191 protein-coding genes and 1 tRNA gene (1 of these 192 cut by a window edge) are annotated in these 230,686 nt (G+C 40.9%); 78 read left to right on the top strand and 114 right to left on the bottom strand.

From position 1 onward, the window contains the following. On the bottom strand, positions 1-76 hold the 5' end (the start) of the coding sequence (locus OC25_RS05020; RefSeq protein WP_039472440.1) for a 3'-5' exonuclease. It extends 878 nt beyond the left edge of the window; only the first 76 of its 954 coding nucleotides appear in the window; the start codon lies at positions 74-76; its stop codon lies beyond the left edge, outside the window. 184 nt (positions 77-260) lie between these two features. Here OC25_RS05020 and OC25_RS05015 point away from each other — a divergent pair, with 184 nt between their 5' ends. Both OC25_RS05015 and OC25_RS05010 read left to right on the top strand, forming a co-directional pair. Next, positions 261-2,228, top strand: coding sequence for a transglutaminase family protein (locus OC25_RS05015; RefSeq protein ID WP_039472437.1), 1,968 nt, complete (start codon positions 261-263; stop codon positions 2,226-2,228). Between the two features lie 4 nt (positions 2,229-2,232). Further along, positions 2,233-4,140, top strand: a complete 1,908-nt coding sequence (locus tag OC25_RS05010) for a DUF3857 domain-containing transglutaminase family protein (protein ID WP_039472434.1) — start codon at positions 2,233-2,235, stop codon at positions 4,138-4,140. Here OC25_RS05010 and OC25_RS28425 read toward each other — a convergent pair. Then, positions 4,124-4,246, bottom strand: a complete 123-nt coding sequence (locus tag OC25_RS28425) for a hypothetical protein (RefSeq protein WP_255420107.1) — start codon at positions 4,244-4,246, stop codon at positions 4,124-4,126. The genes OC25_RS05010 and OC25_RS28425 overlap by 17 nt on opposite strands. Before the next feature lie 372 nt (positions 4,247-4,618). Here OC25_RS28425 and OC25_RS05005 point away from each other — a divergent pair, with 372 nt between their 5' ends. Beyond that, entirely contained in the window at positions 4,619-5,404 is a 786-nt protein-coding gene (locus tag OC25_RS05005; RefSeq protein ID WP_039472431.1) for a murein L,D-transpeptidase catalytic domain family protein, read from the top strand. Here the strand turns inward: OC25_RS05005 and OC25_RS26740 are convergent. Then, positions 5,401-5,844 (bottom strand): hypothetical protein, encoded by a 444-nt coding sequence (locus OC25_RS26740; protein ID WP_052265962.1) that lies wholly within the window; start codon positions 5,842-5,844, stop codon positions 5,401-5,403. The genes OC25_RS05005 and OC25_RS26740 overlap by 4 nt on opposite strands. Positions 5,845-6,388: 544 nt before the next feature. Between OC25_RS26740 and topB the strand changes: the two genes are divergently transcribed. Continuing rightward, a complete protein-coding gene (gene topB, locus OC25_RS04990) occupies positions 6,389-8,242 on the top strand; it encodes a DNA topoisomerase III (protein ID WP_039472425.1) in 1,854 nt (617 codons plus the stop codon). Here the strand turns inward: topB and OC25_RS04985 are convergent. From OC25_RS04985 to OC25_RS04945, 9 genes are all read right to left on the bottom strand, one after another. Further along, positions 8,239-8,616 (bottom strand): response regulator, encoded by a 378-nt coding sequence (locus tag OC25_RS04985; RefSeq protein ID WP_039472422.1) that lies wholly within the window; start codon positions 8,614-8,616, stop codon positions 8,239-8,241. The genes topB and OC25_RS04985 overlap by 4 nt on opposite strands. A gap of 54 nt (positions 8,617-8,670) precedes the next feature. Then, complete coding sequence (locus tag OC25_RS04980) at positions 8,671-10,572, bottom strand: AAA domain-containing protein (RefSeq protein ID WP_039472420.1); 1,902 nt, start codon at positions 10,570-10,572, stop codon at positions 8,671-8,673. Positions 10,573-10,777: 205 nt separating this feature from the next. After that, the gene (locus tag OC25_RS04975) at positions 10,778-11,161 is read right to left on the bottom strand and encodes a DUF3037 domain-containing protein (RefSeq protein ID WP_039472417.1); all 384 of its coding nucleotides are present in this window, start codon (positions 11,159-11,161) and stop codon (positions 10,778-10,780) included. Continuing rightward, positions 11,139-11,930 carry a HipA family kinase gene (locus OC25_RS04970; RefSeq protein ID WP_039472415.1) on the bottom strand — a complete coding sequence of 264 codons (792 nt, stop codon included), beginning with the start codon at positions 11,928-11,930 and terminating at the stop codon, positions 11,139-11,141. Before OC25_RS04970 ends, OC25_RS04975 begins: the two co-directional genes overlap by 23 nt. 165 nt (positions 11,931-12,095) lie before the next feature. Then, positions 12,096-12,284 carry a hypothetical protein gene (locus OC25_RS04965; protein WP_039472413.1) on the bottom strand — a complete coding sequence of 63 codons (189 nt, stop codon included), beginning with the start codon at positions 12,282-12,284 and terminating at the stop codon, positions 12,096-12,098. 372 nt (positions 12,285-12,656) lie between these two features. Then, entirely contained in the window at positions 12,657-13,199 is a 543-nt protein-coding gene (gene idi / locus OC25_RS04960) for an isopentenyl-diphosphate Delta-isomerase (protein ID WP_039472411.1), read from the bottom strand. Continuing rightward, positions 13,200-14,036 carry a phytoene/squalene synthase family protein gene (locus OC25_RS04955; RefSeq protein ID WP_039472409.1) on the bottom strand — a complete coding sequence of 279 codons (837 nt, stop codon included), beginning with the start codon at positions 14,034-14,036 and terminating at the stop codon, positions 13,200-13,202. It abuts the gene before it with no gap. Further along, entirely contained in the window at positions 14,020-14,925 is a 906-nt protein-coding gene (locus tag OC25_RS04950; RefSeq protein WP_039472408.1) for a MerR family transcriptional regulator, read from the bottom strand. The genes OC25_RS04955 and OC25_RS04950 overlap by 17 nt, the downstream gene beginning before the upstream one ends. Before the next feature lie 156 nt (positions 14,926-15,081). Continuing rightward, complete coding sequence (locus tag OC25_RS04945; RefSeq protein ID WP_039472406.1) at positions 15,082-15,360, bottom strand: hypothetical protein; 279 nt, start codon at positions 15,358-15,360, stop codon at positions 15,082-15,084. Between the two features lie 293 nt (positions 15,361-15,653). Here OC25_RS04945 and OC25_RS04940 point away from each other — a divergent pair, with 293 nt between their 5' ends. From OC25_RS04940 to OC25_RS04900, 9 genes are all read left to right on the top strand, one after another. After that, positions 15,654-16,394, top strand: a complete 741-nt coding sequence (locus tag OC25_RS04940; protein WP_039472404.1) for a LytR/AlgR family response regulator transcription factor — start codon at positions 15,654-15,656, stop codon at positions 16,392-16,394. Positions 16,395-16,495: 101 nt separating this feature from the next. Continuing rightward, complete coding sequence (locus tag OC25_RS04935) at positions 16,496-17,593, top strand: sensor histidine kinase (protein WP_039472402.1); 1,098 nt, start codon at positions 16,496-16,498, stop codon at positions 17,591-17,593. A gap of 148 nt (positions 17,594-17,741) precedes the next feature. Next, positions 17,742-18,497 (top strand): LytR/AlgR family response regulator transcription factor, encoded by a 756-nt coding sequence (locus OC25_RS04930; RefSeq protein ID WP_039472400.1) that lies wholly within the window; start codon positions 17,742-17,744, stop codon positions 18,495-18,497. Between the two features lie 109 nt (positions 18,498-18,606). Then, positions 18,607-18,969, top strand: a complete 363-nt coding sequence (locus OC25_RS04925; RefSeq protein ID WP_039472397.1) for a response regulator — start codon at positions 18,607-18,609, stop codon at positions 18,967-18,969. Positions 18,970-18,979: 10 nt separating this feature from the next. After that, positions 18,980-19,606 (top strand): hypothetical protein, encoded by a 627-nt coding sequence (locus tag OC25_RS04920; protein ID WP_039472393.1) that lies wholly within the window; start codon positions 18,980-18,982, stop codon positions 19,604-19,606. A gap of 129 nt (positions 19,607-19,735) precedes the next feature. After that, on the top strand, positions 19,736-21,109 hold the full coding sequence (locus tag OC25_RS04915) for an exonuclease domain-containing protein (protein WP_039472391.1): 1,374 nt from the start codon (positions 19,736-19,738) through the stop codon (positions 21,107-21,109). A 17-nt stretch (positions 21,110-21,126) separates the two neighbouring features. Beyond that, the gene (locus OC25_RS04910; protein ID WP_039472389.1) at positions 21,127-21,465 is read left to right on the top strand and encodes an MmcQ/YjbR family DNA-binding protein; all 339 of its coding nucleotides are present in this window, start codon (positions 21,127-21,129) and stop codon (positions 21,463-21,465) included. 117 nt (positions 21,466-21,582) lie between these two features. Next, a complete protein-coding gene (locus OC25_RS04905) occupies positions 21,583-21,906 on the top strand; it encodes an ArsR/SmtB family transcription factor (protein WP_039472388.1) in 324 nt (107 codons plus the stop codon). A gap of 24 nt (positions 21,907-21,930) precedes the next feature. Continuing rightward, positions 21,931-22,365: an SRPBCC family protein gene (locus OC25_RS04900; protein ID WP_039472385.1), complete on the top strand. Its 435-nt coding sequence runs from the start codon at positions 21,931-21,933 to the stop codon at positions 22,363-22,365. A gap of 45 nt (positions 22,366-22,410) precedes the next feature. On the opposite strand, the gene bioA is transcribed toward OC25_RS04900, so the two are convergent. Genes bioA through OC25_RS04885 form a run of 3 tightly spaced genes read right to left on the bottom strand, consistent with a single transcriptional unit; the run spans position 22,411 to position 25,144 of the window. Beyond that, on the bottom strand, positions 22,411-23,712 hold the full coding sequence (gene bioA, locus OC25_RS04895; protein WP_052265961.1) for an adenosylmethionine--8-amino-7-oxononanoate transaminase: 1,302 nt from the start codon (positions 23,710-23,712) through the stop codon (positions 22,411-22,413). A gap of 6 nt (positions 23,713-23,718) precedes the next feature. Then, positions 23,719-24,171 carry an NUDIX domain-containing protein gene (locus tag OC25_RS04890; protein ID WP_039472383.1) on the bottom strand — a complete coding sequence of 151 codons (453 nt, stop codon included), beginning with the start codon at positions 24,169-24,171 and terminating at the stop codon, positions 23,719-23,721. Then, positions 24,158-25,144, bottom strand: coding sequence for a cation diffusion facilitator family transporter (locus tag OC25_RS04885; RefSeq protein ID WP_039472620.1), 987 nt, complete (start codon positions 25,142-25,144; stop codon positions 24,158-24,160). Before OC25_RS04885 ends, OC25_RS04890 begins: the two co-directional genes overlap by 14 nt. A 112-nt stretch (positions 25,145-25,256) precedes the next feature. Here OC25_RS04885 and OC25_RS04880 point away from each other — a divergent pair, with 112 nt between their 5' ends. Then, a complete protein-coding gene (locus OC25_RS04880) occupies positions 25,257-26,453 on the top strand; it encodes a pyridoxal phosphate-dependent aminotransferase (protein WP_209435566.1) in 1,197 nt (398 codons plus the stop codon). Between the two features lie 395 nt (positions 26,454-26,848). On the opposite strand, the gene OC25_RS04875 is transcribed toward OC25_RS04880, so the two are convergent. Beyond that, positions 26,849-28,093 (bottom strand): ABC transporter permease, encoded by a 1,245-nt coding sequence (locus tag OC25_RS04875; protein WP_039472381.1) that lies wholly within the window; start codon positions 28,091-28,093, stop codon positions 26,849-26,851. Between the two features lie 200 nt (positions 28,094-28,293). Here OC25_RS04875 and queA point away from each other — a divergent pair, with 200 nt between their 5' ends. Both queA and OC25_RS04865 read left to right on the top strand, forming a co-directional pair. After that, the gene (gene queA, locus OC25_RS04870) at positions 28,294-29,343 is read left to right on the top strand and encodes a tRNA preQ1(34) S-adenosylmethionine ribosyltransferase-isomerase QueA (RefSeq protein ID WP_039472378.1); all 1,050 of its coding nucleotides are present in this window, start codon (positions 28,294-28,296) and stop codon (positions 29,341-29,343) included. A gap of 58 nt (positions 29,344-29,401) precedes the next feature. Next, a complete protein-coding gene (locus OC25_RS04865; RefSeq protein WP_039472376.1) occupies positions 29,402-30,067 on the top strand; it encodes a 2-C-methyl-D-erythritol 4-phosphate cytidylyltransferase in 666 nt (221 codons plus the stop codon). A gap of 96 nt (positions 30,068-30,163) precedes the next feature. Here the strand turns inward: OC25_RS04865 and OC25_RS27835 are convergent, their stop codons facing one another. From OC25_RS27835 to OC25_RS04840, 6 genes are all read right to left on the bottom strand, one after another. Further along, positions 30,164-30,322 (bottom strand): lmo0937 family membrane protein, encoded by a 159-nt coding sequence (locus tag OC25_RS27835; protein ID WP_143009563.1) that lies wholly within the window; start codon positions 30,320-30,322, stop codon positions 30,164-30,166. Positions 30,323-30,998: 676 nt separating this feature from the next. Further along, positions 30,999-31,220: a DUF2795 domain-containing protein gene (locus OC25_RS04860; RefSeq protein ID WP_010603503.1), complete on the bottom strand. Its 222-nt coding sequence runs from the start codon at positions 31,218-31,220 to the stop codon at positions 30,999-31,001. Between the two features lie 86 nt (positions 31,221-31,306). Continuing rightward, positions 31,307-31,855 carry a cob(I)yrinic acid a,c-diamide adenosyltransferase gene (locus OC25_RS04855; protein WP_039472372.1) on the bottom strand — a complete coding sequence of 183 codons (549 nt, stop codon included), beginning with the start codon at positions 31,853-31,855 and terminating at the stop codon, positions 31,307-31,309. A gap of 138 nt (positions 31,856-31,993) precedes the next feature. Continuing rightward, positions 31,994-32,752 carry an ABC transporter ATP-binding protein gene (locus tag OC25_RS04850; RefSeq protein WP_039472370.1) on the bottom strand — a complete coding sequence of 253 codons (759 nt, stop codon included), beginning with the start codon at positions 32,750-32,752 and terminating at the stop codon, positions 31,994-31,996. 147 nt (positions 32,753-32,899) lie between these two features. Continuing rightward, positions 32,900-33,190: an Asp-tRNA(Asn)/Glu-tRNA(Gln) amidotransferase subunit GatC gene (gene gatC / locus OC25_RS04845; RefSeq protein ID WP_039472367.1), complete on the bottom strand. Its 291-nt coding sequence runs from the start codon at positions 33,188-33,190 to the stop codon at positions 32,900-32,902. 1 nt (position 33,191) lies between these two features. After that, on the bottom strand, positions 33,192-33,917 hold the full coding sequence (locus tag OC25_RS04840) for a lysophospholipid acyltransferase family protein (protein WP_039472365.1): 726 nt from the start codon (positions 33,915-33,917) through the stop codon (positions 33,192-33,194). 282 nt (positions 33,918-34,199) lie between these two features. Here OC25_RS04840 and trpS point away from each other — a divergent pair, with 282 nt between their 5' ends. The 4 genes from trpS to kdsB all read left to right on the top strand — a co-directional run bounded on the left by trpS (position 34,200) and on the right by kdsB (position 36,887). Further along, complete coding sequence (trpS, locus tag OC25_RS04835) at positions 34,200-35,198, top strand: tryptophan--tRNA ligase (protein ID WP_039472363.1); 999 nt, start codon at positions 34,200-34,202, stop codon at positions 35,196-35,198. Between the two features lie 77 nt (positions 35,199-35,275). Beyond that, on the top strand, positions 35,276-35,890 hold the full coding sequence (locus tag OC25_RS04830; RefSeq protein ID WP_025144984.1) for a deoxynucleoside kinase: 615 nt from the start codon (positions 35,276-35,278) through the stop codon (positions 35,888-35,890). A gap of 39 nt (positions 35,891-35,929) precedes the next feature. Continuing rightward, complete coding sequence (locus OC25_RS04825; RefSeq protein ID WP_039472361.1) at positions 35,930-36,130, top strand: DUF5808 domain-containing protein; 201 nt, start codon at positions 35,930-35,932, stop codon at positions 36,128-36,130. 1 nt (position 36,131) lies between these two features. Next, positions 36,132-36,887 carry a 3-deoxy-manno-octulosonate cytidylyltransferase gene (kdsB, locus tag OC25_RS04820; RefSeq protein WP_039472359.1) on the top strand — a complete coding sequence of 252 codons (756 nt, stop codon included), beginning with the start codon at positions 36,132-36,134 and terminating at the stop codon, positions 36,885-36,887. A gap of 162 nt (positions 36,888-37,049) precedes the next feature. Here the strand turns inward: kdsB and OC25_RS04815 are convergent, their stop codons facing one another. Then, the gene (locus OC25_RS04815) at positions 37,050-38,003 is read right to left on the bottom strand and encodes a bifunctional helix-turn-helix transcriptional regulator/GNAT family N-acetyltransferase (protein ID WP_039472356.1); all 954 of its coding nucleotides are present in this window, start codon (positions 38,001-38,003) and stop codon (positions 37,050-37,052) included. 96 nt (positions 38,004-38,099) lie between these two features. On the opposite strand from OC25_RS04815, the gene OC25_RS04810 reads away from it, so the two are divergent. From OC25_RS04810 to OC25_RS04770, 9 genes are all read left to right on the top strand, one after another. Continuing rightward, positions 38,100-38,660, top strand: coding sequence for a DUF3575 domain-containing protein (locus OC25_RS04810; protein WP_039472354.1), 561 nt, complete (start codon positions 38,100-38,102; stop codon positions 38,658-38,660). A 42-nt stretch (positions 38,661-38,702) separates the two neighbouring features. Beyond that, the gene (locus OC25_RS04805; protein WP_039472352.1) at positions 38,703-39,245 is read left to right on the top strand and encodes a hypothetical protein; all 543 of its coding nucleotides are present in this window, start codon (positions 38,703-38,705) and stop codon (positions 39,243-39,245) included. 12 nt (positions 39,246-39,257) lie between these two features. After that, positions 39,258-39,734, top strand: coding sequence for a DinB family protein (locus tag OC25_RS04800; protein ID WP_039472350.1), 477 nt, complete (start codon positions 39,258-39,260; stop codon positions 39,732-39,734). 197 nt (positions 39,735-39,931) lie between these two features. Next, positions 39,932-42,706: an outer membrane beta-barrel protein gene (locus tag OC25_RS04795; RefSeq protein WP_039472347.1), complete on the top strand. Its 2,775-nt coding sequence runs from the start codon at positions 39,932-39,934 to the stop codon at positions 42,704-42,706. Positions 42,707-42,712: 6 nt separating this feature from the next. Continuing rightward, the gene (locus tag OC25_RS04790) at positions 42,713-43,474 is read left to right on the top strand and encodes a GLPGLI family protein (RefSeq protein ID WP_039472345.1); all 762 of its coding nucleotides are present in this window, start codon (positions 42,713-42,715) and stop codon (positions 43,472-43,474) included. Between the two features lie 161 nt (positions 43,475-43,635). Beyond that, positions 43,636-45,252 (top strand): CTP synthase, encoded by a 1,617-nt coding sequence (locus tag OC25_RS04785; protein WP_039472343.1) that lies wholly within the window; start codon positions 43,636-43,638, stop codon positions 45,250-45,252. Between the two features lie 20 nt (positions 45,253-45,272). After that, positions 45,273-47,072 carry a membrane protein insertase YidC gene (yidC, locus tag OC25_RS04780; RefSeq protein ID WP_039472341.1) on the top strand — a complete coding sequence of 600 codons (1,800 nt, stop codon included), beginning with the start codon at positions 45,273-45,275 and terminating at the stop codon, positions 47,070-47,072. A 245-nt stretch (positions 47,073-47,317) separates the two neighbouring features. Next, positions 47,318-50,170: a S9 family peptidase gene (locus tag OC25_RS04775; protein WP_039472339.1), complete on the top strand. Its 2,853-nt coding sequence runs from the start codon at positions 47,318-47,320 to the stop codon at positions 50,168-50,170. Positions 50,171-50,388: 218 nt separating this feature from the next. After that, complete coding sequence (locus tag OC25_RS04770; protein ID WP_039472337.1) at positions 50,389-51,669, top strand: nucleoside recognition domain-containing protein; 1,281 nt, start codon at positions 50,389-50,391, stop codon at positions 51,667-51,669. 70 nt (positions 51,670-51,739) lie between these two features. Here OC25_RS04770 and OC25_RS04765 read toward each other — a convergent pair whose 3' ends face one another. From OC25_RS04765 to OC25_RS04755, 3 genes are all read right to left on the bottom strand, one after another. Beyond that, positions 51,740-51,982, bottom strand: coding sequence for a hypothetical protein (locus tag OC25_RS04765; protein ID WP_039472335.1), 243 nt, complete (start codon positions 51,980-51,982; stop codon positions 51,740-51,742). A gap of 100 nt (positions 51,983-52,082) precedes the next feature. Next, on the bottom strand, positions 52,083-52,523 hold the full coding sequence (locus OC25_RS04760; protein ID WP_039472333.1) for a PaaI family thioesterase: 441 nt from the start codon (positions 52,521-52,523) through the stop codon (positions 52,083-52,085). A gap of 277 nt (positions 52,524-52,800) precedes the next feature. Further along, positions 52,801-55,257, bottom strand: coding sequence for a TonB-dependent receptor (locus OC25_RS04755; RefSeq protein WP_039472330.1), 2,457 nt, complete (start codon positions 55,255-55,257; stop codon positions 52,801-52,803). 186 nt (positions 55,258-55,443) lie between these two features. On the opposite strand from OC25_RS04755, the gene OC25_RS27280 reads away from it, so the two are divergent. Both OC25_RS27280 and OC25_RS04750 read left to right on the top strand, forming a co-directional pair. Then, the gene (locus tag OC25_RS27280; protein ID WP_082018511.1) at positions 55,444-55,647 is read left to right on the top strand and encodes a KOW motif-containing protein; all 204 of its coding nucleotides are present in this window, start codon (positions 55,444-55,446) and stop codon (positions 55,645-55,647) included. A 140-nt stretch (positions 55,648-55,787) separates the two neighbouring features. Next, the gene (locus OC25_RS04750; protein WP_039472328.1) at positions 55,788-56,636 is read left to right on the top strand and encodes a hypothetical protein; all 849 of its coding nucleotides are present in this window, start codon (positions 55,788-55,790) and stop codon (positions 56,634-56,636) included. A gap of 160 nt (positions 56,637-56,796) precedes the next feature. Here OC25_RS04750 and OC25_RS04745 read toward each other — a convergent pair whose 3' ends face one another. From OC25_RS04745 to OC25_RS04705, 9 genes are all read right to left on the bottom strand, one after another. Beyond that, a complete protein-coding gene (locus tag OC25_RS04745; RefSeq protein ID WP_039472325.1) occupies positions 56,797-57,378 on the bottom strand; it encodes a TetR/AcrR family transcriptional regulator in 582 nt (193 codons plus the stop codon). A 96-nt stretch (positions 57,379-57,474) separates the two neighbouring features. Further along, entirely contained in the window at positions 57,475-58,176 is a 702-nt protein-coding gene (locus tag OC25_RS04740; RefSeq protein WP_039472324.1) for a DUF2461 domain-containing protein, read from the bottom strand. A 382-nt stretch (positions 58,177-58,558) separates the two neighbouring features. Further along, positions 58,559-59,824: a sensor histidine kinase gene (locus tag OC25_RS04735; RefSeq protein ID WP_039472322.1), complete on the bottom strand. Its 1,266-nt coding sequence runs from the start codon at positions 59,822-59,824 to the stop codon at positions 58,559-58,561. Further along, positions 59,808-61,181 carry a sigma-54-dependent transcriptional regulator gene (locus OC25_RS04730; protein ID WP_039472320.1) on the bottom strand — a complete coding sequence of 458 codons (1,374 nt, stop codon included), beginning with the start codon at positions 61,179-61,181 and terminating at the stop codon, positions 59,808-59,810. Before OC25_RS04730 ends, OC25_RS04735 begins: the two co-directional genes overlap by 17 nt. A gap of 20 nt (positions 61,182-61,201) precedes the next feature. Next, the gene (locus tag OC25_RS04725) at positions 61,202-62,386 is read right to left on the bottom strand and encodes an ABC transporter permease (protein ID WP_244154639.1); all 1,185 of its coding nucleotides are present in this window, start codon (positions 62,384-62,386) and stop codon (positions 61,202-61,204) included. 18 nt (positions 62,387-62,404) lie between these two features. Next, entirely contained in the window at positions 62,405-63,640 is a 1,236-nt protein-coding gene (locus OC25_RS04720) for an ABC transporter permease (protein WP_039472316.1), read from the bottom strand. Positions 63,641-63,649: 9 nt separating this feature from the next. After that, positions 63,650-64,315, bottom strand: a complete 666-nt coding sequence (locus OC25_RS04715; RefSeq protein ID WP_039472314.1) for an ABC transporter ATP-binding protein — start codon at positions 64,313-64,315, stop codon at positions 63,650-63,652. 28 nt (positions 64,316-64,343) lie between these two features. After that, positions 64,344-65,804, bottom strand: coding sequence for a TolC family protein (locus tag OC25_RS04710; RefSeq protein WP_039472312.1), 1,461 nt, complete (start codon positions 65,802-65,804; stop codon positions 64,344-64,346). 3 nt (positions 65,805-65,807) lie between these two features. Continuing rightward, the gene (locus OC25_RS04705) at positions 65,808-67,055 is read right to left on the bottom strand and encodes an efflux RND transporter periplasmic adaptor subunit (RefSeq protein ID WP_039472310.1); all 1,248 of its coding nucleotides are present in this window, start codon (positions 67,053-67,055) and stop codon (positions 65,808-65,810) included. A gap of 253 nt (positions 67,056-67,308) precedes the next feature. On the opposite strand from OC25_RS04705, the gene OC25_RS04700 reads away from it, so the two are divergent. Beyond that, entirely contained in the window at positions 67,309-67,572 is a 264-nt protein-coding gene (locus OC25_RS04700) for a CBU_0592 family membrane protein (RefSeq protein ID WP_052265960.1), read from the top strand. Here the strand turns inward: OC25_RS04700 and OC25_RS04695 are convergent. Next, the gene (locus tag OC25_RS04695) at positions 67,569-68,165 is read right to left on the bottom strand and encodes a TetR family transcriptional regulator (protein ID WP_039472308.1); all 597 of its coding nucleotides are present in this window, start codon (positions 68,163-68,165) and stop codon (positions 67,569-67,571) included. The two genes, OC25_RS04700 and OC25_RS04695, sit on opposite strands and share 4 nt — an antisense overlap. A 190-nt stretch (positions 68,166-68,355) precedes the next feature. Here OC25_RS04695 and OC25_RS04690 point away from each other — a divergent pair, with 190 nt between their 5' ends. The 4 genes from OC25_RS04690 to OC25_RS04675 are packed head-to-tail and all read left to right on the top strand — an operon-like array spanning position 68,356 to position 75,566. Next, entirely contained in the window at positions 68,356-71,565 is a 3,210-nt protein-coding gene (locus OC25_RS04690) for a SusC/RagA family TonB-linked outer membrane protein (RefSeq protein ID WP_039472306.1), read from the top strand. 35 nt (positions 71,566-71,600) lie between these two features. After that, complete coding sequence (locus OC25_RS04685; protein ID WP_039472305.1) at positions 71,601-73,391, top strand: RagB/SusD family nutrient uptake outer membrane protein; 1,791 nt, start codon at positions 71,601-71,603, stop codon at positions 73,389-73,391. A 3-nt stretch (positions 73,392-73,394) separates the two neighbouring features. Beyond that, entirely contained in the window at positions 73,395-74,315 is a 921-nt protein-coding gene (locus OC25_RS04680; protein WP_082018510.1) for a metallophosphoesterase family protein, read from the top strand. Between the two features lie 12 nt (positions 74,316-74,327). Then, positions 74,328-75,566, top strand: a complete 1,239-nt coding sequence (locus tag OC25_RS04675) for an alkaline phosphatase family protein (protein WP_039472303.1) — start codon at positions 74,328-74,330, stop codon at positions 75,564-75,566. Positions 75,567-75,656: 90 nt separating this feature from the next. On the opposite strand, the gene OC25_RS04670 is transcribed toward OC25_RS04675, so the two are convergent. From OC25_RS04670 to OC25_RS04640, 7 genes are read right to left on the bottom strand one after another with little or no spacing between them, the layout of a single operon-like run. Continuing rightward, positions 75,657-77,006, bottom strand: coding sequence for an alkaline phosphatase family protein (locus OC25_RS04670; protein ID WP_039472301.1), 1,350 nt, complete (start codon positions 77,004-77,006; stop codon positions 75,657-75,659). Positions 77,007-77,009: 3 nt separating this feature from the next. Then, the gene (gene eboE / locus OC25_RS04665; protein ID WP_039472299.1) at positions 77,010-78,221 is read right to left on the bottom strand and encodes a metabolite traffic protein EboE; all 1,212 of its coding nucleotides are present in this window, start codon (positions 78,219-78,221) and stop codon (positions 77,010-77,012) included. Further along, positions 78,218-79,393, bottom strand: a complete 1,176-nt coding sequence (locus OC25_RS04660; RefSeq protein WP_039472297.1) for a 3-dehydroquinate synthase — start codon at positions 79,391-79,393, stop codon at positions 78,218-78,220. The genes eboE and OC25_RS04660 overlap by 4 nt, the downstream gene beginning before the upstream one ends. A gap of 27 nt (positions 79,394-79,420) precedes the next feature. Beyond that, complete coding sequence (eboC, locus tag OC25_RS04655; RefSeq protein WP_245221892.1) at positions 79,421-80,305, bottom strand: UbiA-like protein EboC; 885 nt, start codon at positions 80,303-80,305, stop codon at positions 79,421-79,423. A 5-nt stretch (positions 80,306-80,310) separates the two neighbouring features. After that, positions 80,311-81,297, bottom strand: coding sequence for a TatD family hydrolase (locus tag OC25_RS04650; protein WP_039472293.1), 987 nt, complete (start codon positions 81,295-81,297; stop codon positions 80,311-80,313). A 26-nt stretch (positions 81,298-81,323) separates the two neighbouring features. Beyond that, positions 81,324-82,184, bottom strand: a complete 861-nt coding sequence (locus OC25_RS04645; protein ID WP_209435565.1) for an EboA domain-containing protein — start codon at positions 82,182-82,184, stop codon at positions 81,324-81,326. 18 nt (positions 82,185-82,202) lie between these two features. Beyond that, a complete protein-coding gene (locus tag OC25_RS04640; protein ID WP_039472288.1) occupies positions 82,203-82,580 on the bottom strand; it encodes a transmembrane 220 family protein in 378 nt (125 codons plus the stop codon). A 235-nt stretch (positions 82,581-82,815) separates the two neighbouring features. Here OC25_RS04640 and OC25_RS04635 point away from each other — a divergent pair, with 235 nt between their 5' ends. After that, on the top strand, positions 82,816-84,696 hold the full coding sequence (locus OC25_RS04635) for a gamma-glutamyltransferase family protein (RefSeq protein ID WP_039472284.1): 1,881 nt from the start codon (positions 82,816-82,818) through the stop codon (positions 84,694-84,696). Positions 84,697-84,709: 13 nt separating this feature from the next. Here OC25_RS04635 and OC25_RS04630 read toward each other — a convergent pair whose 3' ends face one another. From OC25_RS04630 to OC25_RS04615, 4 genes are all read right to left on the bottom strand, one after another. Beyond that, positions 84,710-85,192, bottom strand: coding sequence for a hypothetical protein (locus OC25_RS04630; RefSeq protein WP_039472282.1), 483 nt, complete (start codon positions 85,190-85,192; stop codon positions 84,710-84,712). A gap of 303 nt (positions 85,193-85,495) precedes the next feature. After that, positions 85,496-86,584, bottom strand: a complete 1,089-nt coding sequence (locus OC25_RS04625; RefSeq protein WP_039472280.1) for an acyltransferase family protein — start codon at positions 86,582-86,584, stop codon at positions 85,496-85,498. Between the two features lie 122 nt (positions 86,585-86,706). Beyond that, entirely contained in the window at positions 86,707-87,318 is a 612-nt protein-coding gene (locus OC25_RS04620) for a hypothetical protein (RefSeq protein ID WP_039472278.1), read from the bottom strand. Between the two features lie 126 nt (positions 87,319-87,444). Continuing rightward, entirely contained in the window at positions 87,445-88,194 is a 750-nt protein-coding gene (locus tag OC25_RS04615) for an AAA family ATPase (RefSeq protein WP_245221890.1), read from the bottom strand. 188 nt (positions 88,195-88,382) lie between these two features. Between OC25_RS04615 and OC25_RS04610 the strand changes: the two genes are divergently transcribed. Both OC25_RS04610 and OC25_RS04605 read left to right on the top strand, forming a co-directional pair. After that, the gene (locus OC25_RS04610) at positions 88,383-89,279 is read left to right on the top strand and encodes a LysR family transcriptional regulator (RefSeq protein WP_039472275.1); all 897 of its coding nucleotides are present in this window, start codon (positions 88,383-88,385) and stop codon (positions 89,277-89,279) included. A 70-nt stretch (positions 89,280-89,349) separates the two neighbouring features. Next, entirely contained in the window at positions 89,350-90,300 is a 951-nt protein-coding gene (locus tag OC25_RS04605; protein ID WP_039472273.1) for a YeiH family protein, read from the top strand. A 774-nt stretch (positions 90,301-91,074) separates the two neighbouring features. Here the strand turns inward: OC25_RS04605 and katG are convergent. Then, positions 91,075-93,342 carry a catalase/peroxidase HPI gene (katG, locus tag OC25_RS04600; RefSeq protein WP_039472271.1) on the bottom strand — a complete coding sequence of 756 codons (2,268 nt, stop codon included), beginning with the start codon at positions 93,340-93,342 and terminating at the stop codon, positions 91,075-91,077. Positions 93,343-93,615: 273 nt separating this feature from the next. Between katG and OC25_RS04595 the strand changes: the two genes are divergently transcribed. Both OC25_RS04595 and OC25_RS04590 read left to right on the top strand, forming a co-directional pair. Then, a complete protein-coding gene (locus tag OC25_RS04595) occupies positions 93,616-94,305 on the top strand; it encodes a DUF4397 domain-containing protein (RefSeq protein WP_039472269.1) in 690 nt (229 codons plus the stop codon). 831 nt (positions 94,306-95,136) lie between these two features. Then, complete coding sequence (locus OC25_RS04590; RefSeq protein WP_167335361.1) at positions 95,137-97,761, top strand: TonB-dependent receptor; 2,625 nt, start codon at positions 95,137-95,139, stop codon at positions 97,759-97,761. 107 nt (positions 97,762-97,868) lie between these two features. Here OC25_RS04590 and ku read toward each other — a convergent pair whose 3' ends face one another. Further along, entirely contained in the window at positions 97,869-98,639 is a 771-nt protein-coding gene (gene ku / locus OC25_RS04585; RefSeq protein ID WP_039472265.1) for a non-homologous end joining protein Ku, read from the bottom strand. A gap of 258 nt (positions 98,640-98,897) precedes the next feature. Then, a complete protein-coding gene (gene ligD, locus OC25_RS04580) occupies positions 98,898-101,600 on the bottom strand; it encodes a DNA ligase D (protein WP_039472263.1) in 2,703 nt (900 codons plus the stop codon). Positions 101,601-102,184: 584 nt separating this feature from the next. Here ligD and OC25_RS04575 point away from each other — a divergent pair. The 7 genes from OC25_RS04575 (at position 102,185) to OC25_RS04545 (ending at position 113,132) form a co-directional block, all read left to right on the top strand. After that, positions 102,185-104,629 (top strand): glycoside hydrolase family 2 TIM barrel-domain containing protein, encoded by a 2,445-nt coding sequence (locus tag OC25_RS04575; RefSeq protein ID WP_039472261.1) that lies wholly within the window; start codon positions 102,185-102,187, stop codon positions 104,627-104,629. A gap of 134 nt (positions 104,630-104,763) precedes the next feature. After that, complete coding sequence (locus tag OC25_RS04570) at positions 104,764-105,132, top strand: ANTAR domain-containing protein (RefSeq protein ID WP_039472259.1); 369 nt, start codon at positions 104,764-104,766, stop codon at positions 105,130-105,132. A gap of 216 nt (positions 105,133-105,348) precedes the next feature. Next, positions 105,349-106,443 carry a sensor histidine kinase gene (locus tag OC25_RS04565; protein WP_039472257.1) on the top strand — a complete coding sequence of 365 codons (1,095 nt, stop codon included), beginning with the start codon at positions 105,349-105,351 and terminating at the stop codon, positions 106,441-106,443. Beyond that, positions 106,440-107,195 (top strand): LytR/AlgR family response regulator transcription factor, encoded by a 756-nt coding sequence (locus OC25_RS04560; protein WP_039472256.1) that lies wholly within the window; start codon positions 106,440-106,442, stop codon positions 107,193-107,195. The genes OC25_RS04565 and OC25_RS04560 overlap by 4 nt, the downstream gene beginning before the upstream one ends. A gap of 200 nt (positions 107,196-107,395) precedes the next feature. After that, positions 107,396-108,532: an efflux RND transporter periplasmic adaptor subunit gene (locus OC25_RS04555; protein ID WP_039472253.1), complete on the top strand. Its 1,137-nt coding sequence runs from the start codon at positions 107,396-107,398 to the stop codon at positions 108,530-108,532. A gap of 38 nt (positions 108,533-108,570) precedes the next feature. After that, entirely contained in the window at positions 108,571-111,723 is a 3,153-nt protein-coding gene (locus OC25_RS04550) for an efflux RND transporter permease subunit (protein WP_039472251.1), read from the top strand. Further along, on the top strand, positions 111,720-113,132 hold the full coding sequence (locus OC25_RS04545) for an efflux transporter outer membrane subunit (RefSeq protein ID WP_209435564.1): 1,413 nt from the start codon (positions 111,720-111,722) through the stop codon (positions 113,130-113,132). The genes OC25_RS04550 and OC25_RS04545 overlap by 4 nt, the downstream gene beginning before the upstream one ends. Positions 113,133-113,238: 106 nt before the next feature. On the opposite strand, the gene OC25_RS04540 is transcribed toward OC25_RS04545, so the two are convergent. Both OC25_RS04540 and OC25_RS04535 read right to left on the bottom strand, forming a co-directional pair. Next, on the bottom strand, positions 113,239-113,508 hold the full coding sequence (locus OC25_RS04540) for an SLAC1 family transporter (RefSeq protein ID WP_039472246.1): 270 nt from the start codon (positions 113,506-113,508) through the stop codon (positions 113,239-113,241). Between the two features lie 11 nt (positions 113,509-113,519). Beyond that, positions 113,520-115,187: a molybdopterin-dependent oxidoreductase gene (locus OC25_RS04535; RefSeq protein ID WP_039472243.1), complete on the bottom strand. Its 1,668-nt coding sequence runs from the start codon at positions 115,185-115,187 to the stop codon at positions 113,520-113,522. Between the two features lie 242 nt (positions 115,188-115,429). On the opposite strand from OC25_RS04535, the gene OC25_RS04530 reads away from it, so the two are divergent. After that, on the top strand, positions 115,430-115,687 hold the full coding sequence (locus OC25_RS04530; protein WP_039472241.1) for a hypothetical protein: 258 nt from the start codon (positions 115,430-115,432) through the stop codon (positions 115,685-115,687). A 70-nt stretch (positions 115,688-115,757) separates the two neighbouring features. Here OC25_RS04530 and OC25_RS04525 read toward each other — a convergent pair whose 3' ends face one another. From OC25_RS04525 to OC25_RS04515, 3 genes are read right to left on the bottom strand one after another with little or no spacing between them, the layout of a single operon-like run. Further along, positions 115,758-116,108, bottom strand: coding sequence for a hypothetical protein (locus OC25_RS04525; protein WP_039472239.1), 351 nt, complete (start codon positions 116,106-116,108; stop codon positions 115,758-115,760). A 31-nt stretch (positions 116,109-116,139) separates the two neighbouring features. Then, entirely contained in the window at positions 116,140-116,373 is a 234-nt protein-coding gene (locus OC25_RS04520) for a hypothetical protein (RefSeq protein ID WP_039472236.1), read from the bottom strand. Positions 116,374-116,399: 26 nt separating this feature from the next. Further along, complete coding sequence (locus tag OC25_RS04515) at positions 116,400-118,271, bottom strand: chloride channel protein (protein WP_039472235.1); 1,872 nt, start codon at positions 118,269-118,271, stop codon at positions 116,400-116,402. A 190-nt stretch (positions 118,272-118,461) separates the two neighbouring features. Here OC25_RS04515 and OC25_RS04510 point away from each other — a divergent pair, with 190 nt between their 5' ends. The 3 genes from OC25_RS04510 (at position 118,462) to OC25_RS26735 (ending at position 122,555) form a co-directional block, all read left to right on the top strand. Next, positions 118,462-119,163, top strand: coding sequence for a Crp/Fnr family transcriptional regulator (locus tag OC25_RS04510; RefSeq protein ID WP_039472232.1), 702 nt, complete (start codon positions 118,462-118,464; stop codon positions 119,161-119,163). 175 nt (positions 119,164-119,338) lie between these two features. Continuing rightward, positions 119,339-120,865 carry a PAS domain S-box protein gene (locus tag OC25_RS04505; protein WP_039472230.1) on the top strand — a complete coding sequence of 509 codons (1,527 nt, stop codon included), beginning with the start codon at positions 119,339-119,341 and terminating at the stop codon, positions 120,863-120,865. 613 nt (positions 120,866-121,478) lie between these two features. Next, positions 121,479-122,555 (top strand): RICIN domain-containing protein, encoded by a 1,077-nt coding sequence (locus OC25_RS26735; protein WP_052265958.1) that lies wholly within the window; start codon positions 121,479-121,481, stop codon positions 122,553-122,555. A 119-nt stretch (positions 122,556-122,674) separates the two neighbouring features. Here the strand turns inward: OC25_RS26735 and OC25_RS04495 are convergent, their stop codons facing one another. Beyond that, positions 122,675-124,327 (bottom strand): FAD-dependent oxidoreductase, encoded by a 1,653-nt coding sequence (locus OC25_RS04495; RefSeq protein ID WP_039472228.1) that lies wholly within the window; start codon positions 124,325-124,327, stop codon positions 122,675-122,677. Positions 124,328-124,497: 170 nt separating this feature from the next. Between OC25_RS04495 and OC25_RS04490 the strand changes: the two genes are divergently transcribed. Together OC25_RS04490 and OC25_RS04485 are read left to right on the top strand one after the other, a co-directional pair. Further along, a complete protein-coding gene (locus tag OC25_RS04490; RefSeq protein ID WP_167335360.1) occupies positions 124,498-125,145 on the top strand; it encodes a class I SAM-dependent DNA methyltransferase in 648 nt (215 codons plus the stop codon). Between the two features lie 91 nt (positions 125,146-125,236). Then, entirely contained in the window at positions 125,237-126,166 is a 930-nt protein-coding gene (locus OC25_RS04485; protein WP_039472226.1) for a pepsin/retropepsin-like aspartic protease family protein, read from the top strand. A gap of 227 nt (positions 126,167-126,393) precedes the next feature. Here OC25_RS04485 and OC25_RS04480 read toward each other — a convergent pair whose 3' ends face one another. Continuing rightward, positions 126,394-126,822 carry a hypothetical protein gene (locus tag OC25_RS04480; RefSeq protein WP_039472223.1) on the bottom strand — a complete coding sequence of 143 codons (429 nt, stop codon included), beginning with the start codon at positions 126,820-126,822 and terminating at the stop codon, positions 126,394-126,396. A 175-nt stretch (positions 126,823-126,997) separates the two neighbouring features. Between OC25_RS04480 and OC25_RS04475 the strand changes: the two genes are divergently transcribed. The 4 genes from OC25_RS04475 (at position 126,998) to OC25_RS04460 (ending at position 129,844) form a co-directional block, all read left to right on the top strand. Continuing rightward, a complete protein-coding gene (locus OC25_RS04475; RefSeq protein ID WP_039472221.1) occupies positions 126,998-128,020 on the top strand; it encodes a sensor histidine kinase in 1,023 nt (340 codons plus the stop codon). Further along, entirely contained in the window at positions 128,020-128,736 is a 717-nt protein-coding gene (locus OC25_RS04470) for a LytR/AlgR family response regulator transcription factor (protein WP_039472219.1), read from the top strand. The genes OC25_RS04475 and OC25_RS04470 overlap by 1 nt, the downstream gene beginning before the upstream one ends. Positions 128,737-128,898: 162 nt before the next feature. After that, entirely contained in the window at positions 128,899-129,087 is a 189-nt protein-coding gene (locus tag OC25_RS04465; RefSeq protein WP_039472218.1) for a hypothetical protein, read from the top strand. A 169-nt stretch (positions 129,088-129,256) separates the two neighbouring features. Then, positions 129,257-129,844, top strand: coding sequence for a dihydrofolate reductase family protein (locus tag OC25_RS04460; RefSeq protein ID WP_039472216.1), 588 nt, complete (start codon positions 129,257-129,259; stop codon positions 129,842-129,844). 76 nt (positions 129,845-129,920) lie between these two features. Here the strand turns inward: OC25_RS04460 and OC25_RS04455 are convergent, their stop codons facing one another. From OC25_RS04455 to OC25_RS04445, 3 genes are all read right to left on the bottom strand, one after another. Further along, positions 129,921-130,328: a (R)-mandelonitrile lyase gene (locus OC25_RS04455; RefSeq protein ID WP_039472214.1), complete on the bottom strand. Its 408-nt coding sequence runs from the start codon at positions 130,326-130,328 to the stop codon at positions 129,921-129,923. Between the two features lie 126 nt (positions 130,329-130,454). Then, positions 130,455-131,345 (bottom strand): EamA family transporter, encoded by an 891-nt coding sequence (locus OC25_RS04450; protein ID WP_052265979.1) that lies wholly within the window; start codon positions 131,343-131,345, stop codon positions 130,455-130,457. A 235-nt stretch (positions 131,346-131,580) separates the two neighbouring features. Then, complete coding sequence (locus OC25_RS04445; RefSeq protein WP_039472608.1) at positions 131,581-132,537, bottom strand: NAD-dependent epimerase/dehydratase family protein; 957 nt, start codon at positions 132,535-132,537, stop codon at positions 131,581-131,583. Between the two features lie 324 nt (positions 132,538-132,861). On the opposite strand from OC25_RS04445, the gene OC25_RS04440 reads away from it, so the two are divergent. After that, on the top strand, positions 132,862-133,338 hold the full coding sequence (locus OC25_RS04440) for an Lrp/AsnC family transcriptional regulator (RefSeq protein WP_039472210.1): 477 nt from the start codon (positions 132,862-132,864) through the stop codon (positions 133,336-133,338). A gap of 25 nt (positions 133,339-133,363) precedes the next feature. Here the strand turns inward: OC25_RS04440 and OC25_RS04435 are convergent, their stop codons facing one another. The 19 genes from OC25_RS04435 to OC25_RS04350 form a co-directional block, all read right to left on the bottom strand. Continuing rightward, complete coding sequence (locus tag OC25_RS04435) at positions 133,364-133,657, bottom strand: hypothetical protein (protein ID WP_039472209.1); 294 nt, start codon at positions 133,655-133,657, stop codon at positions 133,364-133,366. Between the two features lie 197 nt (positions 133,658-133,854). After that, positions 133,855-134,268: a helix-turn-helix transcriptional regulator gene (locus OC25_RS04430; RefSeq protein WP_052265956.1), complete on the bottom strand. Its 414-nt coding sequence runs from the start codon at positions 134,266-134,268 to the stop codon at positions 133,855-133,857. A gap of 395 nt (positions 134,269-134,663) precedes the next feature. Beyond that, a tRNA-Arg gene (locus tag OC25_RS04425) sits at positions 134,664-134,737 on the bottom strand. 198 nt (positions 134,738-134,935) lie between these two features. Continuing rightward, the gene (locus OC25_RS04420) at positions 134,936-135,163 is read right to left on the bottom strand and encodes a hypothetical protein (RefSeq protein ID WP_039472207.1); all 228 of its coding nucleotides are present in this window, start codon (positions 135,161-135,163) and stop codon (positions 134,936-134,938) included. Positions 135,164-135,440: 277 nt separating this feature from the next. Further along, the gene (uxuA, locus tag OC25_RS04415) at positions 135,441-136,604 is read right to left on the bottom strand and encodes a mannonate dehydratase (protein WP_039472205.1); all 1,164 of its coding nucleotides are present in this window, start codon (positions 136,602-136,604) and stop codon (positions 135,441-135,443) included. Between the two features lie 46 nt (positions 136,605-136,650). Continuing rightward, positions 136,651-137,475 (bottom strand): SDR family oxidoreductase, encoded by an 825-nt coding sequence (locus OC25_RS04410; RefSeq protein WP_082018508.1) that lies wholly within the window; start codon positions 137,473-137,475, stop codon positions 136,651-136,653. Between the two features lie 17 nt (positions 137,476-137,492). Then, positions 137,493-138,959, bottom strand: a complete 1,467-nt coding sequence (locus tag OC25_RS04405) for a glycoside hydrolase family 30 protein (RefSeq protein WP_039472201.1) — start codon at positions 138,957-138,959, stop codon at positions 137,493-137,495. A 54-nt stretch (positions 138,960-139,013) separates the two neighbouring features. Further along, entirely contained in the window at positions 139,014-140,135 is a 1,122-nt protein-coding gene (locus tag OC25_RS04400) for a glycoside hydrolase family 18 protein (protein WP_039472199.1), read from the bottom strand. Between the two features lie 4 nt (positions 140,136-140,139). Further along, entirely contained in the window at positions 140,140-141,312 is a 1,173-nt protein-coding gene (locus OC25_RS04395; RefSeq protein WP_039472196.1) for a glycoside hydrolase family 88 protein, read from the bottom strand. 1 nt (position 141,313) lies between these two features. Next, the gene (locus OC25_RS04390) at positions 141,314-142,504 is read right to left on the bottom strand and encodes an alginate lyase family protein (protein ID WP_039472194.1); all 1,191 of its coding nucleotides are present in this window, start codon (positions 142,502-142,504) and stop codon (positions 141,314-141,316) included. A 6-nt stretch (positions 142,505-142,510) separates the two neighbouring features. Then, positions 142,511-144,973 carry a glycoside hydrolase family 2 protein gene (locus OC25_RS04385; protein ID WP_039472192.1) on the bottom strand — a complete coding sequence of 821 codons (2,463 nt, stop codon included), beginning with the start codon at positions 144,971-144,973 and terminating at the stop codon, positions 142,511-142,513. 12 nt (positions 144,974-144,985) lie between these two features. After that, entirely contained in the window at positions 144,986-146,161 is a 1,176-nt protein-coding gene (locus OC25_RS04380; protein ID WP_039472190.1) for a DUF5009 domain-containing protein, read from the bottom strand. Between the two features lie 471 nt (positions 146,162-146,632). Then, positions 146,633-146,758 (bottom strand): hypothetical protein, encoded by a 126-nt coding sequence (locus OC25_RS28420; RefSeq protein WP_280740757.1) that lies wholly within the window; start codon positions 146,756-146,758, stop codon positions 146,633-146,635. A 12-nt stretch (positions 146,759-146,770) separates the two neighbouring features. After that, a complete protein-coding gene (locus tag OC25_RS04375) occupies positions 146,771-147,844 on the bottom strand; it encodes an endo-1,4-beta-xylanase (protein ID WP_052265955.1) in 1,074 nt (357 codons plus the stop codon). A 3-nt stretch (positions 147,845-147,847) separates the two neighbouring features. Continuing rightward, entirely contained in the window at positions 147,848-149,677 is a 1,830-nt protein-coding gene (locus tag OC25_RS04370; protein WP_039472188.1) for a glycoside hydrolase family 2 protein, read from the bottom strand. A 102-nt stretch (positions 149,678-149,779) separates the two neighbouring features. After that, positions 149,780-151,498: a RagB/SusD family nutrient uptake outer membrane protein gene (locus tag OC25_RS04365; protein WP_039472187.1), complete on the bottom strand. Its 1,719-nt coding sequence runs from the start codon at positions 151,496-151,498 to the stop codon at positions 149,780-149,782. Positions 151,499-151,565: 67 nt separating this feature from the next. Then, on the bottom strand, positions 151,566-154,646 hold the full coding sequence (locus tag OC25_RS04360; protein ID WP_039472185.1) for a SusC/RagA family TonB-linked outer membrane protein: 3,081 nt from the start codon (positions 154,644-154,646) through the stop codon (positions 151,566-151,568). Positions 154,647-154,683: 37 nt separating this feature from the next. Beyond that, the gene (locus tag OC25_RS04355) at positions 154,684-156,387 is read right to left on the bottom strand and encodes a RagB/SusD family nutrient uptake outer membrane protein (protein ID WP_039472183.1); all 1,704 of its coding nucleotides are present in this window, start codon (positions 156,385-156,387) and stop codon (positions 154,684-154,686) included. Between the two features lie 4 nt (positions 156,388-156,391). Continuing rightward, positions 156,392-159,532: a SusC/RagA family TonB-linked outer membrane protein gene (locus OC25_RS04350; protein WP_039472181.1), complete on the bottom strand. Its 3,141-nt coding sequence runs from the start codon at positions 159,530-159,532 to the stop codon at positions 156,392-156,394. 470 nt (positions 159,533-160,002) lie between these two features. On the opposite strand from OC25_RS04350, the gene OC25_RS04345 reads away from it, so the two are divergent. Beyond that, positions 160,003-161,025: a LacI family DNA-binding transcriptional regulator gene (locus OC25_RS04345; RefSeq protein WP_039472179.1), complete on the top strand. Its 1,023-nt coding sequence runs from the start codon at positions 160,003-160,005 to the stop codon at positions 161,023-161,025. Between the two features lie 355 nt (positions 161,026-161,380). Here the strand turns inward: OC25_RS04345 and OC25_RS04340 are convergent, their stop codons facing one another. Continuing rightward, positions 161,381-162,613 carry an MFS transporter gene (locus OC25_RS04340; protein WP_039472177.1) on the bottom strand — a complete coding sequence of 411 codons (1,233 nt, stop codon included), beginning with the start codon at positions 162,611-162,613 and terminating at the stop codon, positions 161,381-161,383. 170 nt (positions 162,614-162,783) lie between these two features. Between OC25_RS04340 and OC25_RS04335 the strand changes: the two genes are divergently transcribed. The 3 genes from OC25_RS04335 to aqpZ all read left to right on the top strand — a co-directional run bounded on the left by OC25_RS04335 (position 162,784) and on the right by aqpZ (position 165,164). Beyond that, positions 162,784-163,227 carry a MarR family winged helix-turn-helix transcriptional regulator gene (locus OC25_RS04335; RefSeq protein WP_039472175.1) on the top strand — a complete coding sequence of 148 codons (444 nt, stop codon included), beginning with the start codon at positions 162,784-162,786 and terminating at the stop codon, positions 163,225-163,227. A gap of 46 nt (positions 163,228-163,273) precedes the next feature. After that, positions 163,274-164,110: an MBL fold metallo-hydrolase gene (locus OC25_RS04330; RefSeq protein ID WP_039472173.1), complete on the top strand. Its 837-nt coding sequence runs from the start codon at positions 163,274-163,276 to the stop codon at positions 164,108-164,110. Positions 164,111-164,456: 346 nt separating this feature from the next. Continuing rightward, entirely contained in the window at positions 164,457-165,164 is a 708-nt protein-coding gene (aqpZ, locus tag OC25_RS04325; RefSeq protein ID WP_039472171.1) for an aquaporin Z, read from the top strand. Positions 165,165-165,297: 133 nt separating this feature from the next. Here aqpZ and OC25_RS04320 read toward each other — a convergent pair whose 3' ends face one another. Next, on the bottom strand, positions 165,298-165,813 hold the full coding sequence (locus OC25_RS04320) for a glutathione peroxidase (protein WP_039472170.1): 516 nt from the start codon (positions 165,811-165,813) through the stop codon (positions 165,298-165,300). Between the two features lie 484 nt (positions 165,814-166,297). On the opposite strand from OC25_RS04320, the gene topA reads away from it, so the two are divergent. Further along, positions 166,298-168,859 (top strand): type I DNA topoisomerase, encoded by a 2,562-nt coding sequence (gene topA, locus OC25_RS04315; RefSeq protein WP_039472168.1) that lies wholly within the window; start codon positions 166,298-166,300, stop codon positions 168,857-168,859. Positions 168,860-169,018: 159 nt separating this feature from the next. Next, positions 169,019-169,423, top strand: coding sequence for a hypothetical protein (locus OC25_RS04310; protein ID WP_039472165.1), 405 nt, complete (start codon positions 169,019-169,021; stop codon positions 169,421-169,423). A 34-nt stretch (positions 169,424-169,457) separates the two neighbouring features. On the opposite strand, the gene OC25_RS04305 is transcribed toward OC25_RS04310, so the two are convergent. Together OC25_RS04305 and OC25_RS04300 are read right to left on the bottom strand one after the other, a co-directional pair. Next, entirely contained in the window at positions 169,458-170,615 is a 1,158-nt protein-coding gene (locus tag OC25_RS04305) for an ATP-binding protein (protein ID WP_039472163.1), read from the bottom strand. Positions 170,616-170,909: 294 nt separating this feature from the next. After that, positions 170,910-171,335 (bottom strand): nuclear transport factor 2 family protein, encoded by a 426-nt coding sequence (locus tag OC25_RS04300; RefSeq protein ID WP_039472160.1) that lies wholly within the window; start codon positions 171,333-171,335, stop codon positions 170,910-170,912. A gap of 135 nt (positions 171,336-171,470) precedes the next feature. Between OC25_RS04300 and OC25_RS04295 the strand changes: the two genes are divergently transcribed. The 4 genes from OC25_RS04295 to OC25_RS04280 all read left to right on the top strand — a co-directional run bounded on the left by OC25_RS04295 (position 171,471) and on the right by OC25_RS04280 (position 181,305). Next, a complete protein-coding gene (locus OC25_RS04295) occupies positions 171,471-177,065 on the top strand; it encodes an alpha-2-macroglobulin family protein (RefSeq protein WP_039472158.1) in 5,595 nt (1,864 codons plus the stop codon). Positions 177,066-177,123: 58 nt separating this feature from the next. After that, complete coding sequence (locus OC25_RS04290) at positions 177,124-177,672, top strand: transposase (protein WP_209435563.1); 549 nt, start codon at positions 177,124-177,126, stop codon at positions 177,670-177,672. A gap of 104 nt (positions 177,673-177,776) precedes the next feature. After that, on the top strand, positions 177,777-180,158 hold the full coding sequence (pbpC, locus tag OC25_RS04285) for a penicillin-binding protein 1C (RefSeq protein WP_039472157.1): 2,382 nt from the start codon (positions 177,777-177,779) through the stop codon (positions 180,156-180,158). Between the two features lie 166 nt (positions 180,159-180,324). Then, positions 180,325-181,305 (top strand): SH3 domain-containing protein, encoded by a 981-nt coding sequence (locus tag OC25_RS04280; protein WP_039472154.1) that lies wholly within the window; start codon positions 180,325-180,327, stop codon positions 181,303-181,305. Positions 181,306-181,360: 55 nt separating this feature from the next. Here the strand turns inward: OC25_RS04280 and OC25_RS04275 are convergent, their stop codons facing one another. From OC25_RS04275 to OC25_RS04190, 19 genes are all read right to left on the bottom strand, one after another. After that, positions 181,361-185,404, bottom strand: a complete 4,044-nt coding sequence (locus OC25_RS04275; protein WP_039472152.1) for an eCIS core domain-containing protein — start codon at positions 185,402-185,404, stop codon at positions 181,361-181,363. A gap of 2 nt (positions 185,405-185,406) precedes the next feature. Next, positions 185,407-186,786, bottom strand: coding sequence for an ATP-binding protein (locus tag OC25_RS04270; RefSeq protein WP_209435562.1), 1,380 nt, complete (start codon positions 186,784-186,786; stop codon positions 185,407-185,409). Further along, positions 186,753-188,246, bottom strand: a complete 1,494-nt coding sequence (locus OC25_RS04265; RefSeq protein WP_039472150.1) for a contractile injection system tape measure protein — start codon at positions 188,244-188,246, stop codon at positions 186,753-186,755. The genes OC25_RS04270 and OC25_RS04265 overlap by 34 nt, the downstream gene beginning before the upstream one ends. A 6-nt stretch (positions 188,247-188,252) precedes the next feature. Beyond that, entirely contained in the window at positions 188,253-191,891 is a 3,639-nt protein-coding gene (locus OC25_RS04260; protein ID WP_039472149.1) for a hypothetical protein, read from the bottom strand. 11 nt (positions 191,892-191,902) lie between these two features. Further along, entirely contained in the window at positions 191,903-195,847 is a 3,945-nt protein-coding gene (locus OC25_RS04255; RefSeq protein ID WP_039472147.1) for a hypothetical protein, read from the bottom strand. Continuing rightward, positions 195,848-198,973, bottom strand: coding sequence for a baseplate J/gp47 family protein (locus OC25_RS04250; RefSeq protein ID WP_039472144.1), 3,126 nt, complete (start codon positions 198,971-198,973; stop codon positions 195,848-195,850). Between the two features lie 4 nt (positions 198,974-198,977). Then, positions 198,978-199,397 carry a GPW/gp25 family protein gene (locus tag OC25_RS04245; RefSeq protein ID WP_039472141.1) on the bottom strand — a complete coding sequence of 140 codons (420 nt, stop codon included), beginning with the start codon at positions 199,395-199,397 and terminating at the stop codon, positions 198,978-198,980. 2 nt (positions 199,398-199,399) lie between these two features. Continuing rightward, positions 199,400-199,678 carry a PAAR domain-containing protein gene (locus OC25_RS04240; RefSeq protein WP_039472140.1) on the bottom strand — a complete coding sequence of 93 codons (279 nt, stop codon included), beginning with the start codon at positions 199,676-199,678 and terminating at the stop codon, positions 199,400-199,402. A 2-nt stretch (positions 199,679-199,680) separates the two neighbouring features. After that, on the bottom strand, positions 199,681-201,408 hold the full coding sequence (gene vgrG, locus OC25_RS04235) for a type VI secretion system tip protein VgrG (protein WP_039472139.1): 1,728 nt from the start codon (positions 201,406-201,408) through the stop codon (positions 199,681-199,683). Between the two features lie 6 nt (positions 201,409-201,414). Further along, on the bottom strand, positions 201,415-202,134 hold the full coding sequence (locus OC25_RS04230) for a CIS tube protein (RefSeq protein WP_039472136.1): 720 nt from the start codon (positions 202,132-202,134) through the stop codon (positions 201,415-201,417). A gap of 2 nt (positions 202,135-202,136) precedes the next feature. Then, a complete protein-coding gene (locus OC25_RS27830) occupies positions 202,137-202,298 on the bottom strand; it encodes a DUF5908 family protein (RefSeq protein WP_156131399.1) in 162 nt (53 codons plus the stop codon). A gap of 12 nt (positions 202,299-202,310) precedes the next feature. After that, positions 202,311-202,769 carry a phage tail protein gene (locus tag OC25_RS04225; protein WP_039472133.1) on the bottom strand — a complete coding sequence of 153 codons (459 nt, stop codon included), beginning with the start codon at positions 202,767-202,769 and terminating at the stop codon, positions 202,311-202,313. A gap of 5 nt (positions 202,770-202,774) precedes the next feature. Next, positions 202,775-203,209, bottom strand: a complete 435-nt coding sequence (locus OC25_RS04220) for a phage tail protein (protein ID WP_039472131.1) — start codon at positions 203,207-203,209, stop codon at positions 202,775-202,777. A gap of 21 nt (positions 203,210-203,230) precedes the next feature. Next, entirely contained in the window at positions 203,231-204,676 is a 1,446-nt protein-coding gene (locus tag OC25_RS04215) for a phage tail sheath family protein (RefSeq protein ID WP_039472129.1), read from the bottom strand. A gap of 3 nt (positions 204,677-204,679) precedes the next feature. Then, positions 204,680-206,470, bottom strand: a complete 1,791-nt coding sequence (locus OC25_RS27275; protein WP_039472127.1) for a phage tail sheath family protein — start codon at positions 206,468-206,470, stop codon at positions 204,680-204,682. A gap of 18 nt (positions 206,471-206,488) precedes the next feature. Beyond that, positions 206,489-207,598, bottom strand: coding sequence for a hypothetical protein (locus OC25_RS04205; protein WP_039472125.1), 1,110 nt, complete (start codon positions 207,596-207,598; stop codon positions 206,489-206,491). After that, complete coding sequence (locus OC25_RS04200; protein WP_052265954.1) at positions 207,595-208,203, bottom strand: Pvc16 family protein; 609 nt, start codon at positions 208,201-208,203, stop codon at positions 207,595-207,597. Before OC25_RS04200 ends, OC25_RS04205 begins: the two co-directional genes overlap by 4 nt. Positions 208,204-208,675: 472 nt before the next feature. Then, the gene (locus tag OC25_RS04195) at positions 208,676-209,368 is read right to left on the bottom strand and encodes a lysoplasmalogenase (protein WP_039472123.1); all 693 of its coding nucleotides are present in this window, start codon (positions 209,366-209,368) and stop codon (positions 208,676-208,678) included. After that, a complete protein-coding gene (locus OC25_RS04190; protein WP_039472121.1) occupies positions 209,358-210,575 on the bottom strand; it encodes a sterol desaturase family protein in 1,218 nt (405 codons plus the stop codon). Before OC25_RS04190 ends, OC25_RS04195 begins: the two co-directional genes overlap by 11 nt. Positions 210,576-210,769: 194 nt before the next feature. Here OC25_RS04190 and OC25_RS04185 point away from each other — a divergent pair, with 194 nt between their 5' ends. Next, positions 210,770-211,120, top strand: coding sequence for a single stranded DNA-binding domain-containing protein (locus OC25_RS04185; protein ID WP_039472119.1), 351 nt, complete (start codon positions 210,770-210,772; stop codon positions 211,118-211,120). A gap of 567 nt (positions 211,121-211,687) precedes the next feature. Then, positions 211,688-212,326 (top strand): phosphatase PAP2 family protein, encoded by a 639-nt coding sequence (locus tag OC25_RS26725; protein ID WP_052265953.1) that lies wholly within the window; start codon positions 211,688-211,690, stop codon positions 212,324-212,326. Here the strand turns inward: OC25_RS26725 and OC25_RS04175 are convergent. Next, complete coding sequence (locus tag OC25_RS04175) at positions 212,323-212,940, bottom strand: Crp/Fnr family transcriptional regulator (RefSeq protein ID WP_039472117.1); 618 nt, start codon at positions 212,938-212,940, stop codon at positions 212,323-212,325. The two genes, OC25_RS26725 and OC25_RS04175, sit on opposite strands and share 4 nt — an antisense overlap. Positions 212,941-213,154: 214 nt before the next feature. Here OC25_RS04175 and OC25_RS04170 point away from each other — a divergent pair, with 214 nt between their 5' ends. Continuing rightward, entirely contained in the window at positions 213,155-213,820 is a 666-nt protein-coding gene (locus tag OC25_RS04170) for an HAD family hydrolase (RefSeq protein ID WP_039472116.1), read from the top strand. Positions 213,821-213,922: 102 nt separating this feature from the next. Here the strand turns inward: OC25_RS04170 and OC25_RS04165 are convergent, their stop codons facing one another. Further along, positions 213,923-215,095: an aldose epimerase family protein gene (locus tag OC25_RS04165; protein ID WP_039472114.1), complete on the bottom strand. Its 1,173-nt coding sequence runs from the start codon at positions 215,093-215,095 to the stop codon at positions 213,923-213,925. 257 nt (positions 215,096-215,352) lie between these two features. Here OC25_RS04165 and OC25_RS04160 point away from each other — a divergent pair, with 257 nt between their 5' ends. Both OC25_RS04160 and mgrA read left to right on the top strand, forming a co-directional pair. Further along, positions 215,353-217,359, top strand: a complete 2,007-nt coding sequence (locus OC25_RS04160; RefSeq protein WP_245221887.1) for a beta-L-arabinofuranosidase domain-containing protein — start codon at positions 215,353-215,355, stop codon at positions 217,357-217,359. 65 nt (positions 217,360-217,424) lie between these two features. Next, complete coding sequence (gene mgrA / locus OC25_RS04155; protein WP_039472111.1) at positions 217,425-218,414, top strand: L-glyceraldehyde 3-phosphate reductase; 990 nt, start codon at positions 217,425-217,427, stop codon at positions 218,412-218,414. 47 nt (positions 218,415-218,461) lie between these two features. Here the strand turns inward: mgrA and OC25_RS26720 are convergent, their stop codons facing one another. Both OC25_RS26720 and OC25_RS04145 read right to left on the bottom strand, forming a co-directional pair. Then, positions 218,462-219,607: a sensor histidine kinase gene (locus OC25_RS26720; protein WP_052265952.1), complete on the bottom strand. Its 1,146-nt coding sequence runs from the start codon at positions 219,605-219,607 to the stop codon at positions 218,462-218,464. Positions 219,608-219,686: 79 nt separating this feature from the next. Beyond that, entirely contained in the window at positions 219,687-220,862 is a 1,176-nt protein-coding gene (locus OC25_RS04145; protein ID WP_039472109.1) for a DUF3095 family protein, read from the bottom strand. Between the two features lie 158 nt (positions 220,863-221,020). On the opposite strand from OC25_RS04145, the gene OC25_RS04140 reads away from it, so the two are divergent. Continuing rightward, positions 221,021-223,423: a TonB-dependent receptor gene (locus OC25_RS04140; protein WP_039472106.1), complete on the top strand. Its 2,403-nt coding sequence runs from the start codon at positions 221,021-221,023 to the stop codon at positions 223,421-223,423. A 61-nt stretch (positions 223,424-223,484) separates the two neighbouring features. On the opposite strand, the gene OC25_RS04135 is transcribed toward OC25_RS04140, so the two are convergent. The 5 genes from OC25_RS04135 to OC25_RS04115 form a co-directional block, all read right to left on the bottom strand. Beyond that, a complete protein-coding gene (locus OC25_RS04135) occupies positions 223,485-223,988 on the bottom strand; it encodes an RICIN domain-containing protein (RefSeq protein ID WP_039472588.1) in 504 nt (167 codons plus the stop codon). Between the two features lie 28 nt (positions 223,989-224,016). Next, positions 224,017-224,214 (bottom strand): hypothetical protein, encoded by a 198-nt coding sequence (locus tag OC25_RS04130; RefSeq protein ID WP_039472104.1) that lies wholly within the window; start codon positions 224,212-224,214, stop codon positions 224,017-224,019. 103 nt (positions 224,215-224,317) lie between these two features. Beyond that, the gene (locus OC25_RS04125) at positions 224,318-224,638 is read right to left on the bottom strand and encodes a hypothetical protein (protein ID WP_039472103.1); all 321 of its coding nucleotides are present in this window, start codon (positions 224,636-224,638) and stop codon (positions 224,318-224,320) included. A gap of 128 nt (positions 224,639-224,766) precedes the next feature. Further along, entirely contained in the window at positions 224,767-225,063 is a 297-nt protein-coding gene (locus tag OC25_RS04120) for a Dabb family protein (RefSeq protein WP_039472101.1), read from the bottom strand. A 77-nt stretch (positions 225,064-225,140) separates the two neighbouring features. Further along, positions 225,141-226,349: a glycosyltransferase family 87 protein gene (locus OC25_RS04115; RefSeq protein ID WP_052265951.1), complete on the bottom strand. Its 1,209-nt coding sequence runs from the start codon at positions 226,347-226,349 to the stop codon at positions 225,141-225,143. Between the two features lie 219 nt (positions 226,350-226,568). On the opposite strand from OC25_RS04115, the gene OC25_RS04110 reads away from it, so the two are divergent. Together OC25_RS04110 and OC25_RS04105 are read left to right on the top strand one after the other, a co-directional pair. Beyond that, entirely contained in the window at positions 226,569-226,781 is a 213-nt protein-coding gene (locus OC25_RS04110) for a DUF3606 domain-containing protein (protein ID WP_039472099.1), read from the top strand. Next, entirely contained in the window at positions 226,781-226,966 is a 186-nt protein-coding gene (locus tag OC25_RS04105; RefSeq protein WP_039472097.1) for a hypothetical protein, read from the top strand. Before OC25_RS04110 ends, OC25_RS04105 begins: the two co-directional genes overlap by 1 nt. 55 nt (positions 226,967-227,021) lie before the next feature. Here the strand turns inward: OC25_RS04105 and OC25_RS04100 are convergent, their stop codons facing one another. Beyond that, positions 227,022-227,963 carry an NADP-dependent oxidoreductase gene (locus tag OC25_RS04100; protein WP_039472095.1) on the bottom strand — a complete coding sequence of 314 codons (942 nt, stop codon included), beginning with the start codon at positions 227,961-227,963 and terminating at the stop codon, positions 227,022-227,024. Positions 227,964-228,051: 88 nt separating this feature from the next. Here OC25_RS04100 and OC25_RS04095 point away from each other — a divergent pair, with 88 nt between their 5' ends. Beyond that, on the top strand, positions 228,052-228,900 hold the full coding sequence (locus OC25_RS04095) for an AraC family transcriptional regulator (RefSeq protein WP_039472093.1): 849 nt from the start codon (positions 228,052-228,054) through the stop codon (positions 228,898-228,900). A gap of 25 nt (positions 228,901-228,925) precedes the next feature. Here the strand turns inward: OC25_RS04095 and OC25_RS04090 are convergent, their stop codons facing one another. Both OC25_RS04090 and OC25_RS04085 read right to left on the bottom strand, forming a co-directional pair. Continuing rightward, positions 228,926-230,065: a serine hydrolase domain-containing protein gene (locus tag OC25_RS04090; RefSeq protein WP_039472091.1), complete on the bottom strand. Its 1,140-nt coding sequence runs from the start codon at positions 230,063-230,065 to the stop codon at positions 228,926-228,928. A 21-nt stretch (positions 230,066-230,086) separates the two neighbouring features. Further along, positions 230,087-230,548: a VOC family protein gene (locus tag OC25_RS04085; RefSeq protein WP_039472089.1), complete on the bottom strand. Its 462-nt coding sequence runs from the start codon at positions 230,546-230,548 to the stop codon at positions 230,087-230,089. Positions 230,549-230,686: the final 138 nt, after the last annotated feature.

Genomic DNA, 230,686 nt, shown 5'->3' with positions numbered 1-230,686 from the left:
TTCTGTCGGCTCCGACATTTATTCCGGTAGCTTCTAAATCAAAAAATGCTAAAGGGCGCTTTAAATTTAATTTCATTTCTTTTGATGTGAGATTGGCGACATTAGATTTAGGATCGGCATGTCAAATTCTTTTTTTCAAAAATGCTAAAAAGGTTTCATTAGTTCTATAAAACCACTTTATTAATTTATAAATTTAATTTTCAAATTATTTTAGAATCTTAATTGCTACACCTAAATTGCGCCAATTTATATACGCTCTAATGAAGAATATATCCATCTTGTTTTTCCTGTTTTTTTTATCGTTAAGTGCTTATGCTCAAAATTTTACCTACGGAGCTATTACCCATGATGATTACCAGTTTGACAGAAAAACACTCGATAGTAATGCCAACGCTATCGTTTTAAAGGAATTTGGCAACGCATCTATCCAGCTTGATGACAATACACACAGCCTCGTGCTGGTTTTCGAACATCATGTAAAAATGAAGATTTACAATAAAGAGGGCTTTAAAGAGGCCAATATTGTAATTCCGATGTATAAAGATGATAGTCGCGAAGAAACCATTAGTGATTTAAAAGCCTCTACATTTAACTTTATCGATAACAATTTTGTGGAAACCGTAATGGACAGAAAAGCGGTTTTTACCGAAAACAGATCAAAATATACCCGCTTAACCAAATTTACGCTCCCCAATCTGAAAGAAGGCTCAGTAATTGAATACAGTTATACCTTAAAATCGCCAAACCTGTTTAATTTTAAAACCTGGGAGTTTCAGGGCGATATTCCTAAAGTGCACAGCGAGTACCTGGTTTATATTCCTGGTATTTACAACTATAATGTTTCACTCCGGGGCTTTCAGAAACTTACCGATCAAAAGGTAGAACTGAGCAAAGAATGTTTGCGTTTATCTGGCGCCGCTATCGATTGTTCGAAAATTACCTACCTCATGAAAAACGTTCCGGCTTTTATTGAAGAAGACAATATGACGGCGCCCAGCAATTTCAAATCGGCCATTTACTTTGAACTTTCTGATGTGCAGAATTTAAACGGAGGTAAAACTTCTTATACCAAAACCTGGAAAGATATCGATAACGACTTATCGTCTGAAAAAAACCTGGGTTCGCAGATGAAGCGAAAAGATCTTTTTAAAGACCTTATTCCCGGAATAACGAAAGGAGCAACAAATGAGCTCGAAAAAGCTCAGGCCGTTTTCAATTACATTAAAAAACAAATTAAATGGGATAACTACTACGGCAAATATTCGACCGATAACATTAAAAAAGCGCTCGAAACACGTTCTGGTAATGTAGCAGACATCAACCTGAGTTTAATTGCCGCGCTTTCGGCGGCAGATTTAGATGCAGAGGCAGTTATTCTTTCTACCCGCGATAACGGAACGGTTAACAAGCTTTACCCCGTAATGAGCGATTTCAATTATCTGGTGGCCAAAGTAAATATTGGCGATAAAAGTTATTTGCTGGATGCAACAGAGCCACTTCTACCCTTCGGACTTTTGCCTTTAAGGTGTATTAACGACCAGGGCCGGGTAATTAACCTAAAAAAACCTTCATACTGGATAGATCTTAAAGCCAGTCAGAAATCGGTTACCAACTACATCCTTTCTGGAAAAATGACAACCGATGGTAAAATTGTAGGCACACTTACTACGCATTCGATGGGATACTCGGCTTTCAATAAAAGACGCGATATTTTGCGTTACACCTCTCCAGATGAATATGTAGAAAAACTGGATGAGCGTTTAACACGGATTAAAATAACAGATCACCAGATTTCGAACCTCGATAGCGTAGAAAACATGCTAACCGAAAAATACGAAGTTGAGTTTACCATAAATGATGGCACTAACCAGAATCAGTTTTACTTTAGCCCGTTTTTCATCAACCCCATTTCTAAAAATCCTTTCAACTTAAACGAACGTACCTACCCCGTTGATTTAGGTTCGGGATCGGACGAGCGCATTACCATGAATATTACTTTACCAGCGAAATATCAATTATTGGAAAAACCGAAAGATATGGCCATTGGCTTACCAAATAATGGTGGCAGGTATCTGCTATCGAGCAAATTAGAAGAAGATACCATAAGTGTAAACCAGATTTTGCAGTTTAACAATGCTATTTACCAACCGGAAGAATATCTTTTCTTAAAAGAATTTTATAGCCGTATTATCCAGAACCAAAAGACTGAATTTTTATTAAAGAAGTAAATTAATGAGAACCTTATTTGCCTTTTTTCTTTTATTAGCAACTTCTTTAAACGTTTTTAGTCAGGATAATTACGATGCAGACCTGGTACCCGCCACATTGCGCAACAGGGCCAATGCCTGCATCCGTAATGAGGAAACCACCATCGATATGCGTTCGCCGGATAATGTAATGATGAGTGTTAAAAAGGCCATAACCGTATTTAACGAAAATGGTGAGGATGAAGCGCGATTGGTAGTTTTTTACGACAAGAACATCTCTATAAAAAGTATAAAAGGCGAAGTTTATAATGCTGTTGGTAAATTAACCGGCAAGTTTACCCAAAACGATTTTACTGATGCCAGCGCTGCCGATGGCTTTTCACTCTTTGTAGATAGCCGGGTGAAACATTATTTACCTTCGGTAAGTCAGTACCCCTACACGGTAGTTTATAATTACGAAATCAGGAACAAACAAAATCTGCTTATCCCCGATTGGACACCCAAACCAGCAAACGACGTTTCGGTAGAAAAAAGCAGTTATACTTTTATCAGCAAACCAACCGATCAGGTTCGGATAAAAACACAAAACTATACTGGCGAGCCCGAAGTACTTACAGATGAAAAGCAAAAAAAGACAATCTGGAAAGTAAGCAATGTTTTAGCCGTGAGAACAGAACCTTACAGCCCTGACCCCGAAACTTACCGCACCAGCATTCAAATTGCACCTCAGGAGTTTTATTATTACGGCCATAAGGGAAATTATACCAACTGGCAGGATTTGGGCAAATGGATATACGATGATTTGTTAACCAGTCGCACAGCATTGCCACCGGCAACTGTACAAATGGTTAAAGAATTGGTAAAAGACGAAAAAACTGACAAAGATAAAGCCCGTAAAATTTACCAGTACCTGCAGGAAAAAACAAGATATATTAGCGTACAGATTGGCATTGGGGGGTTCCAGCCCATTGCAGCCAGCGAAGTAGACCGTTTGGGTTATGGCGATTGTAAAGCTTTGGTTAATTATATGCAAGGTTTATTAAAAGCGGCCGACATTGATTCATACTATTGTGTAGTGGAAGCTGGTTCGGAGAAGAAAAGCCTGAATCCCACTTATGCCAGCATGGCACAAGGCAACCACATCATTTTGTGTATGCCCTTGAAAAGCGATACCACCTGGTTAGAATGCACCAGTCAGAAAATACCTTTTGGCTTTTTAAGCGATTTTACCGATGACAGATTGGTACTGGCCTGTACCGCAGAAGGAGGTAAAATACTCCATACCCCCAAGCTTACCACAGCCGAAAACCGTCAAATCAGAACAGCTAATCTTACTGTAGAAAGCAACGGAAACATATCGGGTAAAATGAATACCGTTTATTCCGGTGCACAATATGATAACCAGGAATCGCTTATTGGTAAATCGGTAACCGAGCAGCATAAGTTGCTAAAAGAAGCCTACAATATTGACAATATCGATTTTGATGCTGTTGTTTTGGCGCAAAAGAAAGATATCGACCCCAAATTGACCGAAGAAGTAAACCTGAGTATCAGAAATTATGCACCGCTAAATGGCGATAAGATGTTTTTGCAGCTCAATGCTTTTAACATCAAAAAATCGGTACCCGAAATTAAAAACAGAACTTTGCCGGTTTACATTAACCGCGGTTATACAGACGAAGACACTATTGTTTATACACTTCCGGATGGAGTAGATACCAGTTTAATCACGGCACATGATAAAGCGTTTAAAAGTGCGTTTGGTCAGTACACCTGCAAAACGAGTATTAACGGAAATAAGCTTACCTATTACCGCAAATTTGTGCTAAACGATGGAACTTTTCCGGCTGCGCAATACGAAGAGTTTTCGAAATTTATTAATGATGTAAACGGAGCCGATTATCTTAAACTGGCACTTAGCTTAAAAAAATAATGCCGAGGGCAATACCGATAATCATGATCAGGTACATTAAGATCTCGGTAGAAGCAAATCTTTTGTATTTAGTCCAGAACGAATAATCATTTTCTTGGTTTGGCATGGCGCAAAAATAAACAATTAGATTTAAAGATCAGTAAGGGTTTTTCCCGCTGATTTAAGATAATTGGTGCTTACATAACATCAGTTTAATCTGCGCCATTTTTCTGTTGAATCTGCGGGGAACCAAAGGACTTCCAAAAATTATCCCCCGCTGATTTAAGGTGATCAACGCAGAATAAAACCTGCACCCTTCGCGAAATCTGCGGGATATCAGGCGCGTGCCACGACAAAACATCTACTCCTCAGCGCTATATCTCAGTGCTTTAAGTCACAAAAGTGTAAAACCCTTTGTATTTGCGGCACTACAAAACCTGTAGTACACAACAAATACGAAAAACCACCGTATAAATAACTCATTATCAAATCAAACTGAATGAAGAAACAAATCCTGGGCATTGCTGCGATTTTTTTAGTGGGGATGAGCATTGTCGGAACAAGTTGGAAAGCCGTGGAGCTTCCACAAACACAACAACAGGCAGTTAAAAACATTGCTGCCGACAGCCTCTACAATCAATATATTACGAACCTGTACCACAGCGTACATCTCGATTCGGCCGGGTTAAACGAACAGGTTTTCGAGAAAGCTTTAACCGGATTCTACAACATGAAATATTCCGGTTTGTTAAGCGCTAAATCCATATTAACCATTGCCGACTTTGATCAGGAAAGCACAAAAAAGCGCCTGTACATTATTGATTTGGACCATAAAAAACTACTGATGAATACCTGGGTAGCGCACGGACAAAACAGCGGTGGCGATAAGCCGGCACATTTTTCGAACAACATGAGCTCTAACCAGAGCAGTTTGGGATTTTATGTAACCGGCGAAATCTATTATGGCAAACACGGCCGTTCGCTTAGATTGGATGGTATGGACCAGGGCTTTAACAATAAGGCACGCGAAAGATCAATAGTGGTACACGGTGCCGATTATGTTTCGCAACAAACCATAAATGAGCTTGGCCGACTGGGCAGAAGCCAGGGTTGCCCGGCGGTACCGGCTAAGCTGGCCGATCAGGTTATTAATAGCATTTCAGATCATACGGTATTGTTTATCAATAATTCAGATCAGCCCTATCATTCGTCTTTTTTAAACGAAACCCTGGCTGCCAGTGTAGCTTTAAATCAGGAACAAGTTTTAGCTGCACAGGTAGATTAATGCTGCTTAATATTTTTGGCATTCATATTTTTAGGCAGGAGTTTGATGAAAAGCGGTGCACAGGGAGCCAGTAAATCCCATACCCATCTGTTTCCATCAACTCCTTTTTCACCACAATCAACCACTTCGGCGCGTTTTAACAACTTTTTAACCAGGTTCTGAATCCAGGTTACCTTTACCAGTCTGTTAAAAGATAAGCCCAGGTAATCGCAATATACATGCACCAAAATCTCCACAATTAAGGAACGGTTATCAATAGCAAGCGCTTGCCCAAACTCCGTTTCGTAATCTGCTTTAATCGTATTTACAAGCTGGTTAAACCTTATTTGTGGCGTAACGCTTAAATATTGCCACAATGCAGCATTGCTATATACCCTGATAATTTGCGGTTCGAGGTCTGCTTTAATTTGTTCTCCTGCCAGTTCGTAAGTTTTATCCATTGAGCCTTAATTCATTTTTGATTGGTTAGATTAAAGTAAAGGCCTTTTGTTAAACCCATTCACACAAAATCTACAACATCGACAAATTACGGCCTCGTTTGTTTGCCTGCAAGCGATAAATCATCGGTATAATTGTAAAGCCGCCATTTTACTTTGAAACCTTCCTGCAGTATGCAGCAACAAATCAAACCTACTTTGAAACCTTCCTGCAGCGTGCAGCAACAAATCAAACCTACTTTGAAACCTTCCTGCAGTGTGCAGCGACAAATCAAACCTACTTTGAAACCTTCCTGCAGTGTGCAGCGACAAATCAAAGTAAAATAAGGTCTATCTCAATTCAGGCCGTGATATTCAGTATCCATAAGTCTAATTTCGCTACAGATTACCTAACCACATCCTAATCTGTTAATCAGTGGCTTTTTAATCCTAACTCATCCCTGCCATTACATTTAAAATCAACTACATGGCTATTTGTGAATAATTTTATTGGTCCTCTTGCCATTATTTTAAGCATATTTGAGGTTTGAAAAGATAAAACCAATTCATGAAGATTGTAATTGCAGAAAAGCCATCTGTTGGCCGTGAGCTTGCAAAAGTTTTCGGGGCTACCACCAGAAAAGACGGATATATTGAAGGTAAAGGCTATTCTTTTACCTGGGCATTCGGGCATTTACTGCAATTGGCACCTCCACAGGATTATGGTTTTATTGGTTGGCGAAAGCAACATTTGCCCATGCTGCCGCAGAAATTTAAGCTGGCTATCCGTAAGATAAAAACCAAAGACGGCTTTGTTGATGATCCTGCTGTAAAAAAACAGCTCGACACCATTAAGATGCTTTTTGATGAGGCTACCGAAATTATTGTAGCAACCGATGCCGGGCGTGAAGGTGAACTCATCTTCAGGTACATTTACTACTTCTTAAAGTGTAAAAAACCTTTTAAGCGCCTTTGGATTTCCTCTCAAACTGATGAAGCCATAAAAGATGGTTTCAGGAATTTAAAACCGGGAACCGATTACGATACCTTATTTAATTCGGCACATTGCCGCTCCGAATCGGATTGGCTGGTGGGCATGAATGCTACGCAGGCCTTAAGTATTTCGGCAGGTAACCGTACCGTACTTTCGCTTGGCCGGGTACAAACCCCTACCCTTGCCATGATTTGTGCGCGCTACCTGGAGATTAAAAATTTTGTGCCACAAACCTATTATCAGATCGCCATCCTGCTTAGTAAAGACGAACAGGTTTTTAAAGCCATATCTACCTCCAACTACAAGGACAAAGAAGAAGTAGAAAAGCTATTTGCCCTCGTTGAAGATGTGGCATCGGGTTTCCCAACCGGTGGTAACATTACTGCCGTAGAGGCCAAACCCCGTAAAGAACCACCTCCACTTTTGCACGATTTAAGTAGCCTGCAACAGGAAGCGAACAAGAAAAAGGGCTATACCGCCGACCAAACGCTGAATATCCTGCAAAATTTATACGAGAGCAAGCTGGTTTCCTATCCACGTACAGGCTCGCGTTATATAGGCGATGATGTATATGCCGGCGTACCTGATCTGATTGCCAAATTTACCGATCACCCTGATTTTGGAAAACAGGCACAGTTTTTACAAACAGTAGCGCTGAATAAACGGAGTGTTAATGCTAAAAAAGTAACCGATCACCATGCTGTTTTGCCTACCGGTGAACAAGCCTACGGACTTAGCCCCGATAAACAGGCTGTGTATGATATGGTGGTAGGTCGAATGCTCGAAGCTTTCCACCAGGAATGTCTGAAAGACCTGACCAAAATAACCATTCAATCGGGTGTTACCTTTGTAGCCAATGGTACGGTAATCCGCTCGGCTGGCTGGCGCGCAGTATTTAACGATCCTGAAGATGATAAAAAAGACGAAGACAATGCAGCCTTACCTAAAGTTGCTGTTGGCGAACTTTTACCCATCAACGAAAAAAACCTTTTAGAAAAGCAAACCAAGCCGAAATCGATGTATAACGAAGCGTCGTTGTTAAAAGCCCTCGAAACCTGCGGTAAGGAAATTGAGGATGAGGAGTTGCGTTATGCCATGAAAGATAGTGGTTTAGGTACACCAGCAACCCGTGCATCGATTATAGAAACTTTAATTACACGTGAATACATTACCCGCGAAAAACGTAACCTCGTGCCAACCAATAAGGGTTTAGCAGTGTACGAAGTAGTGAAAGATAAGCAAATTGCACAGGCAGAATTAACCGGCCAGTGGGAAAAGCGCCTGGAAGAAATCCGCTCAGGTTCATCGGTTAAAGATTTCAAATCAGAAATTACCGAATATACCAAAATGATAACAAACGAATTGTTAATTGCAGGCGCAAGCATTTCGGGCAAGCTTAACGAGGAAAAGAAATTGGAAAAAGCTTAACTAAAGGCTTCTTTAATTACCTGTTCCATCGCTGCACTCATGTTTTCGTCTTTTTCTATAAAGCCGATTGCTCCTGCCTCGAGATAACTTTGTTCGAGTGCAGCCTTGTTATTGCCGCTAAACATGCAGATTTTGATATCTGGCTGAATGTTTAAGATTTCCCTCACTGTATCAGGAGAGCTGTCGCCTGTTGGCATGTTAATATCCAGTAAGAGGAAACTGAACTTTTCCTGGCGGAGTAATTCAATAGTACTGGGCAGATTATCCATTTCTACAATAACCGGAGACCCCAGCCATCTTGTAAAAAAACGCTTCATCAATAGTCTCATCAGATCACTGTCGTCGGCAATCAGAATTTTAATATTTTCTACCATTTCACGGAAAATGAATTTAAATGTAACTCATCCCATTCAAAATTCAATCATTTTTTACAAATCCGTGTACTCCCATGCGCTATGATAGGCGGCTAGTTTTTCGGTATATTCGATAAAATCGGCATAAAACTTTGATTTTGATAAGGTTGCACTATCACCTATAACAACCAGTTTCTTCTTTGCCCTGGTCATGGCCACATTCATTCTGCGGGTATCGGCTAAAAAGCCAATGGTACCCTCGGCATTACTTCTGGTAAGGCTAATGTACACCACGTCGCGTTCTTGTCCCTGAAAACTATCGATGGTATTTACTGCAATCTGTTTACGGTAAGGAGCCAAAGCCTCATTATCGTCAATCAGGGTTGTTAAAAGCTGAACCTGTTGCTTATACGGCGAAACAATGGCGATTGAAGGAAATGAATCTGTCTGCAAATTATCGACCAAATGGCTTAGATGTTTAACCAAAAAGGCCGCTTCATCAGGGTTTGTGGTACTCGTACCATCTAATTTTTCTTCAAAGCTGCAACCCGCTGTATCGATAAAATTAATCGGGGCATCATCGGCAAAAAGCAAACGATCGGCTACCGAATGATGTGCCTTTAAAGCATCCTGATAAAATACTTTTGACGAATAGCCCATAATGTCCTTATGCATGCGGTACTGTTCGTTTAAGCGTACAACCGATTCGGGATGAAGGCCTGCAGTTTTTTCGAGTAAGGTATTGCTCAAGCCATTTTTTGATGCTTCGTTAGATTTAATGGTAGGCGAAAGCTGGAAATGATCTCCTGCCAATATCACCTTCCGGGCTTTCAAAATCGGAATCCAGCAGGCTGGCTCCAGGGCCTGTCCGGCCTCGTCTATAACTATGGTTTCATAGCTTAGGTTACGTACGGTATAGTGGTTAGCACCAACCAGGGTTGCAGTAATAATCTGTGCTTTGCTAAACAGATTATCCATAATGTACTGCTCGGTTTTTTCTACTTCACGACCAATTTTGTGGGCCTCATCAAAAAGGGCTTTCCGCTGGTCGCGTTCTGCCTTACCAAAGCTACGCTTATACTTATGGGCCATATTTTTAAATTCGGCAGCCTGTTTTTTAAGCACTTTAATGGTTTTCATATCCGGGTGATCTGCCATTTGGTGATCGAGCGTAGCGGCCAGTAACCTTTCAGATACCCTTGCCGGATTGCCTACACGGATTACTTTCAATCCTTCGGCAGCTAATTTTTCGGTCAGCAGATCAACTGCGGTATTGCTTGGCGCTACCACCAGAATCTTTTGATCGCTGTGTTTCGCCAGCGATTTAATGGCGTGAACGAGCGTGGTTGTTTTTCCTGTTCCTGGCGGACCATGCACAATAGCTAAATGATCGGCCGAAATAATTTTGTTAACCGCCAGCTGTTGCGATGCGTTTAAAGTATTGGGGATAATAAATTTCTCCTCGCCCCGGAAAGAAGGTTTATCGCCCCGGGTTAAAATGCGGATTAGTTTATTTTCTGCTTCATTTTCAGCTAAATGGGTAGCCTGTTTCAGCGCGGCCTGCATTTCATCGTAGCTGTTGTTATCAAACAACAAATCGACGCCCAGTTTTCCATCCCTGCTCCAATCTGGCAGCTCATCAACCCTGAAGCTAATTTTCATCCGGCTGCCGCTCTGGTGCGTTATTATCCCTTCTATACGGTCGGTTTTGGCATCGTGGTTGGAAAACAACACCACTGATGAGCCAAACCTGAATTGATGCGAAAATTCCTGGTGCGTGGTACGTTCGAGCTCAACCGTAAGGTAATCGCCACGACCAATCTCCGTATTTCTGATGGCTATAGGATACCAGGTTAAACCCAGGGCCCTTCTATCTGCTGCAGAAGTATTTTCGGTAAGTTTTAAGTATGACTGTAAATCTTCTTCACGCTCTATATCAAGCAAATGCTGAAGCTGTTTAAAATATTCTTTAGGCAATGGTGAAGGGGTTAACTGTTTAAATTGGTTAATTGTTGTATGGCTGGTTTATTAAATTACCTGTTGATTAAGCGGTTAACTGAATCCCGAATGTCAATCTCAATCTATCATCGGGATTGAACATTGTGATTTGATCATTACTTACAGGGTAATGGTTTAAGCCGGTTCAAAACGCCGAACGCTATACGCTCAGCGCATGGCCTTATCATAAAACCAGCTCTTCATGCAGCCTCAATAAGGTTTCTTCGGCATCTGTACAAAGCCCCGGGTGCACTTTAGAGCATTGTACTACCGTACTCCGGGTTGCAGTAAGCCACCTGAAACGTGAAGCTTGATCGTACTGACCAATTGGTCCGGATCCTTTTGCCGCTACACTAATCCGCTCGAAAGCGCAAAGGTTGGCTTTCAGTTCATCTAAATCAATTTTAGGCGAAAAAGCGAGCATACGGGTTTCATCTAAAACAAAAATACTCTTTAAAAACTTCTGCCTGGCACAAAACAAAATAATGCCGACATTCATAAATTCTTCGCGTTCTACCCTAGGCATCACGCGGATCACAGCATACTCAAATAAGAACTTCTCTTGCATGTTGTGCTTCTTTTATCATATTATCAGCGTGTAATAACCTCGTGGTTAAAAAATGTGCGTAAGCTTTACGGTGCTCGGCTGTACTGTCGAAAATAGTTTCACCTTCCAGCCAGTTATCCGGAAGTAAAGCAATTACGGCTTCAATTTTTTCAGGGGTTACGATTTTTTTGAAGGCTTCGTTTACCTGCTCCAGTTCGGTAGCCCAGGGCAATAAAACATGGTCTTTAACCAGATAAAAAGGCTTAGCGGCCTGTTCTTCCCAGTTTTGCCACGAATGGTGGAAATATAAAGATGCACCATGATCAATTAACCAAAGCTCTTTGTGCCACACCAGCATATTGGTATTTCTGCAGGTGCGGTCCATGTTGGTTAAAAAGCAATCGAGCCACACAATTTGCGAGGCCAGTGTAGCATCTACTGTCGTTACAGTTGGATCGAAAGTTATCGCCCCCGATAAGTAATGCAGGGCGAGGTTTAACCCAACACTGGCTTTCAATAAATCCTGTATCTCTTCATCGGGTTCGGTACGACCAAAGGCTTCGTCTAAATTGGCAAACACCAGTTCGGGTACGCGGAGGCCTAAAATCCTGGCGATTTCGCCGCCAATTAATTCGGCAATGAGCGCCCTCGGACCTTGCCCGGCACCTCTGAATTTTAGCACATATAAAAAGCTATCGTCGGCCTCGGCTATGGCAGGCATAGAACCTCCTTCACGCAGTGGCGTAACGTAGCGGGTTACATTTACTGTTCTTAATTGTAAATCGTTCATAAACACAGATAGAACGACTTTTATTTAGGAAATGTAGCGTTCTAAACCAGCGGCAAATTTAACAGAATTAAAGCAATTATTCGGTCAAAGTTTAGTCAACCAGAAATGCCAAAGGTTTTCCGGCGGGTATTTTGAAGAAACAAATGGTATTTAAAGTGTGACAGGCTAATCGTGCCCGAGGTATTGATTACCCAGGGGTGTCATTGCCGCAGACCACTGAACCGATTCGCGGTTAATTTTAATTAGCCCCATACTTTCTAATTCTTCGTAATCCTCTTCCATCCCGCCCAGAATAGAAGAACTCATCTGTTGATTGATTATTTCTAATAGAGAAATGATTTCTGATCTTTCCATAACAGTTAGCAATTAAATACAATTTGAATAACATAAATATACTCAAAATGTTTCCTGTTTAACTCAACCGTGAGCCATAAAAAAAGCCATTAATTACAAAAACTGGAATCACCTGCTTTGAAAAGATAGCTTACAAGCATTTCACTAAAGCTCTAAAAACTAAGTAAATAGGTAAAATTATATCTAAAAAAAGTTTGATTTAATTGTAAACCTTTAAGCTGCTCATCGTTAAGCGCTTACCAGATCAAAAAATATTCAGATTAGCTATTCGAGTATAATCTTAAAGTAAAAGAAATGTTAAAACGCTTGCAATTTTCTAAACTACTCCTATATTTGTCCTCGAGAGCGTTAATTTAGATACGGGTATATGGCTTAGGCTGTATGCCCGTTTTTTGTTCTGGCGGTTGAAGCGTGTCTCACTACCTTATCTAAACAAATCCTTAACCATGGGCTGTATGCCTCAGGATTAAGATTAATATCTTCCTGTAACGACACTAAGTCCATATATTTAAAATCTTCTACTTCTGCTTTGTTAATCACCGGCAGTTCATCAGTCATTCCAAAAAAAACATGGTCTACTTCATGTTCAGTTAAGCCATTATCAAATTCGGCTTTGTAAGTAAATTTAAACAGGTAACTGATATCACACTCCATTCCCATTTCTTCTTTAAGCCTTCTTTTTGCGGCATGCACATTGCTTTCGCCAATTTTAGGATGACTGCAACACGTGTTGGTCCATAAACCTCCGGAATGGTATTTGCTTTTGGCCCTTTGCTGCAGGAGCAATTCGCGCTTAAAATTGAAAATAAAAACAGAAAAGGCACGGTGCAATGCCCCTTCTTCGTGCGCCTTCATCTTTTCCATCTGCCCCCTGGGCACATCATCACCATCTACCAATATAACGTGTTCTTCCATTTATATTACATTTAACTTATTCCTGATGATTGAATCAAACATCAAACCAACTTTACGCGTATTTGAAATTCTGATCCTTTCCGTCATGATTTTTTCGGCGCTTAGCCGTTTTATTTTACCAAAAAGCTTCTTATAATAGATGTAGGTTAAATAAACTCCATTGCGCGAACTTGCTGGTAAAAGTTTAATCCCTGAAAGCGCTGCAGCAAACTCCTGTTCTATTTCTGTTTCTATCTGCTGCTTTTGTGTGTCGCAAAATGCAGCCAGATTAACATTTGGAAAATAATTACGCTTTAACCCCTGGTGGTCGGCTTTTACATCCCGCAGAAAATTCACTTTCTGAAATGCTGAACCTAATTTCATGGCATAGGGCTTTAATCTTTCATAATCAGCATTGCTGCCATTGGTGAATACTTTCAGGCACATTAAACCTACCACTTCGGCCGATCCTAAAATGTATTCATTGTAAAGCTCGGCCGTATATTTGGTTTCCGAAAGATCCATTTCCATACTCTTCAGGAAAAGCACAATCAGGTCGTGATCTATTTTATATTGATTAACAACCTTCTGAAAAGAATTTAAAATCGGATTTAAACTAATGCCCAGGTTAATTGCTTCAAAAGTATCGTGTTTAAATTTATCGAGCAGAAATTTTTTATCGTAATGATGAAAGGTATCTACTATTTCATCGGCCAGACGCACAAAACCATATATGGCATGAACCGGCAGCCGTAAATCCTTTCCAAGCATGTAAATACCGAAAGAAAAGCTGGTGCTGTATCTTTTAGTGGTAAGCCGACTGCAATCGGCAGATAGTTGATCAAAAATTTCTTTCATACAGGGATTGGAACTGGATTGATTGTTCAAATTCTTCAAGTGTTTTAAACCGGTTAATGTGACTCATGTTTTTCAGCTTATCAATCATTTGGTTGTTTCCGGCAAGGTGGATCTGGGCTGATGCACAAATAGCCGATAACTGATTGATGTATAACTGGTTTTTTATAGCTGATTGTGTTTTCACCATAAAAAGCAATACATGATCAACATTTAAAGCAGGATACACTTTAGCAATAGCATCTAAGGGTACTTTACTCCCTAAAAAAATAACTTCCTGGTGGTAAATCCGCAACAGGTAACTGGCAAAAAGCAAGCCGATATCGTGGTCTTCGCATTCAGGTAAAAAAAGGAGCCATTTGGGGCCTTTTCTTTGCTGAACAGGAAGGTTATCGATATGCGCAAATATCTTCTGGCGGATAATGTTCGATAAAAAATGCTCGTGTGCCGGACAAATGTCGTCTTTACGCCACATTAAACCCAACCGTACCAGCAAAGGATAAATAACCTTACGGTAACAGGCCGAAAGCCCTAAAGTATCAATGCATTCGGCCAACAGCCGGTTAAAAGCAAATTCATCAAAGGCTATGCCGTGTCGTACCAGTTGCGAAACAGTGTATTCACTGTATTCATCCTCAGTTACATGGGTTAATTCCTGATCCAGCAACTGGTTCATTTCACTATCAGAGAATGAGCAGATTTTAGAGATTTTGAGCCCGCTTTTAATTAAACTTACAATATTCAGCAGTCTTCTTAACTGGTTATCATCGTATAAGCGGGTATTCCCCTGCGAGCGTGCCGGACTTAATGCGCCATAACGCCGCTCCCAAATCCTGATGGTATGCGCATAGATGCCCGAAAGCTGTTCCAGATCTGAAATTGAATAAGTCATTATTTTGTTCAAATATATTGGTTAAAATTTAAACAAAAAGTAATTCCGTATTTATTTTTATCGTATGCAAAAGCCAACGGGTAAACCCATGCAGTTAAAACAAGTAAAAAGAGCGGAAAATATTGGAAACCTGATGTCGGAGGATATCAGGCGGGCTTATTTGAAGGCTTCTTCGGTAAGCAACACCCCTTTTTCGCCGTTTCCGGTTTCGATGGTGTGTACGTGTTTATACGAATGACTAAACAAATCGTAACCGTGTTCCATTTGTTTAATAGACACAGCACTTAAAGGATATTTAAAATTGGTTTGCATGCAAAGCAGGTTATTATTAGCCAATAACAAGAAATCGCAATCGTAACCTCTTTCCTGCAATTCGATAACCTTTTTGGTAATTGATACATTTAACCGGTTGGTTGTACGGATTTTATTTTTCATGGGATATGGTGTTTAGGTAAATTCCGGGATGATAATTTCGCTTAATAAATATATCTATAAATTATTACGATTCAAAATACAATATATTGTTTTACAAGCAATTAAATCACACTTCTGTGTATTCTACAGCCCCTGGATATTAGCTTTAAGCCACTCCAGGCCGACATTTTTAATTTAAAAAAACAGGTATCATATTTATTACATAAAGTGTTAAAAAAAGTTACCCCGCAAAAATTAATTTCTGAAATTAAAATGCATGCTATAAATTAGCTTTACTAACACACACGCACTTAATGAAACTAACATGTATCGTAATTGATGACGATATTCATGCCGTTAATGGCATTGTATCTTACATCAATTCGCTGGCCAACGTCCAGCTTATCAAATCGTATACCGATCCCTTACGGGCTTTAAATGAAATTACGGCCGGAGATGCGGTCGACATTATCTTTATGGATGTTGACATGCCCCTTATTTCTGGTCTTGAACTTGCCAAAGTGATCAGGCATAAAACCGACAAGCTGATCTTCACCACGTCGCATTCTAAATACGCCTACGAAGCTTTCGAAATGTACGCCAGTGCCTACCTCTTAAAGCCTTATACCTTTGCGCGTTTTGCAGAAACCATCAATATGTTGTACCCGAAAAGGCCTGCAACTCCGCAAATAAACCTTAAACAAGAAGACGATTACTTCTTTGTAAGGAATAAAAACGACAACAACAACCTCATCAAAGTGAGGTATCCAGATATCGTTGCGGTTGAAAGTCTTCAGAATTATGTCAGAATTTTTACATTAACCGAAACCATTGTTGCCTATATCGCCTTGTCTGAGATTAAAGTTATCCTGTTAAACTACCCCAATTTTGCACAGGCACACCGCTCTTTTATTATTGCGAAAAACTACATTGAAAAGGTTGAAGGCCATACTTTAAAGATGATCAATAACCTGACCATCAACATCGGCAGCAGTTATCGCGACAGCATTCAGGATTACATCCGGGAAAAAACCATTAAAACAAACCGGTCTTAACGTTAATTTTTTGTTATTTTCGTATCACCAATTCATCAGCTACTTTGCTTGCTGAATGGTAACTTATTTGCCGTTTCCGAATTTACGAGCCGTCTAACCTTATGAGCATAACAAACCAAAGCACAAAAAAATGGCCTGTTTTAAACTGGATAGCCAGTAAAAAACTACACCTGATTATCTGGGTCATCTTTATTTTTTACGAAGCCATTATTGTCGGCCTGATTAATGGAAAATTTGGTCGTTTAACTCCCTATGTTTTATACTATGCGCTCAATATCACTACTTTTTATGTGCATGCACATATTATTTTAACCATAGGACTTCGCAAACCGAGGCAAACCGCATGGAAGTTACCGCTGTTACTGCTAACCGAAATTGCAGCTTATTTTTGTATTTCCATTTGCCTCGATTATATCATTATTAACTACACTGATTATACCGGATCAAGAAAAATCACGCTCGATCTGATCTATTTTTCTGCTCCTTTATACCGCTGTGTTTATTTCATGTGCTTTTCTACCGGTTATTATTTCCTGATCAGGTATATTAAAGAGCGAAAGAAAACAGAAGAATTAGAAAAACAACGCCTAAACAACCTTATTCAACTGGCAAAATCAGAAAATGCCTTCTTAAAAGCCCAAATACAGCCACACCTGTTGTTTAATACTTTGGATTTTATTTATCAGCACGCCCGCGAATCGTCGCCCATTGCTGCAGAAACCATTCTTTCCCTCTCAGAGATGATGCGCTATTCGGTAGACAATAACAAGGACAAAGATTTTGTGTTGCTGGCCGAAGAAATTAACCAGGTAGAAAACCTGATCAATTTGCACCAGTTACGCAAGAATCATGGCATAAGTTTACGTTTTTGGTATGATGATGAAATCCGCAGGATTAAAATTATCCCCATGGTACTGATTACCCTGGCCGAAAACATGTTTAAACATGGCGAGCTATTAAAACCGGCCTACCCTGCCGAAATAAGTATTAAAGCAGAACAGGGTAAACTCATTATTGAAACAGCAAATCTGATTAAGAAAATTAAAGATCATTCGGGCTTGCAAGCCGGATTAGAGAACATTAAAAAGCGCCTGGCTTACACTTACGGAAGCGACGCAACTTTCGATTATACTGCAGATGCTAACCATTATTTCAGGGTAACATTATCGATTACAATTAAAAAAAACAATCAGCTTTAGTATTTTTACCTGAAATTTCTGCAAATCACTAAAATTTCAGCAGAGAAGATCATTTTCCTTGCCGATTAGATAAAAATCATTCAGGAAGGTTAATTTTTTCCATTTTAATAACTGAAGTTGTAATTTGCAGCATCTAAACCTATCTAAAATGTCAATCAGTTGTATCGCTATCGATGATGATCCCCATTCATTAGAGAATCTGATAGCCTATATGAATAAGCTACCTGACCTAAAGCTTATTCAAACTTTCACAGAACCCACGCAGGCCCTTGCAGAAATTTCTGCTTCCAATCCTGTTGATATTATCTTTCTGGATGTAGAAATGCCTTCCCTGTCGGGCATAGAACTGGCTGGTTTGCTCAGGCAAAAAACCAAACATCTTGTTTTTACCACTGCTCACGCCCGCTATGCTATAGATGCCTTTAAAGTAGATGCAGATGCTTACCTGCTCAAGCCCTATTCTATTTTGCATTTTACCAAAACCATAAACAACCTATATCCTACCGGTAAAAAAGAGGTTAACCCTTTCTCTATTTTTGAAGAAAATTTCTTCTACATTCCGTTACAAGGTGATGATGGTAACCTGATTAGAATCGACCTGAACGACCTTATTGCGGTTGAGGATATTGAACATGACGTACAGTTCAAAACAACTGTGAGCACTTTTTTAAGCTCAAGGTCTAATTTCACCAAAATGCTTAACATGCTTAAAAAGCATTCGGCATTTATTCAGATAAGCCCGACCGTTATTATTGCCAAACAGCACATTAAAAGTATACTGGGCGATAGCGTACTTTTATCTAACGAAGCCATGTATACTGTTTTTGAAGCTTATAAAGATCAGTTTGCAAGATTTGTTAAAAGCAATCAATCTGGCGAAAATTCTGAGCCACGTACCTTATAGTATTCTGAATTCCCGAGCACATATCTTCCAAATTTCATTTTCATCAAAACATTATTGTACAAGATTTGTATTAGCATAGTCTATTTAATAAAATAATTGATTATCTGTTTTGAAAAAAGTATTGGTTGTGGATGATGATCCAGATGTATTAGAGGTAGTGCAAGAGATATTAGAAACCGAAAATTATCAAGTTTATCCGCTCTTATCGCCACGTTTTATTTTTAAAGCCGTTAGAGACTTTAACCCGGATCTGATTATTCTGGATATCATGTTAAACGGAATGGATGGGCGTGCTGTGTTTAAACAGTTAAGGTTAAGTAGCGAAAGCAATAATATACCGGTTATGCTTACATCAGCCAGGTTTGATGAAAGTTATGTCGTATCGCAAAGCTATCATCCTGACGATTACTTACAGAAGCCATTTACAATAAACAGTTTGTTACAGAAAGTAGGCACTTTGACGGAAAACTAAAGCACCAGATATGAATTTAAGATTGTTAACCGCAGGCATTTTGCTATGCACGGCAGTATCAACCCAGGTAAAAGCACAAAGCAGGCCAGATAAGCTGTACTCCATGAGTGGTATAGGCCTGGCTTTCCCGGTAGGCGAAACTGCCGATTATTTTAAACCTAAATTTTCTACTTCGCTGGGGCTAAATTTAGGCCTGGGCAATGGCGGATTATTTCTTTACCCGAAAGTGAGTTTACATGCCTTTGCCTATAACCAGATTACCCCTGACGCAGGTTATACCTATACTTTACAAAAAGGAAGGTCGACCACTTACCTGTTAAATGTAGCGCTGGGTTACCGTAAAATTGTAAATAAATGGGCTTTTTATGGCTTTGCAGGTGCCGGAGGTGGAATTATACTTACTCCGCAAGCAGGCGTTAACGCAGCTACGCTACAGGTAACCCAATCCAACAAATCGAATGGTTTGGGCATTGCAGAAGCCGGTGGCGGTATTGAATACAACATTGGGGGTGCCAATTTATTTGTAGAAACCAGTTATATGTATGGTTTTGGTAAAATACAAAACCGCACTTTCAACACTGTACCAATTACGCTGGGCATTAAACCCAATTTAAGCAAATTGCTGAGCAAACTGTAGTGGCGCATACATACAAAATACGGCAGCGGTTACGTTAAATAAGTAACCGCTTTTTTTATGCTAAAGAAATAATCAAAATTATTTTTATACTAATTATTTTAGCATAAATTTGTAGTCAAAATTTATTTCATGTTATACGCAGTTGTAGATATCGAAACCACTGGCGGTCATGCCTCAGCAAATGGCATTACCGAAGTTGCCATTAATATTCACGATGGTAATGAAATAGTAGAATCGTATACTACCCTCATTAACCCAGGAATAGCTATTCCGGCACATATTACAGCGCTTACCGGTATAGATGATGCCATGCTGAAGGATGCACCTGTTTTTAACGATGTAGCCTTACAAATTTACCAGCTGCTAAACGATAAGGTTTTTGTAGCGCACAATGTTAATTTCGATTATTCCTTTCTAAAACACCATCTGGCAGCTGCAGGTTACGATTTGCAATGTACCAAGCTGTGTACCGTTAGGCTCAGCAGAAAATTAATTCCCGGCAAAGCTTCCTATAGTTTAGGTAAACTTTGTACAGCGCTCGAAATTCCCATCTACAATCGTCACAGGGCTGCGGGTGATGCAGATGCTACCAGTATTCTTTTTAACCTGCTGTTAAGCGCTGATGATAAAGGAATCATCGCAGAAATGCTTAAAAAAACCTCAAAAGAACAGGCTTTACCACCTAACCTGGATAAGGCTTCTATTTTAAGATTGCCCAACCAGCCCGGCGTTTATTACTTTAAAGATAGCAAAGGCAAAATTGTATACGTTGGAAAGGCAAAAAACCTTAAAAAAAGGGTGACCAGTCATTTTGCGGGTAATAATGCCAACCGGCAGCGTCAGGATTTTTTGCGCACCATACATCATGTCGATTTTGTGGTATGTGGTACCGAATTAATGGCCTTAATTTTAGAAGCCAATGAAATTAAACGGCTCTGGCCAGAAAATAACCGTGCCATGAAACGCTACGAACACAAGTATGACTTGTATGTATTCGAAGATCAGAACGGTTACCTGCGTTTGGCCATTGATAAGCATAAAAAGAATAACCGCGCCTTTCAAAGTTTTAACAACCTGCTGGAAGGTTATAACTTTTTAAACCAGCTGGTAGATAAGTACCAGCTTTGCGCCAGGCTCTGTTACCTGCAAAAAACAGCTACCAAATGTTATGCGCACGAAAACGGGCAATGTTTCGGAGCTTGCAGCGGCATAGAAACCGTTACGGTTTACAACAAAAAGTTGAATGCGGCACTGGCAGATATACAAAAACAGCAGCCGAGCTTTGCACTGGTTGATGAAGGCCGGGCTGACAATGAGTTTAGTTGTCTGGTAGTTGAAAATGGTCAGTTTTACGGCATGGGCTATTTTACCGATACCAAATATCTTTCAGATGGCTTAGCGCCAATTAAAAGTGATTTGTCTACCTACCAATCAAACAGTTACATCTTAAATCTTATTTTAAGCCACGCCGAGCAGTTTCCGCAGAAATTGTATAAATTGTAGTTCAAAAACCTACCGTTATGGATGTTTCAACCTTCCGGGCACATTGTCTTTCATTTGATCAAGCTGTTGAAATGCCCCATTTCGAGAAAACTTCTTTCAGGGTAAACAAAAAGATATTTGCCACGCTTGATCTTCAACACAGCAAGGCCACCTTTAAATTGTCAGCAATCGACCAATCTGTTTTCTGCGATTTTAAGCCCGACAAAATAAAACCTGCAAACGGAGCCTGGGGCAAACAAGGCTGGACTATTTTTGAAATCACAGATCTTGCTGATGAAATGCTGATCGATGCCCTTACCCTATCTTATCGCAATGTGGCACCTCCAAAATCTACAGCAAAATATGGCAAAGATTAATCTTGTTTAATAATGTACCTCAATTAATTAGATCGAAAAATCTAATATAAAAATGTAATAAAAATTTGCGTAAGCAATCGCTTACACTTATATTCGTAAGCAATTACTTACACAATCATGAGAAGAGACGTATTTCAGGCCATTGCCGACCCTACCCGCCGCGAAATTATCGGCCTCATTGCGCATAAAACTTTAAACCTGAATGCCATTGCCGAAAACTTTGAGATGAGCAGGCCCGCCATTTCACAACACATTAAAATTTTAACAGAATGCGGTTTAGTTGAAATGAAGCAACAAGGTCGCGACAGATATTGCTACATCCAGTTTCAAAAACTGGCAGAAGTAGCACAATGGATAGAGCAATACCGTTCTTTCTGGACAGGAAAATTAGATGCCTTAGCCCTTCACCTTTCCAAAGATCAGCAAACAGAACAAGAATAAATTTATACTAAAACCAAAATAAAGATGGAAAACGAACCAGTTATTGTAGAACGGGTGTACAACGCCCCTATCGGAAAAGTATGGAAATCATTAACCGATAATAATGAAATTAAGCAGTGGTACTTTCAGCTGGCTGATTTTAAACCCGAAGTTGGCTTTAAATTCGAATTTACCGGTGGACCAGACGATGGCCCTCAATACCTGCATGTATGCGAAATAACCGAAATTGTTGAAGGTAAAAAACTGGCCTATACCTGGCGTTACGACGGTTACCCTGGAAACTCGGTAGTAAGCTGGGAGTTATTTGAGCAAGGCGATAAAACCTTATTAAAACTCACACATACCGGTTTAGAAAGCTTTGCCAATAACGGATCTGATTTTGCTAAAACAAGTTTCAATGGAGGCTGGAACTACTTTGTTAACGATGCGCTTAAAAATTACCTGGAGCCGGCTGCTTAACAAATTGCTAATTTACCGGGCGCGAATAACGCGCCCGGTATCTAATTAAATCTCTTCCAAAGCTTGTTTTATAGCCCCGTAAATATAATCCAGGTCGGCATTGCTGATCACATAAGGCGGCAAAATATAAATGATATTACCCAAAGGTCTCAATATAATACCTTTATCTAAAAAGTAAGCATACAATAAGTTACGCAGGTTACTTAAATAAGAAGTTTCGTTACCGGTTTCCCACTCAATAGCAATAATGGTACCCGTTTGCCTAACTGCTTTAACCTTAGCATGCGCCTTTATTTCCTGTAAAAACACGGCGTGCTTAGTCTCTACCCTTTTAATGTTGGCCAGAGTTTCTTCCTGTAATAAGATATCTAAACTAGCCAGCGAAGCCACACAGGCTATGGGGTTTGCTGTAAATGAATGTCCGTGATAAAGCGTTTTTAGTTTATCTTCGCTTAAAAAGGCTTCAAATATTTCGTCGGTACATGTAGTGACTCCCAAAGGCATAGTGCCACCAGTTAAACCTTTACTTAAACAAATAATGTCAGGTTTATTCACCAGTTTTTCGCAGGCAAAATAGGTTCCTGTGCGACCAAATCCCGTCATTACCTCATCGGCAATAATTAAAATACCGGCTTTTCTGCAGGCTACGATTAATTCATCAAGGTATTTTGCTTCGTACATCAGCATACCGCCCGAGCCTAAAATAAGTGGCTCGAAGATAAAACAAGCGGTATTTGTTAGAGTTGAGATATGCGCAACAAGATCAGAGATATTGTCTTCGTTTGGCAGGTCGATAAAATCTACATCGAAAAGCAAACTGTTAAAGGCATCAGTAAAAATACTGCGACCACTTACCGACATCGCTCCAAAAGTATCGCCATGGTAGGCATTTTTGAAGGCCAGGATGCGTGTTTTAGGTTTACCTTTATTGTCCCAATACTGCAGGCACATTTTCAGGGCTACTTCTACCGCTGTAGATCCATTATCGGTATAAAAAACCTTATCCTGCTTACCCGGTAAGATGGGTAACAATCTTTCTGCCAGTAAAACCGCCGGTTCATGGGTAAAGCCTGCAAAAATAACGTGCTCGAGCACATTCAGTTGTTCAGCAACCTTTTGTGCAATATAAGGATGTGCATGGCCATGAATATTTACCCACCATGAAGAAACGGCATCGATATACTTTTTACCGTTCTCATCGAAAACGTAAACGCCCTCGCCCCTCACAATTGGAATATGCGGCAAAGCATTTTTCATTTGCGTGTAGGGATGCCAGATTACCTTTTTATCGCGTTCAGCTAAGTTAAGTTTGGAGTTTGGAGTTCGAAGTTTGGAAGTATCAGACATAAAAATTTACAATTTAACTGAATATTGATCTTTTAAAAGCTGCGCCACGGTTTTATCGGTTTTGAAAGTGATTTCATCAATAGCCAGATCTTCTACTTTAACCCACCTGAAAGCCTGAAGAATTTCGCCCTCACCATCGAAATCGTAAATTTTATCTTTAAAAGCCAGTTTAAGCGGTGCTTTTTCTTTAACCAGATAATACACACTGATTACCTGACTATCGTTAAAGGATGATTTTTCGTAAAAATCGGTCGTATAAAAATGCGATAAAACTTCTATTTCGGCTTCGCATTCTTCTACAAATTCGCGCTTTAATCCCTCAATCAGGCCTTCGCCCAATTCTAAACCGCCACCGGGAAATTTACTAAAACGGAAACCATATTCTTCTTCATCACTTACCAAAACTTCGTTATTCTGGTTAATTAAGAGTCCGTATACACGAACATTAAAGTAGCTCATTTTCGAAATGCTTTTTATTTTTGATTACAATTTCCGGTGTCCATACAATTTCTTTTCTAAATGCTTCCGATCGCACCGGGCATTCGCTCATGTGGCAGTAGTGACAACATTCGGGCAAACAAGGGTCTGCATGTATAAAGAGTTCTGCTTTGCGCACGCCATTCGAATTAATCAGTTCATCAATCTGTGAAATCTCGCGATGCACTTTATTTAAGTCGAAATAATAAGGTAAAGTTACGTGGCAATCGATATGCAATTCGGGGCCATACTGTTGTGTACGCAGGTTGTGTACATCAATCCAGGGGTTATGCCGGTTTTTCTGCAATACTTCTACCACCTCTTCTACCAGGGTAAAATCGCTTTCATCCATTAAGCCTCCCACCGAACCGCGGGTAAGTTTATAGCCAGAATAAACGATATAAAAACCAACCAGTACAGAAAGTAAGCTATCCAGCCAAATAATATTTGTCAGCTGGATCAGGATCAGGCCTACCACAATGGCCACACTGGTATAAGTATCGGTTAACAAATGCTTTCCATCAGCCTGTAAGGTAATCGAATGCTGGTCTTTTCCTACATTAATGAGATACAAGCCCACAATCATATTAATCAGCCCCGTAATCCCGATAATCAGCGTTCCTTCCAGCAGTTGTCCTACTGCATGGGGATAAATAAGGTTATAGGAAGATTTAAAGATAATGATAACACCCGCAATCAGAATGAGTATACCTTCAACAAAAGCTGAGAAAAACTCTACTTTACCATGCCCATAAGGATGGTTTTCATCGCGTGGTTGCGTACTGAGGTAAATACTGTAAAAAGCAAAGCTACCTGCAATAACATTTACAATACTCTCTGCTGCATCGGTTAAAATGGAGTTAGAACCCGTAATAAAATAAGCTGCAAACTTGGCCAGCATTAATAAAATGCTTACTACCAACGACAGTATAATTGCTCTTTTCTTTACCGACACAGTACTTTTTTCTACAAAAATACGCTTATCGCCTAAATTAAATGAGAAAATTATCGGTTTTTTAGTGCAGAATAATATTTGGTTTATATATTTGCGCTCAAAGTAATTAACCATGAGCACCTTATCGAAAAGAATCAACAGCCTGTCAGAATCTGCAACCCTTAAAATGACCAAACTTGGCCGCGAACTAGCGTCAAAGGGCATTAATGTAATCAGTTTAAGTGTTGGTGAACCCGATTTTAATACGCCAGACCATGTAAAAAATGCTGCTAAACAGGCATTAGATGAAAATTATACACGCTACTCGCCAGTACCGGGATATCCTGACCTGCGCCAGGCGATCGTAAATAAACTTAAAACAGAAAACAATTTAGATTACGATATTTCTCAAATCGTGGTTTCAACAGGTGCCAAACAATCGTTATCAAACGTAATTTTAACCTTAATTGATCCTGATGATGAGGTAATTATCCCTACTCCTTACTGGGTTTCTTACTCAGAAATGGTTACCCTTGCCGAAGGAAAGTCTGTTTTTATCGATACCGACATTGAAAGCAATTTCAAAATTACCCCTGCGCAGCTAGAAGCAGCCATTACGCCAAAAAGCAAGCTGTTTATGTTCTCTTCGCCATGTAACCCAACTGGTTCGGTTTACAGCAAAGAAGAATTGGCAGCATTAGTAGCAGTTTTTGAAAAACACCCTAACATCTACATCCTTTCTGATGAGATTTATGAGCATATTAACTTTGTAGATAAACACGAATCAATTGCACAATTCGATAGCATTAAAGACCGTGTAATTATTGTAAACGGTTTCTCTAAAGCTTTTGCCATGACTGGCTGGAGATTAGGTTACATTGCCGCTAACAAAGAAATTGCAGCAGCTAACGATAAATTACAGGGCCAGACTACTTCAGGTACCTGCTCTATTGCACAACGTGCCGGTATTGTTGCTTACGAGCAAGGCTTAGAAAGCGTACTAAAAATGAAAGAAGCATTTTTACGCAGAAGAGAATTGGTATACAACTTGTTGAACGAAATTCCTGGTGTAAAAACCAACCTTCCTGATGGTGCTTTCTACTTCTTCCCCGAAATCAGCTCATTCTTCGGTAAAAAAGATGCTGATGGCAACGTAATCAAAGACTCGGCTGATTTGGCTTTATATTTATTAAACGTGGGTCACGTAGCAACCGTAGGTGGCGATTCATTCGGTAACAACAACTACATCCGCTTATCTTATGCCGCATCAGACGAGAGCTTGGTTGAAGCATTAAGAAGAATTAAAGAAGCTTTAGGCAAATTAGCTTAATCACTTGACAATTTTCAGTTAACGGTTAGCAATTTTCAGTTAACTATATAATAATAAACCCCTCGTTAATTAGATTTAACGAGGGGTTTTATCTTTTCGTCATCTCGACCGAAATGTAATGGAGTGGAGAGATCTGCCTCCAGGAATCTTAACCTTAGTGGTTGGTGTCACACCGACCACAAAAATTGATCCCTATAATTTAGCTATATTTCAAACTTTGAAAATGAAAGTCAGCATTTCATGGCTCAATCAGTCCTTCTTTCCGTTTCAAGTCCTCGTTCGTACCTCACTCCGGGCTTTCCACTTCTATAAGGTTTATTTAACCAGGGTAACTACATCCTAATGCCCTGTCAAACTGCAAACTGCCAACTGTAAATTGATAACTGTAAACTAAACTAGCTCCTGATCGCCTCTACCGGATCTAACCTCGAAGCCGAATAAGCTGGCCAGAATCCCGAAATTGTACCAATAATGATAGAAATTCCGATACCTAAAATAATGTTATTGAGGCCCAATATAATGTGGAAATCGGTAGCAGCACCAATACCCAATGCAAACAGGTACACCAGTAACAGCCCCAGCAATCCGCCCAGAATACATAGTGAAATCGATTCGAATATAAATTGTAGTAAAATGAAATAGTTTTTAGCCCCTAGTGATTTTTGGATACCGATAATATTGGTACGCTCTTTCACCGAAACAAACATGATATTGGCAATACTAAAGCCACCCACCAGAATAGAGAAGCCTCCAATTACCCATCCGGCAATATTAACCATCTTAAACATCGAATCTAACTGGTTAGATAAAATGGTAGTTTTATTTAAGGCAAAATCTTCTTCCTGGCCTGGTCTGATGCGGTGAATTGAGCGCATTAAACCTCTCAATTCGCTCTCTACCTCTTCTAAACTCACGTTATCGTTACCGCGAACTGTAATTTGTGGTCCGTAACGCTCGCTCTGGATATCCAGCACGCCTTTGGCAAAATTTATAGGGATATTTACATTCTTATCGAGCGATGTACCCAGCATATCTTCACCTTCTTTTTTGAAAACGCCAACAACAGTTAACCTTCTGCCTAAAATCTGTACCTGCTTCCCTACCGCCTTATCACCACTAAAAAGACCGTCGGCAATATCAGAACCTAAAATACAAACCGGCGAACCGTTTTTACTTTCGTTTTCGGTAAAGTAACGGCCATCTTGCAGCTCAAAATTCCAGGTTTTATTAAAATCGTGTGAGGCTGCCCAAACCGAAATTCCTTCAACCGAACTGCTCCGGTATTTAATGGTACGGTCGTTGGTCGATATTTCGAAGGTTACACCTTGTGCATTTTCAATCCTTTCGCGCAGCGTTTCAAAATCGCGTATAGAAGGCTGAGGGCGGTTCATGTACTTCCACCAGGGGTAGCCATCACCAAATATCCAGGGCCATTTTTGTACATAAATGGTATTCGAACCCAGTTTATCAACGCTCGACTGCAGTTTACCGCGGAAGGTATCTACAGCAGAAAACACCGCAATAATGGTAAAAATACCAATGGTTATAGCCAAAAGCGATAACATGGTACGCAATTTATTCTGGCGCAACGCATCAAATGCAAAACGGAAACTCTCGCCTATTAGCCTAAAGATTATCATAATTAGTGGTTAGATGCAAAGCCTGTTAAAAGGTTACAGCATATCTTCAAAACTAATTAATTTTTGTGGCTAGCCCGCATTTACAGGCTGTATAATTTAACTTAAAGTAATGTAAAACATAATATAATCAAATGCGTTTGATAAAATACCGAAAAGAAAAATTAAATTCGTATTTTTGCACCTCAAAAAATTCATCAGGAATGAAATTATCACAATTCAAATTTAACTTACCTGAATCATTGGTAGCCAATAATCCGGCTGAAGAACGCGACGAAGCTCGCCTAATGGTTTTACACAAAGACAGCGGTAAAATTGAACATAAAATTTTCAAAGACGTTTTAGGTTATTTCGACGACAAAGACGTTATGATATTAAACAACACCAAGGTTTTCCCTGCACGTTTATACGGCAACAAAGAGAAAACAGGTGCTACTATTGAAGTTTTCTTATTACGTGAATTAAATAAAGAGTTGCGTTTATGGGATGTTTTGGTTGATCCGGCCCGTAAAATCCGTGTAGGTAATAAATTGTACTTCGGCGACGACGATTTGTTAGTGGCTGAAGTGGTAGATAATACTACCTCACGTGGACGTACCATCCGTTTCTTATTTGAAGGTAGCGACGAAGAGTTTAGAAAAAACGTTGAAATTTTAGGCGAAACACCACTTCCTAAATACATTAAACGTAAAGCAACTGCCGAAGATAAAGAGCGTTACCAAACCATTTTTGCTAAACACGAAGGTGCTGTTGCTGCTCCTACTGCAGGTTTACACTTTAGCCGCGAATTAATGAAACGTCTTGAGCTTAAAGGTGTTGATTTTGCTGAAGTAACTTTACACGTGGGTTTAGGAACTTTCAGAACGGTTGAGGTTGAAGATTTAACCAAACACAAAATGGATTCAGAGCAGTTTATCATCGAGCAAAAAGATGCTAACATTGTAAACAGGGCTTTAGAAAACAAAAAAAGAATCTGTGCGGTAGGTACTACTTCAATGCGTGCTATCGAATCGGCCGTTTCTGCCAACAGAACTTTAAAAGCTGCTAACGACTGGACCAGTAAGTTTATCTTCCCTCCATACGATTTCAGCATTGCAAACTCTATGATTACCAATTTTCACACACCAGAATCTACTTTATTGATGATGGTAAGTGCATTTGGTGGTTACGAAAACGTAATGAATGCCTACGAGGTTGCGGTTAAAGAAAAATATAAATTTTACAGCTACGGCGATGCCATGCTAATTATATAAGTTTTGCGGTTGGCGTTTGGCGATTTAGCGCTGAACGCCAAACCCTAAACGCACAACTATGAAATACTACGCTATAATTGTAGCAGGCGGTTCTGGCAATCGGATGCAAACAGAAACCCCAAAACAATTTCTACTGCTCAAAAACCTCCCGGTTTTAATGCATACCATAAAAGCTTTTGCACAAAGCGATGCCCAACCCAAAATTTTACTGGTTTTAAATAAAGAACAGCAAGCTTATTGGCACCGATTGTGCGATGAATTTAATTTCCGTGTTCCTCATCAGGTTATTGATGGCGGTACGGAGCGCTTCCATTCAGTTAAAAATGCGGTTTATAGCATAGAAGAGGATAGTTTTGTTGCCATTCATGATGCCGTACGCCCATTGGTTTCGAAAAAACTTATTGACAGTTGTTATCAGGCGGCTGCCCTGCAGGGTAATGTTATTGCGGCTGTACAATCGAGTGATAGCGTGCGCCAGTTTAAAAACGGAAAAACAACTGCATTAAAGCGCGATGAAATCTACCTGGTGCAAACACCTCAAACTTTTAGTATTAACGTGCTTAAAGAAGCTTATAATCAGGAATTCGACACTCATTTTACGGATGATGCCAGCGTAGTCGAATCAATAGGTTACAACATTAATATTATTGAAGGCGAACGCAGTAATCTTAAAATCACCTACCCGATTGATCTTGAGCTGGCTGAACTGTTGCTAAAACATTAATTTATTGAAAAAGGAGTTTCAAAATTGAAACTCCTTTTTTGTTATCCTTCTGTTTTAAGGCGTACTTAAAAGAAGCGCATAACGGATTGATATATTTTATGCTGCCCTGCCAATAATTTTAAGCAGAATGGCAATCACTGCGATAACCAATAAAACGTGGATTATACCGCCAACATCGCCGAAGCCGTGAAATATAAATCCGATGACCCAAAGTATTACCAATACTACTGCGACTAAATACAATAAATTTCCCATAGTGTTAATTTTTTAGTAATGTAAATTATTGCAGTATTAACACCCGATTTTTAACTTTTGTTTAAGAATTGTAAAGATTAATTTGATTTTGCGATAATTTTCAGACAAATCCAGGAGGGGAAAGACGGATTAGATCGCATAATCTGAGCAGATAATATCAAATTATTTCCCCGCAGATTTAAGATGATAAATGCAGATTTGTTTATGACAGCCCTTCATCTGCGCACTCCGCGTAATCAGCGGGAAATAAAGCGCCAATAATTCTCCCGCAGATTTAAGATGATAAACGCAAATTTGTTTATGACAGCCCTTCATCTGCGCACTCCGCGTAATCAGCGGGAAATAAAGCACCAATAATTCTCCCGCTGATTTAAGAAGATAAACTCAGATTTGTTTATGACAGCCGTTTATCTGCACACTCCGCGTAATCAACGGGAAATAAAGCGCCAATCACTCTCCCGCAGATTTAAGATGATAAACGCAGATTTGTTTATAACAGGCCTTCATCTGCGTTCTCCGCGTAATCAGCGGGAAACAAAGCGCCAATCACTCTCCCGCAAATTTGAGAAGATAAACGCAGATTAGATAAGCGGCCTTTACCTGCGTAATCAGCGGGAAACATTTTTTAGGCATAAAAAAACCTCCCGGTGTTTCCGGGAGGTTCCTTATTTTCTTGTTAGTATTCGTCCTCGTTAAAGAAGAAATCTTCTTTCGTTGGATAATCAGGCCAGATTTCCTCAATCGTTTCATAAGGCTCGCCATCATCTTCTAATGCCTGTAAGTTTTCAATAACTTCTACCGGGGCACCAGAGCGGATACCGTAATCAATTAATTCGTCTTTAGTTGCAGGCCATGGTGCGTCTTCCAGGTGCGATGCTAATTCTAATGTCCAATACATATCATCAATTCAATTTAATTCGTATTCCTTTATTATGCGCAAAGTATATTAAAATTTTTGAGCAAAACAAACTTATTTTTCAACTATCAAACCCGCGGAATCCAAATGTTTTCTTCCGCCTTGAAATCCATCGTCAGTTTTCGTGCCAAAACAAACAAATAATCACTTAAACGGTTCAGATAAATCGTTACCCGCTCATCTACAAAGCTATTTTCTGCAAGCGCTACAGCAAGCCGCTCTGCCCTTCTGCATACACATCTGGCCAAATGACAGTAAGAAACTACAGTATTTCCGCCAGGCAGCACAAAATGCTTTAAAGCAGGCAATAATTCATTCATTTCGTCCATCTCCTTTTCAAGCAGGTTAATATCCGCATCGTGCAAATCAGGAATTTTCATTTTAGATTTCTCCGGATCAGCAGCTAACGATGCACCAACCGTAAATAAACGGTCCTGGATTTCTTTCAGCAACTGTTTGTAGTGCGGATTAATATCCTGGCACATGATTAAACCAATATACGAATTAAGCTCATCAACGGTTCCGTAAGTTTCGATACGGTGATGGAATTTAGGCACCCGGGTACCACCAATAAGTGATGTTTGTCCTTTATCGCCGGTTTTAGTATAGATTTTCATATGAAAAGGTTAGAGGTATGAGGTTTAGGGCTTAAAGCCTTATACCCTATGCCTTACACCATTAACCTCAATTTATTTTTGGAAAGATTTAAGAATAGTGCTACAAAACCTTAAGCCCTATGCCTTACACCTTCAGCCCTAGTTAATTTTCTCCCAATCGCTGCCGCTTTCTTTCAAAGCCTGCAGGCGTGGCGAAACATTTTTTACTTCGGTATTTAAATAATCGTTTTCGATCAATCCGTCGCGCATACGCACAATCCGGTGTGCATGTTGGGCGATATCCTCTTCGTGTGTTACCAGGATGATGGTATTGCCTTTGCTATGGATTTCTTCTAACAAACCCATAATTTCGATTGATGTCTTGGTATCTAAGTTACCGGTTGGCTCATCGGCAAGAATAATAGATGGATCGTTAATCAATGCCCTTGCTACTGCCACACGCTGGCGCTGACCACCAGAAAGCTCATTAGGTTTATGGTCCATACGGTTACCTAACCCCACGTTTTCTAAGGCTTTGGCAGCCCTGGCCTGACGGTCTTTTTTGCTGCTTCCGGCATAAATTAACGGTAAAGCTACATTATCGAGAGAGGTTGAGCGTGGCAACAGGTTAAAGGTTTGAAACACGAAACCAATTTCTTTGTTCCGCACTTCTGCAAGTGCATCATCGCTCATGTGACTCACATTTGTACCATTTAGCACATAGGTACCGCTTGAAGGGGTATCTAAACAGCCTAAAATGTTCATCAAAGTAGATTTACCAGAACCAGATGGCCCCATCAATGCTACAAATTCGCCTTTATGGATATCTAAAGAAACTGATTTTAAAGCGTGAATCACCTCAGATCCAATAACATATTTACGGCCAATTTCCTTTATAGTAATGAGTGGTTTCTCCATGTTTTTTCTTTTTTAGACATGAGTAATGGCAGGTATGTTACAAGAGATTTAAAATTTGATTGCAAATACTGCTTAAATTAACGGACTGTAAAGCAAGCACAGTTACAAAGGCTATCCAATCTGTAAATCTGTGGCTTTAATTACAAGCTATTTTTCAATAATCTTGGGTACCATAAAAAATTCGTCGCTATGTTTTGCGGCATTTTTTAACCCCTCGGCAGTGGTAATTTCTTGTTTTACTACATCCTCACGCCAAACATTAACCGATTCGTTCATATAAACCAAAGGTTTTACATTAGTGGTATCCAATTCGTTTAACTTTTCCATAAACGATAAAACTTTATTCATTTCCGGAATTAAAACATCAACCTGCTTTTCATCAATATGAATTCTGGCCAGATCGGCTATTTTATGGATGGTTTTTGCGTCTAAAATCATATTATACTAGCTTACTATCAATCAATTGATACACCTGCTCTTTCAATTTATCCGAATCATCGGTAGTCATTGTGGCGGTATTTATGGGTTTGTGGACGTAAATATCGCAAATTCCCGGCTTACTTCCATACTTTGCGCCGTCATCCCAGTTAATTTGCCAAACATTGGATAAACTTACCGGCACTAAAGGGATGTTTTTATCAATAGCCAGACGAAAAGGACCATTTTTAAACTCACCGAGTTTTGGTGGATAATGATCGTCAATCTTTCCTTCAGGAAAAATGACCAGACTCATTCCCTTTTCTAAATTTTCGCCAGCTTTTTTAAATGCCCTGAAAGCCGAAATCTTGCTATCGCGGTTTACCGATATGTCAATGGTTTTAAAAAAAATGCCTAACACCGGATTGTTTAGCAGCTCATCTTTTCCCATAAAATGATACTTCCCATGCCCCATGATACAAAAAATCATGATATCGAGGTTAGAGCTATGGTTGGCGCAATAAATATAGGTTTGGTTCCTGTCCAGCTTTTCTTCATAATGGTAAGCGAAAAATACCCCTGAGAAAAAACTACATAGAAAACTATTTGCTTTTCTGAAGAAATTTAAGATACCATAATAGCGCTCGTTGCGCGATGTTAAATAGTAAAATGGGTAAAACAGCGCAAAAAAGAATATGATCCAGAATAGAAACCATATGCGGTGCAGCTGACGAAGAATTTTAATCATAGATGCTTCAAAAATATAAAATAGCTTGACATAATTGTATTTTATATATACGATTTTTTAAGTGGTGGAATTTAAAACATTATAATCATTTCACCATATAAGTCATATTAGAACATTCAGCTAGTGTGTACTTATATTTCTTAGGTGGTTAAGGTTATAGTCGTTTCCATTAATTTAGCAGAAAACGACGGTGAAGTAATGTATAAGGCAATAATCTAAATTGAGATAAAATTAACTTCATGTTATACAATGCTTGCATTTTATTTTTAATTTCGTGCCATTATGAAAGAAACAGTGGTGAGCGGCATTCGCTCAACAGGAAAATTACATTTAGGTAATTACTATGGCGCAGTAAAGAACTTTGTGCAAATGCAAAATGATTACAACTGCTATTTTTTTATTGCCGATTTACACTCGTTAACAACTCACCCTACGCCGGCCGATTTACATGGCAACATTAAACATGTACTGGTTGAATACCTGGCCAGCGGGATAGATCCGGAAAACAGTACCATTTATATACAGAGCGATGTACCTGAAATTGCAGAGCTTTATTTATACCTGAACATGAACGCTTATATGGGCGAATTGGAACGCAGTACCTCTTTTAAAGATAAAGTGCGTGCCAATCCTGATAACGTTAATGCAGGTTTGTTAACCTATCCGGTTTTAATGGCTGCTGATATTTTGATCCACAAAGCCACTAAGGTTCCTGTTGGCAAAGACCAGGAGCAACACCTCGAAATGGCGCGTACTTTTGGCAACCGTTTTAACCGCTTGTACAACACCGAATATTTCCCTGAACCTTATGCCTTTAGCTATTCAGATAAACTGGTAAAAGTGCCTGGTTTAGATGGTAAAGGTAAAATGGGAAAATCGGAAGGAGAAGCCAACGCGGTTTACCTATCTGACGATCCGGAAACGATCCGTAAAAAAGTAATGCGTGCAGTAAGCGATGGTGGCCCTACTGAAGAAAACCAGCCAAAGCCAGAGCCGATCCAAAACCTTTTCGATTTAATGAAAGTGGTTTCGAGTGTAGATACGCACCAGCATTTCGATGACCTTTATAACAAAATGCAAATCCGTTATGGTGATTTTAAAAAGCAACTTGCCGAAGATATGATTATTGCTACTACGCCAATGCGCGAGCGTATTCAGGATATTGCCAAAGATGATGCTTATTTAAGACAAGTGGCCAAACATGGCGCATTAAAGGCACGCGAAAGCGCACAAAAAACCATCAGGGAAGTTCGCAGTTTAATCGGGTTTAAAAGTTTTTAATTAATATTGTGATAAGCGCTTAGCGTTTGGCGAAACAACGCCACCCGCAAAACGCCCAACGCAAAACGCAAGAACATATGCATATAGCAATTGTAGGGAATATTGGTGCTGGTAAAACTACTTTAACTGGCCTGCTGGCAAAAAATTATGGTTGGGAAGCTTTATATGAAGCTGTTGACAATAATCCTTATCTGGAAGATTTTTATAGCGACATGAAACGCTGGAGCTTTAACCTTCAGATTTATTTCCTGAACAGCCGTTTTCAGCAGATTACTGATATTGAGGTAAATAAACGCAATGTAATTCAGGACAGGACCATTTACGAAGATGCCCATATTTTTGCAGAAAACCTGCACGATATGGCTTTAATGACTACGCGGGATCATGACAATTACCGCGCAATTTTTGATAACATTACTTCGTTTATCAAACCGCCTGATTTGCTGGTTTACCTGCGCGCTTCGGTTCCTACATTGGTAAACAATATTCAGCGCCGCGGCCGCGAGTACGAAGCGGGAATCAGAATTGATTACCTTTCTAAGCTGAACGAAAAATACGAAGCCTGGATTAAAGGCTACAACCTGGGTAAATTATTAATATTGGATAAAGACAAATTGGATTTTACCAACAACCCTGAAGATTTGGGAACAGTAATCCAATCTATCGAAGCCGAGATTAACGGTTTATTTTAGTGCTGAACAAAAAACACGGTTTTAAAATATTTAATTGAGATGGGCAAAGATTTCCAACACGAGAATCCGCTGAACTGGAAATGGGGAATCATTTACTTCAACAAAGCAGATTCGCGGGTACTCGTTCCAAAACGGCATAAAATGCTGGGCTGGACATTCAACTTTGCTCATCCCATTTCTTATGTAATTTTAGCACTTATTTTTGCTACTGTATATCTATTAAGAACCTTAAATAAATAGTATGTCTGAAATTATCGGAATTATTCCTGCACGCTACGCCTCTACCCGTTTTCCGGGAAAACCTTTGGTTGATATTGCCGGAAAAACGATGATTCAGCGCGTGTACGAGCAGGCTTCAAAGGCGAAAAGTTTATCGAAAGTGGTTATCGCTACCGATGATGAGCGGATTGCCGACGAAGTAAAAAGATTTGGTGGCGAATTTGCGTTCACCGCTGCTCACCACCAAAGCGGAACCGACAGATGTGCGGAAGTAATTGAACAATTACCGGGTTTTGATATCGTAATTAATATCCAGGGCGATGAACCTTTTATAGAACCGGCACAAATTGATTTATTGGCCAGCTGTTTTGCCGAAGATAAGGTAGAATTAGCCACTTTAATTAAACCGATTCAAAGCCAGGAAAGCATTTACAATCCCAACAGTCCAAAAGTTGTAATCGATGTAAATGGTCGTGCCATGTATTTTAGCCGTAGCCCTATTCCTTTTATTAGAAATGGCGAGCCGGGCGTTTGGGCAGAAAAACATCAGTTTTACAAACATATTGGTATTTACGGTTATAGAGCAGAGGCTTTAAAAGCCATTACCAAATTACCCCCTTCTTCACTAGAAATAGCCGAAAGTTTAGAGCAACTGCGTTGGATTGAAAACGGCTTTTACATCCAGACAAAAGTTACTGATTTAGAAACTGTTGCCATTGATACGCCAGAAGATTTATTGAAGTTAAACAAATTGCTGAAAGCGTTAAAGCAGGAGTAATAAGTAGTTTAACTGGTTAATTGTTTGAATCGGTTAATTGACTCTGAACATAAAACTCCAAACTATCTCATTAGCGTAATAAGTTCATTAGCCATTGGTTATTAGTTTAGGGTTTAGAGGATAAGCACTACTCACCCTAAACGCTCTGCACTAACCGCTTATCTACCCAATCACCAGTTCCATCTGAATATTACACCTGGTATAAGGCGTTGGTTTTCCTGCTACTTTCTTAAAACCAAGTTTATGGTAAAGGTTAATGGCCGGTTTTAAAATGGTATTGCTTTCCAAGTAAATTTTAGCTGCCCCCAATGATTTGGCTTTTTCTACAATAGCCGAGGCCAGTAAAAAACCGATATTCTTTCCCTGCGCCTTTGGCGAAACAGCCATTTTAGCGAGTTCGAAATCGTATTCTTCATCATTCATTTTAATTAAAGCGCAAACACCCAGGGGCTCTCCCTCGTACAAAGCCACTAAAATATGACCGCCTTTGTCTAAAATATAACCTTGCGGATTATCCAAAGCCTTGTAATCAGATTCTTCCATTTCGAAATAAGTAGAAATCCATTCTACATTTAAAGCCCTGAATATTTCCTGATATTCGGGTTTGTAAGCAACAATTTCAACTTTTGCGCTATCGCGTTCCTTTTTCTTTTCCATCACCCTTCTTAATAATGTTTTTTGTTCCAGTAAAAACTCCCACTCGCCTATCGCTTCCCAGAGTTTATTTTGTGTTTGTGCCGAAAGTTCTTCAATTGCTGCATCAACATCAATCAGCTGATCTTTAATTTTATAAGCCACCTGCCGGCCTGCATCTGTTAAGCTAACCACATTTCGTCTGCCATCTGCTTTATCCCTGCTTTCTTGCACATAACCCTTTTTCAGCATTTCGCCAATTATCTTACTCACCGAAGGATGCGAATGACCAATTGCCTTAGCCAGTTCGGTTATGGTTTTCTCCTCACCTTGCGATAAGGAATAAAAAACCGGGAACCATTTTGGCTGCATATCTATATTATACAGCTGATAAATATTAGCAGCATCTTCAGTTACCTTATCGGTTAGCATTCTCAGTCTGCTGCCTATCGCTACTTTTCCTGTCTGTTCGAAAAAATCCATAAATAATTAATTACGTAATCAGTTACACAAATTTAAATAAATATTTGAAATATCATTATATTCACGATAAATTAATGCTTTAACAGCTAAATCGCCATGAAAACAGTTATCTTAATAATGCTCTTAATCATTATTTCTTTCAGGATCCATTCACAAGATCGCGTCGGACTATTGGTTAAAACCAATGTATTAAATACTTTGGCTAAACGTCCGGCGATATCTGTTGAAAAAACCTTTAGCGATAAATATGGGCTGGAGCTTTCTTATACCACTGGCGAATTAAACTGGGGCAGAGATTATAAGTTTAATGGTTTCTTATTGCGTGCCAAAATCTATGCTGATGATATTGAAACCCATAGCCTGATACCTTTTTATGGCTTATACGCTGGTAATTTAAATAAACAGATTGTTTCAAAAGGAGAAGTAGACAATACAGGTTTCTTTTCGATTGGCAGAACCTTAAATTTTCATGCCAATTCTTTCAGGACTGGTGCAAACATTGGCTTTTTGTTTATTCCCAAAAAGCACTTCTTTCTCGAAAGCACCACTGCATTGGGTTATGGTAAGTATTTTAATGTAAAAAATTACATCTCCAACCCTGCCCCAAAAGGATATCTTGACTTTCAGTTATGGTTTTCGCTTGGATATTATTTTTAGTCGCCCGCGCAGGAATAAACCTAAAATTTGTATTTTCGGAACATGAGAAAATTATCGATCTTCGTTATCAGCTGCTTAATTGTATTTTCTGCCTGTCAATCTAAAGAGGGCAAAGAAGCCGGATCTGTTGAATTCAAAAATGTTAACCAAAGTATAGCTAAATCATTCTCCGATTTAAAAACACTAGATACTTTCAAAATCGAACTCACTGGCAGAAAACCCGAAGATATGGTATTAACATTCACCATTAAAAAAGTGGATGGTAAAGAGATTTATAATGCCAAAATAAAGGGCACTGAGCTATTAGGCAGTACCGATCCCAATATCGATTTAACAAAAGAGAAAGACCAGATTGTTTTTATTAAAACCATTGCCGATGATTTTTTTAGCGATGAAAATTTCCTCGAACCCGCTGTAATGCCCGAAGATAAAGCCGACAATTATGTTCCTGACAAAGCACTTTACGAAGAATTGAAAAAAACCGGTTTAAATGGTTTCAAATATCGTTTGGGTAAAGAAAATAACATTTACATTGCCTGGAGTGAGCAAGAGCAGAAAGTTAAAATTTACTATAATTGCTGCTAGTTACACACTAACATGAAAAAGGCCCAGGATCTTGCCAATCGCTTACAGGAAGTTTTATTAAACGGTTATTGGATAGCCAATACCAATTATAAAGACCAGTTATTGAGTATCAGCTGGCAAGAGGCCATTTACCAGGTAGAAAGCCTGAATACGATTGCCGCACTTACTTATCACATTAATTATTACCTGGAAGGAATTTTATCGGTATTTAACGGCAATCCATTATCGATAAAAGATCAGTATAGTTTTGACTTACCCCCTCTCCATTCGGCCAGCGATTGGGATAATTTGGTAGAAAGGTTTCTGCTTAATGCAACAAACTTTGTTGAGCAGGTGGCACAAATCCCTGACGAAAAGCTTGATGAGGTGTTTGAAAATGAAAAATACGGCACCTACCTCCGTAATATCGAAGCTGTAATCGAGCACAGCTATTATCATTTAGGTCAGGTTGTTTTGATTAGAAAATTGATTGTTGCTGAAAAAGCATAAACCAAGCTTATCGATCTCTGCATCATTTTTACGATAAAACCGTAATCCCCCTCTTTCCAATATGTTGTAAACGGTTTTAGTTATCGTTCTCATTCTAAAAATATTTATTTTGTTTTTCTTAAAAACTAACAAAATAGTTGTATTTTCATGCGCCTTAACCAAATGAACCATTTATTAACGTTTCTTCAATCAGATACATGCTCAAAAATCTCCTCGCCGTTTTTATTTTTTCGGTACTATTTCTTCCTGTTTTCGCTCAAAAGGCCAGTATTAAAGGCATTGTTGTGGATACCGTTGAGAAAACAAAACTACAAAACAGCTCTATCCTGCTCATCAACAGCAAGGATTCTATTTTAGTTAAAGATACACGGGCCAAAGCCAATGGCGAATTCGAATTGTCGAATTTAAAAAAAGGCACTTATACATTGGTGATAACCTTTCCTAAAATGGCCGATTTTATCAGGGATATTCAACTCTCTGATTCATCGAAGTTTAACCTTGGCCATATTGCCATGGACAGTAAGGCCACGCTTTTAAATGAAGTTACAATCAAGGCGCAAAAACAAGCCATTAGCATGAAGGGCGATACCATAACCTACCAGGCCGATAGTTTTGCAGTTAAGCCTCATGCCAACCTGCAGGATTTGTTAAGACGGCTACCAGGAATAGAAGTTGATAAGGATGGTGCAATTAAAGCTGGCGGCAAAGATGTGAATACACTTTTGGTTGATGGAGAAGAGTTTTTTGGCGATGACCCGCTTCTTGCACAAAAATACCTCAAAGCCAATGCGGTTAGCGAAGTTCAGATATACGATAAAAAAAGTAAGCAAGAAGAGCTCTCAGGCATTAAGGAAGGTGATGCCAAGGAAAAAGTTATGAATATTAAGCTCAAGGAAAATGCCAAAAACGGTTATCTCAGTACCCTGGATGCCAATAGTGATTTAAATCATTTCCGAAATGTTGGTGGTATGGCCGGCATTTACAAAAGCAAGTTAAAAGCTGCCGTATTCGGATTTAATTCAAACACCAATCAAGATTCAAAGGCAAGCGCCGCAATGAGTAGATTAAAGGGTAATGATTATGATTTGATTGAAGTTGGAGATGATGGCAGCACGGTTATGATCAGCTACGGTGGCAGAGACGACGATGGTTTTTCGCCAACAAACGGCCTGCCAGATGTTATCAGCTATGGTGCACACTTCTCTGATAAATGGAATGAAAATAAAGTTGGGCTCAAACTAAATTATAAAGGAAACAACAGGGATGTTTTGGATAGAACAACATTTAAAAATCAATCGTTATTACCTAATGGAACCAATTTTTTTAGTGCCGGCAGTGCAAATAGCGAAACTAAAAATACCGGTCAAAGTTTAAAAGGAAGTGTAGATGTTAAAATAGACTCTCTGTCTACCTTGAAAATATCTTTTGCGGGGAGCAAAAACAAAAGCGCTGATGAATACACCAGCGCAAACGAAACCAAAAACGGTTCAGGATTTTTTGTAAACAACAGTAGTCAGCAAAACAACAGCAATAGCGATAATAATCTCTTTAACGGCAATATCAATTACGCTAAAAAGTTCTTAAAAAAAGGACGGACACTTTCTATCGATTTACAACCAGAAACCAAAAACAGCACCAGTCTGGGCAATAGTTTAAGTGTAACCAATTATTACGATGACAATGGTGTTATCAATAGAATTGTAAACCAGAATTTTTTAAACGATAATTCAGGCCGTGAGAGCTCTCTTGGTACAAGAATAGCCTATACAGAACCTTTGGGCAAACAGTTTTCGTTACAAACAGCTTATAGTTTTAAAACAGTAGCCGCTAATAGTCATAAGTTGGTATTTGATAAATCGTTAAGCAATAAACGGATCGATTCTTTGAGTAATAATTTCGATTTTAACAATTTTTCAAATATTGGTAAAGTAGTGCTGCAATACAGGGCAAAGAAATTTACACTATCCGGAGGTGCAGAGGCCACCCAAACCACTTTTGAATTGAATGATCTGGACCGCAACAATAAATTTAACCGCAATTATTTAAACTGGGCTCCACAAAGTAACCTAAACTATAAACTTGGTAAAAACACCAGTGTATCGGTAAATTACAATGGCTATACCCGACAGCCCAGTTTAGATCAGTTGCAGCCATTGAGACAAGTAAATAACCCGCTTTACGAAATTAAAGGTAACCCTAATCTAAAACCATCATTTAATAACAATTTTGGCTTTAATTTTAATACCTATCAGCAAAAGTCGCAGATGTACGCTTATGTTTATGGTGGCTATAACTTCACCAAAAATGCGGTGGTAAGTACCAGAACAGTAGATGATGTAAACAAAACGACTAGCAGTTATATCAATTTAAATGGGAATAACAGTTTTTATGCTGGCGCCAGCTTTAATAAAAGTTTCAGCAAAATTCACTTTAATACCGGTTTAAATGCGAGTTACAACCATTCAAACTCGGTTTCTATTTTAAACAATAAACTGAACGAAAATGTAAACAATAGCATAAGTTTACGTCCACGCTTTAGTTATTATAGCGATATAGTACAAATCCAGTACAATCCATCTTTTACCTTTTCAAACAGTAGCTCATCCATCGGCTCCATCAATAATGGTAAAAACTTTTACCACAACCACGAAATCTCGGGGAATATAGAACTTCCTTACAATACCGAATTTAACACCTCAATTTCATTATCATACCAGCCTGCTAACACTTCGTTCAACACGCCGGTAAATGTGGCCATCTGGAATGCTTATCTATCAAAGAAGATGCTTAAGGCGCAAGAACTGGAGTTAAAAGTGGCCATTTCTGACATTTTAGCTGAAAAAATTGGCTATAACCGATACGTTGGTGGCAATAACATTAGCGAGAACACCAACAGTTTTATTCCACGCTATGTTTTAATTGGCGTAACCTACAATTTAACCGGAAATTTTGTTAAAGCAGATAAAAAATAACATCAGATGAAACATTTAAGATTAAGCATAATTTTCTTTTTTGCAGTAACAACGATCAAGGCACAAACTGTTTTCATCAGAAGCGCAAAAATCACCTTCGAAAAGAAGATTAACCAAAAGCAACAGTTGGCTAACAATACCTGGATATCAGACGATGCCAGGGATAAAATGAGCAAATACCGGACTTCAAACTGGGAGTATAATTTTAATGACAGTACATCAATTTATAAAATCAAACCTAAAGAGACTTTAAACGATAACAATTTCTTTTTTATTGCCAATGAAAATACAAACGAGCTTTATACCGATTTTAATAAAAAAGCCCGTGTATTCAGGAAACCGATCAGTGGTGAAGATTTTATTTTAAAGGATACTATCCCCCACCTCAATTGGAAGATTATGCACGATGTACGTAAAATTGCAGGTTACGAATGTAGAAAAGCAATAGCCATTATACACGATAGCGTATCGGTAGTTGCATTTTATACCGATGAAATTTTATTAAAAGGTGGCCCCGAAGGGTTTACAGGATTGCCCGGTATGATCCTGGGCCTGGCCATACCCCGCTATAATACTACCTGGTTCGCCACAAAAATTGAAGCTAAAAATGTGCCGGTCATGAACATTGCCGCACCAACCAAAGGCAAAAAAACCGACAACGAAAAAGATTTCAAAAAAATGGTCGATCTCTATACCCGTTACGATGATAAAAAGAACCCAAGGAAGATAGAAGACATCAAAAAAGAGCTGTACTCCTTATTGTTATAACGCTAATATGCCAGTAAAACAGTCTAAATCAACCATATAAAACTATCAAAAAATATTCTGGTCACAACCTAAAACCGGCGATAATTTTTCGTACCTTTGTATCCCGTACAAAAGCAATTAACCAGTGGTCAAAAACTGGTTGATTTCACAAATTATCAAACATGACTAAGTATATTTTTGTTACGGGCGGTGTTACTTCTTCTTTAGGTAAGGGCATCATTTCCGCGTCTTTAGCTAAACTTTTACAGGCACGGGGCTACCGTGTAACCATTCAGAAATTCGATCCGTACATCAATATCGATCCGGGAACTTTAAATCCGTACGAGCATGGTGAATGTTTTGTAACCGAAGATGGTGCTGAAACTGATTTGGACCTTGGTCATTACGAGCGTTTCCTGAACGTTCCAACCTCGCAGGCCAATAACATTACAACCGGCCGCATTTACCAGAATGTAATTAACAAAGAACGTAAAGGCGAGTATTTAGGTAAAACCGTACAGGTAGTACCACACATTACCGATGAGATTAAACGCAACATGCGTATGCTGGGCGAAAGCGGCGAGTACGATATTGTAATTACCGAGTTGGGTGGTACCGTTGGCGATATCGAATCGTTACCATTTATCGAAGCTGTACGTCAGTTTAAATGGGAAGAAGGCAATACCAACGCTATTGTAATTCACTTAACACTTGTACCTTATTTGGCTGCTGCAGGTGAGCTAAAAACCAAACCTACACAACACTCTGTTAAAGCCTTATTAGAGTACGGTATCCAACCGGATATTCTGGTTTGCAGAACAGAACACCACTTAAGTTCTGATTTAAGAAAAAAAATTGCCCTGTTTTGTAACGTTAACATCAATGCCGTAGTCGAATCGATGGATGCATCTACTATTTATGATGTGCCATTGTTGATGTTAAAAGAACAACTGGATAAAACTGTTTTATCGAAATTAAAACTGCCAACCAAAAACGATCCGGATATGGAAAGCTGGAAAGATTTCCTTGGCCGTTTAAAAAATCCTACTGCCGAAGTTAGAATCGGTTTGGTGGGTAAATATGTAGAATTACCTGATGCCTATAAATCAATTATCGAATCTTTTGTACACGCAGGTTCGAAAAACGAATGTAAGGTAAAAGTGGAGTATATTCACTCAGAAGGTATTTTTGCCGATAACGTAAAAGAAAAATTAGGTCACCTGCAAGGCGTTTTAGTAGCACCAGGTTTTGGTAGCCGTGGCATTGAAGGTAAAATTGATACCATTAAATATGTTCGCGAAAACAACATACCTTTCTTCGGTATTTGTTTGGGCATGCAATGTGCGGTAATTGAATTCGGACGTAACGTTTTGGGCTTAAAAGATGCACATACTACCGAAATTGAAGAAAATACTGCTAATCCGGTAATCAATATGATGGAAGAGCAGAAAAAAATTACCAATAAAGGTGGAACCATGCGTTTAGGCTCGTACCCTTGCGATATTAAAAAAGGTACAAAAGCTTATTCTATTTATGGCAAAACACACATTAATGAGCGCCACCGTCACCGTTACGAATTTAACAATGCCTATTTAAAGCAATACGAAGAAGCTGGTATGATTGCTTCGGGTATGAACCCACAAAGCAATTTGGTTGAAATTGTAGAGCTTAAAAACCATCCTTTTTTCGTTGGCGGACAATTTCACCCTGAATTAAAATCAACAGTTGCTAATCCTCACCCACTTTTTGTTAAATTTGTCGCCGCTGCGATGGAGTTTGCGAAAAAGAAAACGAATTAAAAGCAGTACAGACACAAATAATGGATAGAAATACCTTTACAGGATTGTTCCTGATTATGATCATTTTGGCTGGATCATTCTACTTTCTGAAGCCTAACGAGGCTGAAGTGAAAAAAGCCAAAGAAATAGAGCATTTAGATTCTCTGAAAAAAGCCGGCGTTTCGCCAATACAAAAAGATACTACAAAAACTGCGGTTGCTAATCCTGCAGTAGATTCTTTAGCCTTAAAAGGCCCTTTTGGTACGGCAATAACCGGAACTGAATCGAGCACTGTTTTAGAAAACGAAAACCTGTTAATTACCCTTAGCAATAAAGGGGGTAAAATTTCATCGGTAGAAATTAAAGGTCAAAAAACCTTTGCCGGGAAACCTTTAGTTTTATTTGCAGGCAACGAGAACAAATTTGGTTTAAGCCTGAATGCAGCTGGTAAAGTAATTAATACCAACGATTTATACTTTACGCCAACTAAAACCGGCAATACGGTTACCATGCGTGCCAATTATGGCGCAAATGCTTACGTAGAGTATGTTTACGATTTAAAAGCATTAAGTAACAAAGTTGCTTTCAACATCAATTTAGTAGGCTTACAACAGGTAATTGCGGGTAATAATGTTGGTTTAAACTGGCAAACTACCCTTTTGCAGCAAGAAAAATCGATCGAAAGCGAGCACCGTTATTCGGCACCTTATTACAAATATTTAGATGGCGATGTAAACCATTTAAGTGTTTCTAAAGATGAGAAAGAAGAACTATCGAAAGGTAAAATCCAGTGGTTTTCTTTCAAACAGCACTTTTTCTCTGCATCGTTAATTGCCAAGCAGGCTTTCGAAAAAGGAAGTTTAGAGGTTAAAATCCCGACTGCACCTGGCCAGGTTAAGTTTTATGATGCCAACATGCAATTGCCTTATGCGCATACTGCAAACCAGGTATATGAGTTGGAGTTCTATTTCGGCACCAACAAATTCTCTGCTTTAAAAGCACAGGGTTACGATTTGGATCAGCAGGTAGATATGGGCTACTGGCCTTTAAAATACATTAACCGCTTTATTGTATTGCCTGTATTTAACTTCTTAAACAGCTTTGGCTGGAATTACGGTTTAATCATTCTGGTACTAACCATTTTGTTAAAAGTAGCTTTATCGCCGCTTACCTACAAATCGTACCTGTCAATGGCTAAAATGCGTGTATTGAAGCCAGAAATGGATGAGATTAAAGCTAAAGTAGGCGAAGATAACCCAACACTGGTTCAACAGGAATATTTAAAATTATACAAAAAGGCTGGTGTAAACCCGCTTGGTGGTTGTTTGCCAATGGTACTGCAATTGCCATTGGTAATGGCTTTCTTCTTCTTCTTCCCTAACTTGTTCGAGTTACGTGGCGAGAGTTTCCTTTGGATGAAAGATTTATCAACTTACGATGAGTTTATCCGTTTCGGTGTTAAATTACCATTCATCGGCGATCACTTAAGTTTAATGTGTGTATTGATGACGGTATCAACCCTGATCATGACCTACTTTAACAATCAGGTTTCAGGTGCAACTGGTCAGATGAAATACATTGGTTACATTATGCCAATCATTTTCTTAGGGGTATTAAACAGTTATCCTGCCGGATTAAACTATTACTACTTCTTAGCCAACTTAATGACTTTCGGTCAGCAGTTCTTGATCCGTAAAATGGTTGACGACGATAAAATCCACGCTTTAATTCAACAGAATAAAGCGAGACCAGCTGATGAGAAAAAGAAAAAATCTAAATTCCAGCAGCGTTTAGACGATTACATGCGTCAACAACAGCAACAACAACAAACTAAGAAATAATTTAGTTTTGATATACGAAACCCCCGATTGCTTAACGTAATCGGGGGTTTTTAGTTTAAGGAGCAGGAAGCGTAGAGCGAAGGGCGGGGAGCGTGTAAACCCAAACCTCTGACTTCTGTCTTCGGACCCCGGACTCCACATTTCGCTTATAATTGTAATATTTGGCATACAAGTTTCCTAATCAGCTAAAAATTTCCAATTTTAGAAGATTAAATCTCAACCAACAAATTAATTAACTTATTAAAATGCATAAGAGACTAACAATTATTCTGTCTTTCGTTGTCAGCCTAACCTACGCGCAAAAGAAGCCATTAAACCACAGTGTTTATGATACCTGGGAATCGGTAGGTTCGAAGCAGTTATCCAACAATGGTAATTGGGCCATGTACACTATTTTGCAACAGGAAGGCGATGCACAACTTTACCTCAATAACCTTAAAACTCATACCAAATTAAATATTGCCCGCGGTCTTAATGCCCAGTTTAGCAACGATTCTAAATTTGCAGCGTTTAATATCAGACCTTTTAATAAAGATTTACGTCAGGCAAAAATTAAAAAGACAAAAGCAGACGAGCAGCCTAAAGATTCATTAGGTATCGCCAATTTAACAACCAACGCAATTACCAAGGTGGCCAGGGTAAAATCGTTCAAATTTCCGGAAGAAGGATCTGGCTTTCTGGCTTATTTAAGCGAAAAACCCGATACCGCTAAAAAAGCTGTAAAACCTGTCGAGAAAAAAGATGGTGAAACAGATTTTGCAGACGATGAGCCTGCAGGAAAAGGTAAAACTGACGAAGGAACCGATTTAGTAATCAAAAATCTCGTAACGGGAACTGATAAAACCTATAAATTCGTTACCGATTATTATTTCAGCAAAGATGGTAAGCAATTGGTGTTTACCTGCAGCGGTTCTAAAAAAGATAAAACTGCCCCGCAAGGTGTGTTTCTACTAAACACCGAAAAAGGCACGCTTAAAACTTTAATTAAAGGTAAAGGAAGTTTCAAAAATTTCACCTTTGATGAGGAAAACGAGCATGTAGCTTTTGTTGGGGAGCAAGATCCTGAGAAAAAAGAAATTAAGGATTACAACGTTTACTACAATTCTTTAACGCTAGATACCGCCCAGATCCTGGTCGACTTTGATATGCCTGGCTTACCTGCAAAATGGACCGTTAACGGCGATGGTAAAATCACTTTTAGTAAAGATGGCAAGAAATTGTTTTTCGGTATCTCTCCTATCAAAAAACCGAAAGATACCACCATTGTAGATTTTGAAGTAGCCAAAGTGGATGTTTGGAACTATAAAGATGATTACCTGCAGCCTATGCAGCTTAAAAATGCTGACAGAGACAGTAAGAAAAGTTATTTATCTGTAATTGATGTGTATAGCAGCGATCCGAAAGTGATTCCTTTAACCGATTTAACCTTACCTGATGCCAGTATAATGGCAGATGGCGATGCAGAACAGGTTTTAGCCTCAACTGATTATGGCCGCAGAATTGAATCGCAATGGAGTGGTTCTACCAGCAAAGATTATTACTTAGTAAATACTAAAAACGGTCAGCGCAAAAAGATTATTGAAGGTTTAAATGGTTATGCCATGTCTTCTCCTGGTGGAAATTATGTTTTATACTTTGACAGAAAAGCGGGCAGCTGGAATACTTATGCTGTAGCAACCGGAAAAGTAACAACCTTAACCACAGGCTTAAGTGTAAAGTTTGTTGATGAAGAGAATGATGTTCCTGACCTTCCATCTGCTTATGGTTTGGCTACCTGGACTGAAGGCGATAAAGCTGTTTTAATTTACGATAAATACGATATCTGGTCATTCTCACCCGATGGCAAATCGGCTGCAAAAAATATTACGGCAGGTTTTGGAAGGGCTAACAACCTTACCTTCCGTTATCAGAACGTACAACAAAACAGAACGGAACGTAATGGCGACAAATTTGTTAAGGCCAACGAATTGGTTTGGTTAGATGCATTTAACCAGATTACCAAAGAAAATGGTTTTTACCGTACCAACGTAGGTTCAGTTAAAGCGCCTGAGTTAGTGGTAATGGCTAAATTCAAATATTCTAACCTGGCTAAAGCTAAAGATGCTGACCTGTACATTTATGATAAAGCCAGTTATGTAGAGTCGCCAAATGTTTACGTAACCAGCGATTTTAAAGCAGAAACCAAATTAAGCAACACCAACCCACAACAGCAAAACTACAACTGGGGTACCGCCGAACTGGTAAAATGGACTACACCAAAAGGTTATAAAGCAGAAGGTATTTTGTACAAGCCCGAAAATTTCGATCCAAACAAAAAATACCCAATGATTGCTTATTTCTACGAAAAACTTACCGATGGTTTATACAGTTATCAGGCACCAGCGCCTACGCCTTCGCGTTTAAATATCTCCTATTTTGTAAGTAACGGTTACCTTGTTTTTGCACCAGATATTAGTTACGAAACCGGTCACCCGGGTCAATCAGCTGTCGAATATATCAATTCGGGTGTAGAAAGCTTAAAGAAAAACAACTGGGTAGATGGCAGTAAAATCGGCATCCAGGGACAAAGCTGGGGCGGTTATCAGGTTGCTTATTTAATTACCCAAAATAATATGTATGCAGCAGCATGGGCAGGTGCACCTGTAGCCAACATGACCTCTGCTTATGGTGGCATCCGCTGGGAAACCGGTATGAACCGTCAGTTCCAATACGAAAAAACACAAAGCCGCATTGGTGCAACCCTGTGGGAAAAACCTGAACTTTATATCGAAAACTCACCTTTATTCATGTTCCCTAAAGTAAATACGCCGGTTGTAATTATGGCAAACGACGCTGACGGAGCGGTGCCCTGGTATCAGGGAATTGAAATGTTTACCGGCCTGCGCCGTTTAGGTAAACCGGTTTGGATGTTAAACTACAATGGCGAAGCACACAATCTGGTTCAACGCCAAAACCGTAAAGATATTCAGATCCGTGAACAACAGTTTTTCGATTATTATTTAAAAGGAGCCAAAGCACCGGTTTGGATGACTACCGGAATTCCGGCAACTGAAAAAGGAAAAACCTGGGGTTTTGAATTAACCGATGATAAACCTTAGATAGTCAGAAGACGGAGGTCGAGATCCGAAGTTAAATGCCCATAGTTAATAGTAAAGCACTATTAGTTATGGGCTTTTTTGGTTAATAGTACATAGTTATTGGTTCATAGTCTGAAGTGCTATCAACTATCGGCCATTAAAGCATAAACCATCTTACTCCAGCTTTGCACTATGAGTTAAAAAAGCTATTTTCACGCAACAAAAACTAAACATACGTAATGGCATTAAGCAGGATTTGGTCGGCATTTATTATCGTAGCTATCGTTGTAGCTGGTGTTAAATGCATTTTCTTTGGGCAAAGCGACATTTTTAACTGGATGGTGATTGGTAAATCATCCGATCCCTTAAATCCTTTAAAGCTGGATGGTATTATCGAAACCTGTTCAATTGCCGTTAAACTCTGTATTGAATTAGTTGGAACGCTGGCTTTATTTATGGGCTTTATGAGCATTGCCGAAAAAGCCGGAGGAATCCGCTTATTGTCTAAAATCATTAGCCCATTCTTTTCTAAACTTTTTCCTGAAGTACCCAAAGGGCATCCAGCGATGGGCCACATGATTATGAATTTCTCTGCCAATTTATTGGGATTGGACAATGCCGCTACCCCATTTGGTATAAAAGCAATGGAAAGCCTGCAAGAGTTAAATCCCAATAAAAATGTGGCCAGTAACCCACAAATTATGTTCTTGTGCCTGCACGCTGCTGGTTTATGTTTAATTCCGGTCAGTGTAATTGCCATCCGGTCGACTCAAAACGCCTCCGATCCTACTGATATATTTATTCCCTGTATGATTGTGACCTTTGTGGGTACCATGGCCGCCATGTTAATCGTTTCTTTTAAACAGAAAATCAATCTGTTGCAACCTGCAATATTAACCTGGGTATTAGGCATTTCTATTGTTATTGCGGCTATTGTATGGTATGTGAGTGGTTTAAATGCAGCGGGTGTTACTTCTTTCTCGGGCCTGTTAAGTGGTGGATTGATCTTATTGATTTTCCTACTTATTGTATTGGGTGCACTTTATAAAAAGATCGACATATTTGATGCTTTTGTAGCCGGTGCCAAAGGAGGCTTTGAAACCGCTATTAAAATTATTCCTTATCTGGTAGGTATCCTAGTAGCTGTTTGTATGCTTAGAACCAGCGGAACCTTTGATGTAGTAATGAATGGCATTAAACATGTTTTCTTGTTTTTCGGTGCAGATACCCGATTTGTTGATGCGCTACCAACCGCTTTGATCAGACCTTTGAGCGGTGGCGCTGCCAGGGGTATGATGGTAAGTACCATGATTACCAACGGACCTGATTCTTTCGCCAGCAGGTTATCGGGTGTGTTTCAGGGAGCATCCGACACCACTTTTTATGTAGTAGCCGTTTATTTTGGTTCGGTGAGTATCAGAAATACCCGTTATGCTATTGGGTCGATGTTGCTGGCCGATTTAATAGGTGTAATTACAGCCATAACGATGGCCTACCTGTTTTGGCCAACGCTGAAATAAATAGATGCATAAAAAATCCTTGTCCGGTTATACCGTACAAGGATTTTTTTATAGGTATTATTATGAAAGCTTAAGAAACAGCGGCAGGCAAAGAAATTCTGCTGATAATCTCATCAATGGCGTCAGGATCTATAGCTACATTTTTAGATGCATGCCATTTCTCGCTCTTGTTATCTAACCAGATACAAAAAGAGTGATAGCCATCTAAAATCACGGCATAAGTTTCATGAAAATCATCTTGAATACGCATGCAAAATCCTTTAAAAATTTTGCCTCTAACAATGAATTGCAGGGTTGAATAATTTTCTAACATGGCTCATTATATTTTTGGTTAATTTATAACACTTTGTTAACGAGAATGTTTTGTTAATTTTAAGGAATTAATAATTTTCTTTACAACCGTTAAAGCAGGCTTAACCTATGTTTAACATATTCGAATAGCCTTTAGCTATTAAACGCTTTTTTGAAGGTAAAAATACCTCACATTGCAAATTTAATATAGTCCGTCCTCGCTTTACAATAGCGGTTTCTGCAATGATTTCATCTCCTTCGCTTGCAGTTGCAAAATAATCAATGTAGTTATTTACTGTAGTGAACCTGTCATTCAAACCCATGGTAAAAACTGTGGCACCAATTAAATCGTCGATGATGCCGGCAGTTACGCCACCGTGTAAAATCTGATAAGGATTGGTCATTTCTTTACGCACGGTGTACTGACAAACCAAAATGCCATGCTCTGCTTTAACTAAAACAGGTGCCAGCCAGTTCATAAAATTAGAGGGCGATGCCGTAATGACCTTACCGATTGATTGTCTTAAAAAATTTAATCGTTGTTCGCTTAAAGATGCTTCCATGATGATGTAAAAATAGGTAAAACAGTCCATAGTCCATAGTCCATAGTCCATAGTCCATAGTCCATAGTCCATAGTCCATAAGATGGAACGGTTACCAGAGAAAAGGTTTAATCAGAAATCCAACAAAAAGAAAATGGAAGATATAAATACCTCCCACTCCCTAAAGAAACACTGAACACTATGGAAGATGTAATAATAAAAAATAGAATGAAGTTCTCAGTTGGCAATTTTCAGTTCACATTATCCCTTTTCCCTACCCCATCTTACCTCTTCCATCCTAGATCGGTATAATAACTTTAAAACTCATGTTCCTGCCCATATTGTATATGCCCGATCGGCCATTTGGCGAAGCGGCGTAATATTCGAAATACTTTAAACGGTTTAAATTAGACTGGTAAGCGGTATTAAAAATATTATCAACCTGAATAAAAACATCAAACAGAACTTTATCCTTTCTGCTTGCAATCGTCGATCCGATACCTGCGTTCAGCAGTGTATAACCTTTGGTAAAAGTTTCGGTATCGTCTAAACCATAAAACTTATGCTGGTTAGCAAAAATAGCCGCATCAACTTTAACATAAGGTTTACTTAAAAAGCCAATGGCCTGTTGAGCTGTCGCCTTAAGCTCTGATCTGATTTGCAAAGGCGGAATAAATGGCAGGTATCTGGCCTGATCGCCATGTTTAGCCAAAAGTTCTTTGTTTTGGTTTAAACCCACCACATAAGCCATGCTATTGTTAAAACTGAGCCACTTAATGGCGGTTGGGTGCAAATTAACCGTCAGTTCAGCACCATACAACCTCGCTTTTGATTGCTGGTACTGATAAGTTAAATTACCCGGCACAATAACCACCGGATTACCATTTGCATCGGTTAAACGCGATTGGTAAATGTAATTCTGGATATTGTTGTTAAACAACTCCAAACTGATATCGGCATCCTTTAGGTAAGCAATTAAGCCAATATCTTCCTGCAGGTTAAATTCGGGTTTAAAAGTCCTATTTCCCAAATACACAATGTGCGCCCCCGGGTCCAATCCATTCGAACCGATTTCGGTAATGTTTGGTGCACGATAACCTCGCGCAATATTGGCTTTGATTAATAATTTTTCTGAAATGTTATAAGTTAAGCCCAAACTACCCGATACACCATAATAATTCTTGCTGAATGATGGGAATTGCAGGTTTCCGCCGGGGGTAGATGCATTCACCTGTTGTCCGAAACCGGTTTGTGCATTTGTACCTACATAAAAATCATCCCATTTAATGTTCCTTCTATCGAGTCTGATCCCGCCCGAAATATCTACCTGGCCAAATGTTTTCTTTGCAAAATAAAAAGCACCAATATCAAAGAGATCGTAATCCGGAATAGGAAAATCGGTTGCCTCCTTGCTCCTGTTGGCCTGATACATACCATTTAGCCCAATGGTACTTTCAATTCCCGAGAAATCAGGGAGATTGTACTTCAGGTCGTAATTAAAAGTGTTGAGCACCACATAAAGACCAGCTTGCTGAGGTACTGTTGGGTGGTTGTATTCGCGGCGTACGCTTTGCTGGCCACCTAGCAATACATTCAAATCGCTGTTACCAAATTTAAACTGACTGGTATTGTAAAAGCGGTAATGCTGAATGTGCTGATGCAAAGGATTAATTCGGTAGGTATTCAGTTCGTTTTCTGGTACAATCGGTCTGTTTTTGATATCGTCGCCATCATCGAGCACCTGGCGTGTAAATTTACGCGAAAGCGAATCCCTGCTTCCGTCGGGTATTTCCATTAAATTATCGTAATAGGTTACAGCGGTTTTCGAATAACCCCAGTGTTTATCTACCCTTGCAGAAGCCGAAAAATTATATTCCCTGAAAGCAGTGCCGTAAACCAGTCCGTCTATCTTATTTTCGTAATTATGCGCGGTTTTTCCGGTTCCCCTGATGGTAAATTTCCAATCGTTTTTGATGTAAGCCAAACCCAGCGAGGCACCTATCATGCCATTGTTGGTCTGGTAATTAGTGATAAAATCACCTTTTAACTTGCCATTTTCAAAATTGGGGCTGTAGGGGATCATATTAATTACACCTGCCAATGCATCTGATCCGTAAGTTAAACTTGCCGGACCTTTTACCACTTCAGCTCTTGCAATTCCGTACTCATCAACCTCAATACCATGTTCATCGCCCCACTGTTGACCCTCCTGTCGCAAACCATCATATAACGTTAAAACCCGGTTATAGCCCAAACCACGAATAAATGGCTTGGAAACATTTGGCCCGGTAGTAACCGCAGTAACCCCAGGCACCCCTTTTACAATGGCTTCGATCAGATTGGTGTTTACGTTCTGATCCATCGATTTTTTTGAGAGTACGGCAATAGGTACCGGACTTTTGCGCAACTCAGTTGCCCGGTTTACCCCGGTAATCACCACATCCTTTAAATTAGCTTCCATCGAAATCAGATCTACATTTAGAAAAGTGGTATCGTTGTTCACCGTAATTTTAATCTTTTTGTTCTGATGGCCCACACCAGAGAACAAAATATCGTAACTACCCGAAGGCACATTAGTAAAATGGTACGCACCAGATTGATTTGATTTGGTCGACTTATTTAAATTTAAAATTTTGACAGTAATATTTTCGGTTGGGGTATTTTGGGAAGTCACCAGGCCTTGCAATACAGTTTGCTGGCCTTTGGAAATGAAGCTAATAAAGAGGAAAGCGCTAAGGAGTAAAAGAGTTTTCATTAATTGAAGTTTATCTAAATTTAATTTTAGACAAATCTAAATTTAAATTTATACTTATCAAATAAAATATTTAGAGATTTAACAAAATCGCTGTTTTTGACGATTTTTAGCTGATTTAACTGTTCGTTATTTTTAATTACCTACATTAGTAAAGCAGAAATTCATAAAAGAGTTATCATATCAGCTATGGATAATCAAGACCCAACTATATTAAAAGACGGCGACCAATGTTTAGTAATCGGTGGCACGCATAAAGGAAAATCTGGTACCGTTAGAGATATTAACACCAGTAAAACCGGCCATATTACCATCACCGTGGTGCAGGCCAATGCTGACCGTTTTAAAACACTCGGAAGAAATGTTGTGGTTACCCGCCCAACCGGCCATTAATTTTCTAGATAAACCACAATCACTAAAAGTAAACCACTAGCATACAGTTACTTTTAAATATTTACAACTAAAACTTACACTATCGTGATTTGAGTGGCTACTAATGGCATAATTTTTATAATTTTAACGGCAATATGCCGATGTCTTTAACCCCGCTTTGCGAAGCAGATTTGTTGCAGTTTGAAGATCAACTTGCTGACCAGGAAAAGTCAGTTCATGAGAATTTTGCAAAGCTGATTCAGTTATACCAGCGTTTTGAATTAAATGAGCAAGCCCTTAATAAGTTTGAACATAAGGCTTCGGCTATGCGCATACAGAGCGATTATGAGTTAAAGAAAACGCATTGGGACGGCGAGTTGGCAGAATTAAAAAAGCAATTTAAACTGCTGGATAACCGGATTATCGCTGCTGAGCAAAAAATGTCGAGGGGGATACCCGACGACTTGCTGATTATGGAAAAAATGATTGCGGAGCAGGAACTGATTGTTGCCGACCAGGAAAAACTAAACCAGGCCGAAGCTGCATTAATCAGTCATGTACGCGAGATTGATATTGAATACGGAAAACAACAGGAAAAGCTGAACCAGCAACGTATCCAGCCCAAAACAGAAGGTTTAACCAATATTGCAGAAAAACTGGATGAGTTGCGCGCAGCAGAGCAAAAAACAAAACTAAAAGCAAACTTAATTGCCCTTTTGCCCATTTTAGGTATTCCGCTATTGTTCGATTACCTGACTAAGAATTTTGGTTTGTTGAGTACCCAGCCTACACATTCATTAATAACTGGACACTTTATTTTTCTGATCGTTTTAATTCTGGTCGAAATCTTTTTGGCCGATAAAATCCGTAAAAAGGCTTCAGTTTATTTAGCCTCGGGCTACCTGAAAACACAACTGAAACATTTAAGACAATACGCTACTGAAAACCAACGAAGTGTTAACAAAATCGAAAATACTTATAAAATTAAGCTGGCAGACATTGATGCTTAAGCGCCTTTAATTGTAATTTTGGTTCATTAGTCATTGGTTCATTAGTCAATACGTAATGGTCAGTAGTCAAGTTCCCGAGTATAAGCTAACGGCTACTCCTGATTATTGAATTTTGATTATTGGTCATTAGTTTATTAGTCATTGTATTTTGGTTATTGATTTAAACCAGATACGATTCAAAGTCGCTTTTGATACTATCCATGATGATGTTCATTTGTTCATTGGTTTCCAGCACCTTGCTGCATAAAATAGCACCTTCAATCATCGCGAATGTTTTAACACTGAAGTTTTTGGCATTCAAATCGGCTCTTAATTCTCCATCTTCTATACCATCGCTCAAAATGTTAAAAATCCGTTTTTGAGCCGAACGGATGCCTTTTTTTACATATTCTTTTATGCTATCATTGGTGTCATCGGCTTCGGTGCCAAAATTCAGCAAGGGGCAACCTCCATCTTCAGTTTTAATATTTTTATAGGCTTCAATCAGGTTAAAGAGCTTTTCTTTGGCCGTTCTACCCTGGACTACAGCCCTATCCAGCGAATTGGCCAGCGAGGTGGTTAAATAGAAGAAAGACTCTTTACAAATTTCGTCCTTGTTTTCGAAATTACCATAAATCCCTCCTTTGGTTAATTTTGTCGCTTCCATAATATCGCTCAGCGACGTAGCGGCCATTCCCTTCTTATTGATAATGGTGGCCGATTTTTCGATAATAAATCTTCTGGTGCGCTCTGCTTTATTCATGATTGGTAGATTTAAATCTCAAAATTAAACCATTTGGTATATTTAAAAGAAAACAGGCTAAAAAAAGACTTTTAAATTATGTATAAAGCTATAATATTAATCCGTTTCGCCATTGGCATCGCCCGTTAGGACCGCGCTCATGTAATCAAAAAACGGTCGCATGGCTGCAAATGTTTCTCCTGCTTGTTGTAGAAAGCCTGGATCGAGCACTTCTTTATCCTCGAATTTACGTACCAGCAGAAACTGTTTGTATCGTAGCAAATCAATTTCAGGGTCATCTTTAGCAAAACCTTTAGGTGCTGTAGCCAGCTGCTCGCCTTTTAATGTACCGAAATTGGCCACAAATTCTTTGCTCCCTATAATTTTTCTTAGAGGCGTTCCATCGAAAGCAATGTCTTCTCTAATCAGTTTCATATCTGCCGGCGATGGTGCCCAGAATCCACCAGCTACGAAACTGTTACCTTTCTCGATATGAAAATAATAACCTCCTCTTCTTTGTTTGGTTGCACGCTTAAAGCTGCCGCTCCAATGCGATTTATATGGGGTTTTATCTTTAGAGAAACGGGTATCGCGATAAATGCGGTACAGGCTTTTCTTCCCGCTTGGGGTTTCAATTACGTCGGTTAAGTTGAGGATGCCCAAAAGTGCCGAAGCAAATTCTTCTATATGGGTTTGCTCTGCTACAAATTCATCTTTATGGGCATTAAACCAATCTCTGGTATTGTTTGCTTTTAACTGGTTAAGAAATTCGATGCTCGATGCGGGGATTGCAACGGTGGCGAGGTTGTTTTTACTCATTTTTCAGGTATAGTATGGAATCAAATATAGTGAGGAAAATGGGAAGGTAAATAACAATTAGCTAATTCACATTAGAATAAGTGCTCATTTTTTGTACAAATTTATTCATTTGATTATCACAGAATCTTAAAGATCGTCATTGCGAGGCACGAAGCAATCTTAATGCGAATGCTGGTTATAGCTACCGTTGTAAGATTGCTTCGTCGTTCCTTCTCGCAATGACGAATTTCTATTCGAATCTTTCATTGGTAGCGCCCCTGAAAGCTATCGGGGGCAACGGAGTCGAGAACCACGAAGTGCTCAGCGAAGCTAAATCTGACTAAAGATCTCTCCATTCCGCTGCGCTCCAGTCGAGATGACGATCCCTATAAATCTAATTCTTCTAAATCAACTTAATGGTAAAACGGGTATCGTTTTCGTTGAAGGTTTTTAAGGAGAATTCGAAACCGTGGTTGAGCAGAATTTCCCTAACGAGGGTTAAACCAATGCCCTGACCGTCTTTTTTGGTGCTAAAGAACGGACTAAACAAATGTGCCGTATTTTCTGGTGAAATACCTTTGCCTGAATCGGCAATAACCAAAGTTCTGCTACGCTTATCTATAGTAAACTGAATGAAACCACCGTAATCAATGGCCTCTATTGCATTTTTTACGATGTTAATCAGTGCCTGCTCCATTTGTTCTACATCGGCCAGAATTAAATAAGGCTCATCCGGAAGCTCGAATTTAAATTTAACCTGCTTTTCACTCGCCTGAAAATGCATGAGTTCGCTTATCGATTTAAGCAGGGCTATTATGTCAATCCGTGCTTTCTTAGCGACAGGAATTTTAACCAAATCGGCAAAGTTGCGCATAAACACATTGAGGTTATGATTGCGGTCGACAGCAATTTTAAGTGCATTTTTAAGCTGATCATCAGCTTCGTTTAACCACAAATGCTGTTGTGCCAAAGCGGTATTCATAATCGAATTTACCGGGCCAATGGTATTATTTACTTCGTGGGCCATCATGCGGATTACCTTGCTGTAAACGCTTTTTTCGGCTTCAAAAATTTCTGCAGTAACTTCTTCCATCATCACAAAAACACGTTCGAAACCCCGGTCCATAAACCTGGATTTCTGAATTTTAAAAGTCCGCAAGCCATCCGTGCGGATTGTTCTGGAGGTCCCGGTTTCCATATCCTGAATGTGATGCGATAAGAATTCTGGGTTAGCTTGTAATACTGCTGTGGCTTTGGGATTAATCTGTTTAATCTGCTCGTCAAAATCCAATACAATAATGCCTGTTGGTGAGGTTTGAATCAGTTTTTCGAGAAAAAAATGTTGCTCCTGTTGTTTGGTACGCTCCTTCCGCAATTCATCAATCATCCGGTTATATACATCCACCAGCTCATCGACCTCTTTTTTACCCGTAAACAAAAATTTGACGTTAAAATCCTGATCTTTTATAGCCGAAATACCCTGCCTTAAATAGGTAAGCGGCAGGATAAGCTGTTTATAGAGATTTAACGAAATAATTACCGAAATAATGATTAATACCTCCGTCAGGATGAAAATAACCTTATTATCCTGGAAGATAAAAAAGCTCATCACCAGACAAATGAGGTGCAGAATAACCAGAAAGAGGATGTATTTAGTCTTCAGTTTCATTAAACGGAATTTGATATTTTTCCAGGCGACGGTAAAGTGCATTCCGGGTAATGCCCAGAGCGGCGGCGGCTTTGGTAATTCTGTTCTTATGGAAATTCATGGCTTGCTTAACCATTTCGGCCTCCATTTGGTCTAAAGTCATAGTACCCACACCCGGTAATTTTACCTGTTCGTTTTTTAATGGTGATAAATTTAACTGGGCTTTAAAATCGTCGGGACCCAGCTCCTCATTCCGGCTGATTAAAACCGTTCTTTCGACCAGGTTTTTTAACTGACGGATATTGCCTGGCAAAGGTAAGCGCTGCAACCAGCGCATGGCCGCCCCTGAAACCGTTAAATCGGGGCGGTTATAAATTTCTTTCATGTTATTGATGAAGAAATTTACCAGCAATGGTATATCTGCGGCGCGTTCCCTAAGCGCAGGCAAATGAATGGTAATTAAGTTAATACGGTATAAAAGGTCTTCTCTGAAAACACCTGCAGCAACCATTTCGTTCAGGTTTTTGTTGGTGGCACAAACTACGCGGGCATCAACGGTTTTGGTGCGGCTGCTGCCCAAAACCTCATAAGTTCTGTCTTGCAGTACACGCAGTAACTTTACCTGACTAGCCGTTTCCAGATCGCCGATTTCATCCAAGAAAATAGTGCCCTTATTAGCCATTTCAAAGCGCCCCACCCGATCAAAACGCGCATCAGTAAAGGCGCCACGTACATGGCCAAACATTTCACTTTCAAATAAGGAAGCCGAAATACCGCCCAGATTTACCTTTACGAAAGGTTTTATTGCGCGGGTACTGTTCTCGTGTATAGCTTCGGCAATCAATTCTTTTCCGGTACCGCTCTCACCTGTAATTAAAACTGATGCATTGGTGCTGGCCACGCGACCAATGGTTTCCAAAATATTCAACAGGCCGGCATCTTCGCCAATAATCTGTTTAAAGTTGTATTTTTTATCGAGCTCTTTGCGTGTACGCGATTGTGGCTGTTGCTGATTGAGTTGAAGCAGGGTTTTTACCGACTGTAACACATAATCGTTATCCCAGGGCTTATTGATAAAATCGTTCGCACCCAATTTCATGCCTTGCACGGCCAGCTCGATACTCGCCCAGCCGGTAATGAGGATAATTGGCACAGCAGCATCAAAATTTCTGATCTTTCTGAGCAGTTCCATTCCTTCTTTTCCCGAGGTATCGATCGAAAAGTTCAGGTCAAGGATAATGAGCTCGGGATGCTGTGTTTTAACAATTTCGAAAGCCTCAACTGCTTCGTCTGCGATAAGCACTTCATTCCCTGCACTTTTTAGCAGTAGCGAGAGCGAAGTCCTTACTGCAAGATCATCATCAACAATTAATATCATATACGAAGTTAAGATAAGTATTATTCTTCATGCAATGCAATAGCCGGATGAATGCCTGCAGCCTGTTTGCCAGGGTATAACGAGCAGGCAAAAACCAACAGGTAAATAAACAAAATAGACAGCAACATGGCCACGATATATACACTTGCCGGAATATTAAAAACGCTGAGCAATGGAAACTGAATGGCAAAAAAGCAGCCTACCATGAGCGACATGGTTGCCAAAATCATCGCCTCCATTACCAATTGAAGGCTTACTGAACTCCCACTGGCACCTATGGCACGCCGCAAGCCAATTTCGCTTCTTCTTTTATTAATATTGTACCATAAAACGCCGAATAAGCCTAACGCTACGTTGATGATAAGAAAACTGGCAATGATGATAAAAATAACCATCGGGATAATGGTTACTTCATTTTTAGCATCCCGCATTTCGCTCAAGTGCTGTATTTCGACCGAATTTTTCATCGTATTGGTCATGAACTTGTACAATTGGCTTTCGAAAGTAGCGTCGGCTCCATCGCGAACTTTAACCAATATGTGGCTGTTATTTCTGAAGTATCCGGTATCCAGGCGGGTAAACATGGCATTACCTGCGGGCCAGAAATCGCCATTTGCTTTAATATCCTGCACTACGCCAATAATCTTCATTTTTTCTTTATCGTCGTAATCACCAATCAGTTTACCTATGGCATCGCCTTCACCAAACATCTGTTTCTTTAATGTTTCATTAATAATGAAGTTTTTATTTTTAGTTACCGCATCTTCTGGTAAAAACCATCTGCCGGCAACCAGTTTAATGTTCCATACCTTTTGATAGTCGGCACCCACCACATAACTGTTCACCGGATTAAATTTCTTACCGTTTGAATTCAATCCGGTACTCATGGTACTATTTGAGTATGGGAAGTTAGCCCCTGTATAAGTTACTTCTTCGATCTGCGGCATCGCTTTTAACGATTTATACAAATTATCGTAAAAGATGTTGAGCGAATCGCGGTTTTTGGTTAACAAGCCATTATCGTAACTGATTGACCATACTTTTTTATAATCAAAGCCAAGCGGTTTGCTGTAGTTCTGGTAGTAGAAGGTAAGAAAAGAAAATACGGCAAATATTACCATAAAAGAAACGAGTATTTCGGAAAGGAACAGGAAATTCTGCTTCCTTTTGTTCCATATTAATTTAAATAAATGTCTGAACATCATAATGGTTTCGATTTAAGATTATTGCGTTTTAAGTGCTTTCACTACATTTAATTTCGACATTCTCCAGGCCGGATAAACGCCAGAAATTAAGCCAAAAAACACGCAGGCAATAAAACTGTAAAACAATACGGTTAGATTCATGCTAAGGCGCATATTGGAAATTACATTTGCACCGTTAATGAGGTAAATGGCCAACAAGGAAAGTATGATACCGATAATGCCTCCTAAAAAAGTCAGAATCATATTTTCGACAATAAACTGGTAAACCAGCGTTTTAGATGAAGCCCCGAAAGCCTTGCGAACGCCAATTTCTGATGAACGCTCCATAATGCGGGTAACGTTAATGTTAACGAGGTTAATGGTTGGCAAGAGCAAAAAGAGCAATACAAAAATACTCATGATGGTAACCACCCTGGTTTTACCATTATTGGCTCCATCGCCTGCAATTCTACGCGTCATTGAAGAGAAAAAGGGATCGGCATTACTGTATACCCGGTCAAAATCTTTAGGTATGGGTACCCTGCGCATCATTTGCTGAAATTCCTTTTGCATTTTAGGCACATCAGCTTTGCTTTTAGCCAGCAGTACGGCGTTATAAGGACCCATTAAATCAGGTTTATTGTAATCTGAAGTCGACACGGTATAGGGCAGGTACATATCGCCACTTAAACTGTTTACGGTTTTAGAAACATTAGCCACTACACCAATTACGCGGTAATTGACATTATCAGCCGATATATACCGGCCAATTACATTACTTGCATCGCCAAAATAAGCTTTCCGGGTTTCCTCTGAAATAACAGCTACCTTATCGGCATTATCGATTTCCTTTTGCGAAAAAGGTTTACCTGCCAGAAAGCGATATTCGAGCACATTCCAGTAATCGGCATTGGTATATTTATAGGCAATAACAATCTTTTTATTGTTTACGTATGCGTTTGAAGCTTTGGGATTAGATGAAATAGCCATCTTATCTACATTTTTCAAGGTCGAAACATAATGACTAAAAAAGTAAAAAGAAACGTCGCTACGGTTCATCCAGCCTTCTTTGGTGTTTTTGTATTCCATACTGCTCACATAGAGTGAGCGTTCGCGCTTTAGATCAGGGTAATCTGGACTTAAAACTTTATCCATAAATGCAGTGGTAACCATTAAAATGGTTAGTGTAAAACTGATTCCGAATAAGCTGACGAAGGTGAAAAACTTTCTCCTTTTGAGTACAGCTATGGCGATTTTGAAGTAATTTTTTAACATAGCTGTATTTTATTGAACCTGAGAACCATCGAAAAGCCTAACCAAACGGTGTGTCTTATGCGCCATATTTTCATCGTGCGTAACCATTACTATGGTGGTACCCTCGTTCTGGTTGAGGTTAATGAGGATATCCATAATTTCGTTCCCCATGGCACTATCCAGATTACCGGTAGGCTCATCGGCCAGAATAATTTGCGGATTGCCCACAATGGCCCTGGCAATGGCTACACGTTGCCGCTGACCACCCGAAAGTTGTGTAGGAAAATGTTTTAAACGGTTGCTTAATCCAACTTTTTCTAAAGCTTCAGTCGCCAGTCTTTTGCGTTCTTTGGCTGATGAGTTGCGGTACAATAGCGGCAATTCTACATTATCAAGCACCTGCAAATCGTTAATGAGGTGGTAGCTTTGAAAAATGAAACCCAGTTTTTCATTACGGAATTTAGCGAGCTTCTGATCGGAATAGCTACTGATATCCTGGCTATCGATCTGTATATTGCCTTTTGAAGGTTCATCGAGCAGGCCCATGATATTGAGCAAGGTACTTTTACCACAGCCAGAGGGGCCCATGATGGATAGAAATTCGCCTTTGGCAATATCGAGGTTGATGCCGTTAATGGCCAGTGTTTCTACAGTATCGGTCCGGTAAACTTTTTCAATGTTTTGTAAGCGTATCATAATTTAAAGTAAGGTTATAAATATTTATTTAATAGGTGATTTTTTTATTTTTTTCAAAGTCATATAGAGATAAATAGCGCAATTGATAATAGGCAGCCCAGAAATCGCGTAGCGAAGAAACATAGTCGCGTTTGGCACGATCGTTTTCCTGAAAGGCGATGCTGAGATCGGTAATACTTAAATTGCCCAGCACATAACGTTCGCTGGCTATTTTATACTTTTCTGCTGCAATTTTTTCAGCCTTATCTGTCAGCTGTATCTGCTCTTTCATCATGTTAAAAAGCGTAACCTGCGTAACAATCTGCTGTTTAAAAGTCTGCTTATCTTGTTCTACCGCATAAATGGTAAACTGTTCGTTGGCCTGGGCAGTCTTAGTGCGCGATTTAGACCTGCCCCAATCCATTACCGGGATAGAAAGCTGCAGTTCTACCGATTGCTGGTTTTTAGGTGAGCGATAAACATCGAAAGCATTGGTTGCCGCATTTGAATAGCCCAGATTGGCCCGCAAGGTGGCTTTTAACCCATTTTCGCCTTTGGCTTTGGCTACATCTCGCCGGGCTTCGGCCAGTCTGCGCACGAATGCAATGGCATCAGAGCGGTTCTCGTACGCCTCGTTCAGCACCTTTTCGGTAGCTACACTCATCTGGGTCACCACTGTGGGCATGTCCAGTTTAATCCGGTCATCGCCCTCTATACCGGTGTAACTTCTTAAATTCAGCGTAGCAATTTCTACGTCGCGCTTGGCTGTACCCACTGCTTTTTGCGCATTTAAAACCTCTAACTGCAACTGCAGGATTTCATTTTTGGAGATTTTACCCAATTCAAATTTGGTATCGGCAATGGTTAAAATTCTTTGCGTATTGGCATAATTCAGGTCGGCAATATCGAGGTTAACCTGAGCCAGTAGCAAATCGAAAAAGTATTCGGTTACCGTAACCGATATTTTCTCCTGCGTTTCGATGAAAACCTGCTTGCTTTCATTAAATTTTAGGGGTTCAATTTTTTTATCCCATTTTAAGGCATTGAACTGCAGCAAAGGCTGAGTGTAGCCCAAACCATAAGGAATACCATTATAAAGCACATTTTTACGATCGAAATCACTAAAACGCTGCAGTTGTGTAGTGCCATAAATGGTTCCACCTGTTGCGGTAATACTCTGGCTAAAATCTAAGGTCAGCGAAGAATTATCGTAATGTACCGGTTGAAAAAGTATGGTTCCGTTGGGCTGTTGTACCTGGGTATAGGTTTTGGTATAACCCGGCAATACGCCTGATAAAGCCAGCTGAGGCTGGTAATTGGACTTGAAGGTACGCCATTCCCAATACTTGGTTTCTTTAACGGTAATGGCCTGTTTGGCAGCAATTGAATTGGCTTTAGCCATTTCTACCACCTGCGGCAAGGTAAGTCTCAATGTATCGTTTTTCGGATTGGCAAAAACCCCGAAACCGATCCACCACAACAAAGGCATCATTAAAAATTTCTTTGTCATAACTTAATTGCTGATGGTTACCGTTTTAACATTTTTGTAATCGCCCATATCCGAAGTAATGATTTCATCTCCAGCTTTTAGGCCACTTAAAACTTCAACATAATCGAAATTGCTCAGACCTGTTTTTACGCTCCTGCGTTCCGCAACACCATTTTTAAGCACAAAAACCTCTTGCTGGTTGGTACCATTAAACGCCGGACCATTAGCTACCCGCAAAACACCGTTACGCGTTGCGGTAACCAAAAAAACATCTACCTTTTGGTTAGGTCTTAACACTTTGCTGTCTTTCTGGTTTAGCTGGATATCGAACGAAACAATTGCATTGTTTACCGCCGGCGAAATATTGACAATTGATCCGCGTAACTGCGTATCACCTATGCGAATAATGGCTGTCATGTTGTTGTGAATCTTATCCAGCAAATTATCAGACATACTGCCTGCTACTTTAAAACCACTTAAATCGGCAATGCGCACCAGTGCATCACCTTCATGCACTGCCGAACCGATATTTTTATTTACCCAGGTAATTACGCCGGGCCGGGTAGCAATTAAATCGGCCAGATCGAGCCTGCGTTTCAGGGCATCGAGGTCATTACGTTGAATGGCTAAAGCAATTTCGGCTTCCCTGATCTCGATTTTCATGGTTTGCTGCTTGCTTTTAATTTCGTTCTCGAGCTGCAGTTTTTCGAGTTCAGCTACCTTAAGCTCCAATTCGGCACGTTCTACATCTTCTTTTGTTCCCCCTCCTGCTTTAAGTAACCTTTTGGCCGAAGACACTGCATCGGTAAGATTACTGATGCGTAGCTGTTTAATACTGTTATTGGATTTAATGTCGAAAAAACTCTTTTCCAGATCCAGTTTCAGTTTACTGATCTCGTTTTGTTTCGATTCCATCTGGAACTGAAGCTTATCATAATCGGTTTGGCTAACGGATTTATCGAGCGTTAAAATCGACTGCCCTTTGGTAACCTTATTTCCGGCATCCAGCAATACATTTTTAATGGATGCATTGATCGGGCTGGTTAAAACTTCTTCAAATTCGGGCAACACCTCACCTGTTGCATTGATGGTATTTTCAATTATCCCTACCTCTACCTTTGCCGTGGTAATATCTGCCTGGGTTAGCGCAGGTTTGAAATAAAACCTAACCCACCAGATACCCCCAATAATTACCAGCAGGATGACACCGGCAATGAGGTATTTTTTCTTCTTCTTTTTTGCTAAAACGTCTTCGGCAATGAGTGTGTCCATTTAAATATTTTTAGCACATCCATTACAAGCCGAATACCAAAGTTAAAATACTGAAAAACTGATAGTTACATTTTCATAGAAAACAAAAAATGCCCGATATCGAACGTTTTGTTCTGTATCGGGCAAAAAATAACAGGAAATGATTTTTAAAAATACTATGCTTTAATCTGCAAACAGCAATCACAAATTATGTATCAGCAATAGCCTGTTGTGCTAACAGTAATTTGTTATATTGGCCACAATTTTTATTGATATGACAAAATTAATCATGACCTGCATAGGCTGGCTGGGTGTACTGCTTTGTACTTTAGGCTACCTTTTACTGAGTTTAAAAGTTATTAAAGCAGAATCGTGGACCTTTCAGTTGTTTAATGTTATAGGTGGTTTATGCCTGGCCATGACTGCACTTGATACCAGCGATTTGCCTAATGCAGCTGCCAACCTCTTGTGGATGAGCATTGGTATTTACGCACTTGGCAGACAGTTAACCAGCCGAAAACGTACTAAAGCGGCTTAACTGCTTATGCCCAAAATCTGATAAGCCTTTTGCTTGTAATAGTCGAGTCGCTCGGTATAGGCTTTCTTATCACTTTCTAACGAAAGATAGAAATACGCCCCATCTACCAATACAAAAATCAGATCGGCAGTAGTTTGCGGATCTTTAATTGATGTAACGCCCTTTGCATTACATACTTCGATCATTTCGGCCAATCCTTTACGCAACGAATCCAATATCAGTTTATATTTCGCTTTGATCTTTTTCTCCCTGAAAGCCAGCGCATAAAAAGTATAGAACAAGCCATCGTCAAAAAGCAAATTCCATTTTTTAGAGAATAGCATTTCTACTGTTTTCTGAAGATCTTCAAGTCCGGGTTCTCCTTTATCTTTAATTGCATAAATGAGTAAATACCGCTCCAATATATAATCAATTAAAGTATAACTGAGGTCCTCTTTAGTTTTAAAATAATGGATAATTAAGCTGGGGTTAATATCCATTACCTTGGCAATTTTAGCGATTGAGGTGTTTTCGTAACCTTCCTTTTTGGCTACCTGATAAAATACTTTGATGATTTCCAGTTGCCTTGTCTCTTTTAGGCTTTTCCTTCCCATACTGCTGTTAATTTAATGGCGCAAACTAACCAAATGTAGCAGCATTCACAAAATTATTTTTCTAAATAAATTAAATGAATGTTCAATCAATATATTAATTTAGATTTAACTTAACCTTAATATGATATGTTCAATTTAGCGGCCGCCAAAAAGCAACTATCACATTTAAACCAAACCATTATCAAACAAAATGAAAAGAAAACTATTATGGATTTTTGCGCTGCTGATTTTATCCGCAGGCGCCTTTGCCCAGGGAATTACCGTAAAAGGGGTAGTCTCTGATGCAAAGACTAAAGAAAGCCTCCCTGCCGTAAACGTTTCGGTAAAGGGAACCAATCTGCACCTGGCAACCAATGTCAATGGTGCATATACCATTAACGACCTTAAGGCCAATGCCGTTTTAATTTTCACTTATATTGGTTACAAGCAACAGGAAATTGCACTAAACGGGCAAACTAAAATAGATGTAGCCCTGATGCCTGATTATGCCAACCTGGATGAAGTAGTAGTTGTTGGTTTTGGTACCAAGAAAAAAATCAACATTGCAGGTGCCATCGATCAGATTTCGGGCAAGCAACTTGAATCGCGACCGGTAACCAATGTGCTGCAAGGTTTACAAGGGATTAGCCCGGGCCTGAACATTACCTATGCCGGTGGTTCGCCAGGTGCTTTACCTAACATCAATATCAGGGGCTATACTTCCATTAATGGTGGTTCTCCTTTAATTGTAATTGATGGTATTCCGGCTACAAGCAATGATGATATGCTGCGCTTAACTCCCTCTGATATTACTTCATTTACCGTGCTACGTGATGCAGCTTCATCTGCTATTTACGGCGCAAGGGCAGCTTTTGGCGTAATTCTAATCACCACCAAACAAGGCGCTGCAGGCAATAATGTAATCAGCTACAATACTTACCTGTCGTGGTCCAAACCTACTTTACTGCCAAAACCAGTAACCGACCCTTACATTTTTTCCCGGGTATTGGAAACGGCAACGGATAATACCCCCTGGGATTATGTAAACTATTCGGATGAATATTACCGCTGGGCGAAAGAAAGATCAGATGATCCATCTATAGCCGATACCAGATTGGACCCGAAAGACCCAACCAAATGGGCTTACATGGGGAGTAACGACTGGTATAACTATTTCTTTAACGATGCCAGTTTATCGAAAAGCCATACTTTAACCTTTTCTGGCGGAGCTACAGTTAACAACAAGCCCCTAACCTATTATTTATCTGCCGATTATGCTAAAGATAACGGATTGAATAAGTTAACTGCCGATTATTGGGACCGCTATGGCTTAAGATCGAAAGTAGGTTTTTCTCCTATTTCCTGGCTTAAGGTAGATAACAACCTGAACATTTACGAAACCAAAAGGGCATTACCAAACTCAAGCATTACCGATCTTTATTACCTGATGCCAACCGATGTGGCTAAAAACCCGGATGGTACCTGGGCCAATACAGCTGCCGGTAAACTGGCTGCGAAATTGGTAGATGGCGGAAACAGTCTGCAAAACATGTTTGGTTTCCAGAACATCACTACTGCAACCGCTTTGTTTTTAAATGGCGACTTACAGGTAAATGCAGATGCCTCTTTTAAAAGAGAACTTTGGAAAAGCCATGCCGATGCTAAAAAATATAAAATCGGTTATGGTCCTAACGATATTCGCGAAGAAGGGGGAACAGGTTCGGTAAGCGAGGGCAATGGCTACTTGTACAATAATGCCTTTAACTTATACACTACCTATAAAAAAACAATTGGCGATCACTTTTTTAGCGCCATGGTAGGTTTTAACAGCGAAGATTACAATTACTCGACTGTAAACGCCTCAAAACAAGTGTTGATTTCTTCTTCAACACCTTACCTTTCGCTTACCAGTGGCGCAGCTACTGCAACAGGCGGTTACTCAGCTTATGCTACCAACAGTGCATTTAGCCGTTTAAACTATACCTACAAAAACAGGTATATTTTAGAAGCCACAGGCCGGTACGATGGTTCATCCCGTTTCCCGGTTGAAAGACGCTGGGGTTTCTTCCCATCGGCTTCTGCAGCCTGGATAGCCAGTGCCGAAGAATTCTTTAAACCATTGGCACCAGCCTTTAATACGTTTAAACTACGTGCTTCTTATGGCGATTTGGGTAACCAGAACGTAGGCGATTTTGGTTATATCCAGTCGTTGGCTACGGGTACTTCGGGCTACCTGATTGGTGGTGCTGGCCAAAACCAGATCATTACCGGAGCGCCGGGCTTAAACGTTGATCCGCAAACTTATACCTGGGAAAGGGTATCGACTTTAAACATGGGTACCGATATTGGCTTGTTAAACGATAAACTTTCTTTCACCTTCGATTACTACATCCGCGATACAAAAGGAATGCTAACAGCTGGTCAGGAATTACCAGGCGTATTGGGTACCGGAGTGCCAAGACAAAACGCTGCCAATTTACGCACTAAAGGATGGGAACTTTCTGTATCATACAGAGATAAGTTTACCGTTGCCGATAAGCGGTTCAACTTCGAAACCAAAGTATTCCTTGCCGATTCTAAGAGCAGGATTACCAAATTTAAAAACGACCAGAACCTGTTTTCAAACTACCGCGAAGGACAGGATATTGGCGAGATCTGGGGATTAGAGAACGATGGAGTTTTCCGCAGTAAAGCAGAAATTGCCGCTTTAGATCAATCTGCCATTATTCCATGGGGAGCGTTATCTATTGTAGAAGGCTGGCCTAAATATGTAGATCAGGATGGTAATAAAAAAATTGAGCGCGGTTTAAGTGCCAACGATCCGAAAGACTTAAAAATTATTGGTAACAGTACTGACCGTTATACCATAGGAGCCAACCTGAATATGGACTGGAACGGTTTCGATCTTTCGATATTTCTACAAGGGGTATTAAAAAGAGACTTCTATCCACACCATTACCTGTTCTGGGGGCCTTACCAGCAGCCTTATGCAAACGTATATCCATGGAACCTCGATTTTTACCGTGCTACAGCAGATTCGCCAGAGCAACGTGCCAAACATTCGGCATCGTATATTGCAGCAGGCCTTGCCGATGCCAATACCGATTCGCAATATCCGGTACTACAATCGTGGTTAGCCGATGCCAATTATGGCGCCGGGTTGGATATTCCACAAACCAAATACCTGCTAAATGGTGCTTATTTAAGAATCAAAAACGTATCATTAGGTTACACCTTCCCTGCCAAATGGACTAAAAAGGTAAGCATTAACCGCTTACGCTTATTTGTTACAGCTGATAACCTTTATGAGTTTTCGGCGATCAAGAAATTTATCGATCCTGAAGCCGTTAACCAGGGTCCATCGGCCTGGGCCTACCCTTATCAACGCAGATACGCTGTGGGTTTAAACCTTGATTTCTAATCCGATAAAGATTCACCACATTCAAAAACAACTAAATGAAAAAGTACGTATATATATTGCTAATAGGCGTTGCAGGTACATTTGCTGCCTGTAAAAAAGGTGAGCTGGATCGTTTTCCGCAAACCTCTATTTCGCCTAATCTTTTCTTCAATACGGAAGAAGATTTATCCCTTTACGTTAACGGTTTATTATCGCAACCTGATCGCAACAGTTACCTGAACGATCAAAGTACCGATAACGTAGCTACAACCGCTGCTGTTGAAGTAAAAAACATCATGTTGGGTACCGCCAACGCCCAAAACATTACCACAGGCTGGAGCTGGAGCCGCCTGCGTAATATCAATTATTTCCTCGAAAATTATAAAAAGGCACAGGTTACCTCAGCCATTAAAAACCATTATGCAGGTCTTGCCCGTTATTACCGTGCAGAGTTTTATCTCGATAAAATAAAACGTTTTTCGGATGTGCCCTGGTACTCAGGAACTTTAGAACCTGGTGATGACGATCTTTACAAACCCCGCGATCCACGTGCACTAATAGCCGACAGCATTATGGCCGATTTAGATTTCGCTTATAAAAATGTAAGAGAAAGTGTGCCGGTTGGTACTCCGGGCAAATGGGCTGTGGCTACATTATATACCCGTGCAGCTTTATATGAAGGTACCTACCGCAAATACCACAGCGAACTGAACTTAGCTGGCAGTGCCAACACCTTTCTACAAACTGCAGCAAGGGTTGCAGGTGAAATGATAGCCGCAAAAAAATTCAGCATTTACAATACTGGACGCCCAGATCAGGATTATGCAACTTTATTCTCAAGTCAGGATTTAACTGGCAACAGTGAAGTAATTTTAACCAACATTTTCGATTTGAGTAAAAGTAAGGGCCAAAACGTTAACAGTGTGGTATTTGGCGATTATGAGCAGGCTCCCGCCAAAGATTTGCTGCTTACCTATCTGATGAAAGATGGTTCGCGTTTTACCGATGTTGCCGGCTATGCCCAAAAGAGTTTTGTAGAAGAGTTTAAAAACCGCGATCCACGTATGGCACAAACCATGGTTTACCCTGGCTGGACAAGAGTTCCTGATGCGACGCCATACATTCAGCGTTTAAACAAGAACTTTACTGGTTATCATCAGCTAAAAGGCTATGTAAACAGTACCGATAACAACATTTTAAACGGGGTTGATTTTCCGGTGTACCGCTATGCTGAAATTTTATTAAGCTACGCAGAGGCACTTGCTGAGCTAGGCACTTTATCGCAATCGGATTTAGACCAGTCGGTAAATTTATTGAGAAAAAGAGCAGGTATGCCCGATCTTAATTTAGGTGTAGCCAACGCCAATCCTGATGCTTTGTTGCAACAACAATATCCAAATGTAACAACCAATGCCGGTGTAATCTTTGAAATCAGACGCGAGCGCAGGGTAGAATTTGCTTTCGAAAATTTAAGATATGACGACCTGATGCGTTGGAAAGCTGGTAAATTACTGACCAAAAGTCCGGAAGGCATGTACTTTGCGGGTTTAGGTAAATACGACCTTACCGGCGATGGTGTAGATGATATTATTTTAATCGACCGCGCTGCTACCGTACCGGGCGAAGATCAGAAAGAGAAAAACTCATTGGGTGTAAAATTGGTTTATTACCGCGCCGGAGCCATTGGTACCGATGCAACTGTTTACCTTAAAGCCGGAAATGCCGGTGGTAACATTGTAACCGAAAGTGTAATCAGGAATTTTGAAGAACCTAAATTCTATTACCGTCCTATCCCACAACAACAAGTTACCCTTAACCCTAAACTTAAACAGATTTTTGGCTGGTAAACCATGGATATTAAAAGAAGAACACTATTAAAAACTGTAGGATTGACTGCCGGTGCTTTAGCAACCGGCAGTCTTCCTGCTTTAGCTGCAGCCGAACAAGCAGCACATAACAAAAATAAAAAACTGGCCTTAACTGTGGCGCACATTACTGATGTGCATATCCGCCCCGGCGACAATGCCCCTGAACGTTTTAAAAACTGCCTGAAACAGGTTATTGACCAGCATGAGCCAGATTTTTTCTTAAACGGTGGCGATTCGATTAACGATGCTTCGTATGACAATGTAGTACGCAACCAGGTTACCGAACAATGGGCCATTTGGGACGATTGCCTTAAACAAATCGGTAAATACGAGATATACAGCTGCATAGGCAACCACGACCCCTGGTGGAAAGCGCCTGAAAAAACAGATGAAATGTACGGTAAAGATTATGTAGTTAAGCGCTTAAAAATCCCGAACCGTTATTACAGCTTTTCGAAAAAGAACTGGCACTTTATCATTTTAGATGGCAATAACAGTAAAATATCGTTGGATGAAGAACAGTATAAGTGGCTGGAACAGGAATTGGAAAAATTACCTGCGGCTACACCTACGGTAATCATGTCGCACTACCCTATTCTAGGCACTACGCAAGTATTGGTAGGTGGCGGTCATTCAGACGCTAAAAAGCTAAAAGATTTGTTTTACAAGCATCGTGATAAGGTAAAAATCTGTTTAAGTGGCCATAACCACCTTTCAGACCATACCACCTACAATGGCGTGCTTTATTGCTGTAATGGCGCCATGAGTGGTTTTTGGTGGGGCAAAGGCGATGCAGAATCGGCCGGAACAGGTTATTACCTCGAAACCCCGCCGGGATATGCTGTATTAAAGCTATACGCTGATGGAACTATAGAAAACACTTATTATCCGCACACTTTTTAAACCTAACCAAAAATGAAGCTATTAAAAATTGCTATTTTGACTGCCTGCATAGGTTTACCTACTATTCTGCAAGCGCAACAACGCCAGCAAAAAGTGGTTTACATTATTGCAGATGGTATACCTGCAGATGTGATGGAACGCGAAAACCTGCCTAATTTTAAGAAAATCATCACTGCGGGGTCTTACTCCCGCATGCATGTGGGTGGCGATAAAGGCACTTATAACGAAACACCAACCATCTCGGCTGTAGGTTACAACAGTTTACTTACCGGCACCTGGGTTAACAAGCACAACGTTCCGGATAACGACATTAAAGCCCCGAATTACCATTACCAGCATATCTTTAAATTGTTCAAAGATCAATATCCTGAGAAAAAAACAGCTATTTTTTCGAGCTGGACCGATAACCGCACCAAATTACTTGGCGATGGACTGGCCGCAACTGGTAATTTCAAACCCGATTATGCTTTTGATGGTTACGAACTGGATACCGTACGCTTTAAGCACGACAAAAAATCGGCTTACATGCATCAGATTGATGAAGAAGTGATTAAACAGGCGGCCAATACCCTGCAAAACAATGCCCCAGACCTATCGTGGATTTACCTCGAATACACCGATGATATGGGTCACCGTTATGGCGACAGTCCAGAATTTTATAATGCCATTGCCATGCTTGATGTACAGGTAGGAAAAATCTGGGATGCTATTCAATATCGCGAACAGAAATTTAAAGAAGATTGGTTGATTATCATTACTACCGATCATGGTCGCGATGAAAAAACAGGCCGTGGTCATGGTGGTCAATCAGACAGGCAAAGAGCTACCTGGATGGTAAGCAATTATAAAAACCTGAATACTTATGCGCAGTACTTCGATTTGGGCGTTGTAGACATTATGCCTTCAATAGCGCGATACTTAAATGTGAAACTGCCTGAAAGTGTTTCGCAGGAAATAGATGGCACACCGTTTATTGGGCCCGTTTCTTTAGCTAACCTTAAAGTTAATCCTGTTCAGAAACACCTCGATATTACCTGGAAAGCACTCGAAAAGGATGGTAAAGTAAAAATCTGGTTGGCTAGCACTAACGATTTCAAAACCGGTGGAAAAGACAATTACCAGCTGCTGGCGACAGTAGACCTTAACCAACAGCACTATTTTGCGGATTTAAAAGATTACCCGGCTACCTTTTATAAAATTATTGTAGAAGGTGCGAATAATAGCCTGAACAAGTGGGTTACTGTTAATTAGGGAAAAAAGTATCAAGTAGTAAGTATCAAGACAGTCTAGCCGATCGTCAATACTTGCTACTCGATACTCACTACTTGATACTGATCCCGCCTACAAAGTCAAACTATCCCAAATCACCTGATAAACATCTACCGGCGTTAAAGCTTTATCGATCTTATTAGCGGTTACCAATATTGGCTTAAATTCTTCTTTGGTGTTAATCCTTCCGTGCGAGCCTTTAATTAAATTAGCATCCAGCGGAATTACATCCATCACATACCTGAAGCCTGCTTTCTTCCTTAAAAGCTTATAACCAGCCCTTAATTTAGAAGTCATAAACATTTCAACAGGATCGTAACCTGGTTTTTTATGGATATCTACTACCCTGGCATAATCGGGAGCTTTGGCATCATCTAACCAGAAATAATAGGTAAACCAGCTATTTTCATCAGCCATCAATACCAAATCGCCGGAACGTTCGTGGTTAATGTGGTGTGCCTCCTGTTCGTTTTTATCCAATATGAGTTCGATGCCCGGAACGGTTTTAAGTAAGATTTTTACCTTTTCGGTAACCGATTTATCGTTAATATAAACATGTGCAATCTGGTGATCTGCTACAACAAATGCTTTTGAAGCACCCGCATCAAGCAATTCTAAACCACGCTCTTCGCGGATTTGGATCAGGCCATTTTCCCTGAACAAGCGGTTAAGGTGGATCGGACTGTTTACCGGCGAGATGCCATATTCGGAAAGTAAAATTACACGCGCGCCTCTGCCTTCGTAAAACGCAACCAAATCTGCAACTACCTGATCTATTTCCTGTAATTCAGCTCCAATTTTTGTTTCATCCGGACCAAATTTCTGTAGGCAATAATCGAGGTGCGGCAGATAAATCAGGCTCAGTGTTGGGTTATGGAGTTTTTCTGTTTCCATAGCTGCATCAGCAATCCACCTGGTCGATTTAATGTTGGCTCCCGGTCCCCAGAACTGAAATAGTGGGAACTGGCCTAGTTTAGTTTGTAAATGATCTCTAAGCTCGGCTGGTTGCGAATAACAATCGGGCAGCTTACGTCCATCGGCCAGATAATTGGGGCGTGGAGTTACCGAATAATCAACTGTCGAATACATATTGTACCACCAAAACATGTTTGCACAAGTAAAATTGGGGTCTTGCTGTTTGGCTTTATCCCAAATCTTGTCGCCCTGTACCAGCTTGTTCGATTGTTTCCAGAACTTTACTTCGCATTCAGCATGATCGTACCAGCCATTACCTACAATACCGTTCTCTGAAGGATATTTTCCGGTTAAATAAGCCGATTGTGCAGCAGTAGTAACCGCAGGCAGCAAAGGCGCAACGGTTGTTAAGTGCTTTTCGGCAATATATTTTTTTAGGAAAGGTGTATTTGCGCCTATAACCGACTTAGATAAGCCTACAATATCAATTACAACTGTTTTATGCATGATTTACTGTGCTAATGTATTTTTTACCCAATCCAGTTCGCGGATAATGGATTCGTTTAAAGGTGCTTTCAATTGAGCTGGCAGCACTTCCCAGGTATAGGTCTCAACCTCGAGGTGATTGGTAAAAGGATTGTTTTTTTGTAGTTCCAATACCGTTCGGATATCCGATTGGGTAGATTGGATCAGGCCCATATCCTCCACAAAGATCGGCACATGGAAATGCGCGCGCCACTCCTGTACATTTGTCCGCTCTGCATCGGCTAATGCGTTCGAAAGATCAGGATAGCGAATTAAAGCGCCATCATTCTGCTGTGCAATAACCTGATGCAGATAAACCGGCTCATCAAAACCCGCAAGTGCATCCAATACCGCCTTTCTATCGGCACTGGCTTCGGGTAATTTAGCCTTTAAAGCTGCGCTGATCTGGATTTTACCCACCTTAATGCCTTTTTCCTGCAGCTCTTGCACAATGGCAGCATGCGGTTCGTAACCAATGGCAAAATGGCAAACATCGTAACACAGGTTAATATGTGTTTTAATAATTTCTTCGGCCTTTTCGGCAGTAAAACCTAAATTTTCTGCCCAGGTAGTTTTTCCTAAAGGTAGAAGTTCATTTTCATACCAGTTAATAAATTCAGGTCCTGATTCGAGAAAGCCATCTGGCTCGGGCTCAATATCGAGGCGAATGAGCTTACCACTGTTTAGGTATATTTTATGCAGTGCTTCGGCTACAGCCAAAACCTGAGTCGTTGCTTTAACAGTGGCTGCTTTTCTATCAGCAGCATTTTCAAACCAGGGTTTATAGCTTAATGGCGAGGTAGAAATACCAGCATCCATATGATCCGGAACCAGCTGTGCTAATATTTCAGCCAGGCGAATGGTATAATCCAAACGTTCTGTTGTGGTCCAATCGGGTGCATGTACCTGATCTTTAACCCGGGTATGGTGAAAGCCTCCGTAAGGGAAACCATTCATCGTAAAAACATAGCCCCCTTCAGCATCCAGCCATTGCTTAAATTCAGTTAAATGCGCTGCTTCAAACAATTCGATACTGGCCAGATTAGAAAGGCGCAAACCAATCCCCATGGTTTCATTGGGCGATAGAGCTGCCTTTAATTTCGGAAAACTATCTTTCAGTACGGCAAAATGTGCTGACCAGCTTTCGCCGGCATATATATTGGTACAAAAGGTTAAATGACCTGAATTTAATTTCATAATACGGTAGTAGTTGAATGTTGAGCAGCTTGATTCTGGAGCAATTCAGCAGCCTGTTTTAATATGTCGGCATCTATCTCGTGAACTTCTTCGCCTTTACCCAAAGCGGTAAGCAGCGTGATTGTTAACTCACCACCAAGATGTTCTCTAAATTCTTCTAACCCCTGTAAAATAGGGCTATTAGCTCCATTTACCTGAAGTAAAGGATGCGCTAATTCAAAGCCCAATGCCTGGATTACGGCGATAACCCTTTGGGCATCTGCAGCACTAATTCTTCCGGATAGGTTCGAATACACCGTATCTAAAGCAATGCCCATGGCTACGGCTTCGCCATGTCTGATTTCGAAATTGGTTAAATACTCGAGTTTATGTGCACTCCAATGGCCAAAATCAAGCGGACGTGCAGATCCGTTCTCGAAAGGATCGGCACTGCGGATGTGCTCCAGGTGTAACTTTGCACATTTCCAGATCTGGTAATTCATGGCTTCCCTGTCGCGGTTGGCCAGTGCAGTAGCATTAGCTTCCAGCCACTCAAAAAACTCCAGATCTTTAATCAATGCCACTTTAATGGCCTCCGCAATACCAGAACGCCAATCGCGGTCAGACAGGCTGTTCAACAACAACTCATCGTTAAACACAGCAACAGGGGGCGAAAAGGTGCCCAGAAAGTTTTTCTTATTGAAATAGTTGATACCGTTTTTTACACCTACACCCGAATCGTTCTGCGAAAGCACAGTACTGGGTATACGGATGTGTTTAATGCCCCTGTGCGCGATGGTAGCAGCATAGCCTACCATATCAAGCACGGCACCACCGCCAATAGCCGCCACGAAAGAATGCCTGTCGATACCATGGGTATTAATGGCTTCCAGAACGCGGTCAAGATATTGGGTATCGTTCTTCACCAATTCGCCGCCAGGAATTACAATAATATCCTGAACCAATTGTGTTTGACTGTATTGATTAAAGTATTGCTTTATTTCAGAAGTTAAACCGGTATGTGCTTCTGCTACCCCTTCATCAATTATAAAAAGAATCTTTTTTATGGTTACAGCAGGGTTAAGCTGACGCAGAAAATCGCTAAAAAGGGTGTTATCAACAGCAAAAAGTGCTGAGGTAAAGAAAACATTATAATTATACTGTACAGTAAATGATTGTTGTAAATGTTCCATAATAATTGGATTTCAGTTTAAATCGGATCAGGTTACGGCAAAAAGTTTAGAGAGCCCCATAGAAACGGGCAGCAAAGCCGCAATCACAAAAGCGAGGATCAGTGCATCGAAAGTTACTGCCCAGGCTGCATCCATCAAAATTAACGATATTACCCCGGCTTTAACAGCTGCGCCAACGTTTTTACCCACAGGTTGTTTAATGGCTTTTAACAATGGTTTAAAAATCATAAAGGTAAAGGGCAGCAAAAACAACAGCGACCATAATAATCTGTCGTTAATAAAAGCAAAATAAGCAATGGCGCAAATAACAATGCCGTAAAGTAAAGCCGCCAGGTATAAATTTTTAGCTGTGCCACCATGTACTTCGCCACGGCTGGTCATCGTAATAGAGAAAATATAAATTACCGGAATAACAGCGAGATAATAATGGCTGTACAACATTTCGGGCATAATGCTTAGGCCAAGTAAGAGGTTAAAACCACGGCACAAGCCCATATTTAACGGACCAAAAAACGAATGATGCTTGCCAAATTTATTGTAAAGCAAGGCAAATATGGCAACTAAAATGGCCAGGGTACCTGATACTACACTGTTTAAAAATGCCAGGCCAATTGCAGCCAGTAATAATAAGCTACCTAAAAGTGCTGCATTTTGCAAGCTAATGACCCCGCTAGGGATTGCACGCTCCGGGCGTTCTATTTTATCCAGTTCGGCATCAAAAACATCGTTAAAAACAATGCCACCCGCATACAGGCAGGCGGTAGATGCACATAAATAAAACACAGATAACCACGGAATCGCAAAGCCCACAGTTAAAATACCGGAAATGGCAATTCCCGCTAAAATATCGGCTACCGAAGTAACCACGTTAGCGGGGCGCATGATGCGCAGGTAAACAATTATTTTCTTCAAGGTAATTAACTAATGATCATTGACGATTTATCGGTACGCGGCTGTTGGCCACCACGTAAAATGGTGTTGCCTTCAAATTTTACCGATTGATCGATATTTTGTGGGGTGTTAAAATCAGCTTCATCAATTTGTCCGCTTTGCGCAAATGCAGTAATGGCATTACGGTAAGTTACCAATTCAATTGCTTCGTTGCTTAAACCATGCATTTTCATTAAAGCTGCTGTTTTGGGCACCGCCAATGGGTCGCTAATGCCCCAATCGGCTGCAGAGTTAACCATAATACGTTCGGGCCCGTATTGCTTTACAATTTCTACCATCCGCTCGTTACCCATTTTGGTAAAAGGGTAGATGGTAAATGCGGCAAAAAAACCTCTGTCTAACACTTCTTTTACCGTTTCTTCATTGTTGTGATCCACAATAACACTGTAAGGATCGAGGCCATGCTCTATGGCAATATCCATACTGCGTTGCGTACCTTTTTTCTTATCGCGGTGCGGTGTATGAATTTGCACCGGAAGTCCTGCTTCTTTAGCCAGTTCTAGTTGTGCGCGGTAATATTTTTCTTCGGCAGCGGTTTGGTCGTCGAAGCCTATTTCGCCAATCCCTACTACCCCTTCTTTATAAATAAACAAAGGTAAAATCTCCATCACCTGCTCGGCCAGGCTTTCATTATTGGCTTCCCTTGAGTTTAAACCAATGGTACAGTAATGTTTTATGCCAAATTGCGATGAACGGAATCTTTCCCAGCCAATTAAACTGCTATAGTAATCTCTAAAGCTATCTAAACCAGTTCTGGGCTGACCCAGCCAAAATGCCGGTTCTATTAAAGCAACCACGCCTGCATCGGCCATGGCCTGGTAATCGTCGGTAGTTCTCGAAGTCATGTGAACATGTGGATCAAAGAATTTCATGCCACTTACCACACTAATATCAAACGCTTCAGGCGCTCCCATCATCGCTTTATCTCTTTCAATTGAATTACTGCAACACATATTTAGTTATATTTTTCTTGGTTCGGTTAAAATTGATCCCAGCTCAAACTGTTTGTTGTTAAAACGTTTTTAAGCTCTGGAAAAGTATTGATATAGTCTTTTGCCGGTTGATAATCTGAACCTGCAACTGCCAGTGCAATAGCGCGTTGTTCTACCTGATCGTAATGCTGTAAACCGTTTTTCAATACCTCAAAAATTTCGCTGTTGGTAAATTTCCCGACCAGACGCCACAGTTGTGGATTTACTTTACGTCCGGCAGCCCAACGTTCTTTAGCATAATCAGTTAAAGTTAGTGCCAACTTTAAATTTGCACGTTCATCTAACCCCACAATGAGGTTAATATTTTTTTCGGTAAAAAATGCCTTTAATACCAGCTGGTTCCAGGCAGCTTCATCAAGGTACTGCGCCGGGTATGGGTTATTTTCCATAATGGCTTCCAGTACCGACCCGATATTACTCCTGATTCCTTCTGCACAACGCATTGCCCAAATCCCAGGAAAGGGTAAAAACGGAAGCGCCGAATACAAAGCCACAGCTTCGTTCATTTCTGCCGATAAGCATAACTGACTGATAGCGGCATATAACTTGTCCTGATCGGTAGCTGGTAAATTACTCAACAACCAAACCCGACAAAGCCTGTCGATACTCCATTGGGCAATGTAAGCCAGGTCTGCTTCATTAAGTGCTGCCAACTGCGAATCAGAAAGCTGAACAATGGCTTTACCGGTTTTGCGCGGTGCCATTACAAAGGTCTTTCCAATGCTATTTATCTGATCAGGAGTTGTTTCCCAGGCCTCCAGCCAGGCAAGTCCCTCTCTTGTTAAATTGGTTTTTATTATATCAAGTAACAGTTCTTTCGTTGTTACCACATCACTTTCTTTCATCATCACGAAAATATATCAGAACTAGATTGTACCAGCGGCTACCAGATAATCAATTAGCAGGGCTCCTGTAATAATCAATAAGCCAAAAAACTCTCTTGTTTGTTCGATATAAGGTTTAGTAGCCTGCATACTCTCTACCAAACTTGGCCTTTTATATTTCATTACCCAGTCGCGCACCCCATCCTTCGCAAAGAATAAAATGGCAGCATACACCAGGTAAAAGGCCATCAGAAACAAATAAACCAATGGATAGTACAACCCAAAAATAGCTAAGCCACAACAAATTGCAGCGCTCATATAAATAGATACCCAAAGGTAAGGATCTTCATCGTTTAGGTTAACATAGGCAAAACCTATAAAAGACAAACAGAAGATACTGTTGAGAATTATTAAAAGCATTTGAATTTTAAAAAATTTAAATCTAGTTAAATCGATTTTTTAATGCAACCGAAAGGACAAAGTTATTTAAACTCACAGCTTTTTAAACCTAGATTTGTAAAATTATAGTCTCTTTTAGCATTGGTATAAGATTGAATTGCTTAGGACTGTGATATACAGCCTGCTGACCATATATTGTAACAAACATGTTTACATAATCTTGCAAGCTTAAAGAGGTTTTTTTTATCTTAGTTTTATGAAAAAGCTTGTTCTGTTTCTTTTATGCGGCATGGTAACTGTACGCACCATAGCCCAGCAAACCCAAAAACCAATGCTCTATGGCAGCAACTGGATGGCCATTACCGGAAAACCGATGGCGGCAACAGCCGGTTCCATGATTTTTCAGCAGGGTGGTAATGCGGTAGATGCTGCCTGTGCCATGCTGGCTGCTACCTGCACCATGTGGGATACCCTGAGCTGGGGAGGTGAAACACAAGCGCTGATTTACAACCCTAAAACAGGTAAAGTAATTGCTATTAATGCCATGGGTATTGCTCCTACGGGTGCAACAGTAGAGTTTTTCAAAAGTAAAGGTTATAATTTTCCTCCAGAATATGGTCCGCTGGCCGCCACAACACCTGGTACACCCGGTGGATTAATTTATATGCTCAGCCAGTACGGTACGATGAGCCTTGGACAGGTATTGGCTCCGGCCATGCACATGGCAGCAGGTTATGCCATCGAAGCACAGGCTGCCAACAGTATCGAACGCGATAAAGAACGCATTAAAACCTGGCCATACAGTAAAAAAGTATTTTTAACCCACCCGGGCGAAAAACGCGAGGCACCGGAGGCAGGCGAGATCTTTGTACAAAAAGAATTGCTTGCTACCCTCACCAAAATGGTTGAAGCCGAGAAAGAAGCCTTAAAAAAAGGAAAAAATCGCAAAGACGCTTTAATGGCCGCATACGATCGTTTTTACAAAGGAGATATTGCCCGTGAATTTGTAAGAGGCAGCAAAGAACAGGGTGGCTTAATTACCATGGAAGACCTGGCCAAATGGAAACCCGTCGAAGAAGCTCCGCTAAGCACCAATTACAAAGGCATTCAGGTGTACAAACTACAGCAATGGACGCAAGGACCTATGCTTTTGCAGGCCTTAAACATCCTCGAAAACTTTAACCTAAAAGAAATGGGCTACAACAGTCCGAAATACATTCATACCGTTTATCAGGCCATGAACATGGCTTTTGCCGACAGGGATTTTTACTATGGCGACCCCAATCAGACGCCTAACGAGCCCATGAAAGGCCTGTTAAGTAAAGATTACGCCAAACAGCGTGCAGCGCTAATCCAGTTTGAAAAGAACGATGCTAAAATTGGACCGGGCGACCCCTATCCTTTTCAGGGACAAAAAAACCCCTACCTCAACCTGTTAAAAAGCCGCGGTTTTGAAATCGACACCACCAAACGCAACTTTGCACCAAAACATGATTTAGGAAATTACACGCCGAAAGCAATATACGAAGACCGCTTATGGAGAGGAACAACTTCTATTGAGGCTGCTGATAAAGAAGGCTGGGTAGTTTCGGTAACACCAAGTGGTGGCTGGCTGCCGGCCTGCATTGCAGGAAACACCGGTATTGGCATGAGCCAGCGTATGCAGAGTTTTGTGCTCGACTCTACCCTGAATCCTTTTAATGTGGTGGCACCAGGCAAACGCCCAAGGGTAACCTTATCGCCATCGTTATTTTTAAAAGATGGTAAACCTTATGTTTCGGCCGCTGTACAAGGTGGCGATACGCAGGATCAGAACCTGCTACAATTCTTTTTAAATATGGCCGAATTTGGCATGACGGTACAAAAAGCAACAGAAGCTGCTAATTTTAACACCAACCAGTTATGGCTTTCGTTAGGAGGAAGCAAAACAGCGGATAGAGCACCAAAAGCCGGACAGATTTTACTGAACAGCAATACCAAAGAAGAAGTACGTACCGCCTTAAAAAACATGGGCTATATCCTCAGTTTTGGCGATCGTACGAGCGGACCAATTAATGCCATTTATTTTGATCGCGCACATGGCACCTTATGGGGAGGTTCGAGCAATCATGGTGAAGATTATGGCATCGGCTGGTAGCGAAAGCGACCTTTTAGTCTTTCCAGCCGAAACTATAGCTTGCTTTAACCGGATGAGCCGTAATTTCGAAATCTTCGCTAAAATCGGCATTAAAAAGCTGAAAACGTACAGGCCATTCATCTTTTAGCATGGTAGAAACAAACTTGGAGAAAATGCCTGCAAAACTTTTGAAACTAACTGCCTCTTTGCAAATGACCAGGTATTCATCATCTGATTTGGTAATCACTTCGGCAATCACATTACCCCAGCGCGACAGGAGTTGTGCTGGCAACCGGTGATAATGCTGCGATTCAATCAGCTTACAAATACCTTCAAGCAATGCATCGGAAAACGGACTACCACTTAACTGTTTCCATTTACCGTTCCACTTTTCTAAACTGCCTAACAGCTCACCATCCTGAACCAGGCGCCAGGGCTCGTTTTGCGAAAACTGGATAAGCTGATAATGGCTTGATTCCTCATCACTTTGGGTAAAGAAATAGTCTAATTCGATCATGCTTTATTTGTAGGGATATACAAACCTACAAAATAAATACTAAAAATAATAGCATTTTATGAGTAAATTTTCCCGCTTGAAAACTTTACGTTTTCAGGTAATCTGATATTATTTTATGCCAGATAAATACTAATATTGTTAGCCCAACAATATTAGCCCTGTAAAAGGTAAATCAGCAACATGTATCGGCGTTACCATAATTGTAAATTGCGCCAAATAAACATTTTATTCTATTAACATTCAGATTTTTAGAAAAATTAATTAAATTAAAATATGAAGAAAAAATGTTATAAAATTAACCTGTTAAACGCTTTTAAACATGATCTTTTTAAGGTACTTCCGAATGGGTAGATCCATAAAAACAAGCACACCGTAAGCTAATAGAACCAGGGCAATTGTTCCGATTGGTATCAATATTTGCATGGTAGCCATATTAGGTTTTTTCACTTCGATATAACTTAGAAAGAGCCAAAGGAAAGGATAATGGATTACGTAAAGCGGATAAGAAATTTCGCCTGAAAACTTACAGATTTTAGATAGTTTGGGTTGCAACGTAGCCCCCGCCCCCAGCGCTACTAAAAACGGAAAATAAAATACAACCAGGAGCGGATCGATAATCGCATTGGCTTTAGAGAATGGCACAAGGAAAACGACTAAGAGTAAAATTGCCATTGAAACAAAACCCAGTTTCGACCTGATAATCCATTTTGAACGGTACACTAAAATCCCTGCCAGAAATGAAAATAAAACCCTGATGCCGCCTCCAAAAAAGTTATCGCCACCCCACCCTACGCCCAGGTAGCCTGCCTTTTGTGCTTCGAAACCCAGCAATACCGCAGCAATGATGGTTAAAACCCATAATACTTTATTGGGTAGTTTGATCAGCACAAGTGCATAAACGATATTGGCCAGGTACTCCCAAAATAATGACCAGGTTGGCGGGTTGAGGTGAAAAAGATTGAAATAACGCTCCTGTACCAGCGGATAAGGCACCATGAAACATGACGACACAAATAGGATAAAGGTTTGTCCGTAGCCATAAACGTCCTGTAGCTGACTAAAAGGATCGAATATAAAGGCCAAAACGCCTATTATGGAACCTATAATTACCAATGGATGCAAACGGATAAACCTGAGTTTTAAGAAAAGAATAATGCCCAGGTCGGCTAATTTATGATCGTAAGCGTAGGCAATAACGAAGCCCGACAAACAGAAAAAGAAATCGACTGCGAGGTAGGCATGCGCAATAAAATTGTCTTTGTAGTCGGGCGTAGCAAATTCCATAAAATGAAAAATAACTACAGCTATCGCTGCAAGGCCCCTGAGGCCATCTAAAATTTCGAAATGCTGTTTGGTTTTTAACAGTCCATTTGGTGTAGTATTTAAGTTCATTGTGTTGTGTTGAACCGCAATAATAATACTTTGCAAAATGAACTTAAGGGCAGGAAACGAAATAGAGACAAAACATGGAAAGAATGAGATTTTTTAGCTAACCTGCCGGTTAAGCGAAAAAACTAAAGCATCATGTGTGGCACATAGCCCGCTGTAAACATATTGACGAACGATTTAGGCGTTAAAACCTGTACTTCATCTAAAACAGGGAAAGGAATTGGTTTTTCGTAGCCTGCGGCTGTCCACAAATGCAACTGTTTAGCTTTAACCAGATAAGCGTTGTTTTGATAAGCAACAAAAGCACCGTCAGGTAGCAGATCAAGGCTTTCATTGTAAGAAACTTTGGTTTTATCGGCTGCGATCCTCTCCAGCTGTAAAATATTGTCAATTTCGGTCACAGCGGTTTTCATGTTAAACCCATATCCGGAATTACCTTTTAACCAATACATTTTAAAACGCTGGTGATCTGCATAACGGCACTGAAAGCACGGCCTGTGCCCTGCTGCAAAAGCAGTGGCTTCATCTAAAAAGAAAAGCTCTGTCCAGCGATTGGGTTGCATGATTTCGCGGTGCCGGCCTCTAAACTGGAGCGCGCAGGTAATCCAAGCCTTAACCTTAAACTGGCGCACAATTTCTTTACCGGCATTGTGTATTACCCCGCGGTTACCCAGCCAGGCACCCCTGTGCGCGGTTTTAACAATTTGCCCAAAGGGATTTACGCGATTTTGCAACATTCCGGTATTTGATTGGTCTCAGCCGTTAGTTCAAACTATGCAATTGGGTGCAAGACTTTCTTTTCTACGAATTTTATTCAATTGCCACAGATTAACAGATTTGATCTAATCTGTTAATCTGTGGCTTTAATTGGCTAAAAATGTTGCTTCTTCTACCACACTTAAAGCAGCTTGCAACTCAAATTCGCCAATTAGTGCGTCTTTAACTAATCGATAAGCGTGATCTTTCGCTTCGGCAAAAGAAATACTGTATTTGCGCTCAATTGATTGAATATTTGCTGGAAAACGCGAAAGCAGCTTGTCGTAATAAGTATCCAATACCTCAGCCGAAGGCATGGTAAAACTTAAGCGAAGCTGAAAACGCCTTAACAACGCCGCATCGATAAATGATTCGTAATTGGTGGCACAGATTAACAAAGCATTTTCGGGAAAATAATCAATCATCTGGATCATGGTATTCACCAAGCGGTGCATTTCGCCTACATCTTTATCGCCCTCGCTCCTCGCCTTGCCTATCTGATCAAATTCATCTAAGAAAAGAACTGCTTTCTCACGCTTAGCTTTATCGAAAACCATTTTAACATGCTGGGCAGTTTCGCCTAAGCGGGCGCTGATTACATTACTGAGATTAAGCACCAACAGGTTTTTGCCCAGCGCTCCGGCAATGGCTTTAGCTGTAGTGGTTTTACCGCAACCCGAACTACCATGCAACATCACTTTGTTATTAACCGGCAATTCGTACTGGCGCAGTTGCTCAATGTAACTGTGCTCCCTGATCAGTTGATTAAGCAGGATTCGATTATCTTCGTCTAAAAATAAATCATCCAGTTTGATCTGTTCTTTATCGCTTATAATCAGGTCGGTTATGTTCATCATCCCTTTTAGGTATTATTGAGCCACAAAAATAAAAATAAGCCTGAATTTAATCGAAAAGCGCCACTGAATGCTTTAAGTCTTTACATAGCTATAGCATATCCAGGCTTGATTCAATCAAAAATGCACAATTAAAGGACATATTTCGTTACTTTAGCCTGCTACAAAAGCTTACCCCTATTTTTTGATCGATGTTTGATTTTAGACTGAAGGTTTTTTATATCGTTGCCAAACGGCTCAACTTTACCAGGGCTGCCGAAGAATTATTTATTACACAACCCGCAGTAACCAAGCATATACAGGAAATAGAGGCCTTTTACAAAACCAAACTTTTTGACCGGAACGGAACGAAAATTAAAATTACGCAGGCCGGCAATATTCTTTTAAAACACGCCGAAGCATTGATCAATATTCACCGCAATATCGATTTTGAACTTGCTGCACTGGCTAAAAACATAAAAGGAACGCTTCGCATAGGTGCAAGTACAACTATTGCACAGTATTTCCTACCGAAGTACCTGGCCTCTTTCAGACAACAATTTCCTGACATCACCGTATCACTTAAATCGAATAATACAGAAGCAATAGAAAACCTGCTGATTGAAAATAAAATTGATTTAGGATTGGTAGAAGGGCAATCTAAACGCCCTCATATTAAATACACGCCATTTGTACAGGATGAAATTGTGCTTTGTACTGGTAGCAGTAATCCCCTGGCTAAAAAGGCCGTGATTAGCTTAAACGAACTTCAAAAGCTGCCGCTGGTATTGCGCGAGCCAGGTTCAGGTTCATTGGAAGTGGTAGCGGCAGCACTAAAAAATGCAGGTCTGAGCCTTTCTCAACTTAACAGAGATCTGGAACTGGAGAGTGCCGAAAGTATAAAGGCCTACCTGCTCAACACCAATGCTTTTGCGTTCCTGTCTATTCACGCAATACTGAAGGAACTTAAAAGCGGCGAATTAAAGGTTATCGATATTAAAGGGCTCGATATTACGCGTGTATTCTATTTCATTACGCAACAAGGCGATACCCTCGATTTGCAGGAAACTTTCATTAAACACCTCTCGTCTTATAACTTTAAGTTATAATAAATAGCAATTATTCATTTCTATACCTTCAACATGCTATCCATCTTTGTGGTGCAAAAACAACAAAATCATGGATAACAAAATACTGAATAAATCAATCACCGTCAGGGAGATCATTTTCTTTGCTTTTCTTTTATTGTGCCTCCTGCCGTTTATCTCTCCACCGGTTGCACTTTTAATGGGAATTGTGGTTACGCAATCAATTGGTCACCCGTTTTTACATCTTAACCATAAGGCCACGCATATTCTGCTGCAATTTTCGGTAGTGGGGCTTGGATTTGGCATGAATGTACAATCGGCATTGCAGGCTGGCAAAAGTGGCTTTATGTTCACTGTTTTATCGATATTAATCACACTCGTACTGGGCTATTTACTGGGCAGACTTTTAAAGATAGAACGCAAATCGGCCTTCCTGATCACGGTTGGAACCGCTATTTGTGGTGGCAGTGCCATTGCAGCTATATCACCGGTAATTAAAGCCGAAGAAAAACAAATCAGCGTTGCGCTAGGTACCATTTTTATCCTTAATTCGGTTGCATTATTCATTTTCCCACTTGTTGGGCAAAGCCTGCAGCTTTCGCAACAGCAATTCGGGGTTTGGAGTGCTATTGCCATTCAGGATACCAGTTCGGTAGTGGGTGCAGCGAGTAAGTATGGTGCTGAAGCTTTGCAAATTGCCACTACAGTTAAATTAACCCGTGCCTTGTGGATTATACCGATTGCTTTGCTTAGCTCAGTATTATTCAGAAATAAGGGTACTCAAATTAAAATCCCCTATTTTATTGGCCTGTTTGTGCTGGCCATTGTGCTGAATACCTATTTTCCTTTTGTAAAGATTATTGGCAGCCAGATTGTACAGCTTTCTAAGATTGGCTTAACACTCACCCTATTTCTGATTGGTTCAGGTTTATCAAAAGAAGTGTTTACTACAGTTGGTTTTAAACCTATTTTGCATGGATTGATTTTGTGGGTGATGATCTCGATACCTGCGTTGCTGGCGGTGATTTATCTATTGGGTTAACGAGTGTTTTTACCAGCTAAGACATGTAAGGGCGTTTAAGTTTTACCTTTTCCGGGATCGTCATTCCCGCGAAAGCGGGAATCTTAAAGCTTATGCCTGAGTTATTTTTCACCACCTAAGACATTTTAGGGCATTTAAGGTTGGTTAACCTTTTCCTGGAGCGTCATTCCCGCGAAAGCGGGAATTTTAATGCTTATGCCTGAATTATTTTTTACCACCTAAGGCATTTAAGGGCATTTAAGTTTTACCTGTTCCGGGATCGTCATTCCCGCGAAAGCGGGAATCTTAATGCTTATGTTTGAGTTATTTTGCACCACCTAAGACATGTTAGGGTATTTAAGTTTTACCTGTTCCGGGATCGTCATTCCTGCGAAAGCGGGAATCTTAAAGCTTATGCCTGAGTTATTTTTCACCACCTAAGACATGTTAGGGCATTTAAGTTTTACCTTTTCCAGGATCGTCATTCCCGCGAAAGCGGGAATCTTAATGCTTATGCCAGAATTATTTTTTACCATCTAAGGCATTTAAGGGCATTTAAGTTTTACCTGTTCCGGGATCGTCATTCCCGCGAAAGCGGGAATCTTAATGCATATGCCAGAATTATTTTTTACCATCTAAGACGTGAGGCATTTAAGTTTTAATTTTATGAGGCTCAATTGTTCAACCAAGTCCTTCGACAGGCTCAGGATGACAACGGAGTGGGAACCTAATCAAATACGTAAAGGATTGCCGCATGCAGCAATCCTTTACGTATTTACGACTAATTAAAAACGCTTAAGCCAGATCAAAACGATCTAAATTCATCACTTTGGTCCAGGCGGCTACGAAATCATTTATAAATTTCTGTTGTCCGTCTGCGCTGGCATAAACTTCGGCAATTGCTCTTAGTTCTGCATTTGAGCCAAATACAAGATCGGCGCGTGTAGCCGTCCATTTGGGCTGGCCGCTCTGGCGACTGCTGCCAATATACAGTTCACGATCTTCAGAAGCAGCTTTCCAGGCAGTATTCATATCCAGCAGGTTTACAAAGAAATCGTTGCTTAACTGACCCGGATTTTGAGTAAAGACACCGTTTTTAGAGCCATCGAAATTGATATCCAATACACGCAGGCCACCAATCAGCACCGTTAATTCAGGCGCAGTTAAGGTTAACAAATGTGCTTTATCAATCAGCAATTCTTCGGTAGCAACAGGTACCCTTGGGTTGCAGTAGTTACGGAAACCATCGGCTGCAGGCTCAAGATATCCAAACGATTCCACATCAGTTTGTTCCTGCGAGGCATCCATACGACCTGCAGCAAATGAAATAGTTACTGTATTGTTTGCTGCACGTTCTACTCCGGCATTACCTGCCAGTACAATTAAATCGGCCAGCGAAATCTGTTTGTTATCGCTTTGGGCAGCATTAAAATCCTGCTGAATTTTCTCCAACACCCCTAACACTTTTTGCAGCTGAGCCGGATTATTTACCTTCCAATCTTTTTGCGGCGCTAAGCGTATTCGGCCACCATTGGCGCCACCACGTTTATCTGATCCGCGGAAAGTAGCCGCCGAAGCCCAGGCTGTACCAACCAATTCTGATGTAGTTAAACCTGAAGCCAGAATTTTTGCTTTTAGCGCAGCAACATCATTTTCATTCACCAAAGCATGGTTTACTGCCGGAATAGGATCTTGCCAAAGCAATTCTTCCTGTGGTACGTCAGCACCAAGGTAACGCTCACGTGGGCCCATATCCCGGTGTGTAAGCTTGTACCAGGCACGTGCGAAAGCATCAGCAAAGGAATCTGGATTTTCCAGGAAACCCCTTGATATCTTTTCGTAAGCGGGATCGAACCTTAAAGAAAGATCGGTGGTTAGCATGGTTGGCAAATGTTTCTTTGCATTATCGTAAGCATCAGGAATAATGGCTTCTGCATTTTTAGCCACCCACTGATGTGCACCAGCCGGGCTTTTGGTCAATTCCCAGTCGTAACCAAACAGGTTTTCGAAGAAATTATTGCTCCATTTCGTTGGCGTAGTTGTCCAGATTACTTCCAGTCCGCTTGTGATGGTATCGGCACCTTTACCAGAACCAAAGCTATTGCTCCAGCCAAAACCCTGACTGGCAATATCAGCCGCTTCAGGTTCTTTACCCACATTATCGGCTGAGGCCGCACCGTGGGTTTTACCAAAAGTATGTCCACCGGCAATTAACGCTACAGTTTCCTCATCGTTCATGGCCATGCGGCCAAAAGTATCGCGAATATCTTTAGCGGCTAAAACAGGATCAGGATTACCATCTGGTCCTTCAGGATTTACATAAATTAAGCCCATTTGCACCGCAGCAAGTGGTTTTTCGAGGTTACGTGAATGCACATCGCCATCGGCATCATCGTCAGTTACCACTACGCCATGTGCTTTATCGGCGCCATCAGAGCCATGTGCGTAACGTAAATCGCCACCCAACCAGGTAGTTTCCGAACCCCAATAAACTGATTCATCTGCCTCCCAGGCATCCTCACGACCTCCGGCAAAGCCAAAGGTTTTAAAGCCCATCGATTCTAAAGCAATATTACCAGCCAGGATCATTAAATCGGCCCATGAAATTTTACGCCCGTACTTTTGTTTGATAGGCCACAGTAAACGGCGTGCCTTATCTAAACTCACGTTATCGGGCCAGCTGTTTAAAGGTGCAAAACGCTGTAATCCGGCACCTGCACCACCCCGGCCATCACCTACGCGGTAAGTACCGGCACTATGCCAGGCCATTCGGATAAACAAACCACCATAATGCCCGAAATCTGCCGGCCACCAATCCTGCGAATCAGTCATTAGCGCATGTAAATCGCTTTTTACAGCTTCCAGATCTAAGCTTTTAAATGCTTCGGCATAATTAAAATCAGGGTCTGAAGGATTTGATAAAGCTGAATTCTGACGGAGAATATTAAGCTTCAATTGTTTTGGCCACCAGTTGTTGTTACGGGTACCGCCGCCACCTACATTGTGTTTCATGCTGCCGTTATGGAACGGGCATTTGCTGATATCGTTCGGGTCTTTTTCCATCTTTTATCTCAATTTGTTAGTTTAAATTTATGAACTGATATAAAATTAAGGGATTCCTTTCAATAATCACAATCACATAATTCTATGCGTAAATAGTTAAAATCTATTATCCTTATTGCAGCTTAGTTTTCAGGTTTTTATATATAAAGTTATAAAAATTATGCATAAGATTATTAACTATTAAGCCTCCCAGCTACGCATCTATCAGCCTTCATTGTAGCAAAAAGCTATTCACGTCCGTTTCTATGGCAAAACAAAATCCCTATCTCTATAATGAAAATTACAGTAAATTATTTAAAGCACACACTGGCTGTAACCTTGTTAACCATTAGTTTATTTGCTTGCAAAAAAGACAGCAACACCGATCAACCAGTGGCCACAACCGCTACCCTATCGTTTAACAACGGTCTTGACCTTACAGGCAAACTTGATTTCTATATAAACGGCACTAAAAAAGCCAGTCTGGATGCCCTGCTGCACAGCGATTACAGCGAAATACCCGAAGGAAAGTTAAACATTAAAGTAAGCAATGCAGGTTCAACTACTGCAATTGCCGCTTCAGATTTTACCTTTACAGCCGGCCGCAATTACTCGGCATTTGTATGCGGTACAGTAGCAGCTCCCACACTGGTTTTAATTGAAGACAACCTGAATGCCGCAGCAAAGGACAGTGGAAAAATCCGTTTTGTTAACTTAAGCCCAGGTGCAAAAGGGTTAGATTTAAACGTACGCGGTAAACAACCCGTGTTCAGCAACCTGGCTTATAAAAGCGCTACTAGTTTCGAAAATATGGCGGTAGCTACCGAAGTAAATTTCGACTTACGAGAAAATGGAAACACTCAGGTGATCAGCAGCCTTGAAAAGGTAAAAATAGAAAACGGTAAGATGTACACGATTATGGCAACCGGCGAAAGAAGCGAAAACAACGCCAATGTTAAAATGACCGTGATTACGAATAAATAAAGAATTATAGCCTTGTCATTCCTCTCAACTGATCTTCATTGCGGGGAGGGGTGACATCCGTTCCGACTTTCGGCTATGGCGTAGACGCTTCTTTTGTAATTCCCTTTGCACTATCCGTCATTGCCAGCTTGACTGGCAATCTTAATGCAGTAAAAAGGTTAGCGAACCATGTTTAAGGTTCTACTAGCTCAAGCGAGCAATCTTCCCTGTTTTCAGCTATCTTATATATACAAATGGAAGATTTTTTTCCGCTCTATGCCGCGGGGGCATGGTACTTTGGAGCGCCAAAGTACCCAAAGCGCTCTGTCAATCCAGCAATGGGCTTTTTGCACAACCCTATACACATCAAAAAACAGTGGCACTTCGTTTTGTTTGTTAGTACTTAAATAAAAATTCGTGCAAACATGAGCACAAAACCACTGCGTTTTAGGTTTGGCAGTGCCATTTGTACTACTCTGCTCCTGTTTTTTGATTTTCATAGCCCTTGGGATTGACGGCGTTCTTCGCCCAGGGCCGTGGTCTTTCAAAGCAAGTTTAGCAGGATGCCTAAATTACCTACAAAAAGATGTGTCCACAGGATAAGACTTTCGAAAAGCAATCATAATGTGTTAACAGGTAGCTTACATTCTAAGATTGCTTCCCCCCGTAAAAACAGGACAAACTGTCGACTGAAAAGCCGCCGTGTAATCACGATCCCCACCTCCATACATTACGCTTCGCTTTATCACATTTCCTTTACAGAACAATCGGTAACATGTTGATTACGCGCCACGGCTTTTAAATACCTGTGCCGTACCTTTATAGCACACAAATGTATTTATGAAGTTTTATATGAAGTCGGCTTGGCTGCTGATTCTCTTTGCGGGATTTTTCGTCAACAGCTATGCCCAGAATTATTCAATTAAAGGAACGGTACTCGATACCGCCGGACTCCCCCTTCCGGGCGCAGTGGTCAGAATTAAATCCAAAACCGATAGCATTGGCGTTTCGGCCAATAATGATGGAACTTTTACCATTGGCAAAATTAAATCGAAACAGTTTACACTTTCAGCCGCCTTTATTGGTTTTGATACCTTTAGCAAACAATATCAGATTGAAAAAGGCAATAGCCTTACGATTGAAAACATTAAATTAAAGCCTTCTTCCAATACGCTGGATGCAGTGGTGATTTCGGGTGTGCCGCCTGTAAAAGTAACCGAAGATACCGTGAGTTTTAATGCCAAAGCCTTTCCAGTGCGCGATGGTGATGCTGTAGATGAAGTGCTGAAAAAATTACCAGGTGTAAAAGTAGATAAAGACGGGAATGTAACCAGTCAGGGCTCGCCGATAACCAAAATACGGGTAAATGGAAAAGATTTCTTTGGAACGGATGTGGCTACAGCGATTAAAAACCTGCCGGCAGATATCATTAAAAACCTACAGTTTATTGATGACTACGGAGATCAGGCTAAATTGACCGGCATTAAAACCGGCGAACCAGAAAAGATATTGAACCTAACCATCCAGGAAGATAAAAAGAAAGGTTATTTCGCCCGTGCTTCGGCAGGTGTGGGTAATGCCGACCGCTATAACACGAGCCTCAGGGGTAACAGCATGAAAGGCGAACGTCAACTTTCGTTTGATGCTACCTCTGCCAATGCCAACATGCGTGGTGGTGGCGGCGATGGCGTAACTACCCGGAATGCTGTCGGATTAAACTTCAAAAATGAGTTTAGCCCTAAATTTTCGCTTGATGCCGGCTATAATTTCAATAACGACCGCAACAATACCATCAGCAGCACTTATACACAGAATATTTTACAAGGCGATGGGCAAAACATCAACCGTTTGGAAGATGCGCAAAACAATAACAAGAGTGATAATTACAGCCATTGGATGGGTGGTAACCTCGAGTATAAAATCGATACGATGAACTACTTGAAAATTTCGCCAAATTTTAACTACAACACCGGAATAGGTAACAGCACAGGTGGATCGCTGGTTACGCAAGATACTTTATTTACCCGACGCGAATCGACCAATGCAAACAGTTCGAACAGTTTTAGTGCCAAGACAAATGTTTTCTACAATCACAAATTCGCTAAAAAAGGCCGTAACCTGAGCAGCTGGGGTAACATCAACTACTCAAACAGCGGCAGCGACAGAAACGCTTACAATCAATACATCAATATCCTGGACAGTAAAACCGATTCGTTAATTCAAAATCAGCTGAACAATCAGGACAACAATAACCTGGGTTTAAATGTTGGCGTATCTTATATGGAGCCGCTATGGCATAAAACCTTTATCGAGGTAAACTACAACTGGAACCGTACTTCGACTAATAATGCTAAAGAGACATACGATGTAACCGCAGGCAACCAGGTTTTTAACCCACAGCTCAGCAATATTTACGATTACCAGTTTGTAACCAATAAAGTGGGGATGAATTACCGTTACATTGGCGAAAAGCTAAATTATACGCTGGGGCTTAATGCACAACCGGCTGTTTTAACCGGACAAAACCTCAGTCGTGATATTAAAACCGAAAACCGTACTTTTAACTTGATCCCATCAGGCAGGTTTTCTTATAAATTTTCTAACCAGCAATCTATTGATGTAAATTACTGGGGCAGAAACAATCAACCGGGCTTTTTGCAATTGCAACCCATTTCTGATAACTCCAACCTGCAAAATGTAATTACAGGAAACCCCGATTTGAAGCCTGAATTTGTACACAGTGTGAATGCCCACTATAAACAGGCAGACTGGAATGCGGGGAAGGTGATTCTGGCCAATTTCAGATACGAAAGAACTGACAATAAAATTGTAACCACAAAAGCACGTGTACCCGGTACCGTAAATCAGTTAACCAGCTACACCAATACCGATGGCTATTACACCATACAAGGCGATTATAATATCAGCAAACCACTTTCGGCTGAACGTAAATTTACCATCGGCTATTCAGGTTCAGGACAATTAAACAACAACATTTCGTTTACAGACGATAGCAGAATTGAAGCGCAAAACATTTCCTGGCGGCAGGAACTGGAGTTCAGAGTGGATCTGAAAGACATTACCAATTTCGAACTTCAAACAGCTTATTCTCAAAACCTGACCAGCTATTCGAATACAAGTTTTAGTAACCGCCAGTCGAATCGTTTTGAGTATGGTATTGAAGGCCGGAATTATTTCTTTAAAGCTCTTACATTGGGCTACGATTTCAGCAAGCAGATTAATACCGGATTTGATAACGGATCGGTACGTAATCCTACCCTGCTTCGTCTCTCGATGGAATATAAATTTATGAAAAACGACATGGCTGCTATCCGCGTAGAAGGATTTGACCTTTTTGATCAGAATTCTGGTATATCGAGAGATGTATTTGATAACGTAATTGTCGACAAGCAAGTAAACCGACTTGGCCGTTATTTTATGCTATCGCTGATTTACAGGGTACGCAAATTCGGCTAACTGGTCACAGATTCAATAAGAAAGATTAAAGCTGTAGCTTGCCTTGTGGCAGGCTACAGTTGTTTAAAGCCGGTATATTTTAGAATTATCCAGCACAACATTCAGCTTTAAGCGCCTTTTTTTGTGCCTAGACTTTCCATTAACTGATCGTAAAGATCGTCGCTTACCGCCTTTTGTGGTTTCATTTTCTTCACCGTAGCCCGCTTACCTTTGGCCTTAGCCTTTATAATTTTAAGCAGTTCATCGCTGTACTCATCTTTAAATGCGCCTAAATCAAAGGACGAGCTGTATTGCTTAATTAAAGCCAGTCCTACATCCATTTCCTTTTTAGTGATATTAATATCTCCTACTTTATTTATTTCAGATAAACTTCTGATTTCCTGCTGAAAACGAATTTTAGTAATCACAATTACATCATCCATGGGATGAATAACGCAAAGGTTTTCTGTATTGCGCAAAACAAAGCGAGCTACACCAGCCTTTTTCGATTTCACCAGGGCTTTTAACAATAAAGCATAAGCTTTTCTCCCCTGCTTTTCGGGCTCTGAATAATATGAAGTTTCGTAATATATTGGATTAATAGCCTCGATATCGACGAAATTCTCCAGCTCAATAATTTTTGTCTTTTCTGGCGATGCTTCTTCAAAATCATGTTTATCTAAAATGATATAACGATCTTTCAAAAAATACCCCTTTACAATTTTATCAAAGGGTACCTCTTTATGTGTCTTTTCGTTGACCCGCATAAACCTGATTTTCTCATGATCTCGTTCATCCAGCATATCTAAATCCAGGTGACTGTTTTCGACACCCGAAAATAATTTAACCGGAATATTAACCAGCCCAAATCCAATTGAACCTTTCCAGATTGATCTCATCTTAATAAATTTAACTTCACTACTAACAGTCTGGCAAAGCCGATTGTTTTGTGATCTCACTGGTTGGTGGCGCACCAATCAGCTCAGTGATCGTATTTCGGTTGGTGAGTCACCAACCGATAAGAAAATATGATCGTCTTCCTGAACTTGTTTCAGGACCTCTCGTTTTAATGATCCTATTCAAGATTGAAGAGATGCTGAAACACCCGTCCGACTGGCCGGGCGGAAGTTCAGCATGACGTAGTGGGGTAATAGAAACTACTGAAATTGATCCTTAGCTTTTTGAATGGCCTTTTTCAGATCAATACCTTTACCCAGCACACCTTTAAAAAGATCGCCTTTTTCTTTTAGCCTAGCCATGGTATTAAAAATGGTAAAATCTTTCATTTTCAAGCCTGGTTTAACTTCATCCCAATCCAATGGCATAGAAACCGTTGCACCAGGCTTTGGTCTTACCGAATATGGTCCGGCGATGGTTGCACCCGGACGATTTTGTAAAAAATCGAGGTACATTTTCCCTTTGCGGGCGGCAATGCTGCGTTCGAGCGTCGTAAACTCGGGCAAAGCGGCATGAACGGCTTCCACTATAATCCTTGCAAAAAGCTGTGTTTGTTCGTAGGTATACTTTGCCCCCATCGGAATATAGATGTGAATTCCGGTTGATCCCGAAGTTTTAGGAAAACTGGGTACATCAATGGCATCGAGCACCTCTTTTACCTGAAGTGCGGCTACAATTACCTGATCAAAATCCTGCTGATCGGGATCAAGATCTATCACACAATAATCCGGATAATCGGGCTTTTTAGCACGCGAAAACCAGGGATTGATTTCAATACAACCCAGTGATACCATCCACAAGAGTGTAGCCAGATCGTTGCCTAACAAGTATTCTTTCTCTTCGCCATCGCCGGTTGAGTAAGGAAAAGTTTTTGCCCATTCAGGAGCTTTTCCCTTAACATCTTTCTGGTAAAAAGGCTTTCCTTTTATCCCACCCGGAAAACGGTTTAAAGATTGCGGTCTATCTTTTAAATAAGGCAACATATACTCCGATACTGCAGCATAGTAATTTAACAAATCGCGTTTGGTAATGCCCTCACCAGGCCAGTAAACCTTAGAAAGGTGATTAAATTCAAGCGTTTTACCCTTTATTTTAAGCTCTTGTCTGTCGCCTTTGTCACTTAACAAGTTATCAGCATTCATTTTTGATATTTCTTTATTGTCTAATTTTTTATCTTCAGCCTGCTTAACTATTTCTTTAACTGTTTCAGCTTGTTCCCTTACCACTTCTGTAGCCTTTTTATCTTCGCGCATTCCTTTGAACGAAGGATGCCTGAACACCCCATCGCTTGTAATTTCGGTAAACTCTACCTCGGCAACCAGTATCGGTTTCATCCAGATTATCTCTGCATTGGGTTGCATGTATTGAAATCGCGAGCGCTTATTTACATCAGGAATAACCTCAAAAGGGCTTTTCCTCGTAATATAAGGTTCAAACAATTTCATCAGCTCCTTTTGATCCTGATTAGAAAAACCTGTGCCTACCTTGCCAGCAAATGTTAATTTACCTTTTTTATACACTGCTAATATGAGCGAACTGAAAGATTTGGAAGTGTCTTTGTTTTTGGTAAAACCAGCAATCACCACTTCCTGCCTTTTATTGATTTTTATTTTAAGCCAGTCTTTGGATCTGCTATTTATGCTATAAACGGAAGATTTACGCTTGGCCATAATTCCTTCTAGCCCGATCTTCTTAGCAGCTTCAAAAAATGCTGTTCCGTTGGTATCAAAAACTTTGGAAATGCGGATGCGATCGTTATTTTGAGGTAATATTTCATTCAATATCGCCTGTCTTTCAACCAGCGTAAGGCCGGTAAGGTCCTTTCCTTTATACCACAAAATATCGAAAACGCAATAAGTTAATGCACCGTCGGCTTCACTCCGCCAGTTTTGCAGTTGACCAAAATTCGAAATGCCTTTTTCATTCAGCACCAATACTTCTCCATCCAAAACGGCGTTTAGTTTCAGCGATTTTAAGAGCTCATAAACAGGATAAAATTTTTCGTTAAATGATTTTTTGTTTCTCGAAAGCAGTTCTACTTCATCTTTATTCAAGAAAGCAAGTGCGCGATACCCATCCCACTTCACTTCATATTGCCAGTCTGCATCATCAAAAGGGCTATCCACCAGCGTGGCCAACATGGGTTTTATATTTTTTAAAATGACCGATTTAGGTGCCCCTTTAAGCAATTTAGCCGGATCGGGATTTTCGTCCTGCAGATCAGCAGATTCCGGATCACTTTTAACTTTTTTTTTAATCTTTACGGCTTTGGCCAGCTTTTCATCACTAATAGTTTGTGCTTTACCCGATTTCCATACCTTTTGACTGGTTTTCTCCATCACCGCAATAGTCTTTCCCGAAAGTACCGATTCATCCAGTTTCGTGACATCCTTTTTAGTGGCAAATTCATCATCATGTTTAATCAGCAGCCAGGCATTTTCGCCCATGCCTTTAGTTTTTACCAAAGCAAATTCCCCGTTTAATTTTTGCCCGTGTAAACGTACTTTAACAGATCCCTTAGCCAGTTCTTTAAGCAAATTATTTTCCTGGGCTTTTTTTCCTTTTATATCTTCTATCGTTTCGTACCAACCCTGATCCCAAACAATTACGGTTCCGCCACCATATTCTCCTTTCGGAATAATGCCTTCAAAATTGCGATAATCGAAAGGATGATCTTCTACCATCATGGCCAGGTGTTTAATTTTAGGATCGAGTGAAGGCCCTTTGGGTACAGCCCAACTTTTTAAAACCCCACCCATTTCCAACCGGAAATCGTAGTGGAGCCTCGAAGCATCGTGCTTTTGAACCACAAACATTAATCTTTTGCTGTCTTTACTCATCCCAGCCTTAGGTTCGGTGGTCTTTTTAAAATCTCGTTTTTGATTGTACGCCTGTAAACTCATTATCGTTTATTTTAAACTGGCCGAAATGCCTGTTAAAGAAACCTTTGTGAGCAGATATTGGTTTTTAAAATGTGATAATTCAATTTTCTGAGCAATGTGAGCTGATTATTTAAATGGGTAAAAAATGACTATTTACTATTTTTTTACTCTTTTTTGCTCTTTTTTTACTAATTGTCTTTTTAATGTCATTTGAAGTTTATATCTTGAAAACCTAAACTAAAACTTCATGGATGACAGAACCAACCTAATCATCGGCGTATTCTCACTACTTTCTGGTTTCGGTATTTTGATCGAATTACTTCGTAACAAAGGCCGAGAAAGGCGGTTTTAAGTTTAAAGGGCCGAATAGATTAGTTTATTCGGCTCCAAAAACACTTTATTCTTCGTCTGGTTAAGCTCCATCAGTTTTCTGCCCCTCTTCTCCAAATCCACAACAAAACAGCCATTTCCTATATTTTCAATAAACAATCCTAATCCTGCTAAGGCGTAATGGTTTAGCCCATATTTGATTTTATTATTTTTAAACGTGCATATAACGTTTATTATTTATATCTTCATGCCAACCAAGTATAAATCAACCTCCCATGAAAAAATCTTTCCGTTCTGGTTTTAATTGTGTAACGCTAATTGTCCTCCTTATTTTTTTAACACACAATTCGGGTGCACAACAAAACTTTAATGCCGATAAACAGCTTTTTGATTATGGCTGGAAATTTAGCCTGGCTAACCAAACCGATGATTACAGTGCTCCTGCTTTTGACGATCGAAAATGGCGTGGGCTCGATTTGCCTCACGACTGGAGTATTGAAGGCAAAATGGAAGCCAAAAATCCAATGGGAAACGATGGTGGTTATTTTCCGGCAGGGATTGGCTGGTATCGTAAAACATTTTCTTTGCCAGCCAGTGCAAAAAATAAACGCATATCTGTTTATTTTGAAGGCGTTTACATGAATGCCGAAGTTTTCATCAATGGTAAATCGCTGGGTGTTTACCCTTATGGTTATTCAGCTTTTAGTTACGATTTGAGTCCTTATTTGAAATATGGTGCTAAAAATACCATCACCGTTCGGGTTGATAACGCCCAACAAAAAAACTCACGCTGGTATAGCGGATCAGGAATTTACCGTCATGTGTGGCTGGTGAGTAAAGATCCGGTTCACATCGATCAATGGGGCGTTTTTATTACTACACCAAAGGTAAGCAGCAACAAAGCCACCGTTCAGGTAGCAGCTAAACTTAAAAATGATACCGATATGCCTAAAAATGTTGCCTTATCTATTTCGCTCTTTGATAAAACCCACAAAAAAGCAGCTACAAAGATTGTTCAGGTTAACATAAACCCCAATAGTTTTAAGGAGGTAACTGAGCAAATTGAAGTGAAAAACCCAGACTTATGGGCTATTCAAACCCCAGATTTATATCAGGCAGAGGTTGAAATAAGAAGAGATAAAAAGCTCTTAGACAAGGTAACTCAGCCATTCGGCATCCGCTCAATAAATTTCAGTGCTACCAAAGGATTTGAACTGAATGGCCAAAACATCAAACTAAATGGTGGTTGTGTACATCACGATAATGGCAGTTTGGGTGCAACAGCTTTTGATCGCGCCGAGGAAAGAAAAGCTGAGCTGTTAAAATCCGCAGGATTTAATGCCGTTCGCACTTCACATAACCCACCATCAGAAGCCTTTTTAGCAGCCTGCGATAAACTGGGGCTCCTCGTAGTTGATGAAGCCTTTGATGGCTGGCGTACGGGCAAAAACAAGTATGATTATGCTTTATATTTTAACGATTGGGCAGCACTTGATGTGGCCGCAATGGTTAAACGCGATCGTAACCATCCCTCAATCATTATGTGGAGCATTGGTAATGAAATTATTGAACGCAAAGAACCGCAGGCGATAGAAACAGCCAAACTCCTTTCAAGCTATGTAAAAAAACATGACACTACAAGACCGGTTACTTCGGCCATGACTACCTGGGATAAAGATTGGGCCATGTTTGATCCGCTAATGGCAGCGCACGATGTAGCCGGATACAATTATCAATTACACCATGCAAAGGCAGATCATGAGCGGGTGCCCTCACGCATTATTGTACAAACAGAATCTTATCCCAGAGATGCCTTTGCCAACTGGGCGTTGGTACAGCAAAACAGCTACATTATCGGCGATTTTGTTTGGACAGCCATGGATTATTTGGGCGAATCGGGCATTGGGCGCTATTTTTACCCCGGAGAATTGGAAGGGCAGCATTGGGAACGCGATCTTTTTCCGTGGCATGGTGCCTATTGCGGTGATATTGACTTAACAGGCTGGCGAAAACCCATTTCGCACTACCGGAGCATGCTTTATAATGATAACGAACAAATTTACCTCGCAGTAAAAGAGCCCAATCCACTTAATGGAGGTGTAATTAAAGAAACCATGTGGTCGGTTTGGCCGACCTGGGAAAGCTGGACCTGGCCGGGTTACGAAGGCAAAGCAATACAGGTAGAAATTTATGCCAAATACCCCGCTGTACGCCTTTACCTCAACAACAAACTAATCGGCGAAAAGGAAACTACCGCCAAACAGGAGTTTAAGGCTGTATTTTCCATTCCTTATCAACCAGGCGAGCTAAAAGCTGTAGGTGTAGTTAACGGCAAAGAAACAACAGCCTCAATTTTGAAAACTGTTGCAGCGGCTTATAAAATCAGGTTAAAAGCTGATAGAAACAGGCTATTGGCTAATGGACAAGACCTCTCGTTTATCACTGCAGAAATAGTAGATAAGGATGGGAATATCAAACCTGATGCAAACAATACGCTGACTTTTAAATTAACAGGGGCAGCAAGCCTGGCAGCCACAGATAATGCCAATCTGAAAGACATTACACCTTATACTTCAAATACCAGAAAGGCCTGGAATGGCAAGGCTTTGGCTATTGTAAAGAGTACGCACACTACCGGAAATATTAAGCTGCAGGTGAGTTCGCCAGGACTTCCCGATGCATTTTTAGATCTCACATCCATTCAAAATGGCATCAAATAAACAGATCAAATCATAAAGCGTAACACTTATAATACCCCATAAATTCGTTTTGTAAATTAATTTTGACTATATTGTAATATCCTTAAAATATTCCCCCCGGAGGCGGAGGATTTATCTTTTTCGGAGGACTACCCATGAAAAAGATATTTCTATATGAGCCCGACGTGGCTATTTTCGAAATTATTAGTCTGATATTAACCGAAGAAGGCTGTCAGGTAAAAAATCTTCCTTACTGGGATAGCGATTTAACTACTGCCGTGGTAAGCTATACACCAGATTTGGTAATAATGGATTGTTTTCAAGACTTGCTCCGACCGGCCAGATTATGTAGATTAATCAGCGTTTTATGCCCGCAAACCGGCCTTATTGCCACAAGCTGTAATCCGGATATAGATTTGACTTACCGTAAAATGGGTTTCGATGCTTATTTACGCAAACCATTTGATATTGCGCAGCTTAGCACACTGGTAAGCCGATATGTAACACAAACTGCGGGTTGTTAGATCATTGCCATTATCTTTTTATAAGCAACATGGAGCACAATCTGCCTCAGTAAGCCATATCAACGCTTCAGTGGTAAAGAAAACCACCAGAGCAGAAAAAAAAGCAGATATCAGCCAAAAAAAACGAAATTTGGATTCAGATAAATGATTTGCCAATCGGTAATTGAGGTATCCTGCAATTATCAGTTGTGGTAATGAACTGATATCGGCATCATTATGAAGATAATTGACATCTATTTTAGTAATAAAGGCAAACGAATCATGATCGTGATTTTTGCTTTTATTATGTTTTACCTGGTATCTTATGTACTCAATCCCTATTCGAGGTGGTGGGTAGAATATATCAATTCATCATACTATGAAATTCTGGGCGAAATGACTATCACCTTCTTATTCTGTGTGATTATGTCAGAATCGAGCATTTTTATGCATAAGCTGCTAAATAAACGCTTTCCCTGGACCCAGGCCCCGCTTAAACGACTTTCGATAGAAACCATTGCCAATATTATATTGGTGCTGATTCTTATTTTTTTTCAGGTTTTAATCCATATCGCCTTAAGCGGTGAAGAAAAAAGGGAAATGTCTCCGCAAGACCTCACTGATTTTGCCCAGTTTATTGTGGTAAGCATACTCATTGGATTAATGATTAGCGGAATCAATACTGGCAATTTCCTGATCATGAACTGGAAAAGTTCGGCGATGGAAGCACTTGAAAATAAAGTAAAAGCAGCACAGCACGAGCAAGCTGCTGCCGAAGCCGAATTACTGGCCTTGAAACTGCAAATCGACCCTCATTTTGTTTTTAATAACCTGAGCGTGCTTTCCGAATTGATACTTGAAGACCAGCAACTGGGTTATGAATACGCCGAAAACTTCTCTAAAGTGTATCGCTACCTCTTACTCAATGCCAAAAAAGATCTAATTAGCCTGGCCGACGAGATTAAATTCATCCATGCCTATATTTTTCTTTTACAGCAAAGAGCCGGCACAGGTGTTCAGTTTAATATTGAAATTGATCCGGCATTGAACCACCTGCGTATACCACCATTAACTTTACAGCTGCTGATTGAAAATGCGTTAAAACACAATAAATTACTGAAAGACGACCCTTTAAAAATTTCAATAAAAGGCACCGATTCTGAAGAATTAACGGTTAGTAATGGAATTAAAGCACTGGACAGGAAACCAGTTTCAGCGGGTATTGGTCTGGATAATATTAAAAAGAGATATCGGTTACTGGGGAAAGCATTACCCACAATTGTACAAGATTCGCAGCAGTTTACGGTAATTGTTCCACTTATTAAATTATGATTAAAAATATTCTAATCGTTGAAGATGAAAAACCAAATGCCGATCGTTTAAAAAGATTGATTGGCATTGTACGTCCAGATATTGCTATTTTGGATGTATTGGGGAGCGTATCTGAAAGTATGGCCTGGTTATTAAAAAACGATTGTCCAGACCTGATTATGATGGATATCCGATTATCAGACGGCTTGAGTTTTGAAATTTTAGAGCAAACTAATCTTAAATGTCCGATTATTTTCACCACGGCCTATGATGAATATGCGGTGAGGGCATTTAAATTCAACAGTGTCGATTACATTCTGAAACCGATTGATCAGGATGAACTGGCATTGGCTATTGAGAAAGTGGAGGAGCGAAATTTACCAGACCCGATGATTGCAGTTCAAAACCTGCTTAACCATTTAGATCGCAAGTCCTATAGAAGTCGTTTTCTTCTTCCCTATCGTGATGGTTTTAAAACGCTTTTGGTAAATGAAGTTGCTTATTTTTATGTTGAATTAAAAATTACAAGGGCGTTTTTGAATAATTCTACTGAAGAAAACCTGGGTCAAACTCTGGAAGAGCTGGAACAACAGCTCGATCCTAAACAATTTTTCAGGGCTAACCGCCAGTTTATCATTAACATTGATGCGGTACAAAACATCCACAATTATTTTAATGGCAAACTAAAAATTAAGCTAAAGCACAATCCGGAAGCCGAGGTAATTGTTAGCCGCGAAAAGGCGCAGCAATTTAGAAACTGGATGGATTATTAATTAAAGAACAACCACACAAAGGACTTTCTTCTAACCAAAAATCGCGCTTCGCACTATTAGCCAATTGCCCGATCCTGCCGCATAGTTTCAGCCATTGTTTCCTACGATTCAGCAGCAAATTCTTCCGTTTCGGTCAATTATTCAGCCTCGCGCGTTTAATTTCTTTGTCTTTTTGCCATACAATCAAATCTTAAAAAAGAATGGCAATAACTTATAAGCAAATAAAAGCTAGCCTGTACAATATTTTGGCAATAAGCACCATTGCTTTAGTGGCCGCCTGTGGCACTAGCGCAAACGATAATGCAATGCAACAGGAAGCCAGCCCTGAAGTAGAATTTATTACTTTAAGTACAGGAAATGCGGGTATAGAAAAAAAATATCCCGGTACTATTGAAGGCAAAGTAAATGTTGACATTAAAGCACAGGCTACGGGGTATCTGGCTGCTATATATGTAAAGGAAGGCGATTACGTTAAAAGCGGGCAAACGCTTTTCCGCATTAAAGGTGATGCACTAAATGCACAAATAAGCAATAACGAGGCTGCTTTGAGTGCGGCTTTGGCCAATCAGGCAACGGCAAAACTGGAGGTTGAAAAAATTAAACCTTTAGTAGCAGGCAAAGTAGTTACCGATGTACAGCTACAAACTGCCGAATCGAACTATAAAGCCACTGTAGCCGCTGTTGCGCAAGCTAAGGCAGCCCTTAACGCTGCAAAAATTAATGCCGATTTTTCGGTAATAAAAGCACCAGTTAGCGGTTATATTGGCCGTATTCCTAACCGCATTGGAAATTTAGTGACTCCTGCTGATGCAAATCCAATGACTACGCTTTCTGAAATCGATGAAGTATATGTTTATTTTGCCATGAGCGATGCCGATTATCTGCGCATACTTAAAGGGGGTAAAAGCAATAGCGAAAAAATAACCGGGGTTGACCTTATCCTCTCTGACGGAAGTTTATATGGGATAAAAGGAAAATTAGAAACCGCAAGTGGAAATATCGACAGAACAACCGGAACCATTGCTATGAAAGCTATTTTCCCTAATCCAGATAAGTTTTTACGCTCAGGAGGCTCGGTACGCGTAGTAATTAATACCGCACTCAGTTCGGTTATGACTATCCCGATGGCCAGTGTTAAAGATATACAGGATAAGTTTTTTGTATACACCCTCGGCGATAGCAATAAAGTGAACATGCAGCCCATGGAAATTGCCGGCAAATCAGGTCAAAATTACCTGGTTAAAAGCGGACTAAAATCGGGCGATCGGATTGCAACAAACAATATCGAAATCCTGGCGCAGGGAATGGTTGTTAAGCCAAAAGTTGCCAGGCCCTAGCGCAATCATATCCAATATTAAATTTTAGAATTTATTTTATGTTAAAGAATATAATCGATAGACCAGTAATGGCTACCGTAATCTCTATTGTGCTCGTTATTTTGGGTATAATTGGTTTGACCAGATTATCGGTAACCCGTTTTCCGGATATTTCGCCTCCTACGGTTTCGGTAAGTGGCTCTTATCCTGGCGGCAATAGCGAAGCGGTAATCAGATCGGTGGTAACACCTTTAGAAGAACAGATTAACGGTGTAGAAGATATGCAGTACATCAAATCTACTGCAAGTAATGATGGGTCATTCTCCATAAGCATTATTTTTAAGCAAGGTGTAAATGTTGATCAGGCTGCTGTAAATGTACAAAACAGGGTACAGCAAGCTACACCAAAGCTTCCTCAGGAAGTAATCAGGATGGGGCTTACCACTTCTAAGCAACAAAACAGCATGATTATGATCTTCAACCTGTATAGCGAAGACCATGCAAAATATGATGAATTGTTTTTGCAGAATTATGCCAACATTAACCTTATTCCGCAAATTAAACGTGTACCGGGTGTAGGCCAGGCACAGGTTTTCGGAGCGAAAGATTATTCGATGAGAATTTGGTTAAATCCGCAGAAAATGGCGAATGCAGGCCTGGTTCCTGCTGACATTAAAGCAGCAATTGCCGATCAGAGCTTAGAAGCAGCCCCAGGGAAACTGGGGGAAGAATCAGACGCTGCACTTGAATACGTGATGCGTTACAAAGGCAAGAAAAACCTGCCCGAACAGTACGAAAACATGGTGATAAAAAACCAAAAAGGCAATGTACTGCGTTTAAAAGAAGTAGCCAGGGTAGAATTTGGTTCCATTTCTTACAGTGGAGATAATAAATCGAACGGAAAAAACGCGGTTACACTGGCCATTTTACAAACTACCGGTTCTAATGCCAACGAAATAGAAATTGGTGTAAGGGCTGAGCTTGAGCGATTATCGAAATCTTTTCCTCCGGGTATTAAATATTATACCTTAATGAGCACCAAAGAACGTTTAGATGAAGCTACAGGTCAGGTTAAATCGACATTGATAGAAGCATTTATATTGGTATTCATTGTTGTATTTCTTTTCCTTCAGGATTTTAGATCGACCATTATACCAGCCATTGCAGTTCCGGTGGCCATTATTGGTACTTTTTTCTTCCTGCTTGTATTTGGCTTTACCATTAATATTTTAACCCTTTTTGCACTGGTGCTGGCCATAGGTATTGTTGTAGATGATGCCATTGTGGTGGTAGAGGCAGTACATAAAAAAATGGAAGGTTCGGATATGACCGGGCGCGAAGCCACACGTTCGGCCATGAGCGAAATTACGGGTGCCGTAATATCCATCACCCTGGTTATGTCGGCAGTATTTATTCCCATTGGCTTTATGACCGGATCTGCCGGAATATTTTACAAGCAATTTGCTTATACGCTGGCCATTTCTATCATTATTTCGGCAGTTAACGCTTTAACGTTAACCCCTGCCCTTTGTGCACTTTTCTTAAAGAACAATCATGATGGGCATGACCAGCATAAAAAGCAAAAACAAAATTTTTCGCAACGCTTCTTTACCGGCTTCAATTCAGCTTTTAACCGGTTAACAAACCGGTACACCGATGGTTTAAAATTCCTTACGAGATATAAATGGTTTGCTGGCGGATTAACCCTGGCAATTATCGCTCTTGCAGGCTGGATGATGATGACGACCCCTAAAAGTTTTGTACCGATGGAAGATGATAGCTTTATTGTATATAGTTTAAGCATGCCTGCCGGAACAGCGCTAAACCGCACAACAGCCACAGTTGCTAAAATCGACAAGCTATTAAAAGAGGTAGAAGCTGTTGACAATAATACCAATATTACTGGTTTTAACATCCTGAGCAATAGTGCAGGCCCATCATACGCCATGGGTTTTGTAAAGCTTAAAGCGCCTAAAGAACGTGGTGCTGTTAAGGATATTGATGCCGTAATGGGAATTATTACAGGTAAGCTGGCCTCTGTAAAAGATGGACAGGTTATGGCCTTCCGTATGCCTCCGGTTGAAGGTTTTGGAACAACCGCTGGTGCAGAAATTGTGCTGCAGGATCGACTTGGCCGCAATATGGCTTCCTTAAAATCGCAGGCCGATAAATTAATCGGTCAGATTATGCAGCAACCGGGCGTTCAGTATGCTTATACCACATTCAGGGCCGATTACCCGCAACTGGAACTTGAGGTTGATGAAGATAAAGCCAAACAAATGGGCGTTAGCATTGCCGGATTGCTGGATGCTGTGCAGGTTTACTTTGCAGGCGATCAATCTGCAGATTTTTCGAGATTTGGAAAATTTTACCGGGTAAGTATTAAAGCCGATGGTATTTTCAGAACAGATGAAGATGCTTTTAACGAAATATTTGTTAAAAATGACCAGGGCGAAATGGTTGCTGCAAAAGCTTTGCTTTCCTTACAAAAAGTGTATGGTCCGGAATCGGTAAACAGGTACAACTTGTACAATGCTGTTACCATTAACGTAAGTGCTGCCCCGGGTTTCAGTAATGGCCAGATTATGGAAACGCTGGAGAAAGTATTAAATAAGCTCCCATCCGATTACAGCTACGAATGGACAGGATTAAGTTTGGAAGAAAAAGCCTCAGGCAACCAAACTGTAATGATATTTGGTCTGTGTTTATTGTTTGTGTACTTCCTACTGGCTGCCCAATATGAAAGTTATCTGTTGCCATTGGCGGTATTACTATCTATACCAACAGGTGTAATTGGTGCTTTTGCCGGTATAAAACTGGCTGGTTTAGACAATAATATTTATGTGCAGGTTGGTTTAATTATGCTGGTTGGTTTGCTGGCAAAAAATGCAATCTTAATCGTCGAATTTGCAGTACAACGCCGTCAGTCAGGCCTTTCTATTGTAAACGCAGCTTATGAAGGTGCAAAAGAAAGATTGCGCCCAATTATCATGACTTCATTAGCTTTTATCGCTGGGATGATTCCCCTGATGACTGCTACCGGAGGAACTGCTACCGGAAATAAATCAATCAGTTTTGGTGCAGCATTCGGTATGTTTAGCGGGGTAATTTTAGGATTATTCATCATCCCTATGCTGTTTATGCTCTTCCAGTTCCTTCAGGAGAAAGTTTCGCGCAAAACTCAAATACAAAAAGCAGACATCGTATCATGAAAACAACATTAAAACATCTTATACCTGCACTGGCTATTGTTACTTTACTGGCATCATGTGCCGTAGGTGGCAAATATAGCCGACAAACGCTTTCAACGCCAGCGCAATACCGGAATCAGATTAGCTTAACCGGCGATACAGTACTGCTTCCGTGGAAATCTTTTTTTAAGGAGCCCCAACTCAATCTGCTTATTGAAAACGCTCTTAATAAAAACTCCGAAGTGGCTACTGCCTTGTTAACTATGGAACAACTTGATCTGGCTTTTAAACAAGCCAAACTATCTATATTGCCAACACTTAACCTCGCAGTAAGCGCAAACCGCAGTTTTCAATCTAAAAACTCACTCAATGGTTCACTTTCAGGCCAGTTTGTAAGCACCAGTTACATTGATGATTACAATGCCAATTTACAATTGGCCTGGGAAGCCGACATTTGGGGAAAGGCTGCGATGCGCAAAAGTGGTGCAATGGCCGAGTACCTGGCTCAAAAAGAAAATATTGCCGCAGTAAAAACCAAAATTATAGCACAGGTTGCAAAGGCTTATTATAACCTGATTGGCCTTGATGAGCAATTACGCATAGCGAAAAGAAATGTACAATTAAGCGACAGTACGCTTAGCATGCTAAATCTGCAATACCGTGCCGGGCAGGTAAACTCGCTGGCAGTTGAGCAGGTTAAAGCACAGCAAAAAACAGCTGAACTTTTAGTACCACTTGTGCAAAAAAATATAGAGATGCAGGAGCATGCGCTTAGCATATTGTGTGGAGAATATCCCGACGCGGTAAAACGCTCGGGTACATTAGCCAGTGTGGCTCCGGATGCCATTTTTGCAACAGGTGTTCCTGCTATGCTTTTATCGCGCAGGCCTGATTTAAAAGCAGCCGAATTGCTGGTAAGGTCGGCAAATGCCAAAACCGGATTAGCCAAAGCAGCCATGTATCCGTCAATAAGCCTTTCAGCACAATCGGGATTAAATGCGTTCAATATCAAAAACTGGTTTAATATTCCGGGTTCGATATTTAATACTCTTGCTGCGAACCTGACGCAACCTGTTTTTCAGAAAGCAGAATTAAAAACAGCTTATCAAACTGCGCTCCTTGAACAGCAAAAATCGGTTATAACATTTAAACAAACCATGTTAACAGCTGTTGCTGAAGTTTCTGATGCCATGAGCCAATCGGTACATGCAGACGAAAGGCTGGCTTTGATTGATGCTAAATCGGCCTCTTTGAACAAGGCTAATAAAGATGCCTTATTGCTTTATAAAAGTGGCATGGCCACCTATCTTGAGGTTATTACAGCACAAAATAATGCCCTGCAAAACGATCTGGAAGCCATTTCAATAAAACAGGAAAAGCTTACCGCCCTAACTGATTTGTACCGGGCACTGGGTGGCGGAATAGAATAACCGGATAGTTCAATTAAAATGGGATAAATCTTCCCATTTTAATTGTTATTTGTTTTAGTGCCATCAGGATTCGGTCTGGTAAATAGTTTAGCCCAAAAACCTATCATCACCACGCACAGCTAGCAGCAATAATCGTTAAAAAACCAGGGCCACGCTCGTAGCTATGAAAATCGGCCTTAATGTCTGCATAAAACCGAACCAAACGGTATAAGTTCGCGACAATTAATGTGCAGAAAATTACCAGATTAAAAAACAGGAAAACTTTAGCCGGCAAAGGCCAGCCATGTAAAGAAATGCCTATACCAATAATTCCCATAGCCATGACCATCGAAAAATAAGCTGGTGGCATTTCTTTGATCCGTTGTGCTAAGCTCATGTTGTACAGATTTAGGTATTGGCCAGTAAATCGAAATATTCATCATCTTCGTTTTTGCCTCCATAGCCCTTACCTACCGTGGTGTGAGAGGTAACAAACTCGATTCGCGCAATCCACTTCACCATTTTATATCCCAGTTGGTTTTCTACCCGCAAACGTAAGGGAGCACCATAAAGCTCGGTTAAAGGTTCGTAATTCATTTCCCATGCCAGCAATGCACCCGGTTTCAGGCAGTTATCGAGCGTATGGGTATCGTAATAATCTCCGCCATACAATCCTTCACCAAAAGAATAAAATACAACTGTTTGAACAGAAGGATGTGGTTTAACCACTTCAATGAGTTTACGCATAGGTAAACCACCCCATTCAGCAATGCCCGACCAGCCCTGAATACAATGGTGCATGGTGATATTTTCATCCTGCCCTAGTTTTTTTAACTCAGCCAGCGAAAACTCCATAGGATTGTCTACCAAACCGCCTACCTTAAGTTTAAAATCCTGAAAGTTATTGGCGGCAAGTGCTTTCCACTCTGCCGATTCAGGCACTTTGCCGTTGGCCCAAAAGTGGGGTGTAATGTCTTCTTTGCGATAGACCAGTTTAGGTTTAAGCTTGTTAATGGTTTTCTCCCAAAGCGTACCGTTAATTAAAGCCTGCAACCGTTGCAATTGCCTTGGCCGATGCCACGAGAACCAATGCGCAAACACGGCAAACAAAACCAGAAAAATAAGAAAACCAATACCAAAGTACAAGCCGGTTTGGTCGGTTTCGCTATCCGTTCCATTAACAATGTGGTTCATATTTCTAACCAAACCCGTTGCTACAACCATTGCTACATGGACCACCAGAAAAGCCAGATAAGCCAGCATCACCAGAAAATGAACTGAACGCGCACCTTGCCGGTTGATAAAAATTTTGGGAAACCAGTGGAAACGGTTTTCAATTGCCGGCGACATGGCCATACCACTCAACATGGCAATGGGTGCGAGTAAAAAAACCACGGCGAAATAAGATACCTGCTGCAGGGCATTGTATTGGTAAAAGCCATTCGGTTCTACAGGCATATTGAAAGTGGCATAATGTACAAACACACTCCACGAATCGGGGATAATGCTCCACGAGGTAGGCACCAGTTTACGCCACTGATCAGTCGAAAACAGTAAGACAATAAAAATAACCCCGTTGAGCAAGAAAAACGGCACATTGATAAAGTGCCAGCAACGCGCCAGGCCTACGGTGTGCCTGTACCCGGGCAAACCCAATACCGGACTAATGTAACGCGCATCTTCTTTTGCTGTCCACACCTTCCCTTCCGGAATATTTAAGGGGGTAAATTTGGCCCATTCAGACCCGGGGGTACAACTGTTGTTAAAATATAAGCGCGGATGATCGGCCAGTATAGAAAGGCCACTCCTGATAATGGTAATTAGGAAAAAGAAGTTTACCCAATGGCTTAACCTTAGCCACCACGGAAAGCCAATAGCCAGCTTTTCTTTGGGCACAGGGATGAGCCCCGGATCGGCCGGTAAACCCCAGATTAAATACTGCAACCAGGCAACACCCATTGTAGCGATCAGTAAAATAGCTAAAACGTACCACACTTGTGGTTTTAATCCAATAAAAGTTCTTCGATCGGCGGGGTAGTGAACGGCTTGTTCTGCAGCAGAAAAATTCGGGATCATGGCGCAATTTTAAGGAAGATGAACGTTTTTTTATGAATGATAAAAGCCTGACTTAACCGGATATTTCACCCTTTTTTAATTGCCAGCAGCTTTACAAGCCTGAAATTAGCTAAATAAATCCAAAAATCTCAGGGTTTACCTGCCAAAAAACCAAAAAGCATGGTGTTGATTGATGTAGGATCGTTAAATTTGCCCCCCGAATAAAGCAGCCTCAATTGGCTGAAATACCAATACATATATAAATGGAAGAAAACGATTTTGTTGCCATCTGGCTGGAAGAAACCGGCAACCCTGCTATCGAACGCTTATCGCAGTTAAACCTCGCTGTTGCCGCAAAAGCTGCCGCTGCAATTGCCAATAATGAGCTAACTGAACAAGATCTGGCTATTGCCCTGGATGTTAATCCTGATGAAATTAAAAGATGGCTAACCGGCAGACATACCTTTAGCATGACCATCATTACCGAAATAGCAGCAAAGCTAGAGGTGCTTCCGGAGTAATCCGAAAACACCTTAACCAACGACGGGATAAATAAGCCTAAATAACTATGCGTAAATAAACAGGATTTAATTATCCTTTGGGTCCAAAAAGAAATGTTTTGGTAGCTTTAAGCATTTTCGAAAAGCTAACTAAAATTTCATCAACCGTCCAATAGCGTTGCTGTTCTGCATTTACCAGTTGAATACCCTTTAAACCAAAGGGCTTGGTAGTGATGGCCAAAACCTTCATTCGGGTTTCTTCGCCATCGTTGTAAACCGTACAAGGCAACTCCTCATCAATGTGATATTCAATATCAACCGGCCATGGACCACTTCCCCCCCAGGCAGCAGTATCAGTATCATCGGGACTAAACGTTAAGGTATATCCTTTGGCTTTGAGTTGCGCGATGGCCTCCTCAAGTGCATTATTTTCCGTTACCATGTAATTAAAAGGAAACTTAATGTTTTAACAATTAGGCTATCCTCGATTTTTTCTGTTGCCAGGTAGCGATATTAAAAATAACGCCCAATGCAATCAACAAACCACCAGTAAACTCAGGCCAGGCAAACGAACGGATGCCATTGATATTGATCGTCCAGGGGTGCGAATCTACCGGATTTACCGCATTTAAATGTCCGCCGGTTAATAATGCCGCAACCAGTAATACTAATCCACCAACCATCAGGTAATAACTTGTTTTTTTCATAACCTTTAATTAAATAACATTTACAATTAAACTCTTCTATCGGCCATCATTTTTTTCCCTTTCACAATCATCTTTTTCGCTTGCCTTTCCATCGAAAGGTTTCTACCCACACTACTCTCCTTTTCCTGGTTTACACTATAGGCCCTAACAATATCTTTATAGCTTAACAAACCTACGAATGATGTGCCATCTCTACCACTTACCACTGCAACAAAATCATTTCCGGAGGTATGCATCAACTCCAGTGCTTTTCTCACCGGTTCGTTTGCTTTAATCTGCTCATCTCCTGATTTGATTATAGCCGTAATACTGGCCATATCTTCTTTTACCCATTGGAAAATATCCAGTACGGAGATAGTACCCAAATAATCCCCTTCAGCATCGCGCACAGCATACTGGTTTTCTTTAGGCGGATTGGCCGCAAAATATTTCCGCACCTCGGCAATGGTATTGTACGAACTGATAAAAACAGGATTGCGATCCATCACCTCCGTAACGCGTAATTTTAACAGCAAATCCGGCTCATAACTATCTGGCGTATGAATCCCCCTGCGGGCAATTTTTTCGGTCATGATCGTATTTTTCATTAAAAACACCGAAATGAGGTAGGCACCAGAGCAGGCACCAAGCAAAGGCAAGAGTCCTTGTATCTGTTGGGTAGCCTCCAGTGCAAAAACAATACTGGTTAAATAAGCCCTCGAAGCACCGGCAAACATGGCCGACATGCCAACTAACGCAGACATTGGAATAATGATTGCTAATGATGGAAAAAGAGCATGCAAAAGATAACCCAATGCAGCGCCTGTTGCTCCACCAATGGTCATTAATGGAGCAAGCGTACCCCCAGAAGTTCCGCTGCCCAGCGCGATGGCCCAGGAAATAAATTTAAACAGACAAAGCGAAAGAATGACAGAAATGGAAAGCTGGCCGCTTAAAAGTGAGATGATATTATCGTAACCAACGCCAAGTGTGCGTGGGGCAAAATAACCCACCACGCCTACTGCAAGTCCGCCAATTGCAGGCCACCAGGTCCAGTGAAAAGGCAGGTGCTCAAAGGCATCTTCGATAAAATAAACCACTTTAGTAAGCCCCAGTGATGCGAGCCCTACCAGAATCCCGATGAGACTATAAATACCCAATGCCGCATTTGACGGTGCCGAAAGTACTGGCATGGGAAACACAGGCCCTGCTTCGAAAAGCAGATGGTGTCCTGCCGCTCCTGTAATACAGGCAAGTGCCACTGGTATAATTGCCCTCGGAGAAAATTCGAACAATAAGAGTTCGATGGCAAGAAATACAGCAGCCAGCGGTGTACCAAATATGGCCGACATACCCGCAGTTGCCCCGGCAGCAAGGATAATTTTACGTTCAACCGGGCTCACAGTAAACAACTGCCCAAGTGTAGAGCCCAATGCACCTCCGGTGGCTATAATTGGCCCCTCTGCACCAAATGGCCCACCCGTACCAATGGCAATAGCAGAAGAAACCGGTTTCAAAATGGCTATAGCTGGTTTTATTTTACTCTGATTGGTAAGTACCTGTTCCATGGCTTCGGGAATACCGTGCCCCCTAATCGCTTTTGAGCCATAAAATGCCATAAAACCAACTATTACCCCGCCAATAACGGGTACAATAATAACCAACAGACCAAGATGGTTATCAGCCGGACTATGGAAACTGAAATCGAACTGCTGGTAGAAAGAAATATTGGTTACCAGGTTAATTAGCGATACCAGCACTTTCGCGATTAAAGAAATTGCAATGGCAACACCAACTGAGAGCATGGATATCCATAACAGGCGCTTTTTAGAACTTTTTTCTTTGTTTTTACTTCTTTTAAACTTACCGAAAATACCCAGCGCCGGGGAAATTGGTATGATATTTTTTGTCTTATTCATTTTATTATTTGAGCATGAGACAAAAGTAAAAATAAAAAACCAGAAACATTGCATAAAATATATTTTAAACAATACTAAATTAGACAATAAAACATAAATAACACAATAAAATATATTTTAAGATATATTTAAAGATTTGGATTGCGAATAAATTAATAATTGTATTTTTGCCAGCAGCAACAACCTGAAGATGAAAGAAAGCAACAATACCTGCGACCTGAAAAGCTGTTACCTGTGCAGCCGAGTACTTACAGACTGGCTCCCTGCTGTTGCGCAACAGAAAAAAAACTTTCAAATAAAAAAAGGCGAGCAACTCTTTGTTGAAGGAGATCCCGTTCATGGAATCTTTTTTGTTTATTCGGGTACCATTAAAGTGCACAAAAAATGGGATAATGAGAAAGAACTGATTATCCGTTTTGCCCGCAAAGGCGATGTAATTGGTCACCTGGGGCTGGGTAAAAACCCGGTTTATCCGGTTTCGGCTACTGCGCTCGAAGAGGCAACGGTGTGTTATATTGACCTGCATTTTTTCAGATCGAGCTTACGCGTTAACCCTGATTTCACTTACCAGCTGATGGATTTCTTTGCTGCCGAATTACAGGAATCGCACGAGCGGATGCGTAATCTGGCCCACATGTCAGTAAAAGGCCGGATTGCCAACGCAATTTTAGCTTTACAGGCGCAATTTGGCACCGATGTTTCAGGCGCGATAGATTTGGATATCTCCCGTCAAGACGTAGCTTCTTATTCGGGTACCACCTACGAAACACTTTTCAAGATTTTTACTGAATTTAGCAAAAACGGTAAAATTTCGGCACAAGGCAAGCGGATCAGTATCCTTGATACACCTTTTTTACAGGAAACTGTAGCCGCAGATAACCAGAAAAATTAAACCGCAGATTAAAACAGGAAAATTATCGATTTTGGGTTTAAATAGCACTCAAAAGAGCCTTAAACAGTAGCAATTTCATTACAAAGCGGTAAAATCACGCGAATTTATACGGGCAATTACCAAAACAGAAAAGCTATCAGATAAATATTCCGATATTGTTTATTCATTATAAAACATGATAACGTCTAATGATATTGCCGAAGTAATAAATGAACTGGAAAAACTTGCATTAAATCTTAATCTTGATGAGGATAAATTGCAACGTTTAAATGCAGTACTCAAAATTGCTGAGGAAAAAAACGCCATACTTCATTCCATTAATCAATCTACTGATGATGCCATTATCAGCAAAAACCTTGATGGCATTATCACAAGTTGGAATAAGGCTGCATCACGTATTTTTGGTTACACTGCCGAAGAAATGATTGGTGTTTCGATCCTCACCCTTATTCCTGAAGATCGCCACTACGAAGAAACTGAAATCATTGCCAAGATGCAACGCGGCATCGCCATTAATCATTTCGAAACCAAGCGCAGGCGCAAAGATGACACATTGGTGGATGTATCGCTTACCATATCTCCTGTTCTGAATTCTAAGGGTGTAATTATTGGTGTATCTAAAATTGCACGTGATATTACCGATCGCCTATCGGCAGAGGTAAATAGTAAACGGTTAAGTGCGATTATCGAATCATCAGACGATGCCATTATCAGTAAAGACCTGAACAGTATTGTAACCAGCTGGAACGATTCGGCTGTACGCATATTTGGGTACAATGCCGAAGAAATGATTGGGCAATCGATTCTTAAGATCATTCCGAACGACCGGCATGATGAAGAGTCCAAAATCCTCTCACAACTTAGTCAGGGTATCAGGGTAGATCATTTCGAAACCATCAGACGCCGCAAAGATGGCAGGCTGATTGATGTATCGTTAACCATTTCGCCCATTAAAGATAGTGCAGGCCGGGTAATCGGGCTTTCAAAAATTGCCAGAGATATTACCGAAAGAAAGCAAGCCGATAAGAAAAAGGAAGAGTTTATAGGTTTGGTGAGCCATGAGTTAAAAACGCCTTTAACCTCACTCCGTTCGTATGTGCAGGTGGCGTTGTTTAAAGCCAGAAAGGAAGAAAACGATTTTATTGATAAAGCGCTTTCCAGAGCTGAACTGCAGACCAAAAAAATGGAGGCGATGATTAGAGATTTCCTGAATATCTCCCGAATGGAAGATGGACATTTAAAGTTAAACTTAAGCCAATTCGATTTATCAGCACTGATTAACAACTGTATATCAGATGCTTCTATAACCACTTCGAAACATCATTTCAACTATATCGGCGAACAAAATGCATTGGCCATTGGCGATGCAGAAAAAATTTCACTGGTGCTGATTAACCTGATCAGCAATGCGATAAAATATTCGCCTGATGGTGGAGAAATTACAGTAACTTGCGAAAGGCAGGATAACTACCTGACTGTTGCGGTGAAAGACCAGGGCATGGGTATTCCGAAAGAAGATCAAAAACTCCTGTTCAGGAAATTTTACCGGATACAGTCGGAAGAAACCAGAAGCATCAGCGGATTTGGAATTGGGCTTTACCTTGTTTACGCCATACTCGAACTCCACGGCAGCAGCATTGAGGTTAAAAGTACTGCAGGAGATGGATCAACATTTTGGTTTAAGCTTAAAACGGCTGAATAAGATTGGCTTGTTATTTACATCATTAAGAAATTAGTATGATTCATTCGATACTTTTTGCGTTCAACTTACATCTTACATCATCCCTCGGCTAAAATATTTTCATCATTAAGGAGTTAAGTACATTAAGTACTATTCTTTAATACCTGTTCTATTTCCAGTTTACATCTTCCCTATCATTTCCATCTTACCTTTTCTATTTTACAGGTATTTTCATCATTAAGCAATTAAGTACATTAAGTACTATTCTTTTATATCTGTACTATTTCCAGTTTACATCTTCCCTATCATTTCCATTTTACCGCTTTCATTGTAATTTATTTTCTTGTAGCGTAAAAAATAAGAGTTTGCCCCCTTATTTTGATCAGATTCCCCCTCTGCTGCGCATCTTTTTTGTAGTTAATTTGTTCGAACCAAGTATAATAAAAAATGCAAAACGAGATTAAGCACTTCTGGTGTTTCATTACTCTTGCACATAACAGAACAACTTAAACAGTCATTATAGCCTAATTGATAAGCACAGGAGGACATCGCTTTTATGGTGTGCACAGGCCTTCTATTAATTAACCAAATGAACATTTCCTGTGCAATGTTTAATCAATCCCTACTCAACATTATGAAAACTAAACCTTCTATCTTACGTTCAATCAGCGCAGTCATGCTCGGCATCCTCATGCTTTATAGTAGCTGTAAAAAAGACAAACTTTCAGATACCACAAGTACCGAATCGCTTTCGATAAAGGGAAAAATAGGTGCCATACCGCCCAATGAAGCACAACTTACCGTGGCAAACGGCACATTTTACATTGTAAACCGCAAAAGCGGAAAGGTACTTGATGTAGCCTCATTTCAAACCGCTGATGGTGCTAATGTAGCGCAATATGCCGGTACTGGCGGAACCAACCAAAAATGGACTTTAACTGCAGTTTCGGGCGGTTATTATTCGATTATTGGTGTACATAGTGCAAAAGCACTTCAGGTAGATCAGGCGGGTACTGCCGATGGCGATAATGTAAATATTTCGACCAATACCGGCGCCACCCACCAGCAATGGCAATTTACTTCCATTGGCAATGGTTACTACCGTATTATTAACCGCAACAGCGGCAAAGACCTTGATGTTGCCGGGCAATCGATAGATAACAGCGCCAATGTAGACCAATGGACTTATTGGGGAGGCGAAAACCAGCAATGGTCGTTACTTACGGTTAATGCCGGTGGTCAGTTAGGTTGGACACTTACCAGCACTGGCGTACCGGCCGATGTGCTAACCCGCATTACCAATGCCATGAACGACGCCTGCGCCAGGTATAATGCTGGTGCTAACTGGCCTGCGCGCACCCTTACTGTTGAATACAATACAGGTGTGGCAACAGCTGACGGGAGCACCAATGGAAATATACGTTTTGGAGCCAATAGCAGCTATCAAAACGTGCGTACAGCCATGCACGAAATTGCCCATACCTATGGTGTAGGCCTTAGTGGCGGATGGGGAACCAATACTTCGACCGGCGATTTTTTGGGTACTAATACGGTTGCTTTGGTTAAAATATTTGACGGCACCAGCGGCGCAATACATACCGGAGGCGGGCATTTTTGGCCTTATGGTTTAAACTACGATAACGAATGGAGCGAAACAAACGCATTCAGGCACGTAAAATTAGTTTATGCTATGCGCTCTGATGGTATGTAAAGGAACATAATTAAACCGACTATAATGAAATGTTTATCAAAACCCGGGGTGTTCATATTTGAGCATCCCGTGCTTTATTATAATCAAAAACACCTGAATAAATTAATGATCTACTAAATTTAATCGCCTAAAACCAAATGCTGTTTCTGGTTAAGCAGCATCTTTTTCAATACATTGTAATCGATATCCTGTACGGCATTTCCTCCATCTATGGCCAAAGCCGCTGCTGTAGCCGCCGATTCACCCAATATCATAAATACAGGTTCCATGCGCACCGAACCATAGGCAATGTGCGAAGCAGATAAACATACTGGAACCAAAAGATTCTGGCATTCTTGCTTACGCGGCACAATAGATTGATAGGCAATACTGTAAGGTTTTGGCGCTTTTACGCCGATATCGCCCTCATTCTGAACAAATCCATCGGCGGTAACATAACGCTGAACATTATGAGAATCGAGCGAATAAGATCCCATACCTATGGGGTTGGGCACAGCTTTTTTGCCCAGCACTTCATTCTCGGTCATTACAAAATCGCTAATCATTCGCCTGGCTTCGCGCACATAGAGCTGATAAGGCCAGTTGCCATTATCTTTAAACTCATCTTTGGCAAGCCCCCAGTTTTTTAATTTTATACTAATCTGCTGTGGCATACGCGGATCGTTCGCCATAAAATACATCAAGCCTTTCTGGTAATTTTCATGCGCTTTAATAATCTCTCTTCGCTTTTCGTACGAAGCTTCAGGGTAATCATAATTCATCCCTATAAAATCGGTACTAAAGGGGCCATGATTATTGGTATCTGTTTTACGGTTGGGAATAGGATCGTACTTATCAAAAAGCTCGTTCCAACCTGAATTGAAAACCCTGAGCAAGAGTTCATAATCTTTCGGATTGTAATGATCTGGCTTTGGAAAAGCCATCCTGTTTTCGGGTTTATCTGTTAAACACATGCGGTAACAATAGGCCTGAATTTTATTGTCGGCAGTACCATTCTTGCCAGGCTGTTCTATTGAAATACCAGTTAAAAGTCCACTGTTTTTATCGCCCGCAATACGGTAAGGATCTATTTTATTCTTAAAATGATGGCCATGCTGAAAAACAAGGGCCTGCACGCCGTTCCACTGTTCTGAATAAGTGCTGTTGGCCTCTCTACCTACATGATAACTTACTTTAGCTACTGCCATTAAATCACCTTCATAAGTGGCATCTATAAATATTTTTCCAGAGAATTTTTTACCCGATAAAGTTGTTAACCGGGTAATCTTTCCGCCTTTCATTTCTAATCCCGATTTTCTATTGAGCCACTCGTCGCGGTAGATTTTCAGGTGATTTTCTTTCACCATTTCTTCCATAATCTGCTCCGCAACATGGGGCTCAAAAATCCACATTGTACGTTCATTACCATCCATTGCCGGGGTGCCCTGCCCCTTATTGCCGTAAGCAGTCTGCGCCTGCCAGTTCCAGGCACTGGCTTTTTGATAATGCTGATAAACCCTGGCGTAAAATGTTCTGGCCAAACCTCCAATCACCGATTTATCGCCGGTATCGGTAAAGCCCAGTCCCGATGAAGAAAGCCCGCCCAGATGTTGATCTGGCGAAACAACCAATACGCTTTTACCCAGTTTTGCAGCCTGCACTGCCGCAATAACTCCTGCCGAAGTGCCCCCATAAACAATAATATCGGCTTTATATTCCTGCTTTTTCTGTTGTGCGAGAGCAAATAAGCTAAAATGAAGTGCAAATAAACCGGCTAAAAATTTTCTGATCATGAGCTGCTAAAAGATTATGTTTCGCTAAATGCCGAACGGATTATCGTTTGCATTTACTAAGGTTTAACGTTTTAGCTAAGATAGTAATCCAGATAATAAAAAACAGTTATCGTCCTATTTTTCATAACTTTATGCTAACGATTGGGAATCCGGGTACATTAAAAGCAATTATGATTAATGAACTTATGAAAACAGTAAAACCAGCTGAGGCTTTTAACAAATCGGCCAAAATATACCAGCAAAAGTTTATGGACGTAAGTTTGTATACTGAGCCTTTTCAGGTATTTTGTGATCATATACAAGCCAATAATCCCAGCATTTTAGATATCGCCTGCGGCCCCGGAAACATTACCCAATACTTACTTAATGAGCATCCCGATTACCGCATTTTAGGGATCGACCTTTCGCCAAATATGCTCGAACTTGCCCAAATTAACAATCCAACTGCTCAGTTTCAATTGATGGATTGCCGTGAGATCGGCAAAATTGAACAAAAATTTGATGGCATTACCTGCGGTTTTTGTCTCCCCTATTTAACTCCTGAAGAAGCTGCAGTACTGATTAATGACGCGGCTAAATTGTTAAAACCTGCAGGTATGTTTTATCTGAGCACCATGGAAGAAGATACCAATAATCAATCGCGATATCAAATATCGAGTACCGGCGACCGTGTTTATGTGCATTATCACCGGGAAGACTATTTAGCTCAGGCACTCAGCCAAAGTGGCTTCGAAACACTATGTGTAAAACGCTACAGTGCACCTGATCAAAATGGTGTAAACATTACCGATCTGGTATTGGTCTGTAAACTGAAATAACTGCTTCAAATGCCATCCTTTTTTATACAAGTTTAGCAAATGTTGCACTTGGCAACTGCCATCCATTCCTTTAAATGATTACATTAGCCAAATGAAAACGCTAATCAGTAAAAATACCCTGCAACTCCTTTTAACCTTATGTATTTGGGTTATTTACAGCAATCAGGTCATTGCACAATCCTCAGCAAAAACCTATAGCATTCCATTCAAATTAACCAGTCAGAACAATATTGCCATTAGTGCACTTATTAACGGTCAGGATACCGTTTCGCTCATGTTCCATACTGCGGCAAATTCGTTAACACTCACTACTGATGCCATTTCGAAGATGAAAAGCCTGCGTTTTGAAGGCGCCGATACAGTAAAAAGCTGGGGTGGTGGCGAAAATAGTTCGCGTTACAGTAAAAATAACCTGCTTCAAATCGGAAAAAAGAAATGGGATCATATTCCGCTATGGGAAAACCTGAATTCCGGTCCTGGAACGGGTGGCAAATTTGGCCCTGAACTTTTTGAAGGTCAGTTTATCGATATTGATTTTGACAAGAAAATCATGACCATCAGCAAAGATTTACCTGCAAAAGCAAAAGCTTATATCAAACTCGAAGCCGAATATAAAGACGATATGCTATTCATTAACGCCAGCTGTGAAATTGGCACCGAACAACTTAGCCTACCCTTTCTAATCCATTCGGGATATGCAGGAGCTGTGCTTTTTGATGACACCTTTACCAATAACAATCAGCTGGATCAAAAACTTAAAATCGTTAGCGAAAAAAACCTCAAAGATTCTTTCGGAAATGTGCTTACCGTAAAAAAAGCGGTATTACCTGCTTTGCTAATGGGTGAAAATAAACTAAATGAAGTACCGGCCGGATTTTTTAAAGGGGCAATTGGTCGTCAAAAGATGAGTATTATTGGAGGTGAACTACTTAAACGGTTTAATATTATAATCAGTGCTGACCGAAAGGCAGTTTATCTTAAGCCCAATAGTCTTTTCAGCTTACCCTATCCGGCAAGCTAAGCGACAATGGATGAGCTATAAAAAACCGCTCCAGTGAAAATTCACTGGAGCAGACAGAATTTGTTTCAATCGAGTGAGGCGATTGTGTTTCAAAGATAGTGGCTCATTGCTTATTTCAAACGCTTGTAGTTACATTGTGACTCATAATGTATAAACAAACACAACTTTATACAGCTGTTTGTAGAGGCAATGTGCATACTTATACATAAGCTGTTACCCGATATTTTTTATTTCAGGCTAATCATGGCCAGCATCTCTCCTTTTTCGAGTTCACGCGCAGTATAATACAGACTGAGTTTGTTTTTTCCACTTTTCTTTTCGGCCTGGCGCAATTCTTTCACCAAAATGGTCATCTGGCCTTCATTGCTAAAGCTCCACTGGTGCAAAGTAGTACCGCTTTGGTCTTTAAGTGCGAGGCCACGACCAGTGCCTGTACCGTTATCCAGGCGGCAGTGCTTGTAAACAATGCGCAACTGATCCGTTTCTTTAGCCTGATCTAAATTCAATACCCTTAAATTTAGTGGTTGGTTAATGTACTGTTTCAGCACCGATTTGTTATTGAGAAAAATCTCATAACCATCAAGTCCAAACCTGGTGGTAAAACTTAAACTTCCCAGTGTTACAACCAGGAAAGCACAAACTAATAACTTTTTCATATTGTTTATTTTTTTGATTTAGTACCAAGTTAGCGCTTCAGCAAATACAGCTAAAAAATAGTAGAGTAACAACCAATCTAATCGACAAGCGTATTTTTATGCGTATCTTCCTCTATTATTTATGTCGTTTGTCGACATTTCTTTGTTGACCCGGCCTTTTTAAGTTCCTTTGACCATGAGCAGATTTTTCAACAAAAAAACACTGATTTACACCGCTTACTGGATATTGGTAACCGGCTTTTTTCTTTACGAGAAAAAATATCTGCTCTATAAAGCCAACATGCCCTACTTTTTGGCTTGTGTAAGTGTTCGGGTAATCTTACTGATGGTGATTGCTTACCTTAATTTACACATTTTTTTACCGAAATATCTCATAAAAAAGAGATATGGGGCCTATGCAGCCTCCATTTTACTTTCGGTTATGGCCTACCTCGTTATCCAAAGTTTGTACGATTGGTATTTATACGGCTACATTGTTGGCCCGCTTTACCGAAGCAACATTTACGAATCGCTTTACTACAATTTTTTCAGTACTTTATGGTATCTGGGGCTTATGCTTTCGCTTAAACTGAGTATCGATTGGTATAGTCAGCAGTTATTGATCCAACGCATTACGGTTGAAAAGCTTAACGCCGAAGTAGATTTCTTACGGGCCCAGGTAAACCCGCATTTCCTGTTCAATATCCTCAATAATCTTTACGCCCTCACCCTTAAAAAATCGGAACAGGCGCCTGATGTGGTACTGAAGCTATCATCGATGATGGAATACATGCTGTACGATAGCAATGATGATAAAGTATTGCTGGACAAAGAACTGGAATATTTGCAAAATTATGTAGCATTGGAACGCTTGCGTTTTGGCAATGAAGCGGTGATAACATTTAATATTGCCAACGTGCCATCGGGATTAACCATTGCTCCACTCCTCTTATTACCTGTGGTAGAAAACGCTTTTAAACACGGGTTGAGCAGACAAACAGCCGATAGCGAGCTAAATATTGATATAGCATTTAATGATCTAGTTTTAACTGTAAAGGTAGAAAACACCAGGCCGCTTGCGCCTGCAGAACCCTTAAAAGGTGGCATTGGACTGAGCAACCTACGCAAACGCCTCGCATTGCTGTATAGGGGCAAACATGATTTACAACTAAAGGACGAGCCAGGCCGTTTTAGTGCCTTATTAATAATTGAACTGTAATGGAAACGCTGTTAAATGTTGCTGTAATTGACGATGAACCATTAGCCCGGGAGGTATTGGAAGGTTATTTAAAAAGGCTATCTGGCATAGGACAAATTTTGCTTTTCCCCAATGCGATGGCGGCTTTAGCGGGATTAAAAGATAGCGGAATCCAGCTTTTGCTCCTGGATATAGAAATGCCTGAAATGAGCGGAATAGAATTTCTGAAAAGATTAGCTGAACCACCACTGACCATTTTTACCACCGCTTACCGCAACTATGCTTTTGAAGGTTATGAATTGGGTGTGATCGATTTTTTATTAAAACCCATTACCTTTAACCGCTTTGAACAAGCCATAACTAAAGCCCGGGAGCTTCTGGCGCTTAAAGAACACAGCCATCTGGAAGAAAACCAGGCCAATATCGACGATTTTATTTTCGTTAAAAGCGGGGTGCAACGCATCAAACTCCAATTCAGCGAAGTAAGCCATATTCAGGGTTTGAAAGATTATGCCATCATTCATACGCCGGCAAAAAAAATCCTGCTTAAAGGATCAATCAAAGCCATGCAAGACCTTTTTCCGGCCGACCGTTTTTTACGTGTGCACAAATCTTTTATCATTAACCTGCAAAAAGTGCAGCAACTCGATCGAAACAGTATTTTTTTAAATGGTCAGCAGGTGCCCATAGGCCGTAACTTTCGCGAAGAACTGGAGAAATTTATTAAAGCGCATTAAAATAAAGACCCGGATATATCAAAGTTAATTTATTAATCCTTTGTGTAGCTGAAAAAATAAACAGGTCATAATCAGCTTCCTCAATCTTTTCCACAGCCTGTTTATAAATTATTTTTTTTTGGTAATTCGCCGCAGCTTACCTTAGCTTTTAAATCTATCATTATGGACGCAATCACTACAGTAGAGCAATATCGTAAGGTTCTTTTAAGGATTAATATGCTGATGAACAAAGGCAGTCAGCGCATTAGCTGCGAAGAAATGTCAGAAATCAGAATCCTTCGCGCCCAGGCATCTGAATACGAGCGCGTACGTTATGATTTTAGTCTTGTTGCCGCCACTGACGAAAACTAAATCACTTTAAAATCACGGCTATTGCTAAGATTAAAGGCCGAAGATACTTTGCCTGATTACGTATATTGTCCATCTAACTTGTCGCATCCGCCCATTAAACTTGTCACAATTGTAGTGGTTAAGCCTGCATTTTTATTCCGAAATTTATATTCAACAAAAAGCAGAACTTATGAGAAAAATAATTGTGCTGGCCATGATGAGCCTCGATGGTGTAATACAGTGCCCGGGAGGACAGGAAGAAGATACCTCAAATGGTTTTAAATATGGCGGCTGGGCCATGGGCTACAATGATGAGATCAGTGGTGCCGAAGTTAAGAAGGAACTTGAGCAACCGGCAGCTTATCTTTTGGGCCGAAAAACATTCGATATCTGGGAAAATTACTGGCCCGAACATGGCGATTTCTGGCCGGGTATCAATAGCGGTACTAAATATGTACTCAGTACAACCCGAAAAAAAACAAACTGGGAAAATACCGAGTTTATCGAAAGCCTCGAAGACATCAGCAAAATTAAAAATTCTATGGGTGCCGATATTCAGATTTGGGGTAGCAGCAAACTTGTACAGTTACTGTTTAAGCATAATCTGGTTGATGAAATACACCTGAAAATATACCCTTTAATGCTCGGTGAAGGCAAAAAACTCTTTGATAATGGTGCATTTCCTGCAGAATTTACATTAACCGAAAGTAAAACCACTACTAAAGGCATTATTCTGGCCAATTACAACAAAACAGCATCACCTTTAACCATATCCTAGCTTTTAGTTATTCAGCAATACTGCACAATCGATTCTATCTCTTCATGTGTCGAGATAGAACCGGTTATTTTTATTATTATCCTCCAATTTGTCCGTTATACTGTTCATCGGTAACCTTTTCCAGCCAATCAACCACTTTTCCGTCCAGGTTTTCCTGAATGGCAATATGTGTCATTCCCATGTTAGCCGATGCGCCGTGCCAATGCTTTTCGTTTGCTTCAAACCAAACTACGTCGCCGGGATAGATGGTTTCTACAGGCCCTCCCTCACGCTGAACCCAGCCACAACCCGCAGTAACGATTAAGGTCTGCCCCAGCGGATGTGTATGCCAGGCAGTTCTTGCTCCAGGCTCAAAGGTTACGCTTGCTGCAACAGCCCGCCTCGAACTGTTGGCGTCAAATAACGAATCGACCCTTACCGCTCCCGTAAACCAATCTTCAGGTCCTTTAACGGAGGCCTTCGACCCTATCCTAGTAATTTCCATTTTCCTTATTTTTATTATTTAAGACAATAATCTGCGATAAGATTAGCTAAAATTAAGGGTTTATGAGCAGAATGTATCTTTTAAATGGTTATTTCAGCTAATTAAAAAGGTAATATAGCGCTTTCCTTATACTGCTGAAATCTCTTCTGTAGCCGTTTTAGCCCTCGAAAATACGATGCTTACCAAAACGCCGCCAACAATTAACAATACACCAAGTAGCAAGGCAAAAGTTAGTTTTTCGCCGAAGAGCATTACACTAATGATTACGGCTACCACAGGCTCAAGCGCGCCCAGTATAGCCGTTGGTGTAGAACCAATATAACCGATGGCATATACCAGTGTAGTAATGGAAACAACAGAAGTAATGAGCCCGAAAAGCGTAATATGCAACAGGATATGTAAATCGGGTATTGCCAGCGATTCTCTGCCAAGCACCGACTTGATCAGGTAATATAGAGCCGAAAAAAGTAAGGAGTAAAAAGTTGTTTTAATCCCTGAAGCCTTAATATTCGATTTATTTACCGTTACGATATAAAGTGCATAGGCAAGTGCACTGCCAAGCGCCAGTGCAAGTCCGTTAAAATTAATGCTGGCGGTTGAGGCACCGCTTAACACATATATACCTGAAAGGGTTATAGCCATCGAAATAACCATGATGGCGCTTATCCTTTCCCTGAAAAAAATAGCCATAATTATGGCTACAATAACCGGAAATACAAACAAAATGGTGGAAGCAATTCCGGCCGATAAGCGGTCATAAGCCAGAAAAAGTAAATCGGAACTGAGGCTAAACAATATACCAAGCGCCAAAAACACCCCTATTTCTTTCGTTTTTAACTTCAAATGTTCTTTTTTATACCGCAACAGGATGAGCATGATGCCTGCCGAAATGAAAAACCTGTAGAAAAGGGTTACATCCATCGAAAAGTGAATGGCTTTTAACGGCAGGATAAAAAGTGGTATTAAACCATAGGTTACTGCCGAAATCAGCGCGCATACATATCCTTTTATCTTCACAGCATCCATAACATTTAACGACTAAAAATTTAAACCGCGCAAAGGTACTGCTTTTCCTGTTCTTCATTTGTGAAAGCTGTAAAAAAACAAAAAGCGATTGTTACCATCCGGAAACAACCGCTTATTAACTAAAACCTATTTCAGTCACCTTAAATGACTTACAAAAAAACAAATAGGGTTCTTCCCTAGATACTAACCCTGTCGGGTTAATTATTTTTAATACCTTTTTGCCACATTAATTTGCCTGTAGTACCAAAAGGTTCTCCAGCATTTCGGTAGTCATTGCTTTTAAATCGTAAGCAGGTTTCCAGCCCCAGTCTTTTCTTGCGGCGCTGTCATCAATGCTTGATGGCCAGCTATCGGCAATGGCCTGGCGGAAATCGGGTGCATAATTTACTACAAACTCAGGTACCTGGCTTTTAATTTCTGCCGCCAATTCCTGAGGGGTAAAACTTAAAGCACCCAGGTTGTAAGCCGTACGGATGTGAACATTTTCTGCCGGTGCATCCATCAACTGAAGCGTAGCATGAATGGCATCTTCCATAAACATCATTGGCAATGCTGTTTCTTCGCTCAAAAAGCAGGTGTAAGGCTTACCTTGTACTGCATGGTGGAAAATATCAACCGCATAATCGGTAGTACCACCACCCGGAGCACCCGTATAGCTAATTAGCCCGGGGTAACGCAAACTGCGCACATCCAAACCGTGTTTTTCGAAATAATATTTACACCAATGCTCACCTGCAGCCTTACTGATTCCGTACACAGTAGATGGCTCGGTAACACCTTGCTGAGGGCAGTTAATTTTCTCTGAGTCTGGGCCGAAAATGGCAATACTGCTTGGCCAGAATACTTTGTTCACTTTGTGTTTTACTGACAAATCCAACACACTCAGTAAACTGTTCATATTAAGATCCCAGGCCAATGTTGGATTGCTTTCGCCTTTAGCAGAAAGCACTGCTGCAAGGTGGTAAATCTGGGTTATTTGCTGATCAACAATTAAAGCTTCGAGGGCCTGCGCATCTAAAACATTAAGTTTAACATAAGGAGCAGTTTCGGCCGGCAAACTTTCTTGCGGATGAATATCTGCAGCAATCACGTTATCATGTCCGTTTTTTTCTCTCAGGGCAACCAACAACTCTTTCCCAATCTGCCCACAGGCTCCGATCACCAATATTGTTTCTTTATTCATATATTTTTTTGAAATTACAGGTGTGCATATCTGATTATAAATCTGCTGCAAGCCTGTTTATTTTATTTTTTGACAACGCAAATTTGGAAAGACCGGAAGAGAAATCCTTGTGATTGATTTTAGTTCGAAGATTATTCGAGAAGTGACATTAAAAGCCAAACATAATTTTGAGCCCAGATATGCGCTAAAGCGAATTCCAAATAATGTTTCCGGAATTGGGAGTTAAAAATAAACTTATTATGTTTGCAATGCCGGAAGCTCAAACCGGCAAATCAATTTACCTGATTATTTACCGCAAATTAAATAGCTAAGAAGACCTGCGCCATGCACGACGATATTTTGGATAAGCTGGATTATGAGATTTTATCGCTGCTGCAAACGCAAGGCGATTTAAACTATAAAGAACTCGCCTATAAGCTCCACAAATCGCCAAGCACCATATTTGAGCGCATTAACCGCATGCGCGAACGTGGTTTTATAGCCGGTAACATTACCATCATTAACCGCGAAAAGTTTAAAGAACTATTGGTTTCTTATACCCATGTAACCCTTCGCGACCATAGCAGCAATGCCCTTACCAATTTCCAGGAAAAAGTAGCTGTATTTCCGCAGGTGCTCGAATGCTACCATACCACCGGCGATTACGATTTTCTGCTTAAAATTGTGGTTAGAGATATGCAGGAATACACCCGTTTTATTACCCGCGACCTGATGACGCAGGAAAATGTACTCAAATCACACAGTAGTTTTGTGGTAAACGAAGTTAAACGCGATTTAGCCTATCCGCTTGAATCGAGGTAGTTAGCCTGGCTTCCCTAAAAAAATATTATTTCTTTAGGAACTTAAAAACAAGTTGTTCCCATTCTTTTTCGAGAGATTGTTCCGGAAACACCTGCCCTGCTTTTCTATACCAGTAACCTGCGTTAAACTGGTCGCCCTCTTTGCGGTGCAAATAAGCGTGCACATGGGCCGATTCGGAATCGTTTAGCTGGTCAATTAGTCCATGGGCTTTATCCCAGTTGCCTTTCCCATCGTACCACAATGCTTTAAGCTGAACTGTAAAACCAACATCGGGTTTTTCGTTGGTTAAACTACGCTTAAAATCTGCTATCGTTTCCATTTAAATCTCTGTTTGGATATTTACGCAAATTGCATAAAAATTATTAATCCAAAGCAAAATAAAGCTTCAACAAAGGTATCCGGTACCATTGTAAATATGGTAAAATCTGGTCATTAGATCAACTCATGCTGTGCCACACAACAACACTAATATTCAACGACAAGATTGCTACCCGGATAACAGCATATTTTGAAGGACTAAATCATCGTCCTTTCATTACCAAACAAGAGTCGTTTTCTAAGCTCGACATGGTCAGCCTGATCTTTTGCAGACAGCAAATCATTATACTTTTCGAGCAAGCTGATATACTTATTCATCCAGAAATGTACTGCATTGGCATTCGAATGATCTGGTTTAACCTGATCAATTGCCTGGCCTTTAAGCTGGCCGGATAAGGGTACGGGGAAAGCATCTGGAAAATCGATAGAAAGATCCTGTCCTAATAATCTGCCCACCTGCCAGATAATCTCCTGATCAATCCGTTCCTGGGCAAACCAGTTGTAAATAGTCCTGCGACTTACTTTAAGTTTTCTTGAAAGTTCGCTAATTCCCATGCGGTCTCTACGTACCAGGCGCTCGAGAATTTCTCCTTGTTTCAAATGTGTTGTCATTGAGCTAATTAATTTTTAGAAAAAAAGTAATTAAATCAAATTGGGGACGACCGACGTGCCTAAGTTAGCCATAATATATAAAGTGGCACAGCAAGTATCATCTTTTTGACAAAAGACTAGTTTTCAAAACCTTAGGTTGTAAAAAAAGTATATAAACTCCTCGCGATAGCTTTCCTTTTACTGTGTGATAAAACCTAATTAGCATGGATTTAAATCGATTTTGTATTCAGATCAGCAACAAGAAAAGCGCTGATTAATCAAGAATCCGATCTTCCAGTTACCGGAGAAATCTATTTATGCGAATGAAGAAAAATAGGTTAAGGTTTAAATCAAGATCATTAAGGAGAAAATTATGGGCAATAAAAAAGGGAAGATTTTTCAATCTTCCCTTTAAGTACCCCGGAAGGGATTCGAACCCCTGACCCACGGTTTAGAAAACCGTTGCTCTATCCAACTGAGCTACCGAGGCTCATTTTTTAATGAGCTGCAAATATAGGAGTTCTATTGAATAAGTAAAAATATATTTTAAACTATTTGGAAGGCTGTTTTCAGTTTTGAAATAAGTATTTAAAATAGAAGCAATTAAAATTAATTTCAGCACTTAAAAAATATCTTACCCTCACCTTAAACTGTATTTTTTGTTGGTTATTTCAACAAAAAGGAGCCTTTAAGCGTCTTCCCCATTCCAGATATCATCATCGGCCTGCCTCAATTCGTCGTGACTGTAGCTGGCCGGATCATCATGGTGGTAATTTCTTTCCGGATTTTCCGGTAAGGCATTATCGTGGTCAAGGGGTACTTTACGCAAATGCTCGGGCTTTTTAACCTCAGGTAAATCATCATGAATAACTGAGGGCTTTAAGATGGTTTTTAGGGGATGATTGCTATTTTCCATGGTTAAAGGTAATCAAATTTCAGGCCATAACGCTTACCATATAAGTCATGTTAGAACATTTAAGGTATATTTTTCTTTTACTACATAAGACATATCAGCACATTTAAGCTCATGTTTCTTATATGGTTATTATAGGGCATACTAATAACATTTAACCATATAAGTCATATCAGCAAATCCATGCTTACAAGGCCTTATATTTCTTATATGGTTAATTCTAAGCATAAGCAAAAAATGCGCACAATTAAATACTGTGCGCATTAGTTTTTTATGTTTGCTAGTAATTGCCGGTTACCCCGATTTCCAAACCTCTTAGTTCTGCAAGCCCCCTGAGGCGGCCAATGGCAGAATAACCCGGGTTGGTTACCTTAGCTAAATCATCAAGCATCTGGTGCCCGTGATCGGGACGGAAAGGAATGGCCACTTCGCGGGTTGCATTTTCTTCTGTCAGGGCTTTCATAATTTCATACATGTTTACATCGCCACCTAAATGATCGGCCTCGTAGAAACTGCCATCTTCATCTTTGGTCACATTACGCAAATGCGCAAAATAAACCCTTTCCTTAACCGCATTGAAAATTTCTAAAGCATTATTATCAACACCAGCGCCTAGCGAACCAGTACAGAAACAAACGCCGTTAAAAGGCTGGTCTACTTCTTTAATGATATAATTAAAATCCTCCAGTGTACTGGCAATTCGCGGCAATCCTAAAATCGGGTAAGGCGGATCATCGGGGTGGATGGTCATTTTAATACCTTCTTCGGTACATACTTCAGCAATTGATGAAAGGAAAAACTTTAAATTTTCTTTCAAGCCCTGCGTACCAATGGCTTTATATTCATTAATGCTCTCGCGCAGGGTTTCGAGTTCGATCTCTTTCTCATTCGGAATACCCATCAATACATTAATACGCAAATCGATCAATTCCTGCTCGTTAAGCGTAGCATATTTATCTTTGGCCCTTGTTAAAATTGAAGCAGAATAATCGGCCTCTGCTCCTTCGCGCTTTAAAATGTAAAGGTCGAAAATTGCCAAATCAATCCAGTTAAAATACAGGGCTTTTGATCCATCGGTCATTTCGAGATCCAGTTGCGTACGGGTCCAATCGAGTACCGGCATAAAATTATAGCATACGGTTTTAAGTCCGCATGCGGCTAAATTGCGTAACGAAGTTTTATAATTTTCGATATATTGACCTGCATCTGCTCTGCGGGTTTTAATGGCTTCGTGTACAGGCACACTTTCTACCACCGACCAGGTTAAACCAGCGGCTTCGATAATGGCTTTTCTTTCTTTAATATCTTCCAGCGGCCATACTTCGCCGTGGGCAATGTGATGTAATGCAGATACAATACCTGTTGCACCTGCCTGTTTAACATCCTGTAAGCTAACCGGATCATTTGGTCCGTACCAACGCCAGGTTTGTTCTAATTTTTTCATTATATATGATTACACTGATTTATAAGATTATACCGATTTTTGGTTTTTAAACGCCAGAAAAAGCACTGAATCCCCCGTCTATTTTAATATTTTCGCCGTTTACAAATTTCGAGGCATCGCTAAGCAAATATACCAGGCCACCAATTAATTCATCGGGCTCACCGAAACGTTTAAATGGTGTTTTAGCGATAATGGCATGCCCTCTTGCGGTTAGAGATCCATCCGGATTGGTTAGCAAAGCCCGGTTTTGGTGGGTAATAAAAAAGCCGGGTACCAGCGCGTTCATTCTGATTTTATCGCCATAACGGTTGGCCAGTTCTACAGCCATCCATTTGGTATAACTTTCTATAGATGATTTAGCCAGCGAATAACCCAAAACGCGGGTAATGGCCTGCACAGCTGAAGCCGAAGAAATATTAACAATACTTCCGCCATTTTTGGCAATTTCTTTACCGAAAACCTGGGTTGGCAAAATGGTGCCAAATAAATTTAAGTCGAAAGCTTGTTTTAGGGCAGTAACATTCAAATCGAATATATCGCTACCAGGTTGTATAACAGCCTCGGCCACATTGCCTCCTGCTGCATTTACCAAACCATCTATACGGCCATAAGTTTCCATAATCCGGGTATTGGCAGCTACCAAATCCTCTTCGTTCAATACGTCAGCTATGATATAAATTGCTTTTCCACCGGCATTAACTACCTCTTCAGTCCTGAGTTTGGCAATTTCTTCGTTTCTGCCGAGCACTATAATGCTTGCACCGGCATTATTCAATCCGTTAACAAAAGCCTCTCCTAAAACGCCTGTGGCACCTGTAACTACTACAACCTTGTTTTTTAGGGAAAAGGGGCTTTCCACTTCTTTCATCATTTGTTTAGTTTTTTAGTTTATTCTACTACTAATGTGGTTATGGAGTGCGGCAGACTTGTTGTGGTTGCAGCCTCGCCTTTAATCCATAAACTGTATTTTAATTTATCGTCCGTTTGATTCATTACGACCACAACCAGCTTTCCATCGGTATTTAAGAAAGCGGTGGTTTGCAGTTTATCGCGGCTGGAAGCCGATCCTATTCTTTTAGCGCCCGGGCGGATAAATTTAGAAAAATGTCCCATATAATAGTAGGCATTTGTATAAATCAATTTATCGTTTTTGGTATCGGCGTGTACGGGTGCAAAACAGAAATTTCCTACATGATTGGGGCCTCCTTTTTCATCTAAAAGAATGTTCCAATCTGTCCAGGCGGCTGTTCCGGAGTTGAAATCGTTAATCATCGAGTAACCATAACGCTCGCCTAAAGTCCAGTCGTCGAGTTTATTTACATCGTATTTCTCTTTACAACCCTCGGTAAAAATCAAAGCTTTATCGGGATAGGCTTCATGGGTTTGTTTTACGTTTCCAAACTGCATAGCGCTACCTGTCCAGGTTTCGTACCAGTGAAAACCAATACCCCAAACGTATTTAGCAGCATCTTTATCGTTTAAAATGGTGCTGGCGCGCTGAAAAATCTGATCGCGGTTATGGTCCCAGGCAATGAGCTTTTTAGCACCTAAGCCCGATTTTTGAAGTGTTGGTCCCAAAAAGTTTTTGATAAAATCGCGTTCTTCCTCAGCAGTAAACAGGCATGATTCCCATTTTTGTTTGGCCATAGGCTCATTTTGTACACTTAAACCCCAGATGGGAATGCCCATCCCCTCGTAAGTTTTAATAAACTTTACGTAGTGGTTGGCCCAGCTTTGGCGAAATGCCGGCAATAAATGACCACCTTGAAGTAAACTGTTATTATCTTTCATCCAGGCGGGCGGCGACCACGGACTCACAAACAAAGGCAGTTTGCCTCCGGCAGCTGTAATAGCCTGTTTAATTAAGGGGATTTTATAATCCTGATCGTGCGCCACACTAAAGGTTTTCAAATCTTTATCATTATCCTGCACATAGGTATAACTTCCGCTGGAGAAATCGCAACTGGCAATATTGGTACGGGCCAAAGTATAACCAATGCCTTTATTTGGGTTATAATACGCCTGAAGCAGTTCCTGCTGATTCTTTTTAGAGAGTTTGGCAAATGTTTCGGCTGAGGCATCGGTCAGTGCGCCGCCAATCCCTATCAGGCTTTGGTATTTTATGGTTGGATCGATAAAAATGCAAGGCTCTGTTTCAAAAGGCTGCTTATTGGCTACGAAATTTAGCGTTTCGGTTTTGCTGATGCGGTATTCAGTTTTTTCGGCAGTGGTGAAAACCGTTACTTTTTTATTGGCAACACTGTAAACGGCTGCCGGTTTAACTGTTTTTTTGTTTTGAGCAGCAACATTAAATGCTGTAGCTAATATTAACAGGAGGCTTAAATTATGTTTCATCTTAATTAAATATTTATGGATGCGACACCATGTTCAATAGCACTGAATGCTTTATTATTTTAAACTTTTATTGATCTGGTTGAGCAAATAACCATTTAAATCTGAGTCATACTCCCAGAACATTACCCCACCCATTCCGTTTTTGAGCACATAAGCACATTTTTCTTTTACCGATTGCTCATCATCGAATGTCATGTATTCTTGTGTAGCAGCGTTGTAGATATATGGCGCTTTGGCCGCTTTATCGTAGTATTTGGTAAAACCTTTTTGGTTCACGAGGCTATCTTTAATAAAAGTATACCCCTTTCCGTACCTGCTGCTTAATACCGTATCACCTAATCCTTTTGTGGCGCCGGGGCTAAGCGTAAATGCCCTGCTGTAAAAAGCAATCCCCATTACCAGTTTTGCCGGCGGAACACCTGCGGCCACAAACTCGCGAAAGGTTTTATCCGCATAATTTTCTGCCGGATGGGTTTTAGAATTGTACAAATTGGTATGGTGCCCTGCTAACCTGCCATGATAAAAATCGTAAGTCATCAGGTTCACAAAATCCAGGTATTGCTGGGCTTTATCCATTTCGGTATGGTTGATGAAATTGGTAAAACCTCCAACAGCTATAGTCAAGAGCTTTTTGGTTCGTTCCTGTTTTTCAAGTGTATCGAGCTCCAAACGTAATTCTTTAAGCAAGAGGGTAAAATTCTGCTTATCTTCAGGCCTGAAAACATTACCTTCTTCACCGGCAATTGCCGGATATTCCCAATCAATGTCTACCCCATCCAGCTTATATTTTTCGATGATTTTAACGGCGCTGGCAGCAAAAGCCTTGCGCGAAGTATCCGTAAGCGCAGCATCTGAGAAATTTTCGCTCCAAGCCCATCCTCCAATCGAAATCAGGATTTTAAGTGCCGGATTTTTACGTTTAAGCAGGTTAAGTTGCCGCAGATTAGTGGTATCGGTGGCTTCGCGATGTAAATAAGCACGGTTGTTTTTTACATCAACAAAAGCATAATTAATGTGTGTGAGTTGCTCAGCAGAAATTTTACTCACATCAACCAGGCCTTTATAACCACCAACGTAGCCAATCACTACCTTATTTTTGGGGGCGCGGTCGGTACGCATGGCCAGCAAAATGCCGGCTACTGCAAACGCAAAAATAAATAGCTTTAAAGTTTTCATCTTCTTAGTTTTTACTTCTCAATAAAGCTTCCAGATAGTAATAATCAGCATAGTTAATCGGCACATCTATCTCCGATTTAGCCGGGCGGTGACCTGTGCTGTGCTCGAGTATAAAACCATAATTATCGCCAATTTTGCTGGTGTATTTGGTGCTCAAGCTGTATAAAATCTTATCGGCTGCTGCTTTGTATTTTTTTGCATTATTGCTGTATTTGGCTAGCTCGTAAAGTGCCGAAGCCGTAATTGCTGCTGCAGAAGCATCTCTGGATACCTCCGGGATTTTAGGATCGTTATAATCCCAGTATGGAATGCCATCGGCCGGGGTAATTTTACTGTTTAATATAAATCCTGCAACACCATCGGCCTGAGCCAGATATGCTTTATTTTTTGTTTCGCGGTAGCACATGGTATAACCGTACAAAGCCCATGCCTGGCCGCGGGCCCATGCCGATTCGTTTGCATAGCCCTGCGCAGTTTCCTTCTTACGCACATTACCGGTTAATGTATCGTAATCAACTACATGATAAGAGCTAAAATCCGGTCGGAAATGATTTTTGAGCGTGGTATTGGCATGTGAAACGGCAATTTTATAGAAAGATGAATCGCCGGTTAGCTTAGTGGTTTCGAACAGCAGCTCAAGGTTCATCATGTTATCGATAATTACCGGAAACTCCCATTTCTTACCACTGTGGTCCCATGACTTTAAAACTCCTGATTTGGCATTAAAACGCGTAGAAAGCGATTTTGCTGCCTGAATAATTACTGCTCGGTAGGCCGGATCGTTAGTTAAGCGGTAGCCATTGCCAAATGGACAATAAACCATGAAACCCAAATCGTGGGTTCCTTTGTTAAACTGCTCCTTTTTAATATCTTCGGTATACTTCCGGGCCAGATCGAGCCACTTTTTATCTTGGGTATATTGATAAAAATACCAAAGCTCTGCCGGAAAGAAACCACTGGTCCAGTCTTTAGAAATGACCATTTTAAACTCGCCATTTTCTACAGTGCGGGGTGAAACCAGATTAGGCTTTATTTTGCGTGCCGAATCTACATTTTTAACCAATACATCGGTTTGTTTGGCTGCCGCGGCAAATGCCTTCTTCACATCGGTTTTTTGTGCTTTTACTGTGGTGATAAACAGCATACTTAGTGCCGTTAGCATTATTTTCATGTTCATATTATAACCAGATTAAAGGGTTACGGATAGGTAAATTTCTAATTACTTCTTCTACCTGTGGCTGATGGTCTAATTTGGCCCAGGTGGCATACCAGTTGCCTTGATTGAATTGTACAGCGCCAAACAACAAAAAGGGTTGTGCTACCGGCCAGTTTTCCCAGTACATCACATCTGGCGCTAGCGTCCATTTGCTTTTATCCGCAATAAAAGGGTATAAATAGGTCAACCCCTTTTTAATGGATTTGCCATCGGCAGTTTCGAAATTCCAGAGGTTATCTTTGGGAGTTGACAGGATCTGGCAAAGCATGGTCATGGCATCGAGGTTAAAAATCGAATAGCCATAAGGTTTGGTGCGGGCCATTTCAAGCGGAAAACGGCCGTCATTGCCCATTTGGTTAGGCAAAAGAATGGCTTTATAACTGTTGCGCAGCGAATCTAGCATGCTTTCGTCGCCACATAATTTAGCAAAGGATGCCACCTGCATGGCCCAGCAAGTGGCGTGGTTATTCTTTACGGTTTTTTCCTGAATACCAGGCTTGCTGGTATTTAGCCATAAGGTATAGTCGCTGAACCATTTTTTTACGCCTTTCGCGGTTTCAGGATCAAAAGCTTTTGCTTTTTGCATCACCAGCGCTCCCTGCGCCACTTCCATTAAATGTATGGTGTCGATAATGCCGTAATTACGTCCTGTAAACCGGCCTTTTACCGCCTGAGCGAAAAGCAGGTTTGGATTCATCAGCGTTGCTGAATTGATAAACCAGGCTTGAAAGTGTTTAACGGCTTGCTGCACATATTTTTCATCTCCGGTAACTTTATAAGCCGATGCCAGGGCACCTATGATCTTGCTAAAACGGATCATGGCTTTACGGTGGGCTACAAAGTTATCGGGATTGGTCATTCCATCTCGGTTAATGTATGGTCCGTCAGGATTTTGAGGATCGGGCCAGAAATAATCGGCTTCGGAGAAAAAATCGTGCTTACCGCCTGCACTTCTTGGCGATGAAGAAGTGGTAATGGTAATCGGGGCTTGTTTCATGGCCCAGGCAGCTTCAGTAAGGATCTGCTTTTTTAATAAAGCTGTAGCTTCTTTTTCTAAACTACCTTTCTTTGTAGTTTGCTGGGCGGCTGAAGTTAAAACTGTTGCAAGCAAACAGCAAGCCGCCAGAAACAAAGTGGAAATAATTCTTTTCATGCTAAATTATAGTGTGGTGAATACTGTTTTTAAACCTTCGGAAGCAACCGAAACCATGCTTTGCCCCTTGTTTAATTTAACTTTAATAATTGCCCTGCCGTTGTAAGCCTGCACTTTACGTGAACCAGACGAAGTACCCTGATTGTCAATTAATTTACCATCTCCGGTTAAACCAAAACTAATCCAGTTGATGGCATCTAAACAAAGTACATTGTGGCTATCCAGCAGCTTCACTTCTACCGTAGCAATATCGCCCTGCTGATCGATTTTCTTCAGTTCCAGCTGACTTGGTTTGGTCCATTTTTCTGTTTGATAGGTAAATTTAATTTCGTCGGTCACTGTTTCTTTACCTTTTTTAGCGATAACCTTAACGGTATTTTCGCCTTTTACAAATGGCAGGTTCCAGCGCAGACCGGCTGCAGGGTAATCCTGACTATTTCTCTTTTTAGTGCCAAAGCTTTTGCCATTGAGGAAAATTTCGGCTTCGGTACAATTCGAATATACCTTTACCATTTTTTCTTCGCCTTCATCTCCCCAGCGTACCGGCCAGCTATGCCCGTAAATGTGGGCCATGGGCTGACTTGTCCAATATGACTGAAAAACATAATAAGCTTCTTTTTTGGTAAAATCGCGCTCAACTACCCCTTTCTGGTTCATATAAGGCACCGGGTTATCGGAACGCACGGGAGTAGAGAAATCTTTAAAAGGCCAGTAGGCTGTACCACTTAACCAGGGCATATTTTCCTGTTCTTTTAAGTGCCAGTCGATTAAATTGGTGATATAAGATTCGCTCCAATCGCCATCTTTAGAAATCCTGGCTGCACCACCGTATAGCGAAGCATCGCCTGCCCGCTCATCGGTTGCGCCGCCTGTTTTAATTTTACTTAAAGCTTTATCGGGATTCTCTGAATGGCGTAAAGCATGACTATCTCCACCCCACTCTACGTGCAAAAAACGCTTTACTTTGGCAAACTCATCTTCTGAAGCTTTTTTATAATCAGTGAAAGCCCCACGGTACCAACCCGCCCAGATCGAAGGAGAATATACATCCACAATATCACTGCAAAAATCGCAACGGCGAATGGCCGTATAGCGCGATTTATCCAGTTGATGCGATAAATCATTCAGTTCTTTCATAAAAGCCCTGATTTTTTCTTTGTCAAATTCCGGAAAATCGCCGGGCCAGTCGTTTTCATTACCCATTCCCCAGATAATAATGGCGGGATGGTTGTAATGTTGTTCTACCATATTGGTGAGCATCCTTTTCGCTTGTTGCTGATACACCGGACCACCTAATCCGCCACGGCACCAGGGAATTTCTTCCCAAACCATAATCCCCAAACTATCGCAAAGGTTTAAAACAATGCGCGATTGCTGGTAATGTCCCAGTCGGATGAAATTAACGCCCATATCTTTCATCATCTGCATTTCCTGGCGGATCATGCCCTCGGTCATGGCGGCAGCTACTCCCGCATGATCCTCGTGACGGTGCATACCACGCAACAATAAACGCTGTCCGTTTAGTTTAAAAGGGCCTTTTTCTACAAATTCGATATTGCGGAAACCAATTTTCTCTTCGCCCCTGTAATTTCCGGCTGTAGAGATGACTTCATATTGCAATGTGTATTGTGCAGGTTTATCTGTTGACCACAATTGCGGTTTCTTTACTTCGACTGTCCGCAAATCTAAATCGCCGCTTAAATTCCCAGGCTTCTCTGTGCTTTTAGCTACAATTTTACCAGCCGGATCAACCAACTTTAATTCAATTGTGGCATTATTTAAGCCTGAAGGATTATACAAACGCGTTTTTACATTCAGTTTACCCAATTTCCCCTGCGCATCAACCTCGGCCTTAGCAAACATTTTATCAACCGATAAAGGTGGCGTGTAAACCAGATTAAGGTAACGGTAAATACCACCATAAACATTAAAATCAGAGAGATCGGAAGGAATCATTTCCAAATCGCGCGAATTATCAGTACGTACAGCAACCGGCACCTTTCCTTTAAACTGCTTCTGGTAAACTTCCGTTTTCTGGAAAGCTGCAACAGCATCGGTAATATCAACCGTCCATTCATCATAACCACCTACATGCGTGGCTACTTTTGTGGTGTACACATAAACTTCGGTTTTTTGTCCGGCACCTTCAAAATGCAAAATGGTGCGTCCGTTTTGGTATGGATTTTCAATTTTCAGGTTGGTACGGTACCAGGCTGGTCCCTGGTAATAGTTTACATCAGGATCTACGGCATCTTCGGCGTTTACACAATGTGGCAGGCTTACTTTCTGCCACAGCGGAACAGACTCGGGATTACCTAAACCCACAGGCCGCACAGCCTCCCAAATCCCACCTAAATCTTGCTTTAAAAATTCCCAGTTGTTATTTAACCTTACCGATTGCTGCGCAAACAATAAATTACTGAATAACAACAAAATAAACGAACCTATATACTTAATTTGTTTTAACATCTATTTTAAAAATTAAACTTTTAAACGCAATTTTTTCTTTTCCAAAAAGGCCACAATACCAATTACCAGAAAGGAAATAAAAACTGACCTGAGGATTCCACCTACACCGGTATTTAAGAAATGCGGGTAATGAAAATGTACAATCCCCATCAGGGCATATAGCAGATACGGAATGAGGTAACAGGTTAAAGTACTTGTTCCGGCAGGTTTGATCCATTTAAACCAATCTTTTTTACCTTTCACATCTACCAGAAAAATCAAGCACTCAAAAACCAGGATAGAAATGCCAAGACACACAAATACCCAGGCCGGAGTGGCATAAATTTTAGAAATACCACCGGCATAAGGCCTGATAAACATACCGAAGCAAAAAGCAAGCAAGCCGTAAAAGGCAGTTAAAAACCAAAAATCGGCTGATTTGCCCGCTCCTGTGGTTTTCGTATATAAGGTAGCGAGCAAAGCACCTGCAAGCATTAATGTGATGGAAGAAGCATCGCCCACAACTGGAATATGCAGCTTTAGCAAGCCCAAATGGCTGCTTACATTAATACCTGCAAAAAGCGTAAAGGCGACCATGAGTGCAAGTAAACTGGAACGGCACAATAAAAATACCAGGGCCGAAACGAGATAAGCCCAGCCAATAATACCCAATATACCCCACCAATGTGGTTTTAAACCCTGCGGATCTTCGGCACTACCACCTTTGTAGAGCAAGGCCATGGCAGCCAATAATACAACCCCCAAAGCAATAAAGCTGTATTTTTTTGTTCTCGAAATATCACCTGCATAATCTAACCAGATGAGAAAAAAAGCCACCGTAACCAAAAGCGTATACACCGGGTATGGTAATAAGGCTAATGTTTGATTGTAATTTTCTAAATTAACATGAAAAAAGCCCATCAAAATGAGCGCCAGCGACCTTAAGGCAATGTAGCCGATGAGTTGCCAAACGTTATCGCCCTTTTTCTTTCTGTTTGCCAAAGCGAAAGGTAGAGAGAGCCCTACAATAAACAAAAAGGCAGGAAAAATGAGGTCAGAAAAGCCCATTCCATCTACATTGGCTTCGGTATGCTTAATCCATTCCGGAATATGCGATACGCCGGCCACGTCGTTTACAAAGATCATCAGCAACATGGTGATGGCCCTTAAAACATCTATCGATAAAATACGGAGCGGTAGTAGGCTCATGTTATTTAGGAATTAGTATTTTTTTATTTAACCATAAAGGCACTATCTGCACAAAACAAATTATTTCTATTCAATGGTTGGTGGCTCACCAACCAGCTTAGGCTCATCTTGTTTTTCGTGCATAGGCGGCTAATATTATTTGCCACGGAAACACGGAAGGCACGGAGTAATTCATTTTTCTCAACGCTATGGTTCGTGTCCACACGAACCATTTTTATTTAACCACTATGGCACTAAGTACACAGAGCAAATTATTTTTATCCTATCCTACTTCACTCACCCTTTGCGTGTTTCTCCGTGCATATGTGGCTAATATTATTTGCCACGGAAACACGGAAGGCACGGAGTATTTCATTTATCCTATTTAGTCCTTCTAAACTCTATCATCATGCTGATCCGATAGTTATCGGATTTATTTCAGCACCTCTCAACTAAAGCCACTCTTTCTCAATCAGAGACCCTGAAATAAATTCAGGGTGACGTATGAGTGGGATTGCTCCAATGGTTGGTGGCCCACCAACCAGCTGTACCATCCTGCGCGACCGTAGCGGTGGCAGAAAGGCCTAAAATTAAAGCCAGTAAAAAATATTTTCTCATGGATATATTTTGCTATTTAACGCCGTCTAAAATTCCCTGATAAGCTGCTTTACGCTGATATTGTGCATCGAATGGCAAAGGCCAGTCGGCACGTTTATAAAATGATAAAATCCAGCTATCGCCGTCGCTAACATTCCATTGCGTAATGCCAAACTGCTGATTTTTAGGAATGGCATTGTAAGCTTTAACAATGGTTTTATATTTGGCGGCCTGTTGTTCGGCTAAAGCGGCAGTATAAGTTGCTCCGGGTGTATTGGCCGGATTAAGCGAGATATCGATTTCAGAAATATGAACTTTTAGTCCGGTTGCCGCAGCAGTAGTTATCGCGGCAGTTAAATTAGCATCGCTTTGGTTTACATTGGTATGCATTTGCAGGCCAATCCCGTCAACCGGGATGCCTTTACTTTTTAAACCGTTAACCAGATTGATGATGGCGGTACGCTTGTTAGCACTGTACTCATGACCATAATCATTGTAAAAAAGCAGGGCATTCGGATCTGCCTCATGCGCATATTGAAATGCCCTGCCAATATAGTCGGACCCCAGTTTCTCCAGCCAGATGGTGCTGCGCAGGGTGCCATCTTCGTTAACCGCTTCATTTACCACATCCCACGAAGCGACTTTACCTTTAAAATGCCCAACCACAGTCTGGATATGGGTTTTCAATAAATTTTCCCATTCGGCGGTGGTTCCCTGAAAGTTTTTAACCCAATCGGGTAGCGACTGGTACCAATTCAAAGTATGCCCGTGCACACGTTTGCCATTGGCCAGTGCAAAATCGACCAGGTAATCGGCATCAGCCCAGGTGTAGGTATCTTTAGCAGGATGTACCGAAGCAAATTTCATTGCATTTTCGGCGGTAACGCTATTAAATTCTTTAATTACCAGATTACGATAACTGGCATTGCTCTTTAACAAACTTACATTTAAGGCTGCTCCCATGGGGAAAGGCATATTTTTCTGCAAGCTTTCTTCTACCTTTATTATTGGAGTATCGATAGCGGTACTCTTGGCACAAGAAATGATTAACAATGATGCCGAAAGCATCAATTTTGTAGCAAAACCAATTGTCGTAAATCTGTTCATTGTTTATTTGTATTTGGCCTGCATTTGGCCGTAAAAATCTTTGAGTACGTAAAATGCTTTCTTTTTCTTGCCGGTTTCGCTAATTAAACCTTTGCGATTCCAGAAATTCTGGTAAATAGGATGCTGTCTTCTTGGCGAACGGAAATCGGTTAAAATCCATGGTGTCATGCCACGTAAGGCACCAATTTTACTTAGTAGGGTAATCTGATTTTTGTATAAGGCTTCCTGGTATTCTTCACTCCAGCGTGTATTTTCATCGGCGTGGAAACCACCTAAGGCATCGCCGCCAAACTCTGTAATAACCACTGGTTTTTTGTACTTGATATCGAAATTGTATTTGGTAATTTCTGAAGGATTGCCTCCCCAATACCAGCCCGCGTATTCATTAAAGCTCACCAAATCTATTTTCTCACCCAGAGGATCGTTTAAAATGATGTTATTTCCGTCACGGTGTACTTCCAGCGCCGCTGCAACCAAACGGGTATCATCCAGTGTGCGGGCAGTTTCGGCCAGGTTGCTCATAAAGCTTAACCGTGCACTGCTTAAAGGAGTTTCGTTTCCTATCGACCATACAATTACACTGGCGCGGTTTTTATCGCGTACAATTAAATCGGTAAGCTGCTGTTTAGCATTGGCATAAGTAGCAGGATTTGTCCAGCTGATGGTCCAGTAAACTGGAACCTCGGCCCAAACCAGCAAGCCCATCTCATCAGCCAAACGGATCATTTCTTCGTTGTGCGGATAATGTGCCAAACGTACATAGTTACAGTTCATATCTTTTGCCCACTGCAACATCATGCGCATATCGCCTTCTGAACGTAAACGGCCCGCCAAAAGCGGGTTTTCATCGTGCAGTGAAATCCCTCTTAAAAACACCGATTTACCATTCAACAAAATGCTGTCGCCGTCTACCTGAATGGTTCTGAAACCAATTTTATCGTTAATATCTTCTTTATCGGTTTTAATGTTTACGCCATAAAGCTTAGGGCTTTCCGGCGACCACAAACTGAGGTTGTTCCAGGTAAATTCATCGGTAATTTTACCTTCACTATCGGTTTTATATTTTTTCTCTAACTTAAGTTCGGGAATAGACAAAGTAACCTCCTGACCCGAAGTGGCATCAGCCAGTTTTACACTGAAATTTAACAGGTTATTGTTGCCTTTAACCAGCTGAAGTTTATAATCGCTGATGAAATGTTCCGGAAATTCGGCCAGGAAAACATCGCGGGTAATGCCGCCATAATTCCACCAGTCGGTATTTACAGTTGGAATTTCGTCCTGCTTGCGGATATTATCAACCTTAAGCACGATTGAATTTTCGCCTGCTTTTAAATTACCGGTAACATCGAACTGGAAAGGCGTAAATCCACCTTTATGTACCCCTAGCTTTTTGCCGTTCAGATACACATGTGCCTCGTAATTTACCGCACCGAAATACACGAAATATCTTTTCCCTTTTTCGGGTTTTGCATCAAACTTTTTGCGCAGCCAAACATTGCCTTCGTAAAGTTCTAATTTTTCTGATTGCGAATTCCAGTCGCCGGGAACATTCATTTGCGGCGAATGGTCGAAATCATACTCAATCAGTTCTGACTTATCTTTTTGTACTTTATCATCAAAATAGCCACCGGTTCCGGTTTTTGATTGATCGAATGGTTCGTGACGATAATCGTAATAACCGTTTTCGTAAGGATCTACAATGTAATTCCATTTTCCATTCAGGCTCTGGATTTTACGTGCCTGAATATTTTGTATAGCCGTAACCTGACCGTAACTGATTGATGAAAGAAGCGAAAAGCAGATTATAAATACGCTATAGGTTCTTTTTAGCATAACTTAAGTTTTTATTAATTATTTGATTATCCCAAAACTAACAATTAATTAACGGACGGTGTTTCCACCGTCCGCCTAAATTTGAGCAAAATCTAGTTTTTTTTAATAACCGGGGTTCTGTCCCAGCTTTGGTGCCTTATTTAATTCGTTCTGAGAAATGGGATATAAGTAGTTTTTAGCCGTAAAAACCCGGTTTTCTACGGTAAAAGGCGCATAGGTAAAGGTGCCAGGGCTAACCTGGGTAATCCGCATTCCTGTAACAGCTTTGTTAAATGTAATTTCGCCTTCTTTCCACCTGCGCACATCGTAAAAACGTTGTTCTTCGAAACAAAGCTCTACCCTGCGCTCGTTACGGATGCGTTTACGCAACTCTTCTTTGGTTGGCGCCACATAACCGTTTGCAGCCGGATTGGTGGTTTGCAAAGCAGGCATGGCTACCCCAGTTCTGGCCCGTATAGCATTTAAACTTGTTAAAATCTGCGTCAATGCACCGGTACCTTGCGCTTCGTTTAAGGCTTCAGCGTAATTTAAAAGTACTTCTGCATAGCGGAAGAAAATCCACGGGCGACGTACAGTAGCACTGTTACCGGCCCACGATGCACTTTCGCTCAGGTATTTACGCATATAATAACCGGTTTTTGTTGCATTTACGTTCAAACCCAAACCATCTTTACCACCTACAAAAGTTTCAACCGGCTTACTTTTAAAAGTTGAGCCATTGTACATGATGGCAAAGTTTAAACGCGGATCGCGGTTGGTATAAGGTGCTGTTGCCGAATACCCGGAAGCAGCATCGCTAATCATTCTACCGGTGGTTTTCATTTCAAAAGCATCAACCAGCTCTTGTGTGGGGTTGGTACGGCCATTAGCGGCATCGTAACTCACCGGTGCGTTGTTCTGCTCAATGGTATTGGTGTTTAAAGTTGCCGTAGCAAAAATGGTTTCGTTATTGAAAGCACCATTATTCCATAACCAAATGTTAGGATAAGAAGTGTAGATACCATGCTTACCGGTATCGATAATCCGCTTTGCCGCATCGGCTGCTGCCTGCCATTTAGCCACATCTCCTCCCGGGTTATATTGTGGACTAGCCGCGTACAACAACAAACGGGCTTTAAGTGCCATAGCCGCAGTTTGGGTAGCTCTTCCACGCAATGGTGTATTCCATTCGGTTGGCGATAAAGGCAAGCGTAAAATGGCTTCCTCGCAATCAGCCGAAATCTGTTTTACGCAGTCGTCGAAAGAATTTCTGGGTAAATCCAGATCATCGGTTACCGTAAGCGTACGGGTTACAATGGCAAAACTGCCATAACGTTTAAGCAATTCGAACTGGAAAAATGCACGTAAAAAATAAGCCTGACCTTTTAAGCGTGCAATTTGTGGCTCCATCCCCTGATTTGCCGCATTGTTTAACGGAAAAGTTTCATCTGCAGGCACAATTACCGCCCCATCTATATTTTCGAGAAACATATTGGCCTTGCGGATGCCTGAATACATGGCAAAATACACATCATCAAAAGTTTTAACGGGGCTCCAGGTGCCATTGTTTAAAATGTTAACTGATGAGTTTTGGTTGGAGTTTACGGCCTCATCAGAAGCTGAAGCCAGCAATGCACCATCGTCAAGATCGTAACGATCAGAAAGTGATGCATAAACATTGTTCAGGAAATTACGGGCATAATCAGGATTGGCCCACAACTGCGCCTGGGTAATATCGTTCCCCCCGCTAAACTCGCCATCCTGAAGAAATCCGCTTTTTTTACATCCTGCAGAGCAGCTTATGGCCAGAATCAGGATTGAATAAAATATATTTTTTTTCATCTCTTTTAGTTTTTTAAGGTGAAGCCTGCCGGAATTTGCATCCCGATCGGCTTCACGGTCTTAGCTGTTAAAATTTCAAATTCACACCGAACGAATATATTTTCATGTATGGATAAGATGAATTGTAACCCGACTCCGGCAATTCAGGATCGATTGGCAAATCGCCCAGTTTATCGAAAGTGAGCAGGTTTAAGCCACTGGCATAAAAACGCAGTTGTTTGATTCTTAACTTTTTGATAAATGAAGGTGATAAGGAATAACCAATCTCTACATTTTTTAAGCGAATATAATCGCCTGATCTGATCCAGAAATCGGAAGCAGCGGTATTGTTACCCCGATCGGTTAACAACAATCTTGGATAAGGCGCTCCGGGATTATCTGGCGTCCAGCGATCTACACTAAACTGGTTTAAAAAGCCATTATTGGTATTGCCTGCATTTACGAGCTGCTGTATGGTAATGGAGCGGCCGCTGGTGCCCTGAAACAAGAAGTTAGCATCAAAATTGGCATAAGAGACTGAAGCACCGAAACCGAAATATGCTTTGGGAACAAAATTGAAATCGGTTCTTACGCGGTCAAGATCGTTAATTACACCATCTCCATTCTGATCTACATATTTAATATCGCCGGGCTTAACATCTTTAGATAAGATCTGCTTTGCCGAAGCATCAATCTGTGCCTGGTTTTGGAAAATACCATCAGAAATGAGCATCATACTCACGTAACCTGCAGCTGTATTGGCAGTAGCTGCCGGAGAAATTACACTAGAAATGGGATGCCCCAGCTGCTTTTGGTAATCAGGTAATCCGGCACCTTCGTTAATGGCCAATATTTTACTGGTATTGTAAGTGAAGTTACCAAATACGTTCAGGTTTACGCCTCCCAGTTTTTTATTGAAATTGATACCGGTTTCGAAACCTTTGTAAGATGCCTCACCCTCGTTAACATAAATTAACGACTGGCCCAACAAACTTGGCAGCAGCGATGCGGTGGTTAAATCTTTGCGGTCTTCGTAAAAATAATCGGCACTGATGGATAGCGCCTGTTTAAACATTTTAGCATCGAAGCCTACACTGGTTTTATAAGCTTTTTCCCAGGTTAAGAAAGGGTTAGCCAAAGCCAGCTGGCCCGAGCCGCTTACACCGGTATAACCCGTACCAAAGGTATAACCTGTAGCACTTCTGGTAAAGAAATCGTTGTAAGCAAACCTTCTGGCTGTGCCAATGGCATCATTACCCACCAGCCCGTAAGAACCCCTGATTTTTAAGAAATCGAGAAAGTTTGTCGAACCTTTCATAAAGTCCTCGTCGGAAATGATCCATCCTGCCGATGCAGCAGGGAAGAAACCATAACGCGAACCTGGTGCAAAATTCTCCGAACCAGCATAAGCAGCAGTAAGATCCAGAAAATAGCGCTGCATATAATTGTAAGATAAGCGGTTAGACCAACCCTCGCGACGTACATCTAAACTCCCGAAAGAGGCATAGTTTGCCCGCGAAACACGGGTGCTGAATTTAATATCATGCTTACCAAAGATTCTGTTGTAATCGAAACCAGCCCAAAACTCACTTTTACGGATATTACCCGAAAATGCATTGGCCTGATAATCGACCTTAACCGGCGTACCGTAAGTAGTGTAAGTACCATCGGCTTTTAACTCTGAGGTGGCATACTGCTGACTAAAGCCCGAACGGTATGCACCGGCAATATCGTAAGCATAAAATACTTCTGCTGTCAGGCCTTTTAATATGCCATCCATTTTCTGACGGGCGCTTAAGGTGGCCATCATGTTACGTACCAGATCGGTACTGGCTCCCCTGGCCTCGAGCATGGCTTGTGGGTTATTCTGGGTAAATATCGATGTTCCGCCATATGATCCGTTTGGATTAATAACCGGAAAGGCATTGGCAGGAGTTGAATAAACCGTTGATAAAAAGGTTGCTGTACCAGCATTAGGAAAAGTAAGATTGGTAATCCTGCCGCCGATATCCAAAGCTACATCCAGGTTCTTGTTTACATGCAAATCGATGTTGGTCCTTAAATTATAGCGGTTAAAATCGGTATTGGCATCATAAGTATCGTTATGGCCACCCTTATAAAAACCTCCTTGCTGATAAGCGCTCAGCAAAGTATAATATTTAATAAAAGCATTACCACCGGTAACTGTAGCCACATAACGCTGCGTGGGTGCTACACGCTTGGTAAAATCGCGTACAAAGTTGTTATTTGGATATTTGATGGGATCTGAACCATCCTGATAGGCCTGTAAAGCTGCCGGACTGTAAACAGCGGTGCCACCGCTGTTAATAGCAGCCTCGTTATATAAACTCGCATAAGTGTACGCATCTAATGGCGCAGCAATTTGCAAAGGAGCCTGTAAACCTGCCTGCGCATCGAAAGTAACGCTGGTAGAAGTAGCACTGCCCCTTTTGGTTTTTACATAAATTACCCCATTTGCCGAGTACATGCCATACCAGGCCAGTGTTGCCGCATCTTTTAATACACTTACACTTTCTATTTCTCCTAAATCCATCGATCTGAAATCGCGCTCAATACCATCTACCAGCACCAAAGGCTCCTGATTGCTGTTGTAAGAAGAACGCCCGCGGATTAAAAAGCTCGATACATCATAACCAGGCTGCTGCGAACCGCTTGGATAAATGGCCAGTCCGGGTAACCTGCCGGTAAACACATTGGTTAAAGATGAAGACGGGATTTGCGGTAAATCATCGGTAGTAATGGTACTGATGGTAGCCGTAACTTCTCTTTTCTTCCTCACCCCAAAAGGGATGTATACATTATCATTGTCGCCGGCATCAATAAGTGCTTTGGTTAAAACAACATCACCTTTGCTTACTTCAGCCGCTGGTTTAAGCACCATCAGATAACCTACATATTTAAAAACAAGCACATCGCTGGTAGAGGTTGCAAGCGTAAAACGTCCGTCGGCACCAGTGGTAACCGATTTATTGGTCTTATCTTCCTGAATGGAGATTGCTACACCTGCCACAGGCTTTTTGTCCTGATCTACTACCCTGCCTGTAACCGTAAGCTGCTCATCAGGTGTTTGGCTGTAAACGTTTAGCACGCAGGCCCATAAAAAGAGCAGGCAGGCTATATATTTATATTTTGATCTTAATAATTTCATTTTTCAATAATCTTTTAGCGTTACATTGATTAACTCACTACTCCCAACCCGGATTTTGTGTTAATACTCCTTTGCTTTTGTAAATTTCTGCACGCGGAATGGGGTACAGGTTTTGCTTTTCGGTCCAGGTTTTCTGGAAAGTCTGGCTCAATACAAAAGGGGTATACACAAAGGTTCCGTTGGCCTGTTTAATCACATCCATGCCTTTCATTGGTACCCCAATGGTGGTAGCGCCAATTTTCCAGCGCATGATGTCGTACCAGCGATGATCTTCAAAAGCCAGTTCAATTGCACGTTCATGCCTGATGGCGGTACGCATTTCATCCTGGGTCATGTTGGCTTTAAGCCCGTAAAGGTTATCGGCACCTGGTTGAATGCCAGCTCTTTTACGGATATCAACCAGCTGTTCGTAAACTGATGCATCAGCACCTACGGCTTCGTTTTGTGCCTCGGCATAGTTGAGCAATACTTCTGCATATCGGAAATAAATGTAATTGAGCAAGGTGGTACTTCCGCCTACGGTACGATATACCTCAGGCCAATATTTTTTGCAATAGTAGCGTGTTGCGGTATAAGTAATGGTAGTACTGTAATCTAGTGCTCCGGCCGGCGATGACCACATCTGGATGGCTCTACCTTGCCATGGGCGATCGTTATAAATGATGTTATCGTAAAAACGAGGCTCGCGGTTGGCATAAGGTTTCTGCGGATCGTAACCTGAAGTTGGATCGGTAATGGCTTTTCCATTGGCCATTTCGTACATATCGACATGGTTTTGAGTCGGGTTCATTTGTCCCTGCGCACCACCAGAACCTGGCGACATTGAAAAATCCTGCATCATCTCTCCGGCCAATGGCGTATTGCCTTTAATGCGGATCATGATGTATTCTGATGAAGTAGGCACATTTAAAATATCGCCATAAGTGGCTTGCAGGGCATAAGGACCAAATTCGCCATTCATTAATCTTTGCGCAGCAGCGGCAGCAGCAGCCCATTTGGCTTTATCGCCGGTTGGGTTATTTAACGGACTTGCCGCATATAAAAGCACGCGGGTTCTTAAAGCCTGCACAGCGCCCTTGGTAGGTCGGCCATAATCTGCAGCGGTATAATCGGCATCGTTACCCAATTTGGTTTCGGCTATAGCCAGATCGGCCAGGATGTATTTGGTAACCTCATCAAACGAACTCCGTGGTAGATTTAGCTCATCGTTAACGGTGTATACCTTATCAACAATAGGCACACCACCAAATCTTTTGGTTAATTCGAAATAAGACATGGCGCGTAAAAAACGCATCTCGCCCTCTACCCTCACCGGTTGAAAAATAGGAACAGTAGCAGGTGGCGCTGGCGGAACATCAGCCAAACGCGAAAGCATTTTGGTTTCGATGGCAATACCAGCGTACATTCTTTTCCAGATATCGTAAATATCGTTTAACGAAGCTCCGTTACTGTGATCGTGGTACAAACCCCGGTTTAAAGTGGTTACCGTACCTTCCGAATTGCCCGAAACGGCCTCGTCTGATGCCTGCGCTACGCAACCGCGGTGATCATTAAAGCGTACATATTTGTTAATTACATAATTATAAGCATTATCTGCAAAGCGGGCAGCCTGTGCCGGATCTGCAAAAATTTCGTCCTCGCTCAAAGCCACACCAGGTGTTCTTTCCAGGTAGTCTTTTTTGCAGGAAACAGCAAACAGCGTTAATAAAACAATGGCTGTATATATCTTGTAGTTTTTCATGAGCTTAAAATTGAACGTTTAAACCAAAATTGTAAATCCGCGATGTTGGATAAAGCGCCTGTAGCGGGAATGCCGTGTTAATGGTGTTTACATTCTCCGGATCGATGTAGAACTTATACTTGGTCCAGGTGTAAATATTCTGTCCCTGTAAGAAAACCCGCACATTGCTTAGTTTTAAGGTACTCATCCACGATTTTGGAAGTGTCCAGGCCAGCTCGATATTCCTGATTTTTAAATAAGCTGAATTTTGTAAGGTAAAATCGTTTAAAGCATAATTTAAAGATGCTGTACCCCGGGCATGCAATGCTGGCCAGGTGGCTGTTGCAGCAGTAGCCGGTGTCCACGAATCGAGCATGAATGGATACATTTGCTGGCCATTATTCTGCTCGTTTAAAATTACGTTTGAGCTTACGTTAGCCACGCCCTGAAATAAAGCTGAAAGCGAAAATCCTTTATAACTCACCCTTGGACTAAAACTATAAATATATTGCGGGGTATTGGTATAGCCTATGGCATCCTGATCTAAATTGGTAATTACGCCATCGCCATCCAGGTCTTTGAATTTTAAATCGCCCGGAATTGGATTGTATCCCGATAGCTTAGGTGAAGCTGCGATATCTGCTGCCGACTGGAAAAATCCATCGGTTTTATAACCAAAAAACTGACCAACGCTGGTACCTTTTCTGGCCAGTGAAAAAGGCATGCCATCTGGTTCATCGTTCTCCAGGATTTTATTTTTATTGTAGCTCAACTGCGCATTTAGGCCAAAGGTTACGCTACCCACTGTACGCTGGTAATCGAGCTCAACTTCGTAACCTTTATTGTACACTATCCCCTTGTTTAAGTTGGGGTAAGCATGCCCGAATAATGCAGAGCCGCTCAACGCTGGTGTTAAAATATCTTTACGGGTTTCGTCAAAAAGATCAACGGTTAATTTCAGGTTATCGCTCAGGAAACGCGCTTCCATACCAATATTTCTTTTGGTACCGGTTTCCCAGGTTACTTTATCGTTCCCTAAGGCGGTATCGCCAATGTAAAGGGTTGGATAATTAACCAGAGCCAGCGGATTGCCGAATGGCGCACCCGAATTGGCGGTGTAGGTAGTTAAGAACAAGAAACGGTTATCCGAAATCCTGTCGTTACCAACCTGCCCGTAACTTCCCCTGATTTTTAAATAGGTTAGCACATTGTTCTTTTTCCAGAAAGGCTCGTTAGTAAGCGTCCATCCTGCCGATACTGCCGGAAAGAAACCGTAACGTAAACCTTCGGCAAAGTTTTCAGATCCGTTGTAAGAACCATTGAATTCGGCAAAGTAGCGTTCATTATAATTGTAGGTAACCCGGCCAACAACACCCTGCGAGGCACGTGGCGGAGCCGTAAATGGTGTAGCGCCGGTAGTGCGGATGAGCTGGCGTGTACCCAGTAACAATCCGCCCACGTTATGTTTCCCAAAATCGCGGTTATAATCAAAACCGGTTTGCAGGTTCATGTTGGTACTTCCGCTGGTTACCCCTCCATCCTGCACTGCACCTAAAGGCTCGTCGCGGTTACGGGTATCGGTTGATAAGGTAGCCTGCCCTGTTGCCGGATTGTAAACATAAGCCGCCCAGTTGGCATTTCTCCGCTCAATATTGTTGTAATAAGAATCGTAGCCAAATACCGTTTTAAAGCCTAAACCCTTGGTAATAAAACCCAGTTTATAGTTTAAATTAAAAGTACTTTCTATGGTGTTGTTATCATCGTTACGGGTTCCGAAACGGGTTAGTACCGCAAACGGGTTCCAGATGTTGGTACCAATGTTCGGATTTGCGGTGATCCTGCCATCAGGTAGCGTTACCGGATAAGCATACGCCGGCACCTGCAAAATACGCGAGATCATCCCCTCAATGGTATCATAAGAGAAAGCCGAAGAAGATAATAATCCTGCTGGCTGATAACGGTTGGCAAAACGGCCGCCCAGTTTAATCCCAACGGTGAAATCTTTGTTCAGCGTTAAATCTACGTTCGAACGGAAATTGTAACGGTTGTAATTGGGTACAGTATTGATGCCATAAGGTGAATCGAATTTCTTGAAAATACCATCCTGGAAAGCATAACCTGCAGAAACAAAATACTTGGCAATTTTAGTACCGCCGTTAATGTTAATGTTATGTTGGGTTTGGGCATAATACTTTTTAGTTAAATAATCGAACCACTGTACATCGGGGTAACCGATCGGGTCTGAACCGTCTTTAAATTTTTGCAGCTCAGCATCGGTAAAAAATGGTGCTTTTCCATCGTTTACGTATGATTGATTTAATAAAGATGCATTTTCAAAAGCGGGTAAACCAACAGCCAGGCCGGTATAGGTTTGCATGGCAATGTTACCGGTGTACGTTACTTTCGGCTTACCAATTTTACCTTGTTTGGTCGTTATCACGATGATACCGTTCGCCCCCCTGATCCCGTAAATGGCTGTAGAAGCCGCATCCTTTAAAACCGTTACCGATTCAATTTCGCTTGCATCTACATCCGAAAAGCTCGGGCGCTCTACCCCATCTACCACTACAATTGCAGCATTGTTCGATCCGTAAGTGGCCACACCACGTACCTTTAGCTGCGCTGCATCGGCTCCGGGTTGCCCACTGGTTTGCACCGCCAGTAAACCGGGTAAACGACCAATTAAGGCATTTGTAGGACTTGGAGTTGGCGATTTCATTACCTCTTCGGCACCAATCTGTGCCACAGCCCCGGTTAAAGTAGATTTTTTCTGCACGCCATAACCCACCACAATTACTTCATCCAACCCCTGCGTATCATCTTCCAAAACTACATTTAATACGGTTTTATTGTTTATAGCTACATCTTTAATTGTGTAACCTACATAAGTAAATGTTAAGGTAGCGTTACCTGCAGCTTTGATCGAAAATTTACCGTCGTTATCGGTAACAGCACCTTGTGTAGTACCCTTAACCCGAACACTTACGCCTGGCAGGGTAACTCCTTTTGCATCTTTTACTGTACCATTTACTGTGCTTTGTGCAAAGGCAGTAAACGATGCACTCATCAATAAAAGGAATGTTAAAACATAAAGCACCTTAACCCTTTGGAATCGCTCCGTTCCTACACTGGCAAAAGTCCTTTTTAAATTGTAAAGTATATCCATAATTATTATCAATATTTTAATCTGTTTGGTTAAAATTTAATGCATAGCATATCCCTTCCGGTTCATTTTTATTGCCTGGAATCAATAAAAGGAACAGGTTTATGTATTTTGCAGCCAGCTTAAAAATCGGGCTGACAGCTGGGAAATTAGTTTGTCTTTAGCTAAAGCCTATGCGTCTTGAGGATGGTACGATCTTATCTTCAAAAAGTAACATTTTTGAGATAAATCTACGTAAGCCTGTTCAGCCAAATTTGGAGTCTTTGCACTTGCCATGATCATACAAAAACAATTGTGGGATGATTTCATCATATTTACTTGGTTAGTTTGAGTTAGTGGTAACGAATGTAGAAAAGCTAAAAGGATAAAAGTCTTTCAAAATAGCTTAAAAGGCCATAAAATCAATTGAAACTCATTTCAAACGTTTGAAATAATTGTGTTTTTTTCTTAACTATGCATTGAGATTGGAAAAGATGACGAACAATACCCCTGTTACCCTGAAGTTCCTGGCTGAAAAGTTAAAGATGTCAGTATCAACAGTATCAAAAGCCCTAAATAACTATCCTACCATAAATGAATACACCAAAAAACGTGTTCAGGAGATGGCTCGCGAATTGCATTTTACGCCCAACAAATCGGCCATTAATTTAAAGGAAAAGAAGTCGCGCATTATCGGTATTATTTTACCCAATCTTTTAGATCACTTTTTTACACGCAGTATTTATGGGGTTGAGCAGTTTGCAACCCAAAACGGCTACAATGTCATCATTAGCCAATCGCACGATGATCTGGAAAAAGAAATCCAATCGGCCAACATGTTGCTGCGCAGCCGCGTTGATGGATTGATCGTTGCTATCTCTAAACATACACAGGATTTTGCGCACCTCGACCAGTTCGAAAACATGGGCATCCCGGTAGTGTACTACACCCGCAACCCTAGTTTTAATTTAAGCTGTCATAAAGTTTTAGGCAACACCTTTCAGGGCTGCTATAAAGCCACCCAGTTTTTAATTAACCGCGGGCACAAAAAAATTGCCTATCTGGGCGGACCAAAAATGATCAATTTTACGCACGATCGCTTTAATGGCTACATCAATGCGCTAAAAGATAACGGAGTGCCTTTTTCGGCAGATTTGGTAGCCTATACCGATTTTGATAAAGAAAATACCATTTCGGCTATCCAGAACCTTTTCGACAATCCACAAAATACACCTACCGCCCTGGTTGCATTTAAGGAACCTATTTTGTTCGATGCCATTAAATACCTCAGGTCGATCAATCATCCCAACCTGGATCAGATTGAATGCATAGGCTTTGGCAACACTTCTTTTATCAGCTATTTAGATTCCCCACCCATTGCATCAGTTGAAGAAAATCCCGAATCGGTAGGCGAAAATGCCATTAAACTTCTGCTTCAGCTTATCAATAGAGAAATTGATATGGAAAATTATCAGAAAGTGATGGTGGATTGTAAGTTGATTGTGCACGAAGCATAATTTAAAAAAGTCAGAGGTCGGAGGTCCGGAGTCGGAAGACTGAGTACGGAAAAATACCATAAAGAAATTAAGACAGTTAAGAAATATATGCTGTAAAAACTTAATGCCCTTAATACCTTAATGATAAAAAATAGTTTGGAGTCAGCGGTCGGAAGTCCGGCGTAAGAAGACTGGCGCTTACATCTTTCTATCCCCTAACATACCCTTAGGTTTCTAAGGTGGTAAAAAATATATCATTAAGCAATTAAGACAGTTAAGAAATATTAGTCATATTAAAACTTAATGTCCTTAACACCTTAATGGTAAAAATACCTCAGCAGCTTAAATGTCTTATATGGTAAAAAACACCATCGCCCTAGTTTCCTAACAAAGAAAACCGGTCTTTCATTTGATTCCTGTGTTTCTCATTGTACGAAAAAGCTGCCACGATCAGTAAACCTGCTACCCCCTCGAAAGCCACCACCACCTGTGTACCGAAAAGATGGGCTAAATATCCCATTAATAAACTTCCGATAGGTAATACCCCCTGATAGGCCATAATGTAATAACTAAGCGTTCTGCCGCGCATTAAATCATCGGCATGGGTTTGTAAATAAGTGTTAATGGATGATGTTTGTGCCATTAACCCTAAAGCAGCCAAACCGGTACAAATTAAAGCCAGGATAAGCGACGGCGAAATGGCCAGTGCCACTACCGAAAGCGCCAGTAAAACACCCGACATCATTACTATTTTCTGCAAGTTCTGATTTGCCTTTAAAGTTGCCATGTAAATAGCGCCGAAAAATGCGCCAAAACCAGCTGCGCTTTCAAACCAACCAAAGGTGGTGGCATTGCCGTTAAAAATATCTTTCGCAAAAACCGGTAACAACGTGGTAAAAGGAATCACCAAAAGGCTCGATGCCGCCATCATTAAAACCATCGAAGCCAGATCGGGCGATGCCTTTAAATAGTCGTAACCTTTTTTCAGGTCAATCCAAATGTTTTCTGTCGATTTTTTATGTTCAGTTAGCTTAAGTTTCATCATCACCATACAAGCCAGCACGGCTATAAAGCTTACAAAGTTGATCAGAAAACACACATCCTCACCCAAAGTACTCAAAATTACCCCTGCCAAAGCCGGACCAATTAACCTGGCGGCATTAAACATCGATGAGTTTAATGCGATCGCATTTGGTAAATCTTCTTTATCATCAATTAAATTTACCATTAGCGATTGGCGTGCAGTTACATCAAAAGCATTGATCAGCCCCTGTACCAGCGAGAGTGCCGCAATCCAGAACATATCATACACTTTAAACCAGATCATTAAAGCCAGCGCACCTGCCTGCAGCATTAAAATCACCTGCGTAATGACCAGGATTTTATACTTGTTGTGCCTGTCTACATAGCTCCCTGCATAGGGCGCCAGTACCAGTGATGGAATTAGACTTAAAAAGGTAATCAATCCTAAAAGAAAAGCCGAGCCTGTTAAGCGGTAAACCAACCAGCTAATGGCTACGCGCTGCATCCATGTACCAATTAGCGAAATAGCTTGTCCTGTAAAAAATAACCTGTAATTATAGTGCCTTAGTGAACGAAAAATACTCATGTTTAAAATAGTAAAGTAACTTTACAAAAATAGAATTTTTAAACAGAACTATAAAATCAAAATCATCTTGTTTTATCATATTAAATTCATAAATAATAGGTTTTTTCAAAAAAACAGTATTTACCTATAAAATTTAAAGCTTATATTTGTAAAGTTTATTTACCATTACTATGCCAACGCAAACCCAGGATATTGCAGCCCGATTAAGAAGTACCGTTACCCGTTTAACCCGGCAGCTACGCAAACAGAACGTAAGCTCTGAGTTTAGCAATGCCGAACTGCTTACCATGTCATTATTAGAGCAGCATGGCAAAATGTTATCTACCGAGCTGGCTGATATGGAAAGGGTATCTAAGCAGGCCATTTCACAAATTATTAACCGTTTGCACGATGCCAAATGCGTAGAACGTTTTCCCAGTGAAGACGATAAACGCAAAGTATTTATTGGCCTAACCAAATTGGGCGAAAAGCACATTATTGCCACGCGCAAAATAAAAGAAGAATGGCTCGTTCAAACCATGGAAAAAATTTTCTCTTCCGAAGAAATCAACCTCATCCAGGCCTTCCTGCCACTCCTTTCACGCCTGGTAGAGCACAACGGCAGCCGTGTATAGTTTTCTTTTTTCCTTCAGCAAATAAGCCGTATCTTGCACCCCTTATATGGCACTATATTTTACATCCATAAACTCAGGCAGTAATGGCAATTGTTACTATGTTGGTAACGATAATGAAGCTGTTTTGGTTGATGTAGGCCTAACCTGCAAGGAAGTTGAAAGACGAATGGCGCGCTTAGGCTTAGCCATAAACAAAGTGAAAGCCATTTTTATTTCGCATGAGCATAGCGACCACATTAAAGGCCTTACCGTTTTTGCTAAAAAATATAAACTTCCTGTTTACATTAGCACGCCAACCTTAAAAAGCGGTCGCCTGGTACTCGATGCCGCCAATACCTTTTCTTTAAGCCACCTGCAAACCATCCAGATAGGTGATTTAAAAATAGCAGCATTTTCTAAATTCCACGATGCTGCAGATCCTTATAGCTTTACCATTGAGTGTAACACCGTTAAAGTTGGTGTTTTTACCGATATAGGTGCCGTTTGCGATCGCCTCATTCACCACTTTAAAGATTGCCATGCTGCTTTCTTAGAAGCCAACTACGACACTCAAATGCTTCAAAATGGCAGGTACCCTTATTTCTTAAAACAAAGGATTATGGGTGGCCATGGCCATTTAAGCAATGCACAGGCACTCGAATTGTTTACGAACCATAAACCGGCCCACATGAGCCATTTGCTTTTGAGCCATTTATCAAAAGACAATAACGATCCTGAACTCGTAGAAATGCTTTTTAAAACCGTTGCCGGCGATACATTTGTTAAAGTAGCTTCGAGATATGAAGAAACCGACTTGTACTATGTAAGTGCCGATCAAAATGCAGCACAGCAATATGTTTTTCGTCCGGAACTTTACCAACCCGATCAGTTAAACTTGTTTTAACATTTTAAAGTCACAAAAAACAACAGCTTTTTTGAGTTTTAAATACTATAAACCTGTATTACAAATAAATACACTTTAAAAACAAGCAAAACAAAAATAATCCATAGCTCAATTCATTTATACCACAAAACATTTTGGCTGTATTGGAGTTATATCTATACTTCATAAATAGTTTGTTTGGTTTATTGAGGGGGCATAAGGATTTATGCCCCTTCTTTTTTGCTTATACCCTTATAAAAGCACAAAATTTCCCTCACAAAATTTTATTCCCGTTTTGTTTATTTTTTCCTATATTCGAATACATATTCGTCCCCAATATAATGTGTAAACCTTAAATAATAATTATATGGAGACAAGCAAATTCTCAAAATTCAGTGCCGAGTTTCTGGGCACACTAGTATTGGTTTTAATGGGTTGTGGCAGCGCTGTAATAGCAGGCGCCAATGGTACAACAGGTGTAGGCTTATTGGGCATTTCGTTTGCCTTTGGTCTTTCGGTAGTGGCTATGGCCTATGCTATCGGGCATATATCCGGTTGTCACATCAATCCGGCCATATCTATTGGCATGGTGGTAACCGGCCGCATGAAGGCTTCAGAAGCAGCCTACTACATTGTGGCGCAAATTCTAGGCGGCATTGCAGGTGCTTTTATACTCATGCTCATTGCATCTGGCAAACCAGAATATTCGTTGGCCGCCAATGGTCTTGGCCAAAATGGTTACGAAGCCTTTTCACCCCAACACTATAACCTGCAGGCAGGCCTGATTGCCGAAGTGGTATTAACTTTCATTTTCTTATTGGTAATTTTTGGTTCAACCTCTACCAAAAACATTAACGGGGGTTTTGCCGGTTTAGCCATTGGATTAAGCTTAGTACTCATACATATAGTAGGCATACCTGTAACCGGCGTATCGGTAAACCCCGCACGCAGTATCGGACCGGCAATATTGGTTGGTGGACAAGCCCTAAGTCAGGTTTGGCTATTTATTGTAGCACCAATTGTGGGTGCAGTTTTGAGCGGCATTGTTTGGAAAACCGTCCTCGAACGTAACTAGTATAAAAAGGAAAAGGTAAAATGGAAGATGGAACAATACCCAAATTTCATTTTACCTTTTCTAAAAGATTAGCATGAGCAAAGACTACCCCATCTCACATCTCAAGTCTCCTATCTCAAGTCTGAAATTCCCTTTATAGGTTCTTTGTAATCAATTCATCAGTTGGTTTAACTTTAGAACGGAAACGGTGCACCAACTCCCCTTTTTCGTTAATCAGGAATTTTTCAAAGTTCCATTTAATATCACCTTGCTCCTCCGTATTGGTTTGCGAAGTCAGGTATTTAAACAACGGACTAATGTCATCGCCTTTTACACTGCTTTTCTCTGCCAGTAAAAACGAAACATTGTACTTACCTGTGCAGAACTCCTTAATTTCCGCATTGGTCGAAAACTCCTGTCCACCAAAGTTACCAGCCGGGAATCCGATTAACACCACCTTTTTACCATATTGTTTTTGCAGTTTTTCCAGGTCTTCGTATTGCGGCGTATATCCACATTTAGAAGCCGTATTTACGATCATTATCTTCTTGCCTTTAAACTTCGATAGTTTAATTTCTTTACCATCAATGGTTTTAAAGCTAAAATCGTAAACATTTTTTGGCGGGTTTGGCACCAAAAAGTTTAATAGAATTAAAATTGTGCTTATCATCGTTTTTTATTTTATATACGAATATAGCTACAAATAGTTTCGACATAGGTAAAGTTCGTGTAAAATGTAAGATGGATGGGTAAAAAGTCAGCTTGTTTTATAATAAGTATGATTTTTAGAAAATATAAGCCAGTAACATTTCGGCAGCAACAGCCCGCTTTCCCTCCTGCTCAGGCATAAAAAACCGGGAGCATCCGTACATCCGATAGCTATCGGACCGGGTTTATAAACACAGGTAAAATGTAAAAACCTCAGCTTGCTTACCAGCGCACCAGCCAGGAGCCGCTCTTAGTAAGTAAGTCATAAGCAATTCAAATCCTTCAGCCAGGATATAAAAAAACGCATTAAAACCACTCATTTCTAGCTCTTTTTTCTAAAAAATGATCACGATCACTAAAAAAATCAGCAAAAAATTTGTATTAAATTTTAATCAGGTTTTGATTTATGCTTGAATTATAGCTTTATTTGCACAAAAACGTATTTCATGGCAAAAAACTTACTAATCGTCGAGTCACCCGCAAAAGCTAAAACTATTGAAGGCTATTTAGGCAAAGATTTCCTGGTGAAGTCTAGCTATGGCCATATACGTGATTTAGTGAAGGGCGACATGGCAATTGATATCAAAAACAATTTTGCCCAAACCTACGAGGTGCCCGCCGATAAGAAAAATGTGGTTGCCGAACTGAAAAAGCTTGCTAAAGATGCCGAAATGGTATGGTTAGCATCCGATGAGGACCGCGAGGGAGAAGCCATTTCGTGGCACTTATTCGAAACATTAGGCCTTAAAGTAGAAAAAACCAAGCGGATCGTTTTTCATGAAATTACCAAACCTGCCATTTTAAAAGCCATCGATAGTCCACGGGGTATCGATTATAACCTGGTAAATGCACAACAAGCCCGCCGCGTTTTAGATCGGCTGGTAGGTTTTGAGCTTTCGCCGGTATTATGGAAAAAGGTAAAACCATCTTTATCTGCAGGCCGTGTGCAATCTGTTGCCGTACGTTTAATTGTAGATAGAGAAAGAGAAGTTTTAAACTTTAATGCTTCAGCAGCATATAAAATAACAGCCCAGTTTACTACCGGCAAAGGCCGCGAACTGGTAAAAGCCGAATTACCACAGCGTTTCGAAAGCGAAGCCGATGCAGAGAAATACCTTCAGGATTGTGCCAGTGCTGCATTTACCATTAGCAGCTTAGAAACCAAACCGGCAAAACGTAATCCGGCAGCACCTTTTACCACTTCAACCCTGCAACAGGAAGCCTCCAGAAAATTAGGTTTTTCGGTTGCCAGAACCATGCAGGTTGCCCAACGATTATATGAGGCGGGTAAGATTACCTACATGAGAACTGACTCGGTAAACTTATCAGAAACCGCTATAAATGCTGCAGCTGCCGAAATCAAATCGGCCTACGGCGAAAAATATCACCAGCCAAGGGTTTATAAAACCAAATCGGCAGGTGCACAAGAGGCCCACGAAGCCATCCGCCCTACCTATTTCGACAGACATACGGTTGATGGCGATATTTCAGAAAAACGTTTGTACGATCTGATCTGGAAACGTTCAATTGCCTCGCAAATGAGCGAAGCCTTATTCGAGAAAACTACTGCACAAATTACCGCATCAACCCGCAAAGAGCATTTAGTGGCTGAAGGTGAGGTGCTGAAATTTGATGGTTTCTTAAAAGTTTATCTCGAATCAACCGACGATGAAGAAGGCGATGAAAAAGAAGGTGGCTCAATCTTACCTCCTTTAGCTAAGGGGCAGGAATTATTTTTAAAAGAAATGCAGGCAACTGAGCGTTATTCTCGTCCGCCGGCACGCTATACAGAGGCCAGTTTGGTTAAAAAATTAGAAGAACTGGGCATTGGCCGTCCGTCTACTTATGCACCAACCATTTCTACCGTACAAAACCGTGGTTACGTAGTAAAAGAAGACCGTGAAGGTAAACAGCGTAAGTTTACAGCCATTACTTTGGCCGACGGCAAGGTTAAAAAAGAAACCAAATCAGAAATAACCGGAGCCGAAAAATCGAAACTCTTCCCTACCGATATTGGTGAGGTAGTTAACGATTTCCTGGTTGAACATTTTAAAGGAATCGTCGATTTTAACTTTACTGCCAAAGTAGAAAAAGAATTTGATGAGATTGCGCAGGGCTTACAAGAGTGGACAAAAATGCTCCATTCTTTCTACAATCCTTTCCACACCGAAGTAGAAACTACTTTAGAAACTGCAGAACGTGCTACCGGCGAACGCCTGTTAGGACTTGATCCCGCAACGGGTAAAAACGTTTACACCAAAGTGGGTAAATTTGGTCCGCTGGTGCAAATTGGCGAGCTAGATGAAGAAGAAAAGCCCCGCTATGCCAGCTTAATGCGTAACCAATCGGTTGCTACCATTACGCTTGACGATGCATTAGAATTATTTAAACTACCTTTCCAGCTACCCGATTTTGAGGGTAAGGAAGTAGTAATTGGTGTAGGCAGATTTGGTCCATATGTAAAATGGGGTGAGAGTTTTATTTCATTGCCTAAAAACGAAGAACCACTGTCGGTAACCTACGAAAGAGCTGTTGAAATTATCCGCCAGAAAATGGACGACGATGCGCCTATTGCCTATTACCAGGGCTTGGGCGTTACCAAAGGAAAAGGCCGTTTTGGTCCGTTTATTAAATGGAACGACTTGTTTATCAATATCCCGGCTAAAGGTTACGATTTCAATAACCTTACACAGGCCGATATTGAAACCTTAATTGGCAAAAAAGTAGAAAAAGAGGCCAACAGGTACATTAAAACCTGGGATGCCGAGAAAATTTCGATCGAAAACGGCCGTTGGGGACCATTCATTCGTTTTGGTAAACTGATGCTGAAACTGAGAAACAACGAAGCCACCAAACAAAAATATACCGCGGAAGAACTGGTTGACATCGACCTGGAAGTGGTTAAAAAGATGATTGTGGAGCAGGTACCAAACGCTTTCGAAACAAAAAAGAAAGCCCCGGCAAAGAAGAAAGCTCCGGCTAAAAAAGCTGTAGCGAAGAAGAAATAAATCACGCATCGTTTAAAGGGTTTAGAAAATAGAATTGTCATCCTGAGCCTGTCGAAGGACATTAAAAGTAAGTGCTTCGACAAGCTCAGCAGGACAGATAAATTCAAATTTTAAAACTTATACAATTAACCGATTAAACAATTTAAACAGTTACCCCCTTTGAAATCAGATTTACCAGAAAATACAGTTGAAGATATTGCCATGGCCGTTGTGCTGATGAGCGAAACGCCAGAAATAAAAAACTGGACGGTTTACCTTGTCAACCTAAAAAACGAGCCCATTACCAATGTATTGATCAGCTCTAAAGGTTATGGCGAAAAAGATGGCAAACAAGTTAAAACTTCTGTTTTAAGGCATTTTATCGGCGATATGGAAGCGCAATCTTTTGCCGGTGTTGAAGCCATAGATCCCGAAGTTTTTGGCTTAACCAACGAATATTGGCTCAGCTATTACATTGATGGCACCATTTACGATAAGAAATTCATTTTCCTTCCAGAAAGCATTATCGATTCTAATTTGATTAAAATTCCATTGGTAAACCGCCCGGGGGTAATGATTAAATAAGTTTGGAATAAAAACTAAAGTAACTTTATATAATTTAAAATTCAGGATTGAAACTGTACCAGGGGTAAACACTAATATTATTGCTTCTTATCTGTGATTCAGTTCCTGCGTATATTATTTCACCACCATTTCCGGAGGTTAATTTGTTCCAGAAATTTATTCCTTTAAAATAATCTGTATTTATTGTTTTACCTGCCTTAATTTCAATTGGCCTGAGTATTCCCGCCTCATCAATTAGAACATCAATTTCATTACCAACATTATCCCTCCAAAAGTATAGATTATCATTTAGCCCCTTATTAAATCTTGCCTTTAACATCTCAATAATTATCATATTTTCAAAAAGACTTCCTTTACTTGGATGAGTGTCTAATTGCAAATCATTTTGTATGCCAAGTAAGGCTGTTGCCAATCCCGTATCATAAAAATATAGCTTTGGCATTTTAACTATTCTTTTGTTAAAATTTTGATGATGCGGTTTCAGTAAATGTATTACGAAACTACTTTCCAGAACTCCAATCCATGAAGCGATTGTTTTACTATCAACACCTACTTCAATTCCCAAGCTATTCATATTTAACAGCTGGCCAATTCTTCCGGCACATAATCTTAAAAATCTTTCGAAAGCCGATAAATTAGTAATATTTTTTATTTGCCTAACATCTTTTTCTATATAAGTATTTATATAATTCTGATGCCATTTATTGGCTGGAATATTTTGATCGTAAATGGAAGGATAACCACCTTTAACAATAAACCTGTTAATATTTTCTTCAAGCATACCTGCAGATTTCAATTCTGGAATAGAAAGAGGCAAAAGTTTTATGTAAGCCACTCTTCCTGCCAAACTTTGTATAATACTTTCCTGAAGTAAAAAATTATTTGATCCTGTAATGATGAATTTTCCCTTATAAGATGATTCGTCCAGAATTTGTTGGATGTAAGAGAATAATTTAGGGGTTCTTTGCGCTTCATCTAAAATCGCTCCATTTGGAAACTGGCTTAAAAAACCACGTGGATCATCTTCAGCATAAAGACGTGTATCAGGATTTTCCAAAGAAACATAAGGCTTTTCAGGAAAAGCATACCTGGTTAAAGTTGTTTTACCCGATTGCCTCGGACCTATTACTGCTACGGATTTAAATTGACTACTTAGTTCCAGCAATTCTTTTTTAGCAATTCTTTCAATCATTCTATAAATTTACAATTTCGGAATCATATTCCGAAATTGTAAATTAAATCGCTACAATCTTTTAAAACACAGTAAACCAACACTTTATATCCATATTTTCCTAACTCAAAATTAAAAATCAGCTAACGAAAGTATCTTTATGATCTGTTGTCCGAGAAATTTATCGCGTACGTGTTAGCTCTTCGCCTAATATTGAAAACTGCCACTCCAGACTAAAGGAAGTTTGCAACCTTAGCCATATCGCTACTTCTGCATCCAGAACTGAAAACTCCAAACTGAAAACTCCAAACTATCCTATGGTACCTTAACCGCTTGTCTGCCCAGTAACTTCCACCCTGCTTTTTCTTTGCTCCAAATCAGCAGAATATACAACTTCACATTTCCAGGTACATTTTTATCATTGGTTTTCGCGTTTAAAGTATGGCGTACCAATGCGGTTTTATTTTGAATGATAACCGATTGATCGGTTAAGTTAATGTCTACAAAATCAGATTCACCAGAGAGTAAAGAGTGCAAAAACTCCTGTTTGGTCTGTATTTTCCCACTCGAATGTCCGTAGCTCAAATTTGGCAGGATTAACTTATCCAACGACGAACTATCTGGTGTAACCATCAGCTTGGTTAATTTCGTTACAGCTGCTTCAACTTCAGCTTTTTGTGCGAAAGAAAAATGTACGGCTCCTAAAAGTAAAGCAGATAAAACAAATATTTTCTTGATCATAAGGGATTATTTTGGTTAACGGCTGTAAACTTATCCAAAACTGTGGAAAGGAACAAGTTAAGCACGCTAATTTTCAACATTATTCTATTTAACGTGAATTTTAGTTATTTTTCATTCAAATTACCTAAAATACCTATGGAAAATCCATCTAGTTACCGATCATCATCAAAGAAGAGATTAATCTTTGGCGGACTCCTCTTAGTTTCAATTGCCGCTATTCTTTTTGTATATTTTAACAAGAAGAAAAAAACAAACGAAGAAAACCAGGCTTACGCCAAGTACATCGAAGCCTATACTTCAGGTACCATTTCGAAAAAAAGTTTTATCCGTGTACACCTGGCTAATGCAGCAACCGGTATGCAGGATCTAGGCAAAGCCGATTCGCGTGAGTTGTTTGATTTCTCACCTTCTATCTCCGGAAAAGCCTATTGGATTGATCCGCAGACGATAGAATTCAGGCCAGATGAAAACCTCAAACCAGGCAAAAACTACGAGGCAACCTTCAAATTGTCGGAAGTTTCGGCTACCGAAAAAGGGCTCGAAGATTTCGATTTTGAGTTTAAAGTAATTACACCAGGTATCATGCTCTCTCAAAACGGGCTCGTTTCACAAAACAATACCGCGCTCGATTATATGAAGCTAACCGGTGAAGTAGCCACTGCCGACGTGGAAGAAACCAGTAAAATAGAAAAAACCATTGAGCTAGATTTCGACCAAAAATTAAAAGTAAAATGGCAGCACGATCCGGCAAAAAACACTTCTAAATTTACGATAGACAGCATTAAGAAAACCGGAAGCGATCAGACTTTAAAAATAGACTGGGATGGCGACGCCATTGACGCCGACCAAAAAGGAAGTGAAGAAATCAGGGTTCCGGCACTCAACAAATTCGAAATTCTCGATATTAAAGCCATCCAGGGTGAGGAAGATTATGCCCTGGTGCAATTTTCTGAGCCTATTGGTGTTGGTCAGGATTTAACAGGGATGATTACACTGGGGAATTTGAGCGATCTACGCTACACGATTGATGCCAGTCAGGTTAAGGTTTACGCTGCCGAAGAGCTTAAAGGTAACTATGCCTTAAATGCCAATGCCGGTATCGAAAACATCAATGGCAAAAAACTGGCCACAGGTAAAATGGCCAACCTCGTTTTTGAAGATAAGCTGCCTGCAGTAACGATCTCCGGTGGTGGTTCTATTTTACCCAATTCGGGCAAACTGGTTTTACCTTTCGAAGCCATTAACCTGAAAGCAGTTGATGTAACTGTAATCAAGATTTACGAAAATAATATTCCGCAGTTCTTCCAGACAAATAGTTATAAAGATGGTAACGAGTTGCGCAGGGTGGCTAAACCAATTTTGCAAAAAACAGTTCGTTTAGACGAAGATAAAGCACTTAACCTGCACAAAAAGAACCGCTTTACACTCGATCTGGATAAAATGATCCGTACCGAGCCAGGTGCCATGTACCGTGTCACCATTGCTTTCAGGCAGGAATACAATGCTTATAACTGTAAAGCTGGCGAAGAAAAAGCTGGTGACGGTGAAGACGGAGCAGAATATGGCGACTACGAAGAAGGTTATGGCGAAAAAATAGATGAAGACGACGACTTCTGGTCGCGCTACAACAATTATTATCCTTCAAATTACAGATGGAATGATAAGGACAATCCATGTACCCCATCTTTCTATACCAACCAACGCTGGACCAGCAGAAACTTAATTGCATCGAACATTGGTTTAGTTGCCAAACGCGGTAACGATAATTCGATGCTGGTAGTGGCTACTGATTTATTAACAGCCAAACCATTGAGTGGTGTAAATCTGGAGCTGATGGATTACCAGAAACAGATTATTTTCACCACCAAAACGGATGGTGATGGTTTGGCCAGGTTTGATTTAAAACGCCAGCCATTTTTACTGATTGCAAAAAATGGTTCAGAACGCGGTTATTTAAAGCTCGATGATGGCAGTTCGCTGCCATTAAGCCGTTTCGATGTAGGTGGTGATGTGGTACAAAGCGGCTTAAAAGGTTTTATTTATGGCGAACGCGGCGTTTGGCGTCCGGGCGACAGCTTATTCGTGTCCTTTGTTTTGGAAGATAAACTCAAGAAACTTCCGGCAAATTATCCGGTAACGATGGAGTTTTATAATCCAAAAGGCCAGTTGTATAAGCGCCTGATTAATGGCAAACCACTTAACGGTTTCTATACGTTTAAGACTGCAACTGATAATACAGCTCCAACAGGTAACTGGATGGCCAAAGTAAAAGCCGGCGGAGCTACTTTCACCAAAACACTTAAAATTGAGACGGTTATGCCTAACCGCCTTAAAATTGATTTCAATGTTGGTAACAGACCTTATTTAACCAGTGGTACTTCTGCCGCTACCCTATCGGCCAAATGGCTCTTTGGTGCTGTGGCCCAAAACCTGAAAGCCAAGGTAGATGTTAATTTAAATACCACCGAAACCAAGTTTAAAGGTTTTGAAGGTTTTAGTTTTGATAATCCAACTGTAAATTTTGAGTCGCAGGTTAAAACCATTTTTGAGGGTACTTTAAATCAAAATGGTTCGGCACAGGTAAACACCAATCTCAACGAAAATAATACTGCACCAGGAGTATTGCGGGCAAATTTTACCACCAAGGTTTTCGAGCCTGGAGGTAACTTCAGTATCGATAATTTTAGTATCCCTTACCATGTTTACAGCAGTTATCTGGGTATACGTCCACCAAAAGGCGACCGTTTAAGTGGCATGCTGGTTACCGGGCAGGATCATAAGATCGAAATTGTAAATGTAAATACCGATGGCAAGCTGTTGACCGGCAGCAAGACCGTTCAGGTTGAATTGTATAAAACCCAATGGCGCTGGTGGTGGGAACAAGATGATCAGTACACTTATGCCAATTTTACCCAAAACCAGTACAATAAACTGGTAGAAAGCCATCAGGTTAACCTTACTAACGGTAAAGGAAGCTGGAATTTACGCGTTAATGAACCAGAATGGGGCCGTTACCTCATTTTGGTACGCGATATCAATGGAGGCCACGTAACCGGTAAATCTGTTTATGTAGACTGGCCGGGCTGGGCGCAGCGTGAGCAGGGAAGCAATCCGACCGAAGCTTCGATGCTCTCTTTCACAGCCAATAAAGAGAAATTTACCGTAGGCGAAGACATTACCCTTACCATTCCGACAGGAAAAGATGGCCGGGCACTAATTTCTATCGAAAATGGCAGTCGTGTGCTTAAAACTTTCTGGGTAGATACCAAAGCCGGACAAACCCAGTTTAAGTTTAAGGCCGAAAAAGAAATGGCGCCAAATGTTTTTGCCAATATTACACTCTTACAGCCACATGCTCAAACGGTAAATGATCTACCAATCCGTATGTATGGGGCTATTCCGCTATCGGTAGAAGATCCGCAAACCATTTTAAAACCAACCATTAAAATGGCCGATAAAATTAAACCGGAGACTGAAAATACCATTACCGTAGGCGAACAGAATGGCAAGGCCATGACTTATACCATTGCGTTGGTTGATGAAGGCTTGCTCGACCTTACCCGTTTTAAAACACCTGATCCGCACAGCGCCTTCTATGCCCGCGAAGGTTTGGGGGTTAAAACCTGGGATTTATTTGATTACGTGCTGGGTGCCTGGGGTGGAAATTTAGAACGTATTTTAAGTATCGGTGGTGATGGAAGTATCAATAAAAATCTTAATCCTGCCAAAGCAAACCGCTTTAAAGCTGTTGTTAAATTTATGGGGCCATTTACCATTGGCAAAGGCGAAAGCAAAACCCACAAATTTAAACTACCACAATACATAGGCTCAGTAAGGGCAATGGTGGTGGCTGGTCAGGATGCTGCTTATGGCTTTGCTGAGAAAGCGGTGCAGGTTAAAAAACCTTTAATGGTACTGGCTACTTTACCACGGGTAATTGGTCCGGGCGAAACTTTTACACTCCCGGTAACGGTTTTTGCTACGGAAGCCAATCTGAAAAATGTTTCGGTACAATTGCAGGCCAGTAATTTAGTGGTTCAGGGCAACAACAAGCAACAGCTGTACTACAAACAAACGGGCGAGCAAATGGCCTATTTTGAAGTAAAAGCTCCGAATAATGTGGGTATTGCTAAAGTTAAGGTAATTGCAACCAGTGGTGGCGAACGTACCGATTACGATGTGGAAATGGATATCAGAAATCCGAATCCTTACGTTACCAATGTCGTATCGGCAACCGTTCAACCACATACCAAATGGGCGGTAAATTACCAACCTATCGGGATGGTGGGCACCAATTCGGGAGCACTCGAAGTTTCATCGATCCCGGCCATTAACCTTAGCAAACGATTGGGTTACCTGATCCAGTATCCGCATGGCTGTGTCGAACAGACTACTTCCGGCATTTTCCCGCAATTGTACCTCGACAGGCTCAGCGCACTTAATGAACAGCAAAAAGCCGCTACAGAGAAAAATATTAAAGCAGGTATTAACAGGCTTAAAGGTTTCCAGACGACTGAAGGTGGCTTATCATATTGGCCGGGCGAAGGCAGTGCTGATGAATGGGGAAGCAATTATGCCGGTCACTTTTTAGTTGAAGCCCAAAACGCAGGTTATACCCTTCCGGTTGGCCTGTTAGATGATCTTTTACGCTATCAGAAATCTAAAGCCGCAAACTGGGCACCAAACAGCAATAATTTTTATGGCGGCGATTTATCGCAAGCTTACCGCTTATATATGCTGGCCCTGGCCAAAAAACCTGAAATGGCCGCCATGAACCGTTTAAAAGCTTTTGAATACTTATCGGTAGCAGCTAAATGGCGCTTGGCAGCAGCTTATAAACTGGCCGGACAAAATGAAGTGGCTCAAAATATGATCAGAGGTTTAGATACTTCAATTGAGGCTTACAAACAGCTGGGCGGTACTTATGGGTCAGATGTCCGCGATCAGGCCATGATTTTAGAAACACTTACCCTACTCGGGCAAAAAGCCAAAGCAGCCGGTTTATTGCAACCTTTAGCGGCTAAACTGGGCGAAAATACCTGGTACAGCACGCAAACCACCGCCTACAGCTTATTGGCCATTGCCAAATTCTGCGGTACCAATCAATCGGCCAATAAATTGCAATATCAATATGTACTGGATGGAAAATCGGCCCCGGTTAACAGCAACCAATACATTAACAGTACACCTGTAAACTTTAAAGGCAGCACCGCATCAGTTACCAATAATGGCAACAATGTGCTGTTTGTGCGTTTGGTTTTGGCGGGTCAGCCTGTTGCCGGACAGAATAATTTCCTGCCCAACCGATCTGATGTGCTGGATATGAATGTAGTATACAAACGCTTAAACGGAACGGTAATCGATCCAACGACGATAAAACAGGGTACTGATTTTTATGCAGAAGTTACGGTTAAAAATCCGGGACGGATGGGCTTATATGAGCAAATGGCCTTAACCCAGATTTTCCCTTCAGGATGGGAAATCATCAATACCAGATTAAATGATAATCAGAGTATGCTGGCCTCCTCTCCTTTTACCTATCAGGATATTCGCGACGACCGCGTTTTTACCTATTTTAATATTAGAGAAGGAGAAAGTTTGGTTTATAAGGTATTACTGAATGCTTCATATTTGGGTAAATATTACCTGTCGGCAGTTCAATGCGAAGCCATGTACAACAATGATATTTCGGCAACACAGCCTGGTAAGTGGGTCCAGGTGGTAAAGTAGTTTTTAATTTAGTGGTTCAGGGCGACACGAACCGAGTTTAAACAATTAACCAATCGAGATGGACAAATTATTCGAACAGAAAAGAAAAAGCCACATTGAAATTGGTAAAATTTACTTTTGGACGGCAACCATAAACAATTGGCAAAAACTGCTACTAACGACCGAATTTAAGCAAGTAATATTAAATTCATTTGAACACTTGAGCAGACTAAACAAGATTGATATTTTTGCTTTTGTAATTATGCCTAACCATATTCATTCTATTTTGCGGACAAAAGAACTGAATGGCAAAGAAACGGTACAGGGTTCTTTTTTAAAATATACAGCTCATGAATTTAAAAAATTATTAAATCCGGGCCAGTTATTGAATTATTATGTTAATGCCAGTAATAAGAATTATGAGTTTTGGAAGAGAGATTCATTGGCAATACATATATATACACCCAAAGTGGCTTATCAAAAGCTTAACTATTTGCACAATAATCCATGCACTGAGTATTGGCAATTAGCAAATGAACCTGAAGATTACGAATACTCATCCGCTTCTTTTTACGAAAAAGATGAAGTAAGATATTCATTTTTAAAAGATTTAAGATTGGAGTTTTAATTAAAGTTAATTATGGGTTCGTGGCGACACGAACCATGGCGTAAATTAATGATGCTCAGCCTCGGTCGTGTCACCACGAACCGACAAATACACTCAAAAAACCAATGAACAAAATACCAAAAGCATTCCTGATTTCCGATATTGTGTGTGTGGTGCTGCTTTTGGTATTTCTTTTTTCCTTACCGGCAAAGCTTTTTAAAACACCTACCTCTTATGTTATCGAAGCCCGCAATGGTAATTTACTAAGTGCAGCAATAGCCAGCGATGGACAATGGCGTTTTCCAGTTGCTGACTCGGTACCAGTAAAATTTAAAGATTGTATCATTGCCTTCGAGGATAAAAGATTCTATCATCATTTTGGTGTCGATCTTTTGGCCATGGGCAGAGCCATGAAACAAAATTTCAGGGCTAAAAGTGTGGTAAGTGGTGGCAGTACGCTCAGCATGCAGGTAATCCGACTTTCGCGTAAGCAAGATCGAACCATCTGGCAAAAATTGCTGGAAGTGATACTGGCTGTCCGACTGGAAATTAAATACAATAAAGATGAAATCATTGGCCTGTATGCCGCCAATGCCCCTTTTGGCAGTAACGTAGTAGGCTTGGAAGCTGCCAGCTGGCGCTATTATGGTCGCGATGCCAAAACGCTTTCCTGGGGCGAAATGGCTACGCTTGCGGTGTTACCCAATAGTCCTTCGCTGGTACATCCGGGTAAAAATTCCGAAAAACTGATCAAAAAGAGAAACGATTTATTGGATAAACTGGTCAAATTGAAATATATCGACCAAACTACCGCTAATTTATCCAAACTAGAACCTGTTCCAGGCAAACCTTTACCCCTGCCGCAAAATGCACCACATTTGTTAAATCGCTTTAAAGCAGAGCAGAAAAACCTCGATGTAAATTCGACCAGAATTACTTCAACCTTAGATGAAAATATCCAAATCAAGGTAAACGCAATCTTAAAGCGTTACAACAACCGCTACCGGGCAAACGATATTAACAATATTTCAGCGTTGATTTTAGACGTTAGATCCCGCCAGGTAGTGAGTTACGTGGGTAACATTTATCAGCCCGAAAATATTGATCTGCAAAGCCATGTGGATATGATAAAGGCCTTGCGCAGTCCAGGGAGCACTTTAAAACCGTTTTTGTATGCCAGTATGATGAACGATGGTTTTATTTTGCCACATACCCTAATTGCCGATATCCCTACCCAAATTGCAGGTTATTCGCCGCAAAATTACGATTTGGGTTACGATGGTGCCATCGCTGCTGATAAAGCTTTAAGCCGTTCGCTCAATATTCCTGCTGTAAAAATGCTGCAACAATATAAGTATGAACGTTTTTACGATAAGCTCAAAAAAATCGGTATCAGTACGCTTAATCAACCTGCCGATCATTATGGCTTGTCGCTCATTCTCGGTGGCAGCGAAGTAACCATGTGGGATCTGGCCAACACCTATATGGGTATGGCACGCACTTTAAACCACTTTAATACCTACAAAGGGTTATACAATCCGAACGATTACCTGCAAGCCAGCTATCTTAAAGACAGTAAAAAAGATGAAACCGATCTTCAGCGTAATTCATTTTTAGATCATGGAGCTATCTGGGCCACTTTTAATGCCATGGAGGAAGTGATGCGCCCCGGTGATGAGGGCTTATGGGAGCAGTTTTCATCTTCGCAACGCATAGCCTGGAAAACCGGTACCAGTTTTGGTTTCCGCGATGCCTGGGCAGTGGGTTTAACGCCCAACTACGTGGTTTGTGTTTGGGTGGGCAATGCTGATGGCGAAGGTCGCCCAGGATTGGTGGGTATCGAAGCAGCCGCTCCTGTAATGTTCGATATTTTCAGGCTGTTGCCTAATGGCAAATGGTTCGAAACACCTGCAACCAAATTAAAGAAACTCAAAATCTGCAGGCAAAGTGGCTACAAAGCTGGCGAATATTGCGAAAACGTGGTAGAAGAACTAGTACCTCCCGCAGGCGAAAAAACAGCTGTTTGCCCATATCATAAATTAATCCATCTCGATAAAACTGGCGCTTACCGGGTAACCGATTTATGCGAAAGTGTAACCCAGATGCAGCACAAGAGCTGGTTTATTTTACCACCAGCAATGGAATACTATTATAAAATCAAAAACAGCGATTACAAAAGCCTGCCCCCATTTAAAAGTGGCTGCGATGTTTCGGGTGGAAACAGTGTGATGGAACTCATCTATCCTAAAAACAACGCCACCGTGTACATTCCACTTGAACTCGATGGCACGCGTGGAAAAATTGTACTCAACGCTGCGCACAGGAACCCACACGCCAAAATATACTGGCACCTTGATAACGAATACATAACAACTACAACCAATTTCCACCAGTTGGCAATTAATCCGCCACCAGGAAAACACACCTTAACTTTGGTTGATGAAAGCGGCGAAAGACTGGTACAGGTATTTACTGTTTTAGATAAGGAAAAAGGTAAATCACCTTAAACTTTAGATTGGCAAAACCAAAATCGACACAAAAACATAACAAACTGATATTAAAAAAGTTATATACTTTTTCAATACTATTAGCTATATTTATATAGGCGGCGCGAGCCCCCGAAACCACCCATCCTACAACAGCTATTTAGTATTAACCTAAACCAATTTTGTTATGACCAGTAAATCCGGTTTTACCAAAATGGACATCTCTGAATTTGAAACCTGGATTTCAAATTTAAGGGTCGCCAGAACCATTTTGTATGTTCAGGAGCACCACACCTGGAGCCCCTCTTATGTAAATTTTAAAGGCAACAATCACTTCGACTTGCAACAAGGCATGAAAAGTTATCATGTAAGTCACAACGGCTGGAAAGATATTGCCCAGCACTTTACTACTTTTCCAGATGGCAGTATTTTAACAGGCCGAAGTCTGGAGGATACACCTGCCTGCATTCTGGGTTTTAATTCGAATGCGATATGTATAGAAAATCTCGGAAATTTTGATGCAGGCAAGGATACCATGACCGCTGAGCACCAAAATACGATCATTAAGTTAACCGCAGCCCTATGCAAAAAGTTCGGTATTGCTGTGAACAGTGATAAAGTAGTTTACCACCATTGGTTTAATTTAATTACGGGCGTTCGAAATAATGGTACTGGCAACAACAAAACCTGCCCCGGCACCAACTTTTTTGGTGGCAATAAGGTTGCAGATTGCAATCAAAATTTCTTACCGCTGGTTAGCGCTGCCTTAAATGGCGCAGTACCACAGCCAGCGCAAAACGTAATTAAATATGTAGCGGTTACAGCCGACAGCTTGAACATCAGGGAAGATGCAAACGCCCAGAGTAAAAAAGTAAGCAGCGTAGCACCAGCAACCTTAGGTGCAGTTTTACGGGTTTATGAAGAAAAAAACGGCTGGTATAAAATTTCCGGATCACAACAGCATTGGGTAAATGGCAGTTATACCAAAACCGTAACGAGAGCAACGGTAAATGCAAGTACTTTGAATGTGAGAAGCGGTCCTGGCACCAATTTTCCTAAGGTTTCGGCACTAGCTCAAAATCAGGAGGTTTTTATTACCGAAGAAAGTAATGGCTGGAGTAAAATCAGTTCTGACAATAAATGGGTGAAGAAAGAATTTTTAACTTAATTTGAAACGCTCCATAAACGGATTGTTTATAAAGCAAGGTTTTAATCTTCCATATTTATCCGGTTACGATATTATTCAAAGGCTGGTTGGCAATCTGGCGCTCTCCCTGTGCAATATTGCTCTTAACAAAATTGAACAATTGCGTTTTATCTGATAAAGCTAATGTTAAACCGTTCATATTGTCGGCATCAACATCACGCCAAACTGTTGCAGCCCCCATGCTGGCATTTAAAACAGTGTTTCTGATGTGTGCAACATCGGCATTTAGCTCATTCCTTAACTCGGACTCAACAATTTGCTGTGCTGCCCTACGGGTTGGCGTCATGCTTAAACGAGGCTGGGTGCGGGTGATGAAGTTTGCCGTATGCGGTGTAGAACCATAAGTTCGGCTTACGCCAAAATTATGCCTGTTGCTATGCAAATTAATCACATAAGCACCACTACAATGGCTTCCATTGGTTAAATTAAAAATCGGATTTCCTGCCGGGAAAACCGGCTGACCTGTTGGTCCGAAAACCATTTCGGCAGCAGCTTTTAAGGTAGCACACTGTGGCTGATGATCTGGCGTAACACTATCATAAGTAGGCGTTGGTACACCAGTATAAGTACCTACAGCTCCTTCATAAAGATATTTTTGCCTTGCATCGGCCAATGTTGCGGTACCCATAATTTGCCGCAGAATTTCCATCAGCTCGGTTTCTTTAATTAGCAGTTGCTGATAATTTGGGTTTTGCTCAATTAAACTTTCGTTCGATGGATCGTCAGAAAGTGCTTTAACAGCATTAAGTAAGGTTACAATATGGCTATCATAAAGTGCCCTGGCATTATCGGCCAATTGTTTTTTAGCCGCACCCGGACCAGTTGTTTCACCAGCATATTGCGCTTGTAATTGGGTAATCAGTAAACTTGCAGGACGTGGATTGGCACTCGCCACATAAAGTTGGGCATTTCTGCCTTCGCCCTGGTAGTACATCTCATGGTGTTCTCCATCTGCAGCCACAAAAGGTCTTCGCCGGTTCCACCAGCCCCTAATGGCATCTACAACTGCCCTTCCTGCATTCATTATGGCTCCGCCAACCCTGATGGCCTGATCTATCACCCACAGAATTCCGTTATCGATCCGTACTTTTACCGCGGTTAAAATTTCCTGCATCCTTGTCGCTATTCTGCCAAAACCGAACTGGTTGGCCAGGAATCCGATCATAATGGGGAGTGAGTTAGCCAAAATACCTTCTAAGAAATTGGCAGCCCCGGCAATATTTCCGCGGGCCACATCAGCAAGCATGGTAACATACTGATTGATGATGCGCAGTATAGGTACAAAATATTCTGTAAAACTCTGAATAGCCCTATAAACTGCCAAAATACTGTTCACAACCGGCATAATACCCGAAATATCGAGCATACTTAACAGCCAGGCCGTTGCCTGAGCCATAATTCGTTCGTTAATAAAGGTTACAATGTTATTGATTACCGTATCCCATAAATTACTGAGCTGTTCCTGAATGCGCTCCCATATTGCAGCCGGTCCACGCTCTACCACATCGGCAACAAAACTCCATGCACCGGTAGCCATATCAAGCATCCCGCGTAACCTTTGTGCCCTTTCTTCGCCAATCCTGGTAGCCAGCAGATTAAAAATATTGTCGACTGTTATGCCTAAAATCTGGAGGATGAAACTGAAAATTGAGCCAAAAGAAAAATCAGTTGGTGGTGTAATACCCAAAGCCTGCATTTCGGCGGTTAGCCAATTGACTACACCTGATAGTAAATGCGTGCCGATATTACCAAAAAACTGAGTAAATCCTTGTTGCAAACCACTCAATAAATTAATGAAGAAACCAACCGGATTGCCCAAAATATCGACCACAGCCTGCGATGCATTGGCCAATATCGAAACAACCAATTCGGGCGGTATACCTACCAGGCTCAGCAATTCCCTGAAAAATGTCCACATGGCTCCAGGTAAATTGCCATCTACAAACACCTGGTACAAAATGGTCATTACAATTTGTTGTGCCCTTGCCCAAACATCGCCAATAGCCATAATCTGATTAAACAAAGGAATTCTGCTCAGGATTTGCTCAATCAGGAAGTCTTTTATCGGTGTTCGGATACATTCAGGGATGAGCATAAAAGGCCCCAGGATAAAATCGCCTGCCCGTCCTGCCAAATCACTCAATGTATCGACTATTCTTTGCAGTGCATTTAATATGGGCTGAATAAAACCTGCCAGATACCCTAAACCGCTGCTTGCCATGTTAAACAGATCAACCACCCCGGTTTGTACCCAGGTGCTTAAACTTAATGCCGTATCGTTTACCCATGCAATTGCTGGCGCTGCCACTGCGAATATCGAACTTGAAGCAACTGAATTATAGAAACCTGTAATTTGACCAACAAAACCGCCCACACTTTCGGCAACCCACAAACCTGCGTTGGTAATGCCTTGCTGCACCTCGACAATTTTGGTTTGCACTGCCGGCAAAATCGTATCACGAAGTGAAGCCTGCTGCGCCTGTGCCGCCACACCAGATCCATCATCGCCCATTGCAGTAGCCATTCCGTTAACACCGGCAGCAAAATTAGACACTGTATCACGCAGGTTCATAATGGCGTTGAGCGGCAAAATATCCATTACCCGGGTTGCAATTTGCTGAACCGGCTCAATTACAGGCCTGATCGTTTCTTGAATAGAAGTCCAGGCTTCCTCGGCTTTTCCGGTGATCCACTGAATGACACCATTTGAATTTTCGGCACCCGAACTGTCTGTACCAAATCCCAGTGTAGATTTCACCCAATCCCAGGCCATTGAACCATATTCGCGTACTGGCGATGTCCAATCCCAAATCCGCTGTCCGATATCCTGCATCCAGGCCCATACGTCGGCCGCTGTTTGTCCGAGCCAATCAACCACCGGTGCACCAAAAGAGGTCCACAAACCGGAGAAAAACTCACCAATAGGCCGTACAAAATCGGTTAAACCTGCCCATGCATCGGTAGCGATGGTAGTAATAACCTCTTTGAGTTCGTTAACAGCAGCCAGTAGCGGTGCACAATCGCCGGCAATTAAAGCCTGCATAATGGCCGAAACCCGCTGGTACAGCATCGAGAATACCGCTATTAAATTGGTAACGAAACTACCTACAGCAGGAAAGCGGTCAAATAACCTGTTCAGCCCGGCCATCAGTTTTTCTCGCAGGAAGCCTAAAATACCTTTACTGCTAATTTCCCTAAGCACCTGTACAAATTCGGCAGGCGCAATGGTTTCTACAATTTCCCAGGCACTATCAGCCAGCCACTCGCCTAACGACCAGCGTTGCACCTGCTCATCATTGCAGGCGCAGCGATTGATTTGCTCAGGTTCTTTTACCACCCGCAGAATTTCCTTGCGCTCTTCTTTCCGCTTTATTTTTTCAGGTTCAGCTTTCCGCTGTAATTTTTTATCCTTCTCCTTTGTTTTTCGCTTCACACTTCCGCCCTGCTGGATGGTATGCGTAAGCTCGTGGGCCAAAAGGAATTTTCCACCGGAGGAATTTGGATTGTACTCGCCCTGGTTGAAATAAATGTTATTGCCAACTGTAAATGCCCTGGCGTTGACATGTGCAGTCATTTTCGCGGCATGTGTATTATCGTGAATGCGTACGCCAGAAAAATCGGCGCCCATTTTACCACCTAAATCTGCACTTACATGCCGTGGTAGGCTTGTCCCGCCCCCTTTGGTTGCTGCTATTCCGGATTGAACGCTGGCCGGCGCAGTTCCACCTGCTGCAAAACCACTGCCAGCCTTGGCTTGTAATACCCCGGGTTGATCTATTTCCTTTAATTCTTCTTCTTTACGCGCTATTTTTTCTTTTTGCTCACAGCCTGAACATTTGCGTTGTACTTTCATTTCAGGCGCAGTGTTACCTGCTCCCGCCATGGCAAAACCCGCACTTGAGGGCATCCGCATTACCCGCTCTGCAACCTGATCGGCTTCTTTTTCCTGCGGATCGTTTACAGCACCAACTTTTAGCTTAGCCTGGATACAGCCTGTTCCGGGCCTGTTGTGTGTAACAGACTTCGGTTGAGAATTGCTATATGCCAGTGCGCTGCCCATGTTTATAATGTTCTGCCTGATTTTTTAAGTTCGCGTTTTATCCCTTCAACAATATCTTTTTGCCTGATTTCTTTTCCGCCCGCTTTGAGCATTTGCATGGTGGCATATTGCACCACATTGATAATGACACCGCCGGTGAGCTCGAATTTTTGAGCAATATCATTCAGGTTTACTTTCGCTTCGAGCTGAATCAAAGGCGAAAAGCCCTGCTCCCAAAGTAAAGCCCGCTGACTGGCCTGTGGCATCGGAAATTCGATAACGGATTGAAAGCGGCGTAAAAACGCCTGGTCGATATTCTGTTTAAAATTACTGGCCAGAATCACCAATCCATTATGGTCTTCAATCCTTTGCAGCAAATAACTGGTTTCCTGATTGGCATATTTATCGCGTGCGTCGCTAACGTTAGTCCGCTTACCAAAAAGGGCATCCGCCTCATCAAAAAACAATATCCAGCCCTGGTTCTCTGCAGCATCGAACACTTTGGACAGGTTTCTACCTGTTTCGCCAATATATTTGCTCACTACCCTGCTTAAATCAATCCGGTAAACAGGTAGATTATGCTTTTTGCCTAATACTGCTGCTGCAAGCGATTTTCCGGTGCCTGGCTGACCGTAAAAGAGCGTGCGGAAACCGGGCTTTATTTTATGCCTTAGCCCGAGGTCGTTCATCATTGTTTTATTATGCTGCAGCCACGAATCAAGCAGCTCCAAATGCTCGCGGGTATGCTCAGGTAACACCAAATCTTCGTATTGCATATTGGTTTCGATCAGATGCGCCGGAAAGTCTGCCGAAAACCGCGGTTTACTTCTTTCACCTGTAGTAAATTCTTCGAACCAGTTTTTATTGATGTGCAATGGAATGCTCGAAATGGGTTCGCCGGGTGGCAAGGGCTCATATTCCAGCACATTGAGCGCAAAGAGTGGATTTTTGGCATCAAACAGTTTTAACAGATCGAAACGCAGCATTAAGTTATCGGCAGCCAGCAAAAACAAAAACGTTTCGGCTGTAGGCAAAAAACCGCTGAATACATTGCCTTTTCTACCTCCAAACTCGGTAAATATCTGACCTGTTTGCGGATTTTGTACCAAAAATATATCCAGGCATTGCGGTTTGATCTGGGTTACCATGGCCAGAAAAAGCAGAAAACGATCGGCAAATAGGAGCTGATGCTGTACCAGAAAACGGCCATAACTGGAATTGGACTGGCTTAAATCGGGCGGCTGAGCGTCGAAAATACTGGTGCTTTCGGCCACACTCCCGGCATTGATGGCACTACGGAGCTGCAACACCTTTTCAAACCAGTTTAATTCGGCCAAAAGTGCATCGGCATTTGCCTTTAACGTGCTGTTTACCAGTTCAGACTGATCAAATAATTGTTCCATGGTAAGCGTATTATGGATAAAGGCCAGGGTATGGTATCCAGTAAAACATCAAATCCTTTTCTTTCTACTTGTACATGATAGTTGTTTGCGCGAAAAATTAAGCTACCATCCCGTTTCAAAAAAGTTTCGGTCAGACCTTGTACGGTTGTTGAACCTAGTTTGGTCCAATGTTGAATGGCCATACTTTTCATGGTATCACTCCAGCTAAGTTCTTCATCGGTAAAACTTATTTCGTTAAACAAAATGACGGTCTCTGGCGTTGCGCCACACAGTATCTTATTCAGGGCCAGGGCGCACTCATCTTCCGGCATTTCGTTATAAACTAGGTAATGCAGGTATACGACAGCTTTGTGCAAGCTTATTTCATCCTTAAATTCCTTACCGTTTAACAATTGCAGGGAGTTAAACAGGTTTTTGAAATAAGGATAAAGCAAAACCAGACCAGCATTTTCAATTAATATGGATGCTTCCTGATTTACTCCCTCAACCCGTTGCGGATTTATTTTTTCTTCTACCGGATTAACAACAGGTTTCAAAGCAACAGCAGGTCCTTGTTTGTGCCGGGTAATTGCAGTGTATAATTTGTTGAGCCGAAAAACCAAGCCAGCCTCAGTTTGCCTGCTTTCGGCTTCTTCCAGGGTTAATGTCAAAGCCTCTAGTACCATTGGTTTTAAAACAGGCTGCTGCTCAACCAAAGCAAAGAGCCACAAGCCAAAATCTGTGTGGTCTGACTCGCTTTCACCTACTGCTAATCGGCTAAACCAATGTTCAACTATTAATTTAAATAAATTATCATTTATATTTGGTTCAAAGCATTTTAAAATATTCAAATCGGTTGTAAACTGGTGAATCTGATAGAAAAACATTTTCCTACTCACCAACTGCATTAAGCGCCTGTAAGTGGCAGTCTGATGTTTTACAGTATTTACAAACTGAGCAAATATTCCGGCATCGGCATTTAAAAGTTGTAACAGGAGAGCCGCAGGTTTAAACAGATTTGTAATGGCTAACCACCAGGGTTTTAATCCGGTTTCACAGTAAAAAGCCAAAGCTTCGTAACCGTTTGCTCCGGCCAGGTATCCAGCTGAAACTGCATTGACCAATCCAGAATCAGGTGCGTTTACTTTAAGATGTGTAAGAAAGCTGATGAGTTTTTCATCCTTTACCAAAACCGCATTAACCTCTTGTTGATGGTGCGTACGCAAATAACGATAAACCTGAATAACAAGCTGTTCTTCAATATCTTGCGCAAGCGTATTTAAACTTAAACTCCCGAGATCGATATTTAGCTGATCAATGCGAATGGTATGGTTAAGGGCAAATTCATCAAAAATATTTTCAAGTACTTCGGGCAGCCTCGTTTTGCAAAAATGGCTGATTTCGGCCTGCACCCGCTCCCAATCCTGTTGACTGGCAACAGTGAGTAACATTTTCTGCGATTGGATGAGGTGCTGGTTCATATTATTTTATCCTAAACTGAAATTCAAAACCACATCTTCATTAACAATTTCAATTTCGCCTTTTCCTCCTCCGTGAGGAGTAATACCTTCCATCACGACAAAATATTTGCCTGGGTTAAGATTGAAACTGTATTTATTGCCGGTAAAGGTATTTTGCTGAATAACTGCACCAGTTGCATCGTTTACCGACACTTTAAACTGCTTGGCATAGGCTACATTACCACTCAGTTCGTAGGTATCCTGACCGATTCTGCCAATACCAATAAAGAAAGTAATTTTATCAGTTCCTACTTCTTCGCCAGTTTCATTTTCGATTATGGCATATTCAATTTCATCGGTAGCCACGATTGATTTCATAGCCCTGGCATTTTTGGCCACCCGATCGGTATCCAGCGTGTAAACCAAAATCTGTTTCTTTAACGCAGGTTTCGGTTCGTAAACCTCTTCTTCGAAGCTTATTTTACCTAATTCAGGTTCGCTCTTTACGATAACACTGTATTCGCCCGGGTGATAGAGATTATTGAGCACCTGTATCTTTGCCGAATTGATGCGGCTGGGGTTATACACCACAAAACGCGAAATGGGCGCTACCAAAGGGGTAAGTTCCTTATTTTTATAATCATTGGCATTACACTCGCAGCAAGCATCATCATCATACACGGTAAAATCGGCGATTACATTGTTTGCAATATTTTCAAGTCCCTGGTTACCTATTTTTTCATTTAACTCCTTAAACTGCTGGTTAAACTTAGCTTCGAAATCACTTAAATATTTACGCTCCTTTTCACCCTCTCCTGTGTATATAATTTCTTCCAGTTCTTCTTCAATTACGATTTTCTTAGCGAGCATTTTAACCTGAGCTTCGTATTCTTTTAAGGCTTCAGCCTCTTCTTTTTTGGCCTTCTCTATTTCTTCAGTATGTATTTTCCGTCTTTCAGCAAGTTCGTTTTCGGTATTTTTATTCAGCTCTTTAATTTCTTTGGCTTTATCAGCCTCACTGCTTTTACGCATCAATACAATCCTTTCCTTATATTCTTTTTCAAGTGCTTCGGCTTTAGCACCATCCGTAGGTTTCAGTGCTTTGCGTTTTACTTCCAGTTCACTTTTAATGGCCGATTCTTCTTTCCTGATCTCGCCAGCACTGCGCACTTCGCGTTTATCAATTTCAGCCAGCTTAATTTCAAGCCCTTCGCGCAGTTGAAGTTCCATTTGGTTAAGTTCGTTTTCCTGCTCAACTATGCGCGTTTTTATGTCCGAAGACCTGGCTTCGTAAGTAGCTTTCAAAGCTTGTTCAGCAACCTTATACTCAGGGCTTTCGGCTTTTTTTGCTTTTGCCCTTGCAGCCTGTGGAGCTCTTCCTATCGTTTGGTACTCCAGTTCTTTACCGGTATGGTACAGCAATAGCAGCGTATTGCCTTTATTTACCCCTGCCAAATGTTCTACGGCTCCCGAGTTACGGATATAATCGAAAAACGAAAGGTTATTACGCAGGCTTTTGTTCCTTTGCAGTCTGATATCGGTTAAAGTGCCTACTGTAATGTAAGGCCTGATCATGAGCACATTAATTACCCGGTGCAATATGGTAGCAGCCATGAGGTAAGGCAGCAACTCTACGTTACCATCCCTATTGATGATACGCACGAGTAGTTTCATCCCGTTTACGTATGTGGTTATTAGGTCGGTGTAGGCCGATTTAAAGCGTTTCTCGTCAAAATCAGTAAATTCTAAAACGAGTGTCGCAATCAACTCCTCAAGATTATCATTAAAGCGTGCTACCAAACGCAGTGCATCGCGTTGCAGTTCATCGGCAGTAGTTTCCAGGCGGCCTCTGCTGTTGTTTATTTTTGAATAGTTGGCCTGGTTGATGCGCTCGCCCACCATACCGGCTTTCATAAAAACCTTATTCAGATTGCCAAAAGTGGTTGTTTTTTCGGTCGCGGCACCAGCATCATTAAAGCTTTCCTTTCCAGCTGCTTTTGCATTAGGGGCAGCTTCCTTTTTGGTATTTACCCCACTCACGGCATCCTTGGCAGCGTCCTTAACATCTTCAAAACGACCTACCATCTTTTCAGCTAGGGTACTGTATTTAATCAGGTTATTGAGGTAATACAGCATTACATTACGCCAAACCAGGTATTGCGAATCCAAATCTGGGTAACGGCAAACCGTTTTGATTACACCGCCTTCGCCCATAAAAACCGAGCGCACTTTAAATGGCAAATTGAAACTGCGCTGTAATTTCTTGTATTGCGAAACGGCATCATCTTCGGGTACTGCTAAATGACCTTCCATCCTGAAAAAACTGGTATCAGAGAAATTGTAGAGCAAAGGCGCTTCCAACCGGCTCATTCCATAGGTTTGTAAGCTAAGTGGTGCCTGATAATGGTAGCTGAGCGGTTTACCATTACTACAGCCATGGCATAAAGATTCATTCCAATATTGCTCAAAATCACCATTATTTGGATCGAAATAAATTGGCAGAGCCCTTTTGCCTATATTTTGCCATTTCTCTTTGCTGGGCGTGGCTAAAATACCACGCTCGCCTTTTTCCGATAGGCTATCAAAATAACCATTGAACATGGTCAGTGTTCTGCCAAAAACCGAAACCAGCTTTTTACTCCAGTCTTTATATTCGTTAAACAAGGGCGAGTATTCAAATTCCTGCCTGAAAACAGAAGGTGGACAAGCTTTACTACCCAGCATTAAATGCATTGGAAAGGCATCATCATTAGGCAAACAAACGCTGTGCAGGTGCATAGCGATGCAGCGCAACTCTTCATACGATTTGATGATATCTTCGAAAGCATCGTAAACGTATTGAAATCCGTAAGCTTTACCCGCCAGGTATTGTGCTGCAAGGTCAATCAGCTTTCCTTCCCAGTTACTGCGGATGTTATCGAAATCGACAGCCGGAAAATGACGCCCCAAAGCGGGTAATTCTTTGTAAATAATGCTGAGCTGTTTGGTTAATTTCTCTAAAACTGCGGCCACAGGGCTTAAATAGGCATTTACCAAAGCGGGATAATTGGCAGCTGCTATCCGGTTAATTAAAGCACGGGGATATTCGATTGTTTCTAACTCATAAAGAGCAGGATACAACGCTCCACCTTTATTATTATTTAAGGTATTAATTCCAACCAGATCGGATTTTTTGATCAATAATTTACGGATAGTAAAGGTATTTTCTTTACCCAAATCATCGCAACTTTTGCCCAAACAGCTTTTCAAATCGCGGGTTGCCGATTCTAAAAAAAGTACCACTACATAATCGCTCAAAATTAAGGCAGCTGTGATTGGGGTAGCACCCATAGCCGCGGCATTTGCGGCGGTAACCAGCTCTATAAGCGGTGCATTGTTAAAATAGTTATAATCTAAGCCATCAGGCAAGGTGTAAGTTTTGTAGTGGGTTAAATCGCAATCGCCTAGCGAAATTAAAAAGCCCCATGAAGTAACACCAATTCCCTGAGAAAGGTGCACAGTATTAACGCCATAAGTAGCATGTAAACCGCAAACAATGCCCCTTCCAATCAATCTAATTCTGGTTAACCTGCTTTCCTGAAACAAAAACTGCTGCGTGGTATTCAGCTGACCTGCTGTAAGTACCTGGTTTTCTTCAAAAACCGTTGTTTTATTAATGAGTTCCATAGCTAGATTAGTTAAAAAATGCCAATGTTAGTTTGATTTAATATGAGTGGGTTTTTCTGTACTTCGTTCTCATTGCAACTGTGCAGTTTGCCTGAAGGATAAACGCTCCGTAAATTCTGCAAGATATCGATCAGGTTTTTCAGCGCCTTTACCCTTTCCAAATCGCCTGTGCTGGTGGTATTGATCTGAATTAACCAGTTTTTATAAGCCAGTTCGAACTGAGCCATTTGTAATGGATTTACCCAACATACATTAAGCACCACATGCGCCGGACATTCTTCCCGCAAAGTTTTCTCAATAAAAGTCCTGAAATTCCGATCTCTGAAACGGTTTGGCCAGTATGGCAAAACGGCTGACATCACAAAGCTGTAAGTATCGGCAATTTTGCATTGCGCACAATCTACATCGGTATGAATGGCCATCAACTGATCGAAATCATGTTTTTTTGGCCGCAATAAAAGGTGCTCTATCAAATGTAAACCCTCCCGGTCTATAAATACCTGGTTAAAGAAACGCACCATATCCAGCCGGGCCAGTTTTTCCATACCAGCCCTAACCACTATGGTTTTTGGGGTTACAGTTTTAATTTCAAAAAGTTTGGTATAACTGATCTTGGGTGCTACAACAAAATCAAGTGGAACGGCCGAAATAATCGTGGTTTTGTTATCGGCAAAGCTGATTTGCAAAATCCCGAACGCCATTGCCTCTGCTGCAGGCTTAATGAAACTTAATTGATCGCCGGCACGCAGGCGATCGGTTAAATCTATACCGGTAACCGTTAGCTCGCGACCGTTTTCATATAAATAGGCCGTAAAGGTTTCGCTAAAGCTTAATTGCCCGTCAGGGTAATTATTGGGCAATGTTTCGTTAATTTCAATCTTAATATCCGGTCCCAGTGCTACCGTATTGTTAACAGTATAGGTGCCGTTATTGAATAGTGATCCTACAATTTTAACCAGTGGCGAAGCAGTACTGTCTTCAATAATTTCGGCCAGCGGACGGTTGTAATTTTTACCTTTATGCTTGCCCATTACATTGCCATATATGTCGAATATTTCGAAATGGTAGTTTGGACCGTAAACCGTTACATTTTCGGGCACAAAACGGTAATAATCTTCGTCAGCCGCAAAGCGAATCAGTTTCCACAACAAGCTGGCTTCTGTATTTGCCTTGGTTTCGGCAGCATCCGCACCTTTAACTTCAGGGCCCTCTACTTCTCCGGTGAGTATAATTTTACGACCGGAATCAGGCGCAGGCAAGTCGAATAACTGGTAACCGATTTTATGTAAATGTGGTGTGGTAGAGCCATCAACAGTGTGTGAGAGGATCTCAAAATAAACTGAAACCGGTAATGCCATATTCTTCCGGCTAGCCAAAACCGTATTACATAATTCTTTAGTACACAAATCAATGTGATTAGCAATTAAAGTATTACTATCAGCAAGATTTAAAGTTGTATTTTTACTTTTGGCAATTACTCTTTCTCCAATTAAATCGGCATACAATACAACCTGGTGTTTACCCGCAGCAGTACCGGCTACAATTTTATAATTATTGAGGTGTACCGCAGCGCTGATTAACGCCTCCATACCAGCCCTGGCCAATAACTGATCAGCAAAGCTGTTTATCCCCTCAAAAAGAATTTTAGTGGACACTTTGGTGTCGATAGTCCAGCTGGCCGATACCGGCAAGATCCTGAACGGTTTGGAAAAATGCAATTCTTCAGCTTTTTTAGGATCAATACCGAGCAGTAAAGCCACCCGTTTTTCGTAACCTGAAACGTTTTGGTAAAACCAGCTGAGTTCGTTTTTGTAGTTAAAAGCTTTGCCTCTGTTGCTGCTAATTTCGGGATAGGCATTTAAAAACGATAGTTTATCTTTAATCAGTTCCGCTCCCGCTTTTTGTCCTTCGTTGGTGTAGGCAATTAAAGCATAGTCGCTAAACTGTTCGCAAAAACGCGCTAAAAGGTGATCTAAAAAACGGTTCTTGCGTTTTTCAAAATCAGCCTGACTTTCGGTTATCCCCTGTAGCTGGGCCGTATAACTATCGGTAAAAATATTTTGGGCAGTTGCATTGGGTACAACATCGGCAAGACTCGTTGCTCCTTTTAAAGGTTCGCTGAAATAAGTTTTATTCATCAGCGGTTGTCCATATTCATCAAGTTCCTGGTTTAAGCTAAATAAGGCTTTTAAACCATTTACCTGTTGCAGGTAATTGTACAATAACTGATCGAAAAAGGCCAGAAAACCTTTGAATTGTTTAGCCTGGGTTATCCTCAGATTTCTTTCGTCTTCATTGGTGGCCAAATTCGGGATTCCATCGCTCCCTACTCCATAAACAAGCGGAAAATCTTCTTGTATGGAGGTATAATCAGTTATTTCGCGCCAGTTACCCACGGGTAAACTCCGGTCTAAAACCGGGTTTACAGGATAACGCTTAGGTGCTGTGACCCAAAGTGCTTTATATTTTGCCTTCAAATCATCCTTATCGAATGCAAAAGGAAGCTGATGTTTAAAAAATGACAAATTAGATAAGTCGATAGATAAGCGGGGCACATAAAACTTATCGATAGCTAATGAGAGACACCATTTCACTGTTTTCTGGCTTATGCCATCACTGCTATCTTCAGGGAAATTGGCCAGTTGTAATCCGCTAACCGATTGAACTACCTTTTTGCCATCGATTTCAACATCCATGATGATCCGGATCAGATCGCTGGCATGAATGGTACATTGCTGTGCAGAAGCATTTAGTTCGTCGTCATCAATAAAACCATGCTCCAGGGCTGGTCCGTCAAAAATATCTTCGGTTGCTTTACCTTTGGCCACCATATCGGGCAGGCTGTAGAAGTAAACATCGGGCGAAAGAAAGCGGGCCAGTTGAAAATAAATTTCGGCCGCAACGGTAGCTGCATCCACAAAGGGATCAATCTCAATATTGCCGCAAATGGCTATTTCTTCTACTTTTAAAGCTTTGGTGCTTAAATAATCTTCGCAAAGCGGCCGGTTATCGTTCAACCTGTCTGTTGCCTTTTGAATAATGCTTTTTATAATCCCTATTTTGCGCTTGTAACTTTGCAGCAGGCCATTTGGTGCGTTAAAAATGAAATCGTTTAATTGGGTATCAATTTCGTTTAAGCCTGTAATGGCGGTAACTACTCCTGCTACGGTTTTGGTTCCGGCAAGGGTAACAGTATGGTCAATGTCGTTGCTATCCACAAGTTTGTAACCGGTCGGCAATTCATCAACCTCAATTTTAAGGCTTTTAATGTGATTAATAATGACCGAATCCTGGCTAAAATCGACAGTCTGATCGTCCCAGCGAGGGAAATGGATGTTTATTTTTATTTCAGCGCCTTCTATCCAGGGATCGGGATCAAATTTATTAATGAAAAAAGTACCGGTTATTGCATTTGAATTGAGGTCGCCATAAACAGTCGACTGATCAAATTCGATTAAAAAATTATACAATCCTTTCACATAAAAACCAGTTCCATCAGTTGCGGTTGGAAAATAAGATAGTTTTTGCTGCGTTTGGTTAACGTAGAGTTTTATTTCGGCATCAGCAGCCGGAATGGCCCAGGCATTTTTTATCCCCAAGGTTTCTGTATCCACCTGCACAGCAACATCCAGTAACAGTTTCCTAAAATCTTTGAGCGTAACCGGCGCATTGTGCAACAACTGCCTGGCGGTAAAAAAATTATGAAAATCGACATCAGCTTCTTCAGGGTTACTGGCCAGTAAATCCTGCATATCGAAGGTTAGCCGGTAACCAAGATCAGTAATGGCATAACACAGCGCTTCTAACGTGGTAATACCCGGATCGTGCAGGTTATAATCGGTCCAGTTGCTTTTACTCAACGCCTGAATCCGGTTTATACCCATTTCCCGCAGTTTATCAAACTGCATGCTTTCCTGCTGTGGCGTGTTTTTCGATATGGTTTTTAAATCGCTCATTTAATTACAACCGCATTCGTTAATGGGAACAAAATCTCCTTTTACATCAATTGTATTGTCGTCACAATCCACACAGTCGCAATCGGGATTGCCGATGCCGGCAATGTCGTTGATATTGACAATGGAATGATCGGGGTAAGCTGTTAAAATACTCGCTGCCGTAGCTGTTTCTGCCGTTTCTAAATCCTTTGCCGATATATCTTCCAAACCGGCAGGCCTGAAGAGGTACATTTTAACACAGGTGATATAATCGACATAGGCCAGTTTTTCGAGCTGATAGATAATGGTTGATTTTTCTATTTTGCCACCAAACTCCATTTGTGTGGCTGCATTACTGGTCCAGGGAGCTAAAAGTGCCTTCAACTGTGTTTTAAGCTGAGGGAGGTAAATATTTTCTTCGTAACCTTCCCTAAGTTTAACATGAAAATGAAGCTTAATTTCTTCGAAAATCGGGTTCTGAACATTCAGCTTCGCAAAAGCCGAATTGTTTTTAGAGAGGTAAGTTTTAATCTGGCCAAGTGTATTTTTAGCCACCTTAGGCTGCAAAGGATTAGGCGCATTGCTGATGGCAATATCGGGTACGGCAATAATGGTTACCTCGCCGGGCGATAGAGCATTGTAGCTGCTTACGTTACCGTTATAAAAAGTATGGTTAATGCACTTGGTGGTATAAACCTCCGGAAACTGAGCCAAGATAAGGTGTTCATAATCCCACAAGGTGATGGCTCTTCGCTTGTGCCTTAAAATTTCGCTTACCCGCAAGTGATAATCATTAGCACTTTCAATGGCTTTTCCATCAAAAGAGCTATAAGGCTGTGTCACTTTTTTGACCGCATTATCAGCCGATTTCAGTTTAGAAATCACTCCTGCACCAATGGCTATATTTTCGGGTACAACATCATCATAAACAGCAAATTGCGCTTCTGCAGCTTGAGCAGTAATTGAAATAATATCGCATAATGCAGCTGCGTTGGTAGTTACTGCAGCCCTGATCCACAGGAGACCATTTGCCAAAAGTGTATTATCGGTATTTACAGTTTTCGGAATATTTAAAGTCACAATACCAGTGGTTAACAAACCGTTGGTCTGCTCTCTTAATATATTTATTTTTTCAAACTCAACCCACCTGTTATGCTGAAGATAGGCCCATTTGATCACGGCTTTATCGAAATCGGGGTTGGCACTTCCCTCACTCACCTTAAACAACAGGCTTAAATTTTGAGGAACAACAGCATTTGTTAAACCAATGTACAACTCCCCTTCATTATCTTGTTGCGGCAATAAATACACTGTACCATGGGTGTAAGGATGAACTTCTGCCTGTCCGAAAGGTGCAAGGTTATAAAATTGATGTATTCGGTTATGATAAGCCGATTGCGTAGCCCCCACTCCCAGTGCAATGGTTTCGCTGCAAGTATAATCTATTGTTAAATTGGTTATTACAGGCAAATAAGGTGCATTGGGTAAGTTTGCATTATCTGTTCTCTTATTAATCACAGCCCTGCTGAATGCGATCGGGAAATCGGTTTGTCCGAATTTACCACTTATGAGCTGAAGTTTAACGTAACCATCTGCGGCATCTAAATTGTAGGTTTCATTAAAATCGAGATTATAATTGGCTTTTATTGAGGATGGAATACCAAAACTTGATGAAAAACCTGAGGCTGGTGCTACCGTATCATCATCACCAAACAGATATCCATTTCCTAAAATATACATGAAACCTGGTGTACTTACTCCGTTTATGGTTTCTGTAATCGGTATTGTTATAGATTCTTCAGTGTCAATCCAGCTACGCTGAGAGAGGTAAGACAATTTTATTTTAAAATCGGTGTTGTTGACATACGCATTTGTGCCATCAGCATAATATTTATAATAATCTGCAAAATTAGTTGCGGGCAAACCCAAAAACTCAAAATTTAATTTAAGCGAGGCTAATTTTTGCTGAAAAATTTCTTTACTTCCAATGTAAAAATTGCTGCCAACAGTTGGCGTAGCACCAAAAATCTCCATCGGTTTTGCAGGATCGAGCTTTCCAAGGTTATTTTGAACCGATAGATTTTTAACACCGGTTACCGCTGTGTTTATATTGATTTGATTAACAGCCGCTCCATTTAACAAACTGTATAAATTAGGTGCAGAAACAATTTCTACTCTTAATACTGGTAAGGATGTTCTGAAATCGTTTAGATGGATTTTTTGATTGTAATCTACAAATTTAGGCTGCGAAGCATCAGCATCAATCACAATTTTTAGCTGGTTATTGGTAAATCCAACTGAAGTAACACCTAAATTAAGCCAGGCTTTTTCAGCACTTATACTTACTTTAAAATTTGATGGGGTTAAAGGAATGGCACCCATGTTTACATTATAAACAATTTGAAGTGTAATATTCCTTAGCCCTTCTGACATGCGGAACAAGGGAGAACTGATGGCAAAACCAATATTAGCCAGATCTCTGCTGGTATTACCAAAGATATCCCAGCTACCATCCTGGTTGGTAATTTCTGCACCTTTGCCATCACCTGAATTTGCTATAGGTGAAGCATAAATTTTAGTTTTTTCAGTCTGATCGACAAGAATAGAATGAATACTGGCCACCTGCGCATGGCTGAAACTGAAATCAGATAAGAGCTGGTAAAACTGCTCCTGTTTTTTACTGTTTTTACCGGCTTTAAATTCGGTTTTATCGTTTAAAATATACTGTGTAATGTGTTTGGCCAGCTCAATAATGAGGTAAACTTTATCGGGCTGGGCAGCTTTTTTCTCAAAGCCTAGTACTGTTTCGAAAAAATAATCGAGGTGTTTACCGGTAAATTCGTTCAGGTCTTTTTGTGCAATAGCATACAGCTCGAGGAAAGCATCAAAAAGCGCCAGGTGCGGTTCGGAAGTACCATCTTCCTTAATCGAATTAATATCGAAAACACTTTGCCAGTTTGATTTTTTCTCCAGACCATCGTAATAATAGTAATTGATGTAGGCCGCCAGCTTATCGCAAAACTGGCAAAGGCTATTTTTATCTCTTTCATCAATAGCAACAAAAGATGCGTCCAAGGCCTTTGGTAAGCGATTTAAACGGTTTGTTCCGTTTCTTGGGGCATTATTTTTATTGCAATTGCTACTCATTTCGTTAAATATTTGTGCCTTCGGTTAAATAATAAGGATAAACAATATTGTTGCGCGTATTGGTGCTCCTAACGGTGTATTCGACTACGAGGTTGATGATCCCTTGTTCGTCATTTTTAAAAACATCGAGCTTATCGAGCTTAATGCGGGGTTCGTAATAAATAATGGCCCTGCGGATGCGTTCGGTAATCCGGGTAACCAGGGTAACGTTCAGCGGTTCAAAAATCATATCCTCTACATTGCAGCCATATTCGGCCTGCATTACCCTTTCGCCAACAGCGGTACCGAACAAAATTTCGAGGCTCTGGTTAATATCTGTTACCTCACTTACCATTTGGGTAGCAAAAGCTGTTGTACCCTGGTATTTGGTTATAATGGGCGGAAAAGCCCATCCTTTGCCTAAAAAATTGTTCTCTGTATCCATATTTAACCTATTGTAACTGTCGGACATCCTACTACTGCACTTGCGCCACAAATGCAACTATCGCCTGTTCTTACGGCGGGCATCCCACCAATAAAAACAGTACTACTGCCAGCCGGAAAAGCACTAACGGTTGGCTGGTGACTATTGGGAGGCAACACACAAACATGATTATCGCCCACAACGCTGGCCGGCATCCCGCCGATTAAAACGGTGGCTACACCAGGTCCAACAATGGTTCCGCCATGGTTGGTGGTATCGGTAACTCTTGCTGCGTTTGGCATAATTAATTGATTTGTACCATACTTCCTTTAACTTTTGTAATGGCCGATGAGCTCACCTCAGTACCCGCACTGCCACTTAATTTTAACTGCGCATTGGCTGTAGCGGTAATGTTAGTTCCATCAACTTTTATATCGCCCGATGCTTTGAGCGTAAGGTCTTTTATACTTTCTATCGTTATCCCGTCCTGCCCCATTTCAATTTTATTACCGTTCATATCCTGAATGGCAATCTGCTTCTGATCTTCATCCATTGTAATCACATTACCACCAGGGGTTTCAATTTTGATGATTTTCTTTTCATCGTCAAAAAGCACCTGAAGCTTGGAGCGGGTAGATAATCCCTTTAAGTAATTATCATCTTTAGCTTCTAAATGAGGTGGAAATGTACTGCTGTATAACCTTCCGATTATTACCGCATCACGCGGATCGTCGTTAATAAAACCCACAATTACTTCATCATCTTTTTCGGGGTTCCACACCCAACCGTGGTCTTTACCGGCATCAACACTGGCTAACCTCGCCCAAATGCCGTCGCTATCTTTCTCTACGGTGGGCAAACGCACCCTGATCCTGTTTTCGCCATCGGGATCATTTTCCAGCTGGGTTACGATTCCTATTTGCAAACCGTTTACGGGCGGAATGATACCTGTGGCTTGTTTTTCTACAATATCATCGAAATTGTAACTGTGCAAGGTTTTATCGAGTCCAAACTGTACATGACTGTACCAGGCAGCTTCGCCCGAATAGGAATGTACTACACCGGTTATCAGGCATTTGCCACTAAACCGCTCGCCCATCCCTTGCAATTCTACTATAATTCCGGGTTTTAGCTTGTTATCGCCCTGCACCCTAAAATTGCCGATTACCCGGTTTAAGCGGCTCCTGAACAGTTGTGCACTGGCCCATTCTGCCGATTCCTGCTCGGCTACATTACCCGAATGATACAGGCTGTTATCTTCCCAGCCCAATACACCGGCCAGGTCATCGCCAGAAATATTACCCTGCTGGGGCAAAGATTTTGCTGTTGAGGTACCCTCTTTTACTTCCTGATTGGTGTAGCTCCAGTTTTTGGTAATTACCTGCGGATATTGCGTTCGGGCATCCATCTGGGCTTCAAAATCATAAATATCGGTGCCATAGGTATAAGTGGCTGTACTTTGCTGACTGGCATCGGGCTGGCCTATCTTCAGTTTTCCTTCTTCTGTAATTACCAATGCACTGTTTAATTCTGCACGGGTAACTATAAAATCCCAGTTGCTGCAGTTAAATTGTACCAGTTGTTTATGCTGTAAATCCAATCCGTCAATATCTGCACTGATGTTGCATTGACCTGCCAGATCAGTTATAGCATCATTGTCGGTAGTATCTTCCCATATTTTGTTTTTGCGGCCGGCAGTTAGCTTAATGGCCTTATCGCGACACTCAATCTCCATCTGGCTGCCCTCTTCGTTGGCTTTAATGGTTTGACTGATGATGAGCCCCGAAAACAGGGTTTCATTTTCGCCGTTATAACCGGCAGCAATTGTAATTTCAGCCCCGGGAATAAAATCGCTGCCATTGCTGAGTTCAAAATTCTGAGCAGCTGCACTGCCATCCATTACCACTACCCTTGCTTTGGGTATGGCATTAACCACATTGGTAACCACGATTTCCAAAATACCAACTGCATCAGACAAGGCTTGTCCGTTGATGGTAATGCTGAAGGTCTGTGGTCCTGAAGGGGCTGGCATAACTGGTTATTTTGCTAAAGGTGGAAACGATATACTTTGTCCTTGTTTCAATTTTCTAAAATTATTCAGCTGGTTAGCCTTGGCTACTTCTAAATAATATTTATCGGTTTTATAGATGTTATAAGTCATTAACGGCAGCGAATTATCGCCCTCAACTTTGCGGTAATGGGTTAAATCGGGCGAACTGCGCCGTTGTTCGTTCGATTGTTCGGTAAGGGAAGTATAACTGGTAAAAGTACAGTCGGTTTTAGCCCTTAAGGGTTTGCCACTATTATCGAACAACGTGTAGGTAACTTTAACGGCAGTAAGCATGCCCTGAAAGGTAAGCTCGCCCCAATGTATTTTTAAAAAATTAGGCTGATGCGTGTCTTCCTTAATTTTAAAACAGCTCTCAATAAACTGATCGATAACTTTGTGCACAGTTTTATCGCGCTGCACATCGGCCTGAAAAGTAGAACTACCAGAGTAAGAGGCTGAAGTGGCATCCCAAAGCAGGTCTAAACTCAGCTCCTTACCTCTCGACGATTTAAACTCACCCACACCATCAGCCGCATTTACAGGTGCATCGTTATCCAGTTCATTTTTATAATCGATAAAATAGGTATTGGGATTGTACAATACCTTAAAGGTTTCGATCGGAGAACCGGAAAAGTTGTTATCAGAATAAACATCAATTACGAGTTTTTCTAAATTACCCAATCTATCGTGAAGCTGACTTAAAGCCATAGTTACCTCTCATTCTTATTTTTGATCTGTAAACGCAACTCTTCCAACGCCTTTTTCATTTTTTTATCTGTAGCCGTTTGTCCGGTTTGGCTTGGTGGCACCGTACCCGCAACATGGTTAGTAACGGTGGCAGTAATGTTCAATTCTCTGATTTCTACTGGCATAAGGCTTTTGCGTTAAAAAACTTCTATCCTCCTGAAATACTGGTGTGCAAACTCTATACTTTCGATTACCAAACCGTTTTGCTGGGCATTAAATCCTTCTACCGACCATTTTACGGGATAGGCGTTAACAAAGTTCCAGGCTTGTAAAGGCACATGTTTATCGTTCAGCAAAATCAGGGTAATATCTTTCGGGCTAAATGTAAATGCCTCTACCGATTCTTTAAACCATTTCATTGCAGCTGATCCAATTAACAAACCCCGTTTAAGCGTTAGGTTGCTGTAGGTTACGGCTGTTGGTAGTTTATGTGCGAAGCGGTTTTCGCCCCCTTCTTTGTATTCTTCGGTCGAAATGTTGGTTTCAAAGCCCGTAGCATCAGTAAAGCCAATATCGGCCAGTCCTTCATACTGCGGGAATAATCCTTCGATCCGGAGCAAAAAATGAAAACCAACTGGCGGATTTACAGCTTGCATAACCTCTAGGTAAATTCGATACTTAAACCTTCGTGTGCTAATTCAACCGTTTCTATAGCCACTTCGTTACCGGTAGAATTTAATGTTGGCCCGTCTACTTTAGAAGGCCAGGCCCCACGCACTTTCCAAACTACCACAGGCTCATGACTCTCGTTAAGCAAACTAATGGTCAGGTCGCGGCGTTCAATTTTATTCAAACTCACGGTATTAAACCACTGAAAAAGTTCGTTATCGCCTTTGGTGATGCCCCTTTTCATCGAAATGGCCGAGTATTGCTGCATTCCGGGCATTTTGGTTACATGGTATTCGGGCGAGTTTCCTTCCCGGTAATCAATAGACTGGGTTTCTACTGTTAAACCGCTAACCTCTGTAAAACCAATTCGCGAGCCGCCCCATTCCACCTGAAAGTGAAACACCGGCAATGGATAAGTATTTGCCATAATTTATAGTTTTAGGATGAATTATTCTTGTAGTTTATGCGAGAATTTAAGGATGATAAATTCTGCCGGACGAACAGCTGCCATGCCGATTTCGACATTCATGCGTCCTTCCAGAATATCAAGCGCTGTCATGGTAACGCCCAATCCAATGCGCACAAAGTAGGCATCATCGGGTTTGGCACCCTGTAAGGCTCCCTGCCGCCAGAGCTGGTTTAAAAAGTTCTCGCACATGGCTTTTACACGCAGCCAGGTATTGGCATCGTTGGGTTCGAAAACCACAAATTCGGTGGCTTTTTTAACGCTCTCTTCTACAAAATTATAAAAGCGCCTTACTGAGATGTACCGCCATTCGTTATCGTTGCCCGCCAGGGTACGTGCCCCCCAAACCAATGTGCCTTTGCCGGTAAAAAAGCGAATGACATTGATGGATTTACCTGTTGTCGGATCGACATTTAGGGTTTCCTGTTGTTGGGCCGTAACTTTTAAGGTTGGGCCTGTTACCAGTTTTACACTTTCGTTGGCTGGAGCTTTCCAAACCCCGCGGTTATTATCAACCCGGGCCATAATACCGGCAACAGCACCTGATGGCGGCAAATCGATTACGTTTTTATCCATCTCATTTACCAGTGCACGATAAGTGCTCAGATCTATGGCTTTAATGGCTTCGAGACTTGCTCCATGGTATGGCCCATCGGATCCGTTTACCTGGTGTTTTACCACCACTTTATCATTGTAGGCATAACTGAGCGTGCTCTGCAGCCAGGGGTAATATACTGCGCCATATTTGAGGTAATCCATACTTACATCATCACGCACAATTCCGGCATCATCGAAAGGTGAATCGGATAGCACCCAGGCATCGAAAATAGCAATCCGGTCTTGCAGCCTGGCACATTGCGCCAGGGCATAATCGTAAACATCTTTATAGCCCGACTTACTGGTGCTAAACGAAGTATGCCTGTCGGTAAGTACCAGCATGGTGGGTTCATCTACTTTCGCAATTGCATCTAAACCTGCTTTGGCAGTATCGTTTGTAATGGTGGTAGCATAATCTCCGCTCGATACGATGTAACATGGTCCGCCTCCATTGGCAAAAAACAACTGGATGGCATAGTACAGATAGGTGCCCTTTACCGCACTCTTTTTAGCCTCGCAGGTAATTACCCGTTTTACCACCTTGCCACCAGCTTCGGTATCGGTAATGGTTGGGATTCCTGTGCCCTCAAAAACAGCCGTTTCGGGATTGGCTCCGCCAAAATATTTTTGATAATCCAGAAATGAGGTAATCCGGATGGGGGTTGGCAACTTTGTTCCGGCCGTGGGCAAAATATCGTTCCCGTTTTCATCTTTGGCAAATTGGGTACGCCCAATAAACGCAGGAATAGCCGTTTCAACCGGTGCTATTGATGCCGGCAGTTTACTTATTTCCTCAATGTAAACGCCTGGGGTTTTATAATTCGTTGCCATAATTTAAGATTTTGCTAATAGGTGAGAAAATTTAAGAACGATAAACTCTGCGGGCCTTACCGCTGCCATGCCGATTTCGATAATCAACCTGCCTTCCAAAATATCGAGGGCCGTCATAGTGATCCCTAGGCCGACATTTACGAAAAAGGCATCTTCTGCTTTGGCACCAGCCAGCGCACCTTGTCGCCAAAGTTGATTTAAAAAGTTCTGGCACATGGTTTTTACGCGCATCCAGGTTTTGGCATCATTGGGTTCGAAAACCACAAACTCGGTTGCTTTTTTTACCGATTCCTCTACCATGATGAAAAGTCGCCTAACCGGCACATAACGCCATTCGTTATCATTTCCGGCCAGGGTACGTGCACCCCAAACCAGGGTTCCTTTACCGGCAAACTTGCGGATCACGTTGATGCTTTTGCCCGAAGTGGCATCTACGTTGAGGTAATCCTGTTCCTCATCGCTCACAGCAATTAAAGGCTTATCTACCGTTAGCAGGCTTACGTTGGCTGGTGCTTTCCAAACGCCACGGGTGCTATCTACCCGGGCCATAATCCCTGCAACTGTTCCAGATGGATAAAGCGGAACGGTAAAAGCATCAAGCGCGGCTTTAATCTGGTTGAAAAGGGCGAAATCGTTACTATCGAAACCGCCGGTTAAAAACGGATTGCTTAAAGTAATATTTGGCGCACTACCTTTCGGATCATAAACCAATGAAATGGCATTGCCGGCACTTCCGGCAGTTTTAGCCTGCACTTTAAGTACCCCAAGGGTTGCGGTAGAATCAACCAGTGCAGCAAGTTCTGTATTATTTGCAATTGCTGTTTTTAATGCAGCAGCCACTGCGGTAGTATCGGCCCCAATGGCCACACCGCCAGTGCCAAAAGTAAAACTGAAGCCTGCAATGGAGATAGAATGTCCACTGATAGCTGTACTACCAAAAGTAATATCAGCAGAGGCTTTTACCGCAGTAACAGGTGCTGCAGTATCTATAATTTTAGTAATTGCTTTTTTGGTATTGACAACCTTTTTATAAATACCGGCATTGGCACCAGTGCGGTTATCGGCCGCAATTTTAATGTTATCGTCGGTTACGCGGTTATAACTTGCCCCGGTTTGCACCTGCGGATAATAAACAGCCCCGTATTTCAGGTTATCGGCACTCACCAAATCGTTCCTGAATTTATCGGCGACCAGATAAGGCGTTGCCTGACCCATTTGAGGGGCATCCAGCACGGCAAAACGATCTTGCAGTTTGGCGCATTGTGCAAGCATGGCATCGTTTAACTCTTTAATATCCGAACTGCCGGTTAAGGTAGTACTTTCGGGGATGAGCAAAAGCGTAATTTCATCTTCACGCTCGCAAGCAAGCAAACCAGCTTTTAATGTTGCTTTGGTTAATGCAGGTGTATCTTCGAAGGTGCCTACCGAAACGATCCAGCAGGGTCCGCCACCGTTTTCGTAAAACATTTTAACATGATAATACAACACATAACCCGAAGCCCCGGTAGCTGTTGTTGTGGCTGCAACATCAATTTTGGGCGTAAGCTTATCCTTTTCGGGTTCGTTAATGGTTACTTCCAGTACTTCGGGAAAGGCACCGCCGAAGCTTGCCTCAAATTCTAACAACGAAGTAATGCGTATGGGTGTGTTGATGGCGAAGGCTACGCCATTCTTTTCCCGCTTTGCGGTATAGCCGATAAAGCCTGGGATAGCGGTATCAACCTGTGCAATGGAAGGTGGTATTGTCGAAATCTCTTCAACGTATACGCCTGGATGTTTATATGTTAGCGCCATATCGAAATGAATTATTTTTTAAACATATACATATACTTTACTCTCCTCGCCCACTTGTTTTTCGGGCATCGGATTGGGCAAATTCTTGGTTAAAACCACCTCTGTTCCACCATCTTTCTTACTCAGTTGCAGCCCCAGTTTTACCTGCTGAAAAAACGGGATCTTTACGTTGCTTTTAAAAAGCAATATTTCGGCAGCAGCAATTTTATTAATCGGATCGGGATCGTTGGGCGGTACGGGATTACCTGCAAAAGTATATTTGGCATATACCGGATTGCCGTTGGGTGTACCATCCAAACTTTTATCCTTTACCAACAGATCAAAGTCATCTAAATCGATCCCGCTCTGGTTAATCACATAATATTTCCAGATGGTTGATTTCCGCAGGAAACTGATTAAAAACGGCGTTTCAGTAACCACAGCCGTACTGGCCGGCAGTTTAATGTCGAGTACACCAAAAAGCGATTGGGTACTTAAGCTGTTGCTTTTAAAAATCTTATAAGTGAGCAAATCGTTACCGGTATCGGCTGCATTTTTGATCGAAATGGTATACAACCCATCGGCTAGTTTGCCCAGGTTTAATAGCTTTTCGAAAACCTTACTGCTGTTAATTTTAATTTTATAGGGGCCATTTACTGGTAAACCTGCAGTATCATAGTCTATTACCAGATTGCTTTCGCTTGCTGAATTTACACGCAAGGTAACCTCGGTATTTATAGCAGGAAGCGTAAAACTTAAAGCCATTAAATCGCCTGCAATGCCATCAATAATCTGGTACTCGAGTGCAGCATTAAGCGCATTGTTTGAAAAATAGATCTTTTTATTGCTTAAAAATTCTTTAACGGGAGCGGTTTCGTTTAACTGGGTTACCGCAAAAAATCTGGCTGCATCAGTTAAGCTGATGCCAAAGTGCAAATTGGTATCTAAAAGCTCAATTTTGTTTTTGAGATCTGCACCAACTTCGCTAATCAGATTAAAACCTGTGGCAAAAGCCCTGAACAGCCAGCGTTGGTTGCGCATGGTTTTGAGCGTTTCGGCAGCCGGTACGAAAACGAGGTTATTGCACAAATTATCTTCATAGTAATTGTGTTGTACATGAACAGAAAATAACTTGCGGTAAGCTGTCATAACCTGGTTTTTGTGTTTAATAGAATATTTTCCACTAATCCATCCGGCACCAACTGCACATTTTCCTGCACGGTAATCATTCTGATTTTATATAAAACAGATGGCAAATAACTGTGACCAATAATGCTCCAGAAATGGTTCATCTGTTCAAAATTGAAACTAAAAAGTTCGGCACTTAAGCGTTCTATATTTTTATCGATGGTGGCAAGCAATGGCGAATTGGCTTGCGTAAATACATTCTTGCCCTGAAAAAAAGCAATTACCTGCGATAGTCTTTTCAAGCCCTCCAGATAATCAAGCGTTGGCGATTCGGTGCCGGCACTGTTAAAGTTGGCCGATATGAGTACGTACAGGTTGAGGTAAATATCGGGGTTACGGGTTTCAATATCACCAAACATATTCTTCACGCTAACCCTTTGGTCTTTCAAGGCCCGGTCCTCTTCAATGTTCATCAAAGTAATGCCCATTGTTTTTTCGGGTATGGCCAATTTACCATCCGAAACAATGCTGCTTACCACAATATATTCATCATTGGCGGTATTGGCAACATGGTTCAGGTAACCATTAATTTCCTTCGAAAAAAAATCTAGTGCTGCGTTAATCATAGATAAAAATTCGGTTCAGATTTATTTGGTAATCAAACGATTAACATAAACTTAAAGCCGAAAACTCTTATAGTTATTAACAATTTCAAAAAAAGTTATTAACATTTTTGATTGCACAGAAAACAACTATCAGGAATAAAAGAGGAAGGTTTTTTAGCAAAATAAACCGACTAAAAACTTAGTTTTTAACATACTAAAAATCAAGTTGTTAAAAATAAACAAAGCCAAAAAAACCATTTTTTTCAGAAACGGATTTCCTTTTTCAAAAAAGTTGCGCCAAAACAGGGCTAAAACTGCTCAAAAAGCGTACAAACGCCCTTTTAAACCGTATTATTAATGATACTTCGCCATTTTTTTTATTTTTTTGAAAGGGTAAAAAACAAAAACGGCGTCTGTACTTTTTACAAACGCCATTCAGTTGAGTGCATCAAAATGCTAATGCCGAAGCCGGATGTTTTTATCGTTTCCGGATTTAAACCGCTGTTCGTTTTACCACCAGTTCGCGCACTACAGTACCATACACAATCAGGTATTGGGCAATCATATAGCTAGCCATAATCAGTACACCCGCTTGTGGAATGGTCTGTGTAAATTTATTAATGGCCAGCACACTATCCGACAAGAGAAAGAACAGTGCCCCGTATAAAATGAGTTTAAAACTAAAAATATTTACCTTTCCGTAGCGATTTACCGCCATAAGCGCCATTACAGTAATAATAATGGCATACATTAATACAGGGAACTGCATTGCGCCTAATTTGGGCTGCAAATAGAAGAATAAACCTGAACAAAAGATCGCAAACACACCTACAATCCATAAAAAATAAGGCGTTCTATGCTTGGGGTTTGATCTGTGATCTAAAGTAAAAGCCCTGATGTAAAAGATATGGCAAAGTAAAAAAGCAATCAATCCGTAAATAAAGAACATTGGCCTGCCTGCTTGCAGCATGAGCAGTACATCGCCTGCCAAAGCAAAAATTAATCCGGTGAAAATGCGCTTGTGAAACCTTCCTTTCAGGTTAGTACTGCTGTAAAGCCAAACCATCAAACTGATAACAATTAAAGGCTTAGAAAACTGGAGTAGGAACATATTGCCTGCGGTTTCGGCATACAATTGAACAATAAATACGAGTGCAAAAATGAAAGAAAATAGTTTAGTTTTCATCGGTGTTGGGATTTGCCTTTTGCAAATTAAAGAACCAAATTACGGATATTAACTGAATGCCGGTAAAAATAACCTGATAGCCAACCGGGAAATTTAAAAGGAAGACCAGCAGAACCCCGAGGATTAGCCGGAAATATTCGAATTTAACCAGCCAGGCTTTCCCTTCCAGCAGCGCGCCACAAGCAATTAAAGTTAACAATGTAAATATGGTTCCCGATATTAAGCCTAAGGTTTCCATTTTATTGTAGGAAAATAAAATAGCCGATCCGGCGGCTAAAGCCACTATAAATTGTACCAAAACATAACCGATAAGCTTTGATTGATAAACCGGATCATACTTACGATAGCCATCAACGTCGATTTCTGGCGCATGCTGAAAACCACCCAAATGCTCGGGGAACCAGCCCGGAGACTTCAGAAAGACTTTTATTTTATCTGTTATTTTGGGCGATTGCCGGGCTGTCTTAACTAAATCATCCCAGTAGTGCAGGTTAGCCCAAACCGGGTTCCAGCTAGCGAGTGGCTTCGTAATACCATAATAAACCTCTTCTTCTTCTTTTTGAAAGGTACCAAAAAGCCTATCCCAGATAATTAATGTACCCGCATGGTTTTTATCGATATATTTTGGGTTAGAGCCATGATGCACCCGGTGATGCGAGGGCGTATTCAAAATATATTCTAAAAAGCCCATACTTTTAATGGCGCGGGTATGAATCCAGAACTGATATAAGGTATTGAAAGAACTTAAGGTTAAAAACATAATCGGATCAAAGCCCACAAAAGCCAGCGGCAGGTAAAATATCCAGCTAAACCAACCCTGAAACCAGCTTTGGCGCAGCGCTACTGTTAAATTGTATTCTTCTGATTGGTGGTGCACAATATGGGCTGCCCAAAGTGCATTAATTTCGTGGCTCATCCGGTGAAACCAGTAATAGAAAAAATCTACCCCGATAAACAGAATTATCCATCCCCAAATGGTTTTGGGCATTTCGAATAAGCGCCAATGCTCAAAAATGTATTTGTAACCAAAAAACAGTGCGGTTTTCATAAATATTCCGGTAAGCTGCTGCCCTATTCCCTGACTCAAATTGGCAATACTATCGTTTAGCCGGTAATAATTCAGCTTTTTATAAAAATTATAGGCAAGCTCTATCCCAATCAGGATAAAAAAAACAGGCACAGATAAAGCAATATAATCTACTTTCATAGGAACGGAAAAAGGAATAATCTGGTTAGTATATTGTTGCTACAATTTAGCTAATATTCGTGTTAAGATAAAATCTTGTTTGTGTAATATTTCTGCTTTTTTAGATATAAGCATTGCTTAGACCAAAATTCATCATACCTTTGATATACAGGGTTAATTAATAGCCCAATACTTTTCACCCTCATCCCGGCGTCATGAAAAAATTATTTCTGCTTTTATTGCTTAGTGCTCCGGCATTTTATGCAAAAAGTCAAACTTTGGTTCTGGCTAAGGATGCTGCACAATATGTTGGAAAAAGTGTAACCATTTGCGATTCGGTTTACAGTACAAAGGCTTTGGATAAAATTACTTTGATTAATTTAGGTGGCGCCTACCCAAAAGAGTTGCTTACTATAGTGATCAACAAAGAAGATCAGGCTAAATTCCCATCAGAGCCTTCGAGCATGTTTATGGGAAATAAAGTATGTGTTACCGGAACAATTACCGAATTTAAAGGTAAAAAACAGATTGTAGTTACCGAGCCAAAACAGATTGTGGTTAAATAACCTCCCATCAAGCCAAATTATTTCTCATCTCAAAATCAATACGGCCTAAAAGCCTAATTGCTGGCGTTGCCGATAAATTTTACGCGAAACAATTTTGAGTTTGTAATTACCGCTAAAAAGGCAGGTGTAGATTTATTTTAATCAACCAAGCTGCCTCCCCGGTTCAAGGAGGAAAGCTTCGGTTGGAGCGTTAATACAAAAAGTATAATTTGTAAATAAATTGTCGTGAGGGATTGCCTTTTCAGTCGGCAGGATTAGATCCTGCCAACCTCATAAGCATAGATATCCTTATTATCTAGGACGAAGGTTGCAATTCATTTTTAATTTTCAAAACTGGTTACACATAAAGGTACATTTCCGTGATGAATCGTTTTGTATCCTTGATGAACTTAATGCTTAGGTAGAAAAAACTCGGTTTAAATAGCATTCGAAGCACTTTATTTTTATCTCATATTAGTGATAAAAATGGTAGTATTTTACAACTTTTCTGTCTGGCGGTATTCCAAAAGTCCAAGTTTTTTACTGCAATTCGTTTAAAATTTCTAGTTTTGATTTTCCGATCTGCCTATGTCTACTCTTTTAAAACGAAATACCTTAATTTTTGTACTGTTTGTCCTCATTGCCGCTTTCAGTTACCTGAGCTTTTTTGTAGCGCAACACCCTATCTGGGATTTCGACATTAAAACTTCTTTGCTTATTCAGCGCTATCAGGCAATCTGGCTGGATAAGTTAATGCTGGCCATTAGCTTTTTTGGCGAACTTCCCTACTCGCTCCTTTCAGTAGTTGTAGTAGCTGCCCTGTTTTATTGGAAAAAGTACAAACGCGAAGGGCTTTATATTGCCGCTGTACTGCTTTCGGGATTAATTATACTTGGCATCAAAAACATCATTAACCGCCCACGCCCTACCGCTTTTCATGTACGTTTGGTAGAAGTAAACCGCTTTCAGAGCTACCCCAGCGGCCATGTACTTTCTTACACGCTTTTTTTCGGGTTCCTTATCATTTTAATGAATACTTTAAAAGGTATACCCAAAGCAACCCGGACTATAATCACTTATTTATCGGCCTTTTTAATACTTACCATTGCCCCTTCCAGAATTTATTTAGGAGCACACTGGTTTACAGATACGGTGGGTGGGTTCTTGCTCGGCTTAATTTGCCTGTTTCCGTTATGTTATTACTATTTCAGAAATAAAAAAGTCTAATCTTCAGGCGAAGCATCCATTTTTGCTTTTTTTCTAATCCTGCTCAGGGTTTCGATACGCATACCCAGATAACTTGCTAAAAATTTTAAAGGCACACGCGATTTAATGGTTGGATGCCCGATTTTAAACTGTTTATAACGTGCCTCAGCAGATGGAATACGGGATAAAATTGAGCGCTCCTGCGACATGTGGTACTGAATAGCCAGTAATTTTCGGGCCAGTACATTCGCTTCAGGAAACAACGTGTACATATCATCAATCACACGGTAAGGCAATACTAATAGCTCCGAATCTTCCAAAGCCTGGTACTGTTCTTCGAAAGTTGGTTTAAATGTTCCCGGATTCCGGATATTACCAATAAAATCATTTTCGTCGGTTAACCAGGTAGTAATATCTTTCCCGTCATCTACTACAAAAGCCCTGACAAGCCCTTTAGCTACAAAAAACAAACAGCCATCCTTAACCAGCTCTGCGAAAGAAGGCAGGATATTATTCTTGCGCACAAAGATTTTGAAAGTTTCTTTTCTTGCTTCATCAATCAGCTCAGCACTCAATGGCTGCAGCACATTTAAGAATTGAATAAGGGGATCGCTTTCATGACTAGCCGCAACCATAATCTTTTAGTCCGTTTTTTATATGCAAGTTATTGCACTGCTCCCGGATTTCCAAAACCAAAACGTATCCAACAGCAAAAAAATTACAGTCCAACAGTTTTTTATTTTTCAACCTTTAGAACAATAATTTATGAACTGTTTGCGATTTGTTAATTTTCTGTTAGATCATTGCATTTTAACATCCCGATTAAAAAAATCTGATAATTTTGCCGTCATGACGAATCACAAACCCAAAGCTTTTCTCTTCGATCTGAATGGAACGATGATTGACGATATGGCCTTTCATAATCATACCTGGCACAATATTTTAACACAGGATTTAGGTGCAAAAATTAGTTTCGACGATGTTAAAAAACAGATGTACGGTAAAAATCAGGATTTACTGGAACGCGTTTTTGGTGTAGGTCATTTTTCTCAGGAACAGATCGATCAGATATCGATAGAAAAAGAATACCGCTACCAGGCGGCCTATAAAAAACATTTAACACTAATTGCCGGATTAGGCGATTTCCTCAATCAGGCGCAAGCATCAGGCATCCAGATGGCCATTGGTTCGGCGGCCATTCCTTTCAACATTAACTTTGTGCTCGATAATTTAAAAATCAGATCCTACTTTAAAGCCATTGTAAGTGCTGAAGATGTAACCAATAGCAAACCAGATCCGGAAACCTTTACTAAAGGCGCCGAAATTTTAGGAGTAGCCGCAAATGACTGCGTTGTTTTTGAAGATGCACCCAAAGGTGTTGAAGCTGCCTTAAATGCAGGTATGCCTTGTGTGGCCTTAACCACGATGCATACACAGGAAGAGTTTGGCGATTACCCCAACATCATTGCATTTATTAAAGATTATACCGACCCTGCTTTACAGCAACTTTTTTAGTGAAATATCGTCATTTCGAGCGAAGTGCAACGGAGTCGAGAAATCTTTATAGATCTCTCCATTTCGCTGCGCTTCAGTCGAGATGACGAAAATAAACGCTTATTATTTACTAAACTTGTAAATAGAACTGGTTTTATAAACCTGCCCTGGCTTTAAAACCGTTGAAGGGAAAGCCGGTTGGTTTGGAGAATCAGGAAAATGTTGTGTTTCTAAAGCAATTGCAGTTCTAAAATCGTCTTTAGCACCTGATTTAAAAGTATTTTTACTTTGCATAAAGTTACCGCTGTAAAACTGTAATCCTGGCTCCTGGGTATAAATATCCATCACAATGCCCGATTTGTCGCCTTTAACGGTAGCAGCATGATACATGCCCATGCCTGCAGTTTTATTTAATACATAATTATGATCGTAGCCTTTACCAAAAGTTAACTGTTCGTTTTTATCATTAATACGTGCACCAATGGTTGTTGATTTTGTAAAATCGAAAGGTGTTCCGGCAACTTTTTCCAATTTTCCGGTCGGGATCAATGTCGAATCTACCGGCGTGAATTCGTCAGCATAAATTTGAAGCTCATGATTTAAGATTTCACCACTGCCATCGCCATTCAGGTTAAAAAAGGCATGATTGGTTAAATTTACCACGGTAGTTTTATCAGTTTTAGCTTCGTAATCCATTTTAAGTTCATTATCATCAGTTAAAGTGTAGGTAACTTTAACATCCAGGTTGCCCGGGAAATTTTCATCACCATCTTTTGATAAATAATGCAGCACCAGGGTATTTGCATTAGGCTGCTCAGCATCCCAAACCACATATTGATAGCCTTTTTTACCACCATGAAGCGTATTTTGCCCGTTATTGGTAAACAGCGAATAGGTTTTACCTTCTAAAGTAAATTTGCCTTTGGCAATGCGGTTTCCATAACGACCAATAGTTGCCCCAAAATAAGGCTCAGTCGATTTTTCATAATCGCCTATACTCTTAAAGCCTACTACAACATCGACCATTTTACCATCTTTGCCAGGTACCAGCAAACTGATTAACCTACCACCATAATTGGTAAATACAGCTTCTGCATTGTTTTTATTTTTTAAGGTGTACAATGCCGTTTGTTTGCCGTCGATTTCTTTTTTAAATGAATCGGCAACTAATTTAACCACAGCTGCTGAATCGATTTTTGCACTATCAGCTGATGAAGCATTTTTGGTTCCGGACTGGCAGGAAGCCAATCCCATTGCAGCTACAACTGCCAGGCCCGTTAATGATTTTAATTTCATAGAAATGAATATTTGGTTTAGCGTTTTACAATTAAGTTTTTAAATATAATGATATCACTTAATTTTACAAATAAAACGATTTAGAACAATTCAAAACAATATATTGCAGCATATTTTGAGCAAATTACCATCAATGAGACAATATGTAGAAATGGTGATAACAAAACGTATAAATCAGTCGCTTTTTTTGAACCACTTGTGGAAGTATTGAATTACAACGCAAAAAAGACACCAATTTTTCTAACCAAAACACACCAATGATGCTTAAAAACTTACTGAAAATCTTCTTGCTCTGCCTGGGTACTGCAAGCTTTGCGCAAGGACAAAACGGACAGGCTAATTCACTCCGTAAAAATCCTTACCTCGAATTACCACTTGGCGCCATTAAAGCAGAAGGCTGGCTGAAAGAAATGCTGCTAAGACAAAAAACAGGCGCAACAGGAAACCTCGACAAGCTTTATCCTTCAGTTATGGGGCAGCGTAACGGTTGGCTGGGCGGCGATGGCGACCAATGGGAACGTGGCCCCTACTGGGTAGATGGTTTACTGCCCCTGGCGTACATTTTACAGGATAAGGAATTGATTGCCAAAACCAAGCCCTGGGTTGAATGGGCCATTAAAAGCCAGCAACCAGATGGATATTTTGGTCCGATTAAAGATTATGGCAACGAGCCTGGTTTGCAACGTGACAATAGCCGCGACTGGTGGCCAAAAATGGTAATGCTTAAAATTTTAAAACAATACTACACCGCCACTAACGATAAGCGGATTATTACGCTGATGACCAATTACTTTAAATACCAATTGAAAGAACTGCCATCGAAACCACTCGATCACTGGTCGTTTTGGGCCAGATACCGTGCCGGCGATAACCTGGCTGTAGTTTATTGGCTATACAATAAAACCAATGATCGGTTTTTACTCGAGCTGGCCGACCTGATTCACCGCCAGACCTTCGATTTTACCAACGCTTTTGCTGAAGGACAAATGCTTACCCGCTTTGGCAGCGTACATGCTGTAAATCTGGCCCAGGGGATGAAAGAACCTTTGGTTTACTACCAGCAACACCCCGAACAAAAATACCTGGATGCACTGAAAAAAGGTTTTAAAGACCTGGATAAATACAATGGCTTTGCCAACGGTATGTTTGGCGGCGACGAATCTTTGCATGGCAATAATCCGACCCAGGGCTCAGAACTATGTACAGCTGTTGAAATGATGTTTACCCTGGAAACGGCTTTAGCAATTACCGGTGACGTAGATTATGCCGACCGTTTAGAAAAAATTGCCTTTAATGCCCTGCCTGCGCAGGCATCAGACGATTATATGAGCAGGCAATATTTTCAGCAGGCTAACCAGGTAATGATTAGCAGGCAAATGCACAATTTCGATGTAAACCATCATGGTACCGATTTATGTTATGGATTGCTTTCCGGTTATCCTTGCTGTACTTCCAATATGCATCAGGGCTGGCCAAAGTTTACCCAAAACCTCTGGTACGCCACTGCTGATAAAGGTGTAGCCGCATTGGTTTATTCGCCAAGCGAAGTGAAACTAGCTGTTGCAGACGGAAAAGAAATAACCATTAAGGAAGAAACCAATTATCCTTTCCAGGAAGCGATTAAATTTTCGATCAGCTTCGCCAAAAAATCAAAAGCAATCAATTTCCCTTTTCATTTAAGGATACCAGCCTGGTGTAAAGCAGCTACGGTAAAAGTTAATGGTACCGAAGTGCAAACTTCAAAAGGAAATGCGATTGTTAAAATTAACCGCGACTGGCAATCGGGTGATGTAGTTGAACTGCAATTGCCCATGCATATTTTTAAAAATACCTGGTTCGAAAATTCAGTTTCGGTAGAAAGAGGCCCCATAACCTATGCTTTAAAAATGGGTGAAGCCGTAAAGCCTGTTAAAAACACGATTGATCCAATTGACACAGGTGATGCTTTCGATGAAGTTCACCCAACCACCCCATGGAATTATGGTCTTTTCGATGTACCAAATAATAACCTTGAGGAAAAATTCACGGTAGAAAAAACAGCCCCGATCAGTAACTATCCCTGGAACCTTGAAAATGCACCGATCCAGATTAAAACGAAAGCCAAACGGATTCCTTCCTGGAAATTATACAATGAAATGGCAGGTCCTATCCCTTACAGCATTACTTACCAGTTAGAAACAGCCAAAGAAACTGAAGAAATTACCCTGGTACCGTACGGGTCGACCCGGTTACGGATTTCACAATTCCCGATAGTGGGCAGATAATCTTTCAACCAATGAAGTAAATTTCATTAAAACTGATTAATATTGCGACCAATCAAAACCCAGTTATGAATCAACACATTTCAACCGATCGTTACGATAAAATGTTATACCGCCGTTGTGGAAACAGTGGCATTAAATTACCTGCAATTTCGTTGGGATTATGGCATAATTTCGGACATGTAAACGTTTTTGAAAACAGCAAAAACCTCATATATACGGCCTTTAACAATGGCATTACGCATTTCGATCTGGCCAACAACTATGGTCCGCCTCCGGGTTCGGCAGAAGAAGTTTTTGGTAAAATACTACACGAAAATTTTAATGGTTACCGCGATGAAATGATTATATCGAGCAAAGCCGGTTATACCATGTGGGATGGCCCTTACGGTGATTGGGGATCGAAAAAATACCTCGTTTCGAGCTTAGACCAAAGTTTAAAAAGGATGAAACTGGATTATGTTGATATTTTTTATCACCACCGCCCTGATCCGGTAACCCCACTCGAAGAAACCATGGCTGCATTGAGCTTACTCGTTCAGCAAGGAAAAGCTTTGTACGTTGGTATTTCTAACTACCAGGCCGAAGAGGCTGCAAAAGCTATCGAAATTTTAAAGCAAAATGGTACGCCTTGCTTAATCCACCAGCCCAAATACTCGATGTTTGAACGCTGGGTTGAAGGTGGGCTGCTTGATGTTTTAGCAAATAATGGTGTGGGTTGTATTCCTTTTTCGCCATTGGCACAGGGCCTGCTAACCGATAAATACCTGCATGGCATTCCGGCTGATTCGCGTGTGGCTACCAGTGGCATTTTCTTAAAAGAGAGCAACATTACGCCTGAGAAACTGGAAGTAATTGGGAAATTGAATGAGATAGCCAAATCTCGCGGTCAAAAGCTGGCCCACATGGCTTTATCGTGGATTTTGAAAGATAAAAGAATTACCACAGTGCTGATAGGTGCCAGCAAACCAGAACAGATTACCGACTCCATTAAAGCGTTGGATAATATCGAATTTAGCGAAGCAGAAATAAAACGGATAGACGAAATTTTAAAATAACCCCAACAGCCCCTTGCTATAAAAAGTACAGGGGCTTTTTCATCAGATTAATCTGCTAAAGGAAGCGTAAAATAAAAGGTAGAACCTGCACCGTAAGTACTTTCTGCCCATATTTTTCCTTTATGGCGGTGTATAATTTCTGCACTCAGGTACAATCCGATGCCAAAGCCAGAAATTGTTTTCGTCTGCGTGCTTTCTACCCGGTAAAACCGGTCGAAAAGTTTCTCCAGATCATTTTCTTTAATCCCAATTCCATTATCCGTAACACTCACCTGTATGTTGTCGCCGGTAATTTCCGATTGCACTGTAATGGTGCTCCCATGATCGGAATATTTAATGGCATTACTGATCAGGTTTGAAACTACTGATGTTAACTTCTCTTTATCGGCGTGCGCTATTTTAGGTCCGTCGGTAGTGAAATCGATCAAATTTGATGAATAAATGAATCTGGCATCTGATACCGCATCTGCGATTACCTGATCCAGATCAAAATTTGTTTTGGTCAAATGAATTTCACCTGATTCGAGCCGGGCAACATTTAAAAATGAGTTAATCATGGTGCTCATTTTCCTGACCTGTAACTGCACTTTATCCAATGTATTTACCATAAACTGATCGGATGAACTTTTCGACTGCATCAGCTGAATATAGGCATTTATGGAAGTTAAAGGTGTTTTCAGTTCATGGCTTACCATGCTGATGAAATCGTGTTTCTGCTGCTCTTCCTTAATGTTGATCAAAACCTGTTCCTGATCCAGGGCATCGCGTTGCAGTTGCGTTTCTTTAATGGCCTGCCTCGCCTTAACCATATCGGTAACATCGCTTGCGGTATGGATAATGCAATAAGGCAGACCCGATTCATCTTTAATAGCCCGGTACTCGTAAGCATAATAGGCCGTCTGCAATTTACCATCCCGCATGGTTTCTGCCGGAATTGCTTCGCCTTTATCGGTAATCCCCGTTAACAAAACATTCTTAAGCATATTGATAAAAGGCTGCCCGATCAATTCCGGAACGGCCTCTTGTAAAGGCTTGCCAATAATAGAACGGTCTTTGCCCCAAAAAGCAATCATCGCATCGTTGGCCATCTCTATTACAATATCTTCAGAGGTATAAATAGCGGTAGCATCTTTAGATAAGGCAAGAATCTCTAAAAGCTGACTACTATCTAAAACTCTGGAATGTGCGCTCATGGTAATTAACGGTTATTGAACTTGTTGATTAGTTTTCATTTATCATACAACTAATGCCCTTAAATGTTTGGGCTAGTGCTTAAATATCACTGGTTGGAGTAAGTCTGTCGCGTATTTTCTGTTTTAGCACCCCGGCAGCATTGGTATAGCCCCCTTCTGCCCCATCAACAAAATGAACATGCTCGTCTTCAAAATCGCGTACATAGCATGACATGACCGATTCGCCGCTTACATACAAACCATATAAAATTTCTCCATTTAGTTCCAGTTTATCCAGTGCTGCAAGCAGCGCAAGGCGTTGTTTTGAAGTACCAGTAATTACGGTATTGATGCGCCCATCAATAACCAGTGTATCCGACATCTCTACCAGTTGTTTCAGGTACTTTTTACCACTGGCCGTACGGAAATAGATATAACCATACATATTGATCAACCAGGATTTGAGCAGTTCCCAAAACCTGATCTTACCCAAACGGTGTTTCACCTCCTTGCCCAAACTGTTAAAGCTTGTTTTAAAAATCAGTTTAGGTATCGAAATGGGCTGTCTTTTTTCGGGTGTACCATAAATCTGATCGAGGTGCTGTATAACTTTGCTAAATACCAGTGCCTGTTGTTCGCATTGCCGGACCACAACAATTAAAGTTACCACCTCTTCACTGTTTTCGGGTGGTTCTATTTTATCCCAACGGCATTGCATCCCACTCAAATCAATTTCATTGGCCGACGTATCCTGCGTTGACAGTAGATAATTTTCGCCTTTAATTAAAGCTTCTGCATGTGCCAGCCCATCGCCCAAAACAATAGGAATCGAAAAGGTTTCGCTACTGCTATACCTGCTGATTTGGAGCTGATGGCCAGCCTTATAAATTTCATCAACAGCCATTATACCTGCCCGCAAATCAAGATTGAAGTTTTGCAAAGTATTTTCGCGGTATTTTAACAGCGATTTCATTACCTCCGATACCATACCTGGCGGCACAATAAAAGTTGCCCCATCGCCGCCAAAGAAAAAAGGAACCAGAATATTGGCTTTAAAGGCAATATTAAGTACAGCCACAATACTGCCCGTTGCTATAAGATTTACATTTTCGTGCTGACCTGCTTTAACTGCTGCTGTAGAATTTTTAATGTCGGTAATAATTACCTGCCAATCGGCTGGTACGGGCTTAAACATATCACTATGAATCAGCAACCTGGCCAAAGCCATTTTATTGACCGGGAGATTAGCGTAAAAATGATCGGTATGATTAGACATAAAACTGGCTTAACAAACTAAATATACGGATTTGAGTGTGATGTGTATTTCAAAAAATCAAATCCGGACAACTCTTATTTAGAACAAATAAAAATAATTTTGGTAATCCGGAGTAAAAACATTTCCTTTGCGCCAACTAAGAATTAATCTAAATAAAGATGAGTAAAACAATTACCCGATTATTAACTTTAATCGTTGTAGTACTGCTTATTGCCGGGAATGCAATGGCGCAATCTAAAAACGGTTCTATTTCAGGATCAATTAAAACCAGTGATGGCAATCCGGCAGCTTATGTAAGCGTAGGTTTAAAGAACACTACCAAAACCACCCAAACAGATGAAAAAGGAAACTACACCATTAAAAATGTAGTGCCTGGTACTTATACATTAAAAACATCGGCTGTAGGCGTATCAGCACAAGAGAAACAGGTAACGGTTACTGCTGGTCAGAGCACCAACGCCGATTTTTCCCTTGCACAGTCTTCTTCTCAGTTAGATGAAATCGCTGTTAATGGTTATAAAACACCAAACAGAAAGCCTGTTAACCTGGGTAAAATTGCAATAGCGCCAATGGATTTACCACAGGCGGTTCAGGTTATCGGCAATCAGGTAATTACCGATCAGCAGGTAAACAGCCTTGGCGATGTAATGAAAAACGTTAACGGAGTTGCGCTGGGTGCAAACCGCGGTGCAGTTGGCGAAAACTTCTTTGCCAGAGGTTACAGCTTAGGTAGCAATAACATTTTCAAAAACGGTGCAAGAACCACTATTGGTGGTAGCCCGGAAGCCAGCACGCTTGAATCGGTAGAGGTTTTAAAGGGAAGTGCTGCTTTACTTTATGGAGGTGTAACCGGCGGAGCTGTAGTAAATATGGTTACTAAAAAACCAAAATTTGTTAACGGTGGCGAAGTGAGCATGAGAACCGGAAGCTACGACCAATATAAACCAACTATCGATCTTTATGGACCAATATCTAAAAAACTTGCTTTTAGAGCTATAGGTACTTATGAAAATGCAGGCAGTTTCAGAGACTATGTAAAATCAAACCGTATCTACATTAACCCTTCGTTATTGTATAAAATAAGTGATCAGACAGAAGTTTTGGTTCAGGGTGATTATTTAAAAAGCGATTATACTCCGGATTTTGGTGTAGGATCGGTTAACAGCCAGATTGTTGATTTTGGTCGCGATAAATTTATTAACGTACCTTGGGCTTATAATAAAACCAACACCACTACTGCACAGGCCAATTTAACGCATAACTTTAACGAAAACTGGAAATTAAGTGCTGTGGGATCATTCCAGGCTTATAACCGTAATTATTACGGATCTGACCGTATCCAGGCAAATTCTGCAGGTATTTCTGCACGGAACCTTTCCAGAGCGTTAAGTAAAGAGTATACATACAATCAGCAAATTAATGTTAACGGTATTTTTAATACAGGAAGCATTAAACACACAGTATTATTTGGTGTGGATGCAGATCAATCTAGAGTAACCAGCAATGCATTTGCTTACGGTAAAAATGCCCAGGGAGCGTACATTACCACTTACAACTATGGTAATGTGAACGTTTTCGACGAATCTACTTATTATGGTTCAGGTATCATGCCTGAGGCATTCAGCACTACTTCAACACTTGCCCCAATATACAGATACGGTGCTTTTGTACAGGATTTAATCGAGGTAACCGAACAATTTAAAGTACTTGCCGGATTGCGTTATACGGATCAGAAAAATGCCAGCTCGAGAGCTTTAAATTTAGAAACAGGGGTTACTGCAACAGGTGCAACCAAATTTGATGATGCTTTTTCTCCTAAATTGGGTTTAATTTATCAGCCACTTAAAAGTACTTCCATGTATGTAAGTTATGCCAACAACTTCATTCCTAATACCGGTGTTGATATTAATAATAATGCGCTTCAGCCGTCAATTGTTAATCAATACGAAGCAGGAGTTAAGAACGATTTCTTTGGAGGAAAGCTATCGGCTAATTTAACCTATTACAAAATAATCAACAACAATATTGCTCAGGCAGCTATACTTGCTGATGGAACCGTAAGTACCGTATTTAAGCAATTAAACGGTGAAACTACAAGTGATGGTTTGGAATTGGATGTAAATGGTACGCTAGCTAAAGGGCTTAACTTCTTACTGGGCTATAGCTACAACTTTATGCGTTACACCAACACTGCCGATGTTACCGGAATGATTGAAGATGTACGTTTAGTAGGTACAACCAAAAATACTGCTAATGCAACCTTATTCTACACTTTCCAGGATGGTGCTGTTAAAGGGCTTAAACTAGGGGCTTCTGCATTCTACACAGGCAAACGTAACGGCGGTTGGAACGATGCGAAAAATGCAACAACTTTAAGGCTAATTCCTTTAAGCGCATTTACCACGATAGATTTCTCTGCAGGATATAGCTGGAAAAGATTCTCGCTTCTGGCGAAAGTTTCGAACATTACCAACGAGTTAAATTATTTTGTACACGAAAACTACAGTGTTAATCCAATTGCGCCACGTCAATTCTTAACTACTTTATCTTATAAATTCTAATTAGTTACATTCATAATAAATAAAACGGGCAGGATTTAATCAAATCCTGCCCGTTTTATTTTTACATAGTTGGCGCCTGTTCATATATCGTCCACTGCTGTTCTTTATTGCCATTCTTTTTACTGAGGATAACCGGCAAATTTACAGCGCCCTGTTTATCGCCGGAAGTTAAATAAAGCTCCGTTCCCTTAAGCTTAATCCAGTAAATATTTTTACCTGCCAGCTCAAAATCAAACTGTTGGATGGAGCTTGCTGAAGTAAGTGGTTGTTCTTCTAAAAAAGTTTCTGTGGTATCGCCGGTTTTCGGCTGAAATGTTTTGCCTGTAAACAGGTTCTTTAACTGGTAGGTATTGCCCGCAACGGGAATAAAATTCCAGGTCATGCATTTCCAGTTTTGCGGCGTGTAGGCTACTAATGGTGTTCCATTTTTGTTGCTGGCATCTTTAACGCGCAAAAGCATGCCGGTTGCTACATTTTTAATTGCGTAGTTACCTTTTATGGCCTGTCCTGAAACATAACTATGCATCAGGAGCAGCAAGCAGGATGTAATCAGATATCGTCTCATTACCCCTAATTTAGCCAGTAAAAAAGAATTAAACAATAATCAAAATTGTTCCTGATTTGAGCAGCTTAAAATAATAATGGCATTCGCCTTTTCTGTTAATGATTTCGATATCGCATACTTTACCGGATTTTCCGTATTCATCTGCTAAAAAATCACCTATTTTAATGCTATCCAGCTGGTTTATATTAATTGCTGCCCTTTTAATTAATGTAGCGCTTTTTTCCATGAGCTTGTTTTTTAGCTACCTACGTAATCTCAAAAGCTTTGGATTCGTGGCAATTAAAAATACTTAAAAATAAGTAAAGCAAACTACGTTAATGTAACTATAATTAGTAATGAACAAGTTCATATACCCTTTTCATATATAAGGCTTCCTCAATTTTCACAAAAAACTCATGCCACTCGCTCCGGGTAAACACCAGGCCAATATCCGGAAAAGGGGTAGACAAAATTACAACCTCACGCCCATCGGGCGCCCGTTCCAGAAAATCATCAAAGGCAAGTTTTTTAGTTGCTACGTAAAAGGCATCAAACTGATCGAAAGAAAAGTTCATCAAAACACCTGCCCGCCAGATATTGATAACGCTGCAGTTTTTGCACTGTGCAATAGTAATGTTTTCATTTTGAGCCAGAACGGTGGTTTTACACATAAATTAAATTTAATATTCGTCAATAGGATTAAGCAAATATCACATTATTTAGAATAATTCCAAATAATAATTTAATTCATGCATCAGCTGGATAAAAAAAATGCCAGACTTACATCTGGCATTTTTCTTTATTCGGCATCGTAGATTACAACCTTATCAAAATAAACCCTAAACTCATCTAAAAATGCTTTGTGTAAAGGATGAACCTGATAAACATCATGTGCGGCCAAATCTTCGAATAACAAAAGTAAACTGAAAGTATAAGTGGTATCTACAACTGCGCGCTCAATAGGTGCAGGTACACCAATGTGGAAGGTTTTAACTACTTCAATGTTTTCTAAAGTCTGTAAACTGTTGCGAAAAGCCTGTTTTTGCTCCTCAGTGGTATCGGCTTTTAGCCAGAATAAAACGTGGTGTGCGATCATGAATATAATTTTTCCCAAATATAAGGAAAGCGGCAAGAGTTAAGCCTTTTTATCAGAAAACCTGCATCATTTAATCATCATTTGCTTAATGCAGTAAGCAGATCAGCAGAGGTATCTGCTGCGTAAGCTACATTGCTTTTAGCAGCATTGTAAATGATCCTTAACCATACCAGAAAGTAAGGTAAACTGATTATAGCCAGTGATAAGGGATGCGTCTTGGCGAATACTGGAAACAAGAGTAAAGGAAAATTACAGGTTATAACAAGTAAAACGGGAAGCAGTACCTTTTTCATGCCGCGGTTGTTTTCAAAGATATACCAGATCCCTACCCCTACAATTGAAATGATAAAAGTACAATCTTCTGCACCGGTACTAAATAACACCGGAAACAAGAGTACTGAAGCCAATATGAGTAGCTGAAACTTTGGTTTAGAAAAACGGCCAATCCGCATAAAGGGAAGCATAAACACTACGGCACCCAGCGAAAGAAAAAGCAGGTTGGGTATGCCGGACTGATCTAAAATCTCCCTGAAGAAGCCCATAATCGAGATGTCGATACCTCCACCCAAAATATTCATTTCGTTTTTGCCGATTAACGAGGCTTTCCAATCGAGATAAGAATGGAGTACAAAAGACGGTGAAGCAAACAACATGGGTGCAACCAAAACAACTACCGACCAAATGATCAGCCAAAGCATAAACTGTGGCTTCTTTTTAACGAAGAAGAAGAAAGCCAGCCCCACAATACCATAAAGTTTGATAAAAGTACCCAAAACGATAAAAAGTGCAGACCATATATTATTTCCTTTGTTCAACTGGGTAAAACTCAATATAATGAGTGCTGCTGCGCCGGCATTAAACTGCTGGTTAAGCATGGATTCGATGAGGCAAGGGATAGCAATATAACCGATAATTACTTTTTTATCAGCACTTAAAGGCAAGGTTTGAATGGCTTTAAACAACAGGAAACAATTAAATAAATTCCAGAACAATAAGCCAATACTATTGGGCATTAACGCAAAAGGCGCAATAATAACACTAAAAATGGGTCCGTAATGATTCGCATCATCATGAAATGCCGGATAGGTTGCATACAACGAGCGTTCGTGAAGCAGGTTTCTGAAAGTATTTTCGAAAATGAGGTAGTTGTTAAACCGATGTGTTGCCCACGAATCGATTACAAAGATGAGTGTGACCAATACCCATAAAAATAACACGAAGCGGTTTTGCTCATAAAATTTTTTGGGCGAAGTATTTAGGGTATCCGGGATAGAATAATTAGTCATTGTAAAAAATACATTACAATACAATAATATTAAGCAAAAATCACATTTCCAACAGTTCTGTAAAGAAAATAATACTCCTTTTAGAAATATTTGACCAATATCAAAAAATATTTCATGCAGCCTTTTGGATAAATGAAAATTGGCTGACAAAACACGAAAACTAAATGCCCCGGAAAGGTGTTTCCTATCTAACCAATTTATAAATCAATGGAATATCAAATGAATTCGATAAATGCCAGGAAAGAATTTATCGACATTGCTGACGAGCAGGACCGCCAATACTGGGCTACCCGTTTAGGTGTAAGTAGTGAAAAGCTGAAATCAGTTGTTAAAGCAATCCAGAGCATGGAATTTTCCAAACTGAAAGATTACTTAATGCTGGAAAAGATTAAAGAGGCCAGTACATATCAACGTTTTGTTAACCCGCAATAATGGATATCCCTGTAAAAATCAGCTTAGAAAAGCCCATAACCGACTGTGCTCATCTGATTGATTTGCCTGCTTCAAAAGCTATCTTTAATCAGAAGGTTAAAGGAAATACGATTACCAATCCGAAAGCCTGTATTAGGGTTTTAACCGTTTTGTATCCCAAAAACGGCTTAATGAATTTGCTTTAATGCTTATTTAACAAAAAGCCCAGCACATTTGCCGGGCTATATTTTTGTCTATAGTTTAAAAAGTCAACACTACTTTCCCTGCTGTTCTGCCTGTTTCGATTTGCTGATGGGCTTCTCCCATTTTTTGGAAAGGAAAAACAGCCGATACATGCGAACGGATTGTACCATCAGCCAACAACGCGGCAATTTGCTGCATATCCTCTCCAGATGGTTTAACCCTGATGGTATAACCATTAATGCCCAGCGCTTTTGCTTTTTCGGTTACCATTTCATTTAAACCTGAAGGAATGCTGATGATGGTGCCACCTTTCTTTGTCACTTGTAAAGAGCGGTCGATATAGTCGCCACCCATCGAATCGAGTACGAAATCAATATCCGCAATTACTTCTTCAAAAGGCTGCGCACGATAATCTACATGCTCATCGGCGCCTAATCCCAATACAAAATCGCGGTTAGCAGCCGATGCTGTACCAATTACGTAAGCGCCCAGATGTTTAGCCATTTGTACGGCATAATGACCTACCCCACCCGCTGCTGCATGGATTAAAACCCGCTGACCTGCCTGAACATTGGCATGTAAGGTAAGTGCCTGCCAGGCGGTTAATGCCGCCAGTGTTGCCGCAGCGGCATCATTATGACTCACATTTTCAGGTTTTAGTGCAAGCTCATCTGCTTTAGCTACCACGTATTCGGCATAAGTATTTCCTAATCCAGGAAAGGCCAACATGGCAAATACCGCATCACCGGTTTTGAATTGAGTTACACCCTCTCCAACTTCGGTAATCGTTCCTGAAATATCCCAACCTAGAATAACCGGTAGCTGATCTTTAATCAAACCTGCAATCCCTTTGCCCGATCTGGTTTTCACATCAACGGGATTAATACTAATGGCATTTAACTTAACTAATACTTCTCCGGCTCCAACTGCAGGAACTTCTTTTTCGGTCAATTCGAGGTTTTCTACGCCTCCAAAATCTTTTAATATAATCGCTTTCATATTCTTATCTTGAATTTATAATTCAAATTTATACCAATAATTACAACTATATTGGTATATTATTTCTATAATTTAGTATTTTTGCTTCATGTTAAAAGAAAATTTGTACGAGCCTTTTTCAACTGCGCATCTTATTTTAAACGAATGCCCCAAACAGGCACATAAACATAACTTTTTTGAACTGGTTTTTATATTAAAAGGAACCGGAAAACAGTGCATTAATAACAGCCGGTTTAATTATCACGCCGAACACATGTTTTTAATTACCCCGGAAGATTGCCATGAACTTATTATTGAGGAAACTTCTGAATTATTTTTCCTGCGTTTTAACGACATCTATCTGAAAAATGGCGGCCTACAAACCGAAAATATCAGGCGACTGGAATATATCCTTCAAAATGCCAACCACCAGCCGGGCTGTATTCTAAAAAACACCCGTGACAAGAAGATTGTACGCTCGCTGATATTGAATATTATTGAAGAGCAAAACGAAAAAGACCTGTACAATAAAGAACTGATACAGCAGCTGGTTAACACGCTCATTATTATTGTTGCCCGCAACATCGCCAAATATCTGCCTGAGCAAGCCAATGCAGGTACGGAAGAAAAAGCTTTGGATATACTACAATATGTACAAAGCAACATTTATTATCCCGAAAAATTGCGGGCAGACACCATTAGCCAACATTTTAGTATTTCTGAAGCCTATCTGGGTCGTTATTTTAAAAAACACGTAGAAGAAACCCTGCAACAGTATATTGCCAATTACAAAACGAAACTGATTGAACACCGTTTGCAGTTTAGTGATAAGCGCCTGAATGAAATTGCAAACGAGTTTGGTTTTACTGATGAAAGCCATTTCAACAAATTTTTCAGGAAACAGCGGGGCAATAGTCCAAAAGCATTTAGGAAGGCCTTACAAGCATCAATTATGTAATTAAAACCTCGCTAAGCAAACAACATTATTTGATAAAATGCTGGTATAGGCAATTGATGGCAGCACGGCTAAAATCGGGAAAACCATCGGTATAGGTTGCATTAATACCATTGGTAATAATGACAAAGCCATACTTTTGTTGCGGATAAAAAAACATGGTGCTGTACAAACCGTAGGCAGAACCGGTATGCCCTATTAATTTTACACCCGGAATTAAATTTTCAGCACTTCGAAGCGCCAGTCCATAGCCTTCATCGGCACTAAGGGCTGTTTGCATTTGTTTCGCGCTCTTTTTAGAAATGATCCGGGTACCGTTTTCCTTGCCGTAATTCATGTGCATCATCATGTATCTGGCCAAATCTGTTGCAGAAATTTTCATTCCGCCGGTTGGCGAAAAAACTGGGGTACTGTAGCCCATCACATAATTGGCAATTTCGGTTCTCCGTGGTGCATAAGCAGCTGGCGATGGCGTATATGTTTTGGTATCGGCATGATACTCATATAGCTTCACAAAGCGCGTACTATCTAACGAATCGACACAGTAACCTGCATAAAGCCCTAAAGGTTTCAGGATTTGCTTTTTAATATAATTATCGAAACGCTGACCTGATTGCTTTTCGAGAATGGTACCAATGAGGTTAAAATTGAGATTGCAATAATCGAATTTTGTGCCAGGCAGATAATTATTGTAACATTTGGCCCAATCGGGGTTTTTATCGGGATTAATCACATCCAGATTTAAATACCCTTGCGAATCGTTCAGACTGGAGGTGTGCGACAAGGCCATATTCAGCGTAATTTTCTGATCTGGAAATTTGGGGTTTCTGATTTTAAAACCAACAAGATCACCAAAGTCATCGTCTAAACTAATTTTTCCGGCTTCTACCATTTGCATGATTGCAGTAGCGGAAAAAGATTTGGAAATGGAGGCAATCCTGAAAATATCCTGATTGTTCAGCGGCACTTTGTTTTCGAGGTCTTTTAAACCAAAAGCATGGGTGTAAACAAGCTTACCGTCTTTTACTACCGCAACAGCCGCGCCCACTGCATTATATTTTTCCATCACCTGCTTAAAATCATTTTCTACTTCCTGTGCCTTCAATAGCGACGGAATCAACAACAATAAAAACAGCTTAAAGCTATACTGTGGTAAATGGAGTTTCATAAATACAGATTAGGTAAAAAATTATTTCGCGTCGTTTACTTCGAGCCAGTGCCCATCAGGATCTTTAAAATAAATTTGTTTTACGCCATCTACGCGCAAGGTTATGCCTTTCTCCTTCCCTGCCCAATCTTCGAAACTGATATGCCGGGTATTTAGTTTTTTCACAAATTCATCAACCGAAGGTACACTGAAACACAAATGTTCGTTCTTATCAAAATTTTGAGTTTCTTTTAAGCCTTGAATTAGATGTAACTGCCCTGCCGGACCCAAGCTAAACCAGGTATGGCGGTTATCGTGAAATGGCTCGGGAATAATTTTCAGGTTAAAAACACTTTCGTAAAAAACGGTCGATTGCTTTAAATCGCTTACATAAACCGCGATGTGATTGAGAACAGCAGGTGTACTGCCGGCATTGTTTTGCGCCATGGCTTTATTAAAAATAAGAGAAAATAGAATAGCAGTGGTGAGGAAGATTTGTTTCATGTTTAAATATCACATTTATGTGGGAATATTTTGAATAAAAATGCTCCCGTCATGGCTTATTTACAAAGGATCTCTTACAGTAATCCCTCATTCCCGTGAAAACGGGAACCACGAAGTGCTCAGCGAAGCTAATCTTAA

The sequence above is a fragment of the Pedobacter kyungheensis genome (assembly GCF_000812965.1).
Lineage (GTDB): Bacteria > Bacteroidota > Bacteroidia > Sphingobacteriales > Sphingobacteriaceae > Pedobacter > Pedobacter kyungheensis.
This window is presented reverse-complemented; position numbering and strand designations above follow the sequence as displayed.

What these genes read in the sequence shown, in the direction of transcription:
- OC25_RS04395 (WP_039472196.1), bottom strand. Translation starts at nt 141,312, where the DNA reads ATGAACATGAAAATAATGCTAACGGCACTAAGTATGCTGTTTATCACC.
- OC25_RS04635 (WP_039472284.1), top strand. Translation starts at nt 82,816, where the DNA reads ATGAAAAAGCTTGTTCTGTTTCTTTTATGCGGCATGGTAACTGTACGC.
- OC25_RS04255 (WP_039472147.1), bottom strand. Translation starts at nt 195,847, where the DNA reads ATGAGCGATTTAAAAACCATATCGAAAAACACGCCACAGCAGGAAAGC.
- OC25_RS04740 (WP_039472324.1), bottom strand. Translation starts at nt 58,176, where the DNA reads ATGAGTAAAAACAACCTCGCCACCGTTGCAATCCCCGCATCGAGCATC.
- OC25_RS04735 (WP_039472322.1), bottom strand. Translation starts at nt 59,824, where the DNA reads ATGAAACTGAAGACTAAATACATCCTCTTTCTGGTTATTCTGCACCTC.
- OC25_RS04140 (WP_039472106.1), top strand. Translation starts at nt 221,021, where the DNA reads ATGAGTAAAACAATTACCCGATTATTAACTTTAATCGTTGTAGTACTG.
- OC25_RS04800 (WP_039472350.1), top strand. Translation starts at nt 39,258, where the DNA reads ATGAAAAAGGCCCAGGATCTTGCCAATCGCTTACAGGAAGTTTTATTA.
- OC25_RS04345 (WP_039472179.1), top strand. Translation starts at nt 160,003, where the DNA reads ATGACGAACAATACCCCTGTTACCCTGAAGTTCCTGGCTGAAAAGTTA.
- OC25_RS26740 (WP_052265962.1), bottom strand. Translation starts at nt 5,844, where the DNA reads ATGGATAAAACTTACGAACTGGCAGGAGAACAAATTAAAGCAGACCTC.
- OC25_RS26725 (WP_052265953.1), top strand. Translation starts at nt 211,688, where the DNA reads ATGTCTACTCTTTTAAAACGAAATACCTTAATTTTTGTACTGTTTGTC.
- queA (WP_039472378.1), top strand. Translation starts at nt 28,294, where the DNA reads ATGAAATTATCACAATTCAAATTTAACTTACCTGAATCATTGGTAGCC.
- yidC (WP_039472341.1), top strand. Translation starts at nt 45,273, where the DNA reads ATGGATAGAAATACCTTTACAGGATTGTTCCTGATTATGATCATTTTG.
- OC25_RS04730 (WP_039472320.1), bottom strand. Translation starts at nt 61,181, where the DNA reads ATGATATTAATTGTTGATGATGATCTTGCAGTAAGGACTTCGCTCTCG.
- OC25_RS04370 (WP_039472188.1), bottom strand. Translation starts at nt 149,677, where the DNA reads ATGCTAAAAAGAACCTATAGCGTATTTATAATCTGCTTTTCGCTTCTT.
- OC25_RS04930 (WP_039472400.1), top strand. Translation starts at nt 17,742, where the DNA reads ATGTCAATCAGTTGTATCGCTATCGATGATGATCCCCATTCATTAGAG.
- OC25_RS04935 (WP_039472402.1), top strand. Translation starts at nt 16,496, where the DNA reads ATGAGCATAACAAACCAAAGCACAAAAAAATGGCCTGTTTTAAACTGG.
- OC25_RS04915 (WP_039472391.1), top strand. Translation starts at nt 19,736, where the DNA reads ATGTTATACGCAGTTGTAGATATCGAAACCACTGGCGGTCATGCCTCA.
- OC25_RS04375 (WP_052265955.1), bottom strand. Translation starts at nt 147,844, where the DNA reads ATGAACAGATTTACGACAATTGGTTTTGCTACAAAATTGATGCTTTCG.
- OC25_RS04245 (WP_039472141.1), bottom strand. Translation starts at nt 199,397, where the DNA reads ATGGATACAGAGAACAATTTTTTAGGCAAAGGATGGGCTTTTCCGCCC.
- OC25_RS04680 (WP_082018510.1), top strand. Translation starts at nt 73,395, where the DNA reads ATGGATATTAAAAGAAGAACACTATTAAAAACTGTAGGATTGACTGCC.
- OC25_RS05010 (WP_039472434.1), top strand. Translation starts at nt 2,233, where the DNA reads ATGAGAACCTTATTTGCCTTTTTTCTTTTATTAGCAACTTCTTTAAAC.
- OC25_RS04675 (WP_039472303.1), top strand. Translation starts at nt 74,328, where the DNA reads ATGAAGCTATTAAAAATTGCTATTTTGACTGCCTGCATAGGTTTACCT.
- OC25_RS04240 (WP_039472140.1), bottom strand. Translation starts at nt 199,678, where the DNA reads ATGCCAAACGCAGCAAGAGTTACCGATACCACCAACCATGGCGGAACC.
- OC25_RS04610 (WP_039472275.1), top strand. Translation starts at nt 88,383, where the DNA reads ATGTTTGATTTTAGACTGAAGGTTTTTTATATCGTTGCCAAACGGCTC.
- topB (WP_039472425.1), top strand. Translation starts at nt 6,389, where the DNA reads ATGAAGATTGTAATTGCAGAAAAGCCATCTGTTGGCCGTGAGCTTGCA.
- OC25_RS04815 (WP_039472356.1), bottom strand. Translation starts at nt 38,003, where the DNA reads ATGGATTTTTTCGAACAGACAGGAAAAGTAGCGATAGGCAGCAGACTG.
- OC25_RS05015 (WP_039472437.1), top strand. Translation starts at nt 261, where the DNA reads ATGAAGAATATATCCATCTTGTTTTTCCTGTTTTTTTTATCGTTAAGT.
- OC25_RS04105 (WP_039472097.1), top strand. Translation starts at nt 226,781, where the DNA reads ATGGATATCCCTGTAAAAATCAGCTTAGAAAAGCCCATAACCGACTGT.
- OC25_RS04950 (WP_039472408.1), bottom strand. Translation starts at nt 14,925, where the DNA reads ATGACTTATTCAATTTCAGATCTGGAACAGCTTTCGGGCATCTATGCG.
- OC25_RS04770 (WP_039472337.1), top strand. Translation starts at nt 50,389, where the DNA reads ATGGCATTAAGCAGGATTTGGTCGGCATTTATTATCGTAGCTATCGTT.
- OC25_RS04715 (WP_039472314.1), bottom strand. Translation starts at nt 64,315, where the DNA reads ATGATACGCTTACAAAACATTGAAAAAGTTTACCGGACCGATACTGTA.
- OC25_RS04190 (WP_039472121.1), bottom strand. Translation starts at nt 210,575, where the DNA reads ATGAAAGTAGATTATATTGCTTTATCTGTGCCTGTTTTTTTTATCCTG.
- idi (WP_039472411.1), bottom strand. Translation starts at nt 13,199, where the DNA reads ATGGAAGAACACGTTATATTGGTAGATGGTGATGATGTGCCCAGGGGG.
- OC25_RS04555 (WP_039472253.1), top strand. Translation starts at nt 107,396, where the DNA reads ATGGCAATAACTTATAAGCAAATAAAAGCTAGCCTGTACAATATTTTG.
- OC25_RS04910 (WP_039472389.1), top strand. Translation starts at nt 21,127, where the DNA reads ATGGATGTTTCAACCTTCCGGGCACATTGTCTTTCATTTGATCAAGCT.
- OC25_RS04265 (WP_039472150.1), bottom strand. Translation starts at nt 188,246, where the DNA reads ATGAACCAGCACCTCATCCAATCGCAGAAAATGTTACTCACTGTTGCC.
- OC25_RS04125 (WP_039472103.1), bottom strand. Translation starts at nt 224,638, where the DNA reads ATGTGTAAAACCACCGTTCTGGCTCAAAATGAAAACATTACTATTGCA.
- OC25_RS04275 (WP_039472152.1), bottom strand. Translation starts at nt 185,404, where the DNA reads ATGGGCAGCGCACTGGCATATAGCAATTCTCAACCGAAGTCTGTTACA.
- OC25_RS27835 (WP_143009563.1), bottom strand. Translation starts at nt 30,322, where the DNA reads ATGGGAAATTTATTGTATTTAGTCGCAGTAGTATTGGTAATACTTTGG.
- OC25_RS04090 (WP_039472091.1), bottom strand. Translation starts at nt 230,065, where the DNA reads ATGAAACTCCATTTACCACAGTATAGCTTTAAGCTGTTTTTATTGTTG.
- kdsB (WP_039472359.1), top strand. Translation starts at nt 36,132, where the DNA reads ATGTCTGAAATTATCGGAATTATTCCTGCACGCTACGCCTCTACCCGT.
- OC25_RS04625 (WP_039472280.1), bottom strand. Translation starts at nt 86,584, where the DNA reads ATGAACTTAAATACTACACCAAATGGACTGTTAAAAACCAAACAGCAT.
- OC25_RS04810 (WP_039472354.1), top strand. Translation starts at nt 38,100, where the DNA reads ATGAAAACAGTTATCTTAATAATGCTCTTAATCATTATTTCTTTCAGG.
- OC25_RS04300 (WP_039472160.1), bottom strand. Translation starts at nt 171,335, where the DNA reads ATGATCAAGAAAATATTTGTTTTATCTGCTTTACTTTTAGGAGCCGTA.
- OC25_RS04230 (WP_039472136.1), bottom strand. Translation starts at nt 202,134, where the DNA reads ATGGCTTTAAGTCAGCTTCACGATAGATTGGGTAATTTAGAAAAACTC.
- ku (WP_039472265.1), bottom strand. Translation starts at nt 98,639, where the DNA reads ATGAGATCAATCTGGAAAGGTTCAATTGGATTTGGGCTGGTTAATATT.
- OC25_RS04520 (WP_039472236.1), bottom strand. Translation starts at nt 116,373, where the DNA reads ATGAAAAAAACAAGTTATTACCTGATGGTTGGTGGATTAGTATTACTG.
- OC25_RS04420 (WP_039472207.1), bottom strand. Translation starts at nt 135,163, where the DNA reads ATGGAAAATAGCAATCATCCCCTAAAAACCATCTTAAAGCCCTCAGTT.
- OC25_RS04185 (WP_039472119.1), top strand. Translation starts at nt 210,770, where the DNA reads ATGAAAAAATTATTTCTGCTTTTATTGCTTAGTGCTCCGGCATTTTAT.
- OC25_RS27280 (WP_082018511.1), top strand. Translation starts at nt 55,444, where the DNA reads ATGGATAATCAAGACCCAACTATATTAAAAGACGGCGACCAATGTTTA.
- katG (WP_039472271.1), bottom strand. Translation starts at nt 93,342, where the DNA reads ATGGAAAAAGACCCGAACGATATCAGCAAATGCCCGTTCCATAACGGC.
- OC25_RS04510 (WP_039472232.1), top strand. Translation starts at nt 118,462, where the DNA reads ATGAAAGAAAGCAACAATACCTGCGACCTGAAAAGCTGTTACCTGTGC.
- OC25_RS04530 (WP_039472241.1), top strand. Translation starts at nt 115,430, where the DNA reads ATGGAAGAAAACGATTTTGTTGCCATCTGGCTGGAAGAAACCGGCAAC.
- OC25_RS04755 (WP_039472330.1), bottom strand. Translation starts at nt 55,257, where the DNA reads ATGAAAACTCTTTTACTCCTTAGCGCTTTCCTCTTTATTAGCTTCATT.
- vgrG (WP_039472139.1), bottom strand. Translation starts at nt 201,408, where the DNA reads ATGCCAGCCCCTTCAGGACCACAGACCTTCAGCATTACCATCAACGGA.
- OC25_RS04605 (WP_039472273.1), top strand. Translation starts at nt 89,350, where the DNA reads ATGGATAACAAAATACTGAATAAATCAATCACCGTCAGGGAGATCATT.
- OC25_RS04970 (WP_039472415.1), bottom strand. Translation starts at nt 11,930, where the DNA reads ATGAACGATTTACAATTAAGAACAGTAAATGTAACCCGCTACGTTACG.
- OC25_RS04475 (WP_039472221.1), top strand. Translation starts at nt 126,998, where the DNA reads ATGAGCAGATTTTTCAACAAAAAAACACTGATTTACACCGCTTACTGG.
- OC25_RS04350 (WP_039472181.1), bottom strand. Translation starts at nt 159,532, where the DNA reads ATGGATATACTTTACAATTTAAAAAGGACTTTTGCCAGTGTAGGAACG.
- mgrA (WP_039472111.1), top strand. Translation starts at nt 217,425, where the DNA reads ATGAATCAACACATTTCAACCGATCGTTACGATAAAATGTTATACCGC.
- OC25_RS04270 (WP_209435562.1), bottom strand. Translation starts at nt 186,786, where the DNA reads ATGGAACAATTATTTGATCAGTCTGAACTGGTAAACAGCACGTTAAAG.
- OC25_RS04765 (WP_039472335.1), bottom strand. Translation starts at nt 51,982, where the DNA reads ATGTTAGAAAATTATTCAACCCTGCAATTCATTGTTAGAGGCAAAATT.
- OC25_RS04795 (WP_039472347.1), top strand. Translation starts at nt 39,932, where the DNA reads ATGCTCAAAAATCTCCTCGCCGTTTTTATTTTTTCGGTACTATTTCTT.
- OC25_RS28425 (WP_255420107.1), bottom strand. Translation starts at nt 4,246, where the DNA reads ATGCCAAACCAAGAAAATGATTATTCGTTCTGGACTAAATACAAAAGA.
- OC25_RS04305 (WP_039472163.1), bottom strand. Translation starts at nt 170,615, where the DNA reads ATGATTGAAAGAATTGCTAAAAAAGAATTGCTGGAACTAAGTAGTCAA.
- OC25_RS04410 (WP_082018508.1), bottom strand. Translation starts at nt 137,475, where the DNA reads ATGATGAAAGAAGTGGAAAGCCCCTTTTCCCTAAAAAACAAGGTTGTA.
- OC25_RS28420 (WP_280740757.1), bottom strand. Translation starts at nt 146,758, where the DNA reads ATGAGAAAATATTTTTTACTGGCTTTAATTTTAGGCCTTTCTGCCACC.
- OC25_RS04280 (WP_039472154.1), top strand. Translation starts at nt 180,325, where the DNA reads ATGACCAGTAAATCCGGTTTTACCAAAATGGACATCTCTGAATTTGAA.
- OC25_RS04630 (WP_039472282.1), bottom strand. Translation starts at nt 85,192, where the DNA reads ATGATCGAATTAGACTATTTCTTTACCCAAAGTGATGAGGAATCAAGC.
- OC25_RS04145 (WP_039472109.1), bottom strand. Translation starts at nt 220,862, where the DNA reads ATGTCTAATCATACCGATCATTTTTACGCTAATCTCCCGGTCAATAAA.
- OC25_RS04330 (WP_039472173.1), top strand. Translation starts at nt 163,274, where the DNA reads ATGGCACTATATTTTACATCCATAAACTCAGGCAGTAATGGCAATTGT.
- OC25_RS04320 (WP_039472170.1), bottom strand. Translation starts at nt 165,813, where the DNA reads ATGATAAGCACAATTTTAATTCTATTAAACTTTTTGGTGCCAAACCCG.
- OC25_RS04380 (WP_039472190.1), bottom strand. Translation starts at nt 146,161, where the DNA reads ATGAGCCTACTACCGCTCCGTATTTTATCGATAGATGTTTTAAGGGCC.
- eboE (WP_039472299.1), bottom strand. Translation starts at nt 78,221, where the DNA reads ATGAAATTAAATTCAGGTCATTTAACCTTTTGTACCAATATATATGCC.
- OC25_RS04220 (WP_039472131.1), bottom strand. Translation starts at nt 203,209, where the DNA reads ATGGCAAATACTTATCCATTGCCGGTGTTTCACTTTCAGGTGGAATGG.
- OC25_RS04385 (WP_039472192.1), bottom strand. Translation starts at nt 144,973, where the DNA reads ATGTTAAAACAAATTAAGTATATAGGTTCGTTTATTTTGTTGTTATTC.
- OC25_RS04200 (WP_052265954.1), bottom strand. Translation starts at nt 208,203, where the DNA reads ATGATTAACGCAGCACTAGATTTTTTTTCGAAGGAAATTAATGGTTAC.
- OC25_RS04205 (WP_039472125.1), bottom strand. Translation starts at nt 207,598, where the DNA reads ATGACAGCTTACCGCAAGTTATTTTCTGTTCATGTACAACACAATTAC.
- OC25_RS04295 (WP_039472158.1), top strand. Translation starts at nt 171,471, where the DNA reads ATGGAAAATCCATCTAGTTACCGATCATCATCAAAGAAGAGATTAATC.
- OC25_RS04120 (WP_039472101.1), bottom strand. Translation starts at nt 225,063, where the DNA reads ATGATCGCACACCACGTTTTATTCTGGCTAAAAGCCGATACCACTGAG.
- OC25_RS04455 (WP_039472214.1), bottom strand. Translation starts at nt 130,328, where the DNA reads ATGGAAATTACTAGGATAGGGTCGAAGGCCTCCGTTAAAGGACCTGAA.
- aqpZ (WP_039472171.1), top strand. Translation starts at nt 164,457, where the DNA reads ATGGAGACAAGCAAATTCTCAAAATTCAGTGCCGAGTTTCTGGGCACA.
- OC25_RS04490 (WP_167335360.1), top strand. Translation starts at nt 124,498, where the DNA reads ATGATTAATGAACTTATGAAAACAGTAAAACCAGCTGAGGCTTTTAAC.
- OC25_RS04945 (WP_039472406.1), bottom strand. Translation starts at nt 15,360, where the DNA reads ATGAAAAATAAAATCCGTACAACCAACCGGTTAAATGTATCAATTACC.
- OC25_RS04160 (WP_245221887.1), top strand. Translation starts at nt 215,353, where the DNA reads ATGATGCTTAAAAACTTACTGAAAATCTTCTTGCTCTGCCTGGGTACT.
- OC25_RS04430 (WP_052265956.1), bottom strand. Translation starts at nt 134,268, where the DNA reads ATGACAACACATTTGAAACAAGGAGAAATTCTCGAGCGCCTGGTACGT.
- OC25_RS04405 (WP_039472201.1), bottom strand. Translation starts at nt 138,959, where the DNA reads ATGAAACATAATTTAAGCCTCCTGTTAATATTAGCTACAGCATTTAAT.
- OC25_RS04620 (WP_039472278.1), bottom strand. Translation starts at nt 87,318, where the DNA reads ATGTTGCAAAATCGCGTAAATCCCTTTGGGCAAATTGTTAAAACCGCG.
- OC25_RS27275 (WP_039472127.1), bottom strand. Translation starts at nt 206,470, where the DNA reads ATGGCGCTAACATATAAACATCCAGGCGTATACGTTGAAGAGATTTCG.
- trpS (WP_039472363.1), top strand. Translation starts at nt 34,200, where the DNA reads ATGAAAGAAACAGTGGTGAGCGGCATTCGCTCAACAGGAAAATTACAT.
- OC25_RS04875 (WP_039472381.1), bottom strand. Translation starts at nt 28,093, where the DNA reads ATGATAATCTTTAGGCTAATAGGCGAGAGTTTCCGTTTTGCATTTGAT.
- OC25_RS04825 (WP_039472361.1), top strand. Translation starts at nt 35,930, where the DNA reads ATGGGCAAAGATTTCCAACACGAGAATCCGCTGAACTGGAAATGGGGA.
- OC25_RS04355 (WP_039472183.1), bottom strand. Translation starts at nt 156,387, where the DNA reads ATGAAAAACTACAAGATATATACAGCCATTGTTTTATTAACGCTGTTT.
- OC25_RS04575 (WP_039472261.1), top strand. Translation starts at nt 102,185, where the DNA reads ATGAAAAAATCTTTCCGTTCTGGTTTTAATTGTGTAACGCTAATTGTC.
- OC25_RS04290 (WP_209435563.1), top strand. Translation starts at nt 177,124, where the DNA reads ATGGACAAATTATTCGAACAGAAAAGAAAAAGCCACATTGAAATTGGT.
- OC25_RS04985 (WP_039472422.1), bottom strand. Translation starts at nt 8,616, where the DNA reads ATGGTAGAAAATATTAAAATTCTGATTGCCGACGACAGTGATCTGATG.
- OC25_RS04690 (WP_039472306.1), top strand. Translation starts at nt 68,356, where the DNA reads ATGAAAAGAAAACTATTATGGATTTTTGCGCTGCTGATTTTATCCGCA.
- OC25_RS04745 (WP_039472325.1), bottom strand. Translation starts at nt 57,378, where the DNA reads ATGAATAAAGCAGAGCGCACCAGAAGATTTATTATCGAAAAATCGGCC.
- OC25_RS04110 (WP_039472099.1), top strand. Translation starts at nt 226,569, where the DNA reads ATGAATTCGATAAATGCCAGGAAAGAATTTATCGACATTGCTGACGAG.
- OC25_RS04695 (WP_039472308.1), bottom strand. Translation starts at nt 68,165, where the DNA reads ATGGGAAGGAAAAGCCTAAAAGAGACAAGGCAACTGGAAATCATCAAA.
- OC25_RS04965 (WP_039472413.1), bottom strand. Translation starts at nt 12,284, where the DNA reads ATGGAAAGATCAGAAATCATTTCTCTATTAGAAATAATCAATCAACAG.
- OC25_RS04900 (WP_039472385.1), top strand. Translation starts at nt 21,931, where the DNA reads ATGGAAAACGAACCAGTTATTGTAGAACGGGTGTACAACGCCCCTATC.
- OC25_RS04670 (WP_039472301.1), bottom strand. Translation starts at nt 77,006, where the DNA reads ATGCATAAAACAGTTGTAATTGATATTGTAGGCTTATCTAAGTCGGTT.
- OC25_RS04095 (WP_039472093.1), top strand. Translation starts at nt 228,052, where the DNA reads ATGTTAAAAGAAAATTTGTACGAGCCTTTTTCAACTGCGCATCTTATT.
- OC25_RS04790 (WP_039472345.1), top strand. Translation starts at nt 42,713, where the DNA reads ATGAAACATTTAAGATTAAGCATAATTTTCTTTTTTGCAGTAACAACG.
- OC25_RS04880 (WP_209435566.1), top strand. Translation starts at nt 25,257, where the DNA reads ATGAGCACCTTATCGAAAAGAATCAACAGCCTGTCAGAATCTGCAACC.
- OC25_RS04725 (WP_244154639.1), bottom strand. Translation starts at nt 62,386, where the DNA reads ATGATGTTCAGACATTTATTTAAATTAATATGGAACAAAAGGAAGCAG.
- OC25_RS04250 (WP_039472144.1), bottom strand. Translation starts at nt 198,973, where the DNA reads ATGAGTAGCAATTGCAATAAAAATAATGCCCCAAGAAACGGAACAAAC.
- OC25_RS04515 (WP_039472235.1), bottom strand. Translation starts at nt 118,271, where the DNA reads ATGAATAAGACAAAAAATATCATACCAATTTCCCCGGCGCTGGGTATT.
- ligD (WP_039472263.1), bottom strand. Translation starts at nt 101,600, where the DNA reads ATGAGTTTACAGGCGTACAATCAAAAACGAGATTTTAAAAAGACCACC.
- uxuA (WP_039472205.1), bottom strand. Translation starts at nt 136,604, where the DNA reads ATGAAAAAATTAGAACAAACCTGGCGTTGGTACGGACCAAATGATCCG.
- OC25_RS04085 (WP_039472089.1), bottom strand. Translation starts at nt 230,548, where the DNA reads ATGAAACAAATCTTCCTCACCACTGCTATTCTATTTTCTCTTATTTTT.
- OC25_RS04710 (WP_039472312.1), bottom strand. Translation starts at nt 65,804, where the DNA reads ATGACAAAGAAATTTTTAATGATGCCTTTGTTGTGGTGGATCGGTTTC.
- OC25_RS26720 (WP_052265952.1), bottom strand. Translation starts at nt 219,607, where the DNA reads ATGAGCGCACATTCCAGAGTTTTAGATAGTAGTCAGCTTTTAGAGATT.
- OC25_RS04700 (WP_052265960.1), top strand. Translation starts at nt 67,309, where the DNA reads ATGACAAAATTAATCATGACCTGCATAGGCTGGCTGGGTGTACTGCTT.
- OC25_RS04840 (WP_039472365.1), bottom strand. Translation starts at nt 33,917, where the DNA reads ATGATTAAAATTCTTCGTCAGCTGCACCGCATATGGTTTCTATTCTGG.
- OC25_RS04465 (WP_039472218.1), top strand. Translation starts at nt 128,899, where the DNA reads ATGGACGCAATCACTACAGTAGAGCAATATCGTAAGGTTCTTTTAAGG.
- OC25_RS04920 (WP_039472393.1), top strand. Translation starts at nt 18,980, where the DNA reads ATGAATTTAAGATTGTTAACCGCAGGCATTTTGCTATGCACGGCAGTA.
- OC25_RS04850 (WP_039472370.1), bottom strand. Translation starts at nt 32,752, where the DNA reads ATGGAGAAACCACTCATTACTATAAAGGAAATTGGCCGTAAATATGTT.
- OC25_RS27830 (WP_156131399.1), bottom strand. Translation starts at nt 202,298, where the DNA reads ATGCCAGTAGAAATCAGAGAATTGAACATTACTGCCACCGTTACTAAC.
- OC25_RS04785 (WP_039472343.1), top strand. Translation starts at nt 43,636, where the DNA reads ATGACTAAGTATATTTTTGTTACGGGCGGTGTTACTTCTTCTTTAGGT.
- bioA (WP_052265961.1), bottom strand. Translation starts at nt 23,712, where the DNA reads ATGTCTGATACTTCCAAACTTCGAACTCCAAACTCCAAACTTAACTTA.
- OC25_RS04360 (WP_039472185.1), bottom strand. Translation starts at nt 154,646, where the DNA reads ATGAAATTATTAAGATCAAAATATAAATATATAGCCTGCCTGCTCTTT.
- OC25_RS04390 (WP_039472194.1), bottom strand. Translation starts at nt 142,504, where the DNA reads ATGAAAAGAATTATTTCCACTTTGTTTCTGGCGGCTTGCTGTTTGCTT.
- OC25_RS04480 (WP_039472223.1), bottom strand. Translation starts at nt 126,822, where the DNA reads ATGAAAAAGTTATTAGTTTGTGCTTTCCTGGTTGTAACACTGGGAAGT.
- OC25_RS04505 (WP_039472230.1), top strand. Translation starts at nt 119,339, where the DNA reads ATGATAACGTCTAATGATATTGCCGAAGTAATAAATGAACTGGAAAAA.
- OC25_RS04550 (WP_039472251.1), top strand. Translation starts at nt 108,571, where the DNA reads ATGTTAAAGAATATAATCGATAGACCAGTAATGGCTACCGTAATCTCT.
- OC25_RS04460 (WP_039472216.1), top strand. Translation starts at nt 129,257, where the DNA reads ATGAGAAAAATAATTGTGCTGGCCATGATGAGCCTCGATGGTGTAATA.
- OC25_RS04445 (WP_039472608.1), bottom strand. Translation starts at nt 132,537, where the DNA reads ATGAATAAAGAAACAATATTGGTGATCGGAGCCTGTGGGCAGATTGGG.
- OC25_RS04565 (WP_039472257.1), top strand. Translation starts at nt 105,349, where the DNA reads ATGAAGATAATTGACATCTATTTTAGTAATAAAGGCAAACGAATCATG.
- OC25_RS04365 (WP_039472187.1), bottom strand. Translation starts at nt 151,498, where the DNA reads ATGAAAAAAAATATATTTTATTCAATCCTGATTCTGGCCATAAGCTGC.
- OC25_RS04940 (WP_039472404.1), top strand. Translation starts at nt 15,654, where the DNA reads ATGAAACTAACATGTATCGTAATTGATGACGATATTCATGCCGTTAAT.
- OC25_RS04590 (WP_167335361.1), top strand. Translation starts at nt 95,137, where the DNA reads ATGAAGTCGGCTTGGCTGCTGATTCTCTTTGCGGGATTTTTCGTCAAC.
- OC25_RS04570 (WP_039472259.1), top strand. Translation starts at nt 104,764, where the DNA reads ATGAAAAAGATATTTCTATATGAGCCCGACGTGGCTATTTTCGAAATT.
- OC25_RS04470 (WP_039472219.1), top strand. Translation starts at nt 128,020, where the DNA reads ATGGAAACGCTGTTAAATGTTGCTGTAATTGACGATGAACCATTAGCC.
- OC25_RS04545 (WP_209435564.1), top strand. Translation starts at nt 111,720, where the DNA reads ATGAAAACAACATTAAAACATCTTATACCTGCACTGGCTATTGTTACT.
- OC25_RS04905 (WP_039472388.1), top strand. Translation starts at nt 21,583, where the DNA reads ATGAGAAGAGACGTATTTCAGGCCATTGCCGACCCTACCCGCCGCGAA.
- OC25_RS04260 (WP_039472149.1), bottom strand. Translation starts at nt 191,891, where the DNA reads ATGGAACTCATTAATAAAACAACGGTTTTTGAAGAAAACCAGGTACTT.
- OC25_RS04535 (WP_039472243.1), bottom strand. Translation starts at nt 115,187, where the DNA reads ATGATCCCGAATTTTTCTGCTGCAGAACAAGCCGTTCACTACCCCGCC.
- OC25_RS04890 (WP_039472383.1), bottom strand. Translation starts at nt 24,171, where the DNA reads ATGAGCTACTTTAATGTTCGTGTATACGGACTCTTAATTAACCAGAAT.
- OC25_RS04660 (WP_039472297.1), bottom strand. Translation starts at nt 79,393, where the DNA reads ATGGAACATTTACAACAATCATTTACTGTACAGTATAATTATAATGTT.
- gatC (WP_039472367.1), bottom strand. Translation starts at nt 33,190, where the DNA reads ATGATTTTAGACGCAAAAACCATCCATAAAATAGCCGATCTGGCCAGA.
- OC25_RS26735 (WP_052265958.1), top strand. Translation starts at nt 121,479, where the DNA reads ATGAAAACTAAACCTTCTATCTTACGTTCAATCAGCGCAGTCATGCTC.
- OC25_RS04165 (WP_039472114.1), bottom strand. Translation starts at nt 215,095, where the DNA reads ATGAAATTAAAATCATTAACGGGCCTGGCAGTTGTAGCTGCAATGGGA.
- OC25_RS04115 (WP_052265951.1), bottom strand. Translation starts at nt 226,349, where the DNA reads ATGACTAATTATTCTATCCCGGATACCCTAAATACTTCGCCCAAAAAA.
- OC25_RS04495 (WP_039472228.1), bottom strand. Translation starts at nt 124,327, where the DNA reads ATGATCAGAAAATTTTTAGCCGGTTTATTTGCACTTCATTTTAGCTTA.
- OC25_RS04975 (WP_039472417.1), bottom strand. Translation starts at nt 11,161, where the DNA reads ATGCAAGAGAAGTTCTTATTTGAGTATGCTGTGATCCGCGTGATGCCT.
- OC25_RS04435 (WP_039472209.1), bottom strand. Translation starts at nt 133,657, where the DNA reads ATGGAAACGATAGCAGATTTTAAGCGTAGTTTAACCAACGAAAAACCC.
- OC25_RS04525 (WP_039472239.1), bottom strand. Translation starts at nt 116,108, where the DNA reads ATGGTAACGGAAAATAATGCACTTGAGGAGGCCATCGCGCAACTCAAA.
- OC25_RS04650 (WP_039472293.1), bottom strand. Translation starts at nt 81,297, where the DNA reads ATGTGTTGCAGTAATTCAATTGAAAGAGATAAAGCGATGATGGGAGCG.
- OC25_RS04335 (WP_039472175.1), top strand. Translation starts at nt 162,784, where the DNA reads ATGCCAACGCAAACCCAGGATATTGCAGCCCGATTAAGAAGTACCGTT.
- OC25_RS04685 (WP_039472305.1), top strand. Translation starts at nt 71,601, where the DNA reads ATGAAAAAGTACGTATATATATTGCTAATAGGCGTTGCAGGTACATTT.
- OC25_RS04340 (WP_039472177.1), bottom strand. Translation starts at nt 162,613, where the DNA reads ATGAGTATTTTTCGTTCACTAAGGCACTATAATTACAGGTTATTTTTT.
- OC25_RS04805 (WP_039472352.1), top strand. Translation starts at nt 38,703, where the DNA reads ATGAGAAAATTATCGATCTTCGTTATCAGCTGCTTAATTGTATTTTCT.
- OC25_RS04615 (WP_245221890.1), bottom strand. Translation starts at nt 88,194, where the DNA reads ATGATGAACATAACCGACCTGATTATAAGCGATAAAGAACAGATCAAA.
- OC25_RS04485 (WP_039472226.1), top strand. Translation starts at nt 125,237, where the DNA reads ATGAAAACGCTAATCAGTAAAAATACCCTGCAACTCCTTTTAACCTTA.
- OC25_RS04540 (WP_039472246.1), bottom strand. Translation starts at nt 113,508, where the DNA reads ATGAGCTTAGCACAACGGATCAAAGAAATGCCACCAGCTTATTTTTCG.
- OC25_RS04225 (WP_039472133.1), bottom strand. Translation starts at nt 202,769, where the DNA reads ATGCAAGCTGTAAATCCGCCAGTTGGTTTTCATTTTTTGCTCCGGATC.
- OC25_RS04645 (WP_209435565.1), bottom strand. Translation starts at nt 82,184, where the DNA reads ATGATGAAAGAAAGTGATGTGGTAACAACGAAAGAACTGTTACTTGAT.
- OC25_RS04595 (WP_039472269.1), top strand. Translation starts at nt 93,616, where the DNA reads ATGAAAATTACAGTAAATTATTTAAAGCACACACTGGCTGTAACCTTG.
- OC25_RS04400 (WP_039472199.1), bottom strand. Translation starts at nt 140,135, where the DNA reads ATGAAAACTTTAAAGCTATTTATTTTTGCGTTTGCAGTAGCCGGCATT.
- OC25_RS04135 (WP_039472588.1), bottom strand. Translation starts at nt 223,988, where the DNA reads ATGAGACGATATCTGATTACATCCTGCTTGCTGCTCCTGATGCATAGT.
- topA (WP_039472168.1), top strand. Translation starts at nt 166,298, where the DNA reads ATGGCAAAAAACTTACTAATCGTCGAGTCACCCGCAAAAGCTAAAACT.
- OC25_RS04865 (WP_039472376.1), top strand. Translation starts at nt 29,402, where the DNA reads ATGAAATACTACGCTATAATTGTAGCAGGCGGTTCTGGCAATCGGATG.
- OC25_RS04560 (WP_039472256.1), top strand. Translation starts at nt 106,440, where the DNA reads ATGATTAAAAATATTCTAATCGTTGAAGATGAAAAACCAAATGCCGAT.
- OC25_RS04175 (WP_039472117.1), bottom strand. Translation starts at nt 212,940, where the DNA reads ATGGTTGCGGCTAGTCATGAAAGCGATCCCCTTATTCAATTCTTAAAT.
- OC25_RS04170 (WP_039472116.1), top strand. Translation starts at nt 213,155, where the DNA reads ATGACGAATCACAAACCCAAAGCTTTTCTCTTCGATCTGAATGGAACG.
- OC25_RS04440 (WP_039472210.1), top strand. Translation starts at nt 132,862, where the DNA reads ATGCACGACGATATTTTGGATAAGCTGGATTATGAGATTTTATCGCTG.
- OC25_RS04750 (WP_039472328.1), top strand. Translation starts at nt 55,788, where the DNA reads ATGTCTTTAACCCCGCTTTGCGAAGCAGATTTGTTGCAGTTTGAAGAT.
- OC25_RS04720 (WP_039472316.1), bottom strand. Translation starts at nt 63,640, where the DNA reads ATGTTAAAAAATTACTTCAAAATCGCCATAGCTGTACTCAAAAGGAGA.
- OC25_RS04195 (WP_039472123.1), bottom strand. Translation starts at nt 209,368, where the DNA reads ATGAAAACTAAACTATTTTCTTTCATTTTTGCACTCGTATTTATTGTT.
- OC25_RS04830 (WP_025144984.1), top strand. Translation starts at nt 35,276, where the DNA reads ATGCATATAGCAATTGTAGGGAATATTGGTGCTGGTAAAACTACTTTA.
- OC25_RS04955 (WP_039472409.1), bottom strand. Translation starts at nt 14,036, where the DNA reads ATGAAAGAAATTTTTGATCAACTATCTGCCGATTGCAGTCGGCTTACC.
- OC25_RS04130 (WP_039472104.1), bottom strand. Translation starts at nt 224,214, where the DNA reads ATGGAAAAAAGCGCTACATTAATTAAAAGGGCAGCAATTAATATAAAC.
- OC25_RS04760 (WP_039472333.1), bottom strand. Translation starts at nt 52,523, where the DNA reads ATGGAAGCATCTTTAAGCGAACAACGATTAAATTTTTTAAGACAATCA.
- OC25_RS04705 (WP_039472310.1), bottom strand. Translation starts at nt 67,055, where the DNA reads ATGGACACACTCATTGCCGAAGACGTTTTAGCAAAAAAGAAGAAGAAA.
- OC25_RS04640 (WP_039472288.1), bottom strand. Translation starts at nt 82,580, where the DNA reads ATGCTTTTAATAATTCTCAACAGTATCTTCTGTTTGTCTTTTATAGGT.
- OC25_RS04215 (WP_039472129.1), bottom strand. Translation starts at nt 204,676, where the DNA reads ATGGCAACGAATTATAAAACCCCAGGCGTTTACATTGAGGAAATAAGT.
- OC25_RS04860 (WP_010603503.1), bottom strand. Translation starts at nt 31,220, where the DNA reads ATGTATTGGACATTAGAATTAGCATCGCACCTGGAAGACGCACCATGG.
- OC25_RS05005 (WP_039472431.1), top strand. Translation starts at nt 4,619, where the DNA reads ATGAAGAAACAAATCCTGGGCATTGCTGCGATTTTTTTAGTGGGGATG.
- OC25_RS04855 (WP_039472372.1), bottom strand. Translation starts at nt 31,855, where the DNA reads ATGAAAATCTATACTAAAACCGGCGATAAAGGACAAACATCACTTATT.
- pbpC (WP_039472157.1), top strand. Translation starts at nt 177,777, where the DNA reads ATGAACAAAATACCAAAAGCATTCCTGATTTCCGATATTGTGTGTGTG.
- OC25_RS04100 (WP_039472095.1), bottom strand. Translation starts at nt 227,963, where the DNA reads ATGAAAGCGATTATATTAAAAGATTTTGGAGGCGTAGAAAACCTCGAA.
- OC25_RS04775 (WP_039472339.1), top strand. Translation starts at nt 47,318, where the DNA reads ATGCATAAGAGACTAACAATTATTCTGTCTTTCGTTGTCAGCCTAACC.